The organism is Aestuariivirga sp., from assembly GCF_047602625.1.
Taxonomy (GTDB): domain Bacteria; phylum Pseudomonadota; class Alphaproteobacteria; order Rhizobiales; family Aestuariivirgaceae; genus Aestuariivirga.
Genome location: NZ_JASGGV010000002.1, coordinates 2,463,091 through 2,687,161, shown reverse-complemented (window position 1 = coordinate 2,687,161; position 224,071 = coordinate 2,463,091). Strand labels below are relative to the sequence as shown.

Annotated in this window: 224 protein-coding genes, 3 tRNA genes, 8 pseudogenes and 1 riboswitch (2 of these 236 running past the window's edge); of the genes and pseudogenes, 112 read left to right on the top strand and 123 right to left on the bottom strand. The window is 62.4% G+C overall.

Annotation, left to right across the window (positions count from 1 at the left end; all coding sequences use genetic code 11):
- The 7 genes in view from QM694_RS18380 to QM694_RS18350 are tightly spaced (at most 60 nt apart) and all read right to left on the bottom strand, a layout consistent with a single transcriptional unit that may run on beyond the window.
- Positions 1-716, bottom strand: the 5' portion of a protein-coding gene (locus tag QM694_RS18380; protein ID WP_415008356.1) for a ThuA domain-containing protein. Its footprint begins 70 nt before the window's first position; 716 of the gene's 786 nt are visible here — the first part of the coding sequence; it begins with the start codon at positions 714-716; its stop codon lies off the left edge, out of view.
- A gap of 9 nt (positions 717-725) precedes the next feature.
- Positions 726-1,673 (bottom strand): 3-hydroxyacyl-CoA dehydrogenase, encoded by a 948-nt coding sequence (locus tag QM694_RS18375; RefSeq protein ID WP_415008355.1) that lies wholly within the window; start codon positions 1,671-1,673, stop codon positions 726-728.
- A 9-nt stretch (positions 1,674-1,682) separates the two neighbouring features.
- Complete coding sequence (locus tag QM694_RS18370; protein WP_415008354.1) at positions 1,683-2,468, bottom strand: SDR family oxidoreductase; 786 nt, start codon at positions 2,466-2,468, stop codon at positions 1,683-1,685.
- Positions 2,469-2,478: 10 nt separating this feature from the next.
- The gene (ade, locus tag QM694_RS18365; protein WP_415008353.1) at positions 2,479-4,155 is read right to left on the bottom strand and encodes an adenine deaminase; all 1,677 of its coding nucleotides are present in this window, start codon (positions 4,153-4,155) and stop codon (positions 2,479-2,481) included.
- Positions 4,156-4,215: 60 nt separating this feature from the next.
- Positions 4,216-4,998 carry an alpha/beta fold hydrolase gene (locus QM694_RS18360; RefSeq protein WP_415008352.1) on the bottom strand — a complete coding sequence of 261 codons (783 nt, stop codon included), beginning with the start codon at positions 4,996-4,998 and terminating at the stop codon, positions 4,216-4,218.
- Positions 4,999-5,000: 2 nt separating this feature from the next.
- A complete protein-coding gene (locus tag QM694_RS18355; protein ID WP_415008351.1) occupies positions 5,001-5,201 on the bottom strand; it encodes a tautomerase family protein in 201 nt (66 codons plus the stop codon).
- A 7-nt stretch (positions 5,202-5,208) separates the two neighbouring features.
- Positions 5,209-6,240, bottom strand: coding sequence for an LLM class flavin-dependent oxidoreductase (locus QM694_RS18350; RefSeq protein WP_415008350.1), 1,032 nt, complete (start codon positions 6,238-6,240; stop codon positions 5,209-5,211).
- A gap of 93 nt (positions 6,241-6,333) precedes the next feature.
- Between QM694_RS18350 and QM694_RS18345 the strand changes: the two genes are divergently transcribed.
- On the top strand, positions 6,334-7,170 hold the full coding sequence (locus tag QM694_RS18345; RefSeq protein WP_415008349.1) for a LysR family transcriptional regulator: 837 nt from the start codon (positions 6,334-6,336) through the stop codon (positions 7,168-7,170).
- 101 nt (positions 7,171-7,271) lie between these two features.
- Complete coding sequence (locus QM694_RS18340; RefSeq protein WP_415008348.1) at positions 7,272-8,621, top strand: UDP-glucose dehydrogenase family protein; 1,350 nt, start codon at positions 7,272-7,274, stop codon at positions 8,619-8,621.
- Between the two features lie 4 nt (positions 8,622-8,625).
- On the opposite strand, the gene QM694_RS18335 is transcribed toward QM694_RS18340, so the two are convergent.
- Positions 8,626-9,279 (bottom strand): class I SAM-dependent methyltransferase, encoded by a 654-nt coding sequence (locus tag QM694_RS18335; protein ID WP_415008347.1) that lies wholly within the window; start codon positions 9,277-9,279, stop codon positions 8,626-8,628.
- Positions 9,266-10,507 carry a DUF3419 family protein gene (locus tag QM694_RS18330; RefSeq protein ID WP_415008346.1) on the bottom strand — a complete coding sequence of 414 codons (1,242 nt, stop codon included), beginning with the start codon at positions 10,505-10,507 and terminating at the stop codon, positions 9,266-9,268. The genes QM694_RS18335 and QM694_RS18330 overlap by 14 nt, the downstream gene beginning before the upstream one ends.
- A gap of 153 nt (positions 10,508-10,660) precedes the next feature.
- On the opposite strand from QM694_RS18330, the gene QM694_RS18325 reads away from it, so the two are divergent.
- From QM694_RS18325 to QM694_RS18295, 7 genes are all read left to right on the top strand, one after another.
- Positions 10,661-11,488, top strand: coding sequence for a UDP-2,3-diacylglucosamine diphosphatase (locus QM694_RS18325; RefSeq protein WP_415008345.1), 828 nt, complete (start codon positions 10,661-10,663; stop codon positions 11,486-11,488).
- Positions 11,445-12,491: a glycosyltransferase family 4 protein gene (locus QM694_RS18320; protein WP_415008344.1), complete on the top strand. Its 1,047-nt coding sequence runs from the start codon at positions 11,445-11,447 to the stop codon at positions 12,489-12,491. The genes QM694_RS18325 and QM694_RS18320 overlap by 44 nt, the downstream gene beginning before the upstream one ends.
- A 71-nt stretch (positions 12,492-12,562) precedes the next feature.
- Positions 12,563-13,585: a thiamine pyrophosphate-dependent dehydrogenase E1 component subunit alpha gene (locus tag QM694_RS18315; protein ID WP_415008343.1), complete on the top strand. Its 1,023-nt coding sequence runs from the start codon at positions 12,563-12,565 to the stop codon at positions 13,583-13,585.
- Entirely contained in the window at positions 13,582-14,577 is a 996-nt protein-coding gene (locus QM694_RS18310) for an alpha-ketoacid dehydrogenase subunit beta (RefSeq protein WP_415008342.1), read from the top strand. The genes QM694_RS18315 and QM694_RS18310 overlap by 4 nt, the downstream gene beginning before the upstream one ends.
- Before the next feature lie 3 nt (positions 14,578-14,580).
- The gene (locus tag QM694_RS18305) at positions 14,581-15,819 is read left to right on the top strand and encodes a dihydrolipoamide acetyltransferase family protein (RefSeq protein WP_415008341.1); all 1,239 of its coding nucleotides are present in this window, start codon (positions 14,581-14,583) and stop codon (positions 15,817-15,819) included.
- 28 nt (positions 15,820-15,847) lie between these two features.
- Positions 15,848-16,801, top strand: a complete 954-nt coding sequence (locus tag QM694_RS18300; protein WP_415008340.1) for a carbohydrate kinase family protein — start codon at positions 15,848-15,850, stop codon at positions 16,799-16,801.
- Positions 16,798-17,781, top strand: coding sequence for a sugar-binding transcriptional regulator (locus QM694_RS18295; RefSeq protein WP_415008339.1), 984 nt, complete (start codon positions 16,798-16,800; stop codon positions 17,779-17,781). Before QM694_RS18300 ends, QM694_RS18295 begins: the two co-directional genes overlap by 4 nt.
- A 3-nt stretch (positions 17,782-17,784) precedes the next feature.
- Here QM694_RS18295 and QM694_RS18290 read toward each other — a convergent pair whose 3' ends face one another.
- The 5 genes from QM694_RS18290 to QM694_RS18270 all read right to left on the bottom strand — a co-directional run bounded on the left by QM694_RS18290 (position 17,785) and on the right by QM694_RS18270 (position 25,240).
- Positions 17,785-20,178: an aldehyde dehydrogenase family protein gene (locus QM694_RS18290; protein WP_415008338.1), complete on the bottom strand. Its 2,394-nt coding sequence runs from the start codon at positions 20,176-20,178 to the stop codon at positions 17,785-17,787.
- Positions 20,179-20,187: 9 nt separating this feature from the next.
- On the bottom strand, positions 20,188-21,180 hold the full coding sequence (gene deoC / locus QM694_RS18285; protein WP_415008661.1) for a deoxyribose-phosphate aldolase: 993 nt from the start codon (positions 21,178-21,180) through the stop codon (positions 20,188-20,190).
- Positions 21,181-21,237: 57 nt separating this feature from the next.
- Positions 21,238-22,011, bottom strand: coding sequence for an SDR family NAD(P)-dependent oxidoreductase (locus QM694_RS18280; RefSeq protein WP_415008337.1), 774 nt, complete (start codon positions 22,009-22,011; stop codon positions 21,238-21,240).
- Between the two features lie 17 nt (positions 22,012-22,028).
- Positions 22,029-22,865 (bottom strand): 3-keto-5-aminohexanoate cleavage protein, encoded by an 837-nt coding sequence (locus QM694_RS18275; protein WP_415008336.1) that lies wholly within the window; start codon positions 22,863-22,865, stop codon positions 22,029-22,031.
- Positions 22,866-22,936: 71 nt separating this feature from the next.
- On the bottom strand, positions 22,937-25,240 hold the full coding sequence (locus QM694_RS18270) for a heavy metal translocating P-type ATPase (protein ID WP_415008335.1): 2,304 nt from the start codon (positions 25,238-25,240) through the stop codon (positions 22,937-22,939).
- Between the two features lie 82 nt (positions 25,241-25,322).
- Between QM694_RS18270 and cueR the strand changes: the two genes are divergently transcribed.
- Together cueR and hisD are read left to right on the top strand one after the other, a co-directional pair.
- Positions 25,323-25,721, top strand: a complete 399-nt coding sequence (cueR, locus tag QM694_RS18265; RefSeq protein WP_415008334.1) for a Cu(I)-responsive transcriptional regulator — start codon at positions 25,323-25,325, stop codon at positions 25,719-25,721.
- Between the two features lie 55 nt (positions 25,722-25,776).
- A complete protein-coding gene (gene hisD / locus QM694_RS18260) occupies positions 25,777-27,081 on the top strand; it encodes a histidinol dehydrogenase (protein WP_415008333.1) in 1,305 nt (434 codons plus the stop codon).
- A gap of 39 nt (positions 27,082-27,120) precedes the next feature.
- Here the strand turns inward: hisD and QM694_RS18255 are convergent, their stop codons facing one another.
- The 4 genes and pseudogenes from QM694_RS18255 to QM694_RS18240 form a co-directional block, all read right to left on the bottom strand.
- Entirely contained in the window at positions 27,121-27,930 is an 810-nt protein-coding gene (locus QM694_RS18255) for an ABC transporter permease (protein WP_415008332.1), read from the bottom strand.
- A 4-nt stretch (positions 27,931-27,934) separates the two neighbouring features.
- Positions 27,935-28,797 (bottom strand): annotated as a pseudogene (locus tag QM694_RS18250) (ABC transporter permease).
- Positions 28,798-28,957: 160 nt separating this feature from the next.
- Positions 28,958-30,109 carry an ABC transporter substrate-binding protein gene (locus QM694_RS18245; RefSeq protein ID WP_415008331.1) on the bottom strand — a complete coding sequence of 384 codons (1,152 nt, stop codon included), beginning with the start codon at positions 30,107-30,109 and terminating at the stop codon, positions 28,958-28,960.
- 31 nt (positions 30,110-30,140) lie between these two features.
- Complete coding sequence (locus QM694_RS18240; RefSeq protein WP_415008330.1) at positions 30,141-31,136, bottom strand: ABC transporter ATP-binding protein; 996 nt, start codon at positions 31,134-31,136, stop codon at positions 30,141-30,143.
- A 330-nt stretch (positions 31,137-31,466) separates the two neighbouring features.
- Here QM694_RS18240 and rpsF point away from each other — a divergent pair, with 330 nt between their 5' ends.
- The 6 genes from rpsF to QM694_RS18210 all read left to right on the top strand — a co-directional run bounded on the left by rpsF (position 31,467) and on the right by QM694_RS18210 (position 36,532).
- The gene (gene rpsF / locus QM694_RS18235) at positions 31,467-31,940 is read left to right on the top strand and encodes a 30S ribosomal protein S6 (RefSeq protein WP_415008329.1); all 474 of its coding nucleotides are present in this window, start codon (positions 31,467-31,469) and stop codon (positions 31,938-31,940) included.
- Positions 31,941-31,945: 5 nt separating this feature from the next.
- Positions 31,946-32,185: a 30S ribosomal protein S18 gene (gene rpsR / locus QM694_RS18230; protein WP_415008660.1), complete on the top strand. Its 240-nt coding sequence runs from the start codon at positions 31,946-31,948 to the stop codon at positions 32,183-32,185.
- A gap of 12 nt (positions 32,186-32,197) precedes the next feature.
- Complete coding sequence (gene rplI / locus QM694_RS18225) at positions 32,198-32,764, top strand: 50S ribosomal protein L9 (protein WP_415008328.1); 567 nt, start codon at positions 32,198-32,200, stop codon at positions 32,762-32,764.
- Positions 32,765-32,975: 211 nt separating this feature from the next.
- Positions 32,976-34,235 (top strand): class I SAM-dependent methyltransferase, encoded by a 1,260-nt coding sequence (locus QM694_RS18220; protein ID WP_415008327.1) that lies wholly within the window; start codon positions 32,976-32,978, stop codon positions 34,233-34,235.
- Positions 34,235-34,972, top strand: coding sequence for a gamma-glutamylcyclotransferase (locus QM694_RS18215; RefSeq protein WP_415008326.1), 738 nt, complete (start codon positions 34,235-34,237; stop codon positions 34,970-34,972). The genes QM694_RS18220 and QM694_RS18215 overlap by 1 nt, the downstream gene beginning before the upstream one ends.
- A 60-nt stretch (positions 34,973-35,032) precedes the next feature.
- Entirely contained in the window at positions 35,033-36,532 is a 1,500-nt protein-coding gene (locus QM694_RS18210) for a replicative DNA helicase (RefSeq protein WP_415008325.1), read from the top strand.
- Between the two features lie 144 nt (positions 36,533-36,676).
- On the opposite strand, the gene QM694_RS18205 is transcribed toward QM694_RS18210, so the two are convergent.
- Entirely contained in the window at positions 36,677-36,979 is a 303-nt protein-coding gene (locus QM694_RS18205; RefSeq protein ID WP_415008324.1) for a hypothetical protein, read from the bottom strand.
- 138 nt (positions 36,980-37,117) lie between these two features.
- The gene (locus QM694_RS18200) at positions 37,118-37,951 is read right to left on the bottom strand and encodes a phosphoenolpyruvate hydrolase family protein (RefSeq protein ID WP_415008323.1); all 834 of its coding nucleotides are present in this window, start codon (positions 37,949-37,951) and stop codon (positions 37,118-37,120) included.
- Positions 37,952-38,097: 146 nt separating this feature from the next.
- On the opposite strand from QM694_RS18200, the gene QM694_RS18195 reads away from it, so the two are divergent.
- The 6 genes from QM694_RS18195 to QM694_RS18170 all read left to right on the top strand — a co-directional run bounded on the left by QM694_RS18195 (position 38,098) and on the right by QM694_RS18170 (position 44,123).
- Entirely contained in the window at positions 38,098-39,270 is a 1,173-nt protein-coding gene (locus QM694_RS18195; protein ID WP_415008322.1) for an ROK family transcriptional regulator, read from the top strand.
- The gene (locus QM694_RS18190; RefSeq protein WP_415008321.1) at positions 39,267-40,049 is read left to right on the top strand and encodes an ATP-binding cassette domain-containing protein; all 783 of its coding nucleotides are present in this window, start codon (positions 39,267-39,269) and stop codon (positions 40,047-40,049) included. The genes QM694_RS18195 and QM694_RS18190 overlap by 4 nt, the downstream gene beginning before the upstream one ends.
- Before the next feature lie 28 nt (positions 40,050-40,077).
- Positions 40,078-41,121 (top strand): sugar ABC transporter substrate-binding protein, encoded by a 1,044-nt coding sequence (locus QM694_RS18185; RefSeq protein WP_415008320.1) that lies wholly within the window; start codon positions 40,078-40,080, stop codon positions 41,119-41,121.
- A gap of 136 nt (positions 41,122-41,257) precedes the next feature.
- On the top strand, positions 41,258-42,256 hold the full coding sequence (locus QM694_RS18180) for an ABC transporter permease (RefSeq protein ID WP_415008319.1): 999 nt from the start codon (positions 41,258-41,260) through the stop codon (positions 42,254-42,256).
- Positions 42,253-43,017 (top strand): SDR family NAD(P)-dependent oxidoreductase, encoded by a 765-nt coding sequence (locus tag QM694_RS18175; RefSeq protein WP_415008318.1) that lies wholly within the window; start codon positions 42,253-42,255, stop codon positions 43,015-43,017. The genes QM694_RS18180 and QM694_RS18175 overlap by 4 nt, the downstream gene beginning before the upstream one ends.
- Before the next feature lie 8 nt (positions 43,018-43,025).
- On the top strand, positions 43,026-44,123 hold the full coding sequence (locus tag QM694_RS18170; RefSeq protein ID WP_415008317.1) for an alanine racemase: 1,098 nt from the start codon (positions 43,026-43,028) through the stop codon (positions 44,121-44,123).
- Here QM694_RS18170 and QM694_RS18165 read toward each other — a convergent pair whose 3' ends face one another.
- Positions 44,124-45,305 carry a hypothetical protein gene (locus QM694_RS18165; RefSeq protein WP_415008316.1) on the bottom strand — a complete coding sequence of 394 codons (1,182 nt, stop codon included), beginning with the start codon at positions 45,303-45,305 and terminating at the stop codon, positions 44,124-44,126. It lies immediately after the preceding gene.
- A gap of 127 nt (positions 45,306-45,432) precedes the next feature.
- Here QM694_RS18165 and hemA point away from each other — a divergent pair.
- From hemA to QM694_RS18150, 3 genes and pseudogenes are all read left to right on the top strand, one after another.
- A pseudogene (hemA, locus tag QM694_RS18160) lies at positions 45,433-46,648 on the top strand (5-aminolevulinate synthase).
- Positions 46,649-46,777: 129 nt separating this feature from the next.
- Positions 46,778-47,758, top strand: a complete 981-nt coding sequence (locus QM694_RS18155) for an aldo/keto reductase (protein WP_415008315.1) — start codon at positions 46,778-46,780, stop codon at positions 47,756-47,758.
- A gap of 2 nt (positions 47,759-47,760) precedes the next feature.
- Complete coding sequence (locus QM694_RS18150) at positions 47,761-48,687, top strand: heme-dependent oxidative N-demethylase family protein (protein ID WP_415008314.1); 927 nt, start codon at positions 47,761-47,763, stop codon at positions 48,685-48,687.
- Positions 48,688-48,727: 40 nt separating this feature from the next.
- Here the strand turns inward: QM694_RS18150 and QM694_RS18145 are convergent, their stop codons facing one another.
- Positions 48,728-49,480, bottom strand: a complete 753-nt coding sequence (locus QM694_RS18145; protein WP_415008313.1) for a DJ-1/PfpI family protein — start codon at positions 49,478-49,480, stop codon at positions 48,728-48,730.
- 107 nt (positions 49,481-49,587) lie between these two features.
- On the opposite strand from QM694_RS18145, the gene QM694_RS18140 reads away from it, so the two are divergent.
- The 3 genes from QM694_RS18140 to QM694_RS18130 are packed head-to-tail and all read left to right on the top strand — an operon-like array spanning position 49,588 to position 52,568.
- The gene (locus tag QM694_RS18140; RefSeq protein WP_415008312.1) at positions 49,588-50,439 is read left to right on the top strand and encodes a sugar phosphate isomerase/epimerase family protein; all 852 of its coding nucleotides are present in this window, start codon (positions 49,588-49,590) and stop codon (positions 50,437-50,439) included.
- A 2-nt stretch (positions 50,440-50,441) separates the two neighbouring features.
- Entirely contained in the window at positions 50,442-51,638 is a 1,197-nt protein-coding gene (locus QM694_RS18135) for a Tm-1-like ATP-binding domain-containing protein (RefSeq protein ID WP_415008311.1), read from the top strand.
- Positions 51,639-51,647: 9 nt separating this feature from the next.
- On the top strand, positions 51,648-52,568 hold the full coding sequence (locus QM694_RS18130) for an SRPBCC family protein (RefSeq protein ID WP_415008310.1): 921 nt from the start codon (positions 51,648-51,650) through the stop codon (positions 52,566-52,568).
- Between the two features lie 104 nt (positions 52,569-52,672).
- On the opposite strand, the gene QM694_RS18125 is transcribed toward QM694_RS18130, so the two are convergent.
- The 11 genes from QM694_RS18125 to QM694_RS18075 form a co-directional block, all read right to left on the bottom strand.
- On the bottom strand, positions 52,673-53,002 hold the full coding sequence (locus QM694_RS18125) for an L-rhamnose mutarotase (RefSeq protein WP_415008309.1): 330 nt from the start codon (positions 53,000-53,002) through the stop codon (positions 52,673-52,675).
- 10 nt (positions 53,003-53,012) lie between these two features.
- Positions 53,013-53,705, bottom strand: coding sequence for an SDR family NAD(P)-dependent oxidoreductase (locus tag QM694_RS18120; RefSeq protein WP_415008308.1), 693 nt, complete (start codon positions 53,703-53,705; stop codon positions 53,013-53,015).
- Positions 53,702-54,646, bottom strand: a complete 945-nt coding sequence (locus tag QM694_RS18115; RefSeq protein ID WP_415008307.1) for a carbohydrate kinase family protein — start codon at positions 54,644-54,646, stop codon at positions 53,702-53,704. The genes QM694_RS18120 and QM694_RS18115 overlap by 4 nt, the downstream gene beginning before the upstream one ends.
- Before the next feature lie 2 nt (positions 54,647-54,648).
- The gene (locus QM694_RS18110; protein WP_415008306.1) at positions 54,649-55,092 is read right to left on the bottom strand and encodes a hypothetical protein; all 444 of its coding nucleotides are present in this window, start codon (positions 55,090-55,092) and stop codon (positions 54,649-54,651) included.
- Positions 55,089-56,177 carry an ABC transporter ATP-binding protein gene (locus QM694_RS18105; protein ID WP_415008305.1) on the bottom strand — a complete coding sequence of 363 codons (1,089 nt, stop codon included), beginning with the start codon at positions 56,175-56,177 and terminating at the stop codon, positions 55,089-55,091. The genes QM694_RS18110 and QM694_RS18105 overlap by 4 nt, the downstream gene beginning before the upstream one ends.
- A 2-nt stretch (positions 56,178-56,179) precedes the next feature.
- On the bottom strand, positions 56,180-57,124 hold the full coding sequence (locus tag QM694_RS18100) for a carbohydrate ABC transporter permease (protein ID WP_415008304.1): 945 nt from the start codon (positions 57,122-57,124) through the stop codon (positions 56,180-56,182).
- Position 57,125: 1 nt separating this feature from the next.
- Positions 57,126-58,187: a carbohydrate ABC transporter permease gene (locus QM694_RS18095; RefSeq protein ID WP_415008303.1), complete on the bottom strand. Its 1,062-nt coding sequence runs from the start codon at positions 58,185-58,187 to the stop codon at positions 57,126-57,128.
- A 79-nt stretch (positions 58,188-58,266) separates the two neighbouring features.
- Complete coding sequence (locus QM694_RS18090) at positions 58,267-59,700, bottom strand: extracellular solute-binding protein (protein ID WP_415008302.1); 1,434 nt, start codon at positions 59,698-59,700, stop codon at positions 58,267-58,269.
- 47 nt (positions 59,701-59,747) lie between these two features.
- Entirely contained in the window at positions 59,748-60,839 is a 1,092-nt protein-coding gene (locus QM694_RS18085; RefSeq protein WP_415008301.1) for an ABC transporter ATP-binding protein, read from the bottom strand.
- 131 nt (positions 60,840-60,970) lie between these two features.
- Positions 60,971-62,113, bottom strand: coding sequence for a Gfo/Idh/MocA family protein (locus QM694_RS18080; RefSeq protein WP_415008300.1), 1,143 nt, complete (start codon positions 62,111-62,113; stop codon positions 60,971-60,973).
- A 1-nt stretch (position 62,114) separates the two neighbouring features.
- The gene (locus tag QM694_RS18075) at positions 62,115-63,164 is read right to left on the bottom strand and encodes a sugar phosphate isomerase/epimerase family protein (RefSeq protein WP_415008299.1); all 1,050 of its coding nucleotides are present in this window, start codon (positions 63,162-63,164) and stop codon (positions 62,115-62,117) included.
- Between the two features lie 79 nt (positions 63,165-63,243).
- On the opposite strand from QM694_RS18075, the gene QM694_RS18070 reads away from it, so the two are divergent.
- From QM694_RS18070 to dhaL, 3 genes are all read left to right on the top strand, one after another.
- Positions 63,244-63,936, top strand: a complete 693-nt coding sequence (locus QM694_RS18070) for a GntR family transcriptional regulator (RefSeq protein WP_415008298.1) — start codon at positions 63,244-63,246, stop codon at positions 63,934-63,936.
- A 149-nt stretch (positions 63,937-64,085) separates the two neighbouring features.
- The gene (locus tag QM694_RS18065) at positions 64,086-65,093 is read left to right on the top strand and encodes a dihydroxyacetone kinase subunit DhaK (protein ID WP_415008297.1); all 1,008 of its coding nucleotides are present in this window, start codon (positions 64,086-64,088) and stop codon (positions 65,091-65,093) included.
- Position 65,094: 1 nt separating this feature from the next.
- Positions 65,095-65,733 (top strand): dihydroxyacetone kinase subunit DhaL, encoded by a 639-nt coding sequence (dhaL, locus tag QM694_RS18060; RefSeq protein WP_415008296.1) that lies wholly within the window; start codon positions 65,095-65,097, stop codon positions 65,731-65,733.
- On the opposite strand, the gene QM694_RS18055 is transcribed toward dhaL, so the two are convergent.
- The 4 genes from QM694_RS18055 to QM694_RS18040 all read right to left on the bottom strand — a co-directional run bounded on the left by QM694_RS18055 (position 65,699) and on the right by QM694_RS18040 (position 69,674).
- On the bottom strand, positions 65,699-67,159 hold the full coding sequence (locus tag QM694_RS18055; protein WP_415008295.1) for an asparagine synthase-related protein: 1,461 nt from the start codon (positions 67,157-67,159) through the stop codon (positions 65,699-65,701). The two genes, dhaL and QM694_RS18055, sit on opposite strands and share 35 nt — an antisense overlap.
- Positions 67,152-67,754, bottom strand: coding sequence for a lasso peptide biosynthesis B2 protein (locus QM694_RS18050; RefSeq protein WP_415008294.1), 603 nt, complete (start codon positions 67,752-67,754; stop codon positions 67,152-67,154). The genes QM694_RS18055 and QM694_RS18050 overlap by 8 nt, the downstream gene beginning before the upstream one ends.
- Before the next feature lie 67 nt (positions 67,755-67,821).
- Positions 67,822-67,971 carry a hypothetical protein gene (locus QM694_RS18045; RefSeq protein WP_415008293.1) on the bottom strand — a complete coding sequence of 50 codons (150 nt, stop codon included), beginning with the start codon at positions 67,969-67,971 and terminating at the stop codon, positions 67,822-67,824.
- A gap of 56 nt (positions 67,972-68,027) precedes the next feature.
- Entirely contained in the window at positions 68,028-69,674 is a 1,647-nt protein-coding gene (locus QM694_RS18040; RefSeq protein WP_415008292.1) for an ABC transporter ATP-binding protein/permease, read from the bottom strand.
- 172 nt (positions 69,675-69,846) lie between these two features.
- On the opposite strand from QM694_RS18040, the gene QM694_RS18035 reads away from it, so the two are divergent.
- A complete protein-coding gene (locus QM694_RS18035; RefSeq protein ID WP_415008291.1) occupies positions 69,847-70,704 on the top strand; it encodes a hypothetical protein in 858 nt (285 codons plus the stop codon).
- A 39-nt stretch (positions 70,705-70,743) separates the two neighbouring features.
- Here the strand turns inward: QM694_RS18035 and QM694_RS18030 are convergent, their stop codons facing one another.
- Together QM694_RS18030 and QM694_RS18025 are read right to left on the bottom strand one after the other, a co-directional pair.
- Positions 70,744-72,033 carry an NAD(P)/FAD-dependent oxidoreductase gene (locus QM694_RS18030; protein ID WP_415008290.1) on the bottom strand — a complete coding sequence of 430 codons (1,290 nt, stop codon included), beginning with the start codon at positions 72,031-72,033 and terminating at the stop codon, positions 70,744-70,746.
- An 80-nt stretch (positions 72,034-72,113) separates the two neighbouring features.
- The gene (locus tag QM694_RS18025; protein ID WP_415008289.1) at positions 72,114-73,250 is read right to left on the bottom strand and encodes an aromatic ring-hydroxylating oxygenase subunit alpha; all 1,137 of its coding nucleotides are present in this window, start codon (positions 73,248-73,250) and stop codon (positions 72,114-72,116) included.
- Positions 73,251-73,530: 280 nt separating this feature from the next.
- On the opposite strand from QM694_RS18025, the gene QM694_RS18020 reads away from it, so the two are divergent.
- Complete coding sequence (locus QM694_RS18020; protein WP_415008288.1) at positions 73,531-74,109, top strand: hypothetical protein; 579 nt, start codon at positions 73,531-73,533, stop codon at positions 74,107-74,109.
- Between the two features lie 38 nt (positions 74,110-74,147).
- Here QM694_RS18020 and QM694_RS18015 read toward each other — a convergent pair.
- A tRNA-Gln gene (locus QM694_RS18015) sits at positions 74,148-74,222 on the bottom strand.
- A 130-nt stretch (positions 74,223-74,352) separates the two neighbouring features.
- On the opposite strand from QM694_RS18015, the gene zwf reads away from it, so the two are divergent.
- From zwf to QM694_RS17995, 4 genes are all read left to right on the top strand, one after another.
- Positions 74,353-75,825 (top strand): glucose-6-phosphate dehydrogenase, encoded by a 1,473-nt coding sequence (gene zwf, locus QM694_RS18010; RefSeq protein WP_415008287.1) that lies wholly within the window; start codon positions 74,353-74,355, stop codon positions 75,823-75,825.
- 56 nt (positions 75,826-75,881) lie between these two features.
- Positions 75,882-75,958 (top strand) — tRNA-Pro (locus QM694_RS18005).
- Between the two features lie 149 nt (positions 75,959-76,107).
- Positions 76,108-76,383, top strand: a complete 276-nt coding sequence (locus QM694_RS18000) for a type II toxin-antitoxin system RelE/ParE family toxin (protein WP_415008286.1) — start codon at positions 76,108-76,110, stop codon at positions 76,381-76,383.
- Positions 76,384-76,393: 10 nt separating this feature from the next.
- Positions 76,394-76,705, top strand: coding sequence for a HigA family addiction module antitoxin (locus QM694_RS17995; protein WP_415008285.1), 312 nt, complete (start codon positions 76,394-76,396; stop codon positions 76,703-76,705).
- A 234-nt stretch (positions 76,706-76,939) separates the two neighbouring features.
- On the opposite strand, the gene QM694_RS17990 is transcribed toward QM694_RS17995, so the two are convergent.
- Positions 76,940-77,506: a biotin transporter BioY gene (locus QM694_RS17990; RefSeq protein ID WP_415008284.1), complete on the bottom strand. Its 567-nt coding sequence runs from the start codon at positions 77,504-77,506 to the stop codon at positions 76,940-76,942.
- 62 nt (positions 77,507-77,568) lie between these two features.
- Between QM694_RS17990 and QM694_RS17985 the strand changes: the two genes are divergently transcribed.
- Positions 77,569-78,447 (top strand): MBL fold metallo-hydrolase, encoded by an 879-nt coding sequence (locus QM694_RS17985; RefSeq protein WP_415008283.1) that lies wholly within the window; start codon positions 77,569-77,571, stop codon positions 78,445-78,447.
- Positions 78,448-78,508: 61 nt separating this feature from the next.
- On the opposite strand, the gene QM694_RS17980 is transcribed toward QM694_RS17985, so the two are convergent.
- Both QM694_RS17980 and QM694_RS17975 read right to left on the bottom strand, forming a co-directional pair.
- The gene (locus QM694_RS17980; RefSeq protein ID WP_415008282.1) at positions 78,509-79,918 is read right to left on the bottom strand and encodes an amidase; all 1,410 of its coding nucleotides are present in this window, start codon (positions 79,916-79,918) and stop codon (positions 78,509-78,511) included.
- Between the two features lie 144 nt (positions 79,919-80,062).
- Positions 80,063-80,443: a VOC family protein gene (locus QM694_RS17975; protein WP_415008281.1), complete on the bottom strand. Its 381-nt coding sequence runs from the start codon at positions 80,441-80,443 to the stop codon at positions 80,063-80,065.
- A 104-nt stretch (positions 80,444-80,547) separates the two neighbouring features.
- Between QM694_RS17975 and gabT the strand changes: the two are divergent.
- A pseudogene (gene gabT, locus QM694_RS17970) lies at positions 80,548-81,853 on the top strand (4-aminobutyrate--2-oxoglutarate transaminase).
- A gap of 71 nt (positions 81,854-81,924) precedes the next feature.
- Positions 81,925-82,434 (top strand): hypothetical protein, encoded by a 510-nt coding sequence (locus QM694_RS17965; protein WP_415008280.1) that lies wholly within the window; start codon positions 81,925-81,927, stop codon positions 82,432-82,434.
- 47 nt (positions 82,435-82,481) lie between these two features.
- Here QM694_RS17965 and imm45 read toward each other — a convergent pair whose 3' ends face one another.
- The gene (gene imm45, locus QM694_RS17960; RefSeq protein ID WP_415008279.1) at positions 82,482-82,832 is read right to left on the bottom strand and encodes an Imm45 family immunity protein; all 351 of its coding nucleotides are present in this window, start codon (positions 82,830-82,832) and stop codon (positions 82,482-82,484) included.
- A 545-nt stretch (positions 82,833-83,377) separates the two neighbouring features.
- On the opposite strand from imm45, the pseudogene QM694_RS17955 reads away from it, so the two are divergent.
- The 4 genes and pseudogenes from QM694_RS17955 to hemN all read left to right on the top strand — a co-directional run bounded on the left by QM694_RS17955 (position 83,378) and on the right by hemN (position 87,358).
- Positions 83,378-84,761, top strand: a pseudogene (locus tag QM694_RS17955) (aminotransferase).
- Positions 84,758-85,378: a pyridoxamine 5'-phosphate oxidase family protein gene (locus QM694_RS17950; RefSeq protein ID WP_415008278.1), complete on the top strand. Its 621-nt coding sequence runs from the start codon at positions 84,758-84,760 to the stop codon at positions 85,376-85,378. The pseudogene QM694_RS17955 and the gene QM694_RS17950 overlap by 4 nt, the downstream one beginning before the upstream one ends.
- Before the next feature lie 7 nt (positions 85,379-85,385).
- Complete coding sequence (locus QM694_RS17945; protein WP_415008277.1) at positions 85,386-85,949, top strand: chloramphenicol phosphotransferase CPT family protein; 564 nt, start codon at positions 85,386-85,388, stop codon at positions 85,947-85,949.
- Positions 85,950-86,005: 56 nt separating this feature from the next.
- On the top strand, positions 86,006-87,358 hold the full coding sequence (gene hemN / locus QM694_RS17940) for an oxygen-independent coproporphyrinogen III oxidase (protein WP_415008276.1): 1,353 nt from the start codon (positions 86,006-86,008) through the stop codon (positions 87,356-87,358).
- Positions 87,359-87,360: 2 nt separating this feature from the next.
- On the opposite strand, the gene QM694_RS17935 is transcribed toward hemN, so the two are convergent.
- From QM694_RS17935 to pdxH, 4 genes are read right to left on the bottom strand one after another with little or no spacing between them, the layout of a single operon-like run.
- A complete protein-coding gene (locus tag QM694_RS17935) occupies positions 87,361-88,341 on the bottom strand; it encodes a S1C family serine protease (protein WP_415008275.1) in 981 nt (326 codons plus the stop codon).
- A 33-nt stretch (positions 88,342-88,374) separates the two neighbouring features.
- Positions 88,375-89,520 (bottom strand): trans-sulfuration enzyme family protein, encoded by a 1,146-nt coding sequence (locus tag QM694_RS17930; protein ID WP_415008274.1) that lies wholly within the window; start codon positions 89,518-89,520, stop codon positions 88,375-88,377.
- Positions 89,513-90,298, bottom strand: a complete 786-nt coding sequence (locus tag QM694_RS17925; RefSeq protein ID WP_415008273.1) for an SDR family NAD(P)-dependent oxidoreductase — start codon at positions 90,296-90,298, stop codon at positions 89,513-89,515. Before QM694_RS17925 ends, QM694_RS17930 begins: the two co-directional genes overlap by 8 nt.
- Positions 90,271-90,876 carry a pyridoxamine 5'-phosphate oxidase gene (gene pdxH / locus QM694_RS17920; RefSeq protein ID WP_415008272.1) on the bottom strand — a complete coding sequence of 202 codons (606 nt, stop codon included), beginning with the start codon at positions 90,874-90,876 and terminating at the stop codon, positions 90,271-90,273. The genes QM694_RS17925 and pdxH overlap by 28 nt, the downstream gene beginning before the upstream one ends.
- 198 nt (positions 90,877-91,074) lie before the next feature.
- Between pdxH and fabI the strand changes: the two genes are divergently transcribed.
- From fabI to aroC, 3 genes are read left to right on the top strand one after another with little or no spacing between them, the layout of a single operon-like run.
- Positions 91,075-91,899 carry an enoyl-ACP reductase FabI gene (gene fabI / locus QM694_RS17915; RefSeq protein ID WP_415008271.1) on the top strand — a complete coding sequence of 275 codons (825 nt, stop codon included), beginning with the start codon at positions 91,075-91,077 and terminating at the stop codon, positions 91,897-91,899.
- Positions 91,889-92,494, top strand: coding sequence for a histidine phosphatase family protein (locus QM694_RS17910; protein WP_415008270.1), 606 nt, complete (start codon positions 91,889-91,891; stop codon positions 92,492-92,494). The genes fabI and QM694_RS17910 overlap by 11 nt, the downstream gene beginning before the upstream one ends.
- 10 nt (positions 92,495-92,504) lie before the next feature.
- Positions 92,505-93,590 carry a chorismate synthase gene (gene aroC, locus QM694_RS17905; RefSeq protein WP_415008269.1) on the top strand — a complete coding sequence of 362 codons (1,086 nt, stop codon included), beginning with the start codon at positions 92,505-92,507 and terminating at the stop codon, positions 93,588-93,590.
- On the opposite strand, the gene QM694_RS17900 is transcribed toward aroC, so the two are convergent.
- The 3 genes from QM694_RS17900 to QM694_RS17890 are packed head-to-tail and all read right to left on the bottom strand — an operon-like array spanning position 93,587 to position 95,536.
- Positions 93,587-94,324 carry a TlyA family RNA methyltransferase gene (locus QM694_RS17900; RefSeq protein ID WP_415008268.1) on the bottom strand — a complete coding sequence of 246 codons (738 nt, stop codon included), beginning with the start codon at positions 94,322-94,324 and terminating at the stop codon, positions 93,587-93,589. The genes aroC and QM694_RS17900 overlap by 4 nt on opposite strands.
- Positions 94,314-94,559, bottom strand: coding sequence for an exodeoxyribonuclease VII small subunit (locus QM694_RS17895; protein ID WP_415008267.1), 246 nt, complete (start codon positions 94,557-94,559; stop codon positions 94,314-94,316). Before QM694_RS17895 ends, QM694_RS17900 begins: the two co-directional genes overlap by 11 nt.
- Positions 94,559-95,536: a histone deacetylase family protein gene (locus tag QM694_RS17890; protein ID WP_415008266.1), complete on the bottom strand. Its 978-nt coding sequence runs from the start codon at positions 95,534-95,536 to the stop codon at positions 94,559-94,561. The genes QM694_RS17895 and QM694_RS17890 overlap by 1 nt, the downstream gene beginning before the upstream one ends.
- A 49-nt stretch (positions 95,537-95,585) precedes the next feature.
- On the opposite strand from QM694_RS17890, the gene QM694_RS17885 reads away from it, so the two are divergent.
- Genes QM694_RS17885 through QM694_RS17875 form a run of 3 tightly spaced genes read left to right on the top strand, consistent with a single transcriptional unit; the run spans position 95,586 to position 98,343 of the window.
- Complete coding sequence (locus QM694_RS17885) at positions 95,586-96,521, top strand: L-threonylcarbamoyladenylate synthase (RefSeq protein WP_415008265.1); 936 nt, start codon at positions 95,586-95,588, stop codon at positions 96,519-96,521.
- Positions 96,518-97,930 carry an FAD-binding oxidoreductase gene (locus tag QM694_RS17880; protein WP_415008264.1) on the top strand — a complete coding sequence of 471 codons (1,413 nt, stop codon included), beginning with the start codon at positions 96,518-96,520 and terminating at the stop codon, positions 97,928-97,930. The genes QM694_RS17885 and QM694_RS17880 overlap by 4 nt, the downstream gene beginning before the upstream one ends.
- A complete protein-coding gene (locus tag QM694_RS17875; protein ID WP_415008263.1) occupies positions 97,927-98,343 on the top strand; it encodes a GNAT family acetyltransferase in 417 nt (138 codons plus the stop codon). Before QM694_RS17880 ends, QM694_RS17875 begins: the two co-directional genes overlap by 4 nt.
- Here the strand turns inward: QM694_RS17875 and QM694_RS17870 are convergent.
- On the bottom strand, positions 98,340-98,999 hold the full coding sequence (locus tag QM694_RS17870; RefSeq protein WP_415008262.1) for an SOS response-associated peptidase: 660 nt from the start codon (positions 98,997-98,999) through the stop codon (positions 98,340-98,342). The genes QM694_RS17875 and QM694_RS17870 overlap by 4 nt on opposite strands.
- Positions 99,000-99,033: 34 nt before the next feature.
- Here QM694_RS17870 and QM694_RS17865 point away from each other — a divergent pair, with 34 nt between their 5' ends.
- On the top strand, positions 99,034-99,444 hold the full coding sequence (locus tag QM694_RS17865) for an NUDIX hydrolase (protein WP_415008261.1): 411 nt from the start codon (positions 99,034-99,036) through the stop codon (positions 99,442-99,444).
- A gap of 135 nt (positions 99,445-99,579) precedes the next feature.
- Entirely contained in the window at positions 99,580-99,840 is a 261-nt protein-coding gene (locus tag QM694_RS17860; RefSeq protein WP_415008260.1) for a hypothetical protein, read from the top strand.
- Here QM694_RS17860 and QM694_RS17855 read toward each other — a convergent pair whose 3' ends face one another.
- The 3 genes from QM694_RS17855 to QM694_RS17845 are packed head-to-tail and all read right to left on the bottom strand — an operon-like array spanning position 99,841 to position 102,798.
- Complete coding sequence (locus tag QM694_RS17855; RefSeq protein ID WP_415008259.1) at positions 99,841-100,479, bottom strand: LysE family translocator; 639 nt, start codon at positions 100,477-100,479, stop codon at positions 99,841-99,843. It abuts the gene before it with no gap.
- A gap of 1 nt (position 100,480) precedes the next feature.
- Positions 100,481-101,464, bottom strand: a complete 984-nt coding sequence (locus QM694_RS17850) for an MDR family oxidoreductase (protein WP_415008258.1) — start codon at positions 101,462-101,464, stop codon at positions 100,481-100,483.
- A complete protein-coding gene (locus QM694_RS17845; RefSeq protein ID WP_415008257.1) occupies positions 101,461-102,798 on the bottom strand; it encodes a dihydroorotase in 1,338 nt (445 codons plus the stop codon). Before QM694_RS17845 ends, QM694_RS17850 begins: the two co-directional genes overlap by 4 nt.
- 41 nt (positions 102,799-102,839) lie before the next feature.
- Here QM694_RS17845 and QM694_RS17840 point away from each other — a divergent pair, with 41 nt between their 5' ends.
- The 5 genes from QM694_RS17840 to QM694_RS17820 are packed head-to-tail and all read left to right on the top strand — an operon-like array spanning position 102,840 to position 105,392.
- Complete coding sequence (locus QM694_RS17840) at positions 102,840-103,361, top strand: YgfZ/GcvT domain-containing protein (protein WP_415008256.1); 522 nt, start codon at positions 102,840-102,842, stop codon at positions 103,359-103,361.
- Positions 103,264-103,698: a YgfZ/GcvT domain-containing protein gene (locus QM694_RS17835; protein ID WP_415008255.1), complete on the top strand. Its 435-nt coding sequence runs from the start codon at positions 103,264-103,266 to the stop codon at positions 103,696-103,698. The genes QM694_RS17840 and QM694_RS17835 overlap by 98 nt, the downstream gene beginning before the upstream one ends.
- Positions 103,699-103,700: 2 nt before the next feature.
- A complete protein-coding gene (locus QM694_RS17830) occupies positions 103,701-104,294 on the top strand; it encodes a DNA-3-methyladenine glycosylase I (RefSeq protein WP_415008254.1) in 594 nt (197 codons plus the stop codon).
- A complete protein-coding gene (locus QM694_RS17825; RefSeq protein WP_415008253.1) occupies positions 104,275-104,886 on the top strand; it encodes a hydrolase in 612 nt (203 codons plus the stop codon). Before QM694_RS17830 ends, QM694_RS17825 begins: the two co-directional genes overlap by 20 nt.
- Complete coding sequence (locus tag QM694_RS17820) at positions 104,883-105,392, top strand: tyrosine phosphatase family protein (RefSeq protein WP_415008252.1); 510 nt, start codon at positions 104,883-104,885, stop codon at positions 105,390-105,392. Before QM694_RS17825 ends, QM694_RS17820 begins: the two co-directional genes overlap by 4 nt.
- Before the next feature lie 3 nt (positions 105,393-105,395).
- Here QM694_RS17820 and QM694_RS17815 read toward each other — a convergent pair whose 3' ends face one another.
- The 11 genes from QM694_RS17815 to QM694_RS17765 all read right to left on the bottom strand — a co-directional run bounded on the left by QM694_RS17815 (position 105,396) and on the right by QM694_RS17765 (position 118,106).
- Positions 105,396-106,256: a branched-chain amino acid aminotransferase gene (locus tag QM694_RS17815; protein WP_415008251.1), complete on the bottom strand. Its 861-nt coding sequence runs from the start codon at positions 106,254-106,256 to the stop codon at positions 105,396-105,398.
- Positions 106,257-106,353: 97 nt separating this feature from the next.
- A complete protein-coding gene (locus QM694_RS17810; protein WP_415008250.1) occupies positions 106,354-107,196 on the bottom strand; it encodes a cell wall hydrolase in 843 nt (280 codons plus the stop codon).
- A gap of 276 nt (positions 107,197-107,472) precedes the next feature.
- Positions 107,473-110,163 carry a pyruvate, phosphate dikinase gene (gene ppdK / locus QM694_RS17805; protein WP_415008249.1) on the bottom strand — a complete coding sequence of 897 codons (2,691 nt, stop codon included), beginning with the start codon at positions 110,161-110,163 and terminating at the stop codon, positions 107,473-107,475.
- A 108-nt stretch (positions 110,164-110,271) separates the two neighbouring features.
- On the bottom strand, positions 110,272-111,474 hold the full coding sequence (locus QM694_RS17800; RefSeq protein WP_415008248.1) for an MFS transporter: 1,203 nt from the start codon (positions 111,472-111,474) through the stop codon (positions 110,272-110,274).
- 77 nt (positions 111,475-111,551) lie between these two features.
- Positions 111,552-113,750 carry a glycine--tRNA ligase subunit beta gene (glyS, locus tag QM694_RS17795; protein WP_415008247.1) on the bottom strand — a complete coding sequence of 733 codons (2,199 nt, stop codon included), beginning with the start codon at positions 113,748-113,750 and terminating at the stop codon, positions 111,552-111,554.
- 18 nt (positions 113,751-113,768) lie between these two features.
- The gene (locus QM694_RS17790) at positions 113,769-114,677 is read right to left on the bottom strand and encodes a glycine--tRNA ligase subunit alpha (protein ID WP_415008246.1); all 909 of its coding nucleotides are present in this window, start codon (positions 114,675-114,677) and stop codon (positions 113,769-113,771) included.
- A gap of 77 nt (positions 114,678-114,754) precedes the next feature.
- Positions 114,755-115,783, bottom strand: a complete 1,029-nt coding sequence (locus QM694_RS17785) for a trypsin-like serine peptidase (RefSeq protein WP_415008245.1) — start codon at positions 115,781-115,783, stop codon at positions 114,755-114,757.
- Positions 115,784-115,970: 187 nt separating this feature from the next.
- Positions 115,971-116,153, bottom strand: a complete 183-nt coding sequence (locus tag QM694_RS17780) for a hypothetical protein (RefSeq protein WP_415008244.1) — start codon at positions 116,151-116,153, stop codon at positions 115,971-115,973.
- A gap of 31 nt (positions 116,154-116,184) precedes the next feature.
- Complete coding sequence (locus QM694_RS17775; RefSeq protein ID WP_415008659.1) at positions 116,185-117,018, bottom strand: S49 family peptidase; 834 nt, start codon at positions 117,016-117,018, stop codon at positions 116,185-116,187.
- 43 nt (positions 117,019-117,061) lie between these two features.
- Positions 117,062-117,880: a tRNA1(Val) (adenine(37)-N6)-methyltransferase gene (locus QM694_RS17770; protein ID WP_415008243.1), complete on the bottom strand. Its 819-nt coding sequence runs from the start codon at positions 117,878-117,880 to the stop codon at positions 117,062-117,064.
- 10 nt (positions 117,881-117,890) lie between these two features.
- On the bottom strand, positions 117,891-118,106 hold the full coding sequence (locus QM694_RS17765; RefSeq protein ID WP_415008242.1) for a DUF2007 domain-containing protein: 216 nt from the start codon (positions 118,104-118,106) through the stop codon (positions 117,891-117,893).
- 150 nt (positions 118,107-118,256) lie between these two features.
- Between QM694_RS17765 and QM694_RS17760 the strand changes: the two genes are divergently transcribed.
- The gene (locus QM694_RS17760) at positions 118,257-119,276 is read left to right on the top strand and encodes a polyprenyl synthetase family protein (RefSeq protein WP_415008241.1); all 1,020 of its coding nucleotides are present in this window, start codon (positions 118,257-118,259) and stop codon (positions 119,274-119,276) included.
- Entirely contained in the window at positions 119,273-120,028 is a 756-nt protein-coding gene (locus QM694_RS17755) for a GH25 family lysozyme (protein ID WP_415008240.1), read from the top strand. Before QM694_RS17760 ends, QM694_RS17755 begins: the two co-directional genes overlap by 4 nt.
- A gap of 5 nt (positions 120,029-120,033) precedes the next feature.
- Here QM694_RS17755 and QM694_RS17750 read toward each other — a convergent pair whose 3' ends face one another.
- The 4 genes from QM694_RS17750 to QM694_RS17735 all read right to left on the bottom strand — a co-directional run bounded on the left by QM694_RS17750 (position 120,034) and on the right by QM694_RS17735 (position 126,662).
- The gene (locus tag QM694_RS17750) at positions 120,034-120,873 is read right to left on the bottom strand and encodes a 4-(cytidine 5'-diphospho)-2-C-methyl-D-erythritol kinase (protein ID WP_415008239.1); all 840 of its coding nucleotides are present in this window, start codon (positions 120,871-120,873) and stop codon (positions 120,034-120,036) included.
- The gene (locus tag QM694_RS17745) at positions 120,873-122,597 is read right to left on the bottom strand and encodes a tetratricopeptide repeat protein (RefSeq protein ID WP_415008238.1); all 1,725 of its coding nucleotides are present in this window, start codon (positions 122,595-122,597) and stop codon (positions 120,873-120,875) included. Before QM694_RS17745 ends, QM694_RS17750 begins: the two co-directional genes overlap by 1 nt.
- A gap of 438 nt (positions 122,598-123,035) precedes the next feature.
- A complete protein-coding gene (locus QM694_RS17740; RefSeq protein ID WP_415008237.1) occupies positions 123,036-124,784 on the bottom strand; it encodes a pilus assembly protein TadG-related protein in 1,749 nt (582 codons plus the stop codon).
- A 255-nt stretch (positions 124,785-125,039) separates the two neighbouring features.
- Entirely contained in the window at positions 125,040-126,662 is a 1,623-nt protein-coding gene (locus QM694_RS17735) for an electron transfer flavoprotein-ubiquinone oxidoreductase (RefSeq protein ID WP_415008658.1), read from the bottom strand.
- A 124-nt stretch (positions 126,663-126,786) separates the two neighbouring features.
- Between QM694_RS17735 and QM694_RS17730 the strand changes: the two genes are divergently transcribed.
- From QM694_RS17730 to moaB, 3 genes are all read left to right on the top strand, one after another.
- Positions 126,787-127,566: a uracil-DNA glycosylase gene (locus QM694_RS17730; RefSeq protein WP_415008236.1), complete on the top strand. Its 780-nt coding sequence runs from the start codon at positions 126,787-126,789 to the stop codon at positions 127,564-127,566.
- Positions 127,556-128,182, top strand: coding sequence for a LysE family translocator (locus QM694_RS17725; protein WP_415008235.1), 627 nt, complete (start codon positions 127,556-127,558; stop codon positions 128,180-128,182). The genes QM694_RS17730 and QM694_RS17725 overlap by 11 nt, the downstream gene beginning before the upstream one ends.
- Positions 128,183-128,317: 135 nt before the next feature.
- Positions 128,318-128,860 carry a molybdenum cofactor biosynthesis protein B gene (gene moaB, locus QM694_RS17720; protein ID WP_415008234.1) on the top strand — a complete coding sequence of 181 codons (543 nt, stop codon included), beginning with the start codon at positions 128,318-128,320 and terminating at the stop codon, positions 128,858-128,860.
- 2 nt (positions 128,861-128,862) lie between these two features.
- On the opposite strand, the gene QM694_RS17715 is transcribed toward moaB, so the two are convergent.
- On the bottom strand, positions 128,863-129,717 hold the full coding sequence (locus QM694_RS17715) for a DMT family transporter (protein WP_415008233.1): 855 nt from the start codon (positions 129,715-129,717) through the stop codon (positions 128,863-128,865).
- 102 nt (positions 129,718-129,819) lie between these two features.
- Between QM694_RS17715 and QM694_RS17710 the strand changes: the two genes are divergently transcribed.
- From QM694_RS17710 to QM694_RS17685, 6 genes and pseudogenes are all read left to right on the top strand, one after another.
- Positions 129,820-130,956, top strand: a complete 1,137-nt coding sequence (locus QM694_RS17710; protein WP_415008232.1) for a PA0069 family radical SAM protein — start codon at positions 129,820-129,822, stop codon at positions 130,954-130,956.
- Positions 130,957-130,970: 14 nt separating this feature from the next.
- Positions 130,971-131,802 (top strand): annotated as a pseudogene (locus QM694_RS17705) (isocitrate lyase/PEP mutase family protein).
- 1 nt (position 131,803) lies between these two features.
- Positions 131,804-132,412 (top strand): ribonuclease HII, encoded by a 609-nt coding sequence (locus tag QM694_RS17700; protein WP_415008231.1) that lies wholly within the window; start codon positions 131,804-131,806, stop codon positions 132,410-132,412.
- 83 nt (positions 132,413-132,495) lie between these two features.
- Entirely contained in the window at positions 132,496-133,602 is a 1,107-nt protein-coding gene (locus tag QM694_RS17695) for a site-specific DNA-methyltransferase (RefSeq protein WP_415008230.1), read from the top strand.
- Complete coding sequence (locus QM694_RS17690) at positions 133,599-134,087, top strand: arsinothricin resistance N-acetyltransferase ArsN1 family A (RefSeq protein ID WP_415008229.1); 489 nt, start codon at positions 133,599-133,601, stop codon at positions 134,085-134,087. Before QM694_RS17695 ends, QM694_RS17690 begins: the two co-directional genes overlap by 4 nt.
- A 55-nt stretch (positions 134,088-134,142) precedes the next feature.
- Positions 134,143-134,823, top strand: coding sequence for an HAD family hydrolase (locus QM694_RS17685; protein WP_415008228.1), 681 nt, complete (start codon positions 134,143-134,145; stop codon positions 134,821-134,823).
- On the opposite strand, the gene mutY is transcribed toward QM694_RS17685, so the two are convergent.
- On the bottom strand, positions 134,820-135,881 hold the full coding sequence (mutY, locus tag QM694_RS17680; RefSeq protein ID WP_415008657.1) for an A/G-specific adenine glycosylase: 1,062 nt from the start codon (positions 135,879-135,881) through the stop codon (positions 134,820-134,822). The two genes, QM694_RS17685 and mutY, sit on opposite strands and share 4 nt — an antisense overlap.
- A 53-nt stretch (positions 135,882-135,934) precedes the next feature.
- On the opposite strand from mutY, the gene QM694_RS17675 reads away from it, so the two are divergent.
- The 11 genes from QM694_RS17675 to QM694_RS17625 all read left to right on the top strand — a co-directional run bounded on the left by QM694_RS17675 (position 135,935) and on the right by QM694_RS17625 (position 145,966).
- A complete protein-coding gene (locus QM694_RS17675) occupies positions 135,935-136,411 on the top strand; it encodes a DUF721 domain-containing protein (protein WP_415008227.1) in 477 nt (158 codons plus the stop codon).
- 40 nt (positions 136,412-136,451) lie between these two features.
- On the top strand, positions 136,452-137,072 hold the full coding sequence (locus QM694_RS17670) for a DsbA family protein (RefSeq protein ID WP_415008226.1): 621 nt from the start codon (positions 136,452-136,454) through the stop codon (positions 137,070-137,072).
- A 30-nt stretch (positions 137,073-137,102) separates the two neighbouring features.
- Positions 137,103-140,558 (top strand): chromosome segregation protein SMC, encoded by a 3,456-nt coding sequence (gene smc / locus QM694_RS17665; protein ID WP_415008225.1) that lies wholly within the window; start codon positions 137,103-137,105, stop codon positions 140,556-140,558.
- 33 nt (positions 140,559-140,591) lie between these two features.
- Positions 140,592-141,413 (top strand): VanW family protein, encoded by an 822-nt coding sequence (locus tag QM694_RS17660; protein ID WP_415008224.1) that lies wholly within the window; start codon positions 140,592-140,594, stop codon positions 141,411-141,413.
- A gap of 278 nt (positions 141,414-141,691) precedes the next feature.
- Complete coding sequence (locus QM694_RS17655; protein ID WP_415008223.1) at positions 141,692-142,102, top strand: AtpZ/AtpI family protein; 411 nt, start codon at positions 141,692-141,694, stop codon at positions 142,100-142,102.
- A gap of 2 nt (positions 142,103-142,104) precedes the next feature.
- Complete coding sequence (locus tag QM694_RS17650; RefSeq protein ID WP_415008222.1) at positions 142,105-142,863, top strand: F0F1 ATP synthase subunit A; 759 nt, start codon at positions 142,105-142,107, stop codon at positions 142,861-142,863.
- A gap of 43 nt (positions 142,864-142,906) precedes the next feature.
- Positions 142,907-143,134, top strand: coding sequence for a F0F1 ATP synthase subunit C (locus QM694_RS17645; protein ID WP_415008221.1), 228 nt, complete (start codon positions 142,907-142,909; stop codon positions 143,132-143,134).
- A 68-nt stretch (positions 143,135-143,202) separates the two neighbouring features.
- Positions 143,203-143,757 (top strand): F0F1 ATP synthase subunit B, encoded by a 555-nt coding sequence (locus tag QM694_RS17640; protein ID WP_415008220.1) that lies wholly within the window; start codon positions 143,203-143,205, stop codon positions 143,755-143,757.
- Positions 143,758-143,770: 13 nt separating this feature from the next.
- The gene (locus QM694_RS17635) at positions 143,771-144,256 is read left to right on the top strand and encodes an ATP F0F1 synthase subunit B (protein ID WP_415008219.1); all 486 of its coding nucleotides are present in this window, start codon (positions 143,771-143,773) and stop codon (positions 144,254-144,256) included.
- 116 nt (positions 144,257-144,372) lie between these two features.
- Positions 144,373-145,242, top strand: a complete 870-nt coding sequence (locus QM694_RS17630) for a DUF2167 domain-containing protein (RefSeq protein ID WP_415008218.1) — start codon at positions 144,373-144,375, stop codon at positions 145,240-145,242.
- A gap of 10 nt (positions 145,243-145,252) precedes the next feature.
- A complete protein-coding gene (locus QM694_RS17625) occupies positions 145,253-145,966 on the top strand; it encodes a site-2 protease family protein (protein WP_415008217.1) in 714 nt (237 codons plus the stop codon).
- Here QM694_RS17625 and gcvP read toward each other — a convergent pair.
- The 6 genes and pseudogenes from gcvP to QM694_RS17595 form a co-directional block, all read right to left on the bottom strand.
- Positions 145,967-148,871, bottom strand: a pseudogene (gene gcvP / locus QM694_RS17620) (aminomethyl-transferring glycine dehydrogenase).
- Between the two features lie 136 nt (positions 148,872-149,007).
- Positions 149,008-149,373, bottom strand: a complete 366-nt coding sequence (gene gcvH, locus QM694_RS17615; RefSeq protein WP_415008216.1) for a glycine cleavage system protein GcvH — start codon at positions 149,371-149,373, stop codon at positions 149,008-149,010.
- Between the two features lie 10 nt (positions 149,374-149,383).
- Positions 149,384-150,511, bottom strand: coding sequence for a glycine cleavage system aminomethyltransferase GcvT (gcvT, locus tag QM694_RS17610; RefSeq protein ID WP_415008215.1), 1,128 nt, complete (start codon positions 150,509-150,511; stop codon positions 149,384-149,386).
- 141 nt (positions 150,512-150,652) lie between these two features.
- A riboswitch (glycine riboswitch) is annotated at positions 150,653-150,740 on the bottom strand.
- Complete coding sequence (locus QM694_RS17605) at positions 150,741-152,363, bottom strand: cisplatin damage response ATP-dependent DNA ligase (RefSeq protein ID WP_415008214.1); 1,623 nt, start codon at positions 152,361-152,363, stop codon at positions 150,741-150,743.
- A complete protein-coding gene (locus QM694_RS17600) occupies positions 152,360-153,364 on the bottom strand; it encodes a ligase-associated DNA damage response exonuclease (RefSeq protein WP_415008213.1) in 1,005 nt (334 codons plus the stop codon). Before QM694_RS17600 ends, QM694_RS17605 begins: the two co-directional genes overlap by 4 nt.
- Positions 153,365-153,366: 2 nt before the next feature.
- Positions 153,367-154,374, bottom strand: a complete 1,008-nt coding sequence (locus QM694_RS17595) for an extensin family protein (RefSeq protein WP_415008212.1) — start codon at positions 154,372-154,374, stop codon at positions 153,367-153,369.
- A 22-nt stretch (positions 154,375-154,396) separates the two neighbouring features.
- Here QM694_RS17595 and ispH point away from each other — a divergent pair, with 22 nt between their 5' ends.
- Both ispH and rnhA read left to right on the top strand, forming a co-directional pair.
- Positions 154,397-155,410 (top strand): 4-hydroxy-3-methylbut-2-enyl diphosphate reductase, encoded by a 1,014-nt coding sequence (gene ispH / locus QM694_RS17590; RefSeq protein WP_415008211.1) that lies wholly within the window; start codon positions 154,397-154,399, stop codon positions 155,408-155,410.
- The gene (rnhA, locus tag QM694_RS17585) at positions 155,407-155,850 is read left to right on the top strand and encodes a ribonuclease HI (RefSeq protein WP_415008210.1); all 444 of its coding nucleotides are present in this window, start codon (positions 155,407-155,409) and stop codon (positions 155,848-155,850) included. The genes ispH and rnhA overlap by 4 nt, the downstream gene beginning before the upstream one ends.
- On the opposite strand, the gene QM694_RS17580 is transcribed toward rnhA, so the two are convergent.
- Together QM694_RS17580 and QM694_RS17575 are read right to left on the bottom strand one after the other, a co-directional pair.
- Positions 155,851-156,333 carry a peroxiredoxin gene (locus QM694_RS17580; protein ID WP_415008209.1) on the bottom strand — a complete coding sequence of 161 codons (483 nt, stop codon included), beginning with the start codon at positions 156,331-156,333 and terminating at the stop codon, positions 155,851-155,853.
- A 30-nt stretch (positions 156,334-156,363) separates the two neighbouring features.
- Complete coding sequence (locus QM694_RS17575; protein WP_415008208.1) at positions 156,364-157,104, bottom strand: protein-disulfide reductase DsbD domain-containing protein; 741 nt, start codon at positions 157,102-157,104, stop codon at positions 156,364-156,366.
- A gap of 91 nt (positions 157,105-157,195) precedes the next feature.
- Here QM694_RS17575 and QM694_RS17570 point away from each other — a divergent pair, with 91 nt between their 5' ends.
- Positions 157,196-157,777, top strand: coding sequence for a YqgE/AlgH family protein (locus tag QM694_RS17570; RefSeq protein ID WP_415008207.1), 582 nt, complete (start codon positions 157,196-157,198; stop codon positions 157,775-157,777).
- Here QM694_RS17570 and QM694_RS17565 read toward each other — a convergent pair.
- The 11 genes from QM694_RS17565 to coxB all read right to left on the bottom strand — a co-directional run bounded on the left by QM694_RS17565 (position 157,774) and on the right by coxB (position 170,717).
- On the bottom strand, positions 157,774-160,998 hold the full coding sequence (locus QM694_RS17565; RefSeq protein ID WP_415008206.1) for an EAL domain-containing protein: 3,225 nt from the start codon (positions 160,996-160,998) through the stop codon (positions 157,774-157,776). The two genes, QM694_RS17570 and QM694_RS17565, sit on opposite strands and share 4 nt — an antisense overlap.
- Positions 160,999-161,053: 55 nt before the next feature.
- Positions 161,054-162,925 carry a GNAT family N-acetyltransferase gene (locus tag QM694_RS17560; RefSeq protein ID WP_415008205.1) on the bottom strand — a complete coding sequence of 624 codons (1,872 nt, stop codon included), beginning with the start codon at positions 162,923-162,925 and terminating at the stop codon, positions 161,054-161,056.
- A gap of 14 nt (positions 162,926-162,939) precedes the next feature.
- The gene (gene thrC / locus QM694_RS17555; RefSeq protein WP_415008656.1) at positions 162,940-164,340 is read right to left on the bottom strand and encodes a threonine synthase; all 1,401 of its coding nucleotides are present in this window, start codon (positions 164,338-164,340) and stop codon (positions 162,940-162,942) included.
- A 20-nt stretch (positions 164,341-164,360) separates the two neighbouring features.
- Entirely contained in the window at positions 164,361-165,110 is a 750-nt protein-coding gene (locus QM694_RS17550; RefSeq protein WP_415008204.1) for an SURF1 family protein, read from the bottom strand.
- Positions 165,107-165,481: a DUF983 domain-containing protein gene (locus tag QM694_RS17545; protein ID WP_415008203.1), complete on the bottom strand. Its 375-nt coding sequence runs from the start codon at positions 165,479-165,481 to the stop codon at positions 165,107-165,109. The genes QM694_RS17550 and QM694_RS17545 overlap by 4 nt, the downstream gene beginning before the upstream one ends.
- Before the next feature lie 70 nt (positions 165,482-165,551).
- On the bottom strand, positions 165,552-166,403 hold the full coding sequence (locus QM694_RS17540; RefSeq protein WP_415008202.1) for a cytochrome c oxidase subunit 3: 852 nt from the start codon (positions 166,401-166,403) through the stop codon (positions 165,552-165,554).
- A gap of 10 nt (positions 166,404-166,413) precedes the next feature.
- Positions 166,414-166,983 carry a cytochrome c oxidase assembly protein gene (locus tag QM694_RS17535; protein ID WP_415008201.1) on the bottom strand — a complete coding sequence of 190 codons (570 nt, stop codon included), beginning with the start codon at positions 166,981-166,983 and terminating at the stop codon, positions 166,414-166,416.
- 10 nt (positions 166,984-166,993) lie between these two features.
- A complete protein-coding gene (locus QM694_RS17530; RefSeq protein WP_415008200.1) occupies positions 166,994-167,155 on the bottom strand; it encodes a hypothetical protein in 162 nt (53 codons plus the stop codon).
- On the bottom strand, positions 167,155-168,009 hold the full coding sequence (locus QM694_RS17525) for a heme o synthase (RefSeq protein ID WP_415008199.1): 855 nt from the start codon (positions 168,007-168,009) through the stop codon (positions 167,155-167,157). The genes QM694_RS17530 and QM694_RS17525 overlap by 1 nt, the downstream gene beginning before the upstream one ends.
- Positions 168,010-168,118: 109 nt before the next feature.
- Complete coding sequence (gene ctaD, locus QM694_RS17520) at positions 168,119-169,798, bottom strand: cytochrome c oxidase subunit I (protein WP_415008198.1); 1,680 nt, start codon at positions 169,796-169,798, stop codon at positions 168,119-168,121.
- 22 nt (positions 169,799-169,820) lie between these two features.
- Positions 169,821-170,717, bottom strand: coding sequence for a cytochrome c oxidase subunit II (gene coxB, locus QM694_RS17515; RefSeq protein ID WP_415008197.1), 897 nt, complete (start codon positions 170,715-170,717; stop codon positions 169,821-169,823).
- A gap of 308 nt (positions 170,718-171,025) precedes the next feature.
- Here coxB and QM694_RS17510 point away from each other — a divergent pair, with 308 nt between their 5' ends.
- The 5 genes from QM694_RS17510 to QM694_RS17490 all read left to right on the top strand — a co-directional run bounded on the left by QM694_RS17510 (position 171,026) and on the right by QM694_RS17490 (position 175,089).
- On the top strand, positions 171,026-171,601 hold the full coding sequence (locus QM694_RS17510; protein ID WP_415008196.1) for an invasion associated locus B family protein: 576 nt from the start codon (positions 171,026-171,028) through the stop codon (positions 171,599-171,601).
- A 64-nt stretch (positions 171,602-171,665) separates the two neighbouring features.
- Positions 171,666-173,096 carry a metalloprotease TldD gene (tldD, locus tag QM694_RS17505; RefSeq protein WP_415008195.1) on the top strand — a complete coding sequence of 477 codons (1,431 nt, stop codon included), beginning with the start codon at positions 171,666-171,668 and terminating at the stop codon, positions 173,094-173,096.
- Between the two features lie 4 nt (positions 173,097-173,100).
- The gene (locus QM694_RS17500; RefSeq protein ID WP_415008194.1) at positions 173,101-173,712 is read left to right on the top strand and encodes an HAD family hydrolase; all 612 of its coding nucleotides are present in this window, start codon (positions 173,101-173,103) and stop codon (positions 173,710-173,712) included.
- Between the two features lie 63 nt (positions 173,713-173,775).
- Positions 173,776-174,441 (top strand): DUF937 domain-containing protein, encoded by a 666-nt coding sequence (locus QM694_RS17495; RefSeq protein WP_415008193.1) that lies wholly within the window; start codon positions 173,776-173,778, stop codon positions 174,439-174,441.
- A gap of 12 nt (positions 174,442-174,453) precedes the next feature.
- On the top strand, positions 174,454-175,089 hold the full coding sequence (locus tag QM694_RS17490) for a DUF937 domain-containing protein (RefSeq protein WP_415008192.1): 636 nt from the start codon (positions 174,454-174,456) through the stop codon (positions 175,087-175,089).
- Here QM694_RS17490 and QM694_RS17485 read toward each other — a convergent pair.
- Entirely contained in the window at positions 175,086-175,343 is a 258-nt protein-coding gene (locus QM694_RS17485) for a DUF1127 domain-containing protein (RefSeq protein WP_415008191.1), read from the bottom strand. The two genes, QM694_RS17490 and QM694_RS17485, sit on opposite strands and share 4 nt — an antisense overlap.
- A gap of 162 nt (positions 175,344-175,505) precedes the next feature.
- On the opposite strand from QM694_RS17485, the gene QM694_RS17480 reads away from it, so the two are divergent.
- Together QM694_RS17480 and QM694_RS17475 are read left to right on the top strand one after the other, a co-directional pair.
- Positions 175,506-176,387 carry a LysR substrate-binding domain-containing protein gene (locus tag QM694_RS17480; protein ID WP_415008190.1) on the top strand — a complete coding sequence of 294 codons (882 nt, stop codon included), beginning with the start codon at positions 175,506-175,508 and terminating at the stop codon, positions 176,385-176,387.
- Positions 176,388-176,452: 65 nt separating this feature from the next.
- Complete coding sequence (locus QM694_RS17475) at positions 176,453-177,241, top strand: SDR family NAD(P)-dependent oxidoreductase (RefSeq protein WP_415008189.1); 789 nt, start codon at positions 176,453-176,455, stop codon at positions 177,239-177,241.
- Between the two features lie 9 nt (positions 177,242-177,250).
- Here QM694_RS17475 and QM694_RS17470 read toward each other — a convergent pair whose 3' ends face one another.
- From QM694_RS17470 to QM694_RS17440, 7 genes and pseudogenes are all read right to left on the bottom strand, one after another.
- On the bottom strand, positions 177,251-178,633 hold the full coding sequence (locus QM694_RS17470) for a glutamate--cysteine ligase (protein ID WP_415008188.1): 1,383 nt from the start codon (positions 178,631-178,633) through the stop codon (positions 177,251-177,253).
- A 138-nt stretch (positions 178,634-178,771) separates the two neighbouring features.
- Positions 178,772-179,515: pseudogene (locus tag QM694_RS17465) on the bottom strand (sulfate/molybdate ABC transporter ATP-binding protein); the annotation flags it as partial.
- A gap of 17 nt (positions 179,516-179,532) precedes the next feature.
- On the bottom strand, positions 179,533-180,402 hold the full coding sequence (cysW, locus tag QM694_RS17460) for a sulfate ABC transporter permease subunit CysW (RefSeq protein WP_415008187.1): 870 nt from the start codon (positions 180,400-180,402) through the stop codon (positions 179,533-179,535).
- Positions 180,395-181,243, bottom strand: a complete 849-nt coding sequence (gene cysT / locus QM694_RS17455; protein WP_415008186.1) for a sulfate ABC transporter permease subunit CysT — start codon at positions 181,241-181,243, stop codon at positions 180,395-180,397. Before cysT ends, cysW begins: the two co-directional genes overlap by 8 nt.
- A gap of 6 nt (positions 181,244-181,249) precedes the next feature.
- Entirely contained in the window at positions 181,250-182,275 is a 1,026-nt protein-coding gene (locus QM694_RS17450) for a sulfate ABC transporter substrate-binding protein (protein ID WP_415008185.1), read from the bottom strand.
- A gap of 111 nt (positions 182,276-182,386) precedes the next feature.
- Positions 182,387-182,854 carry an RrF2 family transcriptional regulator gene (locus QM694_RS17445; protein WP_415008184.1) on the bottom strand — a complete coding sequence of 156 codons (468 nt, stop codon included), beginning with the start codon at positions 182,852-182,854 and terminating at the stop codon, positions 182,387-182,389.
- A 33-nt stretch (positions 182,855-182,887) separates the two neighbouring features.
- The gene (locus QM694_RS17440) at positions 182,888-183,613 is read right to left on the bottom strand and encodes a 16S rRNA (uracil(1498)-N(3))-methyltransferase (RefSeq protein ID WP_415008183.1); all 726 of its coding nucleotides are present in this window, start codon (positions 183,611-183,613) and stop codon (positions 182,888-182,890) included.
- On the opposite strand from QM694_RS17440, the gene ubiA reads away from it, so the two are divergent.
- Genes ubiA through QM694_RS17420 form a run of 4 tightly spaced genes read left to right on the top strand, consistent with a single transcriptional unit; the run spans position 183,612 to position 186,889 of the window.
- Positions 183,612-184,577, top strand: coding sequence for a 4-hydroxybenzoate octaprenyltransferase (gene ubiA, locus QM694_RS17435; protein WP_415008182.1), 966 nt, complete (start codon positions 183,612-183,614; stop codon positions 184,575-184,577). The two genes, QM694_RS17440 and ubiA, sit on opposite strands and share 2 nt — an antisense overlap.
- Positions 184,574-185,881: a TldD/PmbA family protein gene (locus QM694_RS17430; RefSeq protein ID WP_415008181.1), complete on the top strand. Its 1,308-nt coding sequence runs from the start codon at positions 184,574-184,576 to the stop codon at positions 185,879-185,881. Before ubiA ends, QM694_RS17430 begins: the two co-directional genes overlap by 4 nt.
- The gene (locus QM694_RS17425) at positions 185,868-186,638 is read left to right on the top strand and encodes a 3'(2'),5'-bisphosphate nucleotidase CysQ (protein ID WP_415008180.1); all 771 of its coding nucleotides are present in this window, start codon (positions 185,868-185,870) and stop codon (positions 186,636-186,638) included. Before QM694_RS17430 ends, QM694_RS17425 begins: the two co-directional genes overlap by 14 nt.
- On the top strand, positions 186,635-186,889 hold the full coding sequence (locus QM694_RS17420; RefSeq protein WP_415008179.1) for a DUF4170 domain-containing protein: 255 nt from the start codon (positions 186,635-186,637) through the stop codon (positions 186,887-186,889). Before QM694_RS17425 ends, QM694_RS17420 begins: the two co-directional genes overlap by 4 nt.
- On the opposite strand, the gene QM694_RS17415 is transcribed toward QM694_RS17420, so the two are convergent.
- From QM694_RS17415 to QM694_RS17395, 5 genes are all read right to left on the bottom strand, one after another.
- Positions 186,851-187,894, bottom strand: coding sequence for a bifunctional riboflavin kinase/FAD synthetase (locus QM694_RS17415; RefSeq protein ID WP_415008178.1), 1,044 nt, complete (start codon positions 187,892-187,894; stop codon positions 186,851-186,853). The two genes, QM694_RS17420 and QM694_RS17415, sit on opposite strands and share 39 nt — an antisense overlap.
- Before the next feature lie 18 nt (positions 187,895-187,912).
- Entirely contained in the window at positions 187,913-188,746 is an 834-nt protein-coding gene (locus QM694_RS17410) for a TIGR01459 family HAD-type hydrolase (RefSeq protein WP_415008177.1), read from the bottom strand.
- A gap of 8 nt (positions 188,747-188,754) precedes the next feature.
- Positions 188,755-189,951 carry an EAL domain-containing protein gene (locus QM694_RS17405; protein ID WP_415008176.1) on the bottom strand — a complete coding sequence of 399 codons (1,197 nt, stop codon included), beginning with the start codon at positions 189,949-189,951 and terminating at the stop codon, positions 188,755-188,757.
- Between the two features lie 201 nt (positions 189,952-190,152).
- Positions 190,153-191,511, bottom strand: a complete 1,359-nt coding sequence (locus QM694_RS17400) for an aspartate aminotransferase family protein (RefSeq protein ID WP_415008175.1) — start codon at positions 191,509-191,511, stop codon at positions 190,153-190,155.
- 96 nt (positions 191,512-191,607) lie between these two features.
- The gene (locus QM694_RS17395) at positions 191,608-191,865 is read right to left on the bottom strand and encodes a DUF1127 domain-containing protein (protein ID WP_415008174.1); all 258 of its coding nucleotides are present in this window, start codon (positions 191,863-191,865) and stop codon (positions 191,608-191,610) included.
- Positions 191,866-191,968: 103 nt separating this feature from the next.
- On the opposite strand from QM694_RS17395, the gene QM694_RS17390 reads away from it, so the two are divergent.
- The 6 genes from QM694_RS17390 (at position 191,969) to QM694_RS17365 (ending at position 198,670) form a co-directional block, all read left to right on the top strand.
- A complete protein-coding gene (locus tag QM694_RS17390) occupies positions 191,969-193,360 on the top strand; it encodes a PLP-dependent aminotransferase family protein (protein ID WP_415008173.1) in 1,392 nt (463 codons plus the stop codon).
- A gap of 9 nt (positions 193,361-193,369) precedes the next feature.
- Positions 193,370-194,533, top strand: coding sequence for a hypothetical protein (locus QM694_RS17385; protein WP_415008172.1), 1,164 nt, complete (start codon positions 193,370-193,372; stop codon positions 194,531-194,533).
- Positions 194,530-195,948 (top strand): cytochrome P450, encoded by a 1,419-nt coding sequence (locus QM694_RS17380; RefSeq protein ID WP_415008171.1) that lies wholly within the window; start codon positions 194,530-194,532, stop codon positions 195,946-195,948. Before QM694_RS17385 ends, QM694_RS17380 begins: the two co-directional genes overlap by 4 nt.
- A gap of 139 nt (positions 195,949-196,087) precedes the next feature.
- Complete coding sequence (groES, locus tag QM694_RS17375; RefSeq protein ID WP_415008170.1) at positions 196,088-196,402, top strand: co-chaperone GroES; 315 nt, start codon at positions 196,088-196,090, stop codon at positions 196,400-196,402.
- Between the two features lie 45 nt (positions 196,403-196,447).
- Positions 196,448-198,088 carry a chaperonin GroEL gene (gene groL, locus QM694_RS17370; protein WP_415008169.1) on the top strand — a complete coding sequence of 547 codons (1,641 nt, stop codon included), beginning with the start codon at positions 196,448-196,450 and terminating at the stop codon, positions 198,086-198,088.
- Between the two features lie 357 nt (positions 198,089-198,445).
- The gene (locus QM694_RS17365; protein WP_415008168.1) at positions 198,446-198,670 is read left to right on the top strand and encodes a type II toxin-antitoxin system HicB family antitoxin; all 225 of its coding nucleotides are present in this window, start codon (positions 198,446-198,448) and stop codon (positions 198,668-198,670) included.
- A gap of 12 nt (positions 198,671-198,682) precedes the next feature.
- Here QM694_RS17365 and QM694_RS17360 read toward each other — a convergent pair whose 3' ends face one another.
- The 5 genes from QM694_RS17360 to QM694_RS17340 are packed head-to-tail and all read right to left on the bottom strand — an operon-like array spanning position 198,683 to position 201,771.
- The gene (locus tag QM694_RS17360) at positions 198,683-199,036 is read right to left on the bottom strand and encodes a DUF1428 domain-containing protein (RefSeq protein ID WP_415008167.1); all 354 of its coding nucleotides are present in this window, start codon (positions 199,034-199,036) and stop codon (positions 198,683-198,685) included.
- Positions 199,037-199,089: 53 nt separating this feature from the next.
- Positions 199,090-199,572: a VOC family protein gene (locus tag QM694_RS17355; protein WP_415008166.1), complete on the bottom strand. Its 483-nt coding sequence runs from the start codon at positions 199,570-199,572 to the stop codon at positions 199,090-199,092.
- Positions 199,573-199,580: 8 nt separating this feature from the next.
- Positions 199,581-200,339: a VOC family protein gene (locus QM694_RS17350; RefSeq protein ID WP_415008165.1), complete on the bottom strand. Its 759-nt coding sequence runs from the start codon at positions 200,337-200,339 to the stop codon at positions 199,581-199,583.
- Positions 200,336-200,956, bottom strand: a complete 621-nt coding sequence (locus QM694_RS17345) for a TetR/AcrR family transcriptional regulator (protein WP_415008164.1) — start codon at positions 200,954-200,956, stop codon at positions 200,336-200,338. The genes QM694_RS17350 and QM694_RS17345 overlap by 4 nt, the downstream gene beginning before the upstream one ends.
- Before the next feature lie 50 nt (positions 200,957-201,006).
- Complete coding sequence (locus QM694_RS17340) at positions 201,007-201,771, bottom strand: class I SAM-dependent methyltransferase (RefSeq protein WP_415008163.1); 765 nt, start codon at positions 201,769-201,771, stop codon at positions 201,007-201,009.
- A gap of 105 nt (positions 201,772-201,876) precedes the next feature.
- Here QM694_RS17340 and QM694_RS17335 point away from each other — a divergent pair.
- A tRNA-Arg gene (locus QM694_RS17335) sits at positions 201,877-201,953 on the top strand.
- A 283-nt stretch (positions 201,954-202,236) separates the two neighbouring features.
- Here the strand turns inward: QM694_RS17335 and QM694_RS17330 are convergent.
- From QM694_RS17330 to QM694_RS17320, 3 genes and pseudogenes are all read right to left on the bottom strand, one after another.
- Positions 202,237-203,097 carry an SDR family oxidoreductase gene (locus QM694_RS17330; RefSeq protein ID WP_415008162.1) on the bottom strand — a complete coding sequence of 287 codons (861 nt, stop codon included), beginning with the start codon at positions 203,095-203,097 and terminating at the stop codon, positions 202,237-202,239.
- A pseudogene (locus QM694_RS17325) lies at positions 203,042-203,257 on the bottom strand (siderophore-interacting protein); the annotation flags it as partial. The gene QM694_RS17330 and the pseudogene QM694_RS17325, both read right to left, overlap by 56 nt.
- A 73-nt stretch (positions 203,258-203,330) precedes the next feature.
- On the bottom strand, positions 203,331-203,987 hold the full coding sequence (locus tag QM694_RS17320) for an O-methyltransferase (RefSeq protein WP_415008161.1): 657 nt from the start codon (positions 203,985-203,987) through the stop codon (positions 203,331-203,333).
- A 93-nt stretch (positions 203,988-204,080) separates the two neighbouring features.
- Here QM694_RS17320 and QM694_RS17315 point away from each other — a divergent pair, with 93 nt between their 5' ends.
- A complete protein-coding gene (locus QM694_RS17315; protein ID WP_415008160.1) occupies positions 204,081-204,722 on the top strand; it encodes a TetR family transcriptional regulator in 642 nt (213 codons plus the stop codon).
- Between the two features lie 19 nt (positions 204,723-204,741).
- Here QM694_RS17315 and QM694_RS17310 read toward each other — a convergent pair whose 3' ends face one another.
- The 6 genes from QM694_RS17310 to QM694_RS17285 are packed head-to-tail and all read right to left on the bottom strand — an operon-like array spanning position 204,742 to position 209,780.
- Positions 204,742-206,001 (bottom strand): M24 family metallopeptidase, encoded by a 1,260-nt coding sequence (locus QM694_RS17310; protein ID WP_415008159.1) that lies wholly within the window; start codon positions 205,999-206,001, stop codon positions 204,742-204,744.
- Between the two features lie 22 nt (positions 206,002-206,023).
- A complete protein-coding gene (locus QM694_RS17305; protein ID WP_415008158.1) occupies positions 206,024-206,854 on the bottom strand; it encodes an ABC transporter permease in 831 nt (276 codons plus the stop codon).
- The gene (locus tag QM694_RS17300; RefSeq protein ID WP_415008157.1) at positions 206,851-207,693 is read right to left on the bottom strand and encodes an ABC transporter permease; all 843 of its coding nucleotides are present in this window, start codon (positions 207,691-207,693) and stop codon (positions 206,851-206,853) included. Before QM694_RS17300 ends, QM694_RS17305 begins: the two co-directional genes overlap by 4 nt.
- Entirely contained in the window at positions 207,690-208,511 is an 822-nt protein-coding gene (locus QM694_RS17295) for an extracellular solute-binding protein (protein ID WP_415008655.1), read from the bottom strand. The genes QM694_RS17300 and QM694_RS17295 overlap by 4 nt, the downstream gene beginning before the upstream one ends.
- A 6-nt stretch (positions 208,512-208,517) precedes the next feature.
- Entirely contained in the window at positions 208,518-208,721 is a 204-nt protein-coding gene (locus QM694_RS17290; RefSeq protein WP_415008156.1) for a hypothetical protein, read from the bottom strand.
- A gap of 36 nt (positions 208,722-208,757) precedes the next feature.
- Positions 208,758-209,780: an ABC transporter ATP-binding protein gene (locus QM694_RS17285; RefSeq protein WP_415008155.1), complete on the bottom strand. Its 1,023-nt coding sequence runs from the start codon at positions 209,778-209,780 to the stop codon at positions 208,758-208,760.
- A gap of 103 nt (positions 209,781-209,883) precedes the next feature.
- Between QM694_RS17285 and QM694_RS17280 the strand changes: the two genes are divergently transcribed.
- Positions 209,884-210,840 carry a LysR substrate-binding domain-containing protein gene (locus QM694_RS17280; RefSeq protein ID WP_415008154.1) on the top strand — a complete coding sequence of 319 codons (957 nt, stop codon included), beginning with the start codon at positions 209,884-209,886 and terminating at the stop codon, positions 210,838-210,840.
- A gap of 143 nt (positions 210,841-210,983) precedes the next feature.
- On the opposite strand, the gene QM694_RS17275 is transcribed toward QM694_RS17280, so the two are convergent.
- Together QM694_RS17275 and QM694_RS17270 are read right to left on the bottom strand one after the other, a co-directional pair.
- On the bottom strand, positions 210,984-211,403 hold the full coding sequence (locus QM694_RS17275) for a helix-turn-helix domain-containing protein (protein ID WP_415008153.1): 420 nt from the start codon (positions 211,401-211,403) through the stop codon (positions 210,984-210,986).
- A gap of 49 nt (positions 211,404-211,452) precedes the next feature.
- Positions 211,453-211,983, bottom strand: a complete 531-nt coding sequence (locus tag QM694_RS17270) for a hypothetical protein (protein WP_415008152.1) — start codon at positions 211,981-211,983, stop codon at positions 211,453-211,455.
- Positions 211,984-212,179: 196 nt separating this feature from the next.
- On the opposite strand from QM694_RS17270, the gene QM694_RS17265 reads away from it, so the two are divergent.
- Genes QM694_RS17265 through QM694_RS17245 form a run of 5 tightly spaced genes read left to right on the top strand, consistent with a single transcriptional unit; the run spans position 212,180 to position 217,695 of the window.
- A complete protein-coding gene (locus tag QM694_RS17265) occupies positions 212,180-213,658 on the top strand; it encodes an arylsulfatase B (protein WP_415008151.1) in 1,479 nt (492 codons plus the stop codon).
- Positions 213,645-214,610 carry a formylglycine-generating enzyme family protein gene (locus QM694_RS17260; protein ID WP_415008150.1) on the top strand — a complete coding sequence of 322 codons (966 nt, stop codon included), beginning with the start codon at positions 213,645-213,647 and terminating at the stop codon, positions 214,608-214,610. The genes QM694_RS17265 and QM694_RS17260 overlap by 14 nt, the downstream gene beginning before the upstream one ends.
- A gap of 43 nt (positions 214,611-214,653) precedes the next feature.
- On the top strand, positions 214,654-215,433 hold the full coding sequence (locus QM694_RS17255; protein WP_415008149.1) for a hypothetical protein: 780 nt from the start codon (positions 214,654-214,656) through the stop codon (positions 215,431-215,433).
- A gap of 14 nt (positions 215,434-215,447) precedes the next feature.
- Positions 215,448-216,617, top strand: coding sequence for a patatin-like phospholipase family protein (locus QM694_RS17250; protein ID WP_415008148.1), 1,170 nt, complete (start codon positions 215,448-215,450; stop codon positions 216,615-216,617).
- Between the two features lie 25 nt (positions 216,618-216,642).
- Positions 216,643-217,695 (top strand): OmpA family protein, encoded by a 1,053-nt coding sequence (locus QM694_RS17245; protein ID WP_415008147.1) that lies wholly within the window; start codon positions 216,643-216,645, stop codon positions 217,693-217,695.
- Positions 217,696-217,751: 56 nt separating this feature from the next.
- Here the strand turns inward: QM694_RS17245 and QM694_RS17240 are convergent, their stop codons facing one another.
- The 3 genes from QM694_RS17240 to QM694_RS17230 are packed head-to-tail and all read right to left on the bottom strand — an operon-like array spanning position 217,752 to position 220,401.
- Positions 217,752-218,516 (bottom strand): 3-ketoacyl-ACP reductase, encoded by a 765-nt coding sequence (locus tag QM694_RS17240; protein WP_415008146.1) that lies wholly within the window; start codon positions 218,514-218,516, stop codon positions 217,752-217,754.
- Between the two features lie 15 nt (positions 218,517-218,531).
- Positions 218,532-219,332 carry an aldolase gene (locus tag QM694_RS17235; RefSeq protein WP_415008654.1) on the bottom strand — a complete coding sequence of 267 codons (801 nt, stop codon included), beginning with the start codon at positions 219,330-219,332 and terminating at the stop codon, positions 218,532-218,534.
- A 49-nt stretch (positions 219,333-219,381) separates the two neighbouring features.
- On the bottom strand, positions 219,382-220,401 hold the full coding sequence (locus QM694_RS17230) for a dihydrodipicolinate synthase family protein (RefSeq protein WP_415008145.1): 1,020 nt from the start codon (positions 220,399-220,401) through the stop codon (positions 219,382-219,384).
- A gap of 163 nt (positions 220,402-220,564) precedes the next feature.
- Between QM694_RS17230 and QM694_RS17225 the strand changes: the two genes are divergently transcribed.
- The 4 genes in view from QM694_RS17225 to QM694_RS17210 are tightly spaced (at most 23 nt apart) and all read left to right on the top strand, a layout consistent with a single transcriptional unit that may run on beyond the window.
- Positions 220,565-221,587 (top strand): DctP family TRAP transporter solute-binding subunit, encoded by a 1,023-nt coding sequence (locus QM694_RS17225; RefSeq protein ID WP_415008144.1) that lies wholly within the window; start codon positions 220,565-220,567, stop codon positions 221,585-221,587.
- Between the two features lie 10 nt (positions 221,588-221,597).
- Positions 221,598-222,077, top strand: a complete 480-nt coding sequence (locus tag QM694_RS17220; RefSeq protein ID WP_415008143.1) for a TRAP transporter small permease — start codon at positions 221,598-221,600, stop codon at positions 222,075-222,077.
- Positions 222,078-222,086: 9 nt separating this feature from the next.
- Positions 222,087-223,394, top strand: coding sequence for a TRAP transporter large permease (locus tag QM694_RS17215; RefSeq protein WP_415008142.1), 1,308 nt, complete (start codon positions 222,087-222,089; stop codon positions 223,392-223,394).
- A 23-nt stretch (positions 223,395-223,417) separates the two neighbouring features.
- A protein-coding gene (locus tag QM694_RS17210; RefSeq protein WP_415008141.1) for an aldehyde dehydrogenase family protein crosses the window boundary here: on the top strand, positions 223,418-224,071 show its 5' end (the start). The gene runs 816 nt beyond the window's last position; the window shows 654 of its 1,470 coding nt (coding positions 1-654); its start codon is at positions 223,418-223,420; its stop codon lies off the right edge, out of view.

Sequence of the window (224,071 nt, the reverse complement as noted above, 5' to 3'; positions counted from 1 at the left end):
TCATGCGGCACGTTGGGCGCGTCATTGATGCTGGTCCACGCAGGCGCGGGGTTATAGGCCCAGCGCGCGGCATTCTTCAGCACGTGCAGCACCTGCGCATTGTGGTAGGTCGGATAAGCCTCATGGCCGGGGCGGAAATAGAAGATGCGTCCCGCGCCCCGCTGGAATGTCACGCCGGAGCGGAAGACTTCGCCGCCTTCGAACCAGGAGATGAACACCGTCTCCATGGGCTCGGGAATCGTGAAGGGCTCGCCATACATTTCCTCATGCTCAATCTCGATGAATTCCGGCAGGCCCTGTGCAATGGGATGATTGCGGTTGATGACCCATAGCCGCTCCACCTCTCCCGCCTCGCGCCATTTGAGCGAACACGGCGTACCCATCAGTACGCGAAATATTTTCGAGAAATGGGCGGAGTGCAGTACCACCAGCCCCATACCCTCCCAGACACGGCGCTGCACGCGGGCCACGATCTCATCGGAGACCTCGCCATGCGCCATGTGGCCCCACCAGAACAGCACGTCGGTTTCACGCAGCTTCGCCTCCGTCAGCCCATGCTCCGGCTCATCCAGCGTGGCGGTGGACACGCTCAAATCCGTCTCCGCACCAAGCGCCGCAGCGATGGCGCCGTGAATGCCCTCAGGGTAGAGGCGCCTCACCAGTGCGTTCTTCTGTTCGTGGCGGTTCTCGTTCCAGATGGTGACCCGGATGGGCATGACTCTCTCCTATTCGCCAATGTCGCGCGCGGCCTTGCGCTTGTGGGCGACGAGCGCCATCAACCGCCGGTCGCGCCACACCTGCCGCTCGGCGAGCTTGTCCTTTGGCACCCGGGCTCGGCGGTCCCGTTCCACCTCATCCATCACCGGGCCCTGCCAGTTAGCGCGTTTTTGCATCTGCTTGGCCAGTGTAATGAAAATGTGTTCATAGCGTTGGCCATAATCGCGCACGCCGCCCGGCGCGTTGAGATCCATCGTCTCGAACGGCCCCATAAACGACCATCGCAGCGCCAGCCCGTCGCGGATGCCTATGTCCACGTCCTCGGCACTCGCGTATCCGCCTTCGACAAGACGGAACGCCTCATCCACAAGCGCGGCCTGCATGCGATTCATGATGAAGCCGTCGATTTCCTTCTTCATCACCAGCGGGGCATGGCCGGCGGCGACCAGAAACGCCCGCGTGCGCGCGACGATGTCGAGCGATGTCCAGGGTGCGGGCACGACTTCCGCGGCGGGGATCAGATAGGGCGGGTTGATGGGATGCACGACAATACAGCGATGGCGGCCCTTCAGCCCTTCGGTGAATTGCGAGGGCAGGATCGCCGAGGTCGAAGACGCCAGCACCGCATCGGCGGGCGCCAGCGCATCGAGCTTGCCGAACACCTCGATCTTCACCGGAATTTTCTCCGGCGTGTTTTCCTGCACATAGGCCACGCCATCGAGCGCCGCTTCCAGCCTGGCTTCGGGCCGGATACGCGCCAGCACTTGCCTCGGCGTCTGGCCGTTCAAGAGATCATTGGCGTTCAAATCATCCAGCACGCCCTCGATAAAGCCACGCGCCTTTTCGGCCTGGGCCGCATCGGCATCCCACAGCGCCACCTCATGGCCCGCGCGCGCGAAGCTGATGGCCCAGGCCCGGCCAATAAAACCCGATCCGATGATTGCCGTTCTGCTCATCTCATATCCTCACAATGTTTCCATATTTCCATCGACGCCCAATGACTGACCCGAGAGATTGCGGCCCATGTCGGAAAGCAGAAAGGCGATCATCGCCGCTACATCATGCGGGCTCACCATGCGGCGCAGAGACACCTTTTCGAGGTAGCGCTCCGTCATCTCCTCATGGCTGATGTTGAGCTGGCGCGCGCGGTCGCGGATCACGCCATCCATGCGCGGGCCTTCGACAATGCCGGGGAGAATGGCGTTGACCCTGATGTTCTGTGGCCCCAATTCCTTGGCGAGGCTCTGGGTGAAGCCGATCACGCCGAACTTCGCCGACGCATAGGGGGTGCGGAAGGCATAGCCATGACGGCCGGCGGCGGATGACATGTTGACGATCGAGCCGCCGCCCGCCGCCTTCAGCATCGGCACGGCGCGCCTCGCGCACAGGAATTGCCCGGTCAGGCAGATATCGAGGCAGCGCCGCCAGTCTTCCGGCGTGATGGCGTCCACGCCGCCCGTTGGCCCGGCGATCCCGGCATTGTTGATGAGCGCATCGAGCCCGCCAAGGCTCTTGGCGATCTCCACGAACATCGTGTCCACATCGGCTTCCGAGGAGACATCCGCCTTAACCGCCACCGGCAAGGACAACGCTTTCTTTGCTTCGGCAAGTGCAGCGTCGGAAACATCGCAGATCGCCACACGTGCGCCCTGCTCCACCAGCAGCGTGGCGATGGCATGGCCGATGCCAGAGGCTCCGGCGGTGATCAACACGCGCTGGCCGGTGAGGCCAGGCAGAACAGCTTTGATCATTCTCTCCTCGTCATTCGATCAGGCAGAAACGGTCGACATCCACCATGCCCCGGTCGCTGATCTTCAGATGGGGGATGACGGGCAGCGGCAGGAAAGCCACCTGCAAAAAGGGTTCGGGCAGCGTGCAGCCAAGGGATTTCGCGGCGGCGCGCAGCGGAATTAGTTTTTCGCGCACCTCCTCGAAACTTTTGTCGCTCATCAATCCGGCAATGGGCAGCGGCAGATCGGACAGCACCTTGCCATCACGCACGACAGCAAAACCGCCACCGATCTCCGACAGATGATTGGCGGCGGCGGCCATATCGGCATCGCTTGCCCCCACAACGCAGATGTTATGGCTGTCATGGCCCACCGTCGAGGCGATGGCGCCGGAGGTGAGGCCGAAACCTTCGACATATCCCACGCCGATGTTGCCGTTTTTGCCATGGCGCTCGATCACCGCCACCTTGATGACGCCCTTGGCGGGAAGCGTACGCTCCAGATGCGCAGTAATGATCTTGCCTGGCGTCACGCCGATGACGGGAACGGTCTTCCCGGCGTCATCGCGGGCCAGCATGGCTGCCGTGACACGAGGCGCCTTCACACTGCCAAAGCCCACGGGCGGCACGATGCTCCGTTTACGGAACACCTCCGGCACAACCATGCGCCCTCCAGAAATCACCTGCGATACGGCACAGGAGTTTAGATCATCGAGGATCACCAGATCGGCGCGCCAGCCGGGCGCGACGAGTCCACGGTCCGGCAGGCCGAACGCGCGCGCGGCGGAAATGCTGGCGGCGCGATAGATGGCAAGCGGCTCAGCGCCCTCGGCAACCGCCGTGCGGATCATGAAATCGAGATGGCCCTCTTCCGCAATGTCGAGAGGATTGCGGTCATCAGTGCAGAGCGCGATGGAGGGCGAATTGCGCTCGGTGATGATGGGGATCAGGGCGTGCAGGTCTTTCGACACCGAGCCTTCGCGGATCAGGACATGCACACCCTTGGCGAGTTTCTCCATCGCCTCATCGGCAGTGGTGATCTCGTGATCGGTGCGGATGGCGGCTGAGAGATAGCCGTTTAGCGCCATTCCGCGCAGCAGCGGGGCATGGCCATCGATATGCTGGTCCTGAAACATCGCCAGCTTGTCGAGGCAGCCCGGGTCCCCCGCCAGAACGCCGGGAAAGTTCATGAACTCCGCCAGGCCCAGCACCTTGGGGTGATTGCGCAGCGCCGCAAGATCAGAGGCATTCAGTTCCGCGCCGCTGGTTTCCAGATGCGTGGCGGGCACGCAGCTCGAGAGCTTGACGCGGATATCCATCACCGTGCGTTCGGCGCAGGCGAGGAAATAGCGGATGCCCTCGGCCCCCAGCACATTGGCGATTTCATGCGGATCGCAGATCGCCGTCGTCACGCCATGCGGCAGCGCGCAGCGGTCAAATTCAAACGGGGTGACCAGCGAGGATTCGATATGAAGATGCGTGTCGATGAAGCCCGGCACGATCACCTTGCCGGCGCAGTCGATCTCCTGAACGCCGTCATAGCGTCCAAGCGTGCCGGTGACACGGTCGCCGGTGATCGCAACATCGGAGGGTATCAGCGCGCCGGTGACGAGATCGAAGACCGTGCCGTTCCTCAGCACCAGATCGGCCTTCTCGCTTCCCTGGCCCTGCGCTATGGCGCGCGCCAGCCCGTTCCTGTTCATACGCATCTGCCCCGCATCACCAGCCGTCGCGGTGACTATAGGCGGTCCAATGCGCCCCGGCGAGGGCTAGCCTTGCCGGTGCCGCTTGAGGAAGGACAGCACCGGCGGCGCCACCTGCTCCGCCGCTTCCAGAAGGATCGCGTGGCGCAGTACGGGCAGGATCACCAGTTCGGAATTGGGCATTGCCTCGGCGATCAGCTTGTTAAGGCGCGGGTTGCAGCCGCTATCATTTTCGCCGGTCAGAACCAACGAAGGTTGCGTGATCTCATGCAGCCACGGCCCCATTTCGGTTTCGGCGTAAATATCGAACACCGAGAGAAACACATCCGGGTCGGTGTCGATCACCTGCTGCATGCGGCGCGAAATCACCTCGGGTTTTTTCTGCCCGAATTCCGGCGTGAACCAGCGGTCCTTCAGCGTCTCCAGCACCTGCGGAATGCCCTTGGCGCGCATGGCTGCCACCACGCCCTTGACCTTGGCGCTGTCATCCTCAGTGCGGAAAGCGGCGGTGGAATAAAGCCCGAGCGACAGCACATGCTGGGGATATTTCCGCGCATAGGCGGGCCCGATCATGCCGCCCAGCGAATGGCCGGCGAAATGCGCCTTGTCGATCCCCAGTTCAGCGCGCAGCGCCTCCAAGTCTTCCACCAGATCGTCGAGCGTGTAAGGCGGTTTGGGCATGGGCGATGCGCCGTGGCCGCGCAGATCATAGCTGATGCAGCGGAAATCGTTTTTCAGGAACGGCACCAGCCCGGCGAAGGACGCGCGCGAGGCGCCGATGCCATGGATCAGAAACAGCGGCTCGCCTTCGCCTTCAACCGAGAAAGCGGAACGGATGGGTTTTGGCATCGTCACTTGTCCGGATATTTGTCGCGCATTGTTTCATAGCCCACAACCCAGTCGTCCTTCTCTACCTCGATGAAAACGACATGGAAGGCCTCGGGCTTGCCGCCGCCGGCGCCGCGGATGAAACCGTCGACCAGTTCGCGGGCGATCTTCTTTTTCTGCTCGGGCATGCGGCCTTTGAGCATTTCGACTCGGATGGTGGGCATGGTGTCCTCAGGCGGCTTTGCGGGTGGTGTTGAAATGCGGCATCACATCGGCGGCGAAGCGGTGGATGCACTCCTGCGCCTCCTCCGCGCCATGGCCGATGTTCACGTTCATGATGAAATCGTCAACGCCCAGGCTCTCATATTCCTTGAGGCGGTCAAGCATCTCTGAGGCGGTGCAGATGATGATCGAGGATTTGAATTCTTCCATCGTCTGGTTGAGGGGCAGGTGGCGGATGGCGCCCTTCTCGACAATGCCGGGGCCGGTGAAGACGTTGTGGAAGCGGCCATAATAATCATAGGCCAGCTCCAGCTTGGCGCGCGCATCGGCATCGCTCTTCGCCACGCAGCAGACGCGCGACAGGGCGAGGCGCAGATGCTTGCCGGCATCGCCCAGCGATTCCTTGCCGCGGATGAACGCGCCGGTCTGCTCTTTCATCTTTTCCAGCGTGGCGTTGAGCGGCGTGGTCTGAATGTGGAAGCCGCGCTTCACCGAGGCTTCGATCGCTTCGGGGATCAGCGCCGCCAGCATGATCTGGATGGGCCGCACCGGCCTGGGCATCACGGTGATCGGCTCGAAATTATAATATTTGCCCTGCCAGCCCACTTCCTCTTTGGAAAAGAGCTCGAGCAACAGGTTCAGCGATTCATCGAAGCGCTCGCGCGATTCCGAAATGGGCTTGCCCATGCGCGCCAGCTCATAAGCAAAAGCGCCACGGCCCACGCCCAGCACGAGCCGTCCCTCACAGAGAATATCGGCCTGGATGGCCTGCCCCGCGAAGATCCGCATGTCGTGCAGCGGCAGCACCGAAACGGAAGTGACGACTTCCACATGCCGCGTCACCGCAGCCACCTTCACCGCCATCTGCAGCGGGTCGGGCACCAGCAGGATGTTGATGAGGTGATGTTCGGGGATGGTTACGCCGCGATAGCCGAGATGATCGACAAGGATCGCCTGGTCCACCATGTCGCGATAGAGACGGTCACCGCCGTAGCTAGTGTCGGGATAATAGGCGGAGAGGAAATTGTTGAATTCCATCATGCGGCTCCTGTGGTGGGCGCAAGGTGCCAGAGATAGAAACACTTGAAAAACGAAATATTTTGCCGAATATGTTCGGAAATTCCGAACATCACCATGAACCTCGACGAGTTGCGCACATTTCTGGCGGTTGTAGAGACGGGCAGCATGGTGGCCGCCTCGAAGCGGCTGCATGTAACGCCCTCCACGGTTACGGCCAGACTGGACGGGCTGGAGGAAGAACTCGGCCAGAAACTGCTTCACCGCAACAAGTCCGGCGCGGAACTCACATCTCCCGGCTTCAAGTTCCGCCGCTATGCAGAGGTCATGGTGCAGCTTTGGCGGCAGGCGCGTTCCGAAATCTCGCTGCCCAAGGGTTTTGCCGGAGTCTGCAATGTCGGGTTGGAATTCGACCTGTGGGAAAATGCGGGGCAGCGCTTTCTCGACCATGTGCGGAACACCGCGCCCGATATTGCGGTGGCGCTGTGGCCGGGCGAGCAGCGGCAGATCGACCGCTGGCTGGCGATCGGCCTCGTCGACATCGCCTTTTGTTATGCGCCGCAGCCCGCCGAAAATTTCTCCAGCCGCGCATTGTTCGACGACGCGCTGATCTGCGTGTCGCCGCGCGCCGATGCGAGGCCGGTGGAGTCTGATTATGTCTATGTCGATCACGGCGAGGAATTCCGCCGCCGCCATGCCGAGGCCTTTCCGGGCGAGCTCACCTCGGCGCTTACCATCGCATCATCCGCCTGGGCGCTGGATCATATTCTCCGCCACGGCGGCACCGGCTATCTGCCGCGCCGCCTCGTCGCGGGTCATCTCGCCGCCGCCACGCTGTTTGCGGTGGAGAACGCGCCCGCCTTCAGCCGCCGTGTCTATGTGGTGGAAAATGCCTCAGCCGTCGCCGCATGGCCCTGGTATGCTGATGCGCTGTGGGCGCTCTCGATGTCCTAACGGATTGATGTCTCCCAGATGACGCGCCGATGACACCGGCTTCATCGCGCTGTCATCCGGGAATGCGATTCTGAAGTCATCAGCATGCTGAGGACTTCGCAATGAGAATCGTGATCGCCGGAACAGGATATGTGGGCCTGGTGACAGGCGCTTGCCTCGCGAGTCTCGGGCATCACGTGGTGTGCGCCGACCGCGATAAAGAAAAGATCGCCGCCCTCAAACGGGGAAAGCCGCCAATCCATGAGCCGGGCCTTGGCGAACTCATACAGAAGCACGCCGCCACGCGTCTCAGCTTCACCACCGCGCTGACGGAACACGTGGCCGCCGCCGACATGGTGATGATCGCCGTGGGCACGCCATCGCTGCCATCGGGCGAAGCCGATCTTGGCGCCGTCTTCACCTGCGGGCGGGACATGGCGCCGCATTTGCGGAATGGCCAGCCCGTGGTTATCAAATCCACCGTTCCGCCGGGAACAGCGGCGCGGCTGGCGCGCGAGATCGAGGCGGCAAATCCCGCACTGTCTCCCATTGTTGCATCAAACCCGGAATTCCTGCGTGAAGGCGCGGCGATCCGTGATTTCATGGCGGCTGACCGCATCGTCGTAGGCCTGCGCGAGCGGAGTGCGGAGCCCCTGTTCCAACAGCTCTATGCGCCGCTCACCGAGGCGGGCACGCCGCTCGTCTTCATGTCCAACGAGGCGGCGGAGCTCACCAAATATGCCGCCAATACTTATCTCGCCATGCGCATCGCCTATGTGAACCAGCTGGCGGACATTTGCGAAGCGGTGGGTGCCGATATCGGCGACGTCACGGGCGCCATGGGGCTGGACCAGCGCATCGGGCTCCACTATCTGGCCCCAGGCCCAGGCTTTGGCGGCTCATGCTTTCCCAAGGATACGCGCGCTCTCCTCGCCGCCACGCAGGCAGCGGGCGTCGATTTCCCGCTGGGGGAAGCCATCATTTCCGCCAATGAACAGCGCCGCCAGAAGCTCAGCGCCCGGGTGATCCGCGCGCTTGACGGGCGGCCGGCCGGAAAGCGCGTCGGCGTTCTCGGCATCGCTTTCAAAGCCAATACAGATGACACGCGCGATTCCGCCGCGCTGCCGCTGATCGAAGCGCTCATCCGGCGCGGCGCTCATGTCTCAGCGCATGATCCCGCCGCCCCCATCCCTGAGGGCGTTCAGGCGGCGAGCGATCCTTACGAAGCCGTGCGGTGCTGCGATGCCGTGGTGGTGATGACGGAATGGGACCGCTACCGCCAGCTTGATCTCAAGCGCCTCGCCTCCGTCATGCGCCGTCCGGTGATGGTTGATTTCCGCAATCTCTATGCGCTGGCCGATGCGGCGGCAGCAGGCCTCTCCTACATCAGCATCGGCCGCGCGGGAGTCGAGCGGCTGGCGTGGCCCAGGCCCAAATCCCGGCCCCGCCGCGCCCAGGCCGCCTACGCCTGAGAAATCAAGAAAGGACGAACCGCGCCTGCCAGGCGTAGCCGCGATAGAGCGGCGTGAATTCCAGCGTGGCGTCATGTTTACGCGCAAGGTCTTCCAAAACTTCGGACAGGCGCTGGCGCGGTTCGACATGAAACAGCGCCAGCCAGCGGAACAGCGCAGCCCGGGCGGTTGCAGGCAGGCCCTCGCATTGCCCGAAATCGACGAGATGCAATTCGCCTTCCTCGCCCACAAGGCCCATGGCATGGGCGAGCGCGCTCTGCCACGGCGGGATCATCGACAGGGTGTAGGAAAAATAAATGCGATCGAAACGGCTGCGGCCCAGCAGGCTGCGCGCATCGAAAGCCGTGGCATCGCCTTGCGCCAGCGTGATGCGCGAAGACAGGCCCGCTTGCGCCACGGCAGCGGAAGCGGTTTTCAGCATCTCGCTGGATATGTCGATGCCGTAGAATACGCAGCCGGGATAGCGGCGGGCGGCATGGATGAGATTGCGCCCCGTGCCGCATCCAATCTCCAGCACCGTGCCGACTGCGGGCGGCTTCAGCGATGCGATCAGGCGGTCACGTCCCAGAAGATAGTAGCGGCGGCTTGCATCATAGATATGGCGCTGGCCTCGATACATGCGGTCCATGGCGCCGGCGGCATTGTCAGCCGAGTTCATAAATGTGAAATCCGCCGTAGATCGAAGACCGGTCGCGCGCGCCCAGTTCGCGCGAGAGGTTTTCGAAATAGGTCCATTTTGCCAGAATCTCCGGGCTCACGCGGCCGGGAAGAATGCTGCGGGTACCGGCAGTGCGGAAGATCACCCGCGCATCGGGCGCCGCCGCGCGGGTGATGGAGCGCCACAGCGCATTGAGTTGATCATCGGTCATCCAGTCCTGCGCGTCGAGCAGCACAAAGCGATGGGCGCTTCCCGCCGGCATGGCATTCAGCCGGTCGGTCAGCGAAACCTGCTCGACGCTCACGCGGCCCGCACGCGCCCTGAGTTTCGGAAAATTCCGCTCCTCGAGATAAAGTGGCACCGGGCCCGATCCACCTGGCGCATAGCCCCGGTGAAAGGCCTGCCAGGCGAAATAATTTTCGCGCAAGGGAAAATCGCAGGTGAGCTTTTCCAGCCGCTGCTGAAGCACGTTCGACATTGGCCGGCCTTCCGCCAGTGCCTCGTATTGCGCCGGCGGGATGCCAAGCCCGAACAGTGAGGCGCGGCGGTTGGTCACCCATTTCACCAGCGGCTTGTCAAAAAGCGGCGCCAGCTCGCGGTTGAACCAGGCGCGCTGTTCCGCCATCGAGCGCTGCCGGAGAAGGCCTGAGAGATCGCAGCCATAAAACCGCGCGGCCACATGGCCTGCGCCAATGAAGCGGCCCAACAATCCCCTGCGATAGATATTGCGACGGAAGACGGAGAGACGGCGCTTGCCGACGAATGTCCGGCCTTCCCAATACCGGCGGGTGGTGTCGTCGAGCGCGCCTTTGAGATGATGGCGGTAGAGCTGCGGGTTGCCGCGCTCATCAGCTTCGCCGAAGAAGCGGTAGAAGCTCTGCCAGTCCGGCAGATGCCGAAGCCCTGCGAGCTTCAGCCGGGTGAGCGCCACATGCGCCCGGTTCAGGTCAACGGCGATGATGCGCGCCGGATCGGCGGTCAGATAGCTCAGCACATTGCAGCCGCCCGAGGCGATGGCGATGATATGGTGATGCGGTTTCACGTCCATGGCGGCAAGGTCCACCGCCGGGTCTTCCCAGATCTGGGGGTATACGAGCCCACGGAAGGCGAAGGTGAAAAGCCGTTCCATCACGCCGTCCGCCGACAGCGCCGGGCTGCGGTGAACGGCGCGCTTCAGCAAGCTCTTCTTCCGCGCTCCGCCTGCATCAACAAGTGCCGCATCGCTCATTGTGACGATTCTCCCTCAGCCTCATGGCCATTCTCCAACTAGGGAGGCTCGATGACGCTCCGTTTACGGAGCAATGACGGCGGCGTGTCCGCACCGTCATAAAAGTTTCACGGGAGTCGGATGGAAGGGCGCAGGAGCAACGCTGAACGACTCATGAGCTACATCGGCCCACATCCCCTGCGCTACCGCGCCATCTTCATTTCCGACATCCACATGGGCACGCGCCGCGCCAAGACGGAAGCGCTGCTTGAGTTCCTGCGGGTGACGGAAAGCGAGCAGCTCTATATCGTCGGCGATCTCGTCGACAACTGGGCGCTGCGCAAGGCGTGGCATTGGGACCAGTTGCACAACGACCTGATCCAGAAGCTGCTGCGCAAGGCCCGCAAGGGCACCAGGCTCATCTATATCCCCGGAAATCATGACGAGAATTTCCGCGACTTCGTGAATTTGCGCTTCGGCCGCGTCGCCGTTCTGGAGGAAGCCGTGCATGTCGGCGCCAATGGTAAGCGCTATCTGGTGCTGCATGGCGACAAATTCGATGGCGTGGTCTGCTTCGCGCCCTGGCTCGCCAGGCTGGGCGACCAGGCCTATGAGTTTTCGATGACGCTCAATGGCGCGGTGAACCGCGTTCGGCGTTTTTTCCGCCTGCCCTATTGGTCACTCTCCGCCTATCTCAAGAACCGGGTCAAGAAGGCGGTGGAGTTCATCTCGCGGTTTGAGGAAGCGGTGGTGCGCGAGGCCCGGCAGCGCCGGTGCGAAGGCGTCATCTGCGGCCATATCCACACGCCCGACGACCGCATGATTGACGGCATCCACTATCTCAACGACGGCGACTGGGTGGAAAGCTGCACGGCCCTCGTAGAGCACTTCGACGGCACGTTTGAAATTCTCGACTGGAATACCCTCGCCGCTCCCACCGAAAGCCCGACGCCAGCGCATGCGCATCCTGATCATCACCGACGCCTGGCACCCGCAGGTTAACGGCGTCGTCCGTACACTGAATGCCGTGGCGCGCGAATTGCGGGCGGCGGGCGATGGCGTGCGTTTCATTACGCCGGAGGGCCGGAAGAGTTGGCCGTTTCCGTTCTACAGCGAAATTTCACTCACCCGCACCAGCGCGCGCGCCATGGCGCGGGAAATCGGCGCCATCGCGCCCGACGCCATCCAGATTGCCACCGAAGGCCCGCTGGGCTGGGCGGCACGGCGGGCTTGCCTTGCCAATGGCTGGCGCTTCACCACCGGTTTTCACACCCGTTTCGCCGAATATGCGGCGGCGCGCATTCCGCTGCCCGGCATCACGGCGCTGGGATGGAGCATCCTCCGGCATTTCCATGCGCCGAGTCAGGGCGTGATGGTGCCCACCCCTTCCATCGGGCGCGAACTCTCCCAACGCCGCTTCAAGAATGTGAAAGTCTGGTCGCGCGGCGTCGACCATGCCCTGTTTCACCCTTACGAGGACGATCATCTGAAGCTGCCGCGCCCCATCCTGCTCTATGCCGGCCGGCTGGCGGTTGAAAAAGGCATCAAGGACTTTCTGTCCCTGGATGTGCCAGGCACCAAGGTGCTGGTGGGCGATGGGCCGGAGCGTGAAGAACTGCAGAAACTTTACCCCGCTGCGCATTTTCTCGGCTTCCGCCATGGCGAGGATTATGCGCGCACACTCGCCGCCGCCGATGTGATGGTATTTCCCAGCCGCACCGATACCTTCGGGCTGGTCATGCTGGAGGCCATGGCCTGCGGCACGCCGGTTGCCGCCTATAATGTGCCGTCGCCCATCGACGTGGTCTCCGATGGAACGTCGGGCTGCCTGTCGGCTGACCTCGCTGCCGCCGTTCAAGGCGCGCTGAAGCTGAACCGGGCCACCGTTCTGGAAGTAGCGCAGACCTTCAGCTGGGCGCGCACGGCCAGCCTGTTCCGCAGCTTTCTGGTGCCAGTGCAACCACCGGCCAGCGCCGCTGAGCCTGCCTTCGTGCCGCTGCGCTGACGTCAGCCAATATAATACATATTGACAGTTCCGAGAACAAAAGTATCCTAATCACTCCTGAGGATACGCCCATGAAACCGTCCCCACGCAAGGCGGCCGCCAATGCGCGGCCTTTTTACCGTTACCGCGATGCCGCCCAGCTGAAAGAGGCGCTCCGCCGCATGTATCTCATCCGGCGCTTCGAGGAAGGGGCGGAAGAGGCCTATATGCGCGGCCTCATCCACGGCACCATGCATCTGTCGATCGGCCAGGAAGCCTCTGCCGTCGGCTCTACCATGGCGCTCCGTACCACCGACTACATTACCTCCACCCATCGCGGCCACGGTCATTGCATCGGCAAGGGGGCGGATCCCAAGCTGATGTTCGCGGAATTCTTCGGCAAGGAAGAGGGCTATTGCCGGGGCCGCGGCGGCTCCATGCACATTGCCGATGTCGCTACTGGCAATCTTGGCGCCAATGGCATCGTGGCGGGCGGCATCCCCATTGCCGTCGGCGCGGCGCTCGCCATCAAGCGGCAGAAGCGCGATGACGTGGCCATGTGTTTCTTCGGCGATGGCGCCTCCAATGAAGGCGCCTTCCACGAGGCGCTCAACATGGCGGCGATCTGGAAGCTGCCGGTGGTGTTTGTCTGCGAGAACAACAAATACGGCATGTCGGTTTCAACCGAACGCTCGATGGCCGTCTCCAACGTCTCTGACCGCGCGGTAGGCTATGGCATGCCGGGCATCATCGTTGATGGCAACAACATCGCCGATGTGGCTGAGGCGATTGACGAGGCCATCGCGCGGGGGCGGCGCGGCGAGGGCCCCACGCTGGTCGAGTGCAAGACCTACCGCACGCGCGGTCATTCGCGCTCCGACCGCAACCGCTACCGCACCAAGGAAGAGATCGAGGAATGGAAGGCGCGCGATCCCATCGCCCATTTCGAAGCCGAGTTGGTATCCCATGGCATTGCCAGCGAGGATGAGGTGGCAGCCATCCGCGCGGCGGCGGAAGTCGAGATTGCCGATGGCATCCAGTTCGCGCAAGGCGGCACTGATCCCGATACGTCCGAAGTGACGCGCGACGTCTACACCACGGGAGCAGCGGCATGAGCGAGGCCCGCGAACTGAGCTATGCGCAGGCCGTCCAGGAAGCATTGGCGCAGGCCATGCAGGCAGACGAGCGCGTGTTCCTGATGGGCGAGGACATCGGCGTCTATGGCGGCGCCTTTCAGGTGACGGGCGATCTGGTGCACCGCTTCGGTGAAGACCGGGTGATTGACGCGCCGATTGCCGAACTGGGCCAGGCGGGCGTGGCAGTGGGCGCGGCCCTTGCCGGCAGCAAGCCGGTGCTGGAATTCCAGTTCTCGGATTTCGCAACGCTGGCCATGGAGCAGATCGCCAACCAGGCGGCCAAGCTCCGCTATATGCTGGGCGGCAAGGTGTCAGTGCCGCTGGTCATGCGCTTTCCCGCAGGCTCGGGCACTGGGGCTGCGGCCCAGCACAGCCAGTCCCTCGAAGCGTGGCTCGCCCATGTGCCGGGCCTCAAGGTGGTGCAGCCGTCAACGCCTTATGATGCGAAGGGCCTGCTGCTGGCGGCCATCGACGATCCCGATCCCGTCATGGTGTTCGAGCACAAGCTCCTCTACAAGACCAAGGGCGATGTGCCGGAAGAGGCCTACCGCATTCCCATCGGCAAGGCGCTGGTGCGCCGCGAGGGGACAGACGTTTCTGTAGTGGCAACTTCCATCATGGTACACAAGGCGCTGGAAGCCGCCGAGACGCTGGCCGCCGAAGGCATCAGCGTCGAGGTAATCGATCTCCGTACTCTTCGTCCGATGGATACGCCGACCATCATCGAGAGCGTCAAGAAAACCACCCGCCTCGCCTGTGTCTATGAAGGCGTGAAAACTTTGGGCATCGGTGCCGAGATCAGCGCCCGCATCGCCGAGAGTGAGGCGTTTGATTATTTGGACGCGCCGATCCTGCGTCTCGGTGGTGCTGAATCGCCCATTCCCTATAATCCGCAGCTTGAGAAGGCCGCCGTGCCGCAGGTGCCGGGCATCGTGGAGGCGCTTCGCAATCTCGTCACCGGCAGGACCTGAGCCATGGCGATCGAGGTCATTCTGCCCCGCGTCGACATGGATATGGCGACCGGCAAGATCAGCAAGTGGCATGTGAAGGATGGCGAGGCCGTCAAGAAGGGCGCGGCGCTGTTCGAGATCGAGACCGATAAGGCGGCGATGGAGATCGAAGCGCCCGCCGACGGCATCGTGCGTAACATCATTGTCGCCGAAGGCCAGTCAGCCGCCGTCGGAAGTGCCGTCGCCTATCTCTATGCGGAAGGCGAGGCGGTTTCGATTCCGCAGCCCAAAGCCGCCGCTGTTGAACAAAAGTCGCAGAGCATCGCGGCAGCGCCTGCCCCGTCCGCCCAGCAAATCGTTTCCATTTCCGATGGCCTTCGCGCCACGCCGCTGGCGCGCCGCCTGGCGCGGCAGGCTGGTGTCATGCTCGCGGGGGTTACCGGCAGCGGCCCGCGCGGACGGATCGTCGCCGATGATGTGCGAAAGGCGCAGGAGAAGGCACCGGCTCCGGCTGCTCCATCACGTGCGGCGGATGACCCGGCAAAGCTCTATGCACCCGGCAGCTTCGATGTGCAGCCGATTGATGGCATGCGGCGCACCATTGCCCAGCGCCTCACGCAGTCAAAGCAGACCATCCCGCATTTCTATCTCACCGTGACCTGCACGCTTGATGCCCTGCTCGCCGCCCGCGAGCGGCTGAACGCCTCCGCGCCGCTTGATGCAGAGAAGAAACCGCTGTGGCGGCTGTCAGTAAATGATTTCATCATCAAGGCCATGGCGCTGGCCTTGCAGAAAGTTCCCACCGCCAATGTCACGTGGACTGAGGACGGCATCCTCCGCCATCACGCCAGCGATGTGGGCGTAGCGGTTGCCGTCGAGGGCGGCCTGTTCACGCCGGTGGTGCGGGGTGCCGAGACGAAAACCCTGGCGCAGATTTCGCAGGAGATGAAGGCGCTGGCGGCAAAGGCGCGCGCCCGCAAACTCCAACCGGCCGATTGTCAGGGTGGCACGGCGGCGATTTCCAACCTCGGCATGTTCGGCATTGAGGAATTCACGGCCATCATCAATCCGCCGCATGCCAGTATTCTGGCAGTGGGCGCTGGCATCGAAGGCTTCGTGCCCGTGAACGGGCAGCCGGCGCTACGGACGCTCATGAAATGCACCCTCTCCTGCGATCACCGAGCCGTCGACGGCGCCGTGGGAGCGGAACTCCTGCAGGCCTTCCGCAGCCTCATTGAAGACCCGGTGCTGATGCTGGCATAGTCGGGCCTTCGCTCTGGGGAGAGCCACAGTGCCACAATACGACTACACCTCGATGGGTTTTTACACCTATGACTGCCTGGGCTGGCCCTTTACGGAGATGCTGCCCGGCGGCGGGACGGTGTTTATCGATGATTTTGCGCTCGCTGTTTCAGGCGCGGGCGGCACCGCCGCCATCGCCGCCGCGAAAATGGGATTGAAGACGCTCGCCGTCACCGGTGTGGGCGAAGACCTGATGGGCGACTGGGTGTTGCAGCATCTGGCGCGCTTCGGCGTTGATACGTCGGCAATCCAGCACCAGCCAGGCTGGCGCACGTCCTCCTCGATCGTCGCCACGCGCATGGACGGATCGCGGCCCGCGCTCCACATGAAGGGCGCCACCGGCAATTTCTTCGTCGATGATGCGCTGCTGCCCAAGGTGATTGACGCGAAAATCTTTCACGCCGGTGGCGTGGGGCTGATGACCGCCATGGACAAGGGCCGCAACGGCGAAGTGATGAAGGCCGCCAAGGCCAACGGCTGCCTCACCACCGTCGATGTCTTCGCGGGCTCGCCCGATGACATGACCGCCATCGCCGATGTCCTGCCGTATACGGATTATTTCATGCCCTCCATCGAAGAGGCGCAGGCGCTCAGCGGATTGACGGCGCGGCGCGATCTGGCGCGCTTCTTCCTCGATCTCGGCGTCAGGGCCTGCGTTCTCACGCTGGGCGGGGACGGCGTATATTATCATGATGCCGCCGGAGCGTCCTTTCACATGCCCGCCTTCGACGTGGCGGTCAAATGCACCTGCGGCTGCGGCGATGCCTTCGATGCAGGCTTTGCCGTGGCGCTGGTCAACGGCTTTGACGCGGAAACAACGGTGCGCTTCGCGCAGGCCACCTCGGCGCTCAATGCAACCGGGCTCGGGTCGCAGGCTGGAGTTGAGTCCTTTGAAAAGACACTTGCCTTCATGAAGGCCACGCCCATGAGACCCCGCGCATGAACATCGACTCCATCCCCCGCAAGGCAAAACCTGCGAACGGCGAACGCGGCGCGGGCCGGATCGCCCGCAACCGCATGCGCATCGCATGGATGTATTATGTCGAAGGGCTGACACAGCATGAGATCGCGGAGCGCCTCGGCATCGGGCGCGTCACGGTGGTGCGCAACATCAACGAGGCGATCCGCCAGCGCGAGGTGAAAATCTGGATCGAAGGCGAAGTGGCGGAATGCTTCGAACTGGAAACGCAGTTGAAGCAGCGCTTCGGCTTCAAGGATGCCGTGGTGGTGCCGGAGCCGACTTCGCCTGAGCATCTTCCCAAGGTCATCGGCGTTGCGGCCGGCATGTATGTGTCGGACGCGCTCGCCGACAACATGACCATCGGCCTGGGGTGGGGCGCCACGCTTTATGAATCACTCCAGACGCTTGCGCCGCGTGACCTCTCTCATGTTCAGGTCGTCTCGCTGCTCGGCGGCATCGTGCAGGCCAGGCGTTTCAATCCGTCTGAGTTCGCCTGGCAATTCGCGCGCAGCGTGGGGGCCGACTGCTATCTTCTTCAGGCCCCTGCGGTAGTCGATTTACCTGAAACGCGTAATGCGCTGATCGAGCGCTGCGGCCTCAATGAGGTGATCCAGCGGGCCGAACGCTGTGACATGGCGCTGATGGGCGTTGGCACCATGTCGGCAACATCAACCGTGTTCCGCTTCGGCCTCATTACCGACCGCGAGCGCGCGGAGTTGCGGCAACTTGGCGCCGTAGGCGATGTAATGTTCAATTTCTTCGACGCAAAAGGCCATTTGCTGGATCATCCCGTCAACAGCCGCGTCATGTCGATCCCTCTGGAAAGGCTGCGCACTGTGCCAACGCTCGTCATTGCCGCTGGCGGCAATGACAAGCTGGAGAGCCTGCGCGGCGCGCTGCGCCTCACCTCCTGCAATGTGCTGATCACCAATGAAGAGACGGCCCGCGCGCTGCTGGCCTGAACACTATTCGCCGTAGGGAATCCAGATATTCTTCACCTGCGTGGCACGGCGCAGATATTCGCCGCCCTGCCCCTGACTCGCGTCCAGCCAATTGCGCGCCTTGCCGTTGCTCACCCAGGTCGGTTTGAGATTTCCGGCGGAAGCCTTCTCGACAGCAGCGGACCCTTCCATGCCGCCAAAATACCAGAGCGCCGCAACGTCCTCGTGATCGGCCAAGGTCTTCGCCAGCTCGTCGCGGTCGCCGGTCACGATGTTCACAACGCCATCGGGCAAATCAGACGTATCGAACACCTGATAGAGGTCGGTCGCCGCGAAAGGATGGGCGGGCGATGGCACGGCCACCACGCGGTTGCCCATGGCAATGGCCGGCATGACCAGCGAGACGAAACCCAGCAGCGGGCATTCATCCGCACACAGAAGACCCATGATGCCGAAAGGCTCATTCATCGCCAGCGTCACCTCCCGCGTCTTGGTGGAGTGCACGCGGCCATCATATTTGTCGGCCTGTGCCGCATACCAGAAGATGCGGCGGAGACTCGCCTCCACTTCCGCCCTTGCCACCTTGGCGGATTGCCCCATCGCTTCGAGACGCGCGGCGAATTCATTGGCGCGGGCGTTCAGATTTTCGCCGATGTAGTAGAGCACCTGCGCGCGATTATGCGCCGTGGCGGAGGACCAGCCCGAAGCCTTGCCCGCCGCTTCCACAGCATTGCGAATGTCTTTGCGGTTGCCGAGCCCCGCCTGCCCGATCGCCTGGCCCTTGGCATTCAGCACGGAATAGCTGTAGCCGGAATCGGGCCGCGCCTGTTTGCCGCCGACATAGAGCTTGGCGGTGCGGTCAATCGACGGCAGGCCTTTCAGATCGATGGATTTGGCTGGCGCTATATTGAGAGCCGCTGCTTTTTTCTCCGAAGTCTTGGGAAGTTCCGCCTCCCATGTGGGCACCAGATATTCAAACATGCCCTCGCGCCCGCCCTCGCGGCCGAAGCCCGACTCGCGATAGCCCCCGAAGCCCGCCGCCGCGTCGAAGAGATTGGTGGAGTTGACCCACACCACGCCCGCCTTCATGCGCGCCGCCGTGTCGAGCACCAGGTTGATGTTCTCCGACCAGATGGTGGCGGCGAGGCCGTACCGCGTGTGATTGGCGAGTGCGGCCGCCTCTTCCGGCGTGCGGAAGGTCATCACCGCCGCAACAGGACCGAAAATCTCCACATCCATCACGGTGGACGCGGTATCGACATCGGTGAAGAGGGACGGCGGGAAATAATAGCCCTTCTCCGGCAGCGGGCAGGAGGCCTGCAGCAGCGTGCCGCCCTCGTCCTGGCCCTTCGCCACGATCTCGCGGATGCGTTTCAGCTGCACCGGATCGACAACCGGCCCCATGTCCACCGACTTGTCGAGCGGATCGCCGACGCGCAACGTCTCCATGCGGCGGCGGAGTTTGCCTAGAAATTTTTCCGCGATGCCTTCCTGCACGAGAAGGCGAGAGCCCGCGCAGCACACCTGCCCCTGATTGAACCAGATGGCGTCGACCACGCCTTCCACCGCCGCGTCGAGATCGGCATCTTCATGCACGATGAAGGGCGATTTGCCGCCGAGTTCGAGCGACAGCTTCTTGCCGGAACCGGCGGTGGCCTTGCGGATCAGCCGGCCCACCTCTGTCGAGCCCGTGAAGGCGATCTTGTCCACATCGGGATGCTCCACCAGCGCCTGCCCGGTGCGGCCATCGCCCGTCACGATGTTGACGACGCCCGGCGGCAGGCCCGCCTCATGGCAGATTTCGGCGAAGGCGAGTGCTGTCAGTGGTGTATATTCGGCGGGCTTCAGCACCACGGTGTTGCCCGCAGCGAGTGCCGGGGCGATTTTCCACGCCAGCATCAGCAGCGGAAAATTCCACGGAATGATCTGCCCGCACACGCCCACCGGCTGATAGTCCGGAAACTCATCGGCGATCAGCTCCGCCCAGCCGGCGTGATGGTAGAAATGCCTGGCCACCAGCGGCACGTCGATGTCGCGGCTCTCGCGGATGGGTTTGCCATTGTCCATGGTTTCCAGCACGGCGAGAAAGCGCTCGCGCTTCTGGATGAGACGGGCGATGGCATAGAGATGCGTGGCGCGCGTATGGCCGTCGAGCTTCGCCCACGCCGGAAAGGCCTTGCGCGCCGCCTTCACCGCCTGGTCCACATCCGCGGGTGTTCCCTGCGAGACGCGCGCCAGCTTCGCCTCCGTGGCGGGGTTCATCACGTCGAAGGTTTCGCTTCCCACTTTCGTGAAAGCGCCATTGATGAACTGGCCTAAGCCTGCCTCATGGGTCTTCAACCATTGGGTGATGGCGCTGTTGGCTTCCGGCGCCGGGCCATAGTCCATGGTGTCGAGAATCTCTTTCACGCGCGGCATTGCATTTCCTCAGGCGAGCGGATGATGGGTGAGGGCGGAATAGCGACCCGTCACATGATGTTCGAGCTGGCGTTCGATGTCGGCCAGCATGGAAGACGCGCCGATGCGGAACAGATCAGGCTCCAGCCAGCGGCGGCCCAGCTCTTCCTTCATGAGGATCAACCACGACACTGCATCCTTCGATGTCTTGAGGCCGCCCGCCGGCTTGAAGCCGATCTTGTAGCTGGTGAGTTCGCCATAATCGCGCAGCGCCCGCACCATCACGAGGCTCACCGGCAGGGTGGCGTTCACATCTTCCTTGCCGGTCGAGGTCTTGATGAAATCTGCCCCCGCCTGCATCGCCACCATCGAGGCCTTGTAGACATTGCGCAGGGTCTTCAATTCACCGGTCGCCAGAATGGCCTTCATGTGGGCATCGCCGCAGGCCTCGCGCATGGCGGCAACTTCATCATAGAGTGCACGCCAATCCTGCATCAGCACCAGGGCGCGGTGGATGACGATGTCGATTTCCTCCGCACCCTGATCAACGGCATAGCGGATTTCGGCCAGGCGTTGCGGCAGCGGCGTCAGTCCGGCGGGAAAGCCCGTCGCCACCGAGGCAACGGGAATGCTGGAGCCGCGCAGCGCTTTCACCGCAGGCGGCACCATGGAGGGATAGACACAGACGGCGGCGACCTTCGGCGGTGCGTCGGCCAGCCCCAGCGCCTCGACGATGTCGTCGCGCAGGGGCCGCATGGCCTTGTTGCACAGGCGATGCACGCGCCCCGGCGTGTCGTCACCCGAGAGTGTCGTGAGATCGATGCATTGCAGCGCCTTCACCAGCCAGGCCGCCTGATACTCCTTCTTCACGGTACGGCGGGTGCCCAGTGTGGCGGCGCGGCGTTCGGCGGCGGAGAGGTTCACCTGCGCATCCTCGAACCATTCAGGCTTCAGCGCCGTGCCGGGATTGCGCTCGACATGATCGCCCAGCGGCAGCTTCACCACTGTGCCGCGCGGGATCATCTGACGGACATCGCTCATGTCACCAACTCCTTCACAAGGCCTCAGTCTAGCGCAGCTTCACCAGCAGGTGTAGCCGCCATCCGCCATGACGATGGAGCCGGTCAGCAGGCTTGACGCGTCGCTGGCGAGGAACAGCACCACGGCGGCGATTTCAGACGGCTGGCCCATGCGGCCCATGGGCGTGCCGTCCAGCCAGTATTTCATCATGCTGGACCCTTCGGCCACCGATTTCGTCATGTCGGACTCAATATAGGTCGGAGCCACCGCATTCACCCGCACCTTGCGTGTGGCCCATTCCGCCGCCAGCGAGCGGGTGAGGTGATGGACGCCCGCCTTGGACGCATTGTATTGCGACTGTTCCTGCGGCTTGTTCACGATGTCGGCGGAGATCGAGCCGATGTTGACGATGTTGCCTGATCCTTGTTCCAGCATCGCCTTGCCGAAGGCGCGGCAGCACCAGAAGACGCCATTGAGGTTGACGTCCAGCACCTTGAGCCATGTGGGGTCGCTCATGCTCTCGGCGGGCTCATTGGAAATGGCGATGCCCGCATTGTTGACGAGAATATCCACCCGGCCATGACGCTTCACGATCGCCTGCTGCACCTTTTCGACGGCGCGGGGGTCGGTCACGTCAAGCTGCTCGCTCGAGGTCTTGCGCCCCTTGGCGGCGAGTTTCGCCGCTGCGTCTTTCGCGCCCTCGCCATTCATGTCGGCGATGACGACGGTGGCCCCCGCCTCGCTCAGCGCATCGGCAATCGCATAGCCGATGCCGCGCGCGCCGCCGGTGACCACGGCGATCTTTCCATCAAGGCGGAATTTTTCAAGATACATCTCGGCACTCCAGTTTTCTACAACGTGAATGGTGGCAGGCCCAGAAGGGCGCGGGCCTCGGCGAAGCTGGCGGGATGGCGGTCATAGTTCGCACACAGGGCGGCGACCCGGCCCACCAGCTCGGCGTTGGATTTGGCAAGGCGCGTTTCATCCCAGCGGATATTGTCCTCAAGGCCGGTGCGGCAATGGCCGCCGCGCTCCAGGCACCAGCGGTTCACCGTCAACTGATCCTTGCCGATGCCCGCTGCCACCCATGTCGTTTCGGGCGCGATGCGCTCAACCTCGTTCACGAAGAAATCAAAGGCCTGCCGCACCACCGGCATGGCGTTCTTCACGCCCATCACGAACTGAACGTGCAGTGGCTTTTCCAGAATGCCCTCATCGGCCATGCGGAAGGCCTGATAGAGCATGGAGATGTCGAAGCATTCGATCTCGGGCTTCACATGATGCTGGCGCATCAGATCAGCCAGTTCGCGGATCAGCGTGGGATGGTTTTCATAAATGATGGTCGGGAAGTTGCAGGACCCGGTGGAGAGCGAGGCCATGTCGCAGCCCAGATGCAACATCCCGCCTCGCTCCGATCCCTTTCCCGAACGCCCACCGGTCGAGAACTGCACGATCAGGCCGGGACAATGCTTGCGCAGGCCTTCCAGCAATTGCGCGAAACGCTCAGGGTTCGATGTCGGCGTCTGGTCGTCATTGCGCACATGCACATGGGCTATCGATGCACCCGCCTCAAAGGCGGCGTGGGTTGACTCCACCTGTTCAGCCACGGTGATGGGCACCGCGGGATTGTTCTCCTTGCGGGGCACGGAGCCGGTGATGGCGACGGTGATGATGCAGGGTTTCGTCACGGGTGAAGCACGTTCGCTGGTTGCGGGCGGACTGTGGCCTGCCCCCGCCCGCAACGCAAGCAGAATGGCCGCTAAAGTTTGAGCGACCGCAGGCGCAGCGCATTGCCCACCACGCTCACCGAACTGAGCGCCATCGCTCCCGCCGCGAGAGCTGGCGAGAGCAGAAGGCCAAAGAGCGGATAAAGCGCACCCGCCGCAACGGGAACGCCCGCCGCATTGTAGATGAAGGCGAAGAACAGGTTCTGCCGGATATTGCCCATCACGGCTTTGGAGAGATGCCTGGCCTTCACCAGCGCCGCCAGATCGCCTTTCAGCAATGTAAGCCCCGCGCTTTCAATCGCCACATCGGAGCCTGTTGCCATGGCGATGCCGACATCGGCGGCGGCAAGTGCCGGAGCGTCGTTCACGCCATCACCCGCCATGGCGACGATGCGGCCTTCCGATTTCAGCTTGTTGACGATTTCAGCCTTGCCATCCGGCAGCACGCCCGCTTCCACCTCGCTGATGCCAAGGCGGCCTGCAATGGCTTTGGCCGTAGTGGCGTTGTCGCCGGTCAGCATCACGATGCGCAAGCCTTCGGCCTTCAAAGCGGCCAATGCCTTCGGCGCCGTCGTCTTTACCGGATCGGCAATGGCGATGGCGCCTGCCGCCTTGCCATTAATGGCAGCGAAGATCACCGTGGCACCTTCCTGCCGAAAGGCTTCGGCCTCACTAGCAAGACCGCCCGTCTCGATCTTCAGTTCGCGAAGAAATTCCGCATTGCCCAATACGATGCGCTTGCGCTCCACCATGCCGATGGCGCCCTTGCCGGCGGGAGAATCAAATCCCATGACGCGCGGAATGGCGAGCTGGCGCGCCATGGCCGCCTTCACGATGGCCTTGGCCAGCGGATGTTCGCTCGCCTGCTCCACGCCCGCCGCCAGCCGCAGCACTTCGTCTTCGGAAAAGCCTTCGGCGGTGATGATCTGCGTCACCGCGGGCTGGCCTTCGGTGAGCGTGCCGGTCTTGTCGATCACCAGCGTATCGACCTTCTCCAGCCGCTCAAGCGCTGCCGCATTGCGCACGAGAATGCCAGCGCGCGCCCCGCGTCCCACGCCCACCATGATCGACATCGGCGTGGCAAGTCCCAGCGCGCAGGGACAGGCGATGATGAGCACCGCAACGGCCGCCACCAGCGCATAGGCGAAGCGCGGGTCCGGCCCCCAATAAGCCCAGGCGATGAAGGCGAGCGCCGCCACCGCGAAGACCAGCGGCACGAACCATCCCGCCACGCTGTCGGCCAGCCGCTGGATCGGCGCGCGGCTCCGCTGCGCCTCCGCCACCATCTGCACGATGCGCGACAGCATGGTGTCGCGCCCCACCTTTTCGGCTTTCATCACAAGCCCGCCGGAGGAGAGAATGGTGCCGCCGATCAGCGTTGCCCCCTGCTCCTTGCTCACCGGCATGGATTCGCCCGTCACCATGGCTTCGTCCGCACTGCCACGCCCTTCAGTCACAACGCCGTCCACCGGCACTTTTTCGCCGGGGCGCACACGCAGCACGTCGCCTGCCGAAACCTGTTCCAGCGCCACGTCCTCCTCGCTGCCATCGGAATTGATGCGCCGCGCCGTGGCGGGGGCAAGGTTCAGCAGCGCGCAGATGGCGCTCGATGTCTGTTCTCGGGCGCGCAGTTCCAGCACCTGCCCCAGCAGCACCAGCACGGTGATGACGGCGGCGGACTCGAAATAGACCGGCACCTTCCCATGCATATCCTGAAACGCCGCCGGGAAAATCTGCGGCGCAAAGATGGCCGCAACGCTGTAGGCATAGGCGACGCCCGTTCCGACGGCGATCAGGCTGAACATGTTGAGATGGCGCGTCACGAAGGATTGCCAGCCGCGCACGAAAAACGGCCATCCCGCCCACAACACCACGGGCGTGGCGAGCGCGAACTGGATGAAGTTGCCGTAAGCCACATGCCATCCGAACAGATGCCCACCCATCTCCAGCACGAACAGCGGCAAGGTGATTGCCAGGGCAATCCAGAAGCGCCTGGTCATGTCGATCAGTTCGTGATTGGGCGCGGCCTCCGCCGTCACCATGAGAGGCTCCAGCGCCATGCCGCAGATCGCGCAGGCGCCGGGGCCGATCTGCCGGATTTCAGGATGCATGGGGCAGGTGAATTCCGTGCCCGCCGGCACCTGCGTCTCCTCCTTCAGCGAGGGGTTGAGATATTTCTCAGGGTTCGCGATGAATTTCGTGCGGCAGGAGGGATTGCAGAAATAATAGGTGTGGCCATGATGATCGGCGTTCAGCTTGCTGGTCCTGGGGTCCACGCGCATGCCGCAGACGGGATCAATCGCCAATCTTTCCGCGGCGTGGTGGGTATGGGCCATGACGGCCTCCGATCTCTGGACTTACGTTTCGCGCCCTTCTAAACCTTACCATCATGGTAAGGTCAAGCCTAGAGAAACACCCATGAACATCGGTGAAGCTGCTGCGGCATCGGGCGTCTCGCCCAAGATGATCCGCTATTATGAATCGACGGGGCTCTTGCCTACGGCAGGACGCACACAGAGCGGCTACCGCAGCTATGACATGAAGGACGTGCACCGCCTGCGCTTCGTCCGCCGGGCGCGCGATTTCGGTTTCGCCATGCCGCAGATCGAAACGCTGCTGGCGCTGTGGAGCGACAAGAAGCGGCCGAGCAAGGACGTGAAGGCCGTGGCGCTCGCCCATGTGGCGGAGCTTGATGAAAAGATCGCCCATCTCCGCGAGATGCGGAACACGCTCGCCCATCTCGCCCATTGCTGCGCGGGCGACAGCCGCCCGGATTGCCCGATTCTCGAAGGGCTGGAAGGATCGCACGGGCGCTAAACTTGCGCGCAAACCCTTCGCGCGCCATGCTGCCGTTTCAGATCAGGAGAAGTTTATGCCGCTGCCCAAGAGCCTCGACGGAAAAATCACCTTCATCAAGAAGCCCGGCGAGCCCGACGCCAGTGGCCAACCGGTCATCGCCGAAACCGTGCGCGGCATTCTCGATGATGTGAAGGCCAGAGGCGATGCGGCGCTCCGCGACTATTCCAAAAAGTTCGACAATATCGATGTTCAGGCCATCGAGGTGACGAAGGCCGAGCAGCAGGCGGCGATCGGCAATCTTGAAAAGCAGCAGCGCGCCGATACGGAATTCGCCATCGCGCAGGTCAAGGCCTTCGCCACTGCGCAGCGGGCCACCATGCTGCCGCTTGAAATCGAACCCCTGCCCGGCGTGCATCTCGGCCACCGCATCATCCCCATTGAGCGCGTCGGCGCCTATGTGCCGGGCGGGCGCTATCCGCTGCTGTCAGCGCCGGTGATGACGCTGGTTCCGGCCAAGGTCGCGGGCTGTGATGAGGTGATCGCCTGCCTGCCGCCCGGCGCCCATCCCGCCATGATCGCCGGCTGCGCGCTCTCGGGCGCCGACCGTATTTTCCGTATCGGCGGCGCGCAGGCGATTGCCGCCATGGCCTTCGGCACTGAAACCATTCCGGCGGTCGACAAGATTTTCGGCCCCGGCAATGCCTTCGTGAACGAGGCGAAACGGCAGGTGTTCGGCCCGGTCGGCATCGACCAGCTGGCCGGCCCCAGCGAAATCTTCACCGTGGCGGATGAGACGGGCGATCCCGAAATGATCGCCGCCGATCTCCTGGCGCAGGCCGAGCATGACGTGCGCACCCGCGTCGGCCTCATCACTACCGACAAAAAGCTGGCCGAGGCGACGCTCGCCACCATCACCAGATTTCTCACGCGGCTCCCCACCGCGCAGGTGGCTGCCCCGGCGTGGCGGGATTTCGGGCAGATTGTTCTGTGCGCGGATGAAACGGCGATGATCGCCTATTCCGACCATATCGCCGCCGAGCATCTGCAGGTGCACACGCGAGATCCCAAAGCCACCGCGAAGAAGCTGCGCAACTACGGTTCGCTGTTCATCGGCACCAATGCCAGCGTCGTCTACTCCGACAAATGTTCCGGCACCAACCACACGCTGCCCACCATGGCGGCGGGAAAATACACGGGCGGCCTGTGGGTCGGCTCCTATGTCAAAGTCTGCACGCATCAGTGGATCGATGACTCAGGCGTTGCAGCCATCGCATGGCCCGCCATCCGCCAGAGCACCAATGAAGGCATGCACGGCCACCGCCGCGCCGCCCACTTCCGCCTCGACCGCGCGGCGATGCTGAAGGAATATACGGAATAGTGTCTTTCCGTTCTTCCTGTGCGGGAGAAGGAAGACAAGTCACGCTGTCCCCACCGCCTTCTCGCCCTTCCTAAGGATCACCTGCGCCGCGATGAGCAGCAGGAAGGAGCTGAGCAGCACCACCGTGCCCACCGCATTGATTTCCGGCGTGACGCCACGGCGGATGGAGGAGAAAACGTAAATCGGCAGCGTCACGTTCGGGCCCGCCACGAAGAAGGCGATGATGAAATCCTCGAATGAAAAGGTGAACGCAAGCAGGAACCCGGCGAGAATCGATGGCGTGAGCAGCGGCAGCACCACCTGCCGGAAGGTGCCGAACGGCGTTGCGTAGAGATCATTCGACGCTTCGACCAGGCTGCGGTCCATGCCCGTCAATCGCGCGCGCACCAGCATGCAGACAACGGCGATGTTGAACAGCACATGCGCCGCTACCACCGTCCACACGCCCATTTCCACCTTGATGTTCATCGCCTGCTCGAGCCACGGGTTCAGCGCATCGAACAGCGTAACAAAGGCGATCAAGGTGGAAATGCCGATGACGATGCCGGGGATCATGATGGCGATGTAAAGCAGCGCATCGAAGATGTGCCGCGTGACGCCCTGCATCCGCTCCAGACCCAGCGCCGTGAGCGTGCCGATGATGGCGGAAAGAAAGGCCGTCGAGCCCGCGATGATGAGGCTGGTCATCAGCGCGTCCATGATGAGCGGATTGGAGAAGGCCTTGCCGTACCATTGCAGCGAGAAGCCCTGCCAGTCCATGGCGTAGCGCCCGGAATTGAAGGAGAAGCCGACGATCAGCGCGATCGGTGCGTAGAGGAAGATATAGATGAGGATCGCGTAGAGGCGCATGCGGCTACACCAGGGCGGTGCGCTTCAGGCCCGATTTCCCGAGCACAAAACGCATGTAAAAATAGATGGTGACGAACATGATGGCGACCAGCGCCACCGACACGGCGGCGCCGAACGGCCAGTTGCGCGATTGCAGGAACAGGTCCACCAGCGCATTGCCGATGAAGAACACTTTTCCGCCGCCCAGAAACTGCGGCAGGATATAGTCGCCCATCAGCAGGATGAACACCAGCATGGAGCCCGTGGCGACGCCGGGCAGCGACAGCGGCAGGGTGACCTGCAGAAAGCTGCGCCATGGCGTTGAGCCGAGATCGGCGGAGGCTTCGAGCAGCCGCTTGTCGAGTTTCTCGAGACTCACATAGATGGGCGGCACCATGAGCGGCAGGAAGCCATAGACCGCGCCGATCAGCACCGCCCACGGCGTGTTGATGAGGCGGACATCGGCGATGCCCAGCCAGTTGAGCCAGCCCGGAATGCCCTTGGCGCCGAGGATCATCATCCACGCATAATAGCGGAGCAGCTGGCTGGTCCAGAACGGCGCCATGACCAGCACGAGCAGCGTGACGCGCCAGCGCGGCGAGGTTTTGACCGCCAGGAAGTAAGCCATCGGATAGGCGAACAGTGCCGTGAGGAAGGTGGCGAACGGCGCCAGTGTTAGCGTGTTGTAGAAGGCTTTTCCGCGCGCCGGGAGATTGAGATAATTGTCGAAGGTGAAGGCCGCTTGATAGCCGCCCGCAGGCGCACGCTCGCCGAAGGAATAGACGAGCACAACCGCCATCGGCAGGATCAGCAGGAAAAACAGGAAAAGCTCGCCGGCGCCAGAAGCGCCGCCGTAACCGCGCGGGACCGTGTAGTGGATGAGGGCATCTGGCCTTTCAGATCAAGCACACAACACTTCTCCCTCTCCACACCAGTGGGGAGGGTGGATCGCGCGTGAGCGCGAGACGGGTGGGGACGGTGCCAGAAAATTTTGACACCTCGCCACCCCAGCCTGCCCTCCCCGCACCGCGGGGAGGGAGTTTCATTATTACGCCGCCTTGAAGCGCGCCATGATTTCGGCGCGGAGCGGGCTGGTGAGGGTTTCGGCGGCGCCGAACTCCAGCGTCGAAAGGGCTTCAGCGGCCGGATAGAGGATCGGGTTGCCCGTCAGCTCCTTCGGCAGCAGCTTGTTCACGCGATCATCCGTGGACGGAGCGCCATGCGCCAGGATTTCCTTGGCGTTGATGGCGGGTGTGAGGATGTAGTCGAGGAAGGCATAGGCCGCCTCGCGGTTGGGCGCGCCCTTCACGACCGCATAATGGTCGGCCCAGATCTCACCGCCCTCTTTGCCGAGGATATATTCCATCTCCGGCATGTCGCGGTGAAGCTGCGCCGCGTCATTGGTCCAGCACATGGCCATGTCGGCGTCGCCATTGCGCATCGGCGGCTGATAGTCGGACGTGATGCCGAACAGATGCGGCTTGATGGCGAGGAGAAGTTTCTCGGCGTCGGCGTTTTCCTTCTCGTCCAGCGAGTTGAAGGAGTAGCCATAATATTTCAGCGCATTGCCGATGGTGGTGAGCTGATAGTCATGCGTCGTCACCTTGCCGGAGAGCGGGCCCTGCGTGAGGTCATAGAATTCCTTCCATGTCGTGGGCTTCTGCGTGACGTTCTTGGTGTTGACGATGAAGCCGGTGGTGCCCCAGTCCTTCAGCACCGCATAGGTCACGCCATCAATGGTGCCCGGCCCCAGGAAGCGCGGATCCTGCGCCTTGGCATCATAGTTGGGGATCAGGGACATATCGATCGGCTCGATCAGGTCGAGCTTCTTGTAGGTCGAGATCGTGTAGTTGGTGGGCACGAACACGTCCCAGCCGGTGGAGCCCGCTTGCAGCTTGGCCAGCATTTCCTCGTTCGAGCCGAAGATGGTGACGTTGATCTTCACACCCGTCTTGGCGGTGAAATCATCGAAATTCTGCTGCGAGAAATAATTGGGCCAGGTCACGAAGTTCAGCGTGCCCGAAGGTGCGGCGACGGCCTTGCGGGGCCTGAGGCCGGGCACCGCCGTGCTCATGACAGCGGTGGCAACGCCCAATCCTGTGACGCCGAGGAAATGACGGCGGGTGACGGAGCCTTTCTGATAGCGCCGCAGCTCATCCAGAAATTTCCTGGCTGGAATGTAATCGATCTTGTCTGTCATCGCGTTTCTCCCTGAGATTTTTATCTTCTGTTCAAGCGTCGGCCAGCACCAGCGCCGACTCGGGCCGCCAGCCCGCCGCCGCCGTGTCGCCGATTTCGAAGATGCCCCCGCCCCGCTCGGACTTGCGCGGGCTGAGCACCATGAATTCACCCATCCTGTCATTGGCGACGCGATATTCCGTATGCTCGCCAAGAAAGATGCGATTGAGAATTTTGACAGGCACCGCCACGCCCACGCCCTCGGGCAGCGCCTTGGCGGAGGCGGCGATCTCCACCATTTCAGGCCGCACGCTCGTCACCGTGCCGGGCTTGGGACCTTCAAAGAAATTCGACTTGCCGACGAAATCCGCGACATAGCGGTTGACGGGCTTGTCATAGAGTTCGCGCGGGCTGCCCGTCTGCACGATCCTGCCTTCGCGCATCACGCACACGCGGTCCGACATGGAGAGCGCCTCTTCCTGGTCATGCGTGACCAACAGGAAGGTGATGCCGACATCGCGCTGCAGGTTCTGAAGTTCGATCTGCATTTCGCGCCGGAGCTTGCGGTCGAGGGCGGCGAGCGGTTCATCGAGAAGCAGCACCGCGGGACGGTTGATGAGGGCGCGGGCCAGCGCCACACGCTGTTGCTGGCCGCCGGACAATTCATAGCTCCGCCGCGCCTCGTAGCCCTCAAGGCGCACCATCGCCAGCGCCTCTTTCACCGCCTTGTCGATTTCGGGTTTTGACGGCTTGGGCTTACGCTGGCGCAAGCCGTAAGACACATTGTCAGCGACCGAGAGATGCGGAAATAGCGCATAATGCTGGAACACCATGTTCACCGGGCGGCGGAACGCAGGCACGCCCGTCACATCCTGCCCCTGGATCAGCACCTGGCCCTCGCTCGGCTGCTCGAAACCCGCCATCATGCGGAGCGAGGTGGTCTTGCCGCAGCCTGAGGGGCCAAGGATCGACAGGAACTCGCCGGATTCGACCGAGAGGCTGTTCCGGTTCACCGCGACCACATCGCCGAAGCGCTTGGTCACGTCCATGAATTCAACCACCGGCTGTCCCAAAGTCACTTTCCTGCCAAGAACTTAACTGCTTGACGTTCAACCCGCGCAGCGAAATTGTCAATTGAACCTTTGGCAGGCAATGCGTTGCCCTTGCCATTCCCCGCCATTTCGGCCATAAGCCCGCTCACTTTCAAGGACCCGCCGGGGGCTGAACGGAAGGACCGTGCGAACGGTCAGGGGAATTGCCCCGTCTTCCCGTGTCTCCGCTCTTTCGTTTGACCGGTCTTTCGAGCCTTTCCGAGGTTCGAAAGAGGCTCTGCGCGGGATCATGAAGGACGTGAAACTGGAAAGAAAGGCTGATCAGACATGGCTCTTTATGAGCACGTTTTCCTGACCCGCCAGGATGCATCGAACGCACAGGTCGATGCCCTCGTGGAGCAGTTCAAAGGCATCATTGCCGCTGGTGGCGGCAAGATCGACAAGACCGAATACTGGGGCGTGAAATCCATCGCCTTCCGCATCAAGAAGAACCGCAAGGCGCATTACACGCTGATGAACATCGACGCCCCCGCCCCGGCGGTCGCCGAGATGGAGCGCCAGATGTCGCTTTCCGAAGACGTGATCCGCTTCATGACCGTGAAGGTCGAGGCGCTCGAGGAAGGCCCGTCGGCCCAGATGCGCCGCCGCGACGACCGCGAGGAGCGTTCCAGCTTCGGTGATGACCGTGGCTTTGGCGGCGGCGGGCGCAGCTTCGGCGACCGTCCCGACCGTGGCGGCGGTTTCGGCTCAAGCCGTGGACGCCGTGAAGAACGCAACGATGCTCCGGTGGAGGCAAACTGATGACCATGTCCGCCCAGCCGGCCCGCCGGCCCTTCTTCCGCCGCCGCAAGAGCTGCCCCTTCTCGGGTGCCAATGCGCCGAAGATCGACTACAAGGATGTGCGCCTCCTGCAGCGCTATATTTCCGAGCGCGGCAAGATCGTTCCCTCCCGCATCACCGCGGTGTGCGCCAAGAAGCAGCGTGAGCTGGCCCAGGCCATCAAGCGCGCCCGCTTCCTCGGCCTCCTGCCCTATGTGCTGAAGTAAGGAGAGCGCAAGATGGATGTCATTCTTCTCGAGCGCGTCTCCAAGCTGGGCGCCATGGGCGAAACGGTGAAGGTGAAGGACGGCTATGCCCGCAACTTCCTCCTCCGCCGCGGCAAGGCGCTGCGCGCCACCGATGCCAACAAGGCCAGGTTTGAGCGTGACCGCGCCGTTCTCGAAGCCCGCAACGCTGATCGCCGCTCGGCGGCTGAATCGGAAGCCAAGGGCCTCGACGGCAAGAGCTTCGTGCTGATCCGCCAGGCCGGTGAATCGGGCCAGCTCTATGGCTCCGTGAGCCCGCGCGACATCGCCGAGGCGGCCACCGCCCAGGGTGTGAAGGTCGACCGCGGCCACGTGCTGCTCGACACGCCGATCAAGACCATCGGCCTCTACACCGTCACCGTCTCGCCCCACCCCGAGGTGGAAGTGAAGATCACGGTGAACGTCGCCCGCTCGGCCGATGAGGCCGCAGCCCAGGCCCGTGGCGAGGACCTGACCGGCCCGGTCTCCGACCGTGCCGAAGCCCGCGCCGCCGCCGAAGCCCTGTTCGAACAGGAAACGGTGGAAGACGAGCAGGCCTGAGCCTCAACTCTTGAACGAACCTGGAAAGGCCGCGGGAACGCGGCCTTTTTGCTTTTCCAAAGGTCAAGAGGCTCTGCCTTTTCGGCATTAACCCTGTGCGTTTACCGCCTCTTGCTGCCTCTGCATGCCAGTATTAAAGTTTTATTAAGATTTGGGAGGGGCTCCGCCTGCCTTGGCACAGGGCATGGCGTGCGGGGCTGGGAGTACCGCGATGTTCACACTGCTCGATCGTGCCTTCAAAATGGTCGTAAAGACCGGGGCGCTGACTGTCATTTCGCCGAACGGAAAAGGCCATTCCTACGGTGACGGCACGGGAACACCTGTGACGGCGAAGATCACCAATGACCGCGCCGCCCGCCGCATCGCCATCGACGCCGACTTGGCGCTGGGCGAGGAATATATGAACGGCGGCCTCGTGCTGGAAAAGGGCACGATCTACGATCTGCTCGCCGTCCTGCTCAGGAACGCCGGTTCGATCTCGGATTATCCCCCGGTGGCGCAAGCGCTCTACAAGATGCGCGTCGGGTTGAAGCGGCTCGACCAGTATAACCCGGTGGGCAAGGCCAAGGCCAATGTGGCCCATCATTATGATCTCTCGGGCAAGCTCTACGATCTCTTTCTCGACCGCGACCGGCAATATTCCTGCGCCTATTTCGAGAGCGACGCAGCCTCGCTGGAGGATGCGCAACTGGCCAAGAAGCGCCACCTCGCCGCCAAGCTCGATATCAAGCCGGGCATGAAGGTTCTCGACATCGGTTCGGGCTGGGGCGGCCTTGGGCTTTATCTCGCGGAAATCTGCGGCGCCGATGTCACCGGTGTGACGCTCTCCGAAGAACAGCACAAGCTTTCCAGCGAGCGAGCCCAGCAGCGGGGCGTTGCCGACCATGTGAAGTTCAAGCTGCTCGACTACCGCAACCTCGATCAGAAGTTCGACCGCATCGTGTCGGTGGGCATGTTCGAGCATGTGGGCGTGGGCCACTACAGGGAATTCTTCCAGAAGGTGCGCTGGCTGCTCAAGGATGACGGCGTTGCCACGCTGCATTCGATCAACCGCTCCGATGGCCCGGGCGCCACAAGTGCCTGGATCAAGAAATATATCTTCCCCGGCGGCTATATCCCTGCCCTTTCCGAAGTGCTGCCGCACATCGAGAAGAACGGGCTTTATGTGACCGACATCGAAATCCTCAGGCTGCACTACGCCAAGACGCTGCGCGAATGGGCGAAGCGCTTCCATGACAACCGCGCGCGGGCGAAGGAGATTTACGACGAACGCTTCTGCCGGATGTGGGAGTTCTATCTGGCGGCGTCGGAATGCGCCTTCCGCTATGCCGGCATGAACAACTTCCAGATCCAGTTCGTGAAGGACCAGAACGTGCTGCCGCTGACGCGCGGCTATATCGAGGAAGCGGAGGCAAAGCTGCGGGCGCTCGAGGAAAAGCGGCCGCGTTTGAAGTCGATCCCGGCGGAGTGATGGCGAAGCCAGCGGCCAGGCTTCATCTCACGGCGGAGCATGTCGCGCGGGTCGAACGCACCGAAGCCGATCCCGGCCCCGAGCCCGGCACTGAAGAATTCAAGGATCACGAATACGACGAATGGGCCGCGCGGCTGATGGCGGATCACCGGGGCGGTGATGTGTGGGTTTTTGCCTACGGATCGTTGATCTGGAATCCGGTCTTCGAATTTTCGGAACAGCGCCGCGCGGTTGCACACGGATGGCACCGCGCCTTCTGCCTGCGCATGGCGCGCTGGCGCGGCACCCATGACCTGCCCTGCCTGATGATGGCGCTGGATCGCGGTGGCTCCTGCACCGGCATCGCCTACCGGTTGCCGCCGGAAGACCATCTTGGCCAGGTACGCCGCCTTCTTATCCGGGAACTGGATGACAAGCCTGCGTCCAATGTGCCGCGCTGGATTACCGCGCAAACAGCACGCGGCCCCCTTCAGGCACTGACGTTCGTGGCTCTCAAAAACGGCCGCTCTTACGTCAAGGACCTTACTCCCAAAAGGGTGGCTCACACGCTGGCGCGCGCCGCAGGCGACCTAGGCTCGGCGGCTCAATATTTGTTCCGTACCGTCTCCATGCTGGAAGAGCATGGCATCCGCGACCGCAACCTCTGGGAATTGCAACGGCTCGTGGCGAAGGAGATTGACGGAATGGATATTCCCGAAAACCGAAAGATCGACGGAATTTGCCCCGCCTGTGGATAACGCGCATAATCTCCCGGCAGAGTCGGCAGGAACGCCGCCTTTCGCTATCCACGGAACACCATGAACAGCCCGCTTCCGCTCCGCCCCGTCGAGGAGTTGCCCTCCGACGATGCCTACCGCACCCCGCCGCACAATCTGGAGGCGGAACAGGCGCTGCTGGGCGCCATCCTGACCAACAACGAGGCGTGCGACCGCGTGTCGGCCTTCCTCACGCCCGAACATTTCTTTGAAGCCATCCACGCCCGCATCTATGAGGCGGCCTCGACGCTGATCCGGGCGGGCAAGCTGGCGAGCCCGGTGACGCTCAAGACCTATTTCGAAAGCGATGCCACGCTGAAGGAAATCGGCGGGCCGGTTTACCTCGCGCGCCTTGCCGCCTCCGCCACCACCATCATCAACGCCGAAGAATATGGCCGCACCATCTACGAGACGGCGCAGCGGCGGAAACTCATCGGCATCGGCACCGATCTGGTGAATGACGCCTTCGAGCCGACAGTGGAGGACAGTTCGCGCGACCTGATCGAGCGCGCCGAGCAGACGCTGTTTGAAATGGCGGAGACCGGCAAATACGGACAGGGCTTCCAGCCTTTGACGCGCGCCCTCTCGCAGGCCATCGACATGGCCAGCGCCGCCTATCAGCGCGACGGCGGCTTGTCCGGCCTTTCAACGGGCCTCCGCGATCTCGATGAAAAGCTGGGCGGGCTGCAAGCCTCCGACTTGATCATCCTCGCCGGCCGCCCCGCCATGGGGAAGACGGCGCTGGCCACCAACATCGCCTACAATGTGGCCAAGCAATACAAGGCGGAATTCGGCTCCGACGGCTCAAACAAGGTGACGGACGGCGGGCTGGTGGCGTTCTTCTCGCTCGAAATGTCGAGCGAACAATTGGCGACGCGTATCATTTCCGGCCAGGCGGAAATTTCCTCCGAACTGATCCGCCGCGGCATCATCACCGATCATGATTTTGCAAAGCTCGTTGACGTGGCGCAGGAGCTGCAATCCCTGCCCTTCTATATCGACGACACCGGCGGCCTCACCATCGCGCAGGTGGCGGCGCGCGCCAGAAGGTTGAAGCGCCAGCGCGGACTAGGACTGATCGTCGTGGACTATTTGCAGCTTCTCGCCGGCTCCGCGCGCCGCGCTTCCGAAGGCCGCGTGCAGGAGGTGACGGAAATCACCGTGGGACTGAAAGCGCTGGCCAAGGAACTGAACGTGCCGATCATGGCGCTGTCGCAGCTTTCGCGCCAAGTGGAGAGCCGCGACGACAAGCGCCCGCAACTGGCTGATTTGCGCGAGTCCGGCTCGATCGAGCAGGACGCCGACGTGGTGATGTTCGTGTTCCGCGAGGAATATTATCTCGAGCGCCTCAAGCCCGCCGAAGGCACGCCGGAATTCCAGGACTGGTTCGAAAAAACCAGCCGCGCCCATGGCAAGGCCGAAGTGATCATCGGCAAACAGCGCCACGGCCCCACCGGCACGGTGGAACTGCAGTTCGACGGGAAATATACAAAGTTCGGCAACCTCGCGCGGGATGACGCGATCCCGGAGAGGTTTGAGTAGGCCGCTTTTCTTCACCCTTCGCCCGGCAAAGCCGGGAGAAGGTGGACGCGCCCCGCGCGGCCGGATGAGGGCCGATGGCACGCAAGGCGTGGCATCGGTGCCAAAGGCGACAATCATCCTTACAATGCAGTGTGGGAGATTGGTCTAAGTGCCTGGATCGGATGAGTCGATCAAAATGAAACAGGTATTCCTCACGATAAATATATGGCTTGCAAGATTTTCTTGCGGGATCCTTCTAATTTTCTCTTCAATGATTGGCTGCCTGCTGATTGTAGTTCTATTTCTAATCGGATTTGCAAACGTGTATTCAGTTTTTGCCATAGTAAGTTGTTTTGGCACCTTGCCATATTTTTTAATTCTCAATGGGGCTTGCAAGCGGTGGCGAACAAAATTCGATACGTTGAAACATGATTGACCATCAAGCGACAGTTCCGTCTTGCTGCGCAAGACGGCCCTCATCCGCCCTTCGGGCACCTTCTCCCAAATGAATTTGGGAGAAGGGTAATTAACCATCGCGCCGCCTTCCGTCTTTCCAGTTCCTGCGCGTGGCGTTTGAGGATGTGCGAGGTTGCGGGGGAAGGCGGTTTACTTGAACCTGATCGCCTTGAATTTCTGCGTCTGCTCGACCAGCGCCACTTCGGTGGGGAGCCGCTCCATGGAGGAGGCTCCATAGAAGCCGTGGCAGTTCTTCGTGTTCCTGAGGATGAACTCGGCGTCATCGGGCATCGACACGGGGCCGCCATGCACGATGACGATGGCATCCCTGTTGACCTTCAGCGCGGCTTCAGCCCATTCATCGACGAGTGCGGGGCAATCGGCGAGCTTCAGCGCCGTCTGGGAGCCGATGCTGCCACCGGTCGTGAGGCCCAGATGGCAGACGATGATGTCAGCCCCCGCCTTTGCCATTGCCTCGGCTTCCCCGGCATTGAAAACGTAAGGCGTGGTCAGCATGTCCTTCGACCGCGCAAGGCGGATAAGGTCCACCTCCAGCCCGTAGGACATGCCGGTCTCTTCCAGATTGGCGCGGAAGGTGCCGTCGATCAGGCCCACGGTCGGAAAATTCTGGATGCCGGAAAAGCCCATGGCGTTCAGATCATCGAGGAACTTGTCGAAGAGGCAGAAGGGATCGGTGCCGTTCACGCCCGCCAGAACCGGCGTGTTCTTGGCCATGGGCAGCACCTCGCGGCCCATCTCCATGACGATCTCATTGGCGTTGCCATAGGCGAGCACGCCCGAAAGAGACCCGCGCCCCGCCATGCGGTAGCGCCCGGAATTATAGATGACGATGAGGTCGATGCCGCCCGCTTCCTCGCATTTAGCGGAAAGCCCGGTGCCCGCGCCGCCGCCCACGATGGGGATGCGGCGGCGTTTCATGTCCTGGTATTTTTCCATCAAGTCCTTGCGGGCAAAGCGCGGCACGTCGGTCTCTCCTGTGGTTGCGGGCGGCACTATAAGCAAAGGCGGGCGGGTGAAAAGAATTCTTGCGGGCGATTTATAGAAACCATTTGCATTATTCATTCACCCGTGTAGCCTCATCGCCGGAAACACAGGAAGAGGCGGTTGAGATGGCCCTCAAGGGCACCAACCAGGAGTTCGGGCGGCCCTATAACCGGCGCATCGTGCTGGAAGCCATCCGCATGCACGGGCCCATCGAGCGCGGCGAGATCGCCCGGCGCGTCGGCCTCACCGTGCAGACGGTCGCCAACATCATCCGCGAACTGGAAGAGCAGGGCTTCATCACCGCGGCCCGCGCCGAACCGAAAGGCCGCGGGTCACCGGCCACGCGCGTCGCCATCAATTCCGGCGGCGGCCATGCCATTGGCATTCATGTGACGCCGCTGGGGCTGGAAGCGGCCCTTGTCGATCTGGGCGGCACGATCCTCGCCCGCGCCGCCAGCAAGCTGCCGCATCCCGAACCCCGGCAGGCCTTTGCCGACATCCGGCGGCTGGTGAAGCAGCTCAAGCCCAAGCCGGATGCGCGGCTTCTTGGCGTTGGCCTCGCCATGCCCGGCCCTTTCGATGTCGATTCGATGAGCTTCGTCGGCCCCACCACGCTCGAAGGCTGGAAGGGCTTTCCCGTCGAACAGAAGCTCGCCGAGATCACCGGCCTTCCCGCTTTCGTGGAAATCGACCATGCAGCGGCGGCGCTGGGCGAACGTCTCTATGGCGCGGGCAAGCCGTTCCGCGATTTCTACTATCTCTATTTCGGCGTCGGTCTGGGCGGCTGCATGGTTTATGAGGGCCTGCCGTGGCGCGGCAGCCACCGCAATGCCGGCGAGATCGGCCATGTGCCACTGGTGCCGGAGGGCGAGCCGTGCGCCTGCGGCAATCGCGGCTGTCTCGAACGCTATCTGTCGCTCGAAGCCTTTGAGCGCCGCAGCGCTGTCATCGGCCGCGAGGGCTGGATCGCCGAAGCCGCTCCCCTCCTCCGCAGCGCCGTGGCGGCGGTCGAAAATCTCTTCGATCCCGAAACCATCCTGTTCGGCGGCCTGGCTGACGAGCAATTGATGGATGACCTGATCGCCCGCGCCATGCCCCTTGGCAATTCCGTGTCGCAGCGGTCGAACCGCGAGACGCCGCGCCTCATCCGCGCGGCGGGCGGGCAGGATGCGGTGCTGCGTGGTGCGGCGGCGCTGGCCATCGCTGGTGTGCTGTCGCCGCGCTTCGGGCTTCTCTTCACGCAAACCGATCACAAGCCGTCGGTCGATCCCCTCTTCACCGCAAGGAATGTTGCATGAGCGACGACATATTGCTGAAGCTCGAAAATGTGACGCGCAATTTCGGCGCCATCGAAGCGCTGCGCGGCATCAGCTTCGAGGTGAAGCGCGGCGAGGTCATCGCCCTTCTGGGCGACAATGGCGCGGGCAAATCCACGCTGGTGAAAATCATTTCCGGCGGCCTTGAGCCAACGTCCGGCCAGATGACCTTCGATGGCCAGCAGCGCTTCTTCGCCTCGCCTTCGGAGGCCAAGGCGGCAGGCATCGAGACCGTCTATCAGGACCTGTCGCTCTGCACCAATGTCGATGTCGTCGCCAATTTCTTCATGGGCCGCGAGATCGTGAAGAAATATTTCGGCATCCCCGTGCTGCAGGAACGCGAGATGGAGGCCGTCACCGCCAAGGCCATCGCCAATGCCGGAACGCGCATCCCGTCACTCCGCACCAATGTCGAATATCTTTCGGGCGGCCAGCGCCAGGCGATCGAGCTCAATCGCTTCGTTCACTGGGGCGGCAAGCTGGTGCTGCTGGACGAGCCTTTCGCGGCGCTGGGCGTCGAGCAGACGCGGCGCGGCTTGGCGATGATCAAGCAGATCGCCGCACAGGGCATTGGCGTCATCATCATCACCCACATCATGGCGCAGGCCTTCCAGGTGGCGGACCGCATTGTGGTCATCCGCCAGGGCAAGGTGGCTGGCAATGTCGAACGCAACCGCACCAGCCCCGATGAGGTGGTGCGCATGATCACTGGCGAGTCCCTCGAAGGGGCAGCCCAAGAACCGAGGCCGAATGGCCCGTGACAAGCAAACCCAACCAAGGAGACGTTCCATGAATCACCTGCGCCGGATTCTGATTTCCTCGATCGCCCTCGCGGCGGTGGGGCTCAACGCGCCCGCCTTCGCGGAGTCGAAAGGCAAGATCTATTACATGGTGCCGACACTGCTGGACGAGTTCCAGACCGAGTCGGTGTCGGCCATCACCAAGTTCATGGGTGATGTCGGCTATGAGGTCGTCACCCTCAACGCCGACAACAAGACCGACCTTCAGCAGAGCCAGATGGACGACACCATCCTGCAGAAGCCCAAGGCCATCATCATGGCGGCGGTGGACTTCAACGCCATCAAGCCCGCCATCGAGAAGGCGCGCGCCGCCGGCATCCCGGTCATGATCTTCGACCGCCAGATCACCTCGACGCCGACCGATCTCACCTCGGTGGCCGGCACGGTGGAAATCGGCCATGTGGCGGCCGACCAGATCGAGCGCCTGTTGAAAGAGAAGAAAGGCGATGTGAAGGGCAAGATTCTTCAGGTTCTGGGCGACCCGTCCGATCCCTACACGCTCGACATCCAGAAGGGCTTTGAGGAAAAGATGAAGGCCTTCCCGGGCGTGCAGATCATCTCGCTGCCCGCCATGAACTGGGAAGCCTCGAATGCCGGCACCATCGTGGCCGACCAGCTCGTGGCGAACCCCGATATCGACCTGATCTTCGTGCACGCGGCGCATCTCGCGGTGGCCGCCGTCGCCTCGCTCGAAGCCAAGGGCAAGAAACCGGGCGACGTGATGCTGGTGTCCTCGAACGGCGCGCCTGTTGGCCTCGACCTGATCCGCAAGGGCTGGGAAAACGTGGAAGTGGAGCAGCCGCTTTATGCGCAGGCCGCCGCACTCGCCATGTTCGCCGACAAGGTGGTGAACAAGCAGGAGATCAAGCCCGGAAATTACAAGGTGCTGGGCCTCGACTCGGTGATGACGATTGAGTCCTGGGGTCCGAACATCAAAATTCCGGGCGCCGCCATCACCAAGGACAATGTCGACGAGCCGCGCTTCTGGGGCAACCTGAAGGCGCCCGCCGACAAGATCGTTCCGGTGGAGTGATTCAGAAAATCTTACGTCGCTTTTCCGTCATGCCAGCGCAGGCTGGCATCCCGCTTCACTTCCCTCTGCTGAAGCGGGACCCCGGCCTTCGCCGGGGTGACGGACTTATTTTTACTCCTTAACAAGAGATTCACCCATGACCTCACCCCGCCAGCGGGCCATCGCCGAATTCGTCCTCGACCATCTCGTCTGGTTCATGCTGGCGGTGATGCTGGCGGTGTTCTCGATTTTCGTGCCCAATTTCTTCCAGCCCGGCATTTTCGTGAACATCATCGAAAGCTCCACCATGACGGGCGTCATGTCGATCGGCCTCGCCATCGTCATCATCGCCGGCCACATGGACCTGTCGGTTGAATCGGTGGCGGCACTGGCCGCCATGGTCACCGGCATCCTGTTCTGCTCGCACGGCATCGGCATGGGCCTCACGCTCACGCCGGAATGGCTGGCGCTTCCTGTCTCGCTTGGCATCGCGCTGCTGATCGGCGGGGCAATCGGACTGCTGAACGGTATTCTGGTGGTCAGGCTCAAGATGGAAGCGTTCATCGTCACGCTTGCCTCCTATATCTGGGTCAGAGGCCTCGTCGTCGCCATGTCCGGCGGACGTTCGGCGCAGGACCTTTCACCGTCGATCCGCTTTATCGGCGTCGACACCATCCTCGGCATTCCGCTGATCGCGTGGATCGCCATTCTGTGCTTCGCGGCCTTCAGTTTCATGATGGCGAAAACACCGTTCGGGCGGCACATCACGCTGGTGGGCGGCAATGCGGTGGCGGCCTTTCGGGCCGGCATCAAGGTGGACCGGCTGATGCTCATCAGCTTCATTCTCGCTGGGGCCATCGCAGGCCTCGCAGGCTGGCTGCTGGCCATCCGCACCTCGGGCGCAACAGCCAATCTCGGCGTCGGCATGGTGTTCCAGGCCTTCGCCGCCGTGGTGATCGGCGGCGTCAGTCTCAAGGGCGGCGTTGGCCGCCTGCCGGGCGTCTATGCAGGCGTGCTGCTGCTCCATTCCATTCAGACGGCGATCAACCTCATGGGCCTTCCCGCCCATTACACGCAGATGATCCTTGGCTTCCTGGTGCTGGCCGCCGTGCTGCTCGACACGCTCAAACTTCAGATACGTCAGAGGATTGCATGACAAAGAGACTCGATGGCCGCGTAGCGCTGGTGATCGGCGCGGCGCGGGGCATCGGCGAAGCCATCGCGGCGCGCTTCCATGAGGAAGGGGCGAAGGTGGTGATCGCCGACACCGAAGTCGAAGCGGGCGAGGCCACGGCAAAACGCCTCAACGGGCGCTTCATCGCCACCAATATTTCCCGTGAGGATGAGGCCAATCGCGCCGTGCAGGCGGCCCTTGATTTCGGGGGCCTCGACATTCTCGTCCAGAACGCCGGCATCTATCCCTGGACGCTGATCGAAAACACTTCGCCCGAGGAGTGGGATTCGGTGCTGGGCGTCAATCTGCGCGGCACCTTCCTCGCCGCCAAGGCCGCTCTGCCGCATATGCGCGCCAAAAAATCGGGCCGCATGATCTTCACCTCGTCGATCACCGGCCCCCGTGTCACCAGCCCCGGCCACGGCCATTACTCGGCATCCAAGGCAGGCATCAATGGCTTCATCAAATCAGCGGCTCTTGAGTTTGCGGGCTACGGCATCACGGTGAACGGCATCGAGCCCGGCAACATCCTCACCGAAGGCATGAAGATGCACCGCAGCGCCGATTTCATCCGCACCATGGAAGAGGCGGTGCCAATGGGCCGCCTCGGCACGCCGCGCGACATCGCCAATGCGGCGCTCTTTCTCGCCTCCGATGATGCGGCCTACATCACCGGCACCACCATCATCGTCGATGGCGGCCAAACCCTGCCGGAAGGCAAGGATTTCAAGATCACGCCTTAAGGATTTTCATGGATATCATCGACCAGTTCCAGTTCGAAGATGTTGGCAAGCGTCTCGAAGACCTCGAGACGCCGGTGCCCGTCATCGACATTGATGTGGTGGACCGCAATGTGCTGAAATGGCAGGCGCGCTGCGACACGCTCGGCATCGCCAACCGCCCGCACATCAAGACGCACAAGCTCGTCCCCCTCGCCCGCCACCAGATCGCCTGCGGGGCCAAGGGCATCACGGTGCAAAAACTCGGCGAGGCGGAGGTGATGGCGGATGCCGGCATCCGAGACATGCTGCTCACCTTCAATGCGATCGGCCGCCCCAAGCTGGAGCGCCTCGCGGCATTGATGAAGCGCACCGGCATTTCTGTCGTTGCCGACAATGCCGACATGCTTGAGGGCCTTTCGTGGGCAGCGCAACAGGCCGGCCGCACGCTCAGCGTGCTGGTTGAATGCGATACTGGCGCCCACCGCAACGGCGTGCAATCACCGGAAGCCGCGGCGGCACTGGCTCAGCAGATTGCCCGTATGCCAGGCCTCGCTGCGGGCGGCCTGATGACCTATGCCAAGACAGGCACGCGGGTGGCAGCGCATGACTGGCTGATGGCGGCGCGCGATCTCATCACCCGCGCAGGCCTTCCCTGCCCCGTCATCACCACCGGCGGCTCACCCGACATGTGGCTGGATGATGGCCTCGCGGGCATCACCGAATACCGGGCAGGCACCTATATTTATGCCGACCGTTCGCTCGCCGAGCCCGGCCTCTTCAGCTACGACGATTGCGCGCTCTCGGTGCTAGCTACCGTGGTCAGCACGCCAACCGGCGATCGCGCCATGCTGGACGCAGGCTCGAAGTCGCTGACGTCAGATTTGCTCGGCCTCACCGGCTATGGCGTGGTGCGCGAACTTGGTTTCGCCCGCGTCTATGACATGAGCGAGGAGCACGGCTTCCTCGACATCAGCAAGGCCAATCACAAGCCGCATGTGGGCGATCTGGTGCGCATCATACCCAACCACGTCTGCCCGGTCACCAATCTGTTCGACAAGGTGGTATTCGTGCGCGGCGATGAGGTGCTGGGCGCGGTGCGCGTCGATGCACGGGGCACCGTGCAATAGTCAAGCGAGGATGGCGTTCACCGCCTCCGCGACGCGAAGCTCATCGCCCTCGCCCAGGCAGAGCGGGCTGAGGAACACCACGTGTGAGTCCCACACCGAAGCATCGGCGTGAACCGATGGCGTTCCCGCTGCAAGGCGGATGAGAAAGTCCTCCGCCGTCATATCCTTCAGCGTCAGCTTCACCTGCGGCACGGCGGAACGATCATCCGTATACAGAAGATCAACGCCGCCAAAGCGCAAGCCCGTGGCCATCACATTCACCCGCTTCAGCCATCGCGCATGGCGGGCGGCATCGCCTTCTTCAACGAACAAGCGCAACGCCGTCAGCAGCCCCACAATCTCTTCCTTCCCCGCTTTGCAAGAGCGTCCAATGCCATGCTGCGGCACGCCCTTGAGGCCCGTCTTATCGATGAGTAAGGGCGGCGGCTGCCAGCGCGCCCAGGGAATATCGAAATCGAGATGCTGCAGCGCCGCCGACATGATGAGATCGTGCCTGCCGCACAGAAAGCCCGAGGCCTGCGGCCCGCCGATCACCTTGCCTCCCGAAAAGGCCACGAGGTCCGCGCCCTCGGCGATGAAGCGGCGGAGATTGGATTGCGGCGGCAATTGCGCGGCGGCATCCACGAACACCGGAACGCCCCGGCCATGCGCCACCTCCACCACTTCCGGCAGCGATGGCCTTGCCAGCGCGTCGGCCACGTAAAACACCGCCGCCGTGCGCTCGCTGATCGCCGCGTCGATCTCCCATCCTTCAGCATCGCGCACGCCCGCGCCCGCGAAACGGTCGGGCAAGCCTACCTCGACGATGCGGGCGCCCGCGGCGCGCACCGCATGGTCATAGAAATTGCGCTGGCTCCGCGCCATCACCACTTCATTTTTCAAGCTAGCCGTATCGGGAAGCCGCGCCATGGCGGAAAGATCGTGCCCGGCAATGCAGGCCGCCGTGGCCAGCAACAGGCAGGCCGATGCGCCACTCGCCACATAGCCCGCCTCCGCGCCCGTTACGGCGGCGATCTCGCGTGAAGCCGCCGCCTGCAGCGCCGCGATATCGACGCAGGCGTGAGAGGCCTCCACCATCGCATCCGCCACCTCGCGCCGCATGATGCCGCCCGACAGCCGCGTGGCGGTGCCCTTGGCGTTGATGATGGTGGGCACGCCGAGGCGATCATAAACCGATGTCATTTCTCGAACCTCTCCTGATTTCAATACCATAGCGGAGATGCCACATTCAGCAAGGTCGTGGGCATTTCGTCGCGTGCGGCATCATCGGGCTTGCCCCGTTGCAAAGCCCGGCGCAGATCGGGTCATCATGGATTATGAAGCCTTCTTCCAGAACAGCCTCGCCGGTCTCCACAGCGAAGGCCGCTATCGCGTTTTTGCCGATCTCGAACGGAGAGCGGGTCACTTTCCATACGCCACCTTTCACAGCGCGTCCGGCCAGCGCGACATCACGGTCTGGTGCTCCAATGATTATCTCGGCATGGGCCAGCATCCCAAAGTGCTGGCCGCCATGCATGAGGCGCTGGACCGCGCGGGCGCGGGTGCGGGAGGCACGCGCAATATTTCCGGCACCAGCCATTATCATGTCGAGCTTGAGCGCGAGCTCGCCGATCTGCACGGCAAGGAGAGCGCCCTCCTCTTCACATCAGGCTATGTATCGAACTGGGCGGCGCTCGGCACGCTCGCGGCGGGCCTTCCCGATTGCGTGGTGCTGTCGGACGCCGGCAATCACGCCTCGATGATCGAAGGCATCCGCCACAGCAAGGCGGAGCGCCATATCTTCAAACACAATGACATGGCGGACCTCGAGCGGCTGCTGAAGTCCCTCGATCCGGCGCGGCCGAAGCTCATCGCCTTCGAGTTCGGTCTATTCGATGGATGGCGACATCGGACCGATCCGCGCCATCTGCGATCTCGCCGACAAATACAATGCCATGACCTATCTCGACGAGGTCCATGCGGTGGGCATGTATGGCCCGCGCGGCGGCGGCGTGGCGGAGCGCGAGGGGCTGATGCACCGGCTCACCGTGATCGAAGGCACGCTGGGCAAGGCCTTCGGCGTGGCAGGGGGCTATATCGCGGCGTCGGCGACGCTGTGCGATTTCGTGCGCAGCTTCGCGTCCGGTTTCATCTTCACCACTTCAATTCCACCCGCCGTTGCGGCGGGGGCCACGGCGTCGATCCGTCACCTGAAAGCGAGCGATGCGGAACGGCTGGGCCAGCGTGACCGGGTGGCGAAACTCCGCCGCAGGCTGGACCAGACCGGCATCCCCTACATGCCGAACCACAGCCACATCGTACCGGTGATGGTGGGCGATGCGCGCAAGTGCAAATGGATCAGCGACATCCTGCTTGAGCAGCATGGCATCTATCTGCAGCCGATCAATTATCCCACCGTGCCGCGCGGCACCGAGCGGCTGCGCATCACGCCCACGCCGCTCCACAGCGATGCCGATATTGACCATCTCGTCAACGCGCTCTCGGCGCTGTGGTCGCAATGCGCGCTGAGCCGGGCCGTCGCCTGAAGGGAATATTCCACCGCGAGCCATGACGGGGAAGCAAGGCCCCGTTCCGGACTTCGCCTTGTTGCGGGGGGCGGCAGGAACTCATACTCAAGCGCACACGGCGGTTCCCACGCCCCCGGAGTTGCAACCATGCGCACACGTTCCCTCGATACGCTTTCCGTCTCCTGCCTTGGCCTTGGCTGCATGGGCATGTCGGAATTCTATGCCGGCCGCGATGATGCGGAATCAATCGCCACCATTCACAGCGCCCTCGATCTCGGCGTGAACTTCCTCGACACCGCCGATATGTATGGCCCCGGCACCAATGAGGTACTAGTGGGCAAGGCCATCAAGGGCCGCCGCGATCAGGTGGTGCTGGCCACCAAGTTCGGCAATGTGCGGGGGCCCGATGGCGCATTCCTGGGCGTCAATGGCCAGCCCGCCTATGTGCGCCAGTGCTGCGAGGACAGTCTGAAGCGTCTGAACGTCGATATGATCGATCTCTATTATCAGCATCGCGTTGATCCCAACGTGCCCATCGAAGAAACGGTGGGCGCAATGGCGGAACTGGTGAGAGAAGGCAAAGTGCGGCACCTGGGGCTCTCCGAAGCGAGCCCCGCCACCATCCGCCGCGCCCATGCCACCCATCCCATCACGGCGCTGCAAACCGAATATTCGCTGTGGACGCGCGATGTGGAGGCGGAGATTCTGCCCACGGTGCGCGAACTCGGCATCGGCTTTGTGGCGTATAGCCCGCTGGGCCGCGGCTTTCTCACCGGGCGGTTCAAATCCATGGATGCGCTGGAGGCGGGCGATTACCGCCGCAACACGCCGCGCTTCCAGGGTGAAAATCTGGCGCGCAACCTCGCCATCGTTTCGGCGGTTGAAACAATCGCGAAACGGAAGGGCTTGACACCGGCGCAACTGGCGCTGGCTTGGGTGTTGGCGCAGGGCGAGGACATCGTGCCCATTCCCGGCACCAAGCGGCGCAAATATCTCGAAGAGAATATCGCCGCAGCGGACATCACGCTCACGCCTGGCGAATTGAAGCAATTGTCCGATGCGGTGCCCAAGGGCGCTGCGGCAGGAGAACGCTATATCCCGGCCTCGATGGCTGCGGTAAACAGATAGGCATGACTCCGCCAAAATACCGCCCATGGATCGCCGCCGCCGCATCTTTCCAGATCGGCCTTAAGCCGTCCGATCCTGCAACATGGATCGATGTCACGGATGGCTATGCCGCCTTCATGGCGGAGAAGCGCCAGCGCCTCGATGGCCTGCCGCCGCTCTATTACCGCACATTGCCGGAGTCATTGCCAGCCCAAGAGGAGTTGCGCGATCTCATCGTGGCGCATCTTCTCGCGCAGCACGGCCAGCATTTCACCCGGCGCGGCGATCACTTGCACTGCGCCATCGATGACATGGTGCACGCCATCAACAAGGGTGAGCCGCTGGCAGCCATCAGCATGGCGATTGAAGAAGACTTCATGCTGCTGAAGCCCGGGGACGGCAAGGTCACCATCACGGCCGCGTCCAACGCCTACACGACGTCGGGCCGCATCGTGTCGTCGGTCGGCCATCCCATGCAATGGGCGCACGAGCATGTGCCGAAGCTCAATGACCAGCTTGGCCCCCGGGTTGACCGCGTGCTCGCCAACATCAAGCCCGGCCAGCCGGTGGAGCGTTTCAACTGGGCCATTACGCCCATCGCCACGCTGTTCTTTCCCGACAGCCCGCATGAGGCCAATGTCGCGGCAGCGGGGAAGATCGCCGAAGACCTCAGTCGCGATCCTTCAAACTGTGGCGCGCAATTGTGGCTGAGGGCCGAGCGGCAAATTCTCGTGCGCCTGCCGCAAACCGGCGCGATCGCCTTTTCGCTCCACACCTATTCCGATCCGCTGCAGTCCCTCAGCGAGGACCCCGAAAGCCTCACCGCCATCGCAGCGCTTCTCACCGGCTATGACGAAGACCGGCTGCGCTATTCCGCCATGACAGAGTTGCGCGCACCTGTGCTGGAATGGATTGAACAGCAGACAGCCTGCATCACCGAACCAGCTTAACTGTCCTCGCCCCTCTCTCGAGAGGCGAAGACATGTCATCCTACGCCACCAGCTGCTTCACCAGCGCGTCCACCATGCGCGGCAGGTCGTAGGGGAAGCGGGCGGTGATGAGGTTCCCGTCCACCACGCAGGGTTCGTCCAGCACGGTGGCGCCGGCGTTGGCGAGATCGACCTGGATGTTCCACACGGCGGTGGCCTTCTTGCCGCGCAGCATGTCGGCGGAGACCATCACCCACTGGCCATGGCAGATGGCGCAGGTGGGCTTGCCCGCCGCATGCATCGCCTTGGCGAAGTCGCGCGCGTGCTTGTCGGTGCGGAGCGCATCGGGGTTCCAGCAGCCGCCGGGCATGATCACCGCGTCATAGTCGGAAACCTTGGCCTCATCCGTGTAGCGGTCAATCTTCAGCCAGCCCGCATTCTCCATCAGGCGGATGGCGAGCACATGGGTGGCGCATTGCGGCGGAAACCTGAGGCCCAGCGTCGGATGGAATTCGCCGATGCGGGTCGAGACGACATGCACTTTCGCGCCATGCTCGGTCAGCCATTTCATGGCGCCGACGATCTCCACCTCTTCAACGCCATTGGTGCAGCAGATGGCGATGGTCTTGCCTTTCAGCAGGTTGGGATTGGTGGGCGGGTCGAGCAGGAAGCGGTTCAACTCACGGTTCAATTCGCCATCCGCCGAGACAAGAAGCTCCGTCGAGATCGACGGCACGGGCGAGGTGGTCATGTAATTCTGCATGCGCAGCAACGTGGCGTTCTGGGCGGAAGAAGGGTCGTGCGGCTTGTTCATTGGGTCCTCCAAATGGTCCGTTTCTTATGATGCAAGGCGTATATCAGGAATTGACAAGACAGGCGAGAAGGTTTGTCTTGACGCCACCGCAGGGAGGCGGCCCAAACATGAAACTCGGCTTTAACATGCTGCTGTGGACACCCCATGTCACGGCGGCCCATGAACCCATTCTCAAGGCCCTCAAGAAAACCGGATATGACGGCGTGGAAATCCCCATGTTCGAGGGAACGCCGGACCACTATGCGCGCGTCGGCGAGATGTGCGACAGGATCGGGCTGGAGCGCACCGTCGTCAGCGTCATCGGCCCCGGCGGCAAGAACCCGCTCTCCCCCGACAAGGCGCAGCAGAAGGCCGCCGTCGACTACGCCAAATGGGTGATCGATTGCTCTTCGGCGCTGGGCGCCCCCATCATCGGCGGCCCGATGCACTCCGAGCACGGGTTTTTCTCGGGCGCGCCCGCGACGGCAGCCGAACGCAAGCGTGGCCTCTCCTTCCACCGCCGTGCGGGCGACTATGCGGCGAAGAAGAACGTGCGCCTCTCGCTCGAGGCGCTGAACCGGTTTGAAAGCTATTTCATCACCACGATGAAGGGCTTGGCCGAATATCTCGACGAGGTCGATCATCCCGCCATCAAGGGCATGTATGATACGTTCCACTCCAATATCGAGGAGAAGGATCCGGTCGCGGCGGTGAAGGACATCAAGCGGCACATGATCCATGTGCATATTTCCGAGAACGACCGGGGCACGCCGGGCAAGGGCCATGTGCCGTGGGCGCAGACCTACAAGGCGCTCAGGGCCGCCAAATATGATGGCTGGCTCACTATCGAAGCCTTCGGAAGCTCCATGCCGGCGCTCGCCGCCGCGACCCGCGTGTGGCGCGAGTTCTTCCCCAATCCGGAAGAGGTCTACAAGCTCGGCTATAAAAACATGAAGCAGGGCTGGGCCGGGGCGAAATAGCCATGGGGCTCGTTTATGTGATCGGCACCTGCGACACCAAAGGCGCCGAACTCTCCTATGCGGCGGAGCGTGTGCGCGCGGCGGGGGCAAAGGCGGTGCTGGTGGATATTTCCACCACGCAATCCCCCGGCGGGGCCGATGTCTCCCCGCAGGAGGTGGCGCGGAGTCATCCTCAAGGCGCATCCGCCGTGCTGGGCCTTGGCGATCGCGGGCAAGCGGTTGCCGCCATGGGTGAGGCCCTCACACGATGGCTCTCGGAACGCCGCGACATTGGCGCGGTGCTGGGGCTGGGCGGCGGCGGCAACACGTCGATCGTCACCGCGGCCATGCGGGCTTTGCCCATCGGCGTGCCGAAGCTCATGGTTTCCACCATGGCCTCCGGCAATGTCGCGCCCTATGTCGGCCCCACCGACATTGCGATGATGCATGCGGTGGCCGATGTGGCGGGGCTCAACGCCATCACCCGAAAGGTGATCGGCAACGCCGCCCACGCGGCGGCGGGGATGGCGCTCAACGCGGTGCCCGAGGTGCAGGATAAAAAGCGCGCCGTGGGCCTCACCATGTTCGGCGTCACCACCGAGGCCGTCACCCAGATTCGCGCGCGCATCGAAGGCGATTGGGAATGCTTCGTGTTTCATGCCACCGGCACGGGCGGGCAATGCCTCGAGAAGCTCATCGATTCGCATCTCCTGTCCGCAGCACTCGACATCACGACGACGGAGGTGGCTGATCATCTCTTCGGCGGCGTTCTTCCGTGTACGGATGACCGCTTCGGCGCGGCGGTCAGGAGCCGCATCCCTTATGTCGGCTCGCTCGGCGCCTGCGACATGGTGAATTTCGGGCCGCGCGAGACGGTGCCTTCCGCCTATGAAGGGCGGCAGTTCTACATCCACAACCCGCAGGTGACGCTGATGCGCACTACACCAGAAGAAAACCGCGCCATTGGCGCGTGGATCGTCGCGCGGCTCAACCGCATGGAAGGCCCGGTGCGCTTCCTGCTGCCGCTCAGGGGCGTCTCCGCCATCGATGCGGCGGGCAAGCCTTTCCATGATCCTCAAGCCGATGCGGCGCTGTTCGATGCCGTGCGGAAAGGGTGGAAGCCCGCCGCCAACCGCCGCCTCATCAAGGTGGATGCCCATATCAACGATGCGGCCTTCGCCGACGCCGCCATAAAAGCCTTCACCGAGATCGCGCAATAAGGAGCAACCATGGCCCGCGCCTATTCCAGCATCATCCTCAAGGCCCCCGTCGAAACCGTGTGGAGCCTGATCCGCGATTTCAACGGCCTGCCCTCCTGGGCGCCGCCCATCGCACGCTCCAAGATCGAAGGCGGTCTCGACCCCGATGTGGTGGGGTGCGTGCGCAGCTTCTACACCCATGACGGCGATCACATCCGCGAACGGCTTGTGGCGCTCGACGATGCGCGCTGCACCTTCACTTATAATTTCGAGAAACCCGCCTTCCCTGTCCGGAACTATCTCGCCACGGTGAGGCTCTATCCCGTCACCCACGGCGACCAGACCTTCGCGGAATGGGAAGCGAGTTTTGACGAAGGGCCGGGCGATGAAGGAAAGTACGAGAAGATCATTTCAAAAGAAGTGTTCGGCGCCAATTTCAGCAATCTCGCCGCCATCATCGCCAAAACAAAGCCGGAAAAACCCGCAGGCGCCGAGCGCTGGAAGGGCGGCCAGCCCAACAAGATATGGACGTCGCGCGTGATCAAGTCTCCCGTCGAAAAGACCTGGGGAATGATGCGCGATTTCGCCGGCATGGGCGGCTGGCATGACGAGATCACCAAGATGCACATGCTGAAGCGCGCCCGCTCCGACAAGGTGAGCGGCGTGCGTGATTTTATGTTCGGCCAAGGCCATCTCAATGAAGAATTGCTGCATCTCTCCGATCTCGAGCGCAGCTTCTCCTACCGCATCACCAAATGCGATATGCCGTGGATGAACTATGTCTCGGGTGCAAGGCTGTGGAAGGTGACGGCGGATAATTCCACCTTCGGCGTGTGGACCGGCGACTGGACGGCGAGCGCGCTGGACGACCTCACGCTTATTCCGGGCACGGAGCAGAATGTCTATCAGCGTGCCTTCGCCACGCTGGAGAAGCGGCTGAAGGGGAAATAGAGTCTATGAGTTGACTTGTCACCCCGGCGCAAGCCGGGGCCCATGGCAAGGCTGGATTCCGGCGTTCGCCGGAAAGACAGGTTGTGGGCCGAATATGGCCCGCCTCAATCCGTATGGAACACGTCTTCCATATCGGCCCACCACTCTCCGTCTTTCCGCGTCGCAAGCGGCACCTGCATGGGATCGGTGATCACCCACCAGTCACGCATGCGCTGGACTTCGGCCATCTTCGCCATGTCGGCGGCGAAATCGCTGCCGTGATATTCCCAATAGGCGAAGAGCAGGTTCTCGGGCTCTTTGAGGAAAATGGTATAGTTGCGAATGTTGCTGTCAGCGATGGCTTTCAGCACGTCCGGCCACACCGCCGCGTGGATACGCTTGTATTCGGCGATCACCTCGGGCTTGAGGCCAATCACCCGGCCCATTCTCTGCATGGTCAGTCCCTCAATAGGTGGCGCGGCCGCCCGAAGCATCGAAAACGGCGCCGGTCGAGAAGGAGCATTCCTCGCTGGCCAGCCAGCACACCAGGCTGGCGATTTCATCCACGGTGCCGAAGCGGCCCTTGGGAATTTTCGACAGCATGAAATCGATGTGCGTCTGCGGCATCTGGTCGAAGATCGGCGTGCGCACGGCGGCGGGCGTCACCGCGTTGACGGTGATGTTGGTCTTGGCCAGTTCCTTGGCCAGCGATTTGGTGAAGCCGATCACCCCCGCCTTGGAGGCGGAATAGGCGGAGGCATTGGGGTTGCCTTCCTTGCCGGCGATCGAGGCGATGTTGACGATGCGGCCATAATTCTGCGCCGTCATCAGCGGGATCACGGCGCGGTTGGTGTGGAAGGTGCCGTTGAGGTTGATCGCCATCACCTGCGCCCAGCCGTCGAGCGGAAATTCCATGACCGGCACGGTAGGGCCGGTGATGCCGGCGCTATTCACCAGAATATCGATGCCGCCAATGTCCTTCACCGTCTGCGCCACCGCCGCCTCGACCGAGGCATAGTCTGAAATGTCGGTTTTGATGCCGCCGCCCAAATCCCACACCCCGACCTTGCCGCCTTCCGCCACGATGCGCTTTGCAACCGCCTCGCCAATACCCGACAGGCCGCCTGTCACGACCGCGCGCCTTCCCTTGAATCTCATGGTTTGATCTTCCAGCTCTTCATGCGTGCCAATGTATCGGGGAATGACACGATTCCAGCATCGGACCCAAGCCCCGTGGCGACAAGCCCGGCCGAGGCCTGCGCGAAACGCAGGGCTGTCTCGACATCCATCTTGTGGTGAAGGGCGGCGATGAATCCTGCATCGAAGGCATCGCCGCAGCCTGTCGTATCCACGACCTTGATGTCATAGGCCTTGGAGGAAACGCGCGTTCCATCCTGATGGGCATAGAACGCGCCATCGCCGCCCAGCGTGAAGACGCAGCAGCGCGCGCCCTTGTCGAGATAGAAGCTGGCGCAATCCTCGGGCGTCGACTGGCCCGACATATCCTTCGCCTCTTCGATCGAGGGCATGAAATAATCGATATAGGGCAACAGCGGCGCCACGATGCCGATGGTGTCGGCACTGGCGGCGATCAGATCGAAGGTTACCGTGCGGCCGCGCCGCTTCGCCTCTTTCAGCAGCGTGACGGAGGCCGGGCCGTCGAGCTTTTTCAACAGGCCGGTGCCGCCCAGATGAATGATCGGCGCATCGAACACCCTGTCATACATCTCCGGCGGCACGTCGAAGTGATCGGAGGCACCGCGCACATGCAGCGCCGGGCGGTCGCCATTGGGCCGCACGTTCAGAATGGTGGCGGAGGTGGGCACGCCCTTGATGCGCTGCATGGCCGAAACGTCGATGCCATGTTTTTCCAGCGTGAGCAGAACCCAGTCGGCCTTTTCATCATCGCCGACCGCGCCCACCGCGAGACTCTTGAGGCCGAGCTTGGCGGTATCAACCACCGTGCCGCCGGCCGTTCCCGCCACGGTAAGCCGGATTTCCTCGATGAAATCAACGTTGCCGCGATCGGGAATGCGGGTGACGGGTCTCCCCAGCACATCGAGGATATAAAGGCCGATCACCGAAACATCGTGACGCATGATTATTTTCCGGCGCGGCTGCGCACCGTTATGATGGCGGCCAGAACCGCCGCGATCCCCGCCACCCACCACACGAAGGGCTGCGCATAGAAAGGCGGCGTGTTGAGCTGGATTTTGCCCGCCATGGTGTTGGGATCCGGCGGCTTCAAGAAGAACAGGCCATAGAGATAGGCGGCGCAGATCGACACAAGGATGGTGATGCAGAAGATCATCGCCACCACCATGGCGACGGTCACCACCGAACTCACCTTCACGCCGGGCCGGGCCAGCGGCAGCAGATTGTTGACAAGGCCCGCCAGCACCACCAGCCCGCCGCCAATCGCATAAAGCGTAAGGCTGAAGGGCTGGAAGATCAGGATCAGCGCGAACAGCCCAAGGCCGATGATCGCATATTCGAGGCGGAGTGCCCCCTTGGGGCTCATGCCGGTTTGCGGTTCGAGACTCACTGGCGCACCGCCTTTCCGTCTTCGCCGAAGAAATGGGTTTGCCGCGGATCGGGGCGGAGATGCAGCGTCTCGCCGGTCTTCACCCGCTTCTCGCGCGGCACCACCACGCGGATGTCGCCGCCCCCTGCCGTGCGGGCGTGGATCAGCGTCTCGGCGCCCATCGGTTCGATCAGCTCGGCCTGCGCGGCAATGGTGTCGCCCGCCTGTTCCGAAACGGTAGTGAAGGCGCGTGGGCGGATGCCGATTTTCACTTTCGACGGCTTCAACCCTTCCACTGCCGGGTTGGCGGCGATCTCCAGCCCCTTGCCGGCCAGCGCCACCTTGGCCTTGCCGCCCTTGAAGCTGGCGAAATCGGCATCGAGCAGGTTCATCTGCGGCGTGCCGATGAAGCTCGCCACGAACACATTGGCGGGCTTGGCAAACACCTCATGCGGGGTTCCCACCTGCTCGATCATGCCATCCTTCATGATGGCGATGCGGTTCGCCATGGTCAGCGCTTCAAGCTGGTCATGGGTCACGATCACCGTCGCCTTGGAGAGGCCCTGCAGCACTTCCTTGATCTGGCCGCGCATGGAATGGCGAAGTTCCACATCAAGGCGCGACAGCGGTTCGTCGAACAGGAAACAGTTGGGGTCGCGCACGATGGCGCGCGCCACCGCGAGGCGCTGCTTTTCGCCTTCCGAAATATGGCTGGGCATGCGGTTCATCACGGTGTCGAGATGCATGATCTTCGCCACCTTCATCACCCGCTTGTCCATCTCGTCCTTCGAGAGGCCTTCGGAGTGCAGCGGCATGGCGATGTTCTGCCCCACCGTGAGGGCGGGATAGAGCGCATAGAACTGGAACACCATGGCGATGTCGCGCTTCTCGGGCGGCAGGTTGTTCATTTCCTTGCCGGCGATGATGACATCGCCCGTGGTGGCGCGCTCAAGGCCTGCGATCATGCGCAGCGTCGTCGTCTTGCCACAGCCCGATGGGCCCAGCAGGCAAACCACTTCGCCCGGCTGCACCGACAGCGAGGCATCGCGCACGGCGGTAAAATCGCCGAACTTCTTGGTGACGTTCTTGATCTCGATGGTTGACATGCCTAGCGCTTCACTGTGCCGAAGGTGACGCCGCGCAGCAGGTGGTTCTGCAGGAAGAACGTCACGAGGAAAACGGGGATGAGGAAGAGGGTTTCGATGGCCGCCAGCAGCGTCCAGTCGGTGCCGCGGCCGCCCGAGGCCACGGCCTGATTCATTGCCACCGGCACGGTGCGCGTGTCGGGACCGGACAACAGCAGCGCGAAGAGGAACTCGTTCCAGGTGAGGATGAGGCCGAACACGAAGGTGGCGGCTAGGCCGGGGATCACCTGCGGCAGGCAGATCTTGAAGAACACTTTCATGCCGGATGATCCGTCGATGCGCGCCGCGTCCTCGACGTCGAGCGAAAGCTCGTCAAAGAAACTCTTCATCATCCAGATGGTGAAGGCGAGGTTGAAGGCGGTATAGAGCAATATGATGCCGGTATAGGAGCCCGAAAGCCCGACGACGCGGAACATCAGGATGATCGGAATGATGACCACGATGGCCGGCAGCATGCGCGTGGTGAGAATGATAAACAGATAGGTGTCATTCCCCTTCAGCGGATAGCGCGAGAAGCCGAAGGCGGCGAGCGTGCCGATGGCCAGCGCCAGCAGCACCGACACGGTGGCGATCACGATCGAGTTGAAGAAATAGCGGTCGAAGCCCGTGGCTTCCGGCGGCCCTCCCGCCGTCATCGAGCGCTCGAACACCGAGCCGAAATTCTCCAGCGTCGGCGTGAACACGAACTGATCGGGGATCAGCCCGAAGAACGAAGTCGGCACCAAAGTGGGCGGCACGTTGAGCGCCGCATCCTGCGGCTTGAGCGAAGTAAAGATGATGAACAGCACGGGCAGGAAGTAGATCAGCGACACGATGGCGACCACCAGCGTGCGGCCCCAGCCCGCCTCTCCCACGCCATTGGCCTTGCGAAACCCGAGTGTCTGCCAAATGGAAACGGAATCGGTCATGTCAGTCTCCCTGGCTCCGGCGGTTGGCCAGATAAAGGTAAAGGTTGGTGAGCACGATCACCATAAACAGCATGAGATAGGAGATCGCGGCTCCTTCCGATGTCTTGTTCTGCTCATTGGCGATGCGGATGAGGTGATAGGAAATGGTCAGCGTGTCATTGCCGCCCTTGGTGAGCAGAATGACGAGATCGGCCAGCTTGAAGGCTTCGATGGTGCGGAACAGCAGCGCCAGCATCAGCAAGCCTCGGATATAGGGGAAGGTGATGGTCCAGAACTGCCGCCACTTCGACACGCGGTCGATGGCAGCTGCTTCATAGAGATATTTGGGCACCGAGACGAGGCCCGCCAGCACCAGCAGCATGACGAAGGGCGACCACATCCAGGCGTCGGCAAAGACGATGCCCGCCACCGCGCCCGCCTTGTTATCCATCAGGATGAACTGGCCGCCGGTGATCGAGTTCATCACGTAACTCAAGATGCCGAAGGTCGGATCGTAATAGTAAGTAAAGAACACGCCCGAGGCCACAACGGAGAGCATCATCGGCGTCAGCACCAGGATCAGCAGATATTTGCGCAACGGGAACTGCTTGGCAAACAGCATGGCCAGCAGGAAGCCGACGATCATCTGCGCCGCCACGGTGAAAACCACGAACATGCCGGTATTGATGAGGGCATGCCAGTTGGCGGGCGCGGCCAGTTCATTGGTGAGCGCCTTGGTGTAATTGGCAAGGCCCACGAAACGGATCGACTGCTGGTTCGACTGATAGGCGAAGAAGGACAGGCCCAAGGACCACAGCAGCGGGAAAATGTTCATCACGAACAGAACGGCGATGGCAGGCGCCACCAGCAGGCCGCCGAAATATTTGCGGCGATAAGCGTTCATGGCGAAGGCGGCGGCGACGAGCGCCGCCATGACGCCAACAATCCAGAATGAGACATGCGCAGGCAGCGCAAAAATCGCCAGGGCCGACACAACCAGCCCGGCCACAATGGCGAGACGCCAGTTGTCGGGAACGAGGCTGGTGAAGGCCGGCCGGTCAGCAGTCGCTGTCATCGCAGTCATCGGTTCGGTTTCTTCTCGTGCAAGTGAGGGAAAAGAAGGCGCGGGAAATGGTTTTCCCCGCGCCCTTTGGGTTTCGGTGTTACTGGATCAGGCCGGCGTTCTTCAGCAGGTCCTGCTGGAACTTGGCGATGTTATCCAGCGTGGTCTTGGCGTCCTGCTTGCCGGTGATGGCAAGGTCGAACTGGTCCTGCTGCTGGGTGAGCAGTTCAAAGAACTGCGGCACGTGCCAGACGTCCTTCTGCCAATCCAGCGAGTTGGCCCAGGCGCGGTTCCACGGGCGATAGGTTACGTACTTGGGGTCCGAGTACACGGCCTTGACAGCCGACTGGCCGCCACCTGCCGCGAACTGGTTCTGAATGTCGGGCGAGAGCCACCACTTCACAAAGTCCATGGCTTCCTTGTTCTGGACGTCCGTGTTCCAGGTCATCAGAACGAAGGGCTGGCCGCCGAGGTTGTTCCAGCGGATAATCTTGCCATCAGCACCCTTGAGGCCGGGGGCCATGCCAAACACCAGCTTGTCGGACACCTTGGACGACTTCGGATCGAGCGAGGCTTCGCCGAGGCCGATCCAGTCCACGTTCAGGGCAACCTTGCCTTCACGGAACAGTTCGTCAGACTTGAAGATGTCCATGGTGCCGGTCTTGGCGACGGGCGGCATGTACTGGATCAGGCGCAGATAATTGTCGAGCGCCTTCACCGCTTCCGGCGAGTTCACGACGCCTTCAGCCTGGCCGGTCGGAATCTTGGTTTCATCCCAGATGTTGCCGCCATACTGCCAGATGAAGCCGTTGATCTGCATCGACGAGAAGTCGTAGCCCTTGCCGGCCTGGAAGGCGATTCCGTAGAAGTCGTCATCCAGCACCTTGCCGGCCAGCTTCTCGCCCTTCTTGCGCTGGAAGAACTGCCCGATATGCTCGAACAGGCCCCAGTCGATGTTGTCCATCTCTTCGCCGGTGCAGGGAAGTTTCTCGTTGAACTTCGCCTTGAAAGCCGCCTGCTCGCCCTCATCGCAGAGAACGTCCTTGCGGCCATAGGTCACCAGAACGTCCGGGAACTGAGGGAAGCCGTAGATGTTCGCGGACGTATAGGGATAGGTGGAATAGGCGTTGTAGAAGGCCGGGTGAATGTCGGCCATGGTGGCCTTCAGCACCGGATCGGCGTCGATATAATCGTTCACCTTGCGGAAATAGCCGCCTTCCACGAAGGCGCCGAGCCACTGCAAGTCGGCAACCGACATGTTGTACTTCTGCTCGCCCGAGGTGAGCGAGGCGTTCACGCGGGTGTAGAAGTCGGGCCACGGAATGAAGTCGACGTCGAGCGTCACCTTGTTGCCCGAGGGCGCCTTGTACTGCTCGTCGAAGAACTTCTTCATGATGCGGGTGGGCGGCCAGTCCGGCACGGCCATGCGCAGCGTCACGTCTTCGGCAAAGGCAAAGGTTGCGCTGCCCGCCATCAAAACGCTGGCGAGGCTCAGCGCCCCGGTCAGCCCTTTCAGTCTCGTCATCACGGTCATGTCAGGTTTCCTCCCATATAAACCGTATTGCTTCAGTCAGCCGGCGGTCAGGACAAAGCCATCCCGTCCGCTGCGCGGAAGATGTGTATATTTTTATTGTCGATCACGATCGGAAGCGCGTCACCAGGTTTCATCGACAGGGCGGCCGCTTCCGGCACCACCATGCGAAGGGTTTCACCGCCGGCATCCACCGAAACGATGGTGATGTCGCCCAGCGGCTCCAACAGATGAATCTTTGCAGAAATGCCGGCCTCGCCCTTGGCCGCGGGCCGAAGGTCACTCGGCCTAATGCCGATAAGCGCCGCCTCGCCGGCTTGCGCCTTCCTGGGCCCGCGCACCGGCACCAGATTGCCGAGTGGCGTGTCGTAGGACTTGCCATCCTTCGCCGTCTTGGCGGCGAGGATGTTCATGTGTGGCGAACCGATCTTGCCGCCCACATAGGTATCGGCAGGACTTTCGTAGAGTTCATCGGGCGTGCCGCACTGGACGACAGAGCCATCGCGCATTACGGCGATCTCTTCACCCATCGAGAGGGCTTCCAACTCATCGGGCGTGGCGTAGACGATGGTCATGCCGAACTGGCGGTGCAGTCGCTTCAACTCGGCGCGCATGTCGTGGCGCAGCTTGGCGTCGAGATTGGTGAGCGGCTCGTCGAGGAGCAAAATTTTCGGCTGGCGGATCAGCGAACGGCCCAGCGCCACGCGCTGCTGCTCGCCGCCCGACAATGTGTTGGGCTTCCTCTCGAGGCGGTGCGACAGCTTCAGCATCGCCGCCGTTTCCTTCACCCGCTTGTCGATCTCCTCGCGCGCCACCTTCTCTTCGCGCAGCGGATAGGCGAAATTTTCGTAAACCGTGAGATGCGGATAAAGCGCGAAGGACTGGAACACCATGGACACGCCGCGCCCGGTGATCGGCGCGTCCGTCATGTCCCTGCCGTCAATATGAAGCGATCCCGAATCGGGCTTCACGAGACCGGCGATGGTGCGCAGCGCCGTCGTCTTGCCAACCGAGCTTGGTCCGAAGAGAACGAAGAAACGGCCTTCCTTCACATCAAAGGAGAGGTTCTCCAGCGCGCGCACTTTTCCATAGGCCTTGCTGATGCCGGAAAGGCGCAATGCGAGCTTGTCGTTTCCTGTCATTCCCATTCCCTGTTCCATTTCGGCCTTTGCGGCTCTTGGAGGGTGCAACCTATCTGCTCCCTCAGGATTTGCAAGACGCCTTGCATCGAAAAGCACGTGATTTTATGCCCAAAGAATGAGCAGCCGCGCGTTTACGCCGATACGTTTTCCCACTGTTTGGTGCGCGCGGATTTCAGCACCGCATCGGTCACCTGATCGGTCGCCAGCGCGTCGCGGAACGTCGGCGCGGCGGGCTTTCCCTTGCCCAGCGCGTCAAGGAAATCCGCCGCCTGGTGAATGAATGTGTGCTCGTAGCCGATCTGCAGCCCCGGCACCCACCACTTTCCCATATAGGGATGATCGCCATCGGTAATGTGCAGCGACCGCCAGCCGCGCACCCGACCCTCGTCGCGGTGATCGAAATATTGCAGGCGATGAAGATCATGCAGATCCCAGAAGATCGAGGCATGTTCGCCATTGATCTCCAGCGTGTAGAGCGCCTTGTGGCCGCGCGCGTAGCGCGTCGCCTCGAAGGTCGCCAGAGAGCCGTTGTGGAAGCGCGCCAGGAACAGGCTCGCATCATCAATGCCCACCTTCTCGGTCTTGCCGGTCAGCGCGTGATGGCGCTCCTTGATGAAGGTCTCGGTCATGCCCGACACGGTGTCGATCGAGCCGTTCAGCCACATGGCGGTGTCGATGCAATGGGCAAGAAGATCGCCGGTCACGCCGCTGCCTGCGACGCCCACATCAAGACGCCAGAGTCCCGCGCCGCCCTGCGGCAAGTCCTTCGAGATCGTCCAGTCCTGCAGGAACTTGGCGCGGTAGTGGAAAATCTTGCCGAGCTTGCCTTCGTCGATCAATTGCTTGGCCAGCATCACGGCGGGAACGCGGCGGTAATTATACCACACCATGTTCGGCACGCCGGCCTTCTCCACCTCCTCGACCATCTTCTGCAACTCGGCGGCGTTGCGGCCCAAAGGCTTTTCGCACATCACCATCTTGCCGGCTTTCGCGGCGGCGATGGCGATTTCCATGTGCGTGTCATTGGGGCTGGCGATGTCGATGAGGTCGATGTCCTTGCGCTCGACCAGTTTCTTCCAGTCGGTCTCGCTCAATTCATAGCCCCACTGTTCGGCAAACGCCGAAGCCTTGGCCGCATCGCGGGCGCAGATCGCCTTCAGCACCGGCTTGTAGGGAAGGTCGAAGAAATGGCCGACCTGCGAGAAGGCATTGGAATGGGTGCGGCCCATGAAGCCATAGCCCACCATGCCGATGTTCAGCGGTTTCTTCGCCATCTCAGGCCACCCATCCATGCTTGTCGCGCACCTTGATCATGGTGGCGAGAATGTCGTTCCAGGTTTTCTGCTGCATCATGATCTCGTTGGGGAACATGCAGCCATCCCAGCAGATGTGGCGGAACGCCTTCACCAGTTCGCCATTGCCGTCGCGCATCCACATGCCGGCGTGTTTGGGGATGTCGAGCTTGCCGTTCTTGTCGGTCACCATGCAGTGGCGGCCGGTCTTGTCGTGATAGCCCAGGCCCTTCACCGTGCCGTCGTTCTGCGCCACGTGGAAATCGATGGTCCACGGCCTCAGCGCATCGGTCATCTTCTTCAGCGCCGCGTCGAGCGTCGTCTTGCTCTTCCAGTCGAACTTGGCGGGCAGCAGGCGCGATTTCGGCGCGTTGTAGCCCATGGTGTAGAGCAGCGTGTGCGCCATGTCGGCCTGGAAGCCGATGGTCTGCGGGCGGTCCGTCTCCTCGAGCGTGTTGATCATGTCCTTCCAGGAATGCATGCCGCCCCAGCAGATCTCGCCCTCGCAGGCAAGGCGCTCGCCATAATCGGCGGCAACGCTGCAGGCCTCGCGGAAGGTCTTGGCGATCTTCTTCGTGTTGCCGGCCGGGTCCTTCGCCCAGTCGGCGGGGCTCGAGGCGGAGTCAATGCGGATCACGCCATAGTGGCGCACGCCCGCCTCGCGCAGCGCCTTGCCGAGCTCGCATGATTTTTTGACATTGGCCACGAATTTCTTGCGGTCGGCAGGCGAGCCCATGGCGGAACCGCCGCCCACCGGCGGCCAGACCGGCGCCACGATCGAGCCGATCACCAGTCCCTTCGCGGAAACCTTGTCGGCCAGCGCCTTCGCCTCATCGGCGGAGAAATCGATGTTGGTGTGGGGCGCGGCATGGAAGATGTCGATGCCGTCGAATTTGACGCCATTGACCTCGGCCTTGGCCGTCAGGTCGATCATCGTGTCGAGATCGATGGGCGGCTCGGAATCGCTGCCCTTGCCCACAAGACCCGGCCACATCGCATTGTGAAGCTTGGGAAAATTGTTGCTTCCCGGCATCGCGCACTCCCATGAGAAAAGCGTTTTCTTTTGAGGATAGGCCGGAATCAGTCTTGCTGTCCAGAACTGTTATATTAGTATGACAGATATGGGCTATGACCTCACCCAGGTAAAACTCGATCGCGCGCGCCCCCTGCGCGAGCAGATTTATCCCATGGTGAAGACGCTCATTCTCTCGGGCGTCATCCGCCCCGGCGAGGCCATCGACGAGAAGGCAATCGCCGCCCAGCTTCAGGTCTCCCGCACGCCGGTGCGCGAGGCGGTGAAGAAGCTCTCGGACGAGCATCTGGTGGATGTCATCGCCCAGTCGGCGACGCGCGCGGCCAGGATCGACCGCAAGGAAATCCACCAGTCCTTCCTCATCCGCAGGGCCTTGGAGATGGAAAGTGCTGCGCAGGCCGCCGCGCGCATGAATCAGGATCACGCCGATCATCTGTCGGACATTCTCACCCTCCATGCCCGGGCGCTGGAGCGCCGCCAATACGCCGAGGCCATCGAACGCGACGACCAGTTCCATCACATGATCGCGGCGATCAGCGACCTGCCGCGGCTGTGGAACGCCATCGAAGTTTCGAAAGCCCAGCTCGACCGCTGCCGCCATTTGATGCTGCCGCGCGCCGGGCAGGCGGAAGCCACGCTCGAGCAGCACCGGGAAATCATCCGTGCACTGAACAGCCGCGACCCCGAAAAGGCCCGCGAGGCGATGCGCAGCCACCTCGAAGCCGCCTACCGCAGCACGGAAGCCGTGCTTGATGGGCCGGGACTGGGGTGAGGCGAGCGGCCGGGTGTATGCAGAATGATCCCATACCCCGCCGCCCCACCCCTGCCCTCCCCGCAACGCGAGGAGGGAGACGCAAGGCGATGCTTCTCCCGCAAGGGGAGAAGGGGTAGGAAGCAGCATCACGCAACCGGATGGCCGACATGAAAACCAAGAAACTCATTAACGATCCGCTCAACATCATCACTGAAATGCTCGACGGCATCGTGGCCGCGCATTCGAAGCACCTGAAGCGGGTCGAGGGCGAGCCGCGTGCCATCGTGGCGGTGAAGGGCCCGCGCAAGGGCAAGGTCGGCCTCGTGGTCGGCGGCGGATCGGGACATGAGCCGATGTTCCTCAACTATGTCGGCCAGGGCCTTGCCGATGCCTGCGCGGTAGGCAATGTCTTCGCCTCGCCGCCGCCCGATCCGGCGGTCGCCTGCGCCAAGGCGGCGAGCGGAGGGGCCGGCGTCATCTTCATGTATGGCAATTACGCGGGCGACGTCATGAACTTCGACATGGCGGCGGAAATGGCTGCAATGGACGATATCGAGGTCCGCACCGTGCTCACCACCGATGACGTAGCCTCCGCTCCCATCGAAAAGAAGGCCACGCGGCGCGGCGTGGCGGGAAATTTCTTCGTATTCAAGATCACGGGTGCTGCCTGTGACACCATGCTTTCGCTCGATGAGTGCGAGCGCATTGCCCACAAGGCCAATGATCACACCTATACGATGGGCGTGGCGCTCGGCCCCTGCTCGCTACCGCACACGCTCAAGCCCAATTTCGAGATCGGCGAGAATGACATGGAAATCGGCATGGGCATCCATGGCGAGCCGGGCGTGAAGCGCGAGACGCTGCAATCGGCGGACAAGGTGACAGACCGCATCCTCGACACGATCCTTGCCGAGATGAAGCCGAAGCGCGGCGATCGCGTGGCGGTGCTGGTCAATTCTTTGGGCTCAACCTCGATGATGGAGCTTTATCTCCTCAACCGCCGCGTCCATCAGCGGCTGGAAAAAGAGGGCGTCGCCACGCACGCCACTTGGGTCGGCAATTACTGCACGTCGCTTGAAATGGCGGGCGCGTCGATCACGCTGCTGCATCTTGATGACGAGTTGCAGCGCCTGCTCGATCACCCCTGCGATACGCCAGCGCTCAGGGTGGTGTGAGATGAGCAGTCTTTCCACGCAGGACGTCGTCACTCTTTTCACGCACATCGCCTCGGCCATCGAGGCGCAGAAGGATCATCTCTCCGCACTCGATGGCGTCATCGGCGATGCCGATCACGGCGTCACCATGGCGATGGGCTTCAACGCCGTCACGGCAGCATTGGCCGCCGCGCCGCCCGGTGATCCAACTTCAGCCTTCAACACGGCGGCCAAGGCGTTTCTCAATGCGGTCGGCGCATCGTCGGGTCCTCTTTATGCCACGGCCTTCATGCGCGCCGCGGCGGCGGTGAAGGGCAAGGCCACGCTCGACAGGGATGCGATGGTGGACGTTCTCTCCGCCATGGCCAAGGGCATGCAGGATCGCGGCAAGGCCGAACGCGGCGAGAAGACGATGATGGATGCCTGGCTTCCTGCCGCCGAAGCGGCACGGGAGGCTTTGGCGAAAGACGAAAGCGCCGCCGCCTGTTTTGCCGCCGCGGTCGCAGCCGGTGAAGCAGGAGCGGAGGCCACGAAAAACATGGTGGCCTCCAAGGGCCGCTCCTCGCGGCTGGGCGAACGCTCGCTGGGGCACATGGACCCAGGTGCGGCCTCCGCCGTCATCATCCTCAAGGAAATACAGAAGGCCGTGGCGGGTATGTGAGCCCGGCGTGCCACTCCGGCAGCAGCTCCAGCCATTTCAGCACCGAAAGCGTGGCGGCCAGCATGTGCAGGCTTTCAAGCTTTTCGACGCCCAGCGCCGCCTGTTCGATGGCCTGCTTCAGAGGTGCGGGATCGAACAGTTCCAGCGCCACGCCGTCCATACGATCGGCCAGAGCCAGCAGCATGGCGCGATTTTCAGAGAACCCGCGATAAAAAAGGCTGTTGAACGGCATCTTGGTGGGCCGGTCCAATATCTCGTCCGGCACGAGCCCTCTCATTGCATCGGCCAGCAATGGCTTCTGCCGCGCCGGATCCTGCCCGTGTTTCAGGCGGATGGCGGCGGCAAGGCTCGCCACATGAGGGTCGAGAAAGGGATGAACCAGCGTGATGCCCAGAGGCTCCGCCAGTTCGCGGGCAATCCAGCGCGTTTCGGCATTGCGCAAATTGGCGGCCAGTTGCGCGTGAAGCGAGGGTCGCGCGCCACCATGAAAGGCTTTCGCCGCCGCGTGCGCCCGGTCACTCCAGTCCATCCGCCGTGCCGCTTGGGGGCGCAGCCATGGCGGTTGTCTGAAGCGCGGATGCCGCCCGGCGAAAAACGTGGCGCTCGCGGTGAGCAGCGGCTCGATTCCGAACGGCCACAGCGCCGTCATCAGGCCGCGGTGCCGCGCCTCGCTTTCGGCCTTCGCCGCGCGCCACGCGGATATCACGCGTCCCTGTCCGAGAAATCCGGCGATCTCATAAGGCCCGGCGGCCAGTGTTTCATCAGCGCCATGGCCGGTGAGGATTTTCGTGATGCCCGCATCCTTCGCCGCCTTCAGCAGGGCCATGTCGGTGCCGGTGCGGAACAGCCAGGGCAGCGGCTCGGCATGCGGCTTCACATCCTTGAAACAGGAGAAATCGGTGAGACCTTCCGCTTCGATCATCCGTGTGCGGAGATTCCTGCTCCTCACCACATCGGCATATCGCCGCTCGCCGCCGAGTGCGCCATCGGGAAAGACCAGCGCAAATCCCTCGACCGCGCGCGCTTCCGCCGCCAGCAGCGCCACGCTGGAAGAATCGATGCCGCCCGAGACATGCGTGCCCCAGTGATCCGCTGCCTCCCGCGCCACGGCCTCTTGCAACGCGGCGCGGAAGCGGCGCGGCGCATCCTCCGCGCGGCCGGCATCGGCCGCAGCGATGGCCTTGTCCCAATCGAATGCGCGCTCAACCCGCGCCCGCCTGTCCTCTGTCACAAGCCGTTCACCCGCCCGCACGCGGTGGATCGTTTTATACGGCGTCACATCAAGGGTGGCCGGATCGGCGGCGGGCATCAGCAGCACGCTGGCGATATAGGCAGGGTCCACCGCATCGCCGGGCCGGAGCAGTTCTGCAATCGTCGAGGCGGTTGAGACCTCGCGGCCCTCCTCCCGCCAGAACTGCTCACGCATAGCGGAGCAGCGGCGTGTAGGCGGCGATGCGGCCAGCGCTGTCGCCGATCACCTGATCCCCGCTTTCGCACCAGGCGTGGACTGCCAGCGGATGCAGCGCCGCGCCGACGATGATGAACGCCGGATGGCAGTTGCGGCGCGCCAGCGTGAAGGCGGTCAACGCCCGTTCCTTGCAATCCGCACCCGTTGGATCATTGGCGGTGGCGCGGGCCACGGCAGCGCCGATCTCCGCCAACGTCCGTCCGTGTACGGATGATCGAATGCCGTGTCTCCACGCCTGCAGCGTTTCCGCCCAGCCCACAGCGGCGAAGGAGAGCCGCGCCAGCCGCACGGCATGGCCGGTCTGGTTCAGGACAAGCGCACCGCGCGTGAGCGAGGCCAGCAGCGCCGCACGCCGCGACGGCCGAACATCGCCGCGCCGCTGCGTCTCCGTCTCCAGCACGCCATCGGATATGAGCCCCAACACAAACGCCTGATCGCCGCCCGAAAGTGTGTCGCCCGCAAAGGCCCGCCGCAGCGCATCCGCGGCCCGCCCGTCGAGCGCATGAGTGTCGCCGCGCATGTCGATCAGGAAACCCTGCGCGCCATCCAGCACAACGGCAACATCCGGGGCGGGCCATATGGCCTGTCCCGGTGCGCGTCCGGCATGAACGATCAACGGATCAGTTGTTGAAGTAGTAGTACCAGGAAATATCCTGGCCCGACATGCCGCCGCCGCCCTTCACCAGTTTCACGGTGCGGCCCACACGCGTCATGCGCGGCGTGTCCTGTTCGGCGGTCTCCGTTTTGGTGTCTTCCGTCTTGCCCGTCATCTGCAATCTCCGGTGAGGCCCCTCAACGCCTGATACTACAGAAGCAAGATTGCCCGTCAATCGGCGGCCGCCGGTTTCAGCGTAATCACCCGCTCATGGAGGGCTGGCAGCGTGTTGCGGTGGCCGATGCTGATGATGGTGATTTCCGGAAACCGCGCTCGCATCAGGCGGTACATGGCTTGTTCTGCCTCCTCGTCGAGCGAGCTTGTCGCCTCGTCAAGAAACAGCCAGTCCGGTTTGGCGACCAATGCGCGCGCGAAGGCGAGGCGCTGCTGTTCGCCCAGCGAGAGAATGCGCGCCCAGTCATCCACCTTGTCGAGGTGCGGCACGAGGCGCGGGAGGCCTACGGCTTCAACAGCCTCAGCCACCGCCCCACCGCTCACCTTCGGGTAAACGGCAGCTTCGGCCAGCGTGCCCAGCGGCATATAGGGCTTCTGCGGCAGGAACAGCAGCGTTTGCCCCTCGGGCACGGCAATACCGCCCTCGGCAATCGGCCATAAGCCGCCCAGGGCCGAAAACAATGTGCTCTTGCCGCAGCCCGAAGGCCCGGTGATGAGCGTCGAGCTGCCGGGATCGAACTGGGCATTGAGGCCTTTGAATAGCGTGCGCCCGCCGGGCAGCGCCAGGCTCAAACCAGTGACGGCGATGCCGCGCGGCGAAACGGCGGGCGGCGTCACCGGTTTCACCTCATCCAGTGCTTTCCGGAAATCGGTGAGGCGCTGGGTGGCGGCGCGCCATTCGGCAATCGCCACGAAGGAGTTCACGAACCAGCTCAACGCGCCATAGACCTGCGCGAAGGCATTGCCGGTCTGGAAGATGGCGCCCAGCGGAATCTCGCCCGAGAGATAGGCGGGCGCCACCGCCAGCACCGGCACCACGGCGGCGATCTGCGCATAGAACACGGTGAAGGCGGTGAGCTTCGCCTGGCGCGCGATCAACTCGGCCCAGTTCCGGGCAATGGCCGCGAAGCGTTTGGCAAGCCTTGCGCCCTCGGCTCCTTCACCTTGCGAGACGGCGACGGGCTGGCTGTTGTCGCGCACCCGCATCAGCGCGAAGCGGAAATCGGCGTTGAGCCGTTCCTGCTCATAGTTCAGCGGCGAAAGCGGGCGGCCGATGAAATAGGTCAACACCGACCCCACCGCCGCATAGGCGATGGCAACCCACACGAGTTCTCCCGGCACCACGGTGCCGCGCGACAGGCCCCACAGGATGCCAATGAAGGAGACGAGCGTCGCGCCATTCACCAGAAGGTCCATCGCCAGCTTGAGGCTCGCCTGCGTGAAGGCGCGCGTGTCGTCGGCGATCCTCTGGTCGGGATTGTCGGCGTGCAGTCCCTGCACCTGCAGCCGGTAATGGCGTGATTGCCCCAGCCAGGCGTTCTGGAATTTCGCCGTCATGTCCTCGCGCCAGCGGAACTGAAGCCATTGCAGCAGATATTGCCGTGCCACCGAAAAGACGATGATGGCGGCGGCGATCAGCGAGAACACCCAGATCTGGTGCCAGAAGGCATCCCTGTCGCGCAGTTGCAGCGCGTCGAAGAAATCGCGGTTCCAGCCGTTGAAGAGAACGTAGAGCCACACCACCAGCAGGTTCAGCGCCACCAGCACGAGGAGCAGCAGAAGCGGAAAGCGGTTTTCGCGCGCCAGCCAGAAGGGCAGCACGAGGTCCAGAACGTCGCCCGTCTTGCTTCGCATGTCCGGCATGGATGATTCACCGCCCGAGGTTGAGGAGGTGATTTATCCGCAAGGCGCAGCCTCCCCGTCAATGGAATGATCGTTGACAACCGGAGATAATTTTCCAATTTAGCGTTTACGGTGCAAAGCGGATGGAATCACACCATCCCTGATCGCACGGCGTCGAGACGAGGACCGAAACATGGCCGACAACAAGCAATCCCCGCAGGCAGATGTCACGAAGGCATGGAAGGCGACGCAGGACCAAAAAGGTTCCGCCACCCGCCTCAGGATTTTCGCAGTCATCGCCTGGGCCATCGCCATCGCCGGTGAGGCGGTGGGCATCTATTTCCTGATGCACCACAAGTTCGACGCCGGCAACAACAACGGCAACATGCCGCTGCTCATCGGCCTGCTTGTCGGCATCGCCGTCTTCGCCATCGCCGGCAGCATGATGTGGAAGGCCGCGAACCGGCATGACCCGGCGTCCAAGGCAGAGCCGTTCCGCTATTTCGTGCAGAACCAGCTTGGCGCCATCATCACGCTCATCGCCTTTCTGCCGCTGCTTGTCCTGATCTTCATGGACAAGGACATGGACCCCAAGAACAAGCAGATCGCCGGTGGCGTCGGCGCGGTGCTGGCGGTGATCGCCGTTCTGCTGGGCGTCGATTTCAAGCCGGCATCGGTTGAGCAATATACCGAGGACATGAACCAGTGCGCCGCGCAGATCAAGGCGGGCCAGCCCACCACGGCCTGCTCGCCTGATGTGGCGGCACAGGCGCAGGACATCGCACGCGATTCCTCGGCGGTGGCCGATGCGACGAAGGATGCCCAGCATCCCAATGGCCAGGATGTCGTCTACTGGATCGCGCCCGAGAACGGCGCCAAGAAATCCTCAACCCCGCATGTCTTCCATCTCTGCGAAGGCGTAAGCCCGCTCAAGGACAAGACGGTCAACCACGGCTCGGTCACGGAAGCCTATGCGGAAAACGCCATCCGCATCACAGAGCAGATCGCCATGGAACAGAAACAGTGCGGGTTTACGACCGCGGCGCAGTGATCCGTTTTCTCCATGGCCGCGCCTGAGGATCAGGCGCGGTCAAATCCCAAGCTGGTCCCGCACATTGCCATAGGCGAGGCGGAAGGCGACGCCGGCCTTGTGGAAGGCGTGGAAGGGAATGGTCTTGATGTCGGTCACCGGCATGGGCAGATCCTCGCGCTTTGCACCCGCGATGCGGTCCGCCATCACCTGCCCCATCGCCGTTGCCATGGCGATGCCGCGGCCATTGTAGCCCAGCGCGATCAGCACGTTTTCTTCCGGCTCATGCAAGTGAATGTGATGGTCGGTGGTGATTGCCACCTGGCCGTTCCACACATGCGTCCAGGCCACGTCGGCAAGCTGCGGCCAGAGCTTCAGCGTGTAGCCAGTGAGTTTCGTTGCCTGATCGAAGCGCGTCACGTCGCCCTGTCTGCTGCGGCCGCCCATCAGCAGGCGATTTTGCGCGTCGAGCCGGTAATAGACGGTGTTGTTCGCCACCTCATAGAGCACGCTGCCCGAAGGCATGACGGAGCGCGCGAGATTATCGCTCAACGGCGCCGTCGCCACGATGGTGGTATAGACGGGCACCACGCTCTGCTTGAGATGCGGCCAGAGATTGTCCGTGTAGGCATTGGTGCCGAGCACCAGCCGGTCCGCCGTGACGCTGCCCTTGGGCGTTGTCACGCGCCATTTCGCACCCTGCTTCTTGACAGAAAGAGCGGGAGAGCCTGCGAAGATTTTGGCGCCTGCCTTTTGCGCCGCCTCGGCCAGCCCCCGCGCATAGCCCAGCGGATTCACCTTGCCGCCCTGCGGAAAGCGGATGCCGCCCAGATAGCGCGCCGTGCCGGTGGCGGAGGCAACCTCCGCCTTCTCCATCCAGGTGGCGGGCGAGCCAGATGTCTGCAATTGCGTGAAGGTCTCGCGCGTGGCGGCCAGCTTGTTGGGCGAGAAGGCCATGCGCAGCGTGCCCGTCTGCTCCGCCTCGCAGGCGATCCCGTATTTCCTGATCAGCGCGAACACGCGGTCGGGTGCTGAACTGGAAAATTCCAGCATGCGGCGGCCCATCTCCGGCCCGAAATCGGCGATGATCTGATCGGGATTGGGATAGAGGCCGGGATTCACCTGCCCGCCATTGCGCCCCGATGCGCCCCAGCCCGGCTCATGGGCTTCAAGCACCACGGCATCGATGCCGCGCTCGGCCAGGTGAAGGGCCGTTGAAAGCCCCGTATATCCGCCGCCCACGATCACCACCGAAGACGTGAGGTCGCCCGCAAGTTCGGAAACCGGCGCAAGCGGCCGCGCCGTCTCGGCATAAAGGCTTTTGGGCAAAGGCTGGCGCGCGGCGGTCATCCGGAAAAATCCCCCTGTTGATTTTTCCCGATCCTAGCAGGCCGCCACGCCGCTGACCTCTGCGTTTTCAGAACACCCCGTCATTCCGCCGGCAGATCGCCCAGCGCGTCGAGGACGAGGCTGTGGAAGTGGTGCAACCCGTGCTCGCTCATGAAGGTGCGGCCGCGGTCGATGATGAAGCGGCCCTGATTGTAGGCGATGGAATGAAGCCCGCGCTGCACGCTTTCAACGAGCGTGATGTCCTCGGGCTGCAGCACCTCGTCGAGATAGCGTTTGGCATCCTCCTGGCTCTGCGAGAGTGCGGGCGAGACGGTATAGAAGTCGAGATGCTCAACCGTCGTTTCGGGGCCGGTGGGCAGCATGTGGAACATCAGCACATTGTCGGTGCCGGGAAACACGCCGAAGGTCACGTTGGGCCACAGCCACCACGCCGAATAATCGCGCTCTTCATCCTTGGAAAAACTGTAGGCCGCATTGGCGCAGCTTCCGGGCGGCGAGATGTGGCTGGAATAAATGCCGTGCGTTTTCGTGCGGTAGTTCTGGATGTCCACCAGCTCCACGAAGGCGGGATGCGCCACCTGGCAGTGATAGCATTCGAGGAAATTGTCGACGACGTTCTTCCAGTTGCCCTTCACCTCATAGGTGAGCCTGTAGGCGAAGGTGAGATCGGCGATCTTCGGGCAGGCCTTCAACATTTCCTGTTCCAGATCGCCCGCCTGTGAACGGAGCGGCGGCGCCTCCATGTCGAGGTTCACGAACACGAAGCCCGCATAGACCTCGAGTTGCACCGGCTTCAGCGCGAACTCCTCGGCCTGAAATCCGCTGACGCTCTTCTGCCCCACGGCGGAGCGCAGGCGGCCATCGGTGTGATAGGTCCAGGCGTGATAGGGGCAGGTGATGAGCTTCGCCGTGCCGCAGCCTTTCAAAAGTTCATGCGCGCGGTGCGAGCAGACATTGTGGAAGGCGCGCAGCACGCCGTCCTGCCCGCGCAGGATGGCGATGTTCTGGTCGGCCACCTGTACGGTGGCGAAGCTGCCGGGCGCGGCCACTTGCGAGACATGGCAGCCATAATTCCATGCGCGGTAGAAAATCTCCCGCTTCTCGCGCTCATAAATCTGCGGGTCGATATAATAGCGCGCCGGAAGGGTGAAGGATTTCTCCGGATCACGGCTGAAGCGCCCGGCGGGCTCGAAACGGGTCTTGTCGACGACATTCATGGGCGCTGGCTCCCGGCAAGGTGGTGGCTGCTGGGAGCGGAGTATGGGGCGGGGAGAGAGGGGCGGCAAGAGTGCCGCTTTAAGAACGCGCGATATGCGCTCCGTTGGATCATAGGGGCAAGATTTCAAAGGTTTTATCACCTCGTCAGAACAGGACTCGTATTAGATTAGCCTCCTTCGGAGCCATCATCTTTAAGGTTATTCCCAATTCTTCCTTATAAGGAATTGCGGCTTACAAGGAAGAATGCTAAAGGAAGCGCGGTTAACAGAGGAGAGTCTCGTGGCACATGTATCCTTCATTTCAGCGAAGAAGCTCATTGAACTCTTGGTAGCGGCAAGCTCCCGCGAAGATATGCACGTCAAAGTTCTCACGACCAATCAGCTTGCAATCGGAATCGACCCCTTGCATCCAACCAGTGTGATTGACCTTTCCAAAGAACTTGTTGTTCCCATGAAAAAGGTTGTCGAAGCCGTACCCGCGCCGCGTGTGGTGGAGAGCGCGCCTGCCTATCGGCATTCGCGTCAAACCGGCAGGTACATGCTCGAAATCAAAGGCAAAGGAACTACATGCACATCTCTCAAGCAAATATTAGCGGAAGGTCTCAGAGGCCTTGAAGCACATAAGTCCGGCACTCTCGAAAAACTCTCCCAAATTAAGCCGCGCTCCAAAAGAATCGTGGCTCATGACCCACGGTATCTTTTTGAACAGTCCGAGCTTGTAGAAAAATATTCAGAGAAGCTCTCAAATGGCTGGTGGTTTGGCACCAACAATTCCGCCGATGAAACCACCACATGGTTGAAACGTGGATGTGAGTTGGCGGGTCTAACGTGGGATAGGGATTTTGTTGTGACTATTTAAATTTGCCACTATCTGCGATCTGAATAACAAGGACCCCATGGCTGGGGCGGGAGGGATCGAACCTCCGTATGGCGGAATCAAAATCCGCTGCCTTACCGCTTGGCTACGCCCCATTAAGGTGGCGCACCGTATAACGCCCGGCCCCCGCCTTGCCTAGACGGAATTTGCCGCCGTCATTGCGCTGCACAAAAGTTTTTGCAAACGTGGGGGAAGGCTTGTTCCCACGCGTTCACAGGAGTTGCCGTGGCCACCGTCAAGAAAGTGCTCCCGGGCGTCGGCCCGAAATTCCCGCAGGTCGTCGTGCTGGTGGGCGCCACGGGCGACCTCTCGCGCCGCAAGCTCATCCCCGGCCTGTTCCACCTGATTTCGGCGGGCTTCATTCCGGCCTGCCGCATCGTCGGCGTGTCGCTGGACGAGATCGATGTCGAAGCCTTCCGGCAGATCGCCCGGGGGGCTTTGGAACAGTTCTCCTCCCGCCCCATCGATGAGGATGACTGGAAGGTGTTTTCGGACTCCCTCGACTATGTGCCGATCAAGGCCGGGCCCGAGGCGCTGAAGGCGGCGGTGGCAAAAGCCGAGGCGAGCCTGGGCGGTGAGACGCGGCGCATCCATTATCTCTCGATCCCGCCCAACGCGGCGCTCTCCGCCGTCAAGATGCTGGCCGATGCCGATCTCGTCACCCGCTCGCGCGTCATCATGGAAAAACCCTTCGGGACCGATCTCGAAAGTGCAGTGAAGCTCAACGCGCGGCTGCACGAGATTTTCTCCGAGGACCAGATTTTCCGCATCGATCATTTCCTCGGCAAGGAGCCGGCGCAGAATGTGCTGGCCTTCCGCTTCGCCAACGGGCTGTTCGAGCCGATCTGGAACCGCAACTTCATCGACCATGTGCAGATCGACGTGCCGGAGACTTTGGGCGTCGGCAAGCGCGCCGCCTTCTACGAGACGACGGGTGCCTTCCGCGACATGGTGGTGACGCATCTCTTCCAGATCCTCGCCTTCATGGCGATGGAGCCGCCCACCTCGCTCGAGCCCGGCCCCATCAGCGAGGAGAAGAACAAGGTGTTCCGCTCCATGCTGCCGCTCAATCCGGCGGATGTGGTGCGAGGCCAATATGTGGGCTACCGGCAGGAGGAAGGGGTGGACCCGCAGTCCGACACCGAAACCTTCGTGGCGCTCAAATGCCTGATAGACAACTGGCGCTGGGCGGGCGTGCCGTTCTTCCTGCGCACGGGAAAGCGCATGGCGGAGGGCCAGCGCATCATCTCCATCGCCTTCCGGGAGCCGCCAAAGAGCATGTTCCCGGCGGGCTCTGGCGTCGCCAGCCAGGGGCCGGATCACTTGACCTTCGACCTGGCCGATTCGTCCAAGATGTCGCTCTCCTTCTATGGCAAGCGCCCCGGCCCCGGCATGCGGCTGGACAAGCTCAGCCTGCAATTCGCCATGCGCGACACGGGCTATATCGGCGATGTGCTCGAGGCCTATGAGCGGCTGATCCTCGACGCCATGCGGGGCGATCACACGCTGTTCAACACGGCAGAGGGCATCGAGCGGCTGTGGGAGGTGGCGACGCCGCTTCTCGAAGCGCCGCCGCCCGTCAGGCTTTACCAGCAGGGATCATGGGGGCCGAAGAACATTCACCAGCTCGTGGCGCCCCATGCCTGGCGGCTTCCCTTCGAGCGGGCCTGGCGCGATCCCGACAGCAACGCGGGCTGATCCGCTTTGGGCTTGACGGGGAAGGCTTTCGGCGGCAAAACGCCCCCGAATTCAGACGGAGTGTAGCGCAGTCTGGTAGCGCACCTGCTTCGGGAGCAGGGGGTCGGAGGTTCGAATCCTCTCACTCCGACCATTTTTGAAACGCGGGGAACATCGCAAGATGCCCCGCGTTTTTTATTTTCTCTCCCCCTGCGCTGGCATGGGGATGTGCATCGCAATCCCTCATTCCGTAAGGCGTCAACTGATGGTTGACATTCGTCAGGCATAGCCTTACATTCCGTCATGATCCGGACATTCAGAAGCAAGCCTCTCGCGGACCTCTGGAGCAGCGGAAAGTCCCGCATCGATAAGCGGTTTCATGACCGGATTCTGGAGCGGCTCGACGCGCTGGACGCAGCCTCAAAGCCTGAGGACATGAATGTTCCGGGTTTTGATTTTCACGCGCTGAAGGGCCACAGGCCGGTGCGTTACACCGTTCACGTCAATGGTCCGTGGTGCATCACGTTTGAATTCGATACGGGCGATGCCTGCCGGGTCGATTTCGAGCAATATCATTGAGGAGAAGAACATGGCCGAGATCAAAGCCCGGCGGAATACGGCCCGCGAACCCACCCATCCCGGAACGCTGCTGGCCAGCACGGTGCTGCCTGCCATGGGGAAAACCAAGGTGGAGATCGCCAGCCTGCTGGGGATTTCCCGCCAGACCCTTTATGACGTGCTGGCCGCCCGCCAGCCCGTCACGCCCAATCTCGCCATCCGGCTTGGCAAGCTGTGCGGCAACGGCGCGACGCTCTGGCTCACCATGCAGATGCAGCACGATTTGTGGGCGGCGGCGAAAAGCGTCGATGTGTCGAAGATTCCGACGCTGCAACCCGCGTGAATTCCATCGCCACTTTTCCTTCTCTCCTTGCGGGAGAAGGTGGCGCGAAGCGCCGGATGAGGGGTCGCGCGGACATCTGCCGCTCTCCCGGCCCTTCGCTTGCGCTCCGGGCGTTCGGGGCTCGAAATGGTCCACTGGACCATTTCGCGAGACGCCCCTCACGCCCTCATCCGTCTCGCGCTGACGCGCGATCCACCTTCCCCCGCGGGGGGAAGGACGAAAGGCGGAGAGAACTTACTTCCCCCGCACCATCGCCTGCGCGGCGGGGATCATCAGGGCGGCGAGGATGGCTTTCACGATGTCGCCGGGGATGAAGGGCCAGAGGCCCGCCTGCCACACGGCGGAAGCGCCGGTGAACTGCGCCAGCCACAAGAGGCCCGGCCCATAGACAACGGCCGCGCCCAGCAGCATGGCGGCGGAGAGTTTCAGCACATTGGCGCCCCAGCCGCGCTCCACCAGATAGCCCACAAGCGCCGCAGCCAGAATGAAGCCCGCCACATAGCCCCCCGTCGGCCCCGTCAGCACGGCGAGCCCTGAGGACAAGCCGGCAAACACCGGCAGGCCCACGGCTCCTTCCAGCGCATAGAGCGCCAGCGTGGCCGCCCCCAGACGCGCGCCGTAAGCAGCACCCACCGCCAGCACGGCCATGGTCTGCAAGGTCATCGGCACGGGGAACATCGGCACGCTCACCTGTGCGGCCAGCGCCACGAACAGGCTGCCCGCCAGCGCCAGCACGGCGTTGCGCGCGAGGCCCGTTGACGGCCACAGCCTGCTGGCCAGAAGATTTGCGTTCGTGTTCATGCCCCTGCTCCCATGCTAGATTCTGTCCGAGCCTTATATCCGGCGCTCCCTTTCGAGACAACATGACGCTCAATTTCGACCGCAGCTTCGACGTGACACCCGGCCACTCCATGCAGCTTTCGCCCTTGGTGCGCCGCGTGCTGTGCAACAATCCCAGCCCCTTCACCTTCAAGGGCACCAACAGCTTCATCGTCGGCCAGGGCGAGGTGGCGGTGATCGATCCGGGGCCGGAGGATGAGGCGCATTTGGGCGCATTGCTCGAAGCGGTGAAGGGCGAACGGGTCAAGGCGATTCTCGTCACCCACTCCCATGCCGATCATTCGCCGCTGGCGCTGCGGCTGCAGGAGAAAACGCAAGCGCCCATTTACGGCTTCGGCCCGCTCGCCGCTCGTGAGGCGGATGGCCCCCGCCTCGATGCGTCGATCGATCATGGCTTCATGCCCGACCGGCGGCTGGCGCACGGTGCCGTGGTGAAAGGCGCGGGCTGGACGCTGGAAGCGCTCCATACGCCCGGCCACATGTCGAACCATCTCTGCTTCGCGCTGAAAGAAGAGAACACGCTGTTCGCGGGCGACCATGTGATGGCCTGGGCCACCAGCGTCATCGCACCGCCTGATGGCGATATGGCGGATTACATGCGGGCGCTGCGCCTGCTGCTGGCGCGCAGTGAAGAGCTGTACCATCCCGCCCACGGCCCATCCTCCGTAAACGGACGATCTCTGGTGCGCGGCTATATCGCCCACCGCATCATGCGCGAGGCGGCAATCCTCGGCCGCATCCGCGAAGGCGACCGCAGCATCGCAAAGATCGTGGCGGCGCTCTATGCCGATGTCGATCCCCGCCTCCACGCCGCCGCCGCGCAATCGGTCTCCGCGCATATCGCGCATCTGAAGCAGCAGGGATTGGTGAGGGGCGAAGACGGTTATCTGTCAGCAGCATGATTTGTTGAATTGTCACCCCGGCGGTAAGCCGGGATGACAGGTAAAAAACAAATCACGAAACTTACCCCAGCCTTGGATCAATGGGCGTCAGCTTTCCAAGACCCAGCACCGTTTCCAGCGCCTTCGCCCCCGCCAGCAACCGCCCCTCGCCGCGCGGGGGGCCGACGATCTGGATGCCCACCGGCAGCTTTTCACGCGTGAAGCCGGCGGGAATGGAAATGGCGGGACAGGTGGTCAGCGTCACCGCGGAGACGATGGTGAGCCAGTCGACATAGGTTTCAAATGTGACGCCATCGCACGCCGTCACATAGCGCCGTTCCACCGGGAAGGGCGCCACGATGGTGGCCGGGCACAGCAGCAGGTCATAGGTCTCGAAGAAGGCCACGGCATTTTTGAAAATCCGCGCCCGGCCCGCTTCGGCTGAGATGATCTCCGGCGCGGTCAGCGCCAGACCCTTTTCGATGTTCCAGATCACCTCGGGTTTGAGCTTGCCGCGGTGCTGCTCCAGCAGCGGCTTCATGTTGGCATAGCTCAGGGCACGGAGCGTTTGGCTCACCTCGCGCGCGCCGGAAAAATCGGGATGCGCCTCTTCAACGATCACGCCCGCCTGTTCAAAGGCCCGTGCCGCCTTCAGCACGATCCTGGCCACCTCCGGGTCAACCGGCGGCAGGCCCAGGTCGCGGCTCACCGCCACGCGCTTCGGCATCCATCCCGAACGGCAGGCGGCGCGGAAACTCCGGCCATCGAAGGGCAGTGAAATCGGATCAGCAGCCTCCTCGCCCGCCATGGCGTCGAGCAGCAGCGCCGTGTCTTCCACGTTCCGCGCCATCGGGCCTTCGACGCCCAGCGTGCCATCGATGGTCGAACCCGGAGAGGCGGCCACGCGCCCCGGTGCGGGCCGTAAGCCCACCACGCCGCAGAAGCTCGCGGGGTTCCTGAGGCTGCCGCCCATGTCAGAGCCATGCGCCACCCAGGCCATGCCGGTGGCGAGTGCCGCCGCCGCACCGCCCGATGATCCCGCCGCCGAGCGTTTCGTGTTCCACGGGTTCAGCGTCGCGCCGAACACTTCGTTGAAGGTGTTGGCCCCGGCGCCGAATTCCGGCGTGTTGGACATGGCATAGACAATGCCGCCCTGCCCTTCGAGATGGCGCACCAGAATGTCGGACTGTGCCGGCACATTTTCCGCGAAGATCGGCGAGCCTTGCGTCGAGCGCACGCCCGCCACATCGGCGAGGTCCTTGATGGGCACCGGCAGTCCCGCCAATGGCCCGCGCTCGCCCACCGGCTTCCGCATCAGCGCCGTTGCATGCTTTCGCGCGCGATCGAAGCACAAAGTCGGCAGCGCATTCACCGCCCCGTTCACCTCGGCGATGCGCTGCTCCAGCGCATCGAGGCACTCGAGCGGCGTCACCGCGCCGGATTTCAAAAGCGCCACAACCTCGACGGCGGATTTGCCGATCAGCTCATGCATGTCGTTGTCCTTCCCCCCTCGCGGGGGAAGGTGGCGCGAAGCGCCGGATGAGGGGGTGGTTGAGGTCAGCGCGACCCCTCATCCCTGGCTTCGCCGGACCTTCTCCCGCAGGGGGAGAAGGACAATCACGTTTGAGCATTTTTACTACTCCGGCTTCCGGCACAGGGCGGAGAGCTTGTTGCCGTCGGGATCGCGCACATAGCAGGCGTAGAAATTGGGGCCGTAGGTGCGAAGGCCCGGCTTGCCCTCATCGATGCCGCCCGCCGCCACTGCCGCGGCATGGAAGGCGTCGACCGCGGCGCGGCTTTCAGCTTCCAGCGCCAGCATGGTTCCATTTCCCCAGGTGGCGGGAACCGCCATATGCGGCCTGACGATCCACAGCGGCACGCCGCCGCCCGGCGTGCCATAGCCCAGCTCATAGTCCTCCGCCACATTGCAGGTGTGGCCGAGCGCCGCCATCGCGGCGTCATAGAATTTCCTGCTGCGGGCAATGTCATTGCTCCCCAGCGTCACGTAATCGAACATCGCTCAGGCACTCCCCAGCCGCATATCTGGCCCCATTGAATCCGTTTGCCGCCACCCCGTCAACGGGCGTAAAAGCCCCGCCGAAATCAGATCAGGAGAAGATCATGAATGCACCCGTCACCGCCGTTCCGGGCCTCAACGCAAAATGGGTGGAGCGCCGCGCCAAGGCCGTCTCCCGCGCGATCAGCCCCGGCGCGCCGGTGATCGCGGCCAAGGCCGAGAATTCGGAAATCTGGGACGTGGAAGGCAACCGCTACATTGATTTCGGCGGCGGCATCGCGGTGGTCAACACCGGCCACCGCCATCCCCTGGTGATGAAGCGCGTCTATGAGCAGCTCGAGGCCTTTACCCACACCTGCGCCATGGTCATGCCCTATGCGCCCTTCATCGAGGTGTGCGAGAAGCTGAACGCCGTCGCCCCCATGTCGGGCGAGAAGAAATCGGCCCTCGTCACCACCGGCGCCGAGGCAGTGGAGAATGCCGTCAAATATGCCCGCGCCTTCACCGGCCGTTCGGATGTGATCGCCTTCAACGGCGCCTTCCATGGCCGCACGCTGCTCGGCATGTCGCTGACCGGCAAGGTTGCGCCCTACAAGGCCAAGTTCGGCCCCATGGCGCCCGGCATCTGGCATGTGCCCTTCCCCGTCGCCCACAAGGGTGTTTCGGTGGAGGAGTTCGATCCACGCCATCGAATGGCTGTTCAAGGCCGATGTGGAGCCGCAGCGCGTCGCCGCCATCATCATCGAGCCGGTGCAGGGCGAAGGCGGCTTCTATGTCGCGCCCAAGGAACTGATGGTGCGCCTCCGCAAGCTCTGCGACGAGCATGGCATTCTCCTCATTGCCGATGAAATCCAGTCCGGCTTTGGCCGCACCGGCAAGTTCTTCGCCATGGAGCATTATGGCGTCGAGCCGGACCTGGTGACGGCGGCGAAATCGCTGGCCGGCGGCTTCCCGCTGGCGGCGGTTGTTGGCCGCGCCAAGATCATGGATGCGCCGGATGTGGGCGGCATCGGCGGCACCTATGCGGGCAATCCCGTCGCCTGCGCCGCGGCGCTTGGCGTCTTCGATGCCTTCGAGCAGGAAGGCCTGCTCGAGAAGGCCGAAGCGCAGGGCAAGACGATCATGGCCCGCATGCAGAAGATCAAGGCCCAGCAGAAGGGCATGCCGATCGGCGACATCCGTGGCCTTGGCGCCATGTGCGCTTTTGAACTCGTCACCAAGCACGGCGGCAATGATCCGGATGCTGCGGCCGCCAAGGCGCTGGCCGCCAAGTGCCTGGAGCGCGGGCTGTTGATCCTCACCTGCGGCGTCTATGGCGACACGGTGCGCATGCTCACGCCCCTCACCGCCTCGGAGATGATTCTCAACGAAGGCCTCGACATTCTCGAAAGCGCCATCGTCGGAAACTGAAGCGCATCTTCACCTTCTCCCGCGCAAGCGGGAGAAGGTGGCGCGAAGCGCCGGATGAGAGAGAGCGTCGGATGCGGACATTCATCCTCGCCTCGCGCGGAATGCAGAATGTGCCGAAGCTGATCTTTGCCGCCACTCTCCTCTTGTCTTGCGCCGCCCTGCCGGTTGCAGCGTGCGACCTCGCCGGTGAGGTCACGGTCGAGAGCCTCTATGCCGCAGCCGATCAGGCCTATGTCGGCAAGGTCATGTCCATAGAGCGGGTTCGCAAGACTCAGGAGACCACCAATGCGGATGGCTCGGGCGTTCTCCGGCCCACCCTTGATCTCGTGCAGGTCCGCGTGACAGAGCGATTCAAGGGAAAGCCACAACCGCTCCAGCCCGTCTATCAAGCGCAATTGGGAGACTGCGGCGTGAGCCTGCCGAAAGGCGGCACATGCCTGTTCTTCACCACGCCCGATCATGGCGCGCAGGTTTTGGGATTTGCCAGCGCGATCTGCGATTCCCGTGGCCTGTTCAGCAGCCGCCGCCACAAATCGTTTCTTGCCACGGTGGAACAGGTCAAGGCGCTTTCCGCACATTGAACTGAAACACCACCTGTTCCAGCAAAACGCAGGGAGTGGATCGCGCATCAGCGCGATACGGATGGGGGTTTCTGCGGCAAGCGCGGCGTTCGGCGGCCATCGCGGCACACCCATACATCCTTGAGTGCGGAGGACGGATAGACCCAACTCTTCCAGTTCTGCCTGAGCCAATGCGGATCAATGCTCCGGCCCGCACCGGATTCGAGTGGCAGGATCACCAGCGCAAGTCCCGCCTTGTAGCCGGAATCAACCATCAACCCCATGCCGCGCCCGGCATCATTGGGATCGTAGACCAGAAGATCGACGACACATTCATGTGGATAGCTGCCGGGGCAGCGCAGCAGCGCGCCATGTCCCAGCGGCGCATCTCCGCAGGCGGTCAGTGCCAACCATTTCATGCCATCAGTGTCACCAATGCGGAAACGGATGCAAGCATGGAAAGGGCGGAAATCTCTCCTTGACACTTCATGATTTTATTCCTATGTCTCTTCCCGTTCCGCCCCATATGGGGTCCTGCTCATGACGGTGAGCCTGGATGGGGTGGAATGGCAGGCTCGCGGGCCTGGCGTAACGTGCGCCAGGCTCCCGGGGGCGGCCGGATAACCCCGGGAAAACAATGATCCTCGTGCCGCACGGCAGCTAGGCAGTCCCAGGCGGACAGAGCCGAAGCGTTCTCCGGTACCGCGAAGAAGTCCTGCTGGTGAGCAGGCGCTGCAAGGCGCACCACCGCTGGTCCCTCAAAAGACCAGCACACACGCGCCGGGCAGCGCCCGCGCCGTCCCTTGCCTGGCAAGGGGCACAACTCCTCCGGAAGCGCGTGTACCGCTTCCATCAAAGCGGGCGCTTGGCCAAATTTCCCCTGCGTCTCGTGCCGGGCGGCCATGACTGGAAGTTCCCGCCCGCCGCCTGTAAGAGGTTTCTTTCGCACCCTGGAGGTTTTCACATGCCGCTGTCGAACATGGCCGTCCGCGATATCGAAACGGTCATCCATCCCTATACGAATCTCGCCCGCCACCGCGAGACAGGGCCCCTGATCCTCAATGAGGGGCGCGGCATCTATCTCTATGACGACAAGGGCAAGCGCTACATCGAAGGCCTGGCGGGCCTGTGGTGCACGGCGCTGGGCTACGGCAACGAGGAAATCGTCGAAGCCGCCGCCAATGCGATGCGCAAGGTCTCCTTCACCCATGCCTTCGGCGGCAAGTCGCATGACGGCGTCATCGAACTCTCCGAGAAGCTCAAGGAGATTTCACCGGTTCCGGCCTCCAAGGTTCTGTTCGGCACGTCAGGCTCGGAAGCCAACGACATGCAGATCAAGCTCACCTGGTACATGAACAATGCCAGGGGCAAGCCCGAGAAGAAGAAGATCATCAGCCGCATGCGCGCCTATCACGGCGTCACCATCGCGTCCGCCTCGCTCACCGGCCTGCCGTGGGTGCACAATGATTTCGACCTGCCGATCGCCGGCATCCGCCACACCTCCTGCCCGCATTTCTACCGTTACGCGCAGGAAGGCGAGAGCGAGGACCAGTTCGCCACCCGCATGGCGCAGGATCTTGAAGACCTGATCATCAAGGAAGGGCCCGAAACGGTCGCCGCCTTCATCGCCGAGCCTGTCATGGGTGCGGGCGGCGTGCTCATTCCGCCCAAGGGCTATTTCGAGAAGATCGCCGCCGTGCTGCAGAAGTATGACGTGCGCTTCATCGCCGATGAAGTCATCTGCGGCTTCGGCCGCACCGGCAACTGGTTCGGCGCCACCACCTTCAACATGAAGGCGGATTTCGATCTCCATGGCCAAGGCCATCACATCGGCTTACTTCCCCATGTCGGCATTGACCATCGAGGAAAACCTCTATCAGGCGATGCTGGACGAAAGCCGCAAGCTCGGCACCTTCGGCCATGGCTTCACCTATACCGCCCATCCGGTGGGCTGCGCCGTGGCGCTCAAGACCATCGAAATTTACCAGCGCGACAAGATCATGGAACACGCCAAGAAAGTGTCGCCGGTCTTTCAGTCCCGGCTCATGAAGCTGGGCAACCATCCGCTGGTGGGCGAGGCGCGCGGCGTCGGCCTCATCGGCGCCATCGAACTCGTCGCCGACAAGGCCTCGAAGCGCAGTTTCAAGCCACAGCATGGCTTGGGCGCCGCCGCGATTTCGATCATGCAGGAGGAAGGCGTGATCCTCCGCAACATTCAGGACTCGGTGGCCTTCTGCCCGCCCCTCATCATCACCACCGAAGAAATCCACGACATGTTCGACCGGGTTGAAAAGGGCCTCGATATTCTCGAAGCCAAGGTCAACAAGGAAGGCTTGCGCGCCGCATGATCGAGACCGAGGAACAGCTCCGCTCAGGGTTTGCCGAGGTTCATCCCCTCGCCATCACCAAGTCGCGGCCGGGGATCGACAAATATTCCCGGCAGTTCATCTCAATGTCGCCGTTCCTCGTCATTTCCACGGCGGATGCGGAGGGCAAGGCCGATTTGAGCCCGCGCGGCGATCCGCCGGGCTTCGTGCACATCATCGACGAGCGCACCATCCTCATCCCCGACCGGCCCGGCAACAACCGGCTCGACACCATGTCGAACATCGTGGCCAATCCCAATGTTGGCTGCCTGTTCTTCATTCCCGGCTTCGAGGACACGCTCAGGCTCAATGGCCGCGCCCGCATCACCGATGACGCCAATCTGCTGAAACATTGCACCGTCAGCGGCAAGCAGCCGAAAATCGGTATCCTCGTCACCGTCGAGGAGGTCTTCATGCATTGCGCCAAGGCGCTCAAGCGCTCGAAGCTCTGGCATGACGACTACAAGCAGGACCGCAGCCAGATGCCCTCCATCGCCCGGATCATCATGGACCAGACCTGCGACACGGGCGTCGACGAGACAGAGGCCAAAGAGGCCGACGCTGATGTCGAGGGCGACTACAAGACGGGGCTTTACTGAATTGAGAATGTCGCGCGCCGGGCGCATTGTTCACCTCAATGGCGTCGGCAGCGTTGGTAAATCTTCAATCGCGCGGGCGATTCAGGAACAGAGTGAGGACATCTGGCTGCACGTCCAGATGGACAGTTTCCTTGAGATGCTGCCGAGCCGCTACATGGACCACGATGACGGCTTGCGCTTTGTTCATTTGAACAGGACGCCCGCCGAAGTGGAAATCCGCAGCGGCCCTGTGGTCGAACGGGTGCTAAGTGCAATGCCGGGCGCGGTGGCAGCACTCGTACGCTGCGGCAACAACGTTATTGTTGACGATGTTCTGATTGAAAACGACGCGAGTGCTTACCGTTCAGCATGGGAAGGCCTCGATGTTCTTTGGGTTGGCGTGGTGGCGCCATTGAACGTCATTGAAGCACGCGAACGAAACCGCGGCGACCGCGACATAGGTCTTGCGCGCTGGCAGTTTGAACGTGTTCACTGCAACATGAGATATGATCTCACCTGCGATGCGGGCAGCGCCTCGCCTGCGGAAATCGCAAGCCTTATCCTTGCCCGCATCGCTAGGGTATTTGAGTGAGCGGGATTGATCAGGGTCAAGGCGGGCATCCGGGCGAAAGCCCATGGTCACCGGCCATGGACAAGAAACTCCTTCCCTTCGCCCTCCGCGATGTGCCGCGCTATACGAGCTACCCCACCGCCGTGCAGTTCGCGGGCGATTTTCCGCCGGTGCTTGCCGACAAATGGCTGGCCTCGATCAGCCCGGAGGCCTCGCTCTCGGTCTATGTCCACATTCCCTTCTGCCAGCAGCTTTGCTGGTATTGCGGCTGCCACACTTCGGTGCCCAACAGCTATGAGCGGGCCAGCCGCTATGTCGACCTGCTGATCCGCGACATCACCCGCACCGCCTCGCTGGTGGGCGGCAAAAAGGGCCGGGTTCAGCATCTTCACTTCGGCGGCGGCACCCCCACCTATCTCGCGGACCGCGACATCGGCCGCGTTCTCGCTGCCATCGACAAGGGCTTCGGCCTCACCGCAGATGCCGAGGTAGCGCTCGAATCCGATCCCCGCACCTTGACGCCCGAGCGCGCCTCGACGCTGGCGCAGTTCGGCTTCACGCGCATCAGCTTCGGCGTTCAGGATTTCGCCACGCCGGTGCAGATGAAGATCAACCGGCTCCAGCCCTATGGCCTCGTCGCCCACGCCACGGAGTTCCTGCGCCGCGCCGGGTTCTCTTCGGTAAATTTCGACCTGATGTATGGCCTCCCCGGCCAGACGCAGGAAAGCGTCGCCAAGACCGCCTGGCAGGCCGCCGAACTTCAGCCCGAGCGCCTTTCCGTTTTCGGCTATGCGCATGTGCCGTGGTTCAAGAAACACCAGAAGATGATCAGTGATGCCGATCTTCCCGGCGTCAGCGAGCGTTACCATCAGGCGCGGGTCATCGAGGCTGAGCTTCGCGCGGCGGGCTATCTCGCCATCGGGCTTGACCATTTTGCGCTGCCCGGCGATCCGCTCGCCACGGCGGCCGCCAACCGCACGCTGCGCCGCAATTTCCAGGGCTACACCACCGATGTCTCCGATGCGCTGCTGTCCTTTGGCGCTTCCGCAATTGGAGAAACACCGCAAGGCTTCCTGCAGGCAGCGCGTGATACGCTCAACTGGTCGGAGCGCATCGAGGCTGGCGAAAATCCGGTGACGCGCGGCCTCGAACTCACCGCCGAAGACCGTTTGCGGGCCCGGATCATCGAGCGCCTGATGTGCGATTTCACAGTCGATCCCGCAGCCCTCGCGGTGAAGCACGGCTTTGCCGCCGATACATTCGCGGACATGCCGGAGAAACTGGCCGAGGCCGTCTCTGCCGGCATCGCCCGCATCGAAGGAACGCGCATCTCGGTGCCGCATGAACACCGGCTGTTCATCAGGAACGTCGCCTTGGTTTTCGACCAGCATTTCCAGCCCGCACCCAATCGGCACGCCAAAGCGGTATGAAATCAGCGGCGCTCGACCGGTGTCACGAAACGGTCGCGGCGCTCGCCCTTGCGCAACAGCGAGACTTTGACATCACGGCTCACCCGCTCGTGGTTCAGCAGCCGCAGCAAATCGTCGATGCCCAGAACAGCCTCGCCATCCAGTGCCACGATCAGATCGCCGCTCATGATCTCTGCCCCTTCGGCGGGGCCGCCCTCGGTCACCTTCATCACCCGCACACCCGCCGCCTGTTCGAGGCCGGCGAAACGCTGCACATGGCGGGGAATGATCGTCGTTGCCCCTTCAATGCCCAGCGTGGCGCGCCGCATGCGGCCATGCTGCAGAACTTCGGTAAGCACCAGCAACGCGGTGTTCGCCGCCACCGAGAAACAGATGCCCTGCGCACCGCGGATCACCGCCGTGTTGATGCCGATCACCTGGCCCTTGGCATTGACCAGCGGCCCACCGGAATTGCCGGGATTCAAGGCGGCGTCGGTCTGGATCACGTCATCGATCAGCCGCCCTGTATAGGCGCGCATCGAGCGGCCTACCGCGCTGACGACGCCTGCCGTCACCGTTTGCTCAAAGCCCAGCGGATTGCCCAGCGCAATCGCCAACTGGCCCACCCGGATCGCCTTCGTATCGAAGAAAGAGAGAGATGGTGCGGCCAGCGGCGCATCGGTTCTCAGCACGGCAATGTCGCTGTGCGGGTCTTCGCCCACCAGCCGCGCCGCCGAACGCTGGCCATCCGCCATGCTGGCCTCGATGGCATTTGCGCCATGAACGACATGGCTATTGGTCAGAATGAGCCCGTCCGACGCCACGACAAGGCCGGATCCGACGCCTGCCAGCTGGCCGTTCTTCTTCACCCCGATGTGGACAACGGCTGGGCCTGCGCGTTCGACAGCACCCATCACCGCCGCCGAATAGGCGTCGTGCAGGGCGTCATCAGAGTGTTCATTTGCCGGTGCTGCAGAGGCAGCACCCAACTGATCAATAAGCATGGGAGCCTCCAGAGGTCCCCATATGGGGTGGCGTCAGATCGCCGCCAAGGCCTGCGCAATGTCCGCCATCAGGTCATCGGGATGTTCGATGCCGATGGAGAAGCGCACGAGATTGCCGGGCACAGGACTCGTGGGCCCCTCTACGGCTTTCCGGTGTTCCGCCAGACTTTCAATCCCACCCAGCGATGTGGCGGGCACCACCACCTTGAGGCTCACGCAGAGTTTCTGAGCCTCGGCAAAACCGCCTTTGACAAGGATCGACAGCATGCCGCCAAAGCCATCGGTCATCTGCCCCGCCGCCACATCATGCGCGGGATGCGATGCGAGGCCCGGATAGAGCACGCACTCCACCTTCGGGTGATGCTCGAAATGCCGGGCGATGGCGAGCGCATTGGACGAAGCCTGCCGGTAGCGCACGAACAGCGTGCGCAGCCCGCGCATCAACAGAAAGCATTCAAGCGGCGGCAGCGGCGCTCCGATCTTGGTGCGGAGCGTCTTCACCTCGTTCCAGCGCGCGGTCGCGTCGCGTGTGACGAGTACACCCGCCAGCACGTCGGAATGGCCGTTCAGATATTTGGTGGCGGAATGGAAAACGATATCGGCGCCCAGCGTGAGCGGCCGCGTCGTAACGGCGGCCGTTGCCGTGGCATCCACCGCGAGGATGGCGCCCGCCGCGTGGGCGGCCTCAGCGGCGGCGGCAATGTCGATCACATCCCAGGTCGGGTTGAGCGGCGTTTCGATCCACACCAGATCGGTCTCGCTCTTTCGCAACGCCCGGGCCAATGCGTCCCGGTCATTCGAATCGAAGAGCGTGAGCGAGATGCGGCCGAGCCGTTCCAGCCGTTTCAGCCAGTCGCGCGTGCCGTAATACATCACGTCCGGCGCCACCACATGGGCGCCCTGCGGAATGGTCTCCGTCAGCGTGGTGATCGCCGCCATGCCGGAGGCGAAGAGCTGCGCCTCCACGCCCTGCTCGAGCGCGGCAATCGCCTCTTCCGCCTGCCACAGCGTCGGGTTGCCGTTGCGGACGTAGTTTTCCTTCAGCTTCGGCTTGTAGGCCTCATCGCGCGCATAGGTGGTCGAGGTATAGATCGGCGGCACCACCGCGCCCGTCGCCGGATCGACGGCGCGCAGCGCATGGGCGGCAATCGTCTCAGGCCTCAACGCGCGGTTAGACATGCTGGCCGCCATTGATATGAAGCTCGGCGCCATTCACATAGGACGAACCGTCCGTACACAGAAAATAGATGGCGCGGGCCACTTCTTCCGGCTGCCCCAGCCGCCGCTGCGGAATCTGCGCCACCAGCTTCTCCGTGCCTGGCGAGAGAATGGAGGTTTCGATTTCACCGGGCGAAATGGCGTTCACGCGCACGCCATGCGGCCCGAAATCGCCCGCCATCTCGCGCGTCAACGCGGCGAGCGCCGCCTTGGATGTGGAATAGGCGGCGCCCGCGAAGGGATGCATGCGCGAACCGGCAATGGAGGTGACGTTCACAACCGCACCCTTGGCCGCCACAAGCTCATCCATCAATCCGCGCGCCAGCATGATGGGCGCGAAGAAATTGATCTGGAACACCGTCTTCCAGTCATCCTCGCTGGTCTCCAGCGTGTTGAGCCTGCCGCCGCCGGGCTTCTTGGGGCTGATGGCGGCATTGTTCACCAGCGCATGCAGCTTGGACCCTTGCGCCTTCAGCTTGTCCTTCATGGCGGCAATCGCGGCATGGGTATCGGTGGAGGAGGCCAGATCGACGACGATGTGATCCTCAGGCCCCGCATCCCACGGGCAATCCTCGGGAAAGGGCTGGCGCGAGCAGGTGATGACGCGCCACCCGGCGGTCGAAAAGCGCTTCACCGTGGCATGGCCGATGCCACGCGATGCGCCGGTGAGAATGAGGGTCTTGCGTTCCGTATCCGAAGTCTGGGTCATGCTTACGGATATAGACGGGTCTTGGCCCATTCGCCATCCGGGGCCTTGCGGCTGAACACCACGCGGTCATGCAGGCGGAAGGGGCGGTCGTGCCAGAACTCGAAATAAAGCGGCTTGATGCGGAAACCCGACCAGTAGGCCGGGCGCGGCACCTCGCCCACGGCGTATTTGGCGGCGTATTTCGCCACCGCTTTTTCCAGCGCGAAGCGGCTTTCCAGCGGGCGCGACTGCTGCGACGCCCACGCGCCGATGCGGCTGTCGCGCGGGCGGGACGCGAAATAAGCGTCGGCCTCCGCGTCCATCACCTTTTCAACGAGCCCTCTCACCCGCACCTGGCGGCGGAGGCTTTTCCAGTGAAAGAGCAGCGCCGCCTTCATGGAGCCGAGGATTTCCCGGCCCTTCTGACTTTCATAATTCGTATAAAAGACAAAGCCTTGGCCATCAAAGCCCTTCATCAGCACCATGCGAACGTCGGGCATGCCGTCCTGATCCACGGTGGCGAGCGCCATGCCGTTTGGATCATTGGGTTCGGATTTTTCGGCATCCTTCAGCCAATCCGCAAAGAGAGCATAGGGTTCTTGGGCTTCGGCAAAGTCTGGCTGGCTCATCTGTCGCTCGCCGGATATCCCGGCTCTCCTTGTTTGTTTCCACTTGTAGACCATCCCGCTGCCGCCGTCTCGGGAACCGCCGTCATGCCTGACATACTGGCGGTTTGCCGCGTTCTTTCCAGTGGACCTCTTACACGAGTTGTGCCAAGTAACGCGCCGGTCACGGCCCCGCTGGCCGTTTTTCGGGCAGGAAAAATCATGAATGATAGCAAGGGCTTGATGGCAGGAATGCGCGGCCTCATCATGGGCGTCGCAAACAACCGGTCCATCGCCTGGGGCATCGCCAAGGCCTGCGCATCCCACGGCGCCGAGCTTGCCTTCACCTATCAGGGCGATGCGCTCAAGAAGCGTGTCGAGCCTTTGGCGGCGGAAATCGGATCGAAGCTGGTTATTCCCTGCGATGTCACCGACATGGCCTCCGTCGATGCCACCTTCGCCACGATTGAGAAAGAATGGGGCAAGCTGGACTTCGTGGTTCACGCCATTGCCTTTTCCGACAAGGATGAACTTACAGGCCGCTATGTCGACACGACTGCCGACAATTTCACCCGCACCATGTTCATCAGTTGCTACAGCTTCACGGCGGTCGCCCAGCGCGCCGAGAAGCTGATGCCGGATGGCGGATCGCTGCTGACGCTCACCTATTACGGCGCGGAAAAATGGATGCCCCACTACAATGTTATGGGCGTGGCCAAGGCGGCGCTTGAGGCTTCGGTGCGTTATATGGCTGCCGATCTCGGCCCCAAGAACATCCGCGTGAACGCCATATCCGCAGGCCCCATCAAGACGCTTGCCGCTTCAGGCATCGGCGACTTCCGCTATATTCTCAAATGGAACGAATATAACGCGCCGCTTCGCCGCACCGTGACAACGGACGAAGTGGGGGACTCCGGTTTTTATCTCCTCTCCAACCTTGGCCGCGGCGTGACCGGCGAAATCCTGCATGTGGACGCTGGCTATCACATCGTCGGCATGAAGAACCCGGACGCGCCGGACATCACCGTGGGCGGCAATGGCGAATAGCGGCCCGCCGGTCTATTTCGTCCGGCATGGCGAAACGCAATGGAACAAGCTCGGCCTGATTCAGGGCTGGACGGACGTTCCCCTGAACGACATGGGCCATGCGCAGGCCAAGGCCATGGGCAAAGCGCTCGTGTCCGTTGATGAACTGAAAGGCGGATTTCAACATTTCGTCAGCCCCATGCTGCGGGCCCGGCAGACCATGGGCCACATTGCCGAAGCTCTGGATATCGACCTCGACACCTTCGCCATCGAACCCGCCGTGAAAGAGCTGGGCTTCGGCGTGTGGGAAGGGAAAACCGTATGGGAATTGAAAGCCTCGCCCATCTATCCCGCCGATCCCGAAACGCGCTTCGACTGGCAGCCGCGCGGCGGCGAAAGTTATGCCGAAGGCTTCTCGCGCATGAAGGCGTGGTATGACACGCTCACCACGCCTGCCTTCGTTGTTGCCCATGGCGCCATCGGGCGCTGCCTCATCGGCATGCTGACAGGGCTTGGCCCGGCGGAGATCGTCGGCCTTCCCATGATCCAGGGCCGCTACTGCAGGATCGAGAGCGGCAAGGCCCAGTGGTTTGACGCCATGGCCGCAGCGGCCTAATCACATCCGCATGTCGCACAACAGCTTCGGCCATCTCTTCCGCATGACGACCTTCGGTGAAAGCCATGGGCCGGCACTCGGCTGCGTGGTGGATGGCTGCCCGCCCGGACTTTCTCTTCGCGCTGAAGACATCCAGACCTATCTCGACAAGCGCCGCCCCGGCCAATCGCGTTTCACCACCCAGCGGAAGGAACCGGATCAGGTGAAAATCCTCTCCGGCGTGTTCGAGGATGAACGCACCGATGGCCCCCGCACCACCGGCACGCCGATCATGCTGATGATCGAAAACGTCGATCAGCGGTCCAAGGATTATGCCGATATCCGCGACAAATTCCGGCCCGGACATGCCGATTTCACCTATCAGGCAAAGTATGGAATCCGCGATTATCGTGGCGGTGGCCGCTCCTCGGCGCGCGAAACGGTAGCGCGTGTAGCGGCCGGCGCCGTGGCGCGAAAAGTCATCCCCGGCGTTACCATCCGCGGTGCGCTGGTGCAGATGGGGCCGCACAAGATCAACCGCGTGAACTGGGATTGGTCGGAGGTGGATCGCAACCCCTTCTTCACCCCCGATGCCAAGGCCGCCGCGTTTTATGAAGACTATCTCGACAGCATCCGCAAGGCGGGATCTTCAATCGGCGCTGTCATCGAAGTCACTGCCTCCGGTGTTCCCGCCGGATGGGGGGCGCCGCTCTATGGCAAGCTCGACCAGGATTTGGCCTCCGCCATGATGAGCATCAATGCGGTCAAGGGCGTCGAAATCGGTTCCGGCTTTGCATCGGCGGAACTCAGCGGCGAAGAGAATGCCGATGAGATTCGTATGCAGAACGGCAAACCCGAATTCACCTCCAACCATGCCGGCGGCATTCTGGGCGGCATTTCATCCGGCCAGGACATCGTGGTGCGCTTCGCGGTGAAGCCAACGTCCTCGATCCTCAGCACACGGAAGACTGTTACGGCGGGCGGCGAGGATGCCGACATCTTCACCAAGGGTCGCCATGATCCCTGCGTGGGCATTCGCGCCGTGCCGGTGGGCGAAGCCATGATGGCGCTCGTGCTCGCCGATCATTTCCTCCGCCATCGCGGACAGGCCGGCTAGGCTTTGCGGGCGGTTATCAAAAATTCCTGATTGCCGTCGCCACCCATGATGGGTGAAGGAACAATACCCATCACCTGCCATTTCCGATCTGATAGAAAGTCCGAAATTTCATCGCAAATCGCTTTCTGCACAGCAGGGTCCGAAACAATGCCGCCCTTGCCGATCCTCACCCGCCCCGCTTCAAACTGCGGCTTGATCAGCGCCACAAGATGGGCTCCCGGCTCCGCAAGCTCGAGTGCAGGCGGCAAAGCAAGGCGAAGCGAAATGAAGCTCACATCGCTGACGATAAGTTGCGGCGCACCACGCAACTGTTCCGCGCCAAGATCGCGTGCATTCAGGCCTTCTATTGCACTCACGCGCGCATCACCCCGCAGCATATCGGCCAACTGGCCATGGCCAACGTCAATTGCCGTGACATGCGAAGCACCGCGTTCCAGAAGAACCTGCGTGAAGCCTCCCGTTGAAGCGCCTATATCAAGGGAATTCATGCCCTTCACCGGGATTTCAAACCGATCGAGTGCGAATTCAAGCTTCAGAGCAGCGCGCGAAACATAGTGCTGCGCCCGATCCGCGGACTCAATCTCAGCATTCACGCCAACCGGTTGGGCAGGCTTGGTTGCGGGCAGGCCCCCGATGCGGATTGTGCCACGCAGAATTGCATCCCTGGCCCGCGAGCGGCTGGGATAGAACCCGCGCTGCACCAGAAGTTCGTCGAGCCTGATTCTATTCGACATCCAGCGGCGCAGTGCCTGAAGGCGAACCATCAGGCTTCAGGGTGATCTTTTCAATCCGCACTTCGGCGTCCTTGAGCAAGGCTTCGCAGTGTTTCTTCAACGCTTCACCGCGTTCGTAAATGGCAATCGACTGCTCAAGGTCGACTTTGCCGGATTCAAGCCGGTTGACGATTTCCTCAAGCTGGGCCAGCGCCTTCTCGAAAGGCAGCGCCTGAATATCACCGGTTTCAGCCATCAGAAATCATCCTCGGTTTCATCATCGTCGATGTCTTCCACCATGCCGGCATTGCCGCGCATGAGCGCCTGCAGATGAATGCCCACCGACGATGCAAGCGCCTGCAAATCATAGCCGCCTTCAAGGATCGAAACAACGCGGCCTCCGGCATGGATCTCCGCCGCTTCCATCAATTGCAGGGTAATCCATGCGAAATCCTCTTCCGCCAGCTTGAGGCTCCCCAAAGGGTCACGGTGATGGGCATCGAAGCCTGCGGAAATAATGACAAGTTCCGGCGAAAACACATCCAGCGCGGGAAGAATGACCGTCGACATGGCATCGCGGAACTGCTCGCCGCCGTCCCCAGCCCTGAGCGGTGCGTTGAAGATATTGCCTGCGCCTGTTTCCTGCACCGATCCCGTGCCGGGATAGAGCGGCATTTGGTGTGTTGAGCCATAGAAGAGGTTGGGGGCGGACCAGAAAATGTCCTGCGTTCCGTTGCCGTGGTGTACGTCGAAATCGACAACTGCCACACGCTCAACGCCGTGAATAGTGCGCGCATATTCCGCCGCGATTGCCGCCTGGTTGAACAGGCAGAAGCCCATCGCCCTGCCCCGTTCGGCATGATGGCCCGGCGGCCGCAACGCGCAAAAGGCATTGTCCGCATCTCCCGTCATCACCGCGTCAACGGCTGATGTGGCGGCACCCACGGCATGAAGTGCCGCGTCAAGGGATCCCGGCGACATGACGGTGTCGGCATCGAGGTATTCAAATCCATCTTCTGGGGAGAGGCTGCGCACCCGCCTCAGATGCTCGGCGCTATGGGCGCGCAGAATGTCTTCGTCCTTGCCCAACGGTGCTTCTCGCCGGGTCAGCGCATCAAAATGCGGATTGGCCAGCATCCGGTTGATGGCGCGGATCCGGTCCACCCGTTCGGGATGGCCGTCCGGCGTCACATGATGCAGCGAAGAGGGATGGGTGAGCAGCAGAGTCGTCATGAAGCCTGTGTAGCCCGGCAGGTGCCGCACTGCTATAGACGCCCCCATCATGGACGGCCAGACCGACATTCCGAAGGCGGCAGAGGCCCTTACACGGGGCGAACTGGTGGCCTTTCCGACCGAGACTGTCTACGGGCTGGGCGGAGACGCCACCAATGATGCCGCCGTGGCGCGGGTTTATGCGGCCAAGGGCCGTCCCTCGTTCAATCCGCTGATTTCCCATGTCCCCGACGCCGAGGCGGCCTTCGCGCTGGGGGACTTTTCCGAAGATGCAAAAAAGCTGGCGCATGCTTTCTGGCCCGGCCCCTTGACACTTGTGGTTCCCCGCGTGGCCGCATGTCCGGTATCGCTTCTTGCTTCGGCGGGACTGCCCACCATCGCCATCCGGGTTCCCCGCCATCCCGTGGCGCTGACACTCCTCAAGATCTTCGGAAAGCCGGTTGTCGGGCCAAGCGCCAACCCGTCCGGCCGCATCAGCCCGACAACCGCCGATCATGTGCGCCGGACGCTCAGCGGCAAGGTCTCGGTCATTCTCGACGGGGGGCCGAGCAAGGTGGGCGTCGAATCGACGGTCGTCGGATTTCTCGACGGCAAGCCCCTGCTCTTGCGTCCCGGCGGGATTGCAAAGGCAGATATCGAGCGCGGGCTTGGCATGCCAATCGATGTGCAGGGTCACGCCGCGCGTCCGCACGCTCCCGGGCAGCTTGCCAGCCATTATGCGCCCCATGCCGAGTTGCGGCTGAACGCGGACGCCCCGCAGGCAGGCGAAGCCTATCTGGGTTTCGGGCCGTTTCATGCGCATGGCCCTTTCACACTTTCGGCCACAGGCGACCTCACGGAGGCGGCGGCCAATCTCTTCCGTCTCCTTCATGATATCGACGCCACGGGTGTTGCCCGGATCGCCGTTGCTCCCATCCCGCACCATGGGCTTGGAGACGCCATCAATGACCGGTTGTCCCGCGCGGCCGCGCCGAGAGACACATGAACAGACCCCCGCCATCAAGCGATACATTGAGCCGCCTGACCAATGTTGTCGGCGAGCGGTATGCCATCCGCGATTTAGCCGCGATGGATGGCTACATGCGGGAATGGCGCGGCATCTGGCATGGCGTTTCCCCGCTGGTCGTCCGGCCCGCGAATACGGATGAAGTCTCGCGCGTCCTTGCCATCGCCCATGAAACCAACACAGCCATCGTGCCGCAAGGTGGCAATACGGGGCTCGTCGGCGCGCAAATCCCACATGAGACGAACACGGAAGTTGTGCTGTCGCTGGATCGCATGACACGCATTATCGCCGTCGATGCGTCCGACAACACGATCACCGTGGAAGCGGGCGCCATTCTGCGATCCATGCAGGATGCGGCGGACGCCGCAGACCGGCTGTTTCCCTTGAGCCTCGCGTCAGAAGGCTCGTGCCGCATCGGCGGCAACCTCTCCAGCAATGCGGGCGGGTTAAACGTCATCGCTTATGGCAACACGCGCGAACTCTGCCTCGGCCTTGAAGTCGTGCTGGCGGATGGGCGCGTGTGGAACGGGCTCAAGCATCTCCGCAAGGACAATACGGGATATGATCTCCGCAACATCTTCATCGGCGCGGAAGGCACCTTAGGCATCATCACCGGCGCGGTGATGAAACTGTTTCCGAAGCCTCGCGTGCAGGAAACCGCCTTCATCGCCATTGCATCTCCGCAGGCCGCCGTCGATCTTCTGTCGCTGGCAAGGGAACTGAGTGGCAATCGCGTGGTGGCGTTCGAGATCATGCCGCAGTTCGCAATGGACATTACGGTGAAGCATATGGGCGCGCGCAATCCGCTCGCCACGCCGTCGCCCTGGTATGTGCTTTCCGAACTTGCCGATCCGGTGCGGGGAACATTTCTGCGTATTCTGGAAACGGCGATGGAACGCGGCTGGGTGAGCGATGCCACCGTGGCGCAGTCCGCAGCGCAACGAAATGAACTCTGGGCCATCCGCGAGCTCATGCCCGAATCACAAACGCATGAGGGCGCTTCAATCAAGCACGATATTGCGGTGCCGGTTTCGCGCATTCCCGCGTTCTTTACCGAAGCAGATGCCGTCATCCGGCGCATGATGCCTGACGCGCGGATCATGGGATACGGCCATCTGGGTGACGGGAACATTCACTACAACATCACGCAACCGCTCGGCATGGAGAAGCAGGCGTTCCTGTCGCAATGGGATGCAATCAATGATGCTGTTTATGCGGTGGTGATCTCACTTGGCGGTTCAATCAGTGCCGAACATGGTATCGGGCGGCTGAAGCGGAAATACATGCCATTCATCAAGTCACCGGTGGAACTGCACATGATGCGCGGCTTAAAGCGTATGCTTGACCCGAAGGGCATTCTCAATCCCGGAAAGCTTCTGCCGGAATGATGCAGTTCCGCGACATTGAAGATCAGTACGTCGAGGCCGTTGTTGCCCTGTGGACGGCGTGCGGCCTCACCCGGCCATGGAATGATCCGTACAAGGATATTTCCTTCGCGCGGGAAGGCGCGAATTCAACGGTTCTGGTTGGCATGTCGGATGATCGAATCGCTGCCACGGTGATGGTTGGACACGATGGCCATCGCGGCATGCTCTATTACGTCGCCGTCGATCCCGCCCTTCAGCGCCAAGGCCTTGGCATTGAAGCCGTGCGCGCGGCGGAAAAATGGCTGGGCGCGCGCGGTGTCTGGAAGGTCAATCTTCTGGTGCGGGCAGAAAACGAAAAGGTGCGCGGTTTCTATGAAAAGCTGGGTTACGAGGTCAATCCCGTTCTCTGCATGGCGAGGCGCATCACGGGCTAGAACAAATTCATCTGGCCGCTTTCCGGCTTTGGCGGCGGCACACGCCGCGATGTCTCGGCCGGCTCCATCGTGAAAAAACCTTCCGCTGCCGGGCGGATCAGTTTCAGGGCTTCGTCTTCATCGCCGGTCAGCCATGTCTCGAAGTCCTTTTCCGCAATGACCACGGGCATGCGTGTATAAATCCGGGAAATCATCTCATTGGGCGCGCAGGTCAGGATAACCGCCGTTTCGATTTCCGAGCCGTTTGCTCCCATCCAGTGTTCCCACAGGCCGGCGAAAGCAAATGGCGCATCATTCGGCCTGTGGATGAACCATTGGGTTTTCCGCCCCGGCACGTCGCCTTGCCATTCGTAAAAGCCGTCGGCTGGGATCAGGCAGCGGCGGCGTTTCATGGCGTTGCGAAAACTCGGCTTCTCCATCACTGTTTCGCCGCGCGCGTTGATGAGCGGCTTGCCGGGTTTCACTTCCTTGACCCAGGATGGAATGAACCCCCAGCGCACCAGCGCGAAGCACCGCTGCCCCTGCTCCATCCGCACGATGGCGACTGGGCTTCCGGGCGCCACATGGCTGCGCGGCGGGAAATCCGGCTCGTCCACATAGCCGAACAGGTTTCGCGCTTCTTCCGCATTGGCCCTGAAGCTATAAAGCCCGCACATGAGTTTACCTTAGCCGATGAAACCTCCACCACAAATGCCTCGCCTTGGAGCTTCTGCCTGTGTCTGGCGCGAAGGCCAGGTGCTATTGATCCAGCGCACCAAGCCGCCGCTTAGCGACGCGTGGAGCCTGCCCGGAGGCCATGTCGAGGCTGGAGAAACGACACTGGAGGCCGCGAGCCGGGAACTAGCCGAGGAAACGGGCGTCAGCGCCGATCTGCAACAGCTTGCAGGCCTTTATGACATCATCCGCCGCGATCCATCGGGCATCGTCACCATGCACTATGTCATCGCCTGCTACGCCGGGTTCTGGCGTTCCGGCGAGGCGAAAGCGCAAAGCGATGCGGCAGCAGCAAGATGGGTATTGCCTGCGGACTTTGGCGGGATGCCGTTTGCCCCCAATGTGCGGGCGGCGATTTCACGTTCCCGGGAACTGTTAAGATTTTAGCTCAAACTCTTCCGGGCGCGTTAACCTTCGCTTAAGGAACCGTTCGCCTGCCCCCGTGCAGTTGCTAAGGTGCCATCCGGGCGCCATGGATTTACGACAGATTCGCTGGCGTGGGACGCAATTCAGCCGGGTGACATGTTCAAACTTCCTGAAAAGACAGAGACGGCGCGGCCGCCAAACGAGGCCAAGCATCTGGCGCTCCGTTACATTCTCGAGGCGTGGGAAGAGGCCGTCTATGACGGCATTGATCCCGATTGCGTGGCGACGGCCGCCATTTTCGCCGCTCTCTCGGACATGATTTCGAGCTATGGCGAAGAACCCGTGGCTGTCATGTGCGAGCGCCTGCCGGAACGTATCCGCGCCGGCGAATTCACTCTCAGCAAGACCCAGCAATAATCAGCCGAAGGCGCGCGACAGCAACGCAAAGCCGAAGCCCGCGATCAGTATTCCCGTCCAGCGGTTGATCCGGTTCAGCACGCCCAGAGAGAGACGGTGGCGCAGCACTTTCACCACGGCGCTGAGAAACATCCACCATAGCAATCCGCCCAGTAAAAAACACAGCACGGAAATGCCCGGCCGGTAAGGCGCTGAATCGAGCTTCAGCACATTGGCCATCGAGCCAAATAGAGCGAACACGCCGATCAGCGCGCCGGGATTGGTGATGGTGGTGGCAAAGGTCGTCGCGGCCTTGTGCAGCAGGAACATCTTTGTCACCGGCTCGGGGTCCGACGTGAGCACGATGGCCGACACCGATGAGCGCGCCATGCGGATGCCGATGAAGGCCAGCAGGCAGCCGCCCGCGATGTTCAGCCATGTGGCATGATCGGCAATGAACATTTCGATGGACCGCAGCCCGTAGGCGGCAATCGCCGCAAAAAAGGAATCGGCCAGAAGCGAGCCCAATCCCGCCGCCAGCCCGCCGGCAAAGCCCGCCTTCAGCGCCGCACGGATGACCAGAATATTGACAGGCCCAAGCGGCGCCGCGATGGCGATGCCGATGGCGACGCTGCCGACGATGAGATTGAGATCAGGCACGTCAGCGGATATCCACAACCACCCGGCCACGCACCTTCCCCGCCACGATCTCTTCGGCAATGCGCGGCACATCATCAAGCTTCACATGCGCCGTCAGCGCCGCTAGCCGGGTGCGGTCAAGATCGCGCGCAATGCGGCTCCAGGCAGCGAGACGGCGCGGCATGGGAGTCGTCACCGAGTTGATGCCGATCAGCCGCACGCCCCGCAGGATGAAGGGCGCCACACTGGTAGGCAGGTCCATGCCTTGCGCCAACCCACAGGCGGCGACTGCACCTTCCGGATTTATCTGCGAGAGCACATTTGCAAGCGTGGTGGAACCCACGCTATCCACCGCCCCGGCCCAACGCGCTTTCGCCAGCGGTTTCACAACTGTGTTGAACTCATTGCGATCCACGATGCCCGCAGCGCCCAGCGCTTTCAAAAAACCCTCTTCCGAGGAACGGCCTGTCGATCCGATCACGCGAAACCCGAGCTTCGACAAAATGGCGATGGCCGTGGTGCCGACACCGCCCGCCGCGCCCGTCACCAGAATATCTCCGTCACCGGGCTTCACGCCCTGCTCTTCCAGCGCCATCACGCACAGCATCGCGGTATAGCCAGCCACCCCCACGGCCATGGTCTCGGCGGGCGTCCATCCCTCAGGCACCGGCACCAGCCAGTCTCCCGGCACGCGGGCTACTTCGGCAAAGCCGCCGTGATGCTGCTCGCCCACACCCCAGCCGTTCAGCACCACCTTGTCGCCAGCCTTCCAGCGGGGATGGGTGGAGGCCGTTACGGTTCCCGCAAAATCAATGCCGGGGATCAGCGGGAATTTTCGGATGATAGGGCCTTTGCCGGTTACCGCCAGCCCGTCCTTGTAATTGACGGAGGAATGCGACACCGCGACGGTGACATCTCCTTCCATCAGGTTTGCCTCGTCGAAATCGGTGATCCCGGCTTGTTGCCCGGTTTCAGTCTTGCTGACGACAAGCGCGCGAAATGTCATGCGGCACCTTTCAGGGTTTCAATGAATTGAACGGGCTGGCCGGCGGCCGAGCCGATAAGCTGGCCATCCCACATCACGCGGCGGCCGCGCACGAAGGTGCCGACGGGCCAGCCCGTCACCTCCATGCCGTCATAGGGCGTCCATTTGCACCGGCTTTCGATCCATTCATTGGTGATGGTGCGCCGGGCTTTCAGATCAACGATGGTCAGGTCAGCATCATAGCCTTCAGCGATGCGGCCCTTGCGGGCCATGCCGAAGATGCGCGATGGTCCGTGCGATGTGAGATCGACGAAACGTTCAAGGCTCAGGTGCCCCCTGTTCACCCAGTCCAGCATAACAGGCACCAGCGTTTGCACGCCCGGCATGCCGGAGGGCGAATGAGGATAGGGCTTCTGTTTCTCCTCAAGCGTATGCGGCGCATGGTCCGATCCGAGCACATCGACGATGCCGGACTGTAAGCCCGCCCACACGCCTTCGCGGTGGCTCCTGTCGCGCACCGGCGGATTCATCTGCAGCAGCGTGCCAAGGCGGGGATAATCATCGGCCGAAAGCGTCAGGTGATGCGGCGTCACCTCCACCGTCGCGATGTCCTTGTTGGCGGCCAGCAGCGGCATTTCATCGGCGGTTGAGATATGCAGCACGTGAATGCGCTTGCCCGCTTCACGCGCCAGCCGCAGCAGCCGCTCCGTGCAAAGCCGAGCCGCCTCGGCGTCACGCCAGACGGGGTGGCTCGAGGGATCGCCCTCGCGGCGCTCGCCTTTCCGCTGGTTCAGGCGGTATTCGTCTTCGCTGTGGAAGGCTGCGCGCCGCCGGATGTTGGCGAGGATTTGCGCCACGCCACCGTCATCCTCCACCAGCAGAGACCCGGTGGACGACCCCATGAACACCTTGATGCCGGCACAGCCGGGCAGGCGCTCGAACTCATCCAGTTGCGCGGCGTTGTCGCGTGTGCCGCCAAACCAGAAGGCGAAATCACAATACATGCGGTTGGTAGCGCGGTGGATCTTGTCGGCCAGCGCCTCTTCGGTCACGGTCAGGGGATTGGTGTTGGGCATTTCAAACACCGCCGTGACGCCACCCATGGCGGCAGCGCGCCCGCCCGTTTCAAGGTCTTCCTTGTGTTCGGCTCCGGGCTCCCTGAGATGTACCTGGCTGTCCACCACGCCCGGCAGGATGTGAAGCCCGGTGCAGTCAATCACCTCTCCGCCGGAGGACGCGGGAAAATGCCCCAGCCCGGCGATCCTGCCGTTCTGGATGGCCACATCGCGCAGGCCTACCCCGTCGTGATTCACGACGGTGCCGCCTTTGAGAATAATGTCGGGATTGAGCGCCATGGGCCTTCCTTGTCAGGGTCACGGGTCTTTCGTAAATGTGGATGATGGCAGACGCAACAGAGATGGTTTTTCAGCGGTTTACGCCGGGCCTTCTGCCGGGCCGCGCGGTGGTGCGGGTAGGCGGCACCGAGGCGCGGCATTTCCTTCACAATCTGCTGACCGCCGACATCGAACAGCTGAAAGAAAGCCAAGCGACCTATGCCGCCCTGCTCTCGCCGCAGGGCAAAATCCTGTTCGATATGTTCGTCTATGACGCGGGTGGCGAATTTCTCATTGATTGTGCGCGGTCACAGCGGGATGATTTGATCAAGCGCCTGACCTTCTACAAGCTCAGGGCCGCTGCGACCATTGCGGCAGTTGATGATCTGGCCGTCGGCGTGTCACCCGAAGAGCCAAAGGCGCCATTGCACTATGTAGACCCCCGGTATGACGTGATGGGATGGCGTTTTTTTTCGTCTCCGGAAGGTGTTTCCGAAGCGGAAGGATACGAACTCAGAGCGCATTCTCTCCGGCCTTGCCGACAGCGACGCCGACCTCGGATCAGGCCAGTTCTTTCCACATGAGGCCAATCTCGACCAGCTGGGTGCGGTGAGTTTCAAAAAAGGCTGCTATGTCGGCCAGGAAGTGGTGGCCCGCACCGAACACCGCGGACTCGCAAAGAGCCGCATGCTGCATGTGACCTTTGATCCGCCTGCTTCGCTTCCCAAGGGCACGGAAATCCGCTCAGGCGCGGCGCTTGTGGGGACGCTGCTGTCATCATCTGGCGGCAGATGGGGATTGGCTCTAATCCGGCTGGACAGGCTGGAGGACTCGACAGAACCTCTCATGGCGGGTGGTGTTGGCGTGACGGTGTTCCAGCAGCCGTGGAGCCGCTATGCGGTGCCGAAAGCAGAGGTTTAGAAATGGGTGCGATCAAACACGAAGACGGCCTTCACCGCTGCACATGGTGCGGCACTGATCCCGTTTATGTCGCCTATCACGACACGGAGTGGGGCGTTCCAGAATATGACTCGCGGGCACTGTTTGAGAAGCTGCTGCTCGACGGATTTCAGGCAGGTCTGTCGTGGATTACCATCCTGCGCAAGCGCGACAATTTCCGCGCCGCCTTCGATGGTTTCGATCCGGAAAAGATGGCGCGCTATACGCCCCAAAAACTCGAAAGGCTGATGAATGACCCCGGCATCGTGCGCAACCGCCTCAAGATCGAGGCGAGCGTCAGCAATGCCAGGGCCTATCTCGCGATTCCGGATTTCTCGGCCTATCTCTGGGGCTATCTGGACGGCAAGCCTCTGGTGAACAGCCGCAAAGGCTCTGGCGATATTCCCGCCAAGACTGAACTTGCCGAGAAGATTTCCAAGGACTTGCAGAAGCGTGGGTTTCGTTTCGTCGGCCCCACCATTGTTTATGCTTTCATGCAGGCCTGCGGGCTGGTGAACGACCATCTCGTCGATTGCTATTGTTATTCCAGGGTTGGCCATGGCGCGCACAAGGCATGAGCCGCCGCGCGCCTGGCAGCGCATGCTGTCGGGACGGCGGCTTGATCTGCTCGATCCTTCGCCGCTCGATATCGAGATCGAGGACATTGCCCACGGTCTTGCCCGCGTGGCGCGCTGGAACGGCCAGACCCAGGGTGACCACGCCTTCTCCGTGGCGCAGCATTGCGTGCTGGTGGAGGAGATCGCGGGGCATATCGAGCCTACCCTCGGGAAACCCCAGCGCCTTGCAGCGTTGCTGCATGATGCACCGGAATATGTGATCGGCGACATGATCTCGCCCTTCAAGGCGGCTCTCGGCCTTGATTACAAATCCTTTGAACACCGGCTGATGGCGGCCATCCATATCCGTTTCGGCCTTCCCCCCACATGCGGCGCGGAACTTGAAGCGGCGATCAAGCGCGCCGACCGCATGGCGGCGTTTCTGGAAGCGACGCAGCTTGCAGGGTTTGCATTGGGGGAAGCGGAGAAATTCTTTGGGCGTCCAAAGGGGCTGGACGGCGCGGGATCACAGAAATTTCACAAGCTCAAACCGCAATCCCCGAATGATGCCGAGGCGTCCTATCTCAAACTCTTCACACGGCTTTCCGCATGATCATTGTATGCCCTTTGAACAAGGCGCAGCCGCTTGTCGATCAGCACCGCGCCTCGCATGTGGTGAGCCTGCTGGGGCCGGATACGCCACACCGCAGCTTTTCCGGCATCATGCCGGAGAAGCACCTCAAGCTCACGTTCCACGATATTGTTCAGTCTGCGGATGGGTTAACCGCGCCCCGCGCCGCCGATGCCGAACGGCTGGTGGATTTCCTGCGCGCCTGGGACCGGGAAAAGCCCATGCTCATCCATTGCTGGGCTGGGATCAGCCGCTCAACGGCAGCCGCTTTCACGGCGATGTGCCTGTTCAAGCCCAACGCCAGCGAGGATGATCTGGCGTGGCAATTGCGTGAGGCGTCGCCCTCCGCAACGCCGAATCGCCTGATCGTAGGTCTCACCGATCAGTTGCTCGGGCGGCAGGGCCGCATGCTGCGCGCCATTGAAGCCATCGGGCGTGGTGCAGACGCCTTCGAGGGCATGCCCTTCATGCTCGATCCGCGTGACTGACAACTACCGCCCACTGTGGGCATAATCCCAGTAAAGCTCGCGCGCCCTGGCCATCACCGGGCCGGGCTGGAGGCTTCGCGTTTCGACGCGGGTGATGGGAACGACCTTGCCGTAATTGCCGGTCGAGAACACCTCATCGGCGGCCAGGAAATCCTCCCAGCGCAGGCTGCGTTCTTCCACCGATACGCCTGCCTTGCGAAGCAATGCAATCACCCGCTGGCGCGTGATGCCATTCAGAAAGGTGCCATTGGGAACCGGCGTCCGCGCCACGCCCTCTTTCACCAGCCAGATATTGGCGGTGGCGAGTTCGGCGACATTGCCCAGAGGATCGAGCATCACCGCATTGTCGAACCCCCTCGCCTTCGCGTCGCGCATGGCGCGGGCCGAATTGGGGTAATGGCAGGCCGCCTTGGCATCGGTCGGCGCGTATTCGAAGGACGGCCTGCGGAATGGCGAAGCGGTGACCGAAAAGCCCTTGGGCTTCGGAAGTGGAGAATCGTAAACGGACACGGAAAACTGCGTCGATTCAGGGTCGACGTCCACGAAGCCGTCGGCGGCCCAGAACATCGGTCTCAAATAAAGCTCCGCTCCCTTGGGAAATTTTGCGATGCCCTCGCGCGTCAGTTCCTCGATCTCGCCCGCCGATTTGACGATCTTCAAACCAAAGCTTTCGGCGGATTTTACGATGCGCCGGCAATGAAGGTCGAGATCAGGGGCCACGCCTTCAAAGGCTCTGCCGCCGTCAAACACACAGGAGCCCAGCCACGGCGCGTGGGTCATCGGCCCCATGATCATGGGATTGCCGCTGTGCCACTTGCCTTCGTACCAGGTCCAGGCGGTTCCGGCGTTTTCTTTCCAGGCCATGAATATCTCCCGTGATGCAGGGCGAGTTTAGAACAAAGACACACACATGAAAAAGGCGCCAGAGCGGCGCCTTTGTCGGATCAGAACTGCAGCGCCGTCACGTATCGGCGTAGAAAATATGATGGCCGATTTTTATGAGCCGCTTCATGTTCCGCGCCCAGCGCGGCGTCACATAATCGGCGTGATAATTGGTGGCATTGCCGATTGCCGCGACGGACTGATCCCCGGCAATGGCTTTCTCGGCGATCATCTTCGCATGGGCCCAGGCGCCCGGCTGCTTCACATCATCGGGAAGGCCGTCGCAGGCGAAAGAGAACTGGCAGGTGTTGCGTGAGCCGGAGCCCTGATAGACCACACCGCAGATCGATTTCGGATAGGCCGGGTCCTTCACGCGGTTGAGGATGACCTTGGCCACCGCAAGCTGGCCCAAATCGGTTTCGGACCGCGCTTCAAAATAAACCGCGCGGGCGAGGCAGTTTTCCTCGGCAAGCTGCACATTGCGCTGCGCCACGACCTTCACGCGGTCGGATTTGACCTTGTTGTCGCGGTCGGCGCGCTTCAGCTTGAAGGACTGCTCGATCTTGGCCGTGGAGGGCGACAGATTGCGCTTGATGATGATCTTGCCCGACTGCTCGTTGAGATCAATCGAGGCGGGAACGATGTTGACCTTCTGCACCGGGGGTTCGATGGCGGGCGGCGGTTCGGCGGCCGCCACCGTCATCTGCATGTCGCCCTTGCCATCCTCGGCAACGGCCTGCTTGCGCAGCACATCAAGGTTCACGAGATCGAAGGTCTTGCCATCGGGAAGAAGCGATCCCTTGGTGACAATCGAGGAGGCGGGAGCGGAAATCGTGTCAAGCTGCGCTTCCGTGTAAGCATTATGCGCCACGGCGCTCTGGCCCATGTAATGGCCAGCAAACGCAAATGCGATAACCAGCATGAGGCCGCCGAATACAACGGGGCCATATTCCCGGATGATCCCACGATCCTTGCGGACGTCGTACGCATCATACTGGGGCGGCCGTTGCGGCCTATGAACTCGCCCTGCTTTCTTCACTTCCCCTCAACTGACCGTGGGCCGTGATTGTTACGGCACTGTTAAGATCGCGGTAGTCTATGACACAGGCGTTTAGCATAGGTTAACCATGCCAGCAACCCAAAGCGGCCCGGTTTTGGCCTTTTTTTGCCCGCGAGTCATTGTTCACTTGACTTCTGGTTAATCGCTAAAATTCAAACGATTCCCGATGGTTGCCTGCGCTGCTGCAAGCCGGGCAATGGGCACGCGGAAGGGCGAACAGGAGACATAATCGAGCCCTGTGGTTTCGCAGAAAAAGATTGATGCCGGATCGCCGCCATGTTCGCCGCAAATGCCGAGCTTGATGGCTGGCCGCACCGCTTTTCCCCGCTCCGCCGCCATGCGCACCAGTTCGCCCACGCCTTCGGTATCAAGGGTGATGAAGGGATCGGTCTTGAAAATGCCCTTCGCCGTATATTCGCCGATGAAGCGGGCCGCATCGTCACGGCTGATGCCGAAGGTCGTCTGCGTCAGGTCGTTGGTGCCGAAGGAAAAGAACTCGGCACTTTCGGCAATCTCGCCGGCGCGGAGCGCGGCGCGCGGCAGTTCGATCATCGTTCCCACCAGATATTCGATGGTGACGCCCGTCTCCTTCGCCACGGCAGCCGCCGTTGCGGTGATGCGCTGCTTGATCATGTCGAGCTCGGATTTGGCCGCCACCAGCGGCACCATCACTTCCGGGATCGGCGCCTTGCCGGTGCGCTTCGCCACGTCGGTTGCCGCCTCGAAAATGGCGCGCGCCTGCATCTCGGCAATCTCTGGATAAGTGATGGCGAGGCGCACGCCGCGATGGCCAAGCATGGGATTGAACTCGTGGAGTTCCGCCACCCGCGCCCGCAGCGTTTCGAGATCGGCGTTCATCTCGTCCGCCACCTCTTCAATTTCGTGATCGGCCTGCGGCAGGAATTCATGCAGCGGCGGATCGAGGAGGCGAATGGTAACGGGAAGCCCCGCCATGATGTCAAACAGCGCGATGAAATCCTTGCGCTGCATCGGCAGGATCTTGGCGAGCGCTGCACGCCGCCCCTCCTCCTTGCTGGCGAGGATCATTTCGCGCACCGCCCGGATGCGGTCCACCTCGAAGAACATATGCTCGGTGCGGCAGAGGCCGATGCCTTCTGCGCCGAAGTCGCGCGCGGTGCGGGCATCGAGCGGGGTTTCGGCATTGGCCCTGACCTTCATGCGCCGTGCCGTGTCGGCCCAGCCCATGAGAGTGGCGAAATCGCCGGAGAGTTCAGGCTTGATGGTGGCCACTTCGCCCTTCATCACCTGGCCGGTCGAACCATCAATGGTGAGGATGTCGCCCTTCTTCAGCGTCACGCCCAGGGCGATGAGGGTGCCGGCCTGATAATCCACCCGCACCTGGCCCGCGCCCGAAACGCAGGGCTTGCCCATGCCGCGCGCCACCACGGCGGCGTGAGAGGTCATGCCGCCTCTTGTGGTGAGAATGCCCTCCGCCGCGTGCATGCCGTGAATATCCTCGGGGCTGGTTTCAATGCGCACCAGGATCACGCGGCGGTTCAGCGCCTTCAGCCGCTCGGCTTCTCCGGCATCAAACACGATCTCGCCCGATGCCGCACCGGGTGAGGCCGGAAGTCCCGTCGCCAGCACCTCGCGCTTCGCCTTTGGATCAAGCGTCGGATGCAGCAGCTGGTCGAGCGCTGCGGGATCAATGCGCATCACTGCCTCGTCGCGGGTGATCAGCCCTTCCTGCGCCATGTCCACGGCGATCCTGAGGGCGGCTTGCGTGGTGCGCTTGCCGCTCCGCGCCTGCAGCATCCAGAGCTTTCCCTCCTGGATGGTGAATTCCAGATCCTGCATGTCGCGGTAATGGCGCTCCAGCGTGGCGAAGGTCGCCGCCAGTTCCGTGAAAGTCTCCGGCATCAGGGCTTCGAGCGATGGCGCTTCGGAGCCCGCGTCGATGCGCGCTTCCTCGGTGATGTTCTGCGGCGTGCGGATGCCCGCCACCACGTCCTCGCCCTGCGCATTCACCAGGAACTCGCCGTAAAGCCTTTTCTCGCCTGTCGACGGGTTGCGGGTGAAGGCAACGCCAGTGGCCGATGTCTCGCCCATATTGCCGAACACCATGGCCTGCACATTCACCGCCGTGCCCCATTCCTCGGGGATGGCGTTGAGCTTGCGATAGGTGATGGCGCGGGCAGACATCCAGGACTGGAACACGGCGCCAATGGCACCCCAGAGCTGTTCATTCACATCCTGCGGGAATGGCTTATCCGTTTCCTGTTCCACCAGCGCCTTGTAGCGCTGGATCAGGCCCAGCCATTCCTCCGCCAAAACTTCCGTGTCGAGCGAATAGCCCTTTTCATCCTTGAAGCCGCCGAGAATGTCCTCGAACTCCGCATGGTCCACCCCCAGCACCACATCGGAATACATGCCGATGAAGCGGCGGTAGCTGTCATAGGCGAAGCGCCGGTCGCCGGAACGCGCCGCCAGGCCTTCCACCGTCTGGTCGTTGAGGCCGAGGTTCAGCACTGTGTCCATCATGCCGGGCATGGAGGCGCGGGCACCCGAACGCACAGAGACAAGCAGCGGGCGCTTCGCGTCGCCAAACACCGCCCCGGCGATGCGGCCCACTTCGGCCAGCGCCGAATCGACATCGGCGCGCAAACCATCGGGATAGCAGCGGTTGTTGCGGTAGAAGCCCGTGCAGACATCGGTGGTGATGGTGAAGCCCGGCGGAACCGGCAGGCCCAGATTGGCCATCTCGGCCAGATTGGCGCCCTTGCCGCCCAGCAGCGCCTTCATCGACGCTTCGCCTTCGGCAGAGCCACCACCAAAGCGATAGACCAGTTTTGCGGATACAGCCGCCATCACACGAAACTCCGGACATTGGTTGCAGGAAGGTCGGCTAGCGGGCGGCGGCCCATGGCAATTCAACCACACCGGCCGATCTTGTGCAATGCAATATCGCAGATGCGATCAGGCGGGCTGCGGCGCCCGGCGGATCATCAGCAGCCAGGCGGCAATGCTCATGTTGATGAGGTTGAAGACAATGCCGTTCACGAAGGCGGCTTCATAGGACCCTGTGAGATCATAGATCTTGCCGGACATCCAGCCGCCCAGCGCCATGCCGAGAACGGTCGCCGTCAGCACCATGCTGATGCGGCTTCCGGCTTCGCGGGCAGGGAAATAATCGCGGATGATCAGCGCATAGCTCGGCACGATGCCGCCCTGCGCCAATCCGAAGAAGGCCGACACCAGATAGAGCGAGGCAAGTCCGTTGAAGGGAATATAGAACAGCAGGGCCAGGCATTGCAGCACCGAGCCGATGATGAGCGTGCCGACGCCGCCGATGCGGTCGGCGATCAGGCCGGAGGCAAGCCGTGAAACGACGCCGAAGCCCAGCATGAGGGAGAGCATTTCAGCGCCCCGCGCCGGGCCATAGCCCAGGTCAGCACAATAGGCGACGATATGAACCTGTGGCATCGACATGGCGACACAGCAGCACAAGCCCGCAAACACCAGCATGGGAAACAGGAAGGGCGGCCTCGCCAGCAGGCCCTTGCCCGCCCCGCCGGTGGCCGGGCTGGCGCGGTCGTCATAGGCGGGCCTTGCCCGGAGCAGCAGGGCCAGCGGCGTCATGGTGATGATGCACAGCAGGCCGATGGCCTCGAATACCGTCCGCCATCCGAAACTTTGGATCGCCTGCTGCAGGAAGGGCGGCCAGATAGTGCCGGCCAGATAATTGCCACTCGCCACGATGGCCACGGCAATGCCGCGCTGGCGGTGAAACCACAGCGACACATCGGCCACCAGCGGCCCGAAGGTGGCGGAACTGCCGAGAAAGCCGATGAGCACGCTCTGGGTGATGAGGAACTGCGTGTAGTTCTGCGACCAGGCATCGAGGATGAAGCCTGCCCCAAGCGCCCATGCGCCCACAAACAGCGGCACCATGATGCCGAGACGGTCGGCCACGCGGCCCATCACCAGCCCGCCAGCGGCAAAGCCAAGCGTGGTCAGCGTATAGGGCAAGGAGGCTCCGGCGCGATCGATGCCGAATTCCTGCTGTATCGTCGGCAGGATCACCACCGACGACCACAGGCCGATGCCGCCGATGGTGGAGAGCGCCAGCGAGATCAGCAGGCGCATCCAGGCATAGCGGGAGTCAGGCGTATGATTCATGCAGCGGAGTTAAGCGGTCACACCGCCGCCGTCAAAAGCCACTTCCGGGAATTTGAGGGAGCCATCGCGTCGATGGCCTATCCCTCGATCTTCGAGAAATCGGCCACTTCCGCTGTTGCGGCACGGATGCGGTTCAAGAGCTTCAAGCGGTTTTCGCGGAAGGTCGCATCCTTGTCGTTCACCGTCACATGGTCGAAGAAGGCATCGACGGGCGCACGCAGACGGGCGATGGCTTTCATGGTGCCCTCGAAATCCTCCTGCTCCATGGCTTTGCGCGCCTGCCCCATGGCCACGGTGATGCCCGAGTGCAGCGCCTTTTCCTCGCCCTTGATCAGCAGGTCCTGCCGCACGTCGCCGTCATAGGCGCGGCCATCCTTCTTCTCTTCGATCCTGAGAATATTGGTTGCGCGCTTGACGCCGGCCAGCAGGTTCTTGCCGTCATCGGTTTCGAGAAAATGAGACAGCGCCTCGACGCGCTTGACGATCATCAGCAAATCATCCTGATCACCCAGCGCAAACACTGCATCGATCAGATCGTGACGAACGCCCTGCTCGCGCAAATAGACTTTGAGACGGTCGGCGAAGAATGAGAGGAGATCAAGCCACTCATCAAAAGCTGATTGTTGCGTTGTCTCCTTGAAAAGGGATGTGATTTCCTGAATTTCTGGCTTCAAGCCTTCTAACGTCTTTGTCGCCAATTTTTCGGGAAGGGCAGCTTTGACTCCTTCAGCGAAAGACGCTTCACTTTTATCAAATTGTTTTCGAGCGAGCATACCGGAGGAAAGAGCTGCCGCTTTAGACATTTCAAATCGGATATTGCCGACTAAAACGATCCGTATGAGACCCAACGCGGCGCGCCTTAGCGCATATGGATCCTTCGATCCGGTCGGCTTTTCATCAATCGCCCAGAACCCAACCAGCGTGTCCAACTTGTCCGCCAGCGCCACGGCTTGGCCCACCTTCGAGACCGGGATCGTGTCACTCGGGCCTTGCGGCTTGTAGTGATCGCGTATGGCGTCGGCCACTTCGGCATCGGCGCCCTGATCGCGCGCGTAATAGCGGCCCATCAGGCCCTGCAATTCCGGGAACTCACCCACCATGCCGGTAACGAGGTCGGCTTTGCTCAAGCGCGCGGCGAGTTTCGCTTTCTCCACATCCGCGCCGATTGTCTTCGCGATCTCACCCGCCAGCGCCTCGATGCGTTTCACGCGCTCGCCCTGGCTTCCCAGCCTGGCGTGGAAGGTGATCGAATCGAGCTTCGGCAGAAGCTGCTCCAGCTGAGTCTTGCGGTCCTGATCCCAGAAGAACTTGGCGTCGCTCAGGCGCGCGGCGATCACCTTGTTGTTGCCGCCCACGATGATCTTGCCGCCGTCCCTGGCGATCATGTTGGAGACGAGCAGATATTTGTTGGCGAGCTTGCCGGTCTTCACATCGCGCAGCGCAAAGCATTTCTGGTGATTTTTGATCGAGGTGATGATCACCTCGGGCGGCACTTCGAGGAACTTCGGATCGAATTCACCCATCAGCACCACGGGCCACTCCACCAGCCCTGCCGCCTCCTTCAGAAGCCCTTCGTCCTCGATCATCTCGAGGCCTTGCGCGAAGGCCAGGTTCTTTGCTTCCACGCGGATCGTTTCGGCGCGCGCCGTGGCATCGACAATCACAAACTGATCATGGAGCTTCTGCGCATAATCCTCGAAGCGCCGCACCTCGATCTGCTGCTTGCCCATGAAACGGTGGCCGCGCGTGACATTGCCGCTGGCAATGCCATCGACTGACAACGGCACCACCTCGCCATCGAAGGTGCAGATGATGGATTGCAGCGGCCGCACCCAGCGCAAATTGCCAGAGCCCCAGCGCATCGGCTTGGGCCACGGGAACTTGCGGATCACATCCGGCAGGAGTTCGGCAATCACATCGGTGGCAGCGCGGCCGCTCTTGCGGATCACCACGATATAGAAGCGGCCTTTCTTGTCGTCCTGAACCTGCAACTCTTCGAGCGTAATGCCCGTCGATTTCAGAAAGCCGTCAATCGCAGGTTTCGGTGCATCGACGCGCGGACCTTTACGCTCTTCCGACACATCCTTGGCCTTGGCGTTCAGGCCTTCCACCGAAAGCACAAGGCGGCGCGGGCCGCCATGCGCCTGTGCCCCCTCATAGAGAAGCCCCGCCTCCACCAGGCCATTGGTGATGAGGCTCTTCAAATCCTCCGCCGCCTTGTGTTGCAGGCGGGCGGGGATTTCTTCCGAAAACAGTTCGATCAGCAGTTCAGGCATTTCATACTCCGGGGCGGATCAGGCGCGGCCGCCGGCCGTCTTGCTCCAGGCTTCGCAGCAGCCCTTGGCGAGATCGCGCACACGCAGGATATAGGCCTGCCGTTCGGTGACGGAGATCACGCCGCGCGCATCGAGAAGATTGAAGGCGTGCGAGGCCTTGATGCACTGGTCGTAAGCCGGAAGCGCCATCTCGTGATGGCTGTCCCTATCGCCCGCGGCGAGCAGCGCCTTGCACTCCTTCTCGGCATCGATGAAGTGCTGATGCAGGATGGCGGTGTCGGCATATTCAAAATTAAAGCGGGAATATTCCTGCTCGGCCTGCAGGAACACATCGCCATAGCTGATGCGGCCCTGGCCCTTCGGCCTGCCGTTGAAGTTCAGGTCATAGACATTGTCGACGCCCTGCACATACATGGCGAGGCGCTCCAGTCCGTAAGTCAATTCGCCAGACACCGGCGCGCAATCAAGCCCGCCCACCTGCTGGAAGTAGGTGAACTGCGAGACTTCCATGCCATCGCACCACACTTCCCAGCCAAGGCCCCAGGCGCCCAGCGTCGGGCTTTCCCAATCGTCCTCGACGAAGCGGATGTCATGCAGGGAGGAATCGATGCCAATGGCGGCCAGCGATCCCAGATAAAGCTCCTGCAGATCGGGCGGCGATGGCTTGATGATCACCTGATACTGATAATAGTGCTGAAGCCGGTTGGGGTTCTCGCCATAGCGGCCGTCCTTGGGGCGGCGCGAAGGCTGCACGTAAGCCGCGGCCCACGGCTTCGGCCCCACCGAGCGCAAGGTGGTGGCGGGATGAAAGGTGCCCGCGCCCACTTCCATGTCATAGGGCTGCAGAATCACGCAGCCCTTCTCGCCCCAATACTGGTGCAAGGTGAGAATCAGGTCCTGAAAGGACCCTTGTGGGTTCAGAGCCATAATCTGTCCGGCGTTGAAAAAATCGCGCGGACACTATGGTCTCAGGAGTCGGGGGTCAAGAAATTCCCCCGCCCCGCCTAATCGTTGTCGTCGACGTTGCCGCCAATGTCGGTGCCGCCGCCCTTGTCACAGGTGCATTGCGGATTGTCGCCATTGTCAGAGGTCTGGTCGTCATTGTTGCCGTCGTCGTCGGTGGTCGGAGGCGTATCGCCGCCATTGGCCCAGGCGAGGATCGTCGCCGTGTTGGCGGCATTCAGCTTCAGCGCCCACCAGCTATCCTGCTGGTCGTTCTGCGAGGTGATGTGAATACCGAGGAGCTGGCCCGCGTCACCTTCCTTGGCGCCCTTGGCGAAGAAGGGGCCACCCAGCATGGTGGCCAGCGTCGAACCCTTGCCAGGGCAATGATAGAAATAGGCGTTAGCCTCATTGGAATCGATGTTGCACTTGGCTTCCCACAGCGTGTTCTTGGGAACATCAGCGAAGGGGTAGCTGGTGAGCGTGAGCTGCTTCACGTTCTCGGAGCCATCTACCGGGCCAAAGCCGAACCAGCCGGTCTGGTCGCCGATGTCCTGATCCAGTTCGATCAGTGCGAAGGCATAATTCAGATCGCCAGACTTCTGGAATGCCTGCGGAATCCACACGTTCTTCCATTTGATGGTGCCGAGCGGCGCGTCATTGCCGTTGAGCGCAGGAACAAAGTCGAGATTGTCGAGGAACTTCTTGGCCTTGGTGTCATAGACGCACCAGGGTGCTGTCAGCACATAGCGCTTCATCACCACGGAGCCGGTGCAGCCCGTCATGATCATGCCGATCGAGGCATAAGGCGATACGCGGGTGTTCTTGATCTGAACGAGCTTGCCCTTGGAGGAGTTATCGGGGCGCACCGCGCCCCTGGCCTTCAGCATCATCTGCAGCTTGGGCGGAACCGGCACTTCCATCGTCTTGCCGTTGCGGCTGTGCTTGATGCCGGCAAGGCCCTCGATCATCATTTCAGGACCCACAGGCTTGGTGGCGGCTGGCGCGCGGGGCGCCATTGTGCTCATGCCGGGGCCAATGGTCAGGATGTCAGCGGATTTCGTGGCATCGCCCGAACCCACCTGCGGCACAGCGCCTTTGCGGGTGAAAATCTCATCGGCGGACGCCGGAGCGGAAATCGCGAGGCCGAGCGTGACAGAGGCGCAAAGCGCCAGTGCGAGTGATCGAAATCATAGACCGTCCTTTCACAGTTGCCCCCTGTTCAGGTACGGCGCCATCAAACACGGAGGCCTTGACAAAAACAAGGCCCGGTTGAGGCTATTCTTCGGGATAATAGACGCCGGTGCGCGGATCCTGGCGCAAGCGCTTGGGCGCTTGCCGGCGCTGCGGCTTCACGCGCGCCTGCGCCCGGGCGGCCTCAAGCTGGCCCATCATGCGGCTCACCGCCAGATAGGTGAGCCATCCGGCAATCACGACTGTCAGGGCCTTGAGAACGAACATGCGAACCTCCGTACACACCCCAGTTTGGTCATCATAAGCCGAAACGCCGGAACAATGCACGTGTTTCCAGTGCGTCAACCAGTCCTTCTCCGGCGGAGGCGGCAAAACCCAGTCTTTTCAGTGCCCAGCCGGAAGAATGCGTCACAGGTTTCAGCACCAGTTTGGGGCCAAAACGCGACGCCAGCACCTCATGCAAGTGGCCAATGCCATCGATCAGCCCGCGTGCCAGCGCCTCGCGGCCCGCCCAGAAGGCGCCACTGAACAGTTCAGCCTCATCGCCCTTGAGCTTGCCGGCCCTCCGGCTTCGCACCAGCGCCTTGAAGGCCTGATGCACGTCGCCCTGAATGGCGAGCAGGCGCTCTACGTCTTCTTCCTTCTCGGGCTGGAAGGGATCGAGGATTGCCTTGTTCTCGCCCGCCGTGTGCACGCGCCGTTCAATGCCCAGCTTCGACAGGGCATCGACGAAACCAAAGCTCGCGGCGATCACGCCGATCGAGCCGACGATCGAACTTTCATCGGCAAAGATTTCATCGCCCGCGCAAGCCAGCCAGTAGCCGCCCGACGCCGCAACGTCTTCGCAGAAGACCAGCACGGGCACGCTATGCTTGTCCGCCAGCTGGCGGATACGCGCGGCGATCAGCGCCGACTGCACGGCCGACCCGCCGGGCGAATTGATCGAGAGTGCCACTGCGGCGATCCCCTTGCGGGAAAAAGCGCGCTGCAGAAGCGGTTCGACGTCCTTGAAATTCAGCCCGGGTCTGAGCGGCGAGCCCATGCCAATGGCGCCTTGCAGCCGCACATGGGTGACCACAGGCGCGGTCTTGGCAAAACGCTCCGGCAGATAGCGGGCGATAAGGGATGGTATGGCCATTGCCACCAGATAGGGTGGCGCAAGGCTCAGAGCAAGTTCAGCGCAACCGCCAGGCCATGCCATCCCTCAGGACGGCCTCGGCGGCAGGCGTAAATTGCGACGTCTGGTCGTGCAGCACCATGCCCGGCAGAAGCTGCAAGGGCGCTTTTGATCCCTTCACGCCCTGAACGATCACCCGGGAAGCCGCAGCGCCCTCCCGCGCATAGAGCGGCGCGATGCGCAGATCGCCAAAGCGGTCTTCCATGACCTGCAACAGCTTGGAAAGTGAATCAGCGCGATACACGATGCTCACCGTGCCGCGCGGCATCAGCATGGTGTGGAGCACTTTCATCCACAGTTCCAAGTCGGCAGGCCCGAAGCTGTGCGCCTGGGCCTTCAGCAGGACTGGGGACGGCGTGGATTTTCCGGTTTCAAAAAAGGGCGGATTGGCAATGGCGTGATGGTAGGATCCATGCGGCGGCATGGTGGCGAGATCCTTGCGCATCGCATCCTTGATATCGGCATGGATCACATGGATGTTGTCTCCGAATCCGTTGCGCCTGGCGTTTTCCTCGCACAGCATGGCGTAGCGGTTCGATACTTCGATTCCCGTTATGTAAACGCCGGGCGTGCGGGCCAGTGTGCACAGGGCGGCAACGCCTGCCCCGATGCCCGCCTCGTAAATGCTTTCGCCTTCGGCGCAGGGCACGGTGGCGGCAAGAAATACCGCGTCAATCCCGGCCCGATAGCCCTTTTCCGGCTGCAGGATGCGCAACCGCCCGCCGAGGAATCCATCCTCGGTCAGCGTTGAGGGCACGCCTGTTTGCTGCGGCGGCGCGGGCGGGGTGTCCGCCACGTCCTCTGCGACCTGTTCCATGCGGCGGATACTAATCCGGGATGGTGAACGAGATATTACCAAGGGTCAGCCGCGCTCGCGCCAGCTCGCCATCCGCCACCATGATCCGGCGCGGGATCGCCCCGATTGAACCTTCCACGGCGCTCGTGAAGCTGTCGAACACCAGAAATTCGATCCCCTCCTCGCCCAGGACATGGGTGACGAAAGACAGATAGACGGGGTCATTGGTGCGCAGAAGTTCCTGCATGGCCTCGAAGGTGGGAGCAATCGAGGCTGGAGTCCACCGGCAATTGGGGGCATGGTCAGGCAGAATTGGCTCGCGGCATCCGGTCACGCTGCCCTATGGTGAGGGAAAGCCGTAAAACCGGCTGACAAGATTGTGGAAAGGTGGCCCTTCATGGGAGTTGTCCTGGCTTTCGACGGCGCAGAGGCAGGCAAACGCGCCAGCATCGAACCGCTGGTCAAGCTGGTCGAGCCAGACATGGCGCGCGTGAACGAGTCGATCCTCGCCCGCGCCAAGAGCCATGTGGAACTGATCCCGGAGATTGCCACGCATCTCATCAATTCCGGTGGCAAGCGCATCCGCCCCATGCTCACCTTAGCCGCAGCCCGTATGTGCGGTTATGAGGGTGAGCATCACCTCAAGCTCGCCTCCTCGGTGGAGTTCATGCACACCGCCACGCTGCTCCATGACGACGTGGTGGATGAAAGCGATCTCCGGCGTGGCAAGCAGGCGGCGCGGGTGATCTGGGGCAACCAGGCCAGTGTGCTGGTGGGCGATTACCTGTTGGGCCAGGCTTTCCGGATGATGGTGGAAACAGGATCGCTCGAAGCGCTGCGCATCCTCTCCAATGCGGCCTGCGTGATTGCCGAAGGCGAAGTGCTGCAGCTCTCCGTCTCGCAGGATACGTCAACGACCGAAGACGCCTATCTGCAGGTGATCGGCGCCAAGACGGCAGCACTTTTTGCTGCGGCTGCCGAAGTAGGTGCCGTGGTGGCGGGCCGCCCGCGCGAGGAACAGGCGGCGCTTGAATCCTATGGCCGCAACCTTGGCATCGCCTTCCAGCTGATCAACGATGCGCTGGATTATTCGGGCTCAACGGAAAAGCTGGGCAAGGGCGTGGGTGATGATTTCCGGGAGCGCAAGATCACGCTGCCCGTCGTTCTCTCCTACCGGCGGGGCAACAAGGAAGAACGCGCTTTCTGGAAGCGGACCCTTGAGGGCGGCGACCAGAAGCCGGATGACCTCGCCCACGCCAAGGCGCTGATGGAGCGCCACAACGCGCTCGAAGACACGGTGGATCGCGCCAATCATTATGGCGACATTTCCCGCGATGCGCTGGCCATCTTCCCCGACAGCGGCTGGAAAGCAGCCCTTCTCGAAGCCGTCGATTTCTGCGTGGCCCGGGCCTATTGAAACGTAAACTGTTTCCAATCACCGTTTCGCTTTGTTGCGCCGTGCTGGCACTTGGAGCAATTGCCTGGATTTATGGGGAGGGATGGATTCGGTTCAACTATGTTTCCGCCAATCTCTATCCTGTCCAGGGCATCGACATCAGCCACCACCAAGGACAAATAGACTGGCGACAAGCCGCCGGGACGCCCAATCTCACTTTTGCGATCATCAAGGAAAGCGAAGGCGGCGACTTTCGCGATTCAGATTTTGAGAAGAACTGGAAGGAAGCCGGTGAGGCCGGCCTGATCCGTGGCGCCTACCATTTCTTCAGCTTTTGCCGCCCCGGCGATATTCAGGCGCGAAATTATTTGGGAGCGGCACAACTTTCTCCGGAAAGTTTTCCAGCGATCATCGACCTCGAGTTCGGCGGAAATTGCAACCGGCGTCTCACCCCGGCCGAGCTCTCGGCCGAGCTTACCTCCTTCATGAACGAAATCGCCAAGACCGATACGCGGAAGCCCATTTTCTATATGACGCCGGAATTTCGCGATGCCTATTTGCAGGATGGAATCGCGAACTTCCCCGCACATCATCTTTGGATTCGAAGCATTTTCTTCGCACCTCCCAGCAAGCCGTGCGTCGACTGGGCTATGTGGCAATACGCTCACAACGGCCGGATCAATGGCATTTCGTCTCTTGTCGACTTGAATGTTTTCTGCGGGAAGAAAGACATGCTGCCTTCCTATCTCGGCATACGCTCCGGGAACTCATAAAAAACTTAACGGACAATTGTAAACATACGCCACCAGCCGGGCTGCAGAAGGTTTGCGATTTCGCGCGCGGGTGCCTCTTCAAACAGCGCAAAGCAGGTGGCGCCGGAGCCGGACATGGCGGCGCGTGTCACGCCGGGAAGCGATTCCAGAATCCTGAGCACGTCGGCGATTACCGGTGCTACGGCAATGGCAGGCTCTGTCAGGTCGTTCCGCCAGTGCGCGGGATCATGCAGCTTCACGCCATCACGGTATGATTGCCCGCGCGCCAGCCCCAGCCTTTGAAAGACCTCGGGCGTCGATACGGGAATGCTGGGGTTCACCAGCAGCGCATGATGCGGCCTAAAGCCCTCGAAAGCTGCAATGCGCTCGCCCGCTCCCTGCATCCGGCAGGCTGTGCCCGCCAGGCAAACCGGGACATCGGCCCCCAATTTCATCGCAAGCGCCGCAATTGCGGGATCACGGTCAGGCAATCCGGCGATCTTCAAAAAGGCCCGCAATGCCGCCGCCGCGTTGGCGGAGCCGCCGCCGATGCCAGATGCCACGGGAAGATTTTTTGTGAGACGAACGGCGACGGGCGGCAATATCCTGTTCTGTTTTTCCGCCAGTTCAGCCACCGCCTGCCAGGCGCGGAAAATGATATTCCCAGGCGCATCCGGCAATTGGTCCGCATACGGACCATCGGCTTCGATCACGAATCGATCAGCGGGCGTGAACCGCAGTTCATCGCCCACATCGGCAAAGGCCACGACCGAATCAAGTTCGTGATAGCCGTCTTCCCTGCGCCCAAGCACATGAAGCGCGAGGTTGACCTTGGCCCGCGCCTGTGCGGCGAAGGGCGCGAACATCAGCCGTTATTCTGCGTGGTGCCGTTCTGCGCGGGCTTGAGATCGGGATCGTCCGGCAAGCCGTTCTTCAGCTTGTCCTCGATGCGCTTAAGGTCGTCAGGCTCGGGCTTGTTGTCCTTGGCGTGCTGCCACTGGAACTTGGCCTCTAGCGTGCGGCCCACGCGCCAGTACACATCGCCTAGATGCTCGGCGATAATCGGGTCATAGGGCAGGAGATCGACGGCGCGCTCGCTGTTGATGAGCGCCAAATCATAGTCACCCTGCCGGAAATAGGCCCAGGCCAGGCTGTCGACGATATAACCGTCATTGGGCTTGAGGCCCACCGCCTGCTTGATCATGCCCATTGCTTCGGGAAGATTGATCTTCTTGTCCACCATGGAATAGCCGAGATAGTTGAGCACCATCGGTTCGTTGGGGGAAAGTTTCAGGGCTTCACGGAACTGCTTTTCCGCCTTGTCCCACTGATTCAGGCGCTCATAGGCGATGCCGCTGTAATAGAAAATGCGCCAGTTGCCGGGCTGCAGATCCTTGATAGTGGCAATGGCCTTGTCATAGGTCTCGGCAGCGCCTTTGAAATCCTCGTTGTTGCGCTGGAGATTGCCGAGGGTCACCAGCACGTCATAGTTCGAGGGGTTCTGCGCCTCGACATTCTTGAGAGCCTTCAACGCATCATCCTTGCGGTCGAGGCGCTGCAGGTTGACGGCGATTTCCATTTCGGCGTTGACGCGCAACGGCGACGTTTCGGGGATTTGCGAGTAGGCGTCGATTGCCTCCTGCGGGCGCTTCATGTTCTCGTTGATGTCGCCGATCAACGTATAGATCACCGGCTTGTCGCCATTCATCGACAGGGCCAGTTGGGCATAGACGAGGCCCACATCCATGCTCTGATCGTCGGTCATCGCCGTGGCGAGCGAAAACAGGGCTTCCGCCGCTCCCGCATTTGGCGTGGGCACCAGCGCATGAGGCTTATTTCCCGCCTTGAGGCTGGCGATGGCGGCGGCGATCAGGGGATTGTCATCGCCACCAGCCATGTATGCCGTGTAAATTTTCAAGGCCTCATCGGGCCGCTTGTTGCGCTCGAGAAAATTGCCATAGGCCTGCACCACGCGGAGCGATGTTGCCGCCTGCTCATAGGCCTTTTTATAGGCCGCCTCGGCGCGGATGTTGTTGCCGAGGTAATCGGCGATCAAGGCCGTGTGGAAGGTCTTGAAATTGCCGAAGCTGTCGTTGTCATCCAGCCGGTCGAGCGCTTTCAGGGCGGGCGTCAACTCGCCCTCGCCAGCCCATGACCATGCTTCCAGGAGGACCGAGGTGAGTTCGCCGATTGGCGTGTAGGATGCCGCTCCAAAATTCCGCCGCGCGTCGGCATAATGGCGGGCGCGGAAATCACGCAACCCCAGAACGATGCGCGCCATGCGCTGCTGGCTGTTGAAGGAGAGCACCCGCTCGGCCATCTTTTCCGCTTGGGGAATGTCGCCGTCGGCAAGATGAATGAGGAACAGACGCTCGATCAGGCCGGGATTTGATTCGTCAGCTTCCAGCGCCTTGCCGAGATACTCGGTGGCCGCTTCGCCGTCGCGCAGCTTGGCAGCGGTGCGTCCAGCCAGATAGCTGCCCGATTCCGAATAGTCACCCATGATGTCAGGCGTGACAGCCCAGGCCGATGACATGGGAACAGACAGCATGAAAGCTGCGGCGGCGGCGCGAAGCAGTTTGGGCGGCATGGATTTCCGTTTCTTGATGCGGGCGGCCCGGTGCCATCCCTTTTGACGCGATTCTTCCCGTCAAAATGCGGTTTTTTCGCGGAGGCCGCAACCCTCAAGTAGGACGCAGCCACGGCCCGGCAAAATGGTTCCAAAACGCCCGCCGGCCCGCCACAAGACGGACCGGCCGATGATATACGAAAAGCTCTGCGGGTTCAGCAGCGCGAAGCCCGCGCCGCAACATCGTCGGAAACATCGCTGCAGGTCTCGCTGGAGTCCGACGAGGCTACGGAAGAACTTCCGCTATCATCGGAGCTTGAGTCTGAGTTGTAGCTGTCGTCGCCGCTGGTGGAGTTCGACATCTCCGAGTCAGCGAACACGGGCGCCGCAGTGCCAAGAGCGAAGGCAATGGCAAGAACGCAAAGGGCTGGGGTACGAAACATTGGACTTCTCCGGGGACTACTTGGTGAGATAGATTGCAGTGCTGTTGACGTTGTCGCCGATGTGATTGAACACGGTGCCTAAAGCCACGCCGTCGGCAGCGAAGCTATAGTGGCTGCTATCCGTGGCGCAGGCCTGAAGATTGGCGAGGATGTTCGTGTTCGTCACACGGAACGCCACGGTGTAAATCTCGATGCCGGTCGCCTTGATGTTCGAGCAAAGGGTGAGCATGTTGGCGTCAAGCGCCGCACCCGTGCTCGTAGCCGTGGTCGTGCCGAAGCGGTTCGCCGTCGCTGCTTTGCCGCGGCCATAGGAACTGTACCAGGTGCCGTTCAGGGTGTTAACCTGGGAGCCGTTCGACAACACATCGTTTTCGCCGTCCGTCATCAGCACCATCACCTTGCGCCAGCGCGGGTGATGGTAAGGCGCGATGGTGTCAGCCGCATTCTTGGAACCGGCCTCAACCTTGGTGAAAGGCTCGGTTGGCGACAGGACGCGCCAGCCCCAGGCAAGGCCTTCCGGAATGACGGTCGAGCCTGAAGCGGTCATCGCGTCGATGGCGGTCTCGATCTTGGAGCGGTTGTAGGTCAGCGGCACAATCGGCGTCTTCACGCAGTTGAACCACGGGCCGTAGTCGCTGCTCGATTCCGAGGAGATTGATGTGCCACTATATTTATTCGTGTTGTTCTGGCGCGCCAACATCAGCGTCGAGTTCGAGTTAACCGACGAGGATGTTGAGCTGTAGGTGGTACCGCCGTAAGTGCCGGACATGCCGCTATACTCGGTCGACGTGCCGATGTAGCTGTTATAATATCCATAGTTAGAGCTGTTCGAGAATGTAGGCTCGTCAGGAGCAAAATACGGCTCGAACAGCGAAGCTCCCGTGGATTGCGATGGTGCATCGTCGCTCGTTGCATAGGTTCCAGTACGGGCTTCGACGCAGCCATTCCATGCGAGAGCGGAGCCGTTGACCTTCATCTTGCTCCAGGCCGTGTAGTTGTTCCACGTTGTGGCGTTCGCGGCGGCCTTGGTGCTCGGATCGGTAAAGTTAAGGCTGGCCACATCGGACTTGCCAGTGGTGTCGATCCAGTTCCAGTCGAAGTCATAAGCCGATGTGTTCAGGCGGACGGCGCCCGAGAACGGCACCAGGGCCACGCGGATATACTGGCTTTCGCTCGCGGCGGTTAGCGTGCCGCCGTAGATCTTGGTCATCAAATTATGGGCCGCCGTCTTGGCCTGCGCCATGTAGGTCGTGCCCATGGAGCCGGTGGTGTCCATCACCATCACCAGTTCCACCGGCCGCGAGGCCTTCTTCGCCTGGGTCGTAGTGGTGTAGGTGGAATCGGTGAGGCCCGCCATCCCCATGAGGGAATTGGGAAGCGTGTGGCTGGCTGTCAGGGTCACCAGTTCATCGGTGATGTCCAGCGAGACAGTCAGATTGTCCGCCGCGCCGTAATTCTGCGTGATGTAAGTGGTGGCGAATGTCGTGAGATCGCGCATGCGGGCAGCTTTTTGCGAATCCGTCAGGCCCGTCAGGCTGGACCGGTCAGACGAAATGACAGCCAGCGCCGCTGAGTTTGTCGCGGCACGGAAGGCACTGGTGTCGCGCGCGATGCGCCCGTAATCCACGCCTGCGCCCACAGCAACCATCATCGGCAGCGCGGCCACGGCCAGGATCATGGTAAGGTTGCCGGCGCTGTCATGCGAATAACGGCGGGCGAGCTTGCGCGCCGCCGCGGCGAGCGACTTGAACGTATGGTTTTTCATCTGAGTATCCCTGCTCATACGCGGGATACTTGCACTTAAGCACCTACGCGATCTCTAACCGGAATGCGCGCATTTTAATTATTAAAACCTGCATTTCCGGGTGGTAAATCACAGGTGAATGAAAACCGGAAAATTCCATGGTGCAACGAAAAGGCCGGAACCAGTGTTTTCGGCCTTTTCGCTGGCTCACCTGAATTTCATGTAACGGATGCAGGGATATATCGGCGTAAATCCAAATAAAAAACGCCCTGCCGATTACATATTCGGGTAATTCGGCCCCTCGCCGCCCTGCGGCACCACCCAGACGATGTTCTGCGACGGATCCTTGATGTCACAGGTTTTGCAGTGAACGCAGTTCTGGTGGTTGATCTGGAAGCGCGCCTCACTGCCATCGCCGATCACCTCGTAAACGCCGGCCGGGCAATAACGCTGCGCGGGTTCGGCCCAGGTTGGCAGGTTCACGTTGACCGGGATGTTCTTGTCTTTCAGCTTCAGATGCGGCGGTTCGTCTTCCTCGTGGTTGGTGGCGGAGAAGGCCACGTTGGTGAGGCGGTCGAAGGAGAGCACGCCATCGGGCTTGGGATAGTCGATGGGTTTTGACTCCGCTGCGGGCTTCAGCGTCGCATAGTCGGGCTTGCCATGCTTCCATGTTCCGAAGCCGAAACCGAATAGCTGGTTCAGCCACATATCAATGCCGCCCAGCGCCAGGCCGCCGATCAGGCCAAGCTTCGACCACATGGGCTTCACGTTCCGCACCCGCTTCAGATCCTGATAGACCCAGGAGTTTCGGTAAGCCTCTTCATAGGATGTCAGTTCATCGGCCTCACGGCCCGCTCCCAGCGCCGCAAAGGCCGCCTCCGCCGCCATCATACCGGTCTTCATGGCGTTGTGAGAACCCTTGATGCGCGGCACGTTCACGAAACCGGCCGAGCAGCCAATCAATACGCCGCCGGGGAAGGTGAGCTTCGGCACCGACTGGAACCCGCCCTCAGTAATGGCACGCGCGCCATAGGCCACGCGGCGGCCACCCTCCAGCACATCGGCGATCATCGGGTGATGCTTGAAGCGCTGGAACTCCATATAGGGAAAGAGATATGGGTTGGTGTAATTCAGATGCACCACGAAGCCGATGGACACCAGATTGTCCTCGAGGTGATACATGAAGCTGCCGCCGCCGGTCTTGGTGCCAAGCGGCCAGCCCATGGTGTGGGTCACCTGTCCCTGCCTGTGCTTCTCCGGCCTCACCTCCCAGAGTTCCTTCATGCCGATGCCGAACTTCTGCGGCTCACGGCCTTCGGAGAGATTGAATTTGGAGATGATCTGCTTGGCAAGCGATCCGCGCGCACCTTCGGCGATGAAGACATATTTGCCCAGCAGTTCCATGCCGGGCTGGTAGTCGGGCTTGTGGGTGCCGTCCCTGGCAATGCCCATGACGCCGGCGACGACGCCCTTCACCGAGCCATCCTCGCGGTAGAGAACCTCGGAACAGGCAAAACCGGGATAGATTTCCACGCCCAGGCTTTCTGCCTGTTGCGCCAGCCAGCGGCAGACGTTGCCCAGTGACACGGCATAATTGCCGTGGTTGCTCATCAGCGGCGGCATGAAGGCGTTGGGAAGCCGCAAAGCGCCCTTTGGCCCCAGCACATAGAAGCGGTCATCGGTGACGGGCGTGTTGAGGGGTGCCCCCTTCTCTTTCCAGTCCGGGATCAGCTCGTTCAAGGCAATGGGATCAACCACGGCTCCGGAGAGAATATGGGCGCCCACCTCAGAGCCCTTTTCGAGCAGGCACACCGAGAGATCAGGCGAGAGCTGTTTCAGGCGGATGGCCGCGGCAAGCCCCGCGGGGCCCGCTCCCACGATCACCACATCATATTCCATTGCCTCACGCTGCACCTGGTCCACAGCCACGCTCCTGCCTATGCGTTTGGGTTGCGCGCCTTTATAATGGGCAGGCCCTTCTGCACAAGCAGCCAATTGGGACATGGAACACGGGAAAAACGGCATGAGACCGGAAGATGCTGCAGCAGCGCTGCAGTGGCTGGCAGAGATGGGTGCGGACGAGATCATCGGCGAAGAGCCCGTGGATCGTTTTGCCGCAGCCATTGCGCCGCCCGCTCCGGCGATGAAGCCAGCCGCTCCCGTGCAAGTGGCGCGGCCACCCATTGCCGCCTCGGACGACGCGGCAAGCCTCGCTGCGGCCTGCACCTCCCTTGATGACATCGTTGCCACGCTGCAGCGGTTCGATGCCTGCCCTTTGAAGAAGACGGCTACTAACCTTTGTTTCTCGGACGGCAATCCCGCTGCGCATGTGATGATCGTCGGCGAAGCGCCGGGCCGCGACGAAGATATTCAGGGAAAGCCCTTCGTCGGGCGTTCGGGCCAGTTGCTGGACCGCATGCTGGCGGCCATCGGCCTGTCGCGCCACGCGGAAGAACCCGAGAAGTCGGTATTCATCACCAACACGATCTTCTGGCGGCCGCCGGGAAACCGTGATCCCACGGAATCCGAGACCATGATGTGCCTGCCCTTCGTTCTCCGCGCCATCGAATTGCAGCGGCCCCGCGTCGTGCTGGGAGTGGGTAAAATCTCCTCGCAGCGATTGCTTTCAACCGCAGACGGCATTCTGAAGCTGCGGGGCAAGTGGCGCGAGATTTCGGCCGGCTCCCTCACCGTGCCGTTCCTTCCCACGCTCCATCCCGCCTATCTCCTGCGCCGGCCCATCGAGAAGCGGCTGGCATGGCGTGATCTCCTGTCACTCAGGCAGGCGCTCGATGCTCATTGAACCGGCTGTCCTGGCGATTTTCCTCGCCGCCTCGCTCACCCTCAATCTGACGCCCGGCAATGACATGATGTTCGTGCTGGGCCAATCGCTGCGCGGCGGGCCGCCGCGGGGCATTGCGGCAAGCCTCGGCATTGCCACAGGATCGCTGGTGCATCTGGGCCTCGTCGCACTGGGCGTCGCGGCGGTGCTGGCGCGCCATCCCACCCTCTTCGATGCAATCCGCTACGCCTGTGCAGCCTATCTGCTCTGGATGGCCTGGCAGAACCTCCGGAAAGCGCCGCTTGCCCCGGCGCAAGCCGTGGAAAGTGGCAGCGCCGCGGAAGCCTGGCGGCAGGGCGTGTTCGTCAACCTGCTCAACCCGAAAATCATCGTCTTCATGTTCGCCTTTTTGCCGCCCTTCGTGCACCCGGAGAACGGATCGCCGCTGCTGCAACTCCTGCTTCTGGGCATGACCTTCAATATCGGCGGTACACTGATCAATATCGGTGTGGCGCTGCTTTCAGGGCGGATTCTCCGAACCGCCTTAAATGACGTGAGGGGAAGAAAATGGCTCGCTGCAATTGTGTCGTCGCTCTACGTATTTATCGCTGCGCGCATCGCGCTGGCCCGGCCATGAGATTCTTTCACGCAAGCGTAGCGTAAAGCGCAAAAATCCCGCGCTAATGTGCGTTTTGATTTGTCGATCCGCCAACTTTTTGCTCTATTCGATATTATCGTATTTTTTCCCCGCCACTGGCTTTCATGAGGTGACATGACTTCCCCGCCTGCCAGAGAGTTTGTGCCCGTGCGCATCGCGATCCTTACCGTGTCGGACACGCGCAAGCTGGAAGACGACGTGTCGGGCCAGACCCTGAGCGACCGCGCCGCAGCGGATGGGCATTTGCTCTCGGCCCGGAAGATCGTCAAAGACGACATCCGCGCGATCCGCCACATCATCCGTGACTGGGCCAACCGCAGCGATGTCGATGCCATCATCACCACGGGCGGCACGGGGCTGACCGGCAATGACGTGACCATCGAGGCGATACGCCCACTGTTCGAAAAAGAGATCGAAGGCTTCGGCCCGCTGTTCCACATCATCTCCTTTCCGAAGATCGGCACATCGACCATTCAGTCGCGCGCCACGGCGGGGGTGATGAAAGGCAAATACATCTTCTGCCTGCCGGGATCGCCCGGCGCCTGCAAGGATGGCTGGGACGGCATTCTGCGGCAGCAGCTCGACTACCGGCACAAGCCCTGCAATTTCGTCGAGATCATGCCGCGCCTGGAAGAGCATCTGAAGCGCGGCAAGTGAATTCAGCTCTGCCCTTTCGCGAAGATGCGCCGCGGCCCAAGCCCCGACACAATGGCAAGCCCCAGCATGATCACCGCGCCGCCGATCATCTGGGCGGGTGAAATCCTCTCCCCCAGCATCACGAAGGCGGTGCAGACGCCAACCACCGGCATCAGCAGGATGAAGGGCGCCACGTCGTCCATCCGGCATTCGCGCAGCAGCGCGAACCACGAGATATAAGCTACATAGAAACCGATGATGCCCACGAAGGCGAGCATCAACCATTGCTCGATGTTGGCGCTGCGCAGCGATTCGATCTGGCCATGCTCCAGAAGCAGCGTGGCGAGCAGAAGCTGCGGTGCGCCGCCCACCGCATTGGCTTTCAACAAGCCAATGCCGCCGTCACGCCCGAACTTCTGCGCGAAGGCCTGCCCCAGCGCCCAAGTGAGCGCGCCGCCAAGAGTCAAAAGCACAGGCACAAGCGCCGGGCGTTCTTCCGGCAGGCCGATGACGATGCCGACGCCGACGAGCGCGAGGATGGTTCCCAGGAGTTTCCGGGCATCCAGCCTGTCGCCCATCAGAAGCCAGCCCAGCAGCACTGCAAAGGGCACTTGAATCTGGACGATCAGGTTGGCAGCGGTCGATGACAGCCCCTTCAGCGCCGGAAAGATCAACGCACCCTGAATGGTAACCGAAAAGGCCGAGATCAGCAGGATATGCGGCCAGCGGGTGCGCAGCGGCTCGCGGTGGGTGATCAGCAGCACGATGGCGATGCCGCCATAAATCATCAGCATCATGAAAAGCGGCGGAAAATGCGCCGTGGCGGGCTTCGCAATGGTGAAGCCGGTGCCGAAACACAGGGGCGGCACCAGGGCCATTGCGATCTGCCGGGAAGTCATAGGCGCCCCTGCTACAGAAGGTGATCAGGAACAGCAATCTTGTTCTTGATTTGTTCCTATTGCTGTGCCTACATATCCCTTATGGCTACGCTCATCGACAAGCGGCAATCGACCGGCATTGACCCTTCGCTCATCGGGGCGGGGAAGCTTACGGCGCTGTCTGGCCAGATGCGCGGGCGTGGCGCCAGGGGCAATGAGTCGGGCCGCTATGAACACCAGAGCCGGGTGCTGTTCGATGACGGCTGGGATGCGCTGGACGATTTGCCGCCGCTCCGCACCGATGTGTTCAGCGAGACGGCCAAGAGCATCATCACCCGCAATAAATCGCCCGATATTTCCTTTGACCGGTCGATCAACCCCTATCGGGGCTGCGAGCACGGCTGTTCCTATTGTTATGCAAGGCCTACCCACGCCTATATGGGCTTGTCGCCGGGGCTCGATTTCGAGAGCAAACTGTTCGCCAAGACCAATGCGCCGGAATTGCTGCGGCAGGAACTGCTCGATCCCGCCTACACGCCACGCACCATGGCGCTCGGCACCAACACTGATCCCTATCAGCCCATTGAGCGCAAGCACCGGCTGACCCGGCGAATCCTCGAAGTGCTGGCCGAGTTCAACCATCCCGTTGGCATCGTCACCAAGTCAGCACTCGTGGTGCGCGATATCGATATCCTCAAACCCATGGCGGAGAAGGGCCTCGCCAAGGTGGCGCTGTCCGTCACCTCGCTTGATCCCCGGCTGTCGCGCAGCATGGAGCCGCGCGCCGCAACGCCCGCCAAGCGCCTTGGCGCCATGGAGATGCTGGCGGCGGCAGGCATTCCCGTCACCGTCATGGTGGCGCCGGTCATCCCTGGGCTTAACGACAGCGAGATAGAGCCGATCCTCAAGGCTGCTTATGCGGCGGGCGCGCGCGAGGCCGGCTATGTGGTGCTGCGCCTGCCGCTTGAAGTCCGCGATGTGTTCCGCGACTGGCTGATGTCTGACATGCCGGACCGGGCGGCCAAGGTCATGTCACTGGTCAAATCGATGCGGCAGGGAAAAGACTACGACTCAACCTTCGGGCGGCGTATGACGGGCTCCGGCCCCTATGCGTGGTCCATCGGGCGGCGGTTTGAACTGGCCTGCGAAAGGCTGGGCATCAACCGCAACCGCAGGAAACTCGATGCGGGGGCCTTCACACGCCCGCCACAACCCGGCGAGCAATTGCCGCTGTTCTAGAAAGGCCCGAGGGGATGCAGCAAAAGGAAAAGGCCGAACGCTTCAAGGCGCTGCATCAGGCAAAAGGCTGTTTCATCATTCCCAATCCGTGGGATGCAGGCTCGGCCCGGCTGCTTGAACTTCTGGGGTTCGAGGCGCTTGCCACCACAAGTGCTGGCCTTGCCTTCTCTCTTGCGAAGCCGGACGGCCAGAATGCGGTGAGCCGGGCGGAAACGATCGCCAATGCAAAAGCCATCGTGGAAGCGACCGATCTTCCGGTCGCTGCCGATCTTGAAAACGGCTTTGGAAAAACCCCTGAAGATTGCGCCGAAACCATCCGGCAGGCAGCGGCGGCGGGGCTGGTCGGCGGCTCCATCGAAGATTTCGACCGGCGACAGCGCCGCGCCGCTCTATTCCGCCGAGGCCGCCGCTGACCGCGTGGGCGCGGCGGCTGATGTGGTGCGGGGCTTGGGCTTCCCCTTCATGCTCACGGGGCGCGCTGAAAACTATCTCCATGGCAAGCCCGACCTGAAAGATACGATCCGCAGGCTGCAGCTCTATCAGGATGCCGGCGCCGATGTTCTCTTCGCGCCCGGCCTCCGCTCGGCGGAAGATATCCGTGCCGTCACCTCTTCGGTCGACAGGCCGGTAAATGTGGTGATGGGGCTCCAGGGCGTCACGCTGTCCCGCGCCGATCTCGAAGCCTTGGGCGTGAAGCGGATCAGCGTTGGCGGTTCGCTGGCGCGGGCAGCACTGGCCGCATTCCTCAAAGGGGCCAGAGAAATGAAGGAACACGGCACCTTCAGTTTCGCTGGGGATGCCACGCCGCACGGCGAGTTGAACAAGCTCTTCTCAGGCCCCCGCTGACATGGAGCCGGATTTCAGTTTCGAAATGCGGGCCTTCGCGCGCGGGCACAACACAGTGTGCGGCATCGACGAGGCGGGCCGTGGCCCGTGGGCGGGGCCGGTCGTCGCTGCGGCGGTGATTCTCGACCGCCGCAGCATTCCCGAAGGCCTCAACGACTCGAAAGCCCTTACAGCGGACCGGCGCGAGGCGCTTTATGCCGAGATCGCCGCAACCTCATTCTATGCCGTCGCCGTTGGCGATGTGACGCGGATCGACCGTGACAATATTCTCGCCGCCACGCTGTGGGCGATGGCGGAGGCCGTCGCAGGACTTCCCCATATGCCCCATTGCGCGCTGGTTGATGGCAACCGCGCGCCTTCCCTTTCCTGCGAGATTGAAACCATCATCGAGGGCGACGCGCTGTCGCTCTCGATCGCCGCCGCCTCGATCATCGCCAAGGTGACGCGCGACAGACTCATGATGGCGCTGGATGATGAATGTCCGGGTTATGAGTTTGCCCAGCACAAGGGCTATGGCACGGCCCGCCACCGCGCGGCGCTTGACCGCCTCGGGCCCTGCCATCATCACCGGAAAAGCTTTGCGCCGATCCGCGAACTGCTGGCGCGTTAACCACATCCCCTGAAAGCGATTCACGCCGACTCCCTCACGATTCACAATGGTGATTCAGAGTCAGTTGCGTATCGGGGGCGTTCATGGGGTATCAAACACGGCCGGACATCAGGCCGTTGCACAACCGGATTTTGGTTGGCGACTGCCTCACCGAATTGAAGCGCATTCCCACCGGCTCCGTCGATCTCGTCTTCGCCGACCCGCCTTACAATCTGCAGCTTTCCGGCAACCTCACACGGCCCGACCAGAGCAGGGTGGATGCGGTTGACGATGACTGGGACAAGTTCTCAAGCTTTGCGGCCTATGACAAGTTCACCCATGCGTGGCTGAAGGAATGCCGCCGGGCGCTCAAGCCCGATGGCGCGCTGTGGGTCATCGGCTCCTATCACAATATCTTCCGCGTCGGCGCCATCCTGCAGGATCTGGGCTTCTGGATCCTGAACGACATCGTGTGGCGCAAGACCAACCCGATGCCGAATTTCCGCGGCCGCCGCTTCACCAATGCGCATGAAACGCTGATCTGGGCGGGGCGCAGCCAGGAGACGAAATATACATTCCATTATGAAGCGATGAAGATCTTCAACGACGATCTGCAAATGCGCTCCGACTGGACCCTTTCGCTCTGCACCGGCGGCGAGCGCCTGAAGAACGATGCGGGCCAGAAACTTCATCCCACCCAAAAACCGGAGGCCCTCTTGCATCGCGTGCTGCTCTCTTCCACCAACCCCGGCGATGTGGTGCTGGACCCTTTTTTCGGCACGGGTACGACGGGTGCGGCCGCGAAGCAGCTTGGCCGCGTATTCGTCGGCATCGAGCAGGATGAAACCTATGCCGAGGCGGCCATGGCGCGCATCATGGCGACGGAGCAACTTCCCGCCGAAGCCCTCAAGGTGACGACGCCCAAGCGTGCCGAACCGCGCATTCCCTTCGGCACGCTGCTCGAACGCGGGCTCGTGAAGGCGGGCGATACGCTTTTTGATCCGGCTGAACGCGTGGCGGCGCGGGTGCGCGCCGATGGCTCGATCGCCTGCCGGGATGCCAGCGGCTCGATCCACAAGATCGGCGCTTATGTGCAGGGCGCGGAAGCCTGCAATGGCTGGACGTTCTGGCATGTGCGTAAAGGCACAAACCTCGTTCCCATCGATGTCTTCCGCCAGCAGGTGCGCGCCGAGCTGGGCGCCATGGCGTGACCAGCCGCTTCACGCGCCTCGGCGTTGCCGCCGATGTGGCGCGGATCGCGGAGATTTACAATCAAGGCATGGCGGACCGCACCGCCACCTTTGAAACGGAAACACGCAGCGCCGCCGACATCCGGCGCTGGTTCGATGTGGGCTATCCGGTCTTCGTGGCGGGCAAGGATGAAACGGTCATGGCCTATGCCGTGGCGTTTCCCTATCGCGCGCGGGCCTGCTACGAGGGCGTGCGGGAATTTTCCGTCTATGCGGCGCGCGAGGGGCGGGGACAGGGCTTTGGCCGCAGCGCCATGCAGGCGCTGATCGCCGATGGCCAGGCGCGCGGCTGGTGGAAGCTGCTGTCGCGCGTCTTCCCTGAAAACACCGCCAGCCGGAAGCTGCTTTCATCGCTTGGCTTCCGTGAGGTGGGGATTTACGAGAAACATGGCCGCCTCGATGGCCAGTGGCGCGATGTGGTGATCGTCGAAAAGCTGCTGATCTGACAGTTGCACTCAGCCGCCCGGCAGTCTAGGCGAAAGCTGAAACAGGAGACCGCGCATGAAAGCCCGCCAGCAGACGTCCTTTCTTTTCGATCTCGACGGCACGCTGGTCGACAGCGTCTATGACCACGTCATCGCCTGGCATTACGCGCTGATGGAGGAAGGGATCGAGGTGTCACTGTGGCGGCTGCACCGCAAGATCGGCATGTCGGGCGGCCTTTTCGCCAAGGCGCTGGCGCGCGAAACCGGCCGCGACTTTGATGAGGCGACGCTGAACCGCCTGCGCCAGTCCCATGCGCGGCACTATGGGCAGGTTTCAAAGCAGACGCGGCCGCTGCCGGGCGCGCGCGAGCTTCTGAAATATCTCTCGGACAATGATATTCCGTGGGCCATCGCCACCTCCGGCCGCATGGAAACCGCCGGCCCGGTTCTGGAAATCCTCGGCGTGAACCTGAAGAAAACCGTGGTCATCACGCGCGACCTGGTGCGCTATGCGAAGCCCGATCCGGACCTGTTCCTCGCCGCGGCGGAGAAGCTGGGAGTCTCTATCGAAACCTCCTGCGTGGTGGGCAATTCGATCTGGGACATGCTGGCCGCCCGGCGGGCGCGCGGACTCGGCATCGGCCTCCTGTCCGGGGGCTATGGCACGGAGGAACTGGAACGCTCCGGCGCCTATCGCGTCTATGACGACCCGGCTGACCTTCTCGATCACATCGATGAGGTCGGCGGGCGGCGCTAGCCTTCGTTCAGCACATGCGCCACCACCTTGCGCATCACGGTGGGCAGCGCTTCGCCAGCCAGATCCTCGCGCCGCACCCAGCGATAATCGCCCTCCTGTAACACCTCGCCTTCGCTCGCCACGGCGCGCATCACTCCAAGCTCAAGATTAAAATGCGTGAACGTATGGGTGACGCTGCCGGGGAGTTGCCGCCACTTCGCATCGACAGGCGCGAACTCAGCCGGTGCGGCGGGGCTCTGCTCTCCCCACTCCGTTGACGGCACTTCCAGCATGCCACCCAGCAGGCCTTTTTCGGGCCTGCGCCGCAACAGCACCGCACCATCTTTACGCTCCACCCAAAAAGCAACGCCGAAGCGCTGCGGCACTTTCTTCTTCGCGGCCTTGAACGGCAGAAGGGCGGCAAGGCCGCGCTTCCTTCCCTCGCAGTCCTCCGTCCACGGACAAATCAGGCAGTTGGGACTTTTCGGCGTGCAGAGCGTGGCGCCCAGATCCATCAGCGCCTGCGCGAAATCGCCGGCGCGCCGCTCCGGCACCAGCGCTTCGGCCCTGGCGCGGATCATTGGCTTCGACTCAGGCAGCGGCGTTTCAATGCAATAAAAGCGCGACAGCACACGCTCGACGTTGCCATCCACGGCGGCGTGACGGCCGCCAAAGGCGATGGCCGAAATCGCCCCCGCCGTATAGGGCCCGACACCCGGCAATGCGCGCAAGCCCTCGAGGGTTGTTGGAAACACGCCGCCCGCTTCCGCTACCTTCCTCGCACAGGCGTGAAGATTGCGGGCCCGGGCATAATAGCCGAGCCCCGCCCAGGCGCGCAGCACGTCATCCAGAGGCGCTGCCGCGAGGTCCTTCACGGTGGGCCAGAGGCGGATGAACTTCTCGAAATAGGCTTTGACGGCCGCCACGGTGGTCTGCTGCAGCATGATCTCGGAGAGCCAGACGTGATAGGGATCAGCCGCCTGCCCTGGCTTCGCCCGCCATGGCAGCACGCGGGCATGGGCATCGTACCAGGCCAGCAACCGCCCGGCCAGATCGGCTTCAAGCCCTTGTTTGGCCATGGTGCTGCGCAAAAAGCCGACTCCTGTTAGAGATGCCTGAGACTAGAGCCGCTATGGATACACTGGACAAGCATTTCCGCGAACTGACGCGCGCCGCCTTTGCCCGCCACGGCTTTGCGCAGGGTGAAATTGCGGCCCGCTGGCCGGAGATCGTTGGCGAGGCTCTGGCTGGCGTGACAGGTCCGGGGCGCATCTCATGGCCAAGGGGGCAAGGCGAGGCGGCGCAGAAATCCGGCGGCACACTGACGGTGAGAACGGCGCCGGGCCGCGCCCTTGAGACACAATATGCGGTGCCCCGCATCATCGAGCGGCTGAATGGCTTCATGGGCTATGCCGCCATCACTCAGGTGAAGATCGTCCAGGCGTCGGACTGGCCGAAGCCGGTCAAGCCCAAGGTTCTGGTCCCTGCTGAAAAACCCGTTCACCAACAACAGGTTGACCGTGTTTCCGACGATGGATTGCGGGCTTCCCTCACGCGGCTGGGATGCGCCGTCGCCGCCCGCGCCCAAGGTTCTCCACAAGGCAAATAATCGATTGGTTTCAACTCTCAACATCTAGTAGGTAAAGGTCATGAACACATTGAACCGCCGTCACATCCTTCTGGGTTCCGCACTTCTCGCTGGAACGGCACTCGGCATCGCGCCAGCCCTTGCGGTCGATATGGCCGCTCTCGATGCCCCTTCCGAGCTGGGCGAGATGGAATTGGGCAATCCCAATGCCAAGGTCACCGTCATTGAATATGCCTCGGCCAGCTGCCCGCATTGCGCCGCCTTCTACAAGGAGGTGTTCCCGGAGTTCAAAAAGGAATACATCGACACCGGCAAGATCCGCTTCATCTTCCGCGAATTCCCGCACAATGACGCGGCGCTGGCGGCCTTCATGGTGGCGCGCTCGCTTCCCAAGGAAGCCTATTTCCCGCTGATCGACGTGTTCTTCAATACGCAGGCCACCTGGCTGCAGGACCCGCGCACCGGTCTCCTCAACATCGCCAAGCAGGCCGGCATGACGGAAGACCAGTTCAACAAGGTGCTGGGCGACCAGGACCTGGCGAAGAAGATTCTGGCGGTGCGCGACAAGGCTTCGACCTTCGGCGTCACCGGCATTCCGACCTTCTTCATCAATGGCGACATGCTGGACGGCGAGCAGACGCTGGACAAGCTCAAGGCAAAAATCGATCCGCTTCTGGGCTAAGCGGATTTATACGATCGGGGTCAGGGGACGATGAAATTTACACGGCTGCGGCTTTCGGGATTCAAATCCTTCGTTGAGCCCACGGATCTTTTCATCGAACCCGGCCTCACCGGCGTGGTCGGCCCCAATGGCTGCGGCAAGTCCAATTTGCTTGAGGCGCTGCGCTGGGTGATGGGCGAAAGCTCATACAAGTCCATGCGCGCCTCGGGCATGGATGACGTGATCTTCTCCGGCACTACGGCGCGCCCGTCGCGCAACATGGCGGAAGTCGTCGTCACGATGGCGAACGACGACCGCACGGCGCCGCTCCAATATAATGAAAACGAGACGCTGGAAATCTCGCGCCGCATCGAGCGCGAAGCGGGCTCGGCCTATCGCATTAACGGCAAGGATGTGCGGGCGCGCGACGTGCAGCTTCTCTTCGCCGATGCCTCGACGGGTGCGCGCTCGCCCGCGCTGGTGCGGCAGGGGCAGATTGCCGAAATCATCAACGCCAAGCCGCAGGCGCGCCGCCTCATCCTGGAAGAAGCGGCCGGCATCACAGGGCTTCACACGCGGCGGCATGAGGCGGAACTGAAGCTCAAGGCGGCGGAACAAAATCTTACCCGGCTCGATGACGTCACGGCGCAGCTTGAAACGCAGCTGAACAGCCTCAAGCGGCAGGCGCGGCAGGCGGTCAAGTACAAGCAGCTGTCCGCCGACATCCGCAAATTTGAAGCGGCTGGGCTTTATGTGGCATGGCAGGATGCTTCGGCGCAGGCGAGGCACGACGGGGAGGCGCTGGATCAGGCGACGCGCGTTCTGGCCGAACATACGCGTGCTGCCTCTGAGCGGCTTCGCGTGCGTGACGATCTCGGCGAAACGCTGCCCGCACTCCGCGAGCAGGAGACGATCCGCGCCGCCGTGCTGCAACGCATTTCGCAGGAGCGCATCGCGCTTGATGAAGAAGAAAAGCGCGCCGAGGCCCGCAACGCCGAACTCAAGCAGCGCATGGCGCAGATCAACGGCGACCTGACGCGCGAGAACGATCTTCTCACCGACACGGCGCGCGTGCTCGCGCAGCTTGAAGACGAAGATGGGCAGTTGAAGGGCGTTGAGGGCGATGACGGCGCACAGCGCGCCGAGGCCGCACTGGCGCTGCAATCGGCGGCGGATGCGCTGGCGCGCTCGCAGGAAGCGGCCGATCAGGCCAGCGCCGCATTGTCGGAACTGGTGGCCCGCCGCAATGCCATCCTCAAGGTGATCGAGGAGCAGAAAAGCCGCATCGCCCGCTTTGAGCGTGAAACGGCGGACACCAACAACCGCCGCGCAGCACTTCTGGCGCAATTCGGCAACAGCGAGGACGGCGAAAAACTCGCCACCGCCGTAGAGGCCGCGGCTGCCGCATCGGGCGCGTCCGACAGCGCCGTTGCCGAAGCGGAGCAGGCCGTGCGCGCCGCGCGCCAGGCCGAAGCGGAATCGCGCTCGTCTCATGATGAGGCCCGCCGCGCCGCCGACCGTCTGCAAACCGAAGTCCGTACACTGACCAATCTGCTGAAGACCACGGACGGCGACCTGTGGCCGGCGCTCGTCGATGCGCTGTCGGTGCAGAAGGGATTTGAGACCGCACTCGGCGCGGCTTTGGGCGATGACATCGACGCATCAGCCGATGAGGCAGCGCCGGTTCACTGGCGGGGACTTCCGCCGCTCGCCGAGATCGCCGCCCTTCCCGATGGCGCGGAACCGCTGGCGCAATTCGTCACCGCGCCGCCCGCCTTGCAACGGCGTTTGTCGCATATCGGCGTGGTGTCCAAGGCCATCGGCCAATCGCTGCAATCGCAATTGAGGCCCGGCCAGCGGCTGGTGTCGCGTGAAGGCGATGTGTGGCGCTGGGATGGCTTCACCGCCGCGGCGGATGCACCGTCCGCCGCCGCCAAGCGGCTTGCCGAGCGCAACCGTCTCGCTTCGCTCGAGATCGACATGCGCGAGTCGATGACCGTGGCTGATTCCGCCAAATCTGGATTCGAGCAGGCGAAGGCGGCCGTCGAAGCAGCGGTGCGCACGGAACGCGAAGCGCGGGAAAATCAGCGCGCCGCCCTGTCGGCGCTCGAATTCGCGCGCCGTGCCCTGTCCACCCATGAACGGCAGACTGCCGAACGGCTGGCGCAGACCAGCGCGCTTGATGAAGCCCTGCGCCGTATCGCGCTTTCGATGGAAGAGGCCCGGTCGGCGCATGAGGCCTCGCAGGGCGAAGCGGCGGGGCTTCCGGTGCCTGACACGCTGCAGCGCGAACTCGGCCAGTTGCGCGATGCCGTCAATCGCGACCGCGCGGCTTACGCCGAATCACGGGCACGCCATGATGGGCTGGAGCGTGAGGCGAAGGCCCGCGCTGATCGTATCAGAGCCATCGCCCAGGAACAGGCGCAATGGACGGCGCGCGCCACCAAGGCTACGCAGCAGATCGAGCAGTTGACGGCCCGGCTGGAGGAAACCCGCGTCACCATTTCCGAACTCGCGGCGTTGCCGCAGCAGATGGCGGACCGCCGCCTCAAGCTGATGAACACGCTGGCGGAAGCGGAATCCGAGCGTAAGGCTGCGGGCGATGCTCTGGCCGAGGCCGAGAATGCCGTGCGCGCCGCCGATCAGGCGCTCCGCGCGGCGCAGGAAGAGCTTTCCACGTCGCGCGAAGATCATGCGCGGCTGGGCGCCCGGCTGGAGGCCAGCAAGCAACGGCTCGAGCATTGCGAGCATCGCATCGCCGACACGCTGCAATGCAAGCCGGAGGACATCATCGTCAATGCCGGGCTTGATGCGGAGAAGATGCCGGGCGGCGAAGAAATCGAGAGGAAACTGCTGAGCCTCCGCGAGGACCGCGAGCGCCTGGGCGGCGTGAACCTCCGCGCCGATGAAGAAGCCGCCGAAGTGGCGGTGCAGCTCGAAGGGCTCATCAAGGAACGTGATGATCTCATTCAGGCTATCCAGAAGCTGCGCGGCGCGATTTCGAGCCTCAACCGCGAGGGACGGCAGCGCCTGCTCGATGCCTTCGGCACCGTGAACGAAAAGTTCGGCGAGCTCTTCACCACGCTGTTCGGCGGCGGCAAAGCAGAGCTGCAGCTGATCGAATCCGACGATCCGCTGGAAGCGGGCCTCGAGATCATCGCCAATCCGCCGGGCAAGAAGCCGACCACGCTGTCGCTGCTGTCGGGCGGCGAACAGACGCTCACCGCCATGTCGCTGATCTTCGCGGTATTCCTCACCAACCCTTCGCCGATCTGCGTGCTGGACGAGGTGGACGCGCCGCTCGACGACCACAATGTGGAGCGGTTCTGCAATCTGCTCGACGCGATGCTGGAGCGCACCGATACGCGTTTCCTCATCATCACCCATCACGCGCTCACCATGGCGCGCATGAACCGCCTGTTCGGCGTGACGATGATGGAGCGCGGCGTGTCGCAGCTCGTCTCGGTCAATCTCGAGGAAGCGGAGCGGCTGAAGGAAGCCGTCTAGCATTCACCAGAGGGGGCTCTGGAGTTAACGTCAATGAAGGCGCCTCTTCCAAAACCTGCTGTCCGTTCGCCATTGAGGCTGGCGCTCGGCAAGGCGTGGTTCATCACCAAAAGGCGCGTGGAATGGCGCCTGCCCGGAAGGCGCTATGCGTCAGCACGCAGCACCAACAGCCTCGCGCATCTTCACGCCGCGCACCGCACGCCATTGCTCCGTGAGCTGAAGAATGTCGAGATGTGGCTGCAGCACAACAAGGTGGCGAGTCTTTGCGTGGCCGCCTCCTGCATTGACGGACTGATTCTCAGGCCCGGCGAAACCTTCTCCTTCTGGCGCCTTGTCGGCAAGCCCTCGGCGCGGCGCGGATTCAAGGTGGGCATGGTGCTCAGGAACGGCACGGTGCAGCAGGGCATGGGCGGCGGGCTGTGCCAGATGACCAATCTCATCTACTGGATGGCGCTCCACACCGATCTTACCATCACCGAACGCTGGCGGCATGGCTTCGATGTGTTTCCGGATTCGGCCCGAACCCAACCCTTCGCATCGGGCGCCACATGTTCCTATAATTATATCGACCTGCAGATCACCAATACAACGCCCGATGATTACCAATTGCGGCTGTGGCTCGATGATACGCATCTCAACGGCGAATGGCGGTCCGTGACCGCGCCCCGTTTCCGCTTTGACATCATCGAGCGCGATCACCTGATCCGGCCGGAATGGTGGGGCGGCTACAGCCGGCACAATCAATTGCACCGGCTCCGCTATGACAGGGCCAGCGATGAATTGCTGGTCGAGGAATTCCTCACCGAGAACCACGCGGTGATGATGTATCAGCCGCTTCTGGAGAGTCCCCAATGAATGCCGCGCCCGATATCGGCCAGGTGCTCATTCGGTGGGAGCCGCGCGCCCCTCTCCGCATCATTTTACCCTGCCAGAAGCGCTCCATCCGGGCCTCATTTCGCGCGGCTTGCCGCAGATTCGCCGAGGCGTTGGCAGGCGGATGATTTATGGTGTTTTTTCAAAGACTTAATACGCACATCCATTTCTTGACACAATATTGCCCCGCAACTATGGTGCGCGCGCTTTGGAGGGGGTTCTTCACGGCGCTGAGGCAATTTGCACGGAGGGTCTGACACATGACGACACCGCGCAAGGGTGGCAAGGGCGCCAGCGGATCTTCGCCGGAGCTGGGCGACATTTCAGACCGGTTAAAAGACCTTTCCGGCCGCATCGAAGCGGAGAAGAAAGAGCACACCGAAGCTGAAAGACCGTCCACCAGCATGGGAGACGCCACTGGCTATGCCAAGGGCTACCGTCTGGTGAGCGAGTTCGTTGCGGGAACGCTGGTCGGCGGCCTTGTGGGCTATGGCATTGACTGGCTTTTCGGAACCCTGCCCTTCGGACTGATCATTTTCCTGCTCCTGGGATTTGGAGCCGGAATCCTGAACATGGCCCGCGCGGGCAACAGGGTTCCCCCGGCTCAGGAGAGGCTCGACGCGAACCGGCCGCGCCCTGCGGCCCTTGATGACGATGACGAAGAGGACTGAGCGTGGCCAGCACTCCTGATCCGATCCACCAGTTCCAGATCCATGATCTGGCGGGGCCGTTCCATATCGGCGGGCTGGAGATCAGCTTCACCAATTCGGCGCTGTTCATGGGCATTGCCGTGGCGCTCATCACCGGAATCCTGATGGCTGCCTCCGCGTCCCGCGCCATGGTGCCGGGCCGCCTGCAGTCGATCGGCGAACTCTGGTATGAATTCGTGCATAACATGGTGCGCCAGGTGCTGGGTAAGGAAGGCAAGACCTTCTTCCCGCTGGTGTTCTCGCTGTTTTCCTTCGTTTTGGTGGCGAACATGCTGGGCATGTTCCCGTATTTCTTCACCGTCACAAGCCATGTCATCGTTACCGCCTCGCTCGCGGTGTTCGTGATCCTGCTGGTCATCTGCGTGGGCCTTTGGAAGCACGGGCTCGGTTGGTTCAAGCTGTTCGTGCCGCATGGCGTGCCGATCTTCATACTGCCCTTCATCTCACTGATCGAGATCATCTCCTTCCTGTCGCGGCCCATCAGCCTGGGCCTGCGTCTGTTCGGCAACATGCTGGCCGGCCATATCGTGCTCAAGGTGTTCGCGGGCTTCATGGTGAGCCTCGTGGCACTCGGCGTGGGCGGCATTGTCGGCTCGCTCGCGCCACTCGCCATGGCCGTGGCGCTCACCGCGCTGGAATTCCTCGTCGCCTTCCTGCAGGCTTTCGTCTTCGCCATTCTGACGTGCGTTTATCTCAACGACGCGCTTCACCCCAGTCACTGATTTTCAACCCAACGAACCAACTGAAAACACCAAGGAGACTAACATGGACGCAGAAGCAGCAAAGCTCATCGGTGCGGGTATCGCCTGTCTGGGCATGGGCGGCGCCGGCATCGGCGTGGGCCACATTTTCGGTAACTTCCTCTCCGGCGCGCTGCGCAATCCTTCCGCCGCCAGCGGCCAGTTTACCAACGCGCTGATCGGCGCGGCGCTCGCCGAAGGCCTTGGCATTTTCTCGCTCGTCGTGGCGCTGCTTCTCCTCTTCGTGAAGTAAGCATCCTTCTGACAGACAAGGCGCCGCTTCCCCTTTGGGGTTCGCGGCGCTTCTGAAAGGCGAGAGACATGTCGCAAACCGCAACGGCGGCCACCACCACCGAAGGCACGGCGGAAGGAACCGAAGCTCACCACGGCGTTTTCCCGCCGCTGGACGCCAAGACCTTCCCGTCGCAAATCTTCTGGCTCGCCATCTTCTTTGCCCTGCTCTACGTGCTGATGAGCAGGCTGGTTCTGCCCCGGCTTGCCACCATCATCGAGGGTCGCCACGCCCAGATGACGGGCGATGTCGCCCGCGCGCAGGCGCTCAAGGAAGAAACCGAAGCCGCCGTGAAGTCCTATGAAAAGGCCCTGGCCGAGGCGCGCGCCAAGGCCACGGGCATCGCGCAGGACACGCGCGCTTCGCTCACCGCCGAAATGGACGCCGAGCGCGCTGCACTCGAGGCCACGCTGGCGAAAAAGATCGGTGACGCGGAAGCGGCCATCGAGAAGGCCCGCGCCAAGGCCATGGGCAGCATCGGAACGGTTGCCGCCGATACGGCGCAGGAGATCGTGGCCGAACTCACCGGGACCAAGATCACCAAGGCGGATGCGGCCAAGGCCGTGTCCGAGGTCAAGGGCTAAGGGAGGGCTTGCGATGACATTCGACAACACATTCTACGCCTTCCTGGCGCTGGTGATTTTCCTTGGCATCGCGGTTTACGCAGGCGCCTTCAGCAAGATGGGTGCTGGCCTTGACGACCGCGCCCGCAGGATCGCCAAGGATCTGGCCGATGCCCGCAAGCTCCGCGAGGACGCCGAGGCGCTCTTGGCCGAATACAAGCAGAAGCGCATCGACGCCGAGAAGGAAGCCGAAGGCATCATCGCCCAGGCCAAGGCGGATGCCGAGGAATATGCCGCCGAAACGCGCCGCAAGCTTTCGGAAATGCTGGACCGCCGCAGCAAGCAGGCCGAGCAGAAGATCGCCCAAGCCGAAGCCAATGCCGTGAAGGATGTGCGGAACGCCGCCACGGATATCGCCGTGGCTGCCGCCGTCAAGCTCAGCGCTGCCGCCCTCAAGGACAGCAAGGGCGCCTCGCTCGTCGCCGACTCGATCGCCGCCGTGAAGGCACGCCTGAACTGACGATCAAGCAATTCTTCATTTTAGAAGCGAAGCCCGGCGCATCACGCCGGGCTTTTTGTTGCAGGCAGGAAGCCAAACTGCAATATCATGAACAAGTTTCTATCAAGGAGCCGCCCGTGAAACACCGTGCTTTCCTTTTGCTTTCACTGTTTTGCCTTGCCTGCGCTTCGACTGCCTGGGCAGATGAGGCGGCCACCAAGGCCGCATGGGCTGCGGCGATCAAGGCCGCGACCTCGGGGCCCGCCGATATTCCGCTTGGCGATCAGGCGACGCTGCATTTGCCGGACGGAATGGCCTTCGTTCCCAAAACCGAAGCCGTGGGACTGATGAAGGCCTGGGGCAACGGCGAGGATCCGCGCAGCTACGGCATGATCGTCCCCAAGGATGGAGATCAATATTGGGTGCTCACCATCGATCATACCGCCGATGGTTACATCAAGGACGATGACGCCAAAAACTGGAACGCCGATGAATTGCTCCAGTCACTGAAAGACGGCACCGAAGAACAGAACAAGGAGCGGGTGGCGATGGGCTATCCGGCGCTCGATGTCGTGGGCTGGGTGGAACCTCCAGCTTATGATGCCGTCACCCACCGCCTGGTCTGGTCCATGAAGGCGGTTGATCGCGGCGCCAAGCCGGATGATGTTGCGTCCGTAAACTACAACACCTATGCCCTTGGGCGGGACGGATATTTCGAGCTCGATCTTCTGTCTACGGACAAAGCGGTCGAGGCTGAAAAGCCCTATGCACGCAAGCTCCTCGCGGCACTCGACTACAAGCCGGGAAAACGCTACGAGGATTTCAATTCCGCAACCGACACCATCGCCGAATATGGCCTCGCCGCGCTGATCGGCGGCGTGGTGGCAAAGAAGCTGGGGCTTCTGGCGCTGGCCGGTGTGTTCCTGGCCAAATTCGCCAAGGTCATCCTTGTCGGGCTTGCTGTCGCTGGCGGCGGCGTGGCCAAGCTCTTCCGGCGCAAAGCCTGAACCGTATCAAATGCTCAGGCTGCTTATCCTCCTGCTGACAACTGCAAAGTTTGGAAAGCTGCTGTTGTCGGCTGGCAGCATGCTGCTCACAATCTGGGTCTATACGACGATCTATGGCCTTCCCTTTGCGGCCGGTTTCGTGGGCCTGCTCCTTGTCCACGAAATGGGACATTACTTCGCTGCCCAGCAGCGCGGGCTGAGCGTCAGCCTCCCGGCCTTCATTCCCTTCATGGGCGCCTTCATCAATCTGCGCGAACAGCCGCATGACTCGGAAACGGAAGCCTATGTTGCCTATGCCGGGCCATTCACCGGAACGCTCGGCGCTTTCGCGGTCTATTTCTGGGGACGGCACACGGACACCGACTTCTGGATGGCGCTGGCCTATGCGGGCTTCGTGCTCAACCTGTTCAATCTCATTCCGGTTTCGCCGCTAGATGGCGGCCGTATTACGCAAGTCCTCTCGCCGCGCATCTGGCTGCTTGGCGCGCCCATGCTGGCCATTATCTTTTACTATATGCCCAGCCCGATGCTGGTGCTGATCGGGGTCCTGGCGCTTCCCAGTCTTTTCGCGGCATGGCGGTATGATCCCGCCTCGCCCGAGGCACAGGCCTATCGATCAATCGATCCCGGCATGCGTTTCGAATATATGGTGCTCTATCTTGGGCTTGTCGCTGTCACAGCCCTCATGGCCTTCCATACCCACGAGGGCCTTGCGCACCGGTAGCTACTCCGCCGCCTCCATGTAATTCGCCATGGGCGGGCAGGTGCAGACGAGATTGCGGTCACCGAACACATTGTCGACACGCCCCACCGGCGGCCAGTATTTGTCATTGGGATAGCCTTTGAGCGGGAAGAACGCCTTTTCCTTCGTGTAGGGATGCTTCCATTCGCCCAGCAGCAGGCGGTGCGTGTGGGGCGCGTGTTTCAGCACATTGTCAGCGCGGTCGGCCCTGCCCTCCTCTACCTCGGCGATCTCCTTGCGGATTTCGATCATCGCGTCGCAGAAGCGGTCAAGCTCGCGCTTGCTCTCGCTTTCGGTCGGCTCGATCATCAGCGTATCGACGACGGGGAACGACATGGTGGGCGCATGGAAGCCATAGTCCACAAGCCGCTTCGCCACATCCTCCACCGAAAGCCCGGTGCGCTCCTTAAGCCAGCGGAGATCGATGATGCATTCATGGGCGATGAAGCCGTTCGGTCCCGTATAGACGATGGGGAAATGCGGGCTCAGCCGCTTGGCAATGTAATTGGCGTTAAGGATCGCCATGATGGTGGCCTTGCGCAACCCCTCGCCGCCCATCATGGCGATATAGGTCCATGAGATGGGAAGAATCGACGCCGAGCCCCAAGGCGCTGCCGAGACAGCCCCTTGCGACTGGTCGCGCCCCGCCGCCGGGTTCACGCCGTTGACCACGCTGTGCCCCGGAAGATAGGGCGCCAGATGCGCCTTCACGCCGATCGGCCCCATGCCAGGCCCACCGCCGCCATGCGGGATGCAGAAGGTCTTGTGCAGGTTCATGTGGCAGACATCGGCTCCGAGCTCCGCCGGGCGCACGAGGCCGACCTGCGCGTTGAGATTGGCGCCGTCGAGATAAACCTGTCCGCCATGCTCATGCACGATGGCGCAGATGTCCTTGATCGCCGTTTCAAACACGCCATGGGTCGAGGGATAGGTGACCATCAGCGCCGCGAGATGCGCCGCGTGCTCCGATGCCTTGGCTTTCAGATCGGCCACATCCACATTGCCATGCTCATCGCAGGCGACGACCACGACCTTCATCCCCGCCATCACGGCAGAGGCCGGGTTGGTGCCGTGGGCAGAGAAGGGGAATGAGGCAGACATCGCGGTGGCTTTCGCCGCGCGCGCGATGAAAACCTGCAATGGCCAGAAGTCCCGCATATTCGCCCTGGCTTCCGGCATTGGGCTGGAGCGACACGGCATCAAAGCCGGTGATCTCCGCCAGCATGGCTTCGAGTTCCTCGAAGAGCTGGCTATAGCCCTGCGCCTGTTCCAGAGGTGCAAAGGGATGCAGCAGCGAGAAGCTGCGCCATGTCACCGGAATCATCTCGGTGGTGGCGTTGAGCTTCATGGTGCAGGAGCCGAGCGGAATCATCGACTGGTCCAGCGCCACATCCTTCATCTGCAAATGGCGCAGATAGCGCAGCATCTCGGTTTCGGAGTGATACATCGAGAAGACGGGATGGGTGAGATAGGACGACGTGCGGCGGAGCGTCGGCGGGATCACCTCGCTCACTTCCTTGTCGAGGCCATCGAGGCTCACGCGCTCCAGCGCATCGGTGCGGAAGACGGTGAGCAGCCGTTCCAGTTCCTGCCGCCGCGTCGACTGGTCAAAGGAAATGCCGAGGTGATCGGCATCGACAAAGCGCAGGTTGATGCGCTTTTCCTTCGCCCTCGCCCACAGCGTATGGGCGCGGCCCGGCACATGCAGCGTCAGCGTGTCGAAGAAGGCCCTGGTCTTCACCTCAATGCCGAACCCCTTCATGGCGGCGGCGAAAATTTCCGCGAAGCGGTGCGTGCGTTCGGCCATCTTGCGGATGCCCTTCGGGCCATTATAGACGGCGAACATCGAGGCGATGATGGCGAGCAGCACCTGCGCGGTGCAGATATTGCTGGTCGCCTTCTCACGGCGGATATGCTGCTCGCGCGTCTGCATTGCCATGCGGAGCGCCCGGTGGCCTTCGGAATCAACCGAGACGCCGATGAGGCGACCCGGCATGGCGCGCTTGTACTCATCGCGCGTGGCGAAAAAGGCGGCATGCGGGCCGCCATAGCCCATGGGCACGCCGAAGCGCTGCGCGGAGCCGACCGCAATATCAGCGCCCAATTCGCCCGGCGGCGTCAGCAGCGCCAGCGCCAGCAGATCGGTGGCCATGATGGCCAGCGCGCCTGCCTCATGCAGCTTTGCAATGATGCCGCGAAAATCGCGCACTTCGCCAGAGGAGCCGGGATAGGACAGCAGCGCCGCAAAGACCGTCTTGGGGTTCAGGTCACGCGATTGATCGCCGGTGATCACCTCGAAGCCGAAAGCGCGGGCGCGCGTTTCGATGACGCCGATGGTCTGCGGATGGGTGTCGGCATCAACGAAGAAAAGATTGGAGCCGCCCTTCGACAGGCGGTGCGCCATGGCCATCGCCTCGGCCGCCGCCGTCGCTTCATCGAGCAGCGAGGCATTGGCAAGTTCAAGCCCGGTGAGATCAACGATTACCTGCTGGAAATTGAGCAGCGCCTCGAGGCGGCCCTGGCTCACCTCCGCCTGGTAGGGCGTATAGGCGGTGTACCAGCCCGGATTTTCCAGCACATTGCGCAGGATCACCTTGGGCGTCACGGTGCCGTAGTAACCCATGCCGATCATCGAGGTGAACACCTCGTTCCGCTCCGCCATGGTGCGGAGATAGGAGAGCGCCGTGCGCTCGGCCATCGGCTTCCCGAGGTCCAGCGGGCGCCTGGTGCGGATTGGCTCCGGCACCACCCGGGCGATGAAATCCTCGAGCGACTTTGCGCCCACGGCGCGCAGCATCTCCGCGGTTTCCGCATCATCCGGGCCGATATGGCGGGCGATGAAATTGGCGCCGGGTTCAAGCTCGGCAAGGGTGGGGCGAGTTGCCATTTTGATTTTCCTTATTCTCCCTTCTCCCTCTTGCGGGAGAAGGTCCGGCGAAGCCGGGGATGAGGGGTCGCGCTGAGCTCAACCACTCCCTCATCCGGCGCTTTGCGCCACCTTCTCCCGCAAGGGGAGAAGGTGTTCATGATACAAATTTGTCGTAAGCGGCCTTGTCCATCAGGTCGTCGAGTTCGCTCTTGTCGGCGAGCTTGATCTTCATGAACCAGCCCTCGCCTTCCGCCGCGCGGTTGACGAGCGCCGGATCGCCTTCGAGATCGCCATTGGTGGCGATCACCTCGCCCGTTACCGGGGCATAGACTTCGCTTGCCGCCTTCACGCTTTCCACCACCGCCGCATCGCCGCCCTTGCTGAGCTTCTTGCCGATGGCGGGCAGTTCCACGAACACCACATCACCCAATTGTTCCTGCGCATGCTCGGTGATGCCCACGGTGGCGGTGTCGCCTTCGACGCGGATCCATTCGTGTTCCTTGGTGTATTTGACGGTCATCGCGAACTCCTCAGCGTTTGAAATGGTTGGGAATGAAGGGCAGCGGCACGATGGCCGCGGCAAGCGGCCTGTCGCGCACGATCAGGTTGACGATTGTTCCGGGTGCGGAGGATTTTGGCTCCACATAGCCCATGGCGATGGGGCCGCCAACGCTGGGGCCGAAGCCGCCCGAGGTGACAATGCCGATCTGCCGTCCCGATTGATCTGTAATGAGGGTTCCCTCGCGCGCCGGGGCGCGGCCTTCCGGCCTGATGCCGACGCGCTTTTTCGCCGGACCCTCGCGCAATTCCTTCTGCACGCGCGCTGCGCCGATAAAGCCGCCATCGCTCCGCCTGCGCTTGCCGATAGACCACACAAGCCCCGCTTCAACGGGGCTCGTCGCCTCATCGAGTTCATGGCCATAGAGGCAAAGCCCTGCCTCCAGTCTGAGCGAATCCCGCGCGCCAAGGCCGATGGGTTTCACATCCGTGTCGGCCAGCAACAGGTTCCATAGCCGCACCGCATCCCTGGCCGCCACGGAAAGCTCGAAGCCGTCCTCGCCCGTATAGCCCGAACGCGAAACATGGGCGGCGATGCCGTCAATCGTGAGACTCTCGTAGAACATGAAATCCAGATCGCGGATCGCCGGCACATGCTTTGCCAGCACGGCTTCCGCCTTCGGCCCCTGAAGCGCCAGCAGCGCCATATCCTCGCCCGGCTTGAAGGTCACGCCATTGGGCAGGCGCGAAGCGATCCAGGCATAGTCATGGTCTTTCCGCCCGGCGTTCACCACCACATAGAGCCAGCCTTCATAACCCTTGTAGGCGGCGCGGGTGATCATCAGGTCATCCAGTGTGCCGCCATCTTCGGACAGCAGTTGCGAGTAGCGTTGCTGCTTGGGCGCGAGTCCCAGAAGATCGGCGGGCACCAGCGTTTCCATGGCGCGCGCCGTGGTTTCAAAATCAGGCCCGATGATGAAACACTGGCCCATGTGCGAAACATCGAACAGGCCGGCATTCTGGCGCGTCCAGTTGTGCTCGGCGATGATGCCGGTTGGATATTGCACCGGCATGTCATAGCCCGCGAAGGGCACCATGCGGGCGCCCAGCTTCACATGCTCGGCATAAAGGGGTGTGATTGCGAGTGAGGCTTCACTCATTTCCGTCTCCGTACACAGGTGGCCCTGGCCCGGCTGCTGCCGAACCTGCCCCCTCTGTACGAGACCTGAGAGATTTCACGGCACGGAATGCCGCTTGGCTCCTTCGGTGAGCGGTTTTGAAACCGCTGCTCTCCAGAGTTCAGTGACGCTGCGGTCCTTTGGCCTGAGAGTTTCCGGGGCGGTTGCTCCTTCGGCGCCGGAGTGAACCGGTCTCTCCCGCGTGGCGTAATCACGCTGAACTGGTGGGCACCATAGGCTGGCCGTCCAGTCTGTCAAGGCGCGGTGCAACAATGAGCGCCTTGAGGCTTTCAAGCGTATCGGCCTCTTCCGCCGGCTTGTCCCAGCGGATGCGGTGAATGCGGGGAAAGCGCATGGCGATGCCCGATTTATGCCGCGCGGAAAGTTGTATCGCGTCGAAGGCCACCTCCAATACCAGCTTCGGCGGCACGGCGCGCACCGGCCCGAATCTCTCGGTGGTGTTTTCGCGGATGAAACGGTCGATCTGCAGAAGCTCCTGATCGGTGAAGCCGGAATAGGCTTTGCCCACCGGCACCAGCGTGCGCTCCCCGGTCCAGGCGCCAAAGGTGTAGTCGGAATAATAGGAGGAGCGCTTGCCGGATCCACGCTGCGCATACATCAGCACGCAATCGGCGGTGAGCGCTGATCGCTTCCACTTGTACCAATGGCCCTTTGGCCTGCCGTTCAGATAGGGGCTGTCGCGCCGCTTCAGCATCAAACCCTCGATGCCTTCATGGCGGGTGCTTTCCCAGATCTGCAGAAGCCCATCCTTGTCCTTCGGCAGGACCAGCGGCGAAAGGTCCGTATACGGAAGAGGCGACCGCTCATGCCATGCCTCGAGGTGTGAACGGCGCGCGGTGAAGGAGAGAGAACGCAAGTCTTCGCCCTCCAATTCCAGCGCATCATAGAGCCGCACATGCACGGGATATTTCTTCTGGATGGCGCGAGTCACCGCCTTGCGGTTCAGCCGCTGCTGTAAATCGGCAAAGGGCGCCACCTCGCCCTCGCGCAGCACCAGAAGCTCGCCATCCACCACACCGTTGAAATGAAGGTCATCGAGAAAATCGGGAAAGGTGCCGCTGATGTCATCGCCGCTCCGCGAAAACATGCGGGTTTCGCGGCCATTCGAGGCAATCTGCACGCGGATGCCATCCCATTTCCATTCCACCGCGAACTGATCGAGATCGAGCGCCTCCCAGTCCTTTTCTTCCAGCGGGTTCGACAGCATCAAAGGGCGGAAAATCGGCACGTCGGAAGCGGGCGGCGCATCGCTTCTGCCCTCCAGCCAATCGAACAGCGGCGCATAGGGCGGCGTGAGGCCGTGCCAGATTTCCTCGATCTCGCCCACCTCGCGGCCAAAGGCTTCCGCCACCGCGAGCCGCGCCAGCCGCGCCGACACGCCAACGCGCGGCGCGCCCCCTAAGAATTTCAGCAGCGCCCAGCGGCTCGTCACGTCAAGGCTGTCCAGCCACGCGACGAGCTGCGCGGCGTAAGAGGATTTCGGAACGCTCTCGAGCGTGGTCACGATCTCCGCCAGCGAGGGGCCACTAGTGGTTTCATTGTTCACAGGCCAGATCAGCGCCACGGTCTCCGCCGTATCGCCCACATAATCGCGTGACAAGCGGAAGAGTTCGGGATCGAAGCGGCTGGTGGATATTTCGCTCAGAATCCGCCGCAGCGGGAACGATATCGGCAGGCCATCAGTCAGGGCCGCCAGCGCATAGCCGCGGTCAGGGTCTGGCGCCTCGCGGAAATAGTTGCGCATCAGTAGCAGCTTGCCGTTGCGCGACGGCGTGTAGGTGAGGCGGTCGAGCAGCGTGGCGAAGGCCTTCATTCGGCGTCGTCCTCATAGCCGACCATCGCCAGCGCCCGCGCCTTCAAGCCAATCGTTTTGCAATAATGCACCAGCGCCTGCTCGCGCCCATGCGTCACCCAGATTTCGCCAGCACCCAGTTCGGAAATGGTGGCCGTCAATTCCGGCCAGTCAACGTGATCCGAAATGACCAGCGGCAATTCCACGCCGCGCTGCCGTGCACGGCCCCTGATGCGCATCCAGCCCGAGGCAAAGCCGGCCAGCGGATCAACCAGCCGCCTCGACCAGCGGTCGCCAATGGCAGATGGCGGGCACAGCACGATTTCACCGGCGAGTGGCGCGTCGCCAATGGGCGGCACGTCGCCAAGTGCGAAGCCCTTGCTGATATAATAATCCGTCACGCTGCGCAGCGCGCCGTGCAGATAGATCGGGCGGTCATAGCCCGCCTCGCGCAGCAGGGCGATCAGACGCTGGCATTTGCCGAGGCCATAGACGCCGATCTGATGGGTGCGCTCCGGAAAATCCCTGAGCGAGGTGAGGAGCTTCCGCACCTCGCTCATCGCAGGCTCATGGTGAAACACCGGCAGGCCGAAGGTCGCTTCGGTAACGAAGAGATCACAGGGAACCGGCTCAAAGCCTAGGCAGGTGGGATCGGCGCTGCGCTTGTAATCGCCCGAGACGACAGCGCGCTGGCCCCGATATTCCATCACCACCTGCGCGCTGCCGAGAATATGGCCGGCGGGCGCCAGGCGGATCGTCACATCCTTCACCTGCAACGGCGTGTCATAGGAAAGCGACTGTCCGCTGCCGAAATTCCATGTGCCCAGCCGCAGGCGCATGATGTCCAGCGTTTCTTCCGTGGCCAGCACGTGAGCATGGCCCGGCCTTGCATGATCCGAATGACCATGGGTGATGACGGCACGTTCCACGGGAGCATGCGGGTCGATATAAAAATCGCCGGGCACGCAGTAGAGGCCCGAGCCTTCCGGCCGCAGCCAACTTTCAAAAGCGGCCGGTGGCATAATTATTCGCAGATCCGGTAGGTGCCGGATTTGCCGTGGGTGCCGAGATCGAAATGGAAATGACTGGCATGCGCCGCATTGGCCCCCGGCCCCAGCACGGTCGTGAACACCGTGCAGCCGCTGGCCCGCATGTCCCGCAGCGTTGCGAAGGCGGAAGACGATGAATTGGGCGCGTCACTCACCTGGAACGTGCGGCCATCGGCCAGCGTGAAATCCGTGATGTCGACGGCATTGCCATAGCCATGCTCGCTGATCTTCGCCGAATTGTCACCGTTCCGCCCCCGGCACTGATAGCCGGGGCCGGTGTAGAGCTTGGCGAGCGGGGACTTGGCATCCGCCGTCACGATGGGATCGCCATGTTCCTTTACCCACCGCGTGAAGGCGAGCGCGAATTTGCAATTGAGCAGCGGCTTGTCGGGAAAGCGGATGGTGTGTGTTCCGGCGTTCATCTCATCCAGCATCACCGGATTGACGACGGTGCAACTGCCGTCCGACACATTGCTGGCCTGCGCGGTGAAGGTGACGCCCAGCGCCTTGAGCGAGGCAACGCAATCTCCATTATCCGGCGCGATCTCCGGCGTGGGCGGCGGTGTTGCAACGGAGGCCTGGCGGACCGGCTTCTCCTTGGGGACCACCACGGGTTCAACAGGCACCTGAACTGTTTCAGGGACCGGCACCAAGGGCTTCTCGCGCGGAATCACGATTTCCTCTGCCGGAGTCGCCGCCGGCGTCTTGGCTTCAACAGCCTGCGCAGGCTTCTCACGCGGGATTACGGGTGCCGGCTCCGCCTCCGTCTTCACCGCTTCGGGCTTCTGAACCGGCTTCACGGGTTTCGCGGCTGCGCGACGCTTGGCAGAATGCTTTTTGCAGGATTTCGGGTATTTCCGGCACATGTCCCGGTCAAACCGGATGATGCCGTTTTTCATGTCATCCAGAGGATTGGCATGCGCAATGCCCACCGCCAGCGGTGCGCAAAGAACGGCCAGGAACATGGCTGATCTGCCGGTCATTCGCCTATAACGTCCAGACGCAATGGATGTTCCCCGGCAGCTTGACTTCGCCGCCCGCAATCCGCAAGTACCGGCCATGGACAGGCCCAAGCTCACCATCCTTCTCGCAGCCCCTCGCGGTTTCTGCGCCGGGGTCGTGCGCGCCATCGATATCGTGGAACGGGCGCTGGCCCTTTACGGCGCTCCAGTCTATGTGCGGCACGAGATCGTGCACAACAAGTTTGTCGTTGATGATCTCAAGGCCAAGGGCGCCATCTTCATCGACGAACTTGACGAAATTCCGCCCGGCGAGCGGCCCGTGGTGTTCTCCGCCCATGGCGTGCCAAAATCCGTGCCCGCCGATGCCGCCCAGCGCCGGATGTTCGCCATCGATGCCACCTGCCCGCTGGTGACCAAGGTTCACATGGAAGCCCAGCGCCACCACGCGGAAGGGCTGGAGATCATCCTCATCGGCCATCGCGGCCATCCGGAGGTGATCGGCACCATGGGGCAATTGCCGCCGGGCGCCATCACCCTCATCGAAACAGCCGACGAAGCAGAAGCTCTGGCGGTCCGTGATCCGGAGAAGCTCGCCTATGTCACCCAGACCACGCTTTCGGTCGATGACACGCGGGACGTGATTGCCGCGCTGAAGCGGCGCTTCCCGGAGATCAAGGGGCCGTTCAAGGAAGATATCTGCTACGCGACCACCAACCGGCAGGATGCGGTAAAGTCGATTGCCGATCGCATCGAACTTCTGCTCGTCGTTGGCGCGCCCAACTCCTCCAATTCCAAACGGCTTGTTGAAGTTGGCCTCAAGAGCGGCTGCCCGCGCGCGCTGCTCGTCCAGCGCGCGTCCGATCTCGATTGGTCCATGCTTCAGGGATTGTCGGTCATCGGCCTCACCGCCGGAGCGTCAGCGCCGGAAGTGCTTGTCAATGAAATCGCCGATGCCTTCCGCGCCCATTACGATGTGACGGTGGAAAAGGTGACGCTGCGCGACGAGAACGTGTCATTCAAGCTACCGCGCGAATTGCGGGACCAGCCCGCGGCATGAGCGACACGGCGGTGATTGCGCACACCGATGGCGCATGTTCCGGCAATCCCGGCCCCGGCGGCTGGGGCGTCATTCTCGACTACAACGGCACGCGCAAGGAATTGTCAGGCGGCGAGGCGCTGACAACCAACAACCGCATGGAGCTGATGGCGGCCATCTCGGCGCTGGAGGCGCTGAAACGTCCGTGTACGGTCGAAATGCATGTCGATTCCGTCTATGTGAAGGACGGCATCACCAAATGGATTCACGGCTGGAAAAAGAACGGCTGGAAGACGTCGGACAAGAAGCCGGTGAAAAACGCCGAACTCTGGCAGCGCCTCGAAGCGGCGCTGTCGCGGCACAGGGTGTCCTGGCACTGGGTGAAGGGCCACGCGGGGCATGACGACAATGAGCGCGCCGATGAACTGGCGCGCCAGGGCATGGCCCCCTTCAAGACATAATCAGAGCTGCTCGAGAATGGTCGCCGCGCCCGAGACGTTGACGCCCGGCTTGTCTTCGACATTCACGGTCTTCACCACGCCATTCTCGACGATCATCGAATAGCGGCGCGAACGCTCGCCCATGCCGTGGGCTTTCAGATCGACATTCAGCCCCACGGCGCGGGCAAAATCGCCATTGCCATCGGCCAGCATCATGATCTTGTCGTCAGAGCCAACCGACTTGGCCCAGGCCGTCATTACCGCAATGTCGTTGACCGCCGTGCAGGCCACCGTGTCGACGCCCTTGGCCTTGATGGCATCGAGCGAGCGCAGGAAGCTCGGCAGATGGCTATTGGTGCAGGTCGAGGTGAAGGCGCCGGGGACGCCGAAAAGCACCACCTTGCGGCCGCCGAAGATCACGTCGGTCGAAAGTTTCTGCGCGCCGTCCGCCGTCATCACGTTGAAGTCCACGGCAGGAAGTTTGTCGCCCGGCTTGATGGTCATGGGATCACCTCATTGATCGATCAAAGGCGCTTAGCTCACGGTCACGCGCTGTTCAACCCCTCCGCCGTCCGCCGCCACCGTCACGGTGATCTGGGCGCCACGCAGTTCGGCAGCACTCTTCACATTGCCCACCGGCAGCCGCGCGGCCATGCCATCGGCCGAAAGCTCCGGCGCGCCAAAATAGGCATCGCCATTGCTTTCGACGAACACCTCATTGGCTTTGGCGGAAAAGCCGAGGTCAATCACCACGCCTTGCGCTACCGCCTCAGCCTTTGCCTTGGTCACGATCTCGCCCGCCACAGGCACTTTCGCCATCCATGACAGGATTTCATCCTTGTCCGGCGCTGCGGCGGAGAGTGTTCCGCGCGCCTCACCCTGCGCGGGGATGCAGATGTCCTTGCACACGGCGAAGAACAGCTTGAGATCGAGAATAACCGGCTTCTTTCCTTCCGGCGTCAGCCTTACCGGAAACACCACGCGGCCAAGATAACCCACCGCCTCGCCGCTGGCGTCATGGTGGCGCTGCGGCAGCGGATAAAAGACCTGAATATCTTTCGCACCCTGTGTTCCCGACCAGTCGAACTGCGGCGAGACGCCCGCCTCCCCCGGCATGCGCCAGTAGGTTTTCCACCCCTCGTCCAGATCGATCGCGATTCCTGCGAGGTCTCCGCCGCCATCGAGGAGAGACAGCCGCCATGGTTTCGGCTGGGCGCGTGCAAGCGAAACGAAAGGGAAGCAAAACGTTGCGGCAAGGAACAGGCGGCGTTTCATGCCACCACTATGCGGGGAATGTTCCTCCACGCCAATCACCTTCCCGTCAGCGATGTTTCACGTTACTCTCCCGCGTTTCGGGGGAAACCGCATGAAGGCAAGGACAAATCTCGACGGCCAGATCCTGATCGCCATGCCCGGCATGAGCGACAGCCGCTTCGACCGCTCGCTGGTTTATCTCTGCGTCCATTCCGATGGCGGGGCCATGGGCCTGATCGTCAACAAGACGATGCCGATGATGAATTTCGCCGAGCTGATTTCGCGCCTCGACATCACCGAGCCGGATGACCCGATCTCGGATGACATGCTCAATCGGGGCGTTCTCTACGGCGGCCCCGTCGAACCCGGGCGCGGGTTCGTTCTTCACACATCGGATTATTTTTCCGCCGATTCCAGCTTGCCGGTGACGGAGCGGATCGCGCTCACCGCCACCACGGACATTCTGAAAGCCATGGCGCGCGGCGAAGGTCCGCACATGGCCATGCTGGCGCTTGGCTATTCCGGATGGGCGCCGGGGCAGCTTGAAGATGAAATCCAACGCAATGGCTGGCTTCATTGCGCGGCAGACGATGAATTGCTGTTCGACACGCGGCAGGACGGAAAATATCTGAGCGCCTTGCGCAAGATCGGCGTTGATCCGGCCATGCTGTCAGGCGAAGCCGGTCACGGCTAGTTGGGAATCTCGGCGGACTGGCGCTTCTTGCGTTTCCTCTGCCTGGCTTTCCGCACCGCCGCCGCCTCGCGCTTCGACATGGCGTCTTCGGGGAAATCAATGCGGGCGGGCTTTGCCACGCGGGATTGCGCGGCCTCCGCTTCAGGCGCTGCTTCCGGTTCCTCGGGCTGCTCGTGCAGCAACCGCGCCTCGCGCAGGGCACGTTCGGCGGAAGCCTTGCGCGCCCTCAATTCCTCAATATCTGCCGCCGTCACATCAACCGCCAGCGGCACCGGGGCCGGGTCCTTGGCGGCGCGTTCCCACAGCCAGGTGATGGCGGTGCGGCCCGCGCCGGAGGCATAGGGCAGGCCAGCCAGCGCCTCGGTCACCTGCCTCGCCGTCATGGCGCGGCCAATGAAATAGCCCTGCCCCAGGTCGCAATGCAGCGCGCCCAGCCTGTCCACCTGCTCCTGGTTTTCGATTCCCTCCGCCACGATGGTCAGGCCCAGCGCATGCGCCATGGTGACGATGGTTTCGAGAATGATGCCCGCGCGTGAATCTTCCGCGTCGGCGGCAAGAAAACTCCGGTCCACCTTCAACGTATCGAAGGGCAGGCGGCGGAGGTTCGAGAGTGAGGAATAGCCGGTGCCGAAATCATCGCAGGAGAGGCCCACGCCCAGTTCCTGCAAGCGCTCAAGCACCTGCGCGGCGCGCTCGGGATATTGCATGACCAAGCTTTCCGTGACCTCGATTTTCAGGCTGCCGCGCGCCACGCCTTCGCGGTTGATCATCTGCTTGATGTCGTCGATGAGATCGGGCTCGATCAATTGCACGCTGGAAATATTGACGGCCACGAACAGCGGATCGCCGGCGCGGTAGGCGCGCTGCCAGATGCCGATCTGATGGCACGCCTCGTTCAGCACGGCGCGGCCGATCTCCTTGATCATGCCGGTCTGTTCGGCAAGGCCGATGAAGCTTTCGGGAGCCAGCAACCCCAGCGCGGGATGCTGCCAGCGCACCAGCGCCTCGAAGCCTGCGAGGTTCATATCTCCCAGCCGCGCGATCGGCTGATAGTGCACCTCGATCTCGTTGCGCTCGATGGCGCGGCGGAGTTCCGATTCGAGCACCATCAGTTCGGCGCGGCTGTCGCGCATGGCGGGGCTGAAGACTTCGATGGTGCCAGCTCCCCGGCGCTTCGCCTCATAAAGCGCGATGGCGGCGTCTTTCAGAAGCTGGGTGGCGCTGCCATCGGCGCGGCCCTGCGCCACGCCGGCACACACCGTGAGGAATACTTCCTGCGTGTCGAGCGTCACGGGGCGCGCCACGGCCTTGAGCATGCCGTCGCTATAGGTCGCAATGTCGCGGCCGCCATGCGTCAGGATGGCAAACTGGTCGCCCGGAAGGCGCGCCACCGTATCGCCGGAGCTGGCGGCGGAGGTGAGCCTGCGGCCCACGACGGCCAACAGCGAGTCTCCGGCCTCATGGCCCAGCGCATCATTCACGGTTTTGAAGCGGTCGATGTCGAGCAGCAGCACATAGAGCGGCGCCTCCTCCACGGCATCGGCCAGCGCGCGGGCGGTGCGGTCGAGAAACAGGGCGCGGTTGGGAAGGCCCGTCACCGCGTCATAAACAGCGTCATTGAGCAGCCGCTCTTCGCTGCGCTTGGCGCCCGTCACATCAGTCAGCGTGCCGATGCAGCGGATGGCGCGGCGGCCCTGCCCCGGCATGGCGCGGCCCCGGAGCTGGAACCAGCGCCACGTGCCATCGCCATGGCGCAGGCGGAATTCGCGTTCGATGGCCCCGCTGCCCTGCACCTCCGCCGCCTCGACAGCGCCCAGATAGGCGGCGCGGTCGGCGGGATGCATGAGTTCAAGAAAGCCTTCCACACCCGCATCGGCAAGAAACCCCGGCGCCAGCCCCAGAACGCGCTCCAGTTCCTCGCCCACATGAAGTTCACCCTCATCGGCCTGCCAGTCCCAGACATAGGCACGCGCGCCCGCCAGCGCGAGCGCCCGCCGCCCTGCCTCATGGAAGAAATGGCGCGACAGATAGCCTTGCGAAAAGGCGTGGTGGGCCAGCGTGAAGGCCATCACGACGAGCGCCGCGCACAGCGCCACTTGCAGCATGGTGGAAATCGACGTTCCGCTGGGCTGGGCCATGGCGGCGAAAAGCGCGATGAAGGTCCACAGCAGGATGGCGCCCCAGGAGACGAGCGCCGTCTCCGCCTTGGCGTCGCCCCGCCGCCATAAATAAAAGATCAGCACGAATCCGCCCAGCGCTGTGAGTGCGAAGATGGCGCGGGCGATCGCCGTGAAGAGGATGGGATCGGCAAAGCCCAGCACCGGCACGGCGAAGGCGATGAGGCCCAGCAGCGCCAGCAGGTTTCCCACAACCGGCATCAGCCGCCGGAGCTCCGTCACCTCTGTCAGATAGAGAATGAGGAACGCCGCCATCAGCCCTTCGACAAGCGCGCGCGCCACATCAGGCGTCAGCCCATCGAGGCCCAGCGCCGAAGTGACCGTTGATAAGTGGCCTGCTTCCAGCCCGAGAAAGCCGAGGCTTGCCACCGCAAAGCCACCGGCCGCCAGAAACACGGGGCGGGAACGGAAGCCGTAGAGCACGAACATGGCAATCGACAGAAGCGCCGCAATGCCCAGTAGCGCGCCGCGCAGGAAGGCAGACACATCGCGCCCGCCGTCATAGGCCTTGCGCTGCCAGAGCGTCACGGCGGAGAGCGGCGCACCATCGATCTCGAAGGCGATGGCGGCTTTCTGGCCGGGCTCGAGCGTGAAGGCATAGGCCTGCCGTCCCACTTCCGGCAGCGGCTCCAGCTTCAATCCGCCCGCCGTCATGATGCTGGTGATGGACGGCCCCATGGGCCTCGGCAGTCCCACCTCTGAGCCGACAAAGCCTTGGTCCGCGATGGTAATCACCAGATCACGCGGCGCCGTGCCGCCGTTGGCAAGACCCAGCGCCTCCCAGCGGAATGTTGGTCCCTCACCCTTGGCGTGCAGCGTCATAAAATCAGCGGCATCAGGCGCGGTGCCCGGCTTTTCGATGGGAATGTCGCGGCGATCGGTTTCGAGCGCCGCGAGATAGGGCCTGAGATCAAGCTCCTGCCCGAAAAGGGAAACATCCGCCGGGGTAGCGGCATCGACAAGCGGCGGCAAGGCAACGGCCAGCGCGCAGGCAAGCGCCAGCAGGCCCGCAAGATGCTTCGCCGTCTGCCAAAACCTCTTCATTCCCCTAGGGTGCCCCTCACCGCGCAGGCTTGCAAGTATTTGATTGCGCGGGGCCTTATAGCCCTCCGGGAACCTTCCCGCCATCTCCGAGATGGGCGAACAGCAGATGATCACGCCACTGGCCGTTGATCTTGAGATAGGCGCGAGCCAGCCCTTCCTGCGCAAAGCCGGTGCGGCGGAGCAAGGCCACCGAGGCCGCGTTGGCGGGCAGGCAAGCCGCCTCGACGCGATGAAGCTGAAGATGATCGAACGCAAAGTGCAGCATCAGCTCCACGGCTTCGGTCATATAGCCCTGCCGCGCAAAGGGCTCGCCGATCCAGTAGCCCAGCGTGCCCATCTGCGCCACGCCGCGGCGCACATTGGAAAGCGTGATGGCGCCCAGCAATTTGCGGTTTTCCGGGGCGTAGATGAAAAACGGATAGGCAAAATCCTCCTCCACATCGCGCCAGTAGCGCCGGATGCGGCTGCGGAAGGCCATGCGGCTCAGATCATTGGAGGGCCATTCGGGTTCCCATGGCACGAGAAAGCGGCGGCTCTGTTCACGAAGCTCCGCCCATTGCGCATGGTCTCCCGTGTCGGGCACCCTGAGCGTCACACGCTTGCCTTTCAGGGCGGGCGGCAGTTCCGGCGCGAAGGGCGAGCGCAGGAAAGCCATGCCGCCTTCCTTCAGGCGAACCGCTGGGCGACAGCGGCATAGGGCGGCATGCCGCCCAACTGGCCGACCGCCGAGAAGGCTGGCGCCGTCGCATGGAAGATGCGATCCGCAAGCCCCCGCACCTGCTCGCCCGTCACGGCGTCGATCTTGGCCACCAGAGTTCTGGATCGACGGCACTTTGCCGAAAGCGAGGAACTGCCGGGCGATCTGGTCGGCACGCGAGGTGGGGCTTTCCAAATTCATGACAAGGCTCGCCTTGAGCTGCGCCTTGGCGCGGTCGATCTCGGCATCGGTTACCGCCTTCGCCGCAGAGAGCATCACCTCGGAGGTCACGTCCAGCAATTCCTGCGAGTGGTCGGGCGATGTCGCGGCATAGACTCCGAACTGGCCTGCATCCTCGTAGGCCGAGCCAAAGGAAAACACGCTGTAGCAAAGCCCGCGCTTTTCGCGCACCTCCTGGAACAGGCGTGACGACATGCCGCCGCCCAGAACGCTCGACAGCACCTGCAGCACGTAGATTTCCGGATCCTTGTAGTTGGGCGCCGGAAAGCTGATGACCACATGCGCCTGGTCAAGCGGCTTTTCCGCCACCTGTGCCGATGGCACGAAATGCGGCGGCTCGCGCTGCGGCTGCGAGCCTTCGGCGATCTTGCCCAAGAGGCGTTCCGCCTCGGCGGCAAACGCTGCGTGATCAATGTGGCCGGCGGCGGCCACGACGATGCGACTGCCCCAATAATTGCGGTCACGCCAGGCGATCATCTCCTCGCGCGAGACGCTGCCGATGCGCTCCGCCGTGCCGAGGATCGAGCGGCCAAGCGGATGGGCGCCAAAGGCCGCCTGCTGCGCCAGATCGAACACCAGATCGTCCGGCTGGTCATGGGCGGCGGCAATCTCCTGCAGGATCACATCGCGTTCGCGTTCAAGTTCCTCGCCATCCAGCACGCTTTCGGTGAAGATGTCGGCCAGAATGTCGAGCGCGAGCGCCCAGTCCTTCTTCAGCACGCGGGCATAATATGTAGTGGTTTCCATGCCCGTCGCGGCGTTGATCTCGCCGCCCGCCGATTTAATCTCCTCGGCGATGGCGCGGGCGCTGCGGCGCTTCGTGCCCTTGAAGGCCATGTGCTCGAAAAAATGGGCGATGCCGTTTTCATCCGGGCGCTCGTCGCGCGCCCCCGCCTTGACCCAGATGCCGAGCGCCGCCGTTTCGAGATGCGGCATGTGATGTGTGACTACGGTAATCCCATTGGAGAGACGGGTCGTCTTTACGCTCATGACGCACTCTGTTTTCAGGCTGCCGGTCTGGAGAGAATGAAGTCCCGGATGGCCTGGTGATTGTTGGGAAGCACTGTGTATCGTTCTTGCGCCGTGAGCAAGCCCGCCAATCGGGAGGGTAAAGCAGGCCTTATGCCAGAGGCCTTCTCAACCGCATCGGGGAATTTGGCGGGATGGGCGGTGGCCAGCGTCACCATGGGCGTGGCGGAAGGCGGCTGCGCACGCGCCACCGCATAACCCACGGCGGTATGGGGATCGAGCAGTTCGCCCGTCTCGGCCAGCGTGGCGCGAATGGTGGCTGCGGTTGCCGCTTCATCCGTTGCGGCAGCGTCAAACTCATTGCGGATTTCGGTGAGCGCATCTGGGGCAATGTGGAATGCGCCGGATTGCGACAATCCCGCCATCAGCCGTCGCACATCGGCGGCGTCGCGGCGATAGACCTCGAACAGCAGCCGCTCGAAATTGCTCGACACCTGGATGTCCATCGACGGGCTGGACGAGGCGTGGACGCCACGCGTCTCATAGCGCCCTGTCTTCAGCGCACGGGCCAGAATGTCATTCACATTGGTGGCGATCACCAGCCGGTCAATCGGCACGCCCATGCGCTTCGCCACAAGCCCTGCGAAGATGTCGCCGAAATTGCCAGTGGGCACCGTGAAGCTCACGGATTTGTCGGGCGCGCCAAGAGACAGCGCCGCCGTCACATAATAGACCGTCTGGGCCATGATGCGGGCCCAGTTGATGGAGTTGACGCCGGCGAGACCCACACGGTCGCGAAAGGCCAGATCGTTGAACAGCGCCTTCACGATCGCCTGGCAATCGTCAAAGGTGCCTTCCACCGCGATGTTGTGCACGTTGGGCGACAGCACGGTGGTCATCTGGCGGCGTTGCACCTCGCTCACCCGGCCATGGGGATGGAGAATGAAAATCGAAGTATGGCGGCTCGACTTGAAGGCCTCGATGGCCGCGCCTCCGGTATCGCCCGACGTCGCGCCGACGATGGTGGCGCGCGTGCCGCGCTTCTCCAGCGCCCAGTCCATCAGGCGGGACAGAAGCTGCATCGCCACATCCTTGAAGGCGAGCGTGGGACCGTGGAAAAGCTCAAGCAGCCACTGATTGTCATCAAGCTGCTTCAAGGGAGCGACGGCGGGATGGCCGAAGCGGCCATAGGCTTCAGCCAGCATGGCCTTGAACGCGGAATCGGGAATGGCGCCGCCGACAAAGGGATGCAGCACCTCGAAGGCGACATCCTCGTAAGCCTTGCCGCGCCAGCTCCGGAGCGTTGCGGCGGAGACGTGCGGCCAGCGCACCGGAACATAAAGGCCGCCATCCCGGGCAAGCCCGGTCAGCAGCACATCTTCAAATCCCAGTTCCGGGGCTTCTCCGCGGGTCGATTGGTAGTGCAAGCGCGTAATCCTTTTGAATTGGCGCTGCTTTAGCCGCCGTGCCGCCCGCCTTCAAGCACCTGATTTTTCATCTGCCCACGGAGATAAAGCCCGGCGATCACCGCCAGCACGATAGCCAGAGAAAACCATGTGATGGCATATTGCAGGTGATTGTTGACGAGGCCCGTGTCCGGCGGCTGCGGCTGCGGGAAGATTTGATCCCCGGCTGTGGGCAGAAGCTGCAGGATGAAGGGTGCTGATGATGATGCCGGAGGGCTATCGGCAATCATCGCCGGCACGTCCCACCAGAACCACATATCGCCCTTGGGGTCATTGTCGGGATCGAACATGCCGCGCCCATAGGCATGTGATTTCACGATCCCCGTCACCGTCACATCGCCTTGCGGGTCGGTTGCCGCGCGGCTGGCGGTATCCTTCAGATTGGCAGGCACCACGCCCCGATCCACGAGTACCATGCCGCCATCTGCCAAACGTAGCGGCGTAACGATCTCCCAGCCGGGGCTGCTTTCATAGACCGAAATGACGTGCTTTTCCCGCGCGTGTTCAAAGCGGCCGGAAACACTGACTTTCAGAAATTCGATATTCTCGCCTTTAGCCTGGCGGGCGAGAGCATCAGCCATGGTTGTGGGCGCATCCGCCGCTCGGCGCTCGATGCCGGCGATCAGGGCTTCCTTCCACGCAAGGCGCTGGATCTGCCAGACACCGAGGCCCACCAGAATGGCAATGCCCAGCCCCGACGCCAGAAGCACCGGCCAGATGCGGGGCTTTTTCTCCGTCATTTCACGAGACGGCCTTCGCGCGCTTCCGTTTTCCATTGCTGGCAGAGCAGCACACCTTTTACCGGCCTCAGCAGCAGCATGGGCAGGATGACGAGAACGGGAATGGCGATCAGCACATGTACCCATACGGGCGGCGAATAGGCGACCTCCACGCCGAGGATCGATCCCACGCCTGCGACGCACACGAACAGCATGACAAACCACGCCGCCCCGTCGCCGCCATCGGCGAAGTCATAGGACAGGCCGCAACTCGAGCAGGATTTGGCGACGTTCAGATAGCCGTCGAACAGCTTGCCCCTGCCGCAGCGCGGGCATTTTCCGGCAATGCCCGTCTTGAGAGGCGAAATATCAGGATAATAATTCTCGCTCATGCGCCCGCTCCAAAGAGAAAGGCCGCGAAGGTCGCATCCTTCGCGGCCTTGTTATCCGAAACCTTAAGCGTCACTCCGCCGGGATCACCGCGCCTGCGGACGACCAGATATAGATGCAGGCGAAGAGGAACAGCCACACCACGTCGACGAAGTGCCAATACCACGCCGCCGCTTCGAATCCGAAATGCTGTTTCGGCGTGAAGTCTCCGGCCAGCGCGCGGAACAGGCACACAGTGAGGAAGATGGTGCCGATCAGCACATGGAAGCCATGGAAGCCCGTCGCCATGAAGAAGGTCGAGCCATAGATATTGCCGCCATTGGCCTGGCTGAAATGGAACGGCGCGTGGATATATTCATAGGCCTGGATCGTGGAGAACAGCACGCCCAGCGCGATGGTGGCGATCAGGCCCCACTTGAGGCCCTGCCGGTCGTTGTTTAGCAGCGCATGATGCGCCCAGGTGACCGTCGTGCCCGAGGTCAAAAGGATCAGCGTGTTGATGAGCGGCAGATGCCAGGGGTTCAGCACCTCGATGCCCTTGGGCGGCCAGACGCCGCCGGTGGCCAGCGCGCGCGCCTGCTGGATTTCCTCGCCGGTGAACAGGCTCGCATCGAAGAAGGCCCAGAACCAGGCGACGAAAAACATCACTTCCGACACGATGAACATCAGCATACCGTAGCGGAGATGGAGGCCCACCACCGGCGTGTGGTCTCCCGCATGGGCTTCCTTGATGACATCGCGCCACCACATGAACATCGTGTAGATCACGCCCAGAAGGCCGACGATCATAACGGCGGGGTTGAAGCCGTGCATCCAGCTCACGGCGCCAATGGCAGTGATGAGCGCCGACATCGAGCCAGTGAACGGCCATGGGCTCGGATTGACGAGGTGATAGTCGTGATGCTTGTCGTGCGCGTCAGCCATGGCCCTGCTCCTAGTTCGGCACCGCACCCGCGGCCGTTTTGGCCTGCGAGACGGATTTTGGTTTGTCGACGGGATACATCGTATAGGACAGCGTGATTTCGCGGATCGATTTCGATTCCGGATCGGTGGCGATCGCCGGATCGACGAAGAACACCACCGGCATGTCCACGCTTTCGCCCGGCTTCAATGTCTGCTCGGTGAAACAGAAACACTGAATCTTGTTGAAGAAGGCCCCGGCGCCATCCGGCGTTACGTTGAAAATCGCCGAGCCTGTCGTCTGGTGATCGGACAGGTTCTTGGCCTTGAAATAGGCCATGGCCTGCTCTCCGACGCGCACCTGCATGGTCGCCTGCGCGGGATGGAAATTCCAGTCGAGGCTACCGGCAATGTTGGAATCGAAACGCACCGTCACGATTTCATCGCCCGGTTTTGCGGGCGCTTTCTCAGCGCGGAGCGGTGTGCCGTTGAAGCCCGTGGCCTGGCAGAACATGCGGTAGAGCGGCACCGACGCATAGGCCAGCGCCAACATGGCAACCGGCATCACCGTTGCGATCAGGGCCACGCGGCGATTGCGGTTCATTCCGGCCATCTCACATGCTCCGGTTGACGACGCCGCCACCCAGATGCACCAGCGTGGTGACGAAGAACACCACGACCAGCGCCGCCAGCACGAGTGCCATGGCGAGGGCGCGCTTGCGCCGCCGTGCCATGTCTTCCTTGCCGAAGGGAATGGGCGCTGGAGGTTTGGTCATCACAGCGCCGGCGCGAAGGGCGCGATGCCCGCTGCGCGCTCGATCAGGATCAGCGCGAAGACCAGGAACAGCCAGAGCGTGGAAAAGGCGAACATGCGCTTGCAGGCCGTCTCGGCCAACTTGCCATCGCGCAGGCGGAACACCCGAACCGCGTGATAAAGGAACACGGCGTCGAGCAGCGCCACCGCAATCGCATACAGCGGCCCAACCGTTCCGGTGAGTGCGGGAAGGAATGTGATGGGGAGGACGATAAGCGTGTAGATCAGGATCTGCCTGCGGGTTTCATCGGGTCCCGCCACCACGGGCAGCATGGGAACCCCGGCGCGGCTGTAATCGGCATTGATGTTGCGCCACAGCGCCAGCGCCCAGAAGTGCGGCGGCGTCCACATGAAGATGATGAGGAACAGCGCGATGGCGCCCAGGTCCACCGTGCCCGTCACCGACACCCAGCCGATCATCGGCGGAAACGCGCCCGCCGCGCCGCCGATCACAATGTTCTGCGGCGTCGCCCGCTTCAACCACATCGTATAGATCACGACATAGAAGAAGATGGTGAAGGCCAGAAGCGCGGCGGCAGGAATATTGACGAACAGGCCCAGCATCAGAACCGCGCCGATGGCCAGCGTCATGCCGAAGCCCAAAGCCTCACCGGGAAGAATGGCGCCCGCGGGAACCGGCCGTTTTTTGGTGCGGGCCATCAACGCGTCGATATCGGCGTCGTACCACATGTTCAACGCGCCCGATGCGCCAGCGCCCACGGCAATCGCCAGGAGCGCCATGGCGGCGAGCCACGGATGGATCGTGCCGGGCGCCGCCACCAATCCCACCATCGCCGTGAAAATCACCAGCGACATCACGCGCGGCTTCAGCAGCGCGAAATAATCGCTGGCCGATCCCTGGCCGCCGAGAGATTTCGGCAGCCGGGGATGCGGCGGATGTGGAGGTGACGTCGCTCATGCCAGCTTACTTGATGACCGGCAGCGTGTTGAACTGATGGAACGGCGGCGGCGAGGAGAGCGTCCACTCCAGCGTCGTCGCGCCCACGCCCCACGGATTGTCACCGGCGGGTACCTTCTTCGCATAGGCGCTGAACACGCCGTAGAGGAAGATCAGCACGCCGACGGCCGAGATATAGGAGCCGATGCTGGAGATGAAATTCCAGTGCGCATAGACGGCGGGATAGTCAATGTAGCGGCGCGGCATGCCGGAGAGGCCCAGGAAGTGCTGCGGGAAGAACACGAGGTTCACGCCCACGAAGGTGACCCAGAAATGCGTCTTCGCAACCGTCTCACTGTACATGTAGCCGGTCATCTTGGGGAACCAGTAGTACCAGGCGCCGAAGATGGCGAACACGGCACCCAAGGACAGCACGTAATGGAAGTGCGCCACCACATAGTAGGTGTCATGCAGCGAGCGGTCGACGCCTGCATTGGAGAGCACCACGCCCGTCACACCGCCTACGGTGAACAGGAAGATGAAGCCCAGCGCCCAGACCATCGGTGCCTTGAACTCGATGGAGCCGCCCCACATGGTGGCGATCCACGAGAAGATCTTCACACCCGTCGGCACGGCGATGATCATCGTCGCGGCCACGAAATAGGCCTGCGTATCGGCGGAGAGGCCCACCGTATACATATGGTGCGCCCACACGATGAAGCCCACCACGCCAATCGACACCATGGCGTAGGCCATGCCGAGATAGCCGAACACCGGCTTCTTCGAGAAGGTCGAAACGATCTGCGAAATGATGCCGAAGCCCGGGAGAATGAGGATGTAGACTTCCGGGTGGCCGAAGAACCAGAAGAGATGCTGGAACAGCACCGGGTCACCGCCTGCCTGCGGATCGAAGAAGCTGGTGCCGAAATTGCGGTCGGTCAGCAGCATGGTGATGCCGCCGGCCAGAACCGGCAGTGACAGGAGAAGCAGGAACACCGTCACCAGCACCGACCACACGAACAGCGGCATCTTGTGCAGCGTCATGCCGGGGGCGCGCATGTTGAAGATGGTGGTGATGAAGTTGATGGCGCCGAGAATGGACGATGCACCCGCCAGGTGAAGCGACAGGATGGCGAAATCCATGGCTGGTCCCGGCTGGCCCGCCTTCGAGGAGAGCGGCGGATAGATCGTCCAGCCGCCGCCCACGCCATGGGCGCCCGCGGGGCCATCCACGAACATCGAGATCAGCAGCAGGCAAAGCGCCGGCGGCAGAAGCCAGAAGGAAATGTTGTTCATGCGCGGGAAGGCCATGTCGGGCGCGCCGATCATCAGCGGCACGAACCAGTTGCCGAATCCGCCGATCAGCGCGGGCATGACCATGAAGAAGATCATCAAGAGGCCGTGGCCGGTCACGAACACATTGTACATGTGCTTGCCGGCGTCGATCGCCTGCTGGCATTGCGCCACCGGCGTGGTGCCGCAGTTGACGTTGGAATCGAGCATAGCGGCGAGGCCGTGGAAATACTGGATGCCCGGCTCCATAAGCTCAAGGCGCATCATCACAGAGAGGAAGCCGCCGATCAGGCCGGAGAAAATGGCAAACCACAGATACATCGTGCCGATGTCCTTGTGGTTGGTGGAATAAACATAACGCTTCCACCCGGTGGGAAGGCCATGATCGTGGTCAGCGGTTGCAGCGTGTGCCATGAGGGTCGCCTCTGTCTCGAAATCAGTTCTGTGCGATCTGTGCGCCGGGCGGCTTGATGGTGCCCAGGAATTCCTTGAGCTTTGCATCATCGGGGCCGGTCTTCATGAGATCGGACCAGGCCTTGTACTTGTCGTCCGACACCACCCACACCTCGATCGGCATGAAGGCGTGGTTCTTGCCGCACAGTTCAGAGCACTGGCCGTAATAAACGCCTTCAGTGCGGGCATTGAACCAGTCTTCGTTGAGGCGGCCGGGAATGGCGTCGATCTTCACGCCGAAGGATGGGATCGTCCAGGAATGGATGATGCCGATCGGATCGGAGGTGACGATCAGCTTCACCGTCTTGTTGACGGGCACCACCATGGGCATGTCAGCCGAGAGAAGATAAGGCACGCCATCCTTGGCTGCCGCCTCTTCCGATTTGGGGAAGGAATCGAATTCCACATTGGCGTTGCCGTCGCTGTCGACGCCCAGATCGGGATAGGCATATTTCCAGTTCCACGCCGGGGTGCCGGTGATTTTCACCGTCATGTCGGCGTTGTTGGGAATGTCGCGTTCGAGATAGAGCAGCCGGAAGGAGGGAATCGCGATCACCACCAGGATCAGGATAGGGATCACCGTCCACAGCACTTCCACCGTTGTGTTGTGCGTGGTCTTGGAAGGGACCGGGTTGGCCTTGGCGTTGAACTTGACCATCACATAGATCAGCAGCGCCAGCACGAAGAGGACGATGAAGGTGATGATCGGCAGCAGGATATAATTGTGCAGGAAGTGGATGCCATCGGAAACCGGGGTGACCGAATCCTGCAGTCCCATCTGCCACGGCACCGCGTGGCCTGCGGCAGCCAAAGCCGCCGGAGCCATCGCAAGGCTTGCGGCGCCAGCCAGCAACATCAGGAATTTGTTCGCGATCTTCATGGTCGCCCCTTCGTCTCAGCAGTATCCCCAACACGGCGCAAATGCGGCGCATCCAGCCCGCTTGTGAACCACATTCAGGGCAAGCCCGCAACGGATGGGTGCGCGGCAAAACGTCATTGTGCAATTGGAACCGGAATTTCGCCCAAATTGGCGCGGAAATGTCAGCCCGGCTGCTCTGGCGCCCGGCTTCTCGCCGGTCACGTGGCAGTTGTGAAGTTCCCGTTCCGGCGCTAAGAGCCGATCAACTCCGCAGACGAAGAAGGTCTCCTCCCTTGCGAATCAGGTCCGAATCCCGCTGGATTTCCCTTATGTCGGCGGCAGCGCTGATGCTTGCTGCTCCGGCAGCCCTTGCCCAGAATACCCAGACACCGCAGTTCGGTCCCCGCGTCTCCAAGGATGGCCAGCCGCAGGCCAATGCGCCTGTTCCGGAAGTGGTGGCCACGCATGGCGCGTGGAAAATCCAGTGCGAAACCCAGCCAGCCGGTGCCGATGCCGCCGCCCAGCCTGCCCAGCGCCAGTGCGGCATGGTGCAGAGCGCCCAGAGCGACAAGAATCCCAATGCCGGCCTGACGCTGATTATCGTCAAGGCCAAGCAGGGCGACAAAGCCGTCACCATGATGCGCGTCATGGCGCCGATCGGCGTGTTCCTGCCGACGGGCGTGGCGCTTGAAATCGACGGAAACGCAGTGGGCCGCGTGCCCTTCACGCGCTGCATGCCGCAGATCTGCATGGCCTTCGCGGAAGCCTCGCCCGAAACCTTGGCCAAGATGAAGAAGGGCGGCGACGCCAACTTCATCATCTATGAAGCGCCGGGCGTGGGCCTGCCGATGAAGATGAAGCTCGACGGCTTCTCGGCGGCGCTGGCGGATCTCGACAAGCAGTAGCCCTCTGGCGGATTGGAACGCCCTCGCCTATCTATGCGGATCAACCTCCGCAGGAGAGCAGGCCGTGGCCGCTTCACCGACCTTATCCCTTCTCGACGGCAGCGATCTTTCGCCCGAGCGCGCGCTGGCGATTACCGCTGATACGCTCTCAGGCGCCGACGATGGCGAGCTGTTCATCGAAAAGCGCCAGAGCGAAAGCCTGGTTTTCGACGATGGCAAGCTGAAGCAGGCGAGTTTCGACGAAGCGCAAGGCTTCGGCCTCAGGGCCATATCAGGCGAAACCGCGGCTTACGCGCATGGCACGGAATTTTCGGCGGCGGCGCTCAAGCGCGCGGCGGATGTCTGCGCCAGCATCACCCGTGGCACGGTCTCCGCCACCCATGCCGAGGCCCCGGCCCGCAGCAATCGCAAGCTTTATTCCGACAGCAATCCGGCGCTGGCCATGGGCTTTTCCGACAAGGTGGCGCTCTTGCAGAAGGCAGATGCCTTTGCCCGGGCGCTCGATCCGCGCGTCACACAGGTTTCGGTATCGCTCGCCGCCGAGTGGCAGGCGGTTGAAATCATCCGTGGGGACGGCGGCACCTACCGCGACGTGCGGCCCCTGGTGCGCTTCAACATTTCCATCACCTCCTCCAACGGCAAGGACCAGGGCCAGGGCAGCCACGGGCTTGGCGGGCGCGGCGAACCGCTTTCCTATTTCACCGACGAGGTGTGGATGGCGGCAGCGCGCGAGGCGCTCCGGCAAAGCCTCGTCTCGCTGGAAGCGAAACCCGCACCGGCAGGTGAAATGGATGTGCTGTTGGGCCCCGGATGGCCCGGCATTCTTCTCCATGAAGCGATCGGCCATGGGCTGGAAGGCGATTTCAACCGCAAGAAGACCTCCGCCTTTGCAGGCCTCATGGGCCAGCGCATTGCGGCGAAGGGCGTGACGGTCGTGGATGACGGCACGATTCCCGACCGCCGCGGTTCGCTCACCATCGATGATGAGGGAACGCCTTCCAATTGCACGACGCTGATCGAGGACGGCGTGCTGGTCGGCTTCATGCAGGACAGGCTCAACGCCAGGCTGATGGGTGTCAGGCCCACCGGCAATGGCCGGCGGCAGTCCTATGCCCACGCCCCCATGCCGCGCATGACCAACACCTACATGCTGAACGGCGACAGGCATCCGGAAGAAATCCAGCGCTCGATCAAGAAGGGCCTGTTCGCCAAATCCTTCGGCGGCGGGCAGGTGGACATCACCTCCGGCAAATTCGTGTTCAGCTGCACCGAGGCCTATCTGATCGAGGACGGGCGCATCACTACACCTGTCAAGGGCGCCACGCTGATCGGCGCGGGGGCTGAAGCGCTGAAGCGCATCTCGATGGTGGGCAATGACATGGCGCTCGATCCCGGCATCGGCACCTGCGGCAAGCAGGGCCAGGGCGTGCCGGTTGGCGTCGGCCAGCCCACGCTCCGCATCGACGGGCTGACCGTCGGAGGCACGGCGGCCTGATTGCATGAGGCCCGGCATCGTCATCTTCGACATGGACGATGTGCTGTGTCACTACGATCTTGGGCGGAGGCTGCGCGCACTGTCGCGCATCTCCGGCAAGATGCCGCGCGACATCCGCGCCGCCATCTGGGATTCAGGCTTCGAGGGGGAGTCCGATGCCGGCGGCTATCCGGATGAGGCGGAATATCTGGCGGAATTCGGCAAGCGGCTTGGCCATCCGATCACGCGGGAGGAATGGATCGCTGCGCGCAAGGAATCGATGACGCCATTTCCCGATGTGCTGTCTCTGGCGCGGCGGATCGGCGAACAGGCACGCATCGCCATTTACACCAACAACGGTCCCATCCTGAAAACCGCCCTTCCCCAGCTTTTTCCCGAAGCCGCTGCACTGTTTCCGGACGTCTACTGTTCCTTTGAATTTGCCACCAAGAAACCGGACCCTGCCAGTTTCGCCCAGCTCATGCGGGTGATGAAGGCAGACGCGCGGGATTGCTGGTTCATCGACGACAAGCGATCCAACGTGCAGGGTGCCCGCATGGCGGGCCTCAGGGGCCACCACTACCGCTCCTATCGCCTCCTGCTGCAGGAAGCGCGCGATCTGGGCTTTCAGGCCTGATGGGCATTGCGCGGGATTTTCCAGCCGGTAGGATCGCCTCGAAGCTCGGCGGCGGGTGACGGCATGGCAGTGATGGACATTTTGGAAAACGCGCAGGGTGGCAAGCTCTTTGCCGCCACGGCGCAATCGTTTGGCATTTCCGAAGCGCAGGCCAAATCGGCACTCGCATCCATCTGCCCCGCCATTGCGCGGCAATTGAAAATAAAATCCGGCAATGATCCCGCCACCTTCGATGCCCTGCTCGATCTCCTCGACGATGGCGCCGATGGCAGCATCCTCGACAACGCATCCGACCTGAACGGCAGCGCGGCGCTCTCGGATGGCAATGCGATCCTCGATCATGTCTATGGGTCCCGTGACGCCGCCATCCGCACCATGCGCGGCCTCGCGAAAGACATTCCCGAAACGGCGCTGGTCAAGCTCTCCGCCATTGGCGCAACAGCCGTTGTCGCGGCCCTGGCCCGCACACAGGCAACCGCTCAGCCGCAGCCTCTCGCCGGTCAGCCGCAACGGCTTTCAGGCGGCGGCGGCATCCTTGGCACTCTCGCTTCGGCTTTGCTCAAAGGCGTGATGCAGGAACTCCAGCGCAAATTTGCGCCACGGCGGCGGCGGCGCAGCTATACGGATTATTTCGGTGCGCGGCGCACCCGCCGCACCACCAGGCGGCGGGCAAAGCAGCCATCGCTTGAAGACATTTTCGGCTCTATCCTCGGAACCAAACCTAGCTAGGAGTGTATCGTCATGGACCTTTCCGCAATCGGCCAGCAATTCGGCCTGACGCCCGAGCAGACGCAGGCGGCCGTGCAGGCGCTTGGCCCTGCCGTGCTGGCAGGCATGCAGCGCAATACGCAGCAGGGCGGCGGCGGGCTTGAGGACATTCTCGCCAGCCTGCAGGGCGCACCCGCGCGCTCCCCGTCCGTGGCCCATGCCACGACGCAGGGAAACGATATTCTCGGCCAGATCTTCGGTTCAAAGGACGTGAGCCGCGGCGTGGCGCAGAAGGCGGCTACCGCCTCGGGCATCAGCCCCGACATTCTCAAGAAAATGCTGCCGCTGATCGCCGCGTTCCTGATGAGCCAGTTCGCTCGCAACATGGGTGGGCAGACGGGGATCGGGCAGGCCGGCGGTGCGCAAGGCGGCGGCGGATTGGGCGATATTCTGGGATCGATCCTCGGCGGAGCCGGCGGCCAGCAGGCGCCTGGCGGCGGGCTTGGCGATATTCTCGGCAGCGTGCTGGGGGGCGCTGGCGGTGGCGGCGCTCAGTCCCAGCAGGGCGGCGGGCTGGGCGATATTCTCGGCTCCATCCTCGGCGGGGCGCAGGGGTCAAGCGGCAGTGACCTGCTGCGCTCCGTCGAAGAGGCGCTCAACAAGCGCTAACCGTGGCGCGGCAGGCGGCGCGCCGCCTGCGAGCGCTCTTCAAGCGCCAGCGCGGCGTTCACCGTCAGCGGCAGGCCCGCGGCCCAGATCACGTCGCCGCGGGTTACGCCGATGTCGCGCAGCATATAGTCGTCATAGGCCTCGAGCTGGGCCACCCGGCGGCGCGCCTTCCAGTTGCGGAACAGCCGTGTGAGCGGGTTCGATTCCGTCGCGATTCCAAGACCTTCGGCGCGGGTCAAAGCATAGTCTCTCATGGCACAGTCCTCCTCATTCATGGAAAGCCGATCTTCCCATGTCCGGCCACCCGAAAGCGGCAGCATCACCGTGTGTGATGAGAGGAACATGACAGTTTTGGATTGATTTATCCAACGAATGTATTTTATGATCTCCATCACGATCAATGATGGATTGCCGCCATGATCCCCAACCTCGATGTCGACCTGCTGAAGACCTTCCTGGCCATTGCCGACACCGGCAGCTTCACCCGCGCGGCGGGGGAAGTGAACAAGACCCAGTCCGCCGTCTCCATGCAGATGAAGCGGCTGGAAGATGTGCTGGCCCGCCCCCTGTTCGCGCGTGACGGCCGCCTCAGCCGATTCACGCCGGATGGCGAACGGCTGATCGAATTCGCGCGCCGCATGGTGTCGCTCAACGATGAGGCGGTTTCGGCCTTCACCAAGCCGGAACTCACCGGCACGATACGCTTTGGAACGCCCGATGATTATGCCGACCGCTTCCTGCCGGAAATTCTCGCCCGCTTTTCCCGCACCCATCCTCTCGTGACGGTGGATGTGGAATGCGTGAACTCCACCATCCTCTTCGAACGCACCCGGCGCGGAGAGTTCGACCTGTCACTGGTTTCCTTCGGTTGCGAGGTCGTCACCGACGAGCCGGTGCGGCGCGAGCCGCTGGTCTGGGTTTCCTCGGCGCGGCACAGCACGCATCTTCTCGACCAGGTACCGCTGGCCATTTCGCATGCGGGCTGCGAATGGCGCGGCAAGGCGCTGAGCGCACTGGAATCGGCCGGCCGCAGATACCGGATCGCCTATTCCAGCCCCAATTCCAACGCCGTCAACGCGGCGGTGAAAGCGGGCCTCGCCATCGGTGCGATCCCCGATCTCTGCGTGCAGCCGGGCATGAAGGTGTTGACAGAGAAGGATGGATTTCCTTCGCTTGGCACCTTCGATATCGGCATGGTGAGGAAGCCCGGCCGCGGCAATTCCGCCATCGACGCCCTAGCCCGCCATGTATCGGACAGCATGGCCAATCTCAACCCGGCGATGATCGCGGCGGAATAGCCGCCCTTGCGCGCCGTCAAACCGCGCGGCTAGTCTTCCCCGGCAACCAGCGGGAAGACAGCATCATGGATCTGGGACTGAAGAACAAGGTGGCGGTGATCACCGGCGCGAGCGTCGGCATTGGCCTTGCGGTGGCGCATGGCTTTGCGGCGGAAGGCGCTCATGTCGTCATGGCGGCGCGGCAGGGTGAGCGCCTTTCCGAAGAAGCCAAGGGGGTTGGCTCGAAGCATGGCGTGAGGACGCTTCCCGTCGCCTGCGATGTGGCCACGCCCGAAGGTGCTGCGGCGCTAATTGCGGCCGTCGAAAAATTCGGCGGCTGCGACATTCTCATCAACAATGCCGGCAGCGGCTCCAACGAGACGATCATGGAGGCGCCTGATTCCAAATGGCAGGATTATTGGGAGCTTCACGTGATGGCGGCGGTGCGGCTGGCGCGTGGGCTGGCGCCGATGATGAAACGGCGCGGCGGCGGGGCGATCCTGCACAATGCCTCGATCTGCGCCGTGCAGCCGCTCTGGTATGAGCCCATCTACAACGTCACCAAGGCGGCGCTGATGATGTTTTCCAAAACCCTCGCCAATGAGGTGGTGAAGGACAACATCCGCGTGAACTGCATCAACCCCGGCCTCATCCTCACGCCCGACTGGGTGAAGACGGCGAAACAGCTCACCGCCAACTCGGGCGGCGACTATCAAGGCTACCTGCAGGGCGTGGCCGATGAACACGCGCCCATCAAGCGCTTCGGCAGCCCGGAGGAATTGGCCAATTTCTTCGTGTTCCTGTGCTCAGAAAGGGCCAGCTACAGCGTGGGATCAACCTATTTCGTCGACGGTGGCATGCTGAAAGCGGTGTAGCGCCGCCGCTCAATACGCGAAATCGCGGAACACGCGGTCGATGTTGCCGTGCCAGGGGCCGTGATAGAGGGCGAGGAGATTCTCCGCCGCCGTCTTGCCGCTGGAAACGGTTTCGTCCAGCACGTCGAGATACTGCGTCTCGCTCTTGGCCTTGCAGCCCAGCGCATTGCGGCGCATGAGGCCGCCGCGCGCGAGCTCCAGCACATCGCGTGAAATATCGCGAACGCTCCGTCCACGGATCATCGCGTTGAGCGCCCGTTTCGGCACGGCATCGCGGAGCGCCTGGCGTTCCTCCGCCGTCCAGTCCTTCACGAGCTGCCAGCCGCCCTCCAGCGCCTCATCGTCATAGAGCAGCCCTGTGAACAGGGCGGGGAGCGCGCAGAGGCGGCGCGTCGGGCCTGAATCGCAGCCGCGCATTTCCAGATATTTCTTGAGGCGCACCTCGGGGAAGATCGTCGTCAAGTGATCGGCCCAGTCCTTCATCGTCGGCTTTTCGCCCGGAAGCTGCGGCAGCTTGCCGGCGAGAAACTTGCGGAAGCTTTCGCCCGCCGTGTTCAGGAATTTGCCGTCGCGCATGATGAAATACATGGGCACATCGAGCGCGAAATCGACATAGCGTTCAAAGCCCATGCCAGGCTCGAAGGCGAAGGGCAGCATGCCGGAGCGCGCCTTGTCGGTATCGGTCCACACCTCCGAGCGGAAGGAGAGATAGCCGTTGGGCTTTCCTTCAAGAAACGGCGAATTGGCGAACAGCGCCGTGGCCACCGGCTGCAGCGCCACCGAAACGCGGAGCTTCTTCACCATGTCGGCTTCCGAGCCGAAGTCGAGATTCACCTGCACCGTGCAGGTGCGAAACATCATGTCGCGGCCATAGCGGCCCACCCTGTCCATATAGGGGGCCATGATGTTGTAGCGGCCCTTGGGCATGATGGGGGTTTCGGCGCGCGTCCATTTGGGCGAAGCGCCGAGCCCCAGAAAGCCGATGCCCAGTTGATCGCCCACCTCGCGCACCTGGCCGATGTGCTCGTTCACCTCGGCGCAGGTGTCATGCACGGTCTCCAGCGGCGCGCCCGAAAGTTCAAACTGCCCGCCCGGCTCCAGCGAGATATTGGCAAGGCTCTTGGGGTCGGCGAGGGCAATGATGTTGTCACCCTCATAGACGCCTTCCCAGCCGAAGCGGTCGCGCAGGCCTTCCAGCAAGGCGCGGATGGAGCGCGGGCCTGCATAGGGCACGGGCTCCAGCGTGTCGGTGAGGAAGGGGAATTTCTCGTGCTCGGTGCCGATGCGCCACTCGGACTTGGGCTTCGATCCCGATGCCAGATAGCCGATCAGCTGGTCTTTCGATTCAATCGGCGCGCGCGCCTGCGGTGTGTCGGGGGTCGGTCCGCTCACGGGGGAAAATCCTGGTTGCCTTCGCGCAGAAGGATTTAGGCGGCGGCCTTAAAACGGGCAAGACAAAGATTGCCGCGCCATCCATCAGGCGCGCTTATGGATGGCCGCCCGGCGGTGCAGCGGTATGACCTCGGCCCGGCGGATGCGGGCCAAGTCGATGTCGGAAACGAAATCGGCAACAAAATGCGACGCGGGAGATTCGAGAATCTCTTCCGGCGTTCCCACCTGTTCGATCTTGCCCTGGTTGAGGATCACCACGCGGTCAGCCAGTTCAAAGGCTTCTTCCTGGTCATGGGTCACGAACAGCGTGGTGTGGCCGATGCGCGCATGAAGCTCGCGCAGCCAGCGGCGCAGGTCCTTCCGCACCTTGGCATCGAGCGCGCCGAAGGGCTCGTCAAGCAGCAGCACGCGCGGTTCAATGGCAAGTGCGCGCGCCAAAGCCACGCGCTGCCGCTGGCCGCCCGAAAGCTGGGTGGGAAAACGCTGCTCCAGCCCGTCGAGTTGCACGAGGTTCAGCAGTTCCAGAACCTTGGCACGGATCGCCGCCGCGGATGGCCTTGTCTTGCGCGGCCGCGCCTTGAGACCAAAGGCAATGTTGTCCATCACCGTCATGTGGCGGAACAGCGCATAGTGCTGGAATACGAAGCCAATGCGGCGCTCGCGGAGCGTCAGCGCATTGGCGTCGATGTCGCCGAACAGAACCTGTCCGCGATCCGCCTGCTCAAGACCGGCGATGGTGCGGAGCAGCGTCGTCTTGCCGGAGCCCGAAGGGCCGAGCAGCGCCACCAGTTCGCCCGCCTGCACGTCAATTGAAACGCCCCCCAAAGCGGGATAGCGGCCAAAGGCTTTTTCCAGATTGCGCACGGTGACGTTGACGGACATGGGCTTGCTCCCTGCGTTCAATGGCGGCGGCTGGCGGCAAGTGCCGCTCCATAGCGCCATTCGAGGATGGTCTTGAGAATGAGGGTGAGAAGGGCGAGTGCTGCCAGCAGCGCGGCCACCGCAAAGGCAGCAGAGATGTTGAACTCGTTGTAGAGGATCTCGATGTGCAGCGGCATGGTGTTGGTGAGGCCCCGGATATGGCCGGAGACCACCGAGACAGCGCCGAACTCACCCATGGCGCGGGCATTGCACAGCAGCACCCCATAGAGCAGCGCCCATTTGATGTTGGGCAGCGTCACATGAAAGAAGGTGTACCAGCCGCCCGCGCCCAGCGTGAGGGCGGCCTCTTCCTCCGCCGTGCCCTGCGCCTGCATCAGCGGGATCAGTTCGCGCGCCACGAAGGGAAAGGTCACGAAGACCGTTGCCAGCACGATACCCGGCACCGCGAAGATGATCTCGATGTCATGGGCTTTCAGCCACGGTCCCAGCCACCCCTGCGCGCCAAACAGCAGCACATAGATCAGGCCGGCGATCACCGGCGAAACCGAGAAGGGAAGGTCGATCAGCGTCAGCAGCAGCGACTTGCCGGTGAAATTGAACTTGGCGATGGCCCAGGCGGCGGCAACGCCGATTACCGCATTGAGCGGCACGGCGATGGTAGCGACCAGCAGCGTAAGCCGGATTGCCGACAGCGCATCAGGCTCCGAAATCGCCGCGAGAAAGGCTGATGCGCCATGGCGAAACGCCTCGAGAAACACGATGGCCAGCGGCAGGAACAGCACCGCCAGCAGGAACAGGATGGCGGTGCCGATCAGCGCCCAGCGCGCGCCAGAGCTTTCCGTGGTGGCGGAGTGAATGGCAAGCGGCGGCAGGGCGATGTCAGACATTGCCAAGCCTCTTCCGGCTCCACGCCTGCAACTGGTTGATGATGAGCAGCAGCAGGAAGGCGATCACCAGCATCAGCACCGCCACGACAGTTGCGCCCTGATAATCAAATTCCTCGAGCTTGATGACGATCAGCAGCGGAGCGATTTCCGAGACGCGCGGAATATTGCCGGCAATGAAAATGACCGAGCCATATTCCCCGATACCGCGCGCCAGCGCCATCGCAAAGCCCGCAAGAAGGGCCGGATAGACATGCGGCAGGATCACCCGGAACACGGTGCGCGTGCGGCTGGCGCCCAGAAGAGCCGAGGCCTCCTCGATGTCGCGGTCCACCTCCTCCAGTACCGGCTGCACGGCGCGCACCACGAAGGGCAGGCCGACAAAGATCAGTGCAAGGACGATCCCCGAAGGCGTATAGGCGATCTTGAAACCGAGATCGCGCGCCAGCGAACCGATCCAGCCATTGGGCGCGTAAATCGTTGTGAGCGCAATGCCCGCCACGGCGGTGGGGAGCGCAAAGGGAAGGTCCACGGCGGCATCGATCAGCCGCTTGCCGGGAAAGTCATAGCGCACCAGCACCCAGGCGAGCAGCAGGCCGAATACGGCGTTCACCGCCGCCGCAATAAAGGCGGCGCCAAAGGAAAGTTTCAGCGCCGCAATCGTGCGCGGATCGCGGGCGATGGCCCAGAACTCGGCGGGGCCGATGCTGGCCGCTTTCAGCACCAGTGCGGCCAGCGGGATCAGCACGATCAGGCAGAGCGCCGTCACGGCGAAACCAAGCGCCAGCCCGAAGCCGGGCAGGACGCTTGGTTCACGCAGGCGCTGGAGGGATGTCTGCGCCATGCTCCGTCAGTTGGTCGGCTTGTAAAGCTGGTCGAACAGCGCGCCATCGGCAAAGTATGTTGCCTGCGCCTTGCTCCAGCCGCCAAAAGCACCGTCGATGGTCACCAGTTCCAGCTTGGGGAATTTGGCGATGTCAGCCGGGTCCGCCGCCGAGGGATCGGACGGGCGATAGTGGTCATGCGCGGCGATCTTCTGCGCGGCGGGCGAATAGAGGAAATCGAGATAGGCCTTGGCCTGCTTCTCCGTTCCCTTGGCCTTCACGTTTTCATCGACGAGCGCCACCGGCGTTTCGGCTTTGATCGAGAGGGACGGCACGACGACTTCAAAATTGTCGGCGCCGAATTCATCGAGCGCCAGATAGGCGTCATTTTCCCAGCTGATCAGCACATCGCCCAAACCGCGTTGCGCGAAAGTGAGCGTTGAACCACGCGCACCCGTGTCAAGCACCGGCACGTTGCGGTAGAGATCGGTCACGAAATCCTTCACCTTGTTGTCATCGCCGCCATAGGCCTTCTCGCCCCAGGCCCATGCCGCGAGGAAGTTCCAGCGCGCGCCGCCGGATGTCTTGGGATTGGGGGTGATCACCTGAACGCCATCCTTGGCGAGATCGCCCCAGTCCTTGATGGCCTTGGGATTGCCCTTGCGCACCAGGAACACGATGGTTGAGCTGAAGGGCGTCGAATTGTTCGGCAGGCGCTTGGCCCAATCCTCCGGCAGCAGCTTGCCCTTCTTGGCGATGGCGTCGATGTCGGCGGCGAGCGCCAGCGTCACCACATCGGCTTTCAAGCCATCGATCACCGCGCGGGCCTGCTTGCCGGAGCCGCCATGGCTTTGCTCGATGGTGATGGTTTCGCCGGTCTTCGCCTTCCAGTCGGCCATGAAGGCGGCGTTGATGTCCTTGTAGAGTTCGCGCGTCGGGTCATAGGACACGTTGAGCAGCGTTACATCGGCGAAGGCCGAGGCCGCGAAAGCTGTAAGGGTGAGGCCGGTCACACCGAAAATCGTTGCGCGGCGAAGAGTTGAGAAACGCATGGGCCATCTCCTGTCTGTTGATTGACCCAATACTATACGGATTAAGTCGTGATTCAAGCCCAAAAGTTCTGTTTTCCGAACATTTCGTATTTTATACAGGAATTCAGGTGGTTAGGCGGGTTGCGCATGCACATCGGCAGCGGCGGCATTGCCGGAAGCCGTGTCAGCCTGCCGCATCACTTGCGCCAATGTGGTGGTTTCAAGCGACGCGAGATAATCGGAATAGGCCTTGGAAAAGCCGATTCGCAGTTCGCAGGCCGCTTCGCTCCGGCAATCGTCGCAGCGGCGATAGGCGGTGCGGGAAAGACAGGGCAGCGGCGCGATCGGCCCATCGACGGCACGCAGCATCGGGCCGATGAGAATGAGGTCGGCAGGCTTCAAAAGCTCATATCCGCCGTCTCTCCCGCGCCGGCTGGTGATATAGCCCGCCGCCTTCAACGTGAGGAGAATCTGCTCGAGAAACTTGCGCGGCAGCTTTTCCTGTTCGGCCAGTTCACGAATCTGCAGCCCCTCGCCCGGCTTGGAGCGGGCAAGGGCCACGACAGCCTTGAAGGCATAGCGGGCGCGCTGCGAAATCATGACGACAGAAATAGTCGCCTTCGCATCAAAGTTTCAAGTCCAGTCGCCGAGAACCGCCTGCACCAGCGCCAGCGCTGCCACCGCCGCCGTATCGGCGCGCATGATGCGGGGGCCCAGCGAAATCGCCGTCACGAAGGGAAGCCGGGTCAGCGCCTGCTTTTCCTCCGCCGTGAAGCCGCCTTCGGGGCCGATCAGCACGGCCGCCGGAGTCCTCGCTTCTTTCAGCGCCGTCACGGGATTGGCGATGGCCGCCGTCTCGTCGCAATAAATGAGCCGCCGCCCGGACTCCCAGCCCGCCAGAACCGCCGCGAGTTTCTGCGGCTCCAGAACCTCCGGGACGAAGACGAGATTGCACTGTTCCGCCGCCTCGATGACATTGGCGCGCATGCGCTCCATGTTCACGCGTTCGGCCACCGTGCGGTGGGTGATAATGGGGCGCAGCCGCCTGGCCCCCAACTCCACCGCCTTCTGCACCACGTAATCGAGCCTCGCATGTTTCAGGGGCGCGAAAATGTAATCGATGTCGGGCGGGGCCACGGCATCGGCCACCCGGCGCTCGCAGCGGAGGCTCACCTCTTTCTTGCCCACGGTCGCGAGATAGGCCAGCCATTCGCCGTCGCCGCCGTTGAACACGCGCACCGGGTCGCCGCCCGCGAGGCGCAGCACGCCGGTCAGGTAATGCGCCTGCTCGCGCGGCAGGGCGATCTCGCGCTGTTCGGACAGCGCGCCGGCCACATGGATGCGGGGAGTGGTTTTCATGGGTGGCCCGGTGTACACCGCGCCCATGAGCCATGTCAGCAGACAAGATGCGCCGGTGGCCGATGCGCTGAAAGGCCATTGGGCGGACAGGCTGCTGCCGCCTCCCGTCCGCCCCTATGCGCGGCTGATGCGGCTGGAACGGCCCATCGGCTGGTGGCTGCTGCTGCTGCCCTGCTGGTGGGGCCTGCTGTTGGGGCAGATCGCGCTGGGCGGCGGCTTCTCCAATCTCTGGTATGCGGCGCTGTTCCTGATCGGCGCCATCATCATGCGGGGCGCCGGCTGCACGCTGAACGACATAGCCGACCGGGACTTTGACGGACAGGTCGAGCGCACCAGGCTCAGGCCCATCCCTTCCGGCCAGGTGAGTGTCACGCAAGCCTTCATCTTTCTCGCCGTGCTGTGCCTCATCGGCCTCGCGGTGCTGCTGCAGTTCAACCGCTTCACGATCCTGACCGGAATCGCCTCGCTGGCCATCGTCGCCGTCTATCCCTTCATGAAGCGCATCACCTATTTTCCGCAATTCGTGCTGGGCCTCGCCTTCAACTGGGGCGCGCTTCTCGGCTGGACGGCGCTGCATGGCAGCCTCTCCGCCCCGCCGCTCCTGCTCTATGCGGCGGGCGTATTCTGGACGCTCGCCTATGACACGATCTATGCCCATCAGGACAAGGACGACGACATCCTGATCGGCGTCAAATCAACGGCTCTCAAATTCGGCGACGCCACACTGCCGTGGCTCGCGGTATTCTTCGCGCTCAGCCTTGCCCTGCTCGATGCCGCGCTGTGGACGGCGGGGGCGAGCCTCATCGCCCATACCGGGGTTGCCGCGGCGGCACTCCATGCGGCGTGGCAGCTTGCCCGCTTCAAAGCGGATGATCCGGACCGCTGCCTTGAACTCTTCCGCTCCAACCGCATATTTGGCCTCATCATCACCCTGGCCCTTCTTCTGGATTGCCTCCTCACATGACTGACGATCTTCTGACCCTTGCGGGCGATGCGGTTGCCCGCGCCCGCAAACTCGGCGCCGACCAGGCCGAAGCCTCGGCCGGCGACAGCCGCGCCACCGATGTCGAACTGCTGCATGGCGCAATTGAAAAGCTGGAAGGGGCGGAAGGCCGCCGCATCGGCCTCACCGTGTTCGTGGGCAAATCATCCGCTTCGGTGTCGAGCGGCGTGTTCACCCCGGACGCGCTGGACCGCCTTGCCGAAGCCGCCATCGCCATGGCGAAGCTGGCGCCGCCCAATCCCTTTGCGGGCATCGCCGATCCCTCGCAGCTGGCGGCGGAGTTTCCCGATCTCGACCTGGTGTCGAAAGAGCTTCCCGATGCGGCCCGGTTGCAGGAGATCGCGCGGGCGGCGGAAGAGGCAGCCCTCGCCGTCAAGGGCGTAACCAAGTCGGGCGGCAGCGGCGCATCGGCCTATGACCGCTCCGGCGCGATGGTCATCTCCAACGGTTTTTCGCGCGCCTCGCGCCGCACTGGCGTCTCGGTCAGCGTGTCGGCCATCGCGGGCGATGGCACGGCGATGGAGCGCGACTATGATTACTCCTCGACCGTGCATTTCTCCGACCTGCGTTCCCCCGAAGCCGTAGGCCGGGAGGCCGGCGAGCGGGCGGTGAAGCGGCTCAATCCGCGCAAAGTGAAGTCGCAATCTGTGCCCGTTATTTTCGACAAGCGCGTGGCCACCAGCCTCATCGGCCATCTGCTCAGCGCGATTTCAGGTTCGGCCATCGCGCGCGGCACCAGTTTCCTGAAAGACCGGCTGGGCCAGCAGATTCTCTCGAAAGGCGTCACCATCGTCGAAGACCCGTTCCGCAAGCGCGGCCTTGCCTCACGGAGCTATGATGGGGACGGCCTTCCCATGACGCCGCGCCATCTCATCGATCAAGGCGTTCTCACCACCTGGCTGCTCGATCTCAAATCGGCCAGGCAACTGAACATGGCGCCCACTGGCCATGGCTCCGGCCCGTCCAACCTGCACATGCAGCCGGGCGGCCCGCTCGCCGATATGCTCAAGGCCATTCCGCAGGGTCTCTATGTGACGGAGATGATCGGCTCCAGTGTCAACGGCGTCACGGGCGACTACAGCCGGGGCGCGTCAGGCTTCTGGATCGAGAATGGCCAACTCACCTATCCGGTGAGCGAAATCACCATCGCCGGAAATCTCAAGGACATGTTCCTCAACCTCACGCCCGCTGATGATCTGGAATTCCGCTCCTCCATCAACGCGCCCTCGTGCCTCGTCGAGGGGTTAACCCTTGCCGGACGCTGACGCGGCGCTGCTGTTCGAGACTGTCCGCGCGGCGGGTGACCTGGCGCTCAGCATGATGCGGCGGCGCGTGAAGCACTGGCGGAAACCTGACGGCTCACCGGTGAGTGAAGGCGACATCGCCGTGGATCAATTGCTGAAAGAGCGCCTGCAGAAGGCGCGGCCCGATTACGGCTGGCTCTCCGAGGAGACGCCCGACAGCGCGGCGCGGCTTTCGTGCGACACGATCTGGATTGCCGATCCCATCGACGGCACGCGGGCCTTCATCGCAGGAAAAGACACCTGGGGCGTCGCCGTTGCCCTCGCCCGCAAGGGCCGGGCGGTGCTGGGCGCTGTTTATTGTCCGTTGACGGATGAATTCTTCACCGCCATCGAAGGCCATGGCGCGTTTCTCAATGATGCGCGGCTGGAGCTTGCGGATGATCCAGCGCTCACAGGAGCGCGCATCGCCGGCAGCAAAGGGGCGCTCAGGCAATTGTCCGTCTACGGAATAATACCGGACATTTCCGGCTCCCTGCCCTTGCAACTGCGCCTCGCCCATGTGGCGGCGGGACGTCTCGATGGCGCGCTCTCCACCGGCCACAAGAATGACTGGGATCTGGCGGCGGGTGATCTTCTGGTGCGGGAGGCGGGCGGCATGGCCGGAGATCTTTCCGGCAAGCCCTTTGTTTACAACCGTCCCGAACCGTGGCAGCAGGGCATGATTGCGGCAGGTGCGAAGAGATTTGCCGCCCTCACGGAGGCCCTGAAGACCCCATGACTTCTCCCGCGAAACCCGGCAAGCAGCTTCTCCACCTCGTGTTCGGCGGCGAGCTCAACAGCCTGAAAGACGTTGATTTCAAAGACCTTTCAAAGCTCGACGTGGTGGGGTTCTTCCCCGATTACGCGAGCGCCTATCAGGCCTGGCTGGGCAAGGCGCGGGAAACCATCGACCAGGCGCAAACCCGCTATTTCATTGTGCATCTGCACAGGCTACTCGATCCGTCGACCGAGGCCAAAAAGGCCGATTAGAGCCTGCCCTGCTCCTGCAGCAGGCCCAGCGGATAGACGGTCAGCGGATTGTTGGCGGCGAGTTGGCGAAGCCTCTCCTCGGCTGCCGTGCAATCCCTCTTCATCTGCGCGACAAGATCGTTGATCGAACTCGAAGCGGCGGTCGGGGCGCACGAGGCTCACCAGTTCCACCAGCATGGTGCGGCCATAGAGATCGCCGTCGAAGCCGATCAGATAGACCTCGAGGAAGGTGCGGCCCGTCTCGAAGGTGGGACGGTCGCCGAAATAGCCGGCGCCCTGCCACACCGGCGCATCGGGAACATCGGCCTCGCGCACGCGCACCGCATAGATGCCACGGAACGGCTCCACGCCTTTTTCCACGATAATGTTGAGCGTGGGAAAGCCGATGGTGCGGCCGCGGCGGTCGCCATGCACCACCATGCCTTCCACCGTCCAGTGGTACCCCAACTCATGGCTCGCCTGCTCCACATGGCCATGGCTCAAGGCGCTGCGGATCGAGCTTGAGGAAAAGGGCGAATGGGCATCGCCCTCATCAGTCACCTGATCGACGATGGTGACGCCAAAGCCCTGCTGCTGACCGAACTGCACCAGCGCTGCCGGGCTGCCACGCCGTCCCTTGCCGAAATGAAAATCATACCCCGTCACCACATGCGACACGCCCAGCCTCTCGACGAGGTGGCGCACCACGAAATCAGCGGCCTCGAGATTTGAAAGGTCTGCGTCGAATTCCTGAACCACGGTAAAGGATGCGCCAAGCGCCCGGATCAGCCGCAGCTTGAGCGGTTTTGGCGTGAGACGAAAAACCGGTTCAGTGGGCTTGAAGAAACTCCGGGGGTGCGGCTCGAAGGTCAAAACGCCCCACGGCTTGCCGCTCGCCTCCGCAAGGACGCGGGCCTCGTCCAGAAGCTTCTGGTGGCCCCTGTGCATGCCGTCGAAATTGCCGATGGCGATGACAGCGCCGCGCAATTCCTCCGGCAGCGCGGCATTCGATTCAATCACACGCATGAACGCAAACGTCCCTCGTCAGTCCCAGCGAAGCTGGTGCATGGTGGCGGCGATGCGCGCTTCGGGCACCAGGCTGCGGACCCTTGCTTCCGCCGCCTCAAGCCCCTCGCTCGCATCGGTCACCCCTTCTGCAACAAGAAGGGCGTCAAGGCCATAGGCGGCAGCGCCGCGTATGTCGGTTTCAGGGCCGTCGCCGATGGCGAGAATATCCTCGCGCTTCACCTCGCCACCCCGGATGCGGCGCGCTTCCGCCAACGCCAGATCATAGATGGGCCGATAGGGCTTGCCCGCCATCTGCACGCGCCCGTCGATATTTGCATAGGCTTCGGCGAGGGCTCCGGCGCAATAGAGGATGCGGTCGCCATGGCGCACAATCTTGTCGGGGTTGGCGCAGATCATTTCGAGATCGCGCGATTTCATCCCGGCGAGGAGATCGGCATAGTCCTTCGGCGTTTCGGTGCGATCATCGAACAGGCCGGTGCACAGGCAGGCATGGGCCTTGCGCATCGACACGCGCTCGACATTCAGCCCCTCGAAAATCGACAGGTCGCGCTCCGGCCCCAGATGAAAGATTTTACCGCCGCCATGGGTCACCACCAGATCGCGCGTCACGTCGCCCGAGGTGGTGATGCTGTCGTGGCTTTGGGGATCGACGCCCAACTGCGCAAGCTGGCGCGCGACGCCCGCCCTTGTGCGCGGCGAATTGGTGACGAGGATGACAGTGCCGCCCCGGCTTCGGTGTTTGGCCAGCGCATGGGTGGTGGAGAGAAAGGGCTGGCGGCCATTGTGCACCACGCCCCAGATGTCGCAGAACCATACGGGGTAGCGCCGCGAGAGCGCCTCCATCGTCATCGCGGGGATCAGGCGGCGCGCGTATAGGCCTGCGTGAAGGCCTCACGCGGCTGCGCGGCATCGGGCTTCACGCGGCGGGGCAACGCAAAAAACGCGCCATAGCCGAAGCGCGCCACGCGGCCCGCTGTCGCGGCTTCACTGGAATTGAGAACATTCCCGGCGATCATCTGGAACTGCATGGCGCGGGCAAACTGCGCGAATTGCGCCCAGGCCGGCGAGAGGCCGTAACCTGAATCGAAATCCTGCGCGCGGATATCGAGGAATCGCACACCAAGCTGGCGGAGTGAGGCGAGATCAAGCCCCGAGACGGATACATCGGAGAGCGCCATGGTGACGCCGGCGCGGGCAAGCTGCGCCATGCTTTCAACGCCCGCAGGCGTCAGCGCCGCCAGTTCGCCATGGGCGATGTCGAACACGATGCCGCGCGCCGCGTCCGGCTCGATCTCGATGGCCGCCATCACGCGCGCCATGTCGGAGCGGGAATTGAGCATCTGGCCGCTGGTGCCGACGAACATGCGCATGCCCGGGTGCTTGATGCGCAAGCGGCGCAGGACGGGGAGCGCCAGCGTGAGGAGATGCAAGTCGAGCGACGGGCGAACGCCGCTATTCGCCGCCGTTTCCATCAGGGCGGCGTGGGTCACTTCCTCGCCCTCGCCGTTCACCATGTTGAGGAGGGCGCGGTAATGCGCGGTGGCGCCGGTTGAAAGCTCGACCACCGGCTCCAGCAGAAGTTCGAGGCGTTCCGGCGATGCGGCCTGCGGCTTCTCCGCCTGGGGGCGGGCCTGCGGCTGGGGCTCCGCGCGGAAATCTTCACGGGGTTTCACCGCTTCACCGCGCATGCTTTGCGCCAGCGCCTGCACGCTGTCTTTCAGCACGCGCAATTCGCCTAGCATGTGGTCCGTCTGCTGGGCAGGCGAATCAGCGGCGATCTGTTCGAGGCGGTCAATCCGTGCACGGAGTGTTTCCACCGTCTCGCCCTGGCCGCGCTGCACATCGGTCAGCACGGCGAGGCGCTCATTGGACCCGGCATTGCGCATCCATTGCACCAGCAGCGCCGCCATCTGCCCCACCGCCAGCACCAGCACCGCGCCCGCCACCAGCGAGGCGGCCAGCGTGCCGGAGGACATGATGTACATGGCGCAGCCTACGGCCAGCATGGAAAAGGCGGAAAGCCCGAGGACCGCCGGCCATTCGTGTCGCTGCATGATAAGGGCAACCCCGCTTTCGAATCGCGAATCAGTTGCACCCGACAGTAACCTAACTTTGCATCAGGCCCCAAACGCCTTTTGCATCAGGCGATTGATTCGCCATGGCAAACAGCCTTGGCTTCCCTTGCGTGAAGCTGTTCTTGACATGAAAAAGCCGGAGCGCTTTGCCGCCCCGGCTTTTCGTTTTCATATCGAATCTCAGGCGACCGAGGCGAGAACCTTCGGCAGCTTGTCGCTGAAGATTTCGTCGATCTGGTTTTCGGTGATCATCAGCGGCGGCGACAGCGCGATGGTATCCGCCGTGATGCGCACCAGCAGGCCCACATCATGGAAGCCGTTTTCCATCGCCTTGTAGGCGCGGAGGCCGGGCTTGCCTTCGACGGGCTTGAGGTCGATCGCCGCCACGAGGCCGATGGTGCGGATATCCTCCACCAGCGGATGGCCCTTGAGGGTAAAGGCCGCATCAGCCCACACGTTTTCCAGCTTCTTGGCGTTCTCGAACAGCTTCTCGTCGCGGTAGAGGTCCATGGTGGCCACGCCCGCCGCCGCCGCCATCGGGTGGCCGGTATAGGTATAGCCGTGGAACAGTTCGATCACATGCTCGTCGCCGTTCATGAACTGGTCGTAGATGCCCTGCCGCACCAGAACGCCGCCCATCGGCACGGTGCCCGAGGTGACGCCCTTGGCGAAGGTCAGGATATCGGGAACGACGCCGAAACGCTCCGCCGCGAAGGCGTGGCCCAGGCGGCCGAACCCGGTGATCACTTCGTCGAAAATCAGCAGGATGCCGTGCTTGTCGCAAATCTCGCGCAGCTTCTTGAGATAGCCCTTGGGCGGCGGCAGCACACCGGTTGAACCGGCCATCGGCTCGACGATCACGGCGGCGATGGTGGATGCGTCATGCAGCGCCACGAGGCGCTCCAGTTCCTCCGCCAGATGGCCGCCCCATTCGGGCTCGCCGCGGGTGAAGGCCTGTTCCTTCTTGTTGTAGGTGTGCGGCAGATGGTCGACACCCGCCAGATGGGCGCCGAACCATTTGCGGTTGGCCACCATGCCGCCAACGCTGATGCCGCCAAAGTTCACGCCATGATAGCCGCGCTCGCGGCCGATGAGGCGGGTGCGGGTGCCCTGCCCCCTCGCGCGCTGATAAGCCAGCGCGATCTTCAGCGCCGTGTCGGCGGCTTCGGAGCCGGAGTTGCAGAAGAAGGCATAGTTCAGATCGCCCGGCGCCATGGTGGCGAGGCGGGAGGCGAGCTCAAACACCTTGGGATGGCCGAACTGGAAGGTCGGCGCGAAGTCGAGCTCGGCGGCGGCCTTCTGGATGGCGTTGACGATAGGCTCGCGGCAATGGCCGGCATTGGAGCACCAGAGTCCGGCGCTGCCGTCCAGAATGGCGCGGCCGGACATGTCATAATAATGCATGTCCTTGGCGCGGGCGATCATGCGCGGGCGCTTCTTGAAGGCGCGGTTGGGCGTGAAGCCCATCCAGAACGGCTCAAGATTGTTGGGTGAGGGCTCCCAGGCGGTAGCGCCTGCGGGATTCATCGGCTTGTTCATCGGTCAAAACTCCTTCCGGACCATGGCCCCCTGTTAGCAGAAAGCCAGGCCCGGAGGAAATGCACCAGCTTCAGGCGTTGGCCTGAACCAGATTGGTCACTTTCGCCTGATGCCGCGCGCCCGCTGGTTGCGCGTGCGCTCCAGTTCGCCGATGGGATCGACGTCGAAGGGCAGGGACTGGCCGTAATAGAGGTCATCCCGCGTCAGGCCGATGTCGTTCAGCATGTAGTCGTCGAATTGCTCGAGCTTGCGGAGATAGCGGCGGGCGATCCAGTTTTTCACCACGCGATTGAGCCACGGAAAGGCAAATGTGCTGCTCCGGATACGGGCCTCGTTGAAAACATAATCGCGCATGATCTCACCTATTGTCGCTATTGTATCGATCAATTCCTTTCAATTGACCGCATTGTTCTTATACTTGACGAGGACAATTTCGTGCAATAGAAACATTGTCACCATGACAAGTTGGACGCCCCGCCTCGATCCCGAACGCCCGCGCTATCTCGCCATTGCCGAGGCGATGCGGAGCGATCTCCTCACCGGAAAACTGAAAGCCGGCGAGCGCGTGCCCACCCACCGCGACCTTGCCTACCGGCTGGGCGTCACCACCGGCACGGTTACCCGCGCCTATGCGGAAGCGGAGAAACTGGGCATTCTTGTTGGCGAAGTGGGGCGCGGCAGCTTCCTGAAAGAACCGGCAAAACCGGTGCGCGCTTTCGAATCGTCTCAAGCCCGCAATGATGACGTGGCCGATCTCACGCAGGCCTCGCCGCCGATGATCCACGAGGCGCAGGATCTCGATGCCGCCCTGCGCCAGGTCATGCAGCAGCCCTCGCGCATTGATCTCCTCGACTACACCCCGCCCGAAGGCCATCCGCTCCACCGCGCCATGGGCGTCACATGGCTGAAGCGCAGCGGCATCAGCGTTTCGGAAGATCAGGTGGTGGTGACGGCGGGTGCCCATGCGGCATTGATCGCCTGCCTTTCCGCCCTCAGCCAGCATGGCGAGAACATGTTTGTCGAGGGCATGAACTATCCCACCATCAAGCCCATCGCCCGCCATGTCGGCCTGACAATGGTGCCGCTTGAATCGGATGCACAAGGACTGGTGCCGGAAAGTTTCGAGCGTGCCTCCAAGGCAGGCGAGGCACGGCTCCTCTATCTTGTGCCGACGCTCCACAATCCGACGACGGTGACGCTTGATCTCAACCGCCGCACGGCGATTGTCGAGATTGCACGGCGCTATGGCGTGACGATCATCGAGGACGATATCTTCCGCCTGCTCGATCCCCGCCTGCAACCGCCGACGCTTTATACCCTGGCGCCGGAGCGCACCTATTACATCACCAGCGTGTCAAAGACCTTGGCGCCGGGCTTGCGCGTCGGCTTCGTAGCCACGCCCGAAGGCAAGACGGACCAGTTGATCCGCCATCAAACCATCGCCAGCGGCCGCGCCGTGGGCCTTGCCGCCGAAGTGGCGCGGCTGTGGATCGAGAGCGATATCGGCGAGCGCATTCTCACCTCCATCATCGAGGAGAATGCGGCGCGGCGCTCAATCGCGCTTGAGGTTTTCCGCCGCCGCGATGTGCTGTGCAAGCCGGGTGCGCCCTACCTGTGGCTGAAGCTTCCCGAAAATTGGCCGCCCGGCGAATTCGCCCGCTCCGCGCAGGACCGGGGCGTGCGCGTCACGTCCGGCCCTTTGTTCGCCGCCGACCGCCGTGTCGATGATGCGGGGGTGCGCGTGTGTTTCGGCGGGAGGATCACGCGCGAGGGTTTGCGGAAGGCGTGCCTCACGCTTAACGCGCTGCTCGACGAACTGCCGGATGACGAATTTCACAGCGTCGCCTAGAGTGGCGGCGTGAGCGAACCGAAGACCGTTAAAAACCGCATTGTCTTTTATATCGAGGGCTACGATCCGCGCGGGCCATCGCATTATCATCGCCTTTATCGCGATGAAGCCGCAAAGCAGCAAGCGGTGAACGGCCTTGCCTTGAATATTGGCGCGCGGCGCAATGTGGATGCAGCCGAAAGCCAGTGGGACATCGACGCAGGAGAGACCCGCACAACGTACCGCTTCCTCCGCTATGACGACATCATGCGCGCCCGCTGGAGCAAGACGACGTCCGCCATCCTCCGCGATATCCTCCGCTACAGTTTTGCTTTCCTCTGGCGCGGCGTGTTTGCAAAGGTGCTGTTCACGTCATGGCCGATGTTCCTCACCATCACATTGGCGCCGGGACTTCTTCTGCTGGCCGCCTTAATCGCGCTTGTCGTGTTCGCGATTACAGCGCTCTTCACCAGTACCGGCTGGGCCGCGTTGATAGCCAGTGTGACGCTTGCCGGGCTGATCGCCCTCCGGCCCGTCATCGAGCCGCGCAGTAATGCTTTCTGGCTGGCGCGCATCCTCGCCTTCATGTCCGATCAGGGCGGCGGCAAGGCAGATGACATCGAAGCGCGGGTACATGAATTTTCCTCCCGTATCTCCTCCGCAGTGAATGATCCGTCAACGGATGAAGTCCTGTTGATCGGCCACAGCGTCGGCACGCAGCTTGCGGTCGCCGCCGCCGCACGGGCCATGCAAGACAAAGCTCAAACCGCGAGGCTGTCGTTGCTGACGCTGGGCCACACCATTCCCCTCGTCGGCCTGCAGCCGGGCGCTGAAGCGTACCGCCGCGAACTCATCGCGGTGGCGCATGATCCCCGCATCAGCTGGATCGACATTTCCGCCGCCATCGACAGCGCCTGCTTCCCGCTCACCGATCCCGTCGCGGCTTCAGGCCTTGCCGCCGCCGCTTCCCCCAAGCTCGTCTCGGCGCGGTTTCCCAAGCTGTTTTCGCCCGGGAGCTACAAGACGCTAAAGCGCGATTTCTCGCGCGCCCATTTCCAGTATCTGATGGCGGCGGAAATCGCCGGAGACTATGATTATTTCCTGATCACCGCCGGAGATAAAACGCTTGCACGGCGTTTCCGGCACCTGCAAAGCAACACCAGTTTCAACCGCTTCCGGCTTGGCCGCGCATGAGCAAGTTCATTCCGCCCTACCCCAAGCCGATGCGGAAGCGCGGCATGCTGCTGCAGCTTCTGCTGCGCCCTGCCAAATTCCTGCGCTCGCGCTCCTGCACCATCTCGTCACTGTCAGACCGCGCCTATGGCATGCACATGGGCGAACTCGGCACCCCCGGCCGCCGCGTCTATATCGCCAACCAGCCGGAACTCGTGAAGCGCGTGCTGGTGGATGAGGCGGAAGGTTTTCCAAAGGCCAAGGTCATCTCCGACATGCTGGAGCTTTTGCTCGGCGATTCGATCTTCGTCTCCAATGGCGAGGTGTGGAAGCGCCAGCGCCGCATGATGGACCCGGCCTTCGCGCAGGCGCGCATCAAGATCGTCTTCGACCTGATGCTCGACGCGGCGGATGCGCTGTTCCAGCGCATGGATGCCAAGGCCAATGGCGGGGAGATGAATATCGACGAGGAGATGATGCATGTGGCGGCGGACATCATCTTCCGCACCATCTTCTCGCGCCCGCTCGAGGGCGAGGAGGCGCGGCTGATCTTCGCAGCCTTCGTGCGCTTTCAGGAAGCGGCCTTCGCCAAGGGCATCGCGCAAGCGGTCGGCGTTCCGGGCTGGGCGATGCGCAAGGGCACGCGCGTCTCCCAGGAGTCAGCGGCAGAAATCCGCGGCGTACTGGACCCGATCGTCAAGGCCCGCTTCGACAGTTTCCACGCCGGCGAAGCGCAGACGCATCAAGACATCCTGCAATCCCTCGTCTCGGTGAAAGACCCGGAGACAGGCACGCATTTCGATCTCCGCGAATTGTGCGAACAGGTGGCGATGCTGTTTCTGGCGGGACACGAGACATCGGCCTCCGCCCTGTCATGGACGCTCTATCTCATCGCCAATGACCAAAGCGTGCAGGAGGCAATGCACAAGGAAGCGGTGAAGATTTTCGGAGACCGGGAGCCGAAGTTCCAGGACATGAAGCGGCTGGAGGCCACGCGCAATGCGTTTGCCGAGGCGCTCAGGCTTTATCCGCCCGTCGCCTTCCTGCCACGCGCCGCCGCACGGGAATGCCCGATGCGCGACAAGGTGCTGCCCAAGGGCTCCATGGTCTCCGTCTCGCCCTGGCTGATGCAGCGCCACAGGCGCTACTGGACGGAGCCGGACACTTTCGATCCCTCGCGCTTCGATGACCCGGCCACAACGGAAGCGCAGCGGCAATGCTATATCCCCTTCAGCAAGGGGCCGCGCGTCTGCCTTGGGGCGTCTTTCGCGCTGCAGGAGGCAGCCATCATCCTGTCTGGCCTCGTCCGTCGTTACACATTCGATCCGGTGCCGGGGTTTGAGCCAAAGCCCATCGCCAGGCTCACCGTGCGATCTGAAAACGGCATCCGGCTGAAGGTCAGCCGCCGTCCTTCACCACCTGCCACTTTTTCGTGAAACGGGGCCTTGACGCCCCCAAGGCTTCGTCCTATCTCCCCCGATGTGGCAGTTAGCACTCATTAGATGAGAGTGCTAACGCACCCGCACTGCGGGCTCAAAGTTTTGCAAAACGCCTTAAAAAACGAGGAGTTAACACATGAAGTTCCGTCCTTTGCACGACCGCGTTGTGGTCAAGCGGGTTGAGGAAGACACCAAGACCAAGGGTGGCATCATCATTCCGGACACCGCCCAGGAAAAACCGATGCAGGGTGAAATCGTCGCCGTTGGCCCGGGCGGCCGCGACGAAGCCGGCAAGCTGATCCCCATCGACGTGAAGGCCGGCGACATCGTTCTGTTCGGCAAGTGGTCGGGCACCGAGGTCAAGATCGACGGCACCGAATATCTGATCATGAAGGAAAGCGACATCATGGGCGTCATGGAAGGCAAGTCCGCCTCCAAGAAGGCCGCCTAAGTCCTAAGCTTCACATCATTTCATCTATAAACAAGGAGTAGCACAATGGCTGCTAAAGAAGTCCGCTTCTCGGCTGATGCCCGTGAGCGCATGCTGCGCGGCGTCGACATTCTCGCCAATGCGGTGAAGGTCACCCTCGGCCCCAAGGGCCGCAACGTCGTTATCGACAAGAGCTTCGGCGCGCCGCGCACCACCAAGGACGGCGTCACCGTCGCCAAGGAAGTGGAGCTCGAGGACAAGTTCGAGAACATGGGCGCCCAGATGGTGCGCGAAGTGGCCTCCAAGACCAACGATCTCGCCGGTGACGGCACCACCACCGCCACGGTTCTGGCCCAGGCCATCGTGCGCGAAGGTGCGAAGAACGTGGCCGCCGGCATGAACCCGATGGACCTCAAGCGCGGCATCGACATGGCCGTCGCCGCCGCCATCGAGAACATCAAGAGCCAGTCCAAGAAGGTAAAGGGCTCCGAGGAAGTGGGCCAGGTCGGCACCATCTCGGCCAATGGCGAAAAGGCCATCGGCGACATGATCGCCCAGGCGATGCAGAAGGTCGGCAACGAAGGCGTCATCACGGTTGAAGAAGCCAAGACCGCCGAGACCGAACTCGACGTCGTCGAAGGCATGCAGTTCGACCGCGGCTATCTCTCGCCCTACTTCATCACCAACGCCGACAAGATGGTGGCCGAGCTCGAGGATCCCTATATCCTCCTGCACGAGAAGAAGCTGTCGGGCCTCCAGGCCATGCTGCCGGTGCTCGAAGCGGTCGTCCAGACCTCGAAGCCCTTGCTCATCATTGCCGAGGACATCGAGGGCGAAGCCCTTGCCACCCTCGTCGTCAACAAGCTTCGTGGCGGCCTCAAGGTCGCGGCCGTCAAGGCTCCGGGCTTCGGCGACCGCCGCAAGGCCATGCTTGAGGACATCGCGATCCTCACGGGCGGTCAGGTGATCTCGGAAGACCTCGGCATCAAGCTTGAGAACGTGACCCTCGACATGCTGGGCCGCGCCAAGCGCGTCCGCATCGAGAAGGAAAACACCACGATCGTCGACGGCGCCGGCAAGAAGGCCGACATCGAAGGCCGCTGCGGCCAGATCAAGGCGCAGATCGAGGAAACCACCTCGGACTACGACAAGGAGAAGCTGCAGGAACGTCTCGCGAAGCTCGCGGGCGGCGTTGCGGTGATCAAGGTCGGCGGCTCGACGGAAGTCGAGGTGAAGGAGCGCAAGGACCGCGTCGATGACGCGCTGAACGCCACCCGCGCCGCGGTTGAGGAAGGCATCGTTCCGGGCGGCGGCATTGCGCTGCTGCGCGCCAAGGCGGCGGTGGACAAGCTCTCCTCTCCGAACGCCGACATCCAGGCCGGCATCAAGATCGTGTCGAAGGCGCTCGAAGCGCCGATCCGCCAGATCTCCGAGAACGCCGGCGTGGAAGGCTCGATCGTCGTGGGCAAGGTGCTGGAGAAGACCGGCAACTTCGGCTTCGACGCCCAGACCGAGGAATACGGCGACATGGTTGCCAAGGGCATCATCGACCCGACGAAGGTCGTGCGCGTGGCGCTGCAGGACGCGGCCTCGGTCGCTTCGCTCCTCATCACCACCGAGGCGATGATCGCCGAGAAGCCCAAGGACAAGGCCCCCGCGATGCCGGGCGGCGGCGGCATGGGCGGCATGGGCGGCATGGATTTCTAATCCAGACGCTCAGCGATCTGCTGAAACAAAGAACCCCGGCGGAAACGCCGGGGTTTTTGTTTGACGGATCACTGAAGGGAGTTGGAATCCCATGATCCAGTCATCAAAGGGGAAATCATGGACAAGCGGCTGGAGCAGATGCGCGCAAATCCGCGCGGAGATTGGACGATATCCGATATCGAATCTGTGTGCGGTTCTTTCGCAATATCCTGTACTGCATCGCAATCAGGTTCATCGCACTACAAGATCGCGCATCCCAAAATGAACGAGATTCTGACAATCCCTTTCAAGAGACCCCGTTAAACCTGTATATATCCGCCATCTTGTTAAATTCGTTGATACGGTCAGGGCACTGTCGTGAGCGATCTTAAATATCCGGTCGTCCTGCAGCCTCTACCCCCGGAAGAAGGCGGCGGATTTTTTGCATCCGTGCCTGATCTTCCGGGATGCATGAGCGATGGGGAAACGCCGGAGGAAGCTCTGGCAAACGTGCAGGACGCAATCATGGTATGGATTGAGGCAGCGCAGGAGTTGGGCCGCAACATTCCTCCGCCGACACGGCAGTTCGCTCTCGCTGGTTAACCTCTCGGCGCCCTACTCATCCACGATCACGTCAAACCCGCCGTAGATCATGCGCTTGCCGTCGAAGGGCATGGGGTTGCCGCCGGGCTGCATGCCGGGATCTTTGCGGATTTTCTCCCACGCCTTGTCGCGCGCGTCGCGGGAGGGCCATTCCACCCAGGAGAGCACCACGGTTTCATCCGGCTCTTTTTTCACGGCCATCGGAAACGAGGTGAGCTTGCCGTCCGGCACATCCGCGCCCCAGCAGTCGACAGCACGGAGCGCGCCATGATCCTTGAACACCGCCGACATTTTGCGTGAGAAGGCTTCATACTCCTTGCGGCCAGACGTCTTCACCGCGATCACCACGCCATCGACATAAGCCATCCGATCCTCCTTCGGTTTGGGAAGAGAACGCCACGCTGCGGGCGCGGTTCCGTTCAACCGGCGTAGGCTTTCTCCAGCGCGGCAATGTCGAACTTCACCATCTTCATCATGGCGGACATGGCGCGCGAGCGCTGGGCGGGCGTGCCCTCGCGCATCATCTCCATCATGCGGCGCGGGATCACCTGCCAGCGGTAGCCATAGGCGTCGACGAGCCAGCCGCACTCCACAGGCCTGCCGCCCTTCACCAGATGGTCCCACACGCGATCCACCTCCGCCTGGTCCTCGCAGTTGACGGCGAGCGACAGCGATTCATTCGGCTTGAATTGCGCCGGGCCGCCATTCAGCGCCATGAATTGCTGGCCGGCCAGTTCAAACTCGATCAGCAGCACGATGCCGTCCCTGCCCGGCGCTTCCTTGCCATAGCGCGCCACGTGGGTGATCTTCGAATCAGGGAACGCGCCGAGATAATGGTTCACAGCCTCCTCGGCATTGCCCTCGAACCACAGGCACGGCCTGATCTTCTGTATACTGACCATTTCCGCCCTCACTTCGCCAGCGACACCAGCGCGAACATGGCGCCCTGCGGATCGAAGCCCTGCAGCACCCATTCGCCGCCCGGCACCTGCATCGGCCCCATGATTACCTTGCCGCCGCCCGCTTCCACGCGCGCCCTGGCGGCCTCGATGCCATCGACGGTGAAATAGAACAGCCAGATCGGCTCGGGCATCTGGTCCATTTTCGTCATCATGCCGCCGGAGTCCTGATTGTCCTCAACCATGCTCCAGATCTGGTAGATGCCCATCGGGCCCATGTCGAAGGGCCGCAGCTTCTGCCACCCGAACATCTTTTCGTAAAACGCCCAGTCTGTTGCGAGATCGCCCGCGTGCAATTCGTGCCAGCCGATGGTGCCCACTTCACCCTTTTTCGGCTCCGGGCGTTTCTGATCGCTGTTGGGCTTCATGATGTTGAACATGGCGCCATGCGGATCGGCGAGCACGGCGAAGCGGCCGACGCCGGGAATATCTTCCGCAGGTTTGCACAGCTTGCCGCCGAGCTTCACCGCCTTTTTCGCATCTGCGTCGACGTCATCCGAAAGAATATAGCCCGTCCACATGTTGGGAAACGGTGCGCCCTCCGGCTTCGCCATGATGCCGGCGCGGCCATCGCCGTTGGTGGAGAGTACCGTATAAGACATGCCGGGCACGCCGCTGTCCGCCGCCGTCCATCCGACCACGGAGGAATAGAATTCCGCGGCGGCCTCCACGTCTGTCGTCATGATGTCGTACCAGAAAAACGGCTTCATGGTCTTTCCTCCTTGGTTGGAACGTGAAACAGCAGCTCGACATAGCGCTTCAAATGCGAGACGCACTGGACGGCAATCTCCGGCCCGCCTTTCGCCTTGGCGAGAATGAAAGCCCCCTGCAGCACGGCCTGCGTATGGGCGGCGAGGCTTTCCGCCGTCCACGGCGCGTGCGGTTGATAGAACTCCCGCGCTTCTTCGATGTCGCGCGCCAGCCAATTCATATGGCTCGACAATTCGCGCTCGCAGGCCTCGCGGATGGCGGGGCTGGTGACATAGGCCTCCTGCACCATGGTGCCGAGCAGGCAGGTGAATTCCGGAATTTCGCCGCGCAAAATGGCGATGCGGAAATCGATGTAGCCGAGAAAGCGCAGCAGCGGGTCGGGCTCATCGCGGAAAGGCGCGGTGCCGAAGAGATGACCCGCCATGTCGTTGAAATGCGAGGCGGCGGCCACCGCCAGATCTTCCTTGCCCTTGAAGTGATGGAAGAAGCCGCCCTTGGTGAGGCCCGCCTCGGTGCAGAGCTGGTCCACCGTCGTCGCGGCATAGCCCCGGGTGCGGATGACCTTCATGGCTGCATCGAGAATGCGGGTGCGGGAGGGATGTTCCGTCTGGCTCATGAAGATAGCATACCTACTGGTCGGTATGTTGTCGAGTAAAAAAATGTCGCTCACGGTTTTACCCCGCGCAGATGGGTTGGGCGCATGGCTCCGGCCTGCACCGCCGCTGTCTGGGCGCGGCGCATGTTTGCCCAATCAGCATAGATCTCAGGGCTGGAGGCAGCGATCAGCTCGGCTTTCAAAGGCCCTTCGATCTGCGCCAGATGCTCGCCTGCGAGCTTCGCATACCAGGCGTTGCGGTCGCGGGTTGAGACATGGATGAAGCCCGCTTCCTCCAGCATCAGCGCGCACTCCCGCGCCGTGGCGGGGATGATGGAATAGCTGGCGAGGCGCTGATAGGCCGCCCATTCGGGCGAGGCTTCGCGGTTTTCACCGGCCAGCCAGTCGCTGGCCGCCAGCACGCCGCCGGGCTTCAGCACGCGGCGGATTTCGACGAACAGCGCCAGCTTGTCCTTCACATGCAGGAAGGCTTCCTTGCTGAACACGATGTCGAAGCTCCCGTCCGCAAACGGCAACGGCCCGGGAGCGATGAGACGGAAATCGATTTTCAATCCGGCTTCTTCCGCATTGGCGGCGGCCCGGCCGAGGAGTTCAGCGTCCACATCCACGGCGGTCACGGACCCGGCGCCGAGTTCGCCCGCGATCACCAGTCCCGGGCCGCCGATGCCGCAGCCGATGTCCAGCACACGCTTGCCCGCCACATCGAGGCCCTTGAAGATCTCCCGCACCTCGGAAGCGCCACCCGGCGACATGAAGCCCCTGCCCCACAAAATCTCGAGGCGGTGCACGAAATGCTCGGGATATTCGCTGGCCATGCTCTCAGCATAGCGCGCCGCTTGCGCCGGGGTGAAGACGCCAGAACAGGCTCAGCCTGAGGGCTTGCGTTTGCAGGCGGTGCGGGCTAGAGACACCCCCGTTGCGCGCCCGTAGCTCAGCTGGATAGAGCACCAGACTACGAATCTGGGGGTCATGGGTTCGAATCCTGTCGGGCGCGCCAATTTCTTCTAATAAATTCAATAGCTTACAAACCATAACCACCGGGGCGTAAATGCCTTGGCTGCCTGCGAGGATTGGATCAAGAACGGTCTTGCCAAAGGCAAAGCGTCATCGTCTCCGAGTGGGGGAAGCGCCAGCCATTCCGGCGTTGTCTTGATCAGCCAAAAATGATCATGGGATTTGCGGCAAGGTCGCACTGTGAATTGGCTTCGGTCATGCAATCTCTCTCCACCGTCAAAAAATTGAAGAATGGGCGGGCTTGTTTTGACCGTCACGCTGGAAAGTCAGCCGTAGTAGCCGGGCTGGTCGATATCGGCGATAAGGCTCGGGCCGGTGGGGTTCCAGCCTAGGACTGAACGGGTCTTGGCGCTGGAGGCAGACAGTTCCGCGCCCGCAAAGTGAGCAAACCCGCCGAAGTGATCGCGGTCTCTCGCCTCGACGGGCAATCCGAGGTGCCGGCCAATGAGTTCCGCGATCGTCTTGAACGGAACGGCTTCATCGGCGACCGCATGATAGGCAGCTTCGCTTATACCCTGTTCAAGGGCAAGCCGATAGACCTTCGCAGCGTCCAACCGATGAACGCCGGACCAGTTGTTCCCGGCGCCGCCGATGTATGCAGATACGCCCGTCTGTCGCGCCATTCGCGCGAGCATCGGCACAAAGCCCCAATCCCCAATTCCGTGGACGCAAGACGCAAGACGCACCGTCGCGACCTTGATGCCGCGCTCGGCAAGCGCCCTGGCCGTCGGTTCCGACTTGCGCGGCCCGGGACCGGGAATGTCCTTCTCGGTCGCACCGGCCGACAACCCAAGCAGGCCGGAGGTAACGAGCATGGGCCGGTCAGACCCCTGCAACGCGCTTCCGAGCGTCTCGATCACCCGCTGATCTTGCGCCACGCCTTCCATGAATTTCGAAAAATCATGATTGAAGGCGGCGTGGATCACGGCATCGGCCGACGATGCCGCTTTGCGAAACACATCGAGGTCGTCGAGTGTCCCTTCGATGATCCGCCCGCCAGCCGCTGAAAGAGCCGCCGCCTTGTTCTTGTCTCGCACGAAGCCAGTGACCTGATGGCCTGCTTTCAACAACTCATCTGTGACGGCCGAACCGACCCAGCCGGTGGCACCCGTTATGAACACATGCATTGCTTTCTCCCAAGATGGTTTGACGCGGATGTGTGGTGCTGATCCTGAAGGTGTCACCCGATTTGACGCGCGCGGCCCAAGCTGATGCAGGGCCATTGTCGCCGTGCAGAACGAAGTCGAGTTCCGACCTCCTCGACACCGGATCGAAATGCCGAACAGTGTATGCGCGGCATCACCATAGCCACCTTTTCGACGACGACGTCGAAAAGACTGCAGGCAGGACAGGCCATCGCTCAGCCCACCCGCATGGAGAGTTCAACGTCCTTTGCGAAGGGCACGGATATGTAGCCCCCGCCTGATGCGCGGACGCGCTGCAGATATTCCGGACAGAAATCGGCATTGTCCGCGACGATGAGCGCGCCGGGCTTCAGGCGGCTTTCCACCAGGCTCAGGATTTCAGGATAGAGCGGCTTCGCTCCGTCGAGCAGCAGCAGGTCAATCGCGTCCGGGAGATCGGCGCTCAGCGTCTTCAGGGCATCGCCTTCTCGAAGTTCCACCAGATCTGCAAGGCCGCCTTCGGCCAGATGCTCGCGTGCCCGCACCACTTTGGATGGCTCGAACTCGCTGGTGATGATACGGCCGCCGCCGTTGTCGCGCAGCGCGGCCGCCAGGTGCAGAGTGGAAATGCCGAACGATGTGCCGAACTCGACAATGCTTTTCGCGAACGAGCTGCGTGCGAGCATGTAGAGCAATACACCCGTCTCTCGCGAAACGGGCAGCCACAGGTCTTTCATTAACCTGTAAAGACGGAGATATTCCGTCTTGCTGTGCATCATTCGGTCCAGTTCCCCATCGGAGAGTGCGGACATTGCAGGACTGGCCGCCGCTTCGGCCTCCGCGAACAGACGCTCCAGGAGCGGTGCAAGCGGTGCTTCATTCAAGGTGGTCATAAAGATGTCTGATCCGGGAAAGTGTTGCTTCGTCATGCGTTACAAAATACGATTATTTCGTCGCATTTTCTAATCGCGTTTATGAAAGTTCAAATGACGGATCTCCCAAACTCCCGGATTTCCTCACGAAAACAGCCCAAACAGGCTCGTTCGACCGAACTTGTTGCAACGATCCTGGAGGCGGCTGTTCAGGTTTTGGCGAAGGAGGGCGCGTCCCGGTTCACCACTGCGCGGGTGGCGGAGAAGGCAGGCGTCAGCGTGGGGTCGCTCTATCAGTATTTTCCGAACAAGGCGGCTATCCTGTTCCGGCTGCAAAGCGACGAATGGCGGGAAACAACCCACCTGTGGAAGGCGATCCTTGGCGATACGGCCAAGTCTTCGCTCCAACGGCTACGAATCCTCGTCCATACTTTTTTCCGCTCGGAATGCGATGAGGCGACCGTTCGCGTGGCGCTCGACGATGCTGCTCCACTTTATCGCGATGCTCCCGAAGCACAGGACGTGCGGGCGGAGGGTGACCGGGTCATCGAGGCGTTCATGCGTGAGGCGTTACCCAACACGGCGGACGAGACGCGTGAACTGGCAGGCGACTTGATCTTCACAACGCTGAGCGCGGCGGGGAAAAGCTTTTCAGAAACGCCGCGGTCGGTGGTGGAGATCGAAGACTACGCCGATGCTATGGCGGACATGCTTTGCGCTTATCTCAAGACCCTCAGCGAACATGTCGAGGATTGACGGTTCGAAGGCGCGGCCGTTAGCCGGTGGCCATCAGCTCCAGCGGCGTTTTTGACAGGATACGGCATCCATTGGGCGTATAGACCACGGTGTCGATCAGCCATGTGTTGAAGAGGCTTTCCAGGTTGGTGACCATGTTTTCCTCGAACACGCGGTCGAGATACTTGGTATCCTGATAATGAAAATAGAAATCTCCCACCCAGTCGGGCGGCAGGCTCAGTCCAAGTTCATATCCCAGAACCCATCCTTCCCCGCCATCCAGGCCATTTTCGGCCAGGCACAGCTTGATCAGCGCGTTGACCTCGCGCACCGTCATCCCCGATTTCACTTCGGTCCGGAAAAGATCGAAAACCCTTGCGGCGCGCCGGTATCTGTTGGCCATGGCGGCGGGCGGATCGCCGAGGTAGACGCCGCGCATGGCATTCGCATGGTAGCGGTCATGCACGCCGCAGATGTCGCCGCACAGGAATTGCCCGGCTTCAATCACCCTCCGCCCGGCCATCGCATGGCCGGTCGAGATCGCCCGGCCGTCGCGCACCGGCATCGTGTTGAATATCGGGATGAGAGCGGAAAATTCACTGCCCGCCTTCATCATCGCCGCCGTGGTGAGGCCGAAGAGATCGAGCTCCGTCATGCCGGGGCGGATCTCCTTGAGGATTGCCTGCCAGCCGATGTCCACATAACCCGCTGCCATTTCGATCTTCGCAATCTCGGCGGGCGATTTGACCAGGCGCGCGCCCCTCGGCAAGGCGCTGCCATCAACGACCCGCGCACCGTTGGTGAGGAACGCGCCTTCGAACATGGCGGAAATCGCCGGATTGGGCAGGTAGCTCCACTTTTCCATTCCGACCGTCCCGGACAGCCAGCCGCGCGACGACAGTTCATTCATGACGAAGGGAATGTTGTCGGCTGCGTCCCGCGAGGAAAAGAAATAGAGGTTCTCGCAAACGGAGATCGCGGCGAGGATCGGCATTTCCGTGGGGTTATCGAAATGCAGGATTTCATCGTGATCCACATGAACGGCCGTGCCGTAACATTGCGGATAGCGCATCGGCGAGTTCGCCTTGTACCAGCTGGCGTAATAGCCATGCAGCCAACAGACGCTTTCGGGCGTGGTCAGCCACATCATGTCGATGCCGGCCTTCGCCATCATGCCGCGCAGCTTGTTGAGCCGGTCTTTGTATTCCTGCGGCTCGAAGGCAAGGTGCTTCTCGCCGACAAAGGCTTCCTCGAAAGCCCCCATGACGAGGCCGTTGTAGTCCTTCTTGATGCTGTTCATCGCTGTCATCTCTTTATTGAGGTTAATCATGGCCCGGGACTGGCCGGTCATCGCGGAGGCTCCCCTCCCGCGCAACACGCGCGGAAATCAAACGCGCCGCCAGCACGATGATCACGGTGAGGACAATCAGCAACGTGCTGATTGCGGCAATCGCCGGATCAATGTTGAAGCGGAGCCCCTCCCAAATGCGCTTGGGAAGCGTGGCGATGCTGGCACCGGACACCAGAAGTGTCGTGACCGTTTCTTCCCACGACACGGCGAACGCGGTCCCGAAGGCGATGGCGGTTGGCAAGCGCAGGTTGGGAACGGCAACGGTCCATGCCGTTCGCCACAAACCGGCGCCGAGGCTCTGCGCGGCGCGGCCGAGCGCGGGGTCCAGCCGCGCGGTGCCGACGCCAAGCGCGATCACCGCATAGGGCGCGGCGAGAATTGTGTGGGCAAGGATGAGTCCGGCATGGGTCGCGACCAGCCCCAGCCGGGCATCCGCCACGTAAAGCACGACTCCCGAAACGATCTGCGGGGCAATCAGCGGTATCGCGGCGAGGCCTGTCAGCACAAACCTCCATCGCGAGGGGCGCAGCCATAGGCCTACCGCCAGAAGCAGGGCGAGGCCCGTGGCGATTGCCGCGGAGACGAGGCCAACGATGAGGCTCGTCTCTATGGCATCCAGCCAAACCGGGTCGCCCAGCGCAGTTTGATAGTGGCGAAGCGAAAGGGTGCCATCGGGAAACGAAAGATAGCGTTCCGGCGTGAAGGAAACCGGAATCACGACAAGTATTGGCGCGATGAGAAAAGCCAGCGCGAAGGCTGCCGCAACGAGGGTCGGACGGCGAGGAGAAAGGCCGCTCTTCAACGCCGCCTCCATGTCCGCTGTGTCAGCGCCAGAACGCCGAACAGGACTCCGACGCAGAGCATGAGCAGAACCGTTGCCGCCGTGCCTTTGGGCCAATCCGCAAGCTGGAAGATCTGAGTGTAGATGTACTCGGCGACAAGCATCACACGGCCTCCTCCCAGGAGCGCCGGAGTGACAAAGAAACCAAGTGCGAAGACAAACACAATGATGGAAGCCGCGGCGATGCCAGGCATGGCAAGCGGAACAAGCACCGTCCAGAAGCGCTTGGCCTGACTCGCGCCCAGGCTCTGCGCGGCGAGCAGGAGGCGCGGATCCATCGCACGCAGCGCCGACAGGATCGGAAACACCGCATAGGGAATCATGTAGTGCACCATCCCAACAACGACAGCGAATTCATTGCGCGTGAAGGAGACTGGCCCGTCGGTAAGGCCCAGCGCGGACGCGGCTTCACTGAGCGGCCCGCTCCGGCCCAACAGCACAAGCCAGGCAAAGGCGCGCACCAGAACCGAAATCCAAAACGGAACCAATACCGTGATCTCGACCAGAAGCCGCATCCGGGGTTCCGCGAATACCCATACATAGGCAAGGAGCCCGCCTATGACGACGCTGATCATCGTGGTCAGTGCGGCAATGCGAAAGGTCCGGGCCATGATTGGCACAAAGCTTCCGGTGGTCAGCAAGTCGCGGTATGCATCCAGCGAGAAGCCCCCTTCCGCGCTCCGCAAGCTCCAGCCCGCGAGACCGAGAAAGGGGATAACGTAAGCCAATGCAACGACAAGCGGCAGGGGCAGCACAAGCCCCATCAAACGCACGTCCGCCCATCCCGCCGCCGTTTTCATCCAAAAAGCGCCAGCCACCGGTCAAGCGCCGTTCCATAGTTATCGGCATACCAGGCGTTATTCTTGATCACCTGCCGGGACCGGTTGGCAGGATCGGACGGATTGACCGCCCGTAGCGCCTCGGGGATGAGGTCATTTGCTTTCGGATTGGTCGGCCCGTATTTGTAGGCCTCCATCAACTTTGCCTGTACAGCCGGATCCTGAGTTACCGCGAGGGCTTTGCGCGCGGCTTCAAGCCCCGCCGGGTTGCCTTTCGGAACCGCCCAGACGCCGTGATCCAGAATTCCCTGATTGAAAGTAAAATCGACGGCGCCGGCCGTATCCTGCTTCAGCAGGAACGCACGGGTATGCCACATGTGGCAAATGGTGACTTCGCCATCGCGCAACAGCTGCTGGCTTTCCGATCCGGTGCCCCAGTTGGTGAGAATGTGCGGCTTCAGCTCTTCGAACTTGCGCAATGCGCGATCCACGTCGAGCGGATAAAGCTGGTCCGGCGGAACGCCGTCAGCCAGGAGGGCGCATTCGAGATTGGCGCTCATCCATTTGTAAAACGCCCGCTTGCCGGGATATTTTTCGACATTCCAGACGTCGGCCCAGGTTTTCGGCGGATCATCGCCAAACTTCTTGGCATCGTAGGCCATCACATAGCTGAAGGTTGAATAGGGGACGGCATGAGGATCCGCCGCCTGCGGCGCGGCATCGACCGCAAGGTCTCCGACAGTCTCAAGCAGCCCGAGCCGCCCAAGCCTGATCGCCGAATAGGCTTCGGCATCCGCCAGGTCCCACAGCACCGCCTTGCTTTCAACCTGGGTCTTGATGGTGCCTTAGAGCGGGCCGCTGCCGTCAATTCGAAGCGTCAGCCCGGTGGCCGCCTTGATCGGATCGGCATAAGCCGTTTCGTAAGCGGCAATGGCATCGCCGCCCCAGTTCGCCATGACAAGGTCACCGCCAGCCGCCCGGGCGTGTTGCCCGGTTCCCGCGAGCAGGCCTGTTGCGCCCATGCCCGCCAAAGCCTGGCGGCGCGTCAATCGTAATTTTTCCTGCATTTCTCTTTCTCCCTGTGTTCAGGCCTGGCCGTCTTCAGCGACGATCCAGGCACTTCCTTCCGGCCAACTCATCGCCAGCCGTTCTCCCGGCAGCGGGTTGAGCTGCGCACGCTGTTCTTCCGGCAATATTGCCAGCCATTCCCGTCCGGCTCCGTCGCGCAGCATCGCGCGCCAGCGGTCGCCGGCGAAAACCAGATCCGTCAGCGTCGCGCTGGTGCCGCCGACGCGCGAAAGCCGGACATCCTCGGGGCGGAGTACCGCGAATTTCCCCGCCGGCCCGGCTTGCACGGCATCGGCGGGCACCACATTTGCCTCGCCCACGAATTCGGCGACAAACCGTGACGCTGGCCGCCTGTAGAGCTCTTGCGGCGTGCCGACCTGAACCACCCGGCCCGCACGAAACACCGCGATATGATCCGAAAGGGTCATGGCCTCTTCCTGATCATGCGTGACCAGCACGAATGTGCGGCCTTCCTGCCGATGCAATGCCTTCAATTCGATTTGCAACCGCCTGCGCAAATCGCGGTCAAGCGCAGATAGCGGTTCGTCCAGAAGGAGGATGGAGGGCTGGTAGACGAGCGCCCTTGCCATGGCCACCCGCTGCTGCTGCCCGCCAGAAAGCTGCGAAGGCCGGCGTCCCGCCATTCCGGCAAGGCCAACGCGTTCGAGGATCGGCGCCGCGCGCCTTCGGCTTTCGGCGCGAGAGAGACCGCGCATGCGCAGGGGATAGGCGACATTGTCCAGCGCGGTGAGGTGCGGGAACAGTGCATATCCCTGAAACACGACGCCAAAGGCGCGTTTCTCGGGCGGCATCGCGGTGATATCCTTGCCGTTGTGGCGCACCACCCCCTCGGAAGGCCCAATGAATCCCGCGATCACATTGAGCATTGTCGTTTTCCCCGAACCGGAAGGCCCAAGAAGAGACATGAACGCACCGGGCGCGACATCGAGGTCGACACAATCGAGCGCACGGACGTGCCCATACCGGACGGCGAGCGCCTGCACGGACAAAACGGGCGGGATGCCAAGCACGTCGGTCATGGGTGGCCAATTTCACTTGAAACGATGGTTCCCACATGACAATTCAAAGGGTATTGAATTGCAAAGGATGATTTTGCAAATCAAGTTGAGGAAAATTTGAAACATGAAGCGGCCGGGCCGTGCTTCCGCGTCATCATCCAGTCCCGCAAAGGATGGGAGGCTGCTCTCGTCCCGGCGGCTGCCGAGCCTTGGGGGGCTCGCGGCGTTTGAAGCTGCCGCGCGCCTGGGCGGGTTGGGGCAGGCGGCAAATGAGCTGTCCGTGACGACAAGTGCCATTTCGCATCAGGTCCGCGCACTGGAGGTGCAACTGGGAATGCCGCTCTTCGACCGGTCGACGCGGCCGCTGGCGTTAACATCCACCGGGCGGATGCTTTTGCCGGCGTTGCGTGGCGCGTTTGATGCCATCGCGGACCGCCTCGTTTCGCTTGGCGCTGGCCCGATGCGGGGCGAACTTCGCGTCAATTGCTCGCCGCTTCTTCTGGCGAAACGGGTTTTGCCTTTGCTTTCCGAATTCCTGGATGCCAACCGCGAACTCAACTTGTCGATCAGCACTCAATCACCTCCGCCAGAGGGCTGCGATCTCATCATCTCATTCGGCGAGGTTGATGCGCCCGGGGAACGCAAGGCCCTTCTGACAGGAACACCCTTGCCTTTCTTTGCTGTATGCAGCCCCCGCCTTTTGAATCGCTCACCCGGCATCCGAACGCCAAACGACATCCTGCGCCATCCTCTAATCCACTATGACGATGGGGCGGATTGGCGGCGGCTGATCGCCACCTGTGGTCTCGAAAGTGAAGTCCCTCCCACGCGGCTGACCGTGCCGCATCCTCTGATGGCATTTGATCTGGCCGCGCTTGGCGCAGGCTTTGCGATCGCCGATGCCATGACGGCTGCCGAGGAACTTGCGAGCGGGCGCCTGGTGCGCATCGCCGATACCGAGATGGACGCCCCCGAGCAGTATCTCATGATATTGCCCACCGAAGAGCCAAAACGGCGGCGTGTACGGGCGTTGGAACATTTTCTGCTGGAACGATTGAACGCCGACCCGGGAGTGGAATGAAGAACGGGGGCGGAGTTCCACTACGAGCGCGAGTACCAGCCGCTGCCAAGGATCGGGCCGTGGCGCGAGCGGCTCGATGAACTGCTGTTGGCAGGTGCAACAAACCTGCGAATCTTCCCGCAAAAAGCATTGACGGCCCCGATTCAGTGCCGGCTCTTGCCCCTCGTCAGCGTTTCCGACGGAAGTTCTCCAAATGCCTCAAAATAATGCCGGGAGAAGTGTCCGAGATTTCCGAAGCCGCAGGCAAATGCTACGGCTGTGACGGAACTGCTTGGCTCGGCGCGCAGCAGGAGGGTGCGGGCGTGGCCAAGCCGCACGCGGCGCAGGAAATCCATGGGCGAATAGCCGCGATGTTTGCTGAACGCATACTGGATGCTGCGGACACTTGCGTTGACCGTCGCGGCCACCGATTCGATATCGATTGGCCGGTCCCAGTTGGCGGCGAAATACTCCTCGACGCGCCGCACCTGCCACGGCGCCAGATCGGCGGGCCGGATCGCAGGGTAGCGGCTGAAACTGTGCCGGTTCATGGTGATGAAGGTGGTGATCAGCGCCTGCTCCAATTCGTGGAGGAGAATGGCAGGCGCGGGGTCTTGATCCGCTTCAAGTTCCTCAAGCAGGACCAGCAGCAGGCGGCGGAATTCTATTTAGCTGCGCGGCGGGCGGTGGGGCCGCATGGTTGAGATTGAGGAGCCGGTCACCGCCAATTCCCAGCATGGCGTTGTATTTCGACAGCACCGCATCCGGGCGCATGCAAAAGGCCAGATGCCGGTGGCCTTCGCTAAAATCCAGCTTGATCCTGCTTCTTTCAAACACGGGAAAAGGAAGCTCGTCTTTGCGCAGGATCGCGCTACCGCTGCCGGAACTGTAATCCACCGATCCTCCGATGGTCAGCCCCTGCGCAATAAAGCTGGCGTGCGGAATCGAGACATTCAATCTCCCGTCATAGTGCCCGTAGTAGAGCCCGGAGTGTTCAAGTTTCCTGAAATTGGCGGTGGCGCGAAATCCCTTCTGGCCGCCGGTCAGGCCGAGGTTCAGCACGCCAAAAATCGGGCGGATGGCTTGCGCGAACTCATCAAGGCTGGAGGTGGCGACGAGCGGATTTGCCTGAAGCGGCACCGCGCGCGAAGGCTGCCCGATCATCCTGCTTACATCCCTAGACCAATTTTGCTTGCGTTCTTGGGCGCAAGCTTGCGCGCCGTGAGTAGCAGAGTTGAGAATGCCCGACTAATCAAAAATTCCGGAAAACGCGGCGGATGGCCAAGCCCAACTGGCAGGCGGTCGGTGCGTGGAGGAATTTCACCAGCCCGATGGGCGGTACTTTTAGGGAGAGAACGGCATGGGCATTTCTGGCGGCGATTGCGGTCCTGAATCTTGCGGCGCGGTTGACAATCGCGGGCGGCGGCAATTCCTTGCAGGCACTGCCTCCCTGATCGCGGCCGCTCTTGTGTCGCGTGCATCGCATGCCCAGGCCGCAACAAAACAGCCCAACATTGTTTATATTATCACCGACGATCAGGGCTGGAAGGATGTCGGCTATCATGGCTCCGATATCAAGACGCCCAATATCGACAAGCTGGCGGCGGAGGGGGCCAGGCTCGAGCAGTTCTACGTCCAGCCCATGTGCACGCCCACCCGCGCGGCGCTGATGACGGGCCGTTATCCCTTCCGCTATGGCCTGCAAACCGCCGTCATTCCGCAGGGCGGCACCTATGGCGTGGCGGCTGACGAATATCTGCTGCCGCAGATGCTGAGGGATGCGGGCTATGCCACCGCCATGAGCGGCAAGTGGCATTTGGGCCAGGCCAAGACGGCGATGTGGCCCCGCCAGCGTGGCTTCGATTCCTTCTATGGCGCGCTGCTGGGCGAGATCAATCATTTCACCCACCGGGCCGACAACGGCACCATGGACTGGTTCCGCAACAACAAGCCGCTGAAGGAAGATGGCTACGATAACATCCTGTTCGGCCGTGAAGCCGTGCGGGTGATCAACGAACATGACGGCAAGAAGCCGTTGTTCCTCTATCTGGCCTTCACCGCGCCGCATACGCCCTTCCAGGCGCCCAAGGAATATCTGGACCGTTACAGCCACATCGCCGACGAGAGCCGCCGGGGCTATGCGGCGATGATTTCGGTGGTTGACGATCAGGTCGGGAAAGTTGTCGCGGCCCTCGAGAAGCGCGGCATGCGCGATAATACCCTCATTGTTTTCCAGAGCGACAATGGCGGCGTCACCAACCCGATGTTCGCGGGCGAGAGCGCGGTGAAGGGCAAGCTTCCCGCCGACAATGGCCCCTATCGCGATGGCAAGGGAACCACTTATGAGGGCGGCACGCGCGTGGCGGCGCTCGTCAACTGGCCGGGAAAGATCAAGCCCGGCGTGTTCGATGGCATGATGCATGTCACCGACATGTACGCGACGATGGCCGCGGTGGCGGGCAGCAAGGCTGAAAAGAGCAAGCCGCTGGACGGCATGGACATGTTGCCGGCGATTGCCGATGGCGCGCCGCCGCCGCGCAGCGAAGTCGTCTACAACATCGAGCCAATGGCCGGCACCGTCCGCCAGGGTGACTGGAAGCTGGTGTGGAAGGCGGTGCTGCCGCCCAAGCTTGAACTGTTCGACATCGCCAAGGACCCGTCCGAGAGCACCAACCTCGCGGAGCAGAACCCGGATATCGTCAAGAAGCTGCAGGCGCGGATCGTCGAACTGGCTGCGCAAATGTCGCCACCGCTTTTCCTCTTCGATGCGGTGAGGCTCACGACGCATTCCGAGACGGCGCTTCCCGATGCATCCGAAATGTTCAATGTCGGGGACTGAGCGGCAGGCCTTCATGGAGCACGCCACTCCCGCTGGAATGGCGTGGATTCCCGGCGGCATATTCCGCATGGGGTCCGACCATCACTATCCCGAGGAGGCACCCGCGCATCGCGTGCGGGTTGGCGGATTCTGGATGGACCGCACGTCCGTCACCAATGACGCGTTCTCCCGCTTCGTTGCCAGCACAGGGTACGTGACGCTGGCCGAGCGGCCTCCAAGGGCGGAGGACTATCCCGATGCGCTGCCGGAGTTTCTGGTGGCGGCCTCCGCTGTTTTTTCACCGCCCCCGGCCGCGGTTGACCGGAACAATGCCTATCACTGGTGGGCCTATGTGCCGGGTGCTGACTGGCGGCACCCGCAGGGGCCCGGAAGTTCGATTGAAGGGCTCTCGCAGCACCCCGTCGTTCACATCGCTTATGAAGATGCCGAAGCCTATGCGCGATGGGCCGGCAAGGATCTTCCCACCGAAGCCGAGTTTGAATTTGCGGCGCGCGGCGGGCTTGAGGGCGCGGAGTTCGTCTGGGGAGACGAACTTCATCCCGGCGGCCGCATGATGGCGAACACCTGGCAGGGCGAGTTTCCCTGGCACAACAGCCTCGATGACGGCTTCGCATGGACATCGCCCGCGGGCGCGTTTCCCGCCAATGGCTATGGCCTATCCGACATGGCGGGCAATGTGTGGCAATGGACTTCCGACTGGTATCAGGACCATCGCCAGATCGACAGCCCGTGCTGCACGCTTGAGAACCCGAAGGGCGGCAGCCGGGACAGCAGCTACGATATCGCGTCTTCCGAAACACGCCTGCCGCGCAAAGTCATCAAGGGCGGCTCCTATCTCTGCGCTCCCAGCTATTGCCGCCGCTACCGGCCCGCCGCGCGCATGGCGCAAACCATCGACACCACGACATGCCATGTCGGCTTCCGCTGCGTTTCGCGCGTGGAGCCCCAATGAGCTTCGTCCCCCTCGTTTCAAACCAGATTTGTGGAGCAACCCCATGAACAAGACCTCTCTTCCGGCGCTTGCCGCCTTTGCCGTGATGGCGGGCGCCGCATCGCAGGCGTGGGGTGCGGATGCCTTGCTGCCGCCGACCTACGACGATTCATGGAAAATCACCGTGTCGCCCTATGTGTGGGCGGCGGGCATTCACGGTGAAAGCGGCCTCTTCGGTTTTCCGCCGCAGGATGTCGACATGAGTTTCACCGACACGCTGAAAAACCTCGAGATGGTGTTTTCAGGCGTGACGGAATTCAGGAAAGGGCCCTTCAGCATCAGCACGGATCTTCTCTACGCACGCATCGGGCCCAAGATTGACACGCCCAGGGGAATTGCCGCCGACAAGATCGACGCCACGGTCACCACCTTCATGGCGACAGCCCTGTTCGGCTACAGCATCTACATGAGCGACACGTCGGCCTTCGATGCCGTGGCCGGCGCCAGGCTTTGGTCGGCCGACAACAAGTTTGCCTTCAAGGGCGGCGCGCTTGACGGCACGTCGGCCAGCGACAGCGCAACATGGGTCGATCCCGTGGTGGGCGTGAAATTCAAATCCGACCTCAACGAAAATTTCTATCTCGCAGGCTGGGGACTGGTAGGCGGCTTTGGCGTGTCGTCGTCTTTCATGTGGGATGTGATGGGCGGCGTCGGCTACAAGTTCAACGACCGCGCCTCGATGTTCGCAGGCTACCGCGCGCTGCATGACGATTACAGCCACGACGGCTTCGTGAACAAGATCACCCAGAAGGGGCCCATTCTCGGCGCAACCTTCACGTTCTAGCAAAGCATACGACAGTGCATATCTTTCATTTGCGCCTGGCCCGTCTTGCCGGCCTCGCCGCGCTCCTATTGCTGGCGTCCTGCGCGGGAAAGACGGCGGAAGAGCTTCGCGACCCGGTGCCCGAGGCGCTGGTTCAGGCGGCGGCACTGCCGGGCTATGGCCACATCCGGTACTGGGGAGATGACGGCACAAGCATTTCTCCCGTCGCGATTGCCCTGCTGGGCGATCAACAGACCAAAGATCCGAAAAGAAGCCTGCTCGTCGTTTCGGGCGGCGGCAGCAATGGCGCATTCGGGGCGGGCATCCTGTGCGGATGGACGGCTTCGGGCAGTCGGCCCGCGTTCAACATCGTCACGGGCATCAGCACCGGCTCGCTCGTGGCGCCTTTCGCCTTTCTGGGCCCGGCGTATGATCGGCAGTTGAAGAAAGCCTACACGGAGATTTCCGGAAAAGACATTTACCGGAAGAAAGGCGTGCTCGCCGCTCTCGGCAGCGATTCCGCGGCCGACAACGGCCCTCTCCGCAATCTGGTGGCGCGCTATGTGGACGACGCACTGGTGGAGGCCATCGCGCGGGAATACGCGCGCGGCCGAAGGCTTCTCATCGGCACAACCAATCTCGATGCCGAACGTCCCGTGGTCTGGGACATCGGGGCGATTGCCGCGTCAGGCCAGCCGGGGCGCAAGGAACTCATACAGGATGTCCTCGTCGCGTCCGCATCCATTCCCGGCGTGTTCCCGCCGGTGCGCATCAAGGTCGTCGCGGATGGAAAGACCTATGACGAATTGCAGGTGGATGGCGGAACAAGCAACCAGGCGTTCCTCTTCCCATCCAATCTGGCCCTGCGCGCCATCGACAAATCGCACAATGCCCAGCGGGAGAGAGCGCTCTACATCATCCGCAACGGCAAGGTGGCGCCCGAATACAGTCAGGTGAAGCCGCGCGCCGTGGCGATCGCCGGCAAAGCCATCGCCTCGCTGATCCGCACGCAGGGGATCGGCGATCTCTACCGCATGTATGCCAATGCCCAGCGCGACGGCATCGCCTTCAACGCGCTCTGGGTGCCCGCCAGCTTTGAAGCCACGGAGCCCGAACCGTTCGATCCCGCCTACATGAAGCAGCTTTTCGATCTGGGATACCGGATCGGCAAGACGTCCACAGGCTGGGCACACCAACCGCCGTAACAACCCCGATAAAAGAGTTCCGCCCATGACACTTGCAATCAACCGCTTCCGCGCTTTTGCCTATCCCGCCATGCTGATTTGCGCAGGGCCCTGGCTGATGTCAGCCGCCGCCGCGCAGGAGGGCCTCGGCCCCTTCATGCCGCATGACGGCGGCATGCTGACAACGGCATGGACGAATACCTATGGACCGGATGCCGAATCGTGGGTCAAATTCGCCAAGGTCGGAGCCGATAGCTACGACATCTACTATTCCAGCTCGCGCGGCATGCGCGCCATCCGGCGCATGATGACGAATGATGCGAAGACCGCTCATACGCTCGTTCTCGGCTATAACGCCAAGATGCCGCTGGCGCTGCCTGGCACCACCGCGATCGGCGTTTCCACGGCGGTCATCGATGATCTGCGCAGCGCCGGGCAAAGCCGGCTGGACCTCATCCCCGACACCTCCCTGCAGCCGATGACCGGCACGATCCGCCTGGCGGGAAAAACCACGATGCCGATCTCGCTCGACGGAACAACCGACACCATTCCCGTTGTTCATGTTGTTGGCACATTCGCGCGCGGAAAAAAGAAAGCGGACGGCGATCTGTATTTTCTCGACAATCGCAACAACCCGGTTTTGCTTGAATATTCCCTGCGCTTCACGGGCGAAAAGACACCGCGCACCGAACAGATCGTTCTCGTCACATCCGGCGCCGATCAGCGTTCCGCCATGCAGCAGGCGCTGGCGGCCAAGCGCGCCTACACCACGCGCGGCATTCACTTCGATTTCGATAAGGCGACGATCCAGCCGGAATCGTCAGACCTCATCCGCGAGATCGCCGTGACGCTGAAGAACAATCCGCTGTGGACACTGCAGATCACCGGCCACACCGACAACATCGGCAAGGCGAAATATAATCAGGGCCTGTCCGAAAAGCGCGCCAATGCCATCAAGGCCGCGCTCGTCGCGATGGGCGTTCAGAGCAGCCGCCTGACCACGCTGGGTGCCGGGCCGTCGCAGCCGGTCGCAACCAACGCCACGCTGGAAGGCCGCTCGCAGAACCGCCGGGTCGTTTTGATGCGCACTGATCGCTGATCAAGAAGGGCCGGAATAGGCCCAAGTCGAAGGCTGCGGAGCTTCAATAACGATGCCTATAGCCGCGCGATCGTGAGCCCTCCGTCGGCGGCAATGGCCGACCCGGTGGCGAACGAGAGATCGGATTGCGTAAGCATCTTGACGGCACGCGCGATATCTTCAGGCTCTCCCCAGCGACCGGCAGGCACGAGGCCGCCTTTGATCAGCTTGTCGAACTTGGCCGTGACGGGCGCTGTCATGCTGGTGTGAATGATGCCGGGCCTGATCTCGAAGACGCCGATTCCATGTTCCGCCAGCCGGAGCGCAAAGAGCTGCACCACCATCGGCAGGGCGGATTTGGAGATGCAATATTCGCCGCGTTCCGGCGACGCCATGACGGCGCTGACGGAGGAGATGACGATGATGGCCCGCACCTGCCCGCCAATACGCGGGCGCGCAGTCATGCGGCGGGCAACTGCCTGGGTGAGAAAAAATGTTCCCCGCAGATTGACGCCCAGCACCGCATCGAAAGAATCGGGCTGGAGTTGCAGCAGATCGCCGCGCACCTTGGCGGGTATGCCGGCGTTGTTCACCAGAATATCAAGCGGGCCCAGTGCCGCCTCCATCTGGTTCACCCAGCTTTCGTGGGCACTGATGTCAGAAACGTCGCCTGAAATGATATGGGCCTTCGGCGCCCCGAGGTGTTGCAATTCCGACTGGAACGTCTGAGCATCGGGCACAGTGCGATCGACAATGCCGATGGACATGCCGCCCTGCGCCAGCTCCCGCGCCACCGCAAGGCCGATGCCGCTGCATCCGCCGGTGACCAGGGCGGCCGTCATGGCGCGGATACCCCGTCAGTGCGCATAGTCAGGCTCTCCCGCATCGAGAATGCGCCGCACCGATGCGAGATGCAGGCGCGCGGAATCGGCGTCGCCTTCGCGCATCTGGCGGTAGGTCGCTTCCGCCACCGCGGGCGAAACCGGCAGCACCGGCCGTTGCGTGGACATGGCGAGCACCTGCACCTCCGCGGCGCGTTCGAGATAATAGAGATCATCCCAAGCCTCGGCGATGGTGGGCGCCAGAACCATCACGGCATGATTCTTCATGAAGATGATGTCGGCATCGCCGGCCGCCGCGGCGATGCGGTCGCCCTCGCGCTCATCGAGCGCCAGGCCATTGTAATCGCGGTCGACAGCCGTTCGGCCATAGAATTTGAGCGCCGTCTGGCCGGCGAAAATAAGCGGATCTCCTTCGGTCATCGAGAGGGCCGTCGCATAGGGCATATGTGTGTGGAATGCCGCCCTGGCGCGCGGGATACGCTTGTGAATACGCGCATGGATATAGAAGGCCGTCGCTTCCGGCTGCCCCTCGCCATCGATCACGTTGCCGTCGAAATCACAGATCAGCAGCGTCGACGCGGACAATTCGCGGAATGCGTATCCGTACGGATTGACGATGAAGAGATCATCCGAACCCGGCACAAGTGCTGAAAAGTGATTGCATATCCCCTCTTCCATGCCATGGCGCGCCGCCATCCGGAAACAGGCCGCAAGATCCTGGCGGGCCTGCCGGACGGCAGGCGTATCGAGATCGGGAAGATTGCCGCCCTCAGCCCTGGCGGCGCGCGGAACCGCGCCTTCCGGGTTTTGTGTCAAAGCATGCGCCAAAGAGTCCTCCGCATGGGAATGAAATATGGATCGGCCTTCAGTTTGACTTGCGGTCGGCGCGCCGCAGCGGAAGGATGTTTCCGTCCGCTGCCTGCTCACTCTCCATGAAACTTCTTGTGCCCGCAGGCAGCGACATGTTCCATACGCGGAAATCGCGCTGCAGCCAGCCGCGTTCGGGGCCAAGAATTTCCGCCACCGGCGGCAGCATGCGCGCCCAGGCGGACTCTCCCGTCACATCAGCCAGAACCGATTTGATGGAGGCGCCGAAGGATTGCCGAGACAGGATGAGATCGCCCGAGGTGATCAGCGGCACCAGTTTCCGGCGATCAAAGGCGGTCGGCGCTTCAAAGAGCGCCTTCAGAAGCCGCGGCATAACATTGCCAAGCCCGCAGATCGTTCCGCGCGCGCCGGCGGCGAGGGCTTGCGGAAGATGAATCTCCGATCCGGTATAGACTCCGAGATGGCTGAATGACCGCAGCAGTGTTTCCGTAAAATCAAAATCCCCGCCGCTGTCCTTGATGCCGGTGATGATGCCGGGATAGGCCTCATCAAGGCGGCGGATCACCTGCGGCAGCAGCGGCACGCCGCAAATATCGGGGAAATGATAGAGGCAGAGACGGAGGTCGCTGCGGCCAATCCTGTCGATCACCGTGGCGTAGAACCGGAACGTGCCCTCCGACGTGATGTTGGAACGGAACATGCAGGGCGGCATCAGAAGGATGCTGTCCACATCCGCCTCCATGGCGTGACGCGCGAGATCGACGGAGTCGCTCATGACAAGCGCCGTCGCCGAAACGATCACACGGCGGGGCGGCAGGCCAAGGCCGAATAGAGAATCCAATGTGGCCTTGCGGCCGGCGACGGAGAATTCCGGCCCTTCGCCGGTGGTGCCGAACACGGCGATGCCATCCACCCCCGAATCCATCAGCATGCGGCAATGGACAGCCAGCATGCCAGCGTCTGGCGTGAGATCAGCCGTGACCGGCGTGGCCGCCGCAACAACAAAGCATTCACGCTGCGGGAGCGCGCCGCCCGGAGGATTCATGTTCACAGTCATGCCAGAGGCCAAGAAGACACCTTAGATGCCATCAGGAATGATGATTGATTGCCCATTGTCAACATTTATCTTGACCGTGATCAGGCCTTATGTGACCTTCACTGACACAGGGGTGGATTCAACCAGCCCGGAAAAATGAAAAAACAATTGGAGGGTTCAGGACATGACGGGCATTTCCAACATCATGGCAGGCCGGATCAGCCGCCGCGCGGTTCTCGCCTCTGGCGCCGCAGGCCTTGCGGTATCCCTGATATCAACGCGCGCCTATGCGGCGGCCAAGGTCATCCGCATTTCAACGCCGGGGCCGGATTCAGAATGGCAGTCAAAGGGGCTTCAAGCCTTCAAGGCAGCGCTCGAGTCCTCGATGCCCGGCGCGTTCGACGTGCAAATTCACTATAATGGAACCCTGTTCGCGCAAGGCAGCGAAATCGAGGCGATGCAGCGCGGCAATCTCGAGGTGGGCATGATTTCGCCCTCGGATGTGGCCGAACTGATCCCGGAATATTCGATCTTCACCACCGGTTACCTGTTCCGCGACAACGCCCATCTCGACGCTGTCTATGACGGCGACATCGGCAAGGAGTTCAAGGAGAAGATCGCCAGCACGCAGCAGATTCAGGTTCTCAAGAGCCAGTATCTGGGCACCCGCCACGTGATCCTCAGGCAGCCCCGCACAGTCAATGTTCCCGATGACCTGAAGGGCGTGAAGCTCCGCATGCCGGGCTCGGCCGCCTGGCAGTTCCTCGGCAATGCGCTGGGCGCCAGCGCCACGCCGCTGGCCTTCGAGGAAGTCTATCTCGCCATGCAGACCGGCACCATCGACGGGCTCGAAAACCCGCTGCCCGACGCCATTTCGTCGAAATTCTACGAAGTTTCCAAGCAGGTGGTGCTCACCGGCCATCAGGTGGCCAATACCTTCTTTACTTTCTCAAAGCCGTTCTGGGACGGCTTGAGCGATGATGAGAAGAAGGCCGTCATGGCGGCGGCGGAGGCCAGCAAAAAGGCCAATGACGACGGCGTTCTCGCCACGGAAAAGGACGGCAAGGCATTCTTCGAGGCGCATGGCAACACGGTAACCACGCCGGATGTCGCGGCCTTCCGCAAGCATGTGCTGGACGCCTTCGTGAGCTCCGATTTTGCGAAGAGCTGGCCGGCCGGACTGTTCGACCGCATCAACGCCGCCTGACGCACCTGTCATGGCATCTCTTTCGACGCTCTGGAAATGGTTTTCGGAGTCGGTGGCCGTCATTGCCTTTGCGGTGATGTTCGCCGGCTTCGTGATCGGCATTGGCGGCCGCTACGTGTTCGACGCGCCGGTGTCATGGTCCAACGAACTCTGCGCCATCGGCTATGTGTGGGTGGTGTTCTGGACCAGCGACATCCTGCTGAAGGAACGCCAGCACATCGTGTTTGACGTGATTTATGGCTGGTTCCCGCCCCGAGGCAGGCGGGTGCTGGCCATTTTCATCACCCTATCGCTGGCAATCGTGTTTCTGGCCGCCATTCCCGGCACCATCGACTACATGTACTTCCTGCGGACTCGTAAAACCACGCTATTGCAGTGGCCGATCCTCCTGGTGTTCGGCTCCTTTCTCATCTTCATGATCGCGGTTGCTGTGCAGGCACTGATCCGCCTGTGGCATCTCCTGCGCTCCGGCTGGCAAAACCATATCTAGGATCTTCGCATGTCGTTTCCGGCAATCATCATGTTTGTCCTGTTCTTCTTGTGGACGTTTGCGGGGATGCCGCTCGGCCACGCGATGCTTGCCTCTAGCATCGTCTATCTGCTGATGAGCGGCAGCGACATCGGCCTGGTGGCGAGCCAGAGCTTGAAAGGCATCTATGGCGGCTTCGTCATGCTGGCGGTGCCGCTCTTCATCTTTTCCGCCGAAGTGATGAATGCCGGGGCGATGACCGACAAGCTGTTCAATTTCGCGAGCCTGCTGGTCGGCCGGTTCAAGGGCGGGCTCGCGCATGTGAATGTCGTCTCCTCAGTGATCTTTTCGGGGATGAGCGGCAGCGCGCTGGCCGATGCAGCAGGCCCTGGAAAAATCTCGATCGACATGATGACCAAAGCCGGATACCGCCCTGGCTTTGCCGCCGCACTCACCTCGACGTCTGCGATCCTCGGGCCGATCATCCCGCCATCGATTCCGATGGTGCTCTATGGCGTCGTCACCAACACATCCATCGGCTATCTGTTTCTGGGCGGAGTGCTGCCGGGGCTGTTTCTTGCTGCCGTGATGATGGGTGTCGTGGCGGTGCAGGCAAGGATTCAGGATTTTCCCACTCAGCCCCGGCAATCAATGAAAGAAGCCGTGGCGACGATCCGCGACGCCGGCCCCACGCTGCTGCTCCCCGTCATTCTCCTCGGCGGCATCTATTCAGGCGCGGTGACGCCGACAGAAGCGGCAGCGGTAGCGGCTTTCGTGGCCCTGATGCTCGCCATCTTCTGGTACAGGACGCTCACCCCCCGCCGCCTGTTTGAAGTTCTGCTCACCTCCTCAAAGGCGACGGCCATGGTGGCCATCACGATCGCCGGCGCCGTGGTGATGAACTACATCGTGGCGGCCGAACGCTTTCCGGAGGTTATGGGCGTCTGGATGTCGCAGATGCATATGGGGCCGATGGCCTTCATGCTTGGCGTCACCCTGCTGTTCATCGTCCTGGGCGCCCTGTTCGACACGCTGCTGCTTCTGCTGATCGTCATTCCCATCCTGATGCCGACGGTGCGCGAACTGGGAATCGATCCCGTCTATTTCGGCGTCGTCTCGACCGTGAACATGATGATCGGGCTGATCCATCCGCCGATGGGCCAGGTGGTCTATCTCGTCTCCGGCATCACCGGCATCAAGGTGGGTGCGATCCTGCGCGAGATCTGGGTGCTGCTGTTCATGATGGTCGTCTCGCTCTTCATTCTCGTCATCTTCCCGTTCATCACGCTCTGGCTGCCGCAGATGGCGGGCTATGTTCCCGAAGGCGCCTTTCATTAGCTCTTGAAACTCAGGAAATTTCCATGGCCGCAATGAAGGAACTCGTGAAGGGCACAGACCGCTATCGCCATTTCATCGGCGGCCAGTGGGTAGACTCGACCATCAAGGAATGGATCGAGGTCGAGAACCCGGCGACGGAAGTGGTGATTGCCTCGGTACCCAAGGGCGGCGAAGACGATGCCGACCGCGCATTGGTCGCCGCGCGGGCGGCACAGCCCGCGTGGGAAGCACTGCCGCCCCAGGCCCGCGGGCAGCTTCTGCGCGATCTCGCCAGGCTCATCCTCGAGAACCGCGAGCGCCTGGCGCGCATCGTCGTGGCCGAACAGGGAAAACCCTTGCAGGAAGCGCGCGGCGAAATCGAGGGCGCGGCACTTTATCTCACTTACGCCGCTGAGGAAGCTCGCCGCATCACCGGCGACATCATTCCCTCTGACATGCCCAATGAGCAGGTGTGGATCCAGCGCGTGGCGCATGGCGTCGTCGTGGCGCTCACGGCATGGAACTATCCCGCCGCCCTGATGTGCCGGAAGATCGGCCCGGCGCTCCTCGCCGGCAACACGGTGGTGGTCAAGTCCCATGAGGGAACGCCGCTCTCGGCGCTGGAGATCGCGCAACTCTCAACCCAGCTCGATTTCCCGCCAGGCGTTATCAATGTGGTGAGCGGCACCGGCGAAGGC

Excerpts from the sequence above, each read along its gene's own strand:
- QM694_RS17330 (WP_415008162.1), bottom strand. The coding sequence starts at position 203,097 with ATGCATGTGTTCATAACGGGTGCCACCGGCTGGGTCGGTTCGGCCGTC.
- gcvH (WP_415008216.1), bottom strand. The coding sequence starts at position 149,373 with ATGACCGTCAAATACACCAAGGAACACGAATGGATCCGCGTCGAAGGC.
- QM694_RS18055 (WP_415008295.1), bottom strand. The coding sequence starts at position 67,159 with ATGCGTGAGCAGTTCTGGCGGGAGGAGGGCCGCGAGGTCTCAACCGCC.
- QM694_RS18280 (WP_415008337.1), bottom strand. The coding sequence starts at position 22,011 with ATGTATCTTGAAAAATTCCGCCTTGATGGAAAGATCGCCGTGGTCACC.
- QM694_RS17420 (WP_415008179.1), top strand. The coding sequence starts at position 186,635 with ATGACTTCTCCCGCGAAACCCGGCAAGCAGCTTCTCCACCTCGTGTTC.
- QM694_RS17560 (WP_415008205.1), bottom strand. The coding sequence starts at position 162,925 with ATGAGCGTAAAGACGACCCGTCTCTCCAATGGGATTACCGTAGTCACA.
- QM694_RS17540 (WP_415008202.1), bottom strand. The coding sequence starts at position 166,403 with ATGGCTGACGCGCACGACAAGCATCACGACTATCACCTCGTCAATCCG.
- QM694_RS17780 (WP_415008244.1), bottom strand. The coding sequence starts at position 116,153 with ATGTTCGTTCTCAAGGCCCTGACAGTCGTGATTGCCGGATGGCTCACC.
- QM694_RS18290 (WP_415008338.1), bottom strand. The coding sequence starts at position 20,178 with ATGCCGCGCGTGAAAGAGATTCTCGACACCATGGACTATGGCCCGGCG.
- QM694_RS18000 (WP_415008286.1), top strand. The coding sequence starts at position 76,108 with ATGATCCGGACATTCAGAAGCAAGCCTCTCGCGGACCTCTGGAGCAGC.
- QM694_RS17395 (WP_415008174.1), bottom strand. The coding sequence starts at position 191,865 with ATGCGCGATTATGTTTTCAACGAGGCCCGTATCCGGAGCAGCACATTT.
- QM694_RS17895 (WP_415008267.1), bottom strand. The coding sequence starts at position 94,559 with ATGGCTGAAACCGGTGATATTCAGGCGCTGCCTTTCGAGAAGGCGCTG.
- QM694_RS17825 (WP_415008253.1), top strand. The coding sequence starts at position 104,275 with ATGGCGCGCACAAGGCATGAGCCGCCGCGCGCCTGGCAGCGCATGCTG.
- QM694_RS17625 (WP_415008217.1), top strand. The coding sequence starts at position 145,253 with ATGCTCAGGCTGCTTATCCTCCTGCTGACAACTGCAAAGTTTGGAAAG.
- QM694_RS17260 (WP_415008150.1), top strand. The coding sequence starts at position 213,645 with ATGTCGGGGACTGAGCGGCAGGCCTTCATGGAGCACGCCACTCCCGCT.
- QM694_RS17645 (WP_415008221.1), top strand. The coding sequence starts at position 142,907 with ATGGACGCAGAAGCAGCAAAGCTCATCGGTGCGGGTATCGCCTGTCTG.
- QM694_RS17735 (WP_415008658.1), bottom strand. The coding sequence starts at position 126,662 with ATGGAATATGATGTGGTGATCGTGGGAGCGGGCCCCGCGGGGCTTGCC.
- QM694_RS17270 (WP_415008152.1), bottom strand. The coding sequence starts at position 211,983 with ATGATCGGGCAGCCTTCGCGCGCGGTGCCGCTTCAGGCAAATCCGCTC.
- QM694_RS17865 (WP_415008261.1), top strand. The coding sequence starts at position 99,034 with ATGCCTCGCCTTGGAGCTTCTGCCTGTGTCTGGCGCGAAGGCCAGGTG.
- QM694_RS18325 (WP_415008345.1), top strand. The coding sequence starts at position 10,661 with ATGAGCTACATCGGCCCACATCCCCTGCGCTACCGCGCCATCTTCATT.
- QM694_RS18305 (WP_415008341.1), top strand. The coding sequence starts at position 14,581 with ATGGCGATCGAGGTCATTCTGCCCCGCGTCGACATGGATATGGCGACC.
- ctaD (WP_415008198.1), bottom strand. The coding sequence starts at position 169,798 with ATGGCACACGCTGCAACCGCTGACCACGATCATGGCCTTCCCACCGGG.
- QM694_RS18330 (WP_415008346.1), bottom strand. The coding sequence starts at position 10,507 with ATGAGCGATGCGGCACTTGTTGATGCAGGCGGAGCGCGGAAGAAGAGC.
- ppdK (WP_415008249.1), bottom strand. The coding sequence starts at position 110,163 with ATGGCGGCTGTATCCGCAAAACTGGTCTATCGCTTTGGTGGTGGCTCT.
- QM694_RS17640 (WP_415008220.1), top strand. The coding sequence starts at position 143,203 with ATGTCGCAAACCGCAACGGCGGCCACCACCACCGAAGGCACGGCGGAA.
- QM694_RS17360 (WP_415008167.1), bottom strand. The coding sequence starts at position 199,036 with ATGGCTTATGTCGATGGCGTGGTGATCGCGGTGAAGACGTCTGGCCGC.
- QM694_RS18140 (WP_415008312.1), top strand. The coding sequence starts at position 49,588 with ATGAAACTCGGCTTTAACATGCTGCTGTGGACACCCCATGTCACGGCG.
- QM694_RS17525 (WP_415008199.1), bottom strand. The coding sequence starts at position 168,009 with ATGTCGCTGGTGATTTTCACGGCGATGGTGGGATTGGTGGCGGCGCCC.
- QM694_RS17340 (WP_415008163.1), bottom strand. The coding sequence starts at position 201,771 with ATGGCCAGCGAATATCCCGAGCATTTCGTGCACCGCCTCGAGATTTTG.
- QM694_RS18340 (WP_415008348.1), top strand. The coding sequence starts at position 7,272 with ATGAGAATCGTGATCGCCGGAACAGGATATGTGGGCCTGGTGACAGGC.
- QM694_RS17475 (WP_415008189.1), top strand. The coding sequence starts at position 176,453 with ATGGATCTGGGACTGAAGAACAAGGTGGCGGTGATCACCGGCGCGAGC.
- QM694_RS17790 (WP_415008246.1), bottom strand. The coding sequence starts at position 114,677 with ATGGCTCTGAACCCACAAGGGTCCTTTCAGGACCTGATTCTCACCTTG.
- QM694_RS17215 (WP_415008142.1), top strand. The coding sequence starts at position 222,087 with ATGTCGTTTCCGGCAATCATCATGTTTGTCCTGTTCTTCTTGTGGACG.
- QM694_RS17880 (WP_415008264.1), top strand. The coding sequence starts at position 96,518 with ATGAACAGACCCCCGCCATCAAGCGATACATTGAGCCGCCTGACCAAT.
- QM694_RS17310 (WP_415008159.1), bottom strand. The coding sequence starts at position 206,001 with ATGAACAGCATCAAGAAGGACTACAACGGCCTCGTCATGGGGGCTTTC.
- QM694_RS18245 (WP_415008331.1), bottom strand. The coding sequence starts at position 30,109 with ATGACAGACAAGATCGATTACATTCCAGCCAGGAAATTTCTGGATGAG.
- QM694_RS17670 (WP_415008226.1), top strand. The coding sequence starts at position 136,452 with ATGAACACATTGAACCGCCGTCACATCCTTCTGGGTTCCGCACTTCTC.
- coxB (WP_415008197.1), bottom strand. The coding sequence starts at position 170,717 with ATGAAGATCGCGAACAAATTCCTGATGTTGCTGGCTGGCGCCGCAAGC.
- QM694_RS17245 (WP_415008147.1), top strand. The coding sequence starts at position 216,643 with ATGACACTTGCAATCAACCGCTTCCGCGCTTTTGCCTATCCCGCCATG.
- QM694_RS17815 (WP_415008251.1), bottom strand. The coding sequence starts at position 106,256 with ATGGCCTGGAAAGAAAACGCCGGAACCGCCTGGACCTGGTACGAAGGC.
- QM694_RS18145 (WP_415008313.1), bottom strand. The coding sequence starts at position 49,480 with ATGAACAAGCCGCACGACCCTTCTTCCGCCCAGAACGCCACGTTGCTG.
- QM694_RS17320 (WP_415008161.1), bottom strand. The coding sequence starts at position 203,987 with ATGACCACCTTGAATGAAGCACCGCTTGCACCGCTCCTGGAGCGTCTG.
- QM694_RS18190 (WP_415008321.1), top strand. The coding sequence starts at position 39,267 with ATGAGCGACGACATATTGCTGAAGCTCGAAAATGTGACGCGCAATTTC.
- QM694_RS18370 (WP_415008354.1), bottom strand. The coding sequence starts at position 2,468 with ATGATCAAAGCTGTTCTGCCTGGCCTCACCGGCCAGCGCGTGTTGATC.
- QM694_RS18360 (WP_415008352.1), bottom strand. The coding sequence starts at position 4,998 with ATGCCAAAACCCATCCGTTCCGCTTTCTCGGTTGAAGGCGAAGGCGAG.
- QM694_RS18100 (WP_415008304.1), bottom strand. The coding sequence starts at position 57,124 with ATGACCGATTCCGTTTCCATTTGGCAGACACTCGGGTTTCGCAAGGCC.
- QM694_RS18090 (WP_415008302.1), bottom strand. The coding sequence starts at position 59,700 with ATGACCGTGATGACGAGACTGAAAGGGCTGACCGGGGCGCTGAGCCTC.
- glyS (WP_415008247.1), bottom strand. The coding sequence starts at position 113,750 with ATGCCTGAACTGCTGATCGAACTGTTTTCGGAAGAAATCCCCGCCCGC.
- QM694_RS17450 (WP_415008185.1), bottom strand. The coding sequence starts at position 182,275 with ATGCGTTTCTCAACTCTTCGCCGCGCAACGATTTTCGGTGTGACCGGC.
- cueR (WP_415008334.1), top strand. The coding sequence starts at position 25,323 with ATGAACATCGGTGAAGCTGCTGCGGCATCGGGCGTCTCGCCCAAGATG.
- QM694_RS17675 (WP_415008227.1), top strand. The coding sequence starts at position 135,935 with ATGGATACACTGGACAAGCATTTCCGCGAACTGACGCGCGCCGCCTTT.
- imm45 (WP_415008279.1), bottom strand. The coding sequence starts at position 82,832 with ATGAAATGGTTGGCACTGACCGCCTGCGGAGATGCGCCGCTGGGACAT.
- QM694_RS18120 (WP_415008308.1), bottom strand. The coding sequence starts at position 53,705 with ATGAGATTCAAGGGAAGGCGCGCGGTCGTGACAGGCGGCCTGTCGGGT.
- QM694_RS17530 (WP_415008200.1), bottom strand. The coding sequence starts at position 167,155 with ATGACCAAACCTCCAGCGCCCATTCCCTTCGGCAAGGAAGACATGGCA.
- QM694_RS17655 (WP_415008223.1), top strand. The coding sequence starts at position 141,692 with ATGACGACACCGCGCAAGGGTGGCAAGGGCGCCAGCGGATCTTCGCCG.
- gcvT (WP_415008215.1), bottom strand. The coding sequence starts at position 150,511 with ATGAGTGAAGCCTCACTCGCAATCACACCCCTTTATGCCGAGCATGTG.
- QM694_RS17685 (WP_415008228.1), top strand. The coding sequence starts at position 134,143 with ATGAAAGCCCGCCAGCAGACGTCCTTTCTTTTCGATCTCGACGGCACG.
- QM694_RS17890 (WP_415008266.1), bottom strand. The coding sequence starts at position 95,536 with ATGACGACTCTGCTGCTCACCCATCCCTCTTCGCTGCATCATGTGACG.
- QM694_RS18345 (WP_415008349.1), top strand. The coding sequence starts at position 6,334 with ATGAACCTCGACGAGTTGCGCACATTTCTGGCGGTTGTAGAGACGGGC.
- hisD (WP_415008333.1), top strand. The coding sequence starts at position 25,777 with ATGCCGCTGCCCAAGAGCCTCGACGGAAAAATCACCTTCATCAAGAAG.
- QM694_RS18185 (WP_415008320.1), top strand. The coding sequence starts at position 40,078 with ATGAATCACCTGCGCCGGATTCTGATTTCCTCGATCGCCCTCGCGGCG.
- aroC (WP_415008269.1), top strand. The coding sequence starts at position 92,505 with ATGTCGCACAACAGCTTCGGCCATCTCTTCCGCATGACGACCTTCGGT.
- QM694_RS17695 (WP_415008230.1), top strand. The coding sequence starts at position 132,496 with ATGGGGTATCAAACACGGCCGGACATCAGGCCGTTGCACAACCGGATT.
- rpsR (WP_415008660.1), top strand. The coding sequence starts at position 31,946 with ATGTCCGCCCAGCCGGCCCGCCGGCCCTTCTTCCGCCGCCGCAAGAGC.
- moaB (WP_415008234.1), top strand. The coding sequence starts at position 128,318 with ATGACTTCCCCGCCTGCCAGAGAGTTTGTGCCCGTGCGCATCGCGATC.
- QM694_RS17900 (WP_415008268.1), bottom strand. The coding sequence starts at position 94,324 with ATGTCGAATAGAATCAGGCTCGACGAACTTCTGGTGCAGCGCGGGTTC.
- QM694_RS17580 (WP_415008209.1), bottom strand. The coding sequence starts at position 156,333 with ATGACCATCAAGCCGGGCGACAAACTTCCTGCCGTGGACTTCAACGTG.
- QM694_RS17545 (WP_415008203.1), bottom strand. The coding sequence starts at position 165,481 with ATGAGCGAGAATTATTATCCTGATATTTCGCCTCTCAAGACGGGCATT.
- QM694_RS17765 (WP_415008242.1), bottom strand. The coding sequence starts at position 118,106 with ATGCAGGAACTTCTGCGCACCAATGACCCCGTCTATCTGTCTTTCGTC.
- QM694_RS18125 (WP_415008309.1), bottom strand. The coding sequence starts at position 53,002 with ATGCAGAGAATGGGCCGGGTGATTGGCCTCAAGCCCGAGGTGATCGCC.
- QM694_RS18130 (WP_415008310.1), top strand. The coding sequence starts at position 51,648 with ATGGCCCGCGCCTATTCCAGCATCATCCTCAAGGCCCCCGTCGAAACC.
- QM694_RS18350 (WP_415008350.1), bottom strand. The coding sequence starts at position 6,240 with ATGATGGAATTCAACAATTTCCTCTCCGCCTATTATCCCGACACTAGC.
- QM694_RS17255 (WP_415008149.1), top strand. The coding sequence starts at position 214,654 with ATGAACAAGACCTCTCTTCCGGCGCTTGCCGCCTTTGCCGTGATGGCG.
- groL (WP_415008169.1), top strand. The coding sequence starts at position 196,448 with ATGGCTGCTAAAGAAGTCCGCTTCTCGGCTGATGCCCGTGAGCGCATG.
- QM694_RS17660 (WP_415008224.1), top strand. The coding sequence starts at position 140,592 with ATGAAGGCGCCTCTTCCAAAACCTGCTGTCCGTTCGCCATTGAGGCTG.
- QM694_RS18135 (WP_415008311.1), top strand. The coding sequence starts at position 50,442 with ATGGGGCTCGTTTATGTGATCGGCACCTGCGACACCAAAGGCGCCGAA.
- QM694_RS17730 (WP_415008236.1), top strand. The coding sequence starts at position 126,787 with ATGAGACCGGAAGATGCTGCAGCAGCGCTGCAGTGGCTGGCAGAGATG.
- QM694_RS17400 (WP_415008175.1), bottom strand. The coding sequence starts at position 191,511 with ATGAACAAGCCGATGAATCCCGCAGGCGCTACCGCCTGGGAGCCCTCA.
- QM694_RS18270 (WP_415008335.1), bottom strand. The coding sequence starts at position 25,240 with ATGGCCCATACCCACCACGCCGCGGAAAGATTGGCGATTGATCCCGTC.
- QM694_RS18315 (WP_415008343.1), top strand. The coding sequence starts at position 12,563 with ATGAAACCGTCCCCACGCAAGGCGGCCGCCAATGCGCGGCCTTTTTAC.
- ubiA (WP_415008182.1), top strand. The coding sequence starts at position 183,612 with ATGGGTGGCCCGGTGTACACCGCGCCCATGAGCCATGTCAGCAGACAA.
- QM694_RS17480 (WP_415008190.1), top strand. The coding sequence starts at position 175,506 with ATGATCCCCAACCTCGATGTCGACCTGCTGAAGACCTTCCTGGCCATT.
- QM694_RS17950 (WP_415008278.1), top strand. The coding sequence starts at position 84,758 with ATGATCGAGACCGAGGAACAGCTCCGCTCAGGGTTTGCCGAGGTTCAT.
- hemN (WP_415008276.1), top strand. The coding sequence starts at position 86,006 with ATGGACAAGAAACTCCTTCCCTTCGCCCTCCGCGATGTGCCGCGCTAT.
- QM694_RS18070 (WP_415008298.1), top strand. The coding sequence starts at position 63,244 with ATGACAGATATGGGCTATGACCTCACCCAGGTAAAACTCGATCGCGCG.
- QM694_RS17445 (WP_415008184.1), bottom strand. The coding sequence starts at position 182,854 with ATGATTTCGCAGCGCGCCCGCTATGCCTTCAAGGCTGTCGTGGCCCTT.
- QM694_RS18030 (WP_415008290.1), bottom strand. The coding sequence starts at position 72,033 with ATGACCGCCGCGCGCCAGCCTTTGCCCAAAAGCCTTTATGCCGAGACG.
- QM694_RS18095 (WP_415008303.1), bottom strand. The coding sequence starts at position 58,187 with ATGACTGCGATGACAGCGACTGCTGACCGGCCGGCCTTCACCAGCCTC.
- rpsF (WP_415008329.1), top strand. The coding sequence starts at position 31,467 with ATGGCTCTTTATGAGCACGTTTTCCTGACCCGCCAGGATGCATCGAAC.
- QM694_RS18195 (WP_415008322.1), top strand. The coding sequence starts at position 38,098 with ATGGCCCTCAAGGGCACCAACCAGGAGTTCGGGCGGCCCTATAACCGG.
- QM694_RS18170 (WP_415008317.1), top strand. The coding sequence starts at position 43,026 with ATGGATATCATCGACCAGTTCCAGTTCGAAGATGTTGGCAAGCGTCTC.
- QM694_RS18025 (WP_415008289.1), bottom strand. The coding sequence starts at position 73,250 with ATGAATGTCGTCGACAAGACCCGTTTCGAGCCCGCCGGGCGCTTCAGC.
- QM694_RS17945 (WP_415008277.1), top strand. The coding sequence starts at position 85,386 with ATGTCGCGCGCCGGGCGCATTGTTCACCTCAATGGCGTCGGCAGCGTT.
- QM694_RS17500 (WP_415008194.1), top strand. The coding sequence starts at position 173,101 with ATGAGGCCCGGCATCGTCATCTTCGACATGGACGATGTGCTGTGTCAC.
- pdxH (WP_415008272.1), bottom strand. The coding sequence starts at position 90,876 with ATGAGCCAGCCAGACTTTGCCGAAGCCCAAGAACCCTATGCTCTCTTT.
- QM694_RS17430 (WP_415008181.1), top strand. The coding sequence starts at position 184,574 with ATGACTGACGATCTTCTGACCCTTGCGGGCGATGCGGTTGCCCGCGCC.
- QM694_RS17225 (WP_415008144.1), top strand. The coding sequence starts at position 220,565 with ATGACGGGCATTTCCAACATCATGGCAGGCCGGATCAGCCGCCGCGCG.
- QM694_RS17845 (WP_415008257.1), bottom strand. The coding sequence starts at position 102,798 with ATGGCGCTCAATCCCGACATTATTCTCAAAGGCGGCACCGTCGTGAAT.
- fabI (WP_415008271.1), top strand. The coding sequence starts at position 91,075 with ATGAATGATAGCAAGGGCTTGATGGCAGGAATGCGCGGCCTCATCATG.
- QM694_RS18045 (WP_415008293.1), bottom strand. The coding sequence starts at position 67,971 with ATGACGGGCAAGACGGAAGACACCAAAACGGAGACCGCCGAACAGGAC.
- cysW (WP_415008187.1), bottom strand. The coding sequence starts at position 180,402 with ATGTCTGACATCGCCCTGCCGCCGCTTGCCATTCACTCCGCCACCACG.
- QM694_RS18320 (WP_415008344.1), top strand. The coding sequence starts at position 11,445 with ATGCGCATCCTGATCATCACCGACGCCTGGCACCCGCAGGTTAACGGC.
- QM694_RS17820 (WP_415008252.1), top strand. The coding sequence starts at position 104,883 with ATGATCATTGTATGCCCTTTGAACAAGGCGCAGCCGCTTGTCGATCAG.
- QM694_RS17985 (WP_415008283.1), top strand. The coding sequence starts at position 77,569 with ATGACGCTCAATTTCGACCGCAGCTTCGACGTGACACCCGGCCACTCC.
- QM694_RS18065 (WP_415008297.1), top strand. The coding sequence starts at position 64,086 with ATGAAAACCAAGAAACTCATTAACGATCCGCTCAACATCATCACTGAA.
- QM694_RS17490 (WP_415008192.1), top strand. The coding sequence starts at position 174,454 with ATGGACCTTTCCGCAATCGGCCAGCAATTCGGCCTGACGCCCGAGCAG.
- QM694_RS17830 (WP_415008254.1), top strand. The coding sequence starts at position 103,701 with ATGGGTGCGATCAAACACGAAGACGGCCTTCACCGCTGCACATGGTGC.
- QM694_RS17600 (WP_415008213.1), bottom strand. The coding sequence starts at position 153,364 with ATGCCACCGGCCGCTTTTGAAAGTTGGCTGCGGCCGGAAGGCTCGGGC.
- QM694_RS17700 (WP_415008231.1), top strand. The coding sequence starts at position 131,804 with ATGGAGCCGGATTTCAGTTTCGAAATGCGGGCCTTCGCGCGCGGGCAC.
- QM694_RS17485 (WP_415008191.1), bottom strand. The coding sequence starts at position 175,343 with ATGAGAGACTATGCTTTGACCCGCGCCGAAGGTCTTGGAATCGCGACG.
- QM694_RS17390 (WP_415008173.1), top strand. The coding sequence starts at position 191,969 with ATGACAAGTTGGACGCCCCGCCTCGATCCCGAACGCCCGCGCTATCTC.
- QM694_RS17760 (WP_415008241.1), top strand. The coding sequence starts at position 118,257 with ATGGGAGTTGTCCTGGCTTTCGACGGCGCAGAGGCAGGCAAACGCGCC.
- QM694_RS17415 (WP_415008178.1), bottom strand. The coding sequence starts at position 187,894 with ATGCGTGTGATTGAATCGAATGCCGCGCTGCCGGAGGAATTGCGCGGC.
- QM694_RS17810 (WP_415008250.1), bottom strand. The coding sequence starts at position 107,196 with ATGCTGGTTATCGCATTTGCGTTTGCTGGCCATTACATGGGCCAGAGC.
- QM694_RS18075 (WP_415008299.1), bottom strand. The coding sequence starts at position 63,164 with ATGCCGGGAAGCAACAATTTTCCCAAGCTTCACAATGCGATGTGGCCG.
- QM694_RS18375 (WP_415008355.1), bottom strand. The coding sequence starts at position 1,673 with ATGAGCAGAACGGCAATCATCGGATCGGGTTTTATTGGCCGGGCCTGG.
- QM694_RS18040 (WP_415008292.1), bottom strand. The coding sequence starts at position 69,674 with ATGCCGGACATGCGAAGCAAGACGGGCGACGTTCTGGACCTCGTGCTG.
- QM694_RS17910 (WP_415008270.1), top strand. The coding sequence starts at position 91,889 with ATGGCGAATAGCGGCCCGCCGGTCTATTTCGTCCGGCATGGCGAAACG.
- rplI (WP_415008328.1), top strand. The coding sequence starts at position 32,198 with ATGGATGTCATTCTTCTCGAGCGCGTCTCCAAGCTGGGCGCCATGGGC.
- QM694_RS17345 (WP_415008164.1), bottom strand. The coding sequence starts at position 200,956 with ATGAGCCAGACGGAACATCCCTCCCGCACCCGCATTCTCGATGCAGCC.
- QM694_RS17750 (WP_415008239.1), bottom strand. The coding sequence starts at position 120,873 with ATGTTCGCGCCCTTCGCCGCACAGGCGCGGGCCAAGGTCAACCTCGCG.
- QM694_RS17410 (WP_415008177.1), bottom strand. The coding sequence starts at position 188,746 with ATGACGATGGAGGCGCTCTCGCGGCGCTACCCCGTATGGTTCTGCGAC.
- QM694_RS18105 (WP_415008305.1), bottom strand. The coding sequence starts at position 56,177 with ATGTCAACCATCGAGATCAAGAACGTCACCAAGAAGTTCGGCGATTTT.
- QM694_RS18180 (WP_415008319.1), top strand. The coding sequence starts at position 41,258 with ATGACCTCACCCCGCCAGCGGGCCATCGCCGAATTCGTCCTCGACCAT.
- QM694_RS18210 (WP_415008325.1), top strand. The coding sequence starts at position 35,033 with ATGAACAGCCCGCTTCCGCTCCGCCCCGTCGAGGAGTTGCCCTCCGAC.
- QM694_RS18085 (WP_415008301.1), bottom strand. The coding sequence starts at position 60,839 with ATGACAGGAAACGACAAGCTCGCATTGCGCCTTTCCGGCATCAGCAAG.
- QM694_RS17990 (WP_415008284.1), bottom strand. The coding sequence starts at position 77,506 with ATGAACACGAACGCAAATCTTCTGGCCAGCAGGCTGTGGCCGTCAACG.
- deoC (WP_415008661.1), bottom strand. The coding sequence starts at position 21,180 with ATGATCCCGCGCGGCACAGTGGTGAAGCTGCCGCTGGGCGATCATGTC.
- QM694_RS17800 (WP_415008248.1), bottom strand. The coding sequence starts at position 111,474 with ATGAATCATACGCCTGACTCCCGCTATGCCTGGATGCGCCTGCTGATC.
- QM694_RS17575 (WP_415008208.1), bottom strand. The coding sequence starts at position 157,104 with ATGAAACGCCGCCTGTTCCTTGCCGCAACGTTTTGCTTCCCTTTCGTT.
- QM694_RS18165 (WP_415008316.1), bottom strand. The coding sequence starts at position 45,305 with ATGACATCGGTTTATGATCGCCTCGGCGTGCCCACCATCATCAACGCC.
- rnhA (WP_415008210.1), top strand. The coding sequence starts at position 155,407 with ATGAGCGACACGGCGGTGATTGCGCACACCGATGGCGCATGTTCCGGC.
- QM694_RS17965 (WP_415008280.1), top strand. The coding sequence starts at position 81,925 with ATGCGGACATTCATCCTCGCCTCGCGCGGAATGCAGAATGTGCCGAAG.
- QM694_RS17380 (WP_415008171.1), top strand. The coding sequence starts at position 194,530 with ATGAGCAAGTTCATTCCGCCCTACCCCAAGCCGATGCGGAAGCGCGGC.
- QM694_RS17980 (WP_415008282.1), bottom strand. The coding sequence starts at position 79,918 with ATGCATGAGCTGATCGGCAAATCCGCCGTCGAGGTTGTGGCGCTTTTG.
- QM694_RS17220 (WP_415008143.1), top strand. The coding sequence starts at position 221,598 with ATGGCATCTCTTTCGACGCTCTGGAAATGGTTTTCGGAGTCGGTGGCC.
- QM694_RS17930 (WP_415008274.1), bottom strand. The coding sequence starts at position 89,520 with ATGTCTAACCGCGCGTTGAGGCCTGAGACGATTGCCGCCCATGCGCTG.
- QM694_RS17595 (WP_415008212.1), bottom strand. The coding sequence starts at position 154,374 with ATGACCGGCAGATCAGCCATGTTCCTGGCCGTTCTTTGCGCACCGCTG.
- QM694_RS17535 (WP_415008201.1), bottom strand. The coding sequence starts at position 166,983 with ATGAACCGCAATCGCCGCGTGGCCCTGATCGCAACGGTGATGCCGGTT.
- QM694_RS17355 (WP_415008166.1), bottom strand. The coding sequence starts at position 199,572 with ATGGTCAGTATACAGAAGATCAGGCCGTGCCTGTGGTTCGAGGGCAAT.
- QM694_RS18220 (WP_415008327.1), top strand. The coding sequence starts at position 32,976 with ATGTTCACACTGCTCGATCGTGCCTTCAAAATGGTCGTAAAGACCGGG.
- QM694_RS17850 (WP_415008258.1), bottom strand. The coding sequence starts at position 101,464 with ATGACATTTCGCGCGCTTGTCGTCAGCAAGACTGAAACCGGGCAACAA.
- ispH (WP_415008211.1), top strand. The coding sequence starts at position 154,397 with ATGGATGTTCCCCGGCAGCTTGACTTCGCCGCCCGCAATCCGCAAGTA.
- QM694_RS17350 (WP_415008165.1), bottom strand. The coding sequence starts at position 200,339 with ATGAAGCCGTTTTTCTGGTACGACATCATGACGACAGACGTGGAGGCC.
- QM694_RS17570 (WP_415008207.1), top strand. The coding sequence starts at position 157,196 with ATGAAGGCAAGGACAAATCTCGACGGCCAGATCCTGATCGCCATGCCC.
- QM694_RS18255 (WP_415008332.1), bottom strand. The coding sequence starts at position 27,930 with ATGCGCCTCTACGCGATCCTCATCTATATCTTCCTCTACGCACCGATC.
- QM694_RS17405 (WP_415008176.1), bottom strand. The coding sequence starts at position 189,951 with ATGCAGCGACACGAATGGCCGGCGGTCCTCGGGCTTTCCGCCTTTTCC.
- cysT (WP_415008186.1), bottom strand. The coding sequence starts at position 181,243 with ATGGCGCAGACATCCCTCCAGCGCCTGCGTGAACCAAGCGTCCTGCCC.
- QM694_RS17860 (WP_415008260.1), top strand. The coding sequence starts at position 99,580 with ATGTTCAAACTTCCTGAAAAGACAGAGACGGCGCGGCCGCCAAACGAG.
- QM694_RS18355 (WP_415008351.1), bottom strand. The coding sequence starts at position 5,201 with ATGCCCACCATCCGAGTCGAAATGCTCAAAGGCCGCATGCCCGAGCAG.
- QM694_RS18150 (WP_415008314.1), top strand. The coding sequence starts at position 47,761 with ATGACTCCGCCAAAATACCGCCCATGGATCGCCGCCGCCGCATCTTTC.
- mutY (WP_415008657.1), bottom strand. The coding sequence starts at position 135,881 with ATGGCCAAACAAGGGCTTGAAGCCGATCTGGCCGGGCGGTTGCTGGCC.
- QM694_RS18080 (WP_415008300.1), bottom strand. The coding sequence starts at position 62,113 with ATGGCGAAGAAACCGCTGAACATCGGCATGGTGGGCTATGGCTTCATG.
- QM694_RS17285 (WP_415008155.1), bottom strand. The coding sequence starts at position 209,780 with ATGACCGACGTGCTTGGCATCCCGCCCGTTTTGTCCGTGCAGGCGCTC.
- QM694_RS18295 (WP_415008339.1), top strand. The coding sequence starts at position 16,798 with ATGAACATCGACTCCATCCCCCGCAAGGCAAAACCTGCGAACGGCGAA.
- QM694_RS18215 (WP_415008326.1), top strand. The coding sequence starts at position 34,235 with ATGGCGAAGCCAGCGGCCAGGCTTCATCTCACGGCGGAGCATGTCGCG.
- QM694_RS17935 (WP_415008275.1), bottom strand. The coding sequence starts at position 88,341 with ATGCTTATTGATCAGTTGGGTGCTGCCTCTGCAGCACCGGCAAATGAA.
- QM694_RS17495 (WP_415008193.1), top strand. The coding sequence starts at position 173,776 with ATGGCAGTGATGGACATTTTGGAAAACGCGCAGGGTGGCAAGCTCTTT.
- QM694_RS17440 (WP_415008183.1), bottom strand. The coding sequence starts at position 183,613 with ATGAAAACCACTCCCCGCATCCATGTGGCCGGCGCGCTGTCCGAACAG.
- QM694_RS17240 (WP_415008146.1), bottom strand. The coding sequence starts at position 218,516 with ATGACGGCCGCCCTGGTCACCGGCGGATGCAGCGGCATCGGCCTTGCG.
- QM694_RS17770 (WP_415008243.1), bottom strand. The coding sequence starts at position 117,880 with ATGGAACAGGTCGCAGAGGACGTGGCGGACACCCCGCCCGCGCCGCCG.
- QM694_RS17265 (WP_415008151.1), top strand. The coding sequence starts at position 212,180 with ATGGGCATTTCTGGCGGCGATTGCGGTCCTGAATCTTGCGGCGCGGTT.
- QM694_RS17635 (WP_415008219.1), top strand. The coding sequence starts at position 143,771 with ATGACATTCGACAACACATTCTACGCCTTCCTGGCGCTGGTGATTTTC.
- QM694_RS17740 (WP_415008237.1), bottom strand. The coding sequence starts at position 124,784 with ATGAAAAACCATACGTTCAAGTCGCTCGCCGCGGCGGCGCGCAAGCTC.
- QM694_RS17885 (WP_415008265.1), top strand. The coding sequence starts at position 95,586 with ATGGACGGCCAGACCGACATTCCGAAGGCGGCAGAGGCCCTTACACGG.
- QM694_RS17725 (WP_415008235.1), top strand. The coding sequence starts at position 127,556 with ATGCTCATTGAACCGGCTGTCCTGGCGATTTTCCTCGCCGCCTCGCTC.
- QM694_RS17710 (WP_415008232.1), top strand. The coding sequence starts at position 129,820 with ATGGCTACGCTCATCGACAAGCGGCAATCGACCGGCATTGACCCTTCG.
- QM694_RS17605 (WP_415008214.1), bottom strand. The coding sequence starts at position 152,363 with ATGAAGGCCTTCGCCACGCTGCTCGACCGCCTCACCTACACGCCGTCG.
- QM694_RS17510 (WP_415008196.1), top strand. The coding sequence starts at position 171,026 with ATGTCGGCGGCAGCGCTGATGCTTGCTGCTCCGGCAGCCCTTGCCCAG.
- smc (WP_415008225.1), top strand. The coding sequence starts at position 137,103 with ATGAAATTTACACGGCTGCGGCTTTCGGGATTCAAATCCTTCGTTGAG.
- QM694_RS17875 (WP_415008263.1), top strand. The coding sequence starts at position 97,927 with ATGATGCAGTTCCGCGACATTGAAGATCAGTACGTCGAGGCCGTTGTT.
- QM694_RS17925 (WP_415008273.1), bottom strand. The coding sequence starts at position 90,298 with ATGGGCCAAGACCCGTCTATATCCGTAAGCATGACCCAGACTTCGGAT.
- QM694_RS17565 (WP_415008206.1), bottom strand. The coding sequence starts at position 160,998 with ATGAAGAGGTTTTGGCAGACGGCGAAGCATCTTGCGGGCCTGCTGGCG.
- QM694_RS17715 (WP_415008233.1), bottom strand. The coding sequence starts at position 129,717 with ATGGCCCTGGTGCCGCCCCTGTGTTTCGGCACCGGCTTCACCATTGCG.
- QM694_RS18155 (WP_415008315.1), top strand. The coding sequence starts at position 46,778 with ATGCGCACACGTTCCCTCGATACGCTTTCCGTCTCCTGCCTTGGCCTT.
- groES (WP_415008170.1), top strand. The coding sequence starts at position 196,088 with ATGAAGTTCCGTCCTTTGCACGACCGCGTTGTGGTCAAGCGGGTTGAG.
- QM694_RS17230 (WP_415008145.1), bottom strand. The coding sequence starts at position 220,401 with ATGACTGTGAACATGAATCCTCCGGGCGGCGCGCTCCCGCAGCGTGAA.
- QM694_RS17840 (WP_415008256.1), top strand. The coding sequence starts at position 102,840 with ATGATGGCAGACGCAACAGAGATGGTTTTTCAGCGGTTTACGCCGGGC.
- QM694_RS18115 (WP_415008307.1), bottom strand. The coding sequence starts at position 54,646 with ATGCGTCACGATGTTTCGGTGATCGGCCTTTATATCCTCGATGTGCTG.
- QM694_RS18175 (WP_415008318.1), top strand. The coding sequence starts at position 42,253 with ATGACAAAGAGACTCGATGGCCGCGTAGCGCTGGTGATCGGCGCGGCG.
- QM694_RS17280 (WP_415008154.1), top strand. The coding sequence starts at position 209,884 with ATGAAGCGGCCGGGCCGTGCTTCCGCGTCATCATCCAGTCCCGCAAAG.
- QM694_RS17300 (WP_415008157.1), bottom strand. The coding sequence starts at position 207,693 with ATGAAAACGGCGGCGGGATGGGCGGACGTGCGTTTGATGGGGCTTGTG.
- QM694_RS18310 (WP_415008342.1), top strand. The coding sequence starts at position 13,582 with ATGAGCGAGGCCCGCGAACTGAGCTATGCGCAGGCCGTCCAGGAAGCA.
- QM694_RS17995 (WP_415008285.1), top strand. The coding sequence starts at position 76,394 with ATGGCCGAGATCAAAGCCCGGCGGAATACGGCCCGCGAACCCACCCAT.
- QM694_RS17975 (WP_415008281.1), bottom strand. The coding sequence starts at position 80,443 with ATGTTCGATTACGTGACGCTGGGGAGCAATGACATTGCCCGCAGCAGG.
- QM694_RS17870 (WP_415008262.1), bottom strand. The coding sequence starts at position 98,999 with ATGTGCGGGCTTTATAGCTTCAGGGCCAATGCGGAAGAAGCGCGAAAC.
- QM694_RS18240 (WP_415008330.1), bottom strand. The coding sequence starts at position 31,136 with ATGGACGTGACCAAGCGCTTCGGCGATGTGGTCGCGGTGAACCGGAAC.
- QM694_RS17550 (WP_415008204.1), bottom strand. The coding sequence starts at position 165,110 with ATGACGGAGAAAAAGCCCCGCATCTGGCCGGTGCTTCTGGCGTCGGGG.
- QM694_RS18035 (WP_415008291.1), top strand. The coding sequence starts at position 69,847 with ATGGCCGACAACAAGCAATCCCCGCAGGCAGATGTCACGAAGGCATGG.
- dhaL (WP_415008296.1), top strand. The coding sequence starts at position 65,095 with ATGAGCAGTCTTTCCACGCAGGACGTCGTCACTCTTTTCACGCACATC.
- QM694_RS17315 (WP_415008160.1), top strand. The coding sequence starts at position 204,081 with ATGACGGATCTCCCAAACTCCCGGATTTCCTCACGAAAACAGCCCAAA.
- QM694_RS17745 (WP_415008238.1), bottom strand. The coding sequence starts at position 122,597 with ATGCCGCCCAAACTGCTTCGCGCCGCCGCCGCAGCTTTCATGCTGTCT.
- ade (WP_415008353.1), bottom strand. The coding sequence starts at position 4,155 with ATGCGTATGAACAGGAACGGGCTGGCGCGCGCCATAGCGCAGGGCCAG.
- QM694_RS18335 (WP_415008347.1), bottom strand. The coding sequence starts at position 9,279 with ATGAACTCGGCTGACAATGCCGCCGGCGCCATGGACCGCATGTATCGA.